This is a genomic window from Paenibacillus qinlingensis (assembly GCF_031455095.1).
GTDB lineage: Bacteria > Bacillota > Bacilli > Paenibacillales > NBRC-103111 > Paenibacillus_E > Paenibacillus_E qinlingensis_A.
In genome coordinates this window covers 461,372-692,057 of the sequence record NZ_JAVDSB010000002.1, presented here as the reverse complement: position 1 = coordinate 692,057, position 230,686 = coordinate 461,372, and the positions used below count along the sequence as shown (strand labels likewise).

At 44.3% G+C, this 230,686-nt stretch carries 165 protein-coding genes, 2 pseudogenes and 3 riboswitches (2 of these 170 cut by a window edge); of the genes and pseudogenes, 146 read left to right on the top strand and 21 right to left on the bottom strand.

What is annotated here, in order from left to right:
- From J2736_RS10730 to J2736_RS10705, 6 genes are all read left to right on the top strand, one after another.
- On the top strand, positions 1-286 hold the 3' portion of the coding sequence (locus tag J2736_RS10730) for an ABC transporter substrate-binding protein (RefSeq protein ID WP_310226271.1). The gene continues 1,043 nt to the left of window position 1, outside the view; 286 of the gene's 1,329 nt are visible here — the last part of the coding sequence; its start codon lies beyond the left edge, outside the window; the stop codon is at positions 284-286.
- 78 nt (positions 287-364) lie between these two features.
- On the top strand, positions 365-1,252 hold the full coding sequence (locus J2736_RS10725) for a carbohydrate ABC transporter permease (RefSeq protein WP_310226269.1): 888 nt from the start codon (positions 365-367) through the stop codon (positions 1,250-1,252).
- Position 1,253: 1 nt separating this feature from the next.
- Entirely contained in the window at positions 1,254-2,093 is an 840-nt protein-coding gene (locus J2736_RS10720; RefSeq protein ID WP_310226267.1) for a carbohydrate ABC transporter permease, read from the top strand.
- A 9-nt stretch (positions 2,094-2,102) separates the two neighbouring features.
- Positions 2,103-2,807 carry a copper homeostasis protein CutC gene (locus J2736_RS10715; RefSeq protein ID WP_310226381.1) on the top strand — a complete coding sequence of 235 codons (705 nt, stop codon included), beginning with the start codon at positions 2,103-2,105 and terminating at the stop codon, positions 2,805-2,807.
- A gap of 10 nt (positions 2,808-2,817) precedes the next feature.
- Positions 2,818-3,807: an ROK family protein gene (locus J2736_RS10710; protein WP_310226265.1), complete on the top strand. Its 990-nt coding sequence runs from the start codon at positions 2,818-2,820 to the stop codon at positions 3,805-3,807.
- Positions 3,808-3,834: 27 nt separating this feature from the next.
- Positions 3,835-4,572, top strand: coding sequence for a glucosamine-6-phosphate deaminase (locus J2736_RS10705; RefSeq protein WP_310226263.1), 738 nt, complete (start codon positions 3,835-3,837; stop codon positions 4,570-4,572).
- A 249-nt stretch (positions 4,573-4,821) separates the two neighbouring features.
- On the opposite strand, the gene gcvPB is transcribed toward J2736_RS10705, so the two are convergent.
- The 3 genes from gcvPB to gcvT are packed head-to-tail and all read right to left on the bottom strand — an operon-like array spanning position 4,822 to position 8,806.
- A complete protein-coding gene (gcvPB, locus tag J2736_RS10700) occupies positions 4,822-6,312 on the bottom strand; it encodes an aminomethyl-transferring glycine dehydrogenase subunit GcvPB (protein WP_310226380.1) in 1,491 nt (496 codons plus the stop codon).
- A 17-nt stretch (positions 6,313-6,329) separates the two neighbouring features.
- Complete coding sequence (gene gcvPA / locus J2736_RS10695) at positions 6,330-7,688, bottom strand: aminomethyl-transferring glycine dehydrogenase subunit GcvPA (RefSeq protein WP_310226261.1); 1,359 nt, start codon at positions 7,686-7,688, stop codon at positions 6,330-6,332.
- Between the two features lie 5 nt (positions 7,689-7,693).
- Positions 7,694-8,806: a glycine cleavage system aminomethyltransferase GcvT gene (gene gcvT, locus J2736_RS10690; protein ID WP_310226259.1), complete on the bottom strand. Its 1,113-nt coding sequence runs from the start codon at positions 8,804-8,806 to the stop codon at positions 7,694-7,696.
- 94 nt (positions 8,807-8,900) lie between these two features.
- Positions 8,901-9,004: riboswitch (glycine riboswitch) on the bottom strand.
- 3 nt (positions 9,005-9,007) lie between these two features.
- Positions 9,008-9,109, bottom strand: a riboswitch (glycine riboswitch).
- A gap of 144 nt (positions 9,110-9,253) precedes the next feature.
- Positions 9,254-9,373: riboswitch (glycine riboswitch) on the top strand.
- A 162-nt stretch (positions 9,374-9,535) separates the two neighbouring features.
- On the opposite strand from gcvT, the gene gcvH reads away from it, so the two are divergent.
- From gcvH to J2736_RS10625, 12 genes are all read left to right on the top strand, one after another.
- Complete coding sequence (gcvH, locus tag J2736_RS10680; protein WP_310226255.1) at positions 9,536-9,922, top strand: glycine cleavage system protein GcvH; 387 nt, start codon at positions 9,536-9,538, stop codon at positions 9,920-9,922.
- 14 nt (positions 9,923-9,936) lie between these two features.
- Positions 9,937-10,824, top strand: coding sequence for a lipoyl synthase (gene lipA / locus J2736_RS10675; RefSeq protein WP_310226253.1), 888 nt, complete (start codon positions 9,937-9,939; stop codon positions 10,822-10,824).
- 15 nt (positions 10,825-10,839) lie between these two features.
- Entirely contained in the window at positions 10,840-11,514 is a 675-nt protein-coding gene (gene sdaAB / locus J2736_RS10670) for an L-serine ammonia-lyase, iron-sulfur-dependent subunit beta (protein ID WP_310226251.1), read from the top strand.
- Between the two features lie 5 nt (positions 11,515-11,519).
- On the top strand, positions 11,520-12,398 hold the full coding sequence (gene sdaAA / locus J2736_RS10665; RefSeq protein WP_310226249.1) for an L-serine ammonia-lyase, iron-sulfur-dependent, subunit alpha: 879 nt from the start codon (positions 11,520-11,522) through the stop codon (positions 12,396-12,398).
- Positions 12,399-12,427: 29 nt separating this feature from the next.
- The gene (gene lpdA, locus J2736_RS10660) at positions 12,428-13,846 is read left to right on the top strand and encodes a dihydrolipoyl dehydrogenase (RefSeq protein WP_310226247.1); all 1,419 of its coding nucleotides are present in this window, start codon (positions 12,428-12,430) and stop codon (positions 13,844-13,846) included.
- 49 nt (positions 13,847-13,895) lie between these two features.
- Positions 13,896-14,168 carry a hypothetical protein gene (locus tag J2736_RS10655; protein WP_310226245.1) on the top strand — a complete coding sequence of 91 codons (273 nt, stop codon included), beginning with the start codon at positions 13,896-13,898 and terminating at the stop codon, positions 14,166-14,168.
- A 546-nt stretch (positions 14,169-14,714) separates the two neighbouring features.
- Entirely contained in the window at positions 14,715-16,259 is a 1,545-nt protein-coding gene (locus tag J2736_RS10650) for an extracellular solute-binding protein (RefSeq protein WP_310226243.1), read from the top strand.
- A 152-nt stretch (positions 16,260-16,411) separates the two neighbouring features.
- Positions 16,412-17,266, top strand: coding sequence for an ABC transporter permease (locus J2736_RS10645; RefSeq protein WP_310226241.1), 855 nt, complete (start codon positions 16,412-16,414; stop codon positions 17,264-17,266).
- Positions 17,267-17,358: 92 nt separating this feature from the next.
- Positions 17,359-18,156 carry a carbohydrate ABC transporter permease gene (locus J2736_RS10640; RefSeq protein WP_310226240.1) on the top strand — a complete coding sequence of 266 codons (798 nt, stop codon included), beginning with the start codon at positions 17,359-17,361 and terminating at the stop codon, positions 18,154-18,156.
- An 88-nt stretch (positions 18,157-18,244) separates the two neighbouring features.
- The gene (locus J2736_RS10635; protein WP_310226238.1) at positions 18,245-20,023 is read left to right on the top strand and encodes a sensor histidine kinase; all 1,779 of its coding nucleotides are present in this window, start codon (positions 18,245-18,247) and stop codon (positions 20,021-20,023) included.
- A gap of 5 nt (positions 20,024-20,028) precedes the next feature.
- The gene (locus J2736_RS10630) at positions 20,029-21,072 is read left to right on the top strand and encodes a response regulator transcription factor (protein ID WP_310226236.1); all 1,044 of its coding nucleotides are present in this window, start codon (positions 20,029-20,031) and stop codon (positions 21,070-21,072) included.
- Between the two features lie 224 nt (positions 21,073-21,296).
- Positions 21,297-21,443 carry a hypothetical protein gene (locus J2736_RS10625; protein WP_310226234.1) on the top strand — a complete coding sequence of 49 codons (147 nt, stop codon included), beginning with the start codon at positions 21,297-21,299 and terminating at the stop codon, positions 21,441-21,443.
- A 26-nt stretch (positions 21,444-21,469) separates the two neighbouring features.
- Here the strand turns inward: J2736_RS10625 and J2736_RS10620 are convergent, their stop codons facing one another.
- The gene (locus J2736_RS10620) at positions 21,470-22,870 is read right to left on the bottom strand and encodes a hypothetical protein (protein ID WP_310226233.1); all 1,401 of its coding nucleotides are present in this window, start codon (positions 22,868-22,870) and stop codon (positions 21,470-21,472) included.
- Between the two features lie 220 nt (positions 22,871-23,090).
- Between J2736_RS10620 and J2736_RS10615 the strand changes: the two genes are divergently transcribed.
- From J2736_RS10615 to J2736_RS10465, 31 genes are all read left to right on the top strand, one after another.
- A complete protein-coding gene (locus J2736_RS10615) occupies positions 23,091-23,639 on the top strand; it encodes a DUF4309 domain-containing protein (RefSeq protein WP_310226231.1) in 549 nt (182 codons plus the stop codon).
- A gap of 58 nt (positions 23,640-23,697) precedes the next feature.
- Positions 23,698-24,555 carry an aldo/keto reductase gene (locus J2736_RS10610; RefSeq protein ID WP_310226229.1) on the top strand — a complete coding sequence of 286 codons (858 nt, stop codon included), beginning with the start codon at positions 23,698-23,700 and terminating at the stop codon, positions 24,553-24,555.
- Positions 24,556-24,747: 192 nt separating this feature from the next.
- The gene (locus tag J2736_RS10605; protein WP_310226227.1) at positions 24,748-24,954 is read left to right on the top strand and encodes a sensor histidine kinase; all 207 of its coding nucleotides are present in this window, start codon (positions 24,748-24,750) and stop codon (positions 24,952-24,954) included.
- 15 nt (positions 24,955-24,969) lie between these two features.
- Entirely contained in the window at positions 24,970-25,149 is a 180-nt protein-coding gene (locus J2736_RS10600) for a response regulator transcription factor (RefSeq protein WP_310226224.1), read from the top strand.
- A gap of 462 nt (positions 25,150-25,611) precedes the next feature.
- Complete coding sequence (locus J2736_RS10595) at positions 25,612-25,959, top strand: DUF2294 domain-containing protein (RefSeq protein WP_310226222.1); 348 nt, start codon at positions 25,612-25,614, stop codon at positions 25,957-25,959.
- A 247-nt stretch (positions 25,960-26,206) separates the two neighbouring features.
- The gene (locus J2736_RS10590) at positions 26,207-27,316 is read left to right on the top strand and encodes an ABC transporter substrate-binding protein (RefSeq protein WP_310226220.1); all 1,110 of its coding nucleotides are present in this window, start codon (positions 26,207-26,209) and stop codon (positions 27,314-27,316) included.
- 69 nt (positions 27,317-27,385) lie between these two features.
- Complete coding sequence (locus J2736_RS10585; RefSeq protein WP_310226218.1) at positions 27,386-28,315, top strand: nucleoside hydrolase; 930 nt, start codon at positions 27,386-27,388, stop codon at positions 28,313-28,315.
- A gap of 27 nt (positions 28,316-28,342) precedes the next feature.
- A complete protein-coding gene (locus J2736_RS10580; protein ID WP_310226216.1) occupies positions 28,343-29,164 on the top strand; it encodes an ABC transporter permease in 822 nt (273 codons plus the stop codon).
- A 4-nt stretch (positions 29,165-29,168) separates the two neighbouring features.
- On the top strand, positions 29,169-29,957 hold the full coding sequence (locus tag J2736_RS10575) for an ABC transporter permease (RefSeq protein ID WP_310226214.1): 789 nt from the start codon (positions 29,169-29,171) through the stop codon (positions 29,955-29,957).
- 15 nt (positions 29,958-29,972) lie between these two features.
- Positions 29,973-31,034 carry an ABC transporter ATP-binding protein gene (locus J2736_RS10570; protein ID WP_310226213.1) on the top strand — a complete coding sequence of 354 codons (1,062 nt, stop codon included), beginning with the start codon at positions 29,973-29,975 and terminating at the stop codon, positions 31,032-31,034.
- Between the two features lie 21 nt (positions 31,035-31,055).
- Positions 31,056-32,765 (top strand): adenine deaminase C-terminal domain-containing protein, encoded by a 1,710-nt coding sequence (locus tag J2736_RS10565; RefSeq protein WP_310226211.1) that lies wholly within the window; start codon positions 31,056-31,058, stop codon positions 32,763-32,765.
- Between the two features lie 160 nt (positions 32,766-32,925).
- Positions 32,926-33,954, top strand: a complete 1,029-nt coding sequence (locus J2736_RS10560; protein WP_310226209.1) for a LacI family DNA-binding transcriptional regulator — start codon at positions 32,926-32,928, stop codon at positions 33,952-33,954.
- Positions 33,955-34,026: 72 nt separating this feature from the next.
- Positions 34,027-34,977 carry an ABC transporter permease gene (locus J2736_RS10555; protein ID WP_310226207.1) on the top strand — a complete coding sequence of 317 codons (951 nt, stop codon included), beginning with the start codon at positions 34,027-34,029 and terminating at the stop codon, positions 34,975-34,977.
- Positions 34,978-34,991: 14 nt separating this feature from the next.
- Complete coding sequence (locus tag J2736_RS10550; protein WP_310226204.1) at positions 34,992-35,864, top strand: carbohydrate ABC transporter permease; 873 nt, start codon at positions 34,992-34,994, stop codon at positions 35,862-35,864.
- Between the two features lie 126 nt (positions 35,865-35,990).
- Positions 35,991-37,583: an extracellular solute-binding protein gene (locus tag J2736_RS10545; protein ID WP_310226202.1), complete on the top strand. Its 1,593-nt coding sequence runs from the start codon at positions 35,991-35,993 to the stop codon at positions 37,581-37,583.
- An 84-nt stretch (positions 37,584-37,667) separates the two neighbouring features.
- The gene (locus J2736_RS10540; protein ID WP_310226200.1) at positions 37,668-40,724 is read left to right on the top strand and encodes a carbohydrate-binding protein; all 3,057 of its coding nucleotides are present in this window, start codon (positions 37,668-37,670) and stop codon (positions 40,722-40,724) included.
- A gap of 784 nt (positions 40,725-41,508) precedes the next feature.
- Positions 41,509-43,248 carry a hypothetical protein gene (locus J2736_RS10535; RefSeq protein ID WP_310226198.1) on the top strand — a complete coding sequence of 580 codons (1,740 nt, stop codon included), beginning with the start codon at positions 41,509-41,511 and terminating at the stop codon, positions 43,246-43,248.
- A gap of 266 nt (positions 43,249-43,514) precedes the next feature.
- Entirely contained in the window at positions 43,515-45,089 is a 1,575-nt protein-coding gene (locus J2736_RS10530; RefSeq protein WP_310226195.1) for an extracellular solute-binding protein, read from the top strand.
- A 112-nt stretch (positions 45,090-45,201) separates the two neighbouring features.
- Positions 45,202-52,941, top strand: a complete 7,740-nt coding sequence (locus tag J2736_RS10525; protein WP_310226193.1) for a cadherin-like beta sandwich domain-containing protein — start codon at positions 45,202-45,204, stop codon at positions 52,939-52,941.
- A gap of 400 nt (positions 52,942-53,341) precedes the next feature.
- The gene (locus J2736_RS10520) at positions 53,342-54,604 is read left to right on the top strand and encodes an ABC transporter substrate-binding protein (RefSeq protein ID WP_310226190.1); all 1,263 of its coding nucleotides are present in this window, start codon (positions 53,342-53,344) and stop codon (positions 54,602-54,604) included.
- A 108-nt stretch (positions 54,605-54,712) separates the two neighbouring features.
- Positions 54,713-55,609: a carbohydrate ABC transporter permease gene (locus tag J2736_RS10515; protein WP_310226189.1), complete on the top strand. Its 897-nt coding sequence runs from the start codon at positions 54,713-54,715 to the stop codon at positions 55,607-55,609.
- 11 nt (positions 55,610-55,620) lie between these two features.
- Entirely contained in the window at positions 55,621-56,442 is an 822-nt protein-coding gene (locus J2736_RS10510) for a carbohydrate ABC transporter permease (protein WP_310226187.1), read from the top strand.
- A 35-nt stretch (positions 56,443-56,477) separates the two neighbouring features.
- Entirely contained in the window at positions 56,478-57,719 is a 1,242-nt protein-coding gene (locus tag J2736_RS10505) for a family 1 glycosylhydrolase (protein WP_310226185.1), read from the top strand.
- Between the two features lie 127 nt (positions 57,720-57,846).
- A complete protein-coding gene (locus J2736_RS10500; protein ID WP_310226183.1) occupies positions 57,847-59,373 on the top strand; it encodes a sulfatase family protein in 1,527 nt (508 codons plus the stop codon).
- 478 nt (positions 59,374-59,851) lie between these two features.
- Positions 59,852-60,277, top strand: coding sequence for a hypothetical protein (locus J2736_RS10495; RefSeq protein ID WP_310226181.1), 426 nt, complete (start codon positions 59,852-59,854; stop codon positions 60,275-60,277).
- A 217-nt stretch (positions 60,278-60,494) separates the two neighbouring features.
- Entirely contained in the window at positions 60,495-61,445 is a 951-nt protein-coding gene (locus J2736_RS10490; protein WP_310226379.1) for a carbohydrate ABC transporter permease, read from the top strand.
- Entirely contained in the window at positions 61,442-62,290 is an 849-nt protein-coding gene (locus J2736_RS10485) for a carbohydrate ABC transporter permease (RefSeq protein ID WP_310226179.1), read from the top strand. The genes J2736_RS10490 and J2736_RS10485 overlap by 4 nt, the downstream gene beginning before the upstream one ends.
- Positions 62,291-62,389: 99 nt before the next feature.
- A complete protein-coding gene (locus tag J2736_RS10480) occupies positions 62,390-63,235 on the top strand; it encodes a cache domain-containing protein (RefSeq protein WP_310226177.1) in 846 nt (281 codons plus the stop codon).
- Positions 63,159-64,559: a glycosyl hydrolase 115 family protein gene (locus J2736_RS10475; protein ID WP_310226175.1), complete on the top strand. Its 1,401-nt coding sequence runs from the start codon at positions 63,159-63,161 to the stop codon at positions 64,557-64,559. Before J2736_RS10480 ends, J2736_RS10475 begins: the two co-directional genes overlap by 77 nt.
- Before the next feature lie 431 nt (positions 64,560-64,990).
- On the top strand, positions 64,991-65,332 hold the full coding sequence (locus tag J2736_RS10470; protein WP_310226174.1) for a hypothetical protein: 342 nt from the start codon (positions 64,991-64,993) through the stop codon (positions 65,330-65,332).
- A 62-nt stretch (positions 65,333-65,394) separates the two neighbouring features.
- Positions 65,395-65,691, top strand: a complete 297-nt coding sequence (locus J2736_RS10465; protein ID WP_310226172.1) for a DUF5316 family protein — start codon at positions 65,395-65,397, stop codon at positions 65,689-65,691.
- Between the two features lie 789 nt (positions 65,692-66,480).
- Here J2736_RS10465 and J2736_RS10460 read toward each other — a convergent pair.
- Genes J2736_RS10460 through J2736_RS10450 form a run of 3 tightly spaced genes read right to left on the bottom strand, consistent with a single transcriptional unit; the run spans position 66,481 to position 67,665 of the window.
- Positions 66,481-66,918: a SurA N-terminal domain-containing protein gene (locus tag J2736_RS10460; protein ID WP_310226171.1), complete on the bottom strand. Its 438-nt coding sequence runs from the start codon at positions 66,916-66,918 to the stop codon at positions 66,481-66,483.
- Positions 66,890-67,144 (bottom strand): hypothetical protein, encoded by a 255-nt coding sequence (locus J2736_RS10455; RefSeq protein WP_310226169.1) that lies wholly within the window; start codon positions 67,142-67,144, stop codon positions 66,890-66,892. Before J2736_RS10455 ends, J2736_RS10460 begins: the two co-directional genes overlap by 29 nt.
- A gap of 23 nt (positions 67,145-67,167) precedes the next feature.
- Positions 67,168-67,665: a hypothetical protein gene (locus J2736_RS10450; RefSeq protein ID WP_310226167.1), complete on the bottom strand. Its 498-nt coding sequence runs from the start codon at positions 67,663-67,665 to the stop codon at positions 67,168-67,170.
- A gap of 559 nt (positions 67,666-68,224) precedes the next feature.
- Between J2736_RS10450 and J2736_RS10445 the strand changes: the two genes are divergently transcribed.
- The 5 genes and pseudogenes from J2736_RS10445 (at position 68,225) to J2736_RS10420 (ending at position 72,062) form a co-directional block, all read left to right on the top strand.
- Positions 68,225-68,752 (top strand): RNA polymerase sigma factor, encoded by a 528-nt coding sequence (locus tag J2736_RS10445; RefSeq protein ID WP_310226165.1) that lies wholly within the window; start codon positions 68,225-68,227, stop codon positions 68,750-68,752.
- Entirely contained in the window at positions 68,742-69,500 is a 759-nt protein-coding gene (locus J2736_RS10440) for a hypothetical protein (protein ID WP_310226163.1), read from the top strand. The genes J2736_RS10445 and J2736_RS10440 overlap by 11 nt, the downstream gene beginning before the upstream one ends.
- A 455-nt stretch (positions 69,501-69,955) precedes the next feature.
- Complete coding sequence (locus J2736_RS10435; RefSeq protein WP_310226161.1) at positions 69,956-70,234, top strand: hypothetical protein; 279 nt, start codon at positions 69,956-69,958, stop codon at positions 70,232-70,234.
- A 505-nt stretch (positions 70,235-70,739) separates the two neighbouring features.
- Positions 70,740-71,581: pseudogene (locus tag J2736_RS10430) on the top strand (tyrosine-type recombinase/integrase).
- 304 nt (positions 71,582-71,885) lie between these two features.
- A complete protein-coding gene (locus J2736_RS10420) occupies positions 71,886-72,062 on the top strand; it encodes a helix-turn-helix domain-containing protein (protein WP_310226155.1) in 177 nt (58 codons plus the stop codon).
- A 7-nt stretch (positions 72,063-72,069) separates the two neighbouring features.
- Here J2736_RS10420 and J2736_RS10415 read toward each other — a convergent pair whose 3' ends face one another.
- Positions 72,070-72,906, bottom strand: a complete 837-nt coding sequence (locus J2736_RS10415; protein WP_310226153.1) for an AraC family transcriptional regulator — start codon at positions 72,904-72,906, stop codon at positions 72,070-72,072.
- 129 nt (positions 72,907-73,035) lie between these two features.
- Between J2736_RS10415 and J2736_RS10410 the strand changes: the two genes are divergently transcribed.
- The 8 genes from J2736_RS10410 to J2736_RS10375 all read left to right on the top strand — a co-directional run bounded on the left by J2736_RS10410 (position 73,036) and on the right by J2736_RS10375 (position 88,172).
- Positions 73,036-73,893 (top strand): sugar phosphate isomerase/epimerase family protein, encoded by an 858-nt coding sequence (locus J2736_RS10410; protein WP_310226151.1) that lies wholly within the window; start codon positions 73,036-73,038, stop codon positions 73,891-73,893.
- Between the two features lie 13 nt (positions 73,894-73,906).
- Complete coding sequence (locus J2736_RS10405; protein WP_310226150.1) at positions 73,907-75,067, top strand: Gfo/Idh/MocA family protein; 1,161 nt, start codon at positions 73,907-73,909, stop codon at positions 75,065-75,067.
- A 348-nt stretch (positions 75,068-75,415) separates the two neighbouring features.
- Positions 75,416-81,157 carry an S-layer homology domain-containing protein gene (locus J2736_RS10400; protein WP_310226148.1) on the top strand — a complete coding sequence of 1,914 codons (5,742 nt, stop codon included), beginning with the start codon at positions 75,416-75,418 and terminating at the stop codon, positions 81,155-81,157.
- 145 nt (positions 81,158-81,302) lie between these two features.
- The gene (locus tag J2736_RS10395) at positions 81,303-82,673 is read left to right on the top strand and encodes an ABC transporter substrate-binding protein (protein WP_310226146.1); all 1,371 of its coding nucleotides are present in this window, start codon (positions 81,303-81,305) and stop codon (positions 82,671-82,673) included.
- A 131-nt stretch (positions 82,674-82,804) separates the two neighbouring features.
- On the top strand, positions 82,805-83,701 hold the full coding sequence (locus J2736_RS10390) for a carbohydrate ABC transporter permease (RefSeq protein WP_310226141.1): 897 nt from the start codon (positions 82,805-82,807) through the stop codon (positions 83,699-83,701).
- Between the two features lie 19 nt (positions 83,702-83,720).
- The gene (locus J2736_RS10385) at positions 83,721-84,599 is read left to right on the top strand and encodes a carbohydrate ABC transporter permease (protein ID WP_310226139.1); all 879 of its coding nucleotides are present in this window, start codon (positions 83,721-83,723) and stop codon (positions 84,597-84,599) included.
- A gap of 197 nt (positions 84,600-84,796) precedes the next feature.
- The gene (locus J2736_RS10380) at positions 84,797-86,560 is read left to right on the top strand and encodes a cache domain-containing sensor histidine kinase (RefSeq protein ID WP_310226137.1); all 1,764 of its coding nucleotides are present in this window, start codon (positions 84,797-84,799) and stop codon (positions 86,558-86,560) included.
- Positions 86,547-88,172 (top strand): response regulator transcription factor, encoded by a 1,626-nt coding sequence (locus J2736_RS10375; protein WP_310226136.1) that lies wholly within the window; start codon positions 86,547-86,549, stop codon positions 88,170-88,172. The genes J2736_RS10380 and J2736_RS10375 overlap by 14 nt, the downstream gene beginning before the upstream one ends.
- Positions 88,173-88,262: 90 nt before the next feature.
- Here the strand turns inward: J2736_RS10375 and J2736_RS10370 are convergent, their stop codons facing one another.
- The 3 genes from J2736_RS10370 to J2736_RS10360 form a co-directional block, all read right to left on the bottom strand.
- Entirely contained in the window at positions 88,263-89,357 is a 1,095-nt protein-coding gene (locus J2736_RS10370; protein ID WP_310226135.1) for a sensor histidine kinase, read from the bottom strand.
- Positions 89,347-90,036, bottom strand: a complete 690-nt coding sequence (locus tag J2736_RS10365) for a response regulator transcription factor (RefSeq protein ID WP_310226133.1) — start codon at positions 90,034-90,036, stop codon at positions 89,347-89,349. The genes J2736_RS10370 and J2736_RS10365 overlap by 11 nt, the downstream gene beginning before the upstream one ends.
- A gap of 157 nt (positions 90,037-90,193) precedes the next feature.
- A complete protein-coding gene (locus tag J2736_RS10360; protein WP_310226131.1) occupies positions 90,194-90,625 on the bottom strand; it encodes a hypothetical protein in 432 nt (143 codons plus the stop codon).
- Positions 90,626-90,875: 250 nt separating this feature from the next.
- Between J2736_RS10360 and J2736_RS10355 the strand changes: the two genes are divergently transcribed.
- The 21 genes from J2736_RS10355 to J2736_RS10255 all read left to right on the top strand — a co-directional run bounded on the left by J2736_RS10355 (position 90,876) and on the right by J2736_RS10255 (position 122,039).
- Positions 90,876-92,690: a sensor histidine kinase gene (locus J2736_RS10355; protein WP_310226129.1), complete on the top strand. Its 1,815-nt coding sequence runs from the start codon at positions 90,876-90,878 to the stop codon at positions 92,688-92,690.
- Position 92,691: 1 nt separating this feature from the next.
- The gene (locus J2736_RS10350; protein ID WP_310226127.1) at positions 92,692-94,299 is read left to right on the top strand and encodes a response regulator transcription factor; all 1,608 of its coding nucleotides are present in this window, start codon (positions 92,692-92,694) and stop codon (positions 94,297-94,299) included.
- A 216-nt stretch (positions 94,300-94,515) separates the two neighbouring features.
- Positions 94,516-95,871 (top strand): ABC transporter substrate-binding protein, encoded by a 1,356-nt coding sequence (locus J2736_RS10345; protein WP_310226125.1) that lies wholly within the window; start codon positions 94,516-94,518, stop codon positions 95,869-95,871.
- Between the two features lie 87 nt (positions 95,872-95,958).
- Entirely contained in the window at positions 95,959-96,843 is an 885-nt protein-coding gene (locus J2736_RS10340) for a carbohydrate ABC transporter permease (protein ID WP_310226123.1), read from the top strand.
- A gap of 13 nt (positions 96,844-96,856) precedes the next feature.
- The gene (locus J2736_RS10335) at positions 96,857-97,669 is read left to right on the top strand and encodes a carbohydrate ABC transporter permease (RefSeq protein WP_310226121.1); all 813 of its coding nucleotides are present in this window, start codon (positions 96,857-96,859) and stop codon (positions 97,667-97,669) included.
- Between the two features lie 352 nt (positions 97,670-98,021).
- Entirely contained in the window at positions 98,022-101,282 is a 3,261-nt protein-coding gene (locus tag J2736_RS10330) for a polysaccharide lyase family 8 super-sandwich domain-containing protein (protein WP_310226119.1), read from the top strand.
- Between the two features lie 212 nt (positions 101,283-101,494).
- Complete coding sequence (locus J2736_RS10325; RefSeq protein WP_310226117.1) at positions 101,495-102,955, top strand: sulfatase-like hydrolase/transferase; 1,461 nt, start codon at positions 101,495-101,497, stop codon at positions 102,953-102,955.
- Positions 102,956-102,963: 8 nt separating this feature from the next.
- A complete protein-coding gene (locus J2736_RS10320) occupies positions 102,964-103,749 on the top strand; it encodes an MgtC/SapB family protein (protein WP_310226378.1) in 786 nt (261 codons plus the stop codon).
- 183 nt (positions 103,750-103,932) lie between these two features.
- A complete protein-coding gene (locus J2736_RS10315) occupies positions 103,933-105,630 on the top strand; it encodes a sensor histidine kinase (protein WP_310226115.1) in 1,698 nt (565 codons plus the stop codon).
- 4 nt (positions 105,631-105,634) lie between these two features.
- Complete coding sequence (locus J2736_RS10310) at positions 105,635-106,375, top strand: response regulator transcription factor (RefSeq protein ID WP_310226113.1); 741 nt, start codon at positions 105,635-105,637, stop codon at positions 106,373-106,375.
- 138 nt (positions 106,376-106,513) lie between these two features.
- The gene (locus J2736_RS10305; protein ID WP_310226111.1) at positions 106,514-107,845 is read left to right on the top strand and encodes an ABC transporter substrate-binding protein; all 1,332 of its coding nucleotides are present in this window, start codon (positions 106,514-106,516) and stop codon (positions 107,843-107,845) included.
- Between the two features lie 74 nt (positions 107,846-107,919).
- Positions 107,920-108,873: a carbohydrate ABC transporter permease gene (locus J2736_RS10300; RefSeq protein ID WP_310226109.1), complete on the top strand. Its 954-nt coding sequence runs from the start codon at positions 107,920-107,922 to the stop codon at positions 108,871-108,873.
- Complete coding sequence (locus J2736_RS10295) at positions 108,863-109,705, top strand: carbohydrate ABC transporter permease (RefSeq protein ID WP_310226107.1); 843 nt, start codon at positions 108,863-108,865, stop codon at positions 109,703-109,705. Before J2736_RS10300 ends, J2736_RS10295 begins: the two co-directional genes overlap by 11 nt.
- A gap of 344 nt (positions 109,706-110,049) precedes the next feature.
- On the top strand, positions 110,050-111,729 hold the full coding sequence (locus J2736_RS10290) for a type 2 periplasmic-binding domain-containing protein (protein ID WP_310226105.1): 1,680 nt from the start codon (positions 110,050-110,052) through the stop codon (positions 111,727-111,729).
- A gap of 71 nt (positions 111,730-111,800) precedes the next feature.
- A complete protein-coding gene (locus J2736_RS10285; RefSeq protein WP_310226103.1) occupies positions 111,801-112,775 on the top strand; it encodes an ABC transporter permease in 975 nt (324 codons plus the stop codon).
- Positions 112,776-112,787: 12 nt separating this feature from the next.
- Complete coding sequence (locus J2736_RS10280; RefSeq protein WP_310226101.1) at positions 112,788-113,699, top strand: carbohydrate ABC transporter permease; 912 nt, start codon at positions 112,788-112,790, stop codon at positions 113,697-113,699.
- Positions 113,700-113,825: 126 nt separating this feature from the next.
- Entirely contained in the window at positions 113,826-115,343 is a 1,518-nt protein-coding gene (locus J2736_RS10275) for a response regulator transcription factor (protein WP_310226099.1), read from the top strand.
- A gap of 25 nt (positions 115,344-115,368) precedes the next feature.
- Positions 115,369-117,192, top strand: coding sequence for a sensor histidine kinase (locus J2736_RS10270; RefSeq protein WP_310226097.1), 1,824 nt, complete (start codon positions 115,369-115,371; stop codon positions 117,190-117,192).
- Positions 117,185-118,690 (top strand): response regulator transcription factor, encoded by a 1,506-nt coding sequence (locus J2736_RS10265; RefSeq protein WP_310226096.1) that lies wholly within the window; start codon positions 117,185-117,187, stop codon positions 118,688-118,690. Before J2736_RS10270 ends, J2736_RS10265 begins: the two co-directional genes overlap by 8 nt.
- Before the next feature lie 210 nt (positions 118,691-118,900).
- Entirely contained in the window at positions 118,901-119,893 is a 993-nt protein-coding gene (locus J2736_RS10260; RefSeq protein ID WP_310226095.1) for an endo-1,4-beta-xylanase, read from the top strand.
- Positions 119,894-120,302: 409 nt separating this feature from the next.
- Positions 120,303-122,039, top strand: a complete 1,737-nt coding sequence (locus tag J2736_RS10255) for a response regulator (protein WP_310226094.1) — start codon at positions 120,303-120,305, stop codon at positions 122,037-122,039.
- A gap of 101 nt (positions 122,040-122,140) precedes the next feature.
- Here J2736_RS10255 and J2736_RS10250 read toward each other — a convergent pair whose 3' ends face one another.
- The 4 genes from J2736_RS10250 to J2736_RS10235 all read right to left on the bottom strand — a co-directional run bounded on the left by J2736_RS10250 (position 122,141) and on the right by J2736_RS10235 (position 126,765).
- The gene (locus J2736_RS10250) at positions 122,141-123,223 is read right to left on the bottom strand and encodes a Ger(x)C family spore germination protein (protein ID WP_310226093.1); all 1,083 of its coding nucleotides are present in this window, start codon (positions 123,221-123,223) and stop codon (positions 122,141-122,143) included.
- The gene (locus J2736_RS10245; RefSeq protein ID WP_310226092.1) at positions 123,216-124,286 is read right to left on the bottom strand and encodes a GerAB/ArcD/ProY family transporter; all 1,071 of its coding nucleotides are present in this window, start codon (positions 124,284-124,286) and stop codon (positions 123,216-123,218) included. The genes J2736_RS10250 and J2736_RS10245 overlap by 8 nt, the downstream gene beginning before the upstream one ends.
- 5 nt (positions 124,287-124,291) lie before the next feature.
- Entirely contained in the window at positions 124,292-125,620 is a 1,329-nt protein-coding gene (locus J2736_RS10240) for a spore germination protein (RefSeq protein WP_310226090.1), read from the bottom strand.
- Positions 125,621-125,883: 263 nt separating this feature from the next.
- A complete protein-coding gene (locus J2736_RS10235; RefSeq protein ID WP_310226088.1) occupies positions 125,884-126,765 on the bottom strand; it encodes a LysR family transcriptional regulator in 882 nt (293 codons plus the stop codon).
- Positions 126,766-127,177: 412 nt separating this feature from the next.
- On the opposite strand from J2736_RS10235, the gene J2736_RS10230 reads away from it, so the two are divergent.
- The 4 genes and pseudogenes from J2736_RS10230 to J2736_RS10215 all read left to right on the top strand — a co-directional run bounded on the left by J2736_RS10230 (position 127,178) and on the right by J2736_RS10215 (position 130,134).
- Positions 127,178-127,999: a protoglobin domain-containing protein gene (locus J2736_RS10230; RefSeq protein ID WP_310226086.1), complete on the top strand. Its 822-nt coding sequence runs from the start codon at positions 127,178-127,180 to the stop codon at positions 127,997-127,999.
- Positions 128,000-128,112: 113 nt separating this feature from the next.
- Positions 128,113-128,535, top strand: a pseudogene (locus J2736_RS10225) (methyl-accepting chemotaxis protein); the annotation flags it as partial.
- 210 nt (positions 128,536-128,745) lie between these two features.
- The gene (locus J2736_RS10220; RefSeq protein WP_310226082.1) at positions 128,746-129,678 is read left to right on the top strand and encodes a HAMP domain-containing protein; all 933 of its coding nucleotides are present in this window, start codon (positions 128,746-128,748) and stop codon (positions 129,676-129,678) included.
- A gap of 21 nt (positions 129,679-129,699) precedes the next feature.
- Positions 129,700-130,134 carry a hypothetical protein gene (locus J2736_RS10215; RefSeq protein ID WP_310226080.1) on the top strand — a complete coding sequence of 145 codons (435 nt, stop codon included), beginning with the start codon at positions 129,700-129,702 and terminating at the stop codon, positions 130,132-130,134.
- Between the two features lie 114 nt (positions 130,135-130,248).
- On the opposite strand, the gene J2736_RS10210 is transcribed toward J2736_RS10215, so the two are convergent.
- Complete coding sequence (locus tag J2736_RS10210; RefSeq protein ID WP_310226078.1) at positions 130,249-132,540, bottom strand: helix-turn-helix domain-containing protein; 2,292 nt, start codon at positions 132,538-132,540, stop codon at positions 130,249-130,251.
- Positions 132,541-132,931: 391 nt separating this feature from the next.
- Between J2736_RS10210 and J2736_RS10205 the strand changes: the two genes are divergently transcribed.
- The 37 genes from J2736_RS10205 (at position 132,932) to J2736_RS10025 (ending at position 200,738) form a co-directional block, all read left to right on the top strand.
- Positions 132,932-134,611: a type 2 periplasmic-binding domain-containing protein gene (locus J2736_RS10205; protein WP_310226076.1), complete on the top strand. Its 1,680-nt coding sequence runs from the start codon at positions 132,932-132,934 to the stop codon at positions 134,609-134,611.
- A 59-nt stretch (positions 134,612-134,670) separates the two neighbouring features.
- Positions 134,671-135,627, top strand: coding sequence for an ABC transporter permease (locus J2736_RS10200; protein ID WP_397340387.1), 957 nt, complete (start codon positions 134,671-134,673; stop codon positions 135,625-135,627).
- Between the two features lie 12 nt (positions 135,628-135,639).
- The gene (locus J2736_RS10195; protein ID WP_310226075.1) at positions 135,640-136,521 is read left to right on the top strand and encodes a carbohydrate ABC transporter permease; all 882 of its coding nucleotides are present in this window, start codon (positions 135,640-135,642) and stop codon (positions 136,519-136,521) included.
- A gap of 135 nt (positions 136,522-136,656) precedes the next feature.
- The gene (locus tag J2736_RS10190) at positions 136,657-146,493 is read left to right on the top strand and encodes a glycosyl hydrolase 115 family protein (protein ID WP_310226074.1); all 9,837 of its coding nucleotides are present in this window, start codon (positions 136,657-136,659) and stop codon (positions 146,491-146,493) included.
- A gap of 296 nt (positions 146,494-146,789) precedes the next feature.
- A complete protein-coding gene (locus tag J2736_RS10185) occupies positions 146,790-147,110 on the top strand; it encodes an acetyl-CoA acetyltransferase (RefSeq protein ID WP_310226072.1) in 321 nt (106 codons plus the stop codon).
- A gap of 345 nt (positions 147,111-147,455) precedes the next feature.
- Positions 147,456-148,310 (top strand): ABC transporter permease, encoded by an 855-nt coding sequence (locus J2736_RS10180; RefSeq protein WP_310226372.1) that lies wholly within the window; start codon positions 147,456-147,458, stop codon positions 148,308-148,310.
- Between the two features lie 24 nt (positions 148,311-148,334).
- Positions 148,335-149,201 (top strand): carbohydrate ABC transporter permease, encoded by an 867-nt coding sequence (locus tag J2736_RS10175; protein ID WP_310226070.1) that lies wholly within the window; start codon positions 148,335-148,337, stop codon positions 149,199-149,201.
- 53 nt (positions 149,202-149,254) lie between these two features.
- Positions 149,255-150,823 carry an extracellular solute-binding protein gene (locus J2736_RS10170; protein ID WP_310226068.1) on the top strand — a complete coding sequence of 523 codons (1,569 nt, stop codon included), beginning with the start codon at positions 149,255-149,257 and terminating at the stop codon, positions 150,821-150,823.
- Positions 150,824-150,900: 77 nt separating this feature from the next.
- On the top strand, positions 150,901-152,718 hold the full coding sequence (locus tag J2736_RS10165; protein WP_310226066.1) for a sensor histidine kinase: 1,818 nt from the start codon (positions 150,901-150,903) through the stop codon (positions 152,716-152,718).
- A gap of 12 nt (positions 152,719-152,730) precedes the next feature.
- Positions 152,731-154,329, top strand: coding sequence for a response regulator (locus J2736_RS10160; RefSeq protein WP_310226064.1), 1,599 nt, complete (start codon positions 152,731-152,733; stop codon positions 154,327-154,329).
- A gap of 144 nt (positions 154,330-154,473) precedes the next feature.
- Complete coding sequence (locus J2736_RS10155; RefSeq protein ID WP_310226062.1) at positions 154,474-157,944, top strand: polysaccharide lyase family 8 super-sandwich domain-containing protein; 3,471 nt, start codon at positions 154,474-154,476, stop codon at positions 157,942-157,944.
- Between the two features lie 48 nt (positions 157,945-157,992).
- A complete protein-coding gene (locus J2736_RS10150; RefSeq protein ID WP_310226059.1) occupies positions 157,993-160,872 on the top strand; it encodes a polysaccharide lyase 8 family protein in 2,880 nt (959 codons plus the stop codon).
- 278 nt (positions 160,873-161,150) lie between these two features.
- Positions 161,151-163,436, top strand: a complete 2,286-nt coding sequence (locus J2736_RS10145) for a glycosyl hydrolase family 28-related protein (protein ID WP_310226056.1) — start codon at positions 161,151-161,153, stop codon at positions 163,434-163,436.
- A gap of 25 nt (positions 163,437-163,461) precedes the next feature.
- Positions 163,462-168,663 carry a glycosyl hydrolase family 28-related protein gene (locus J2736_RS10140; protein WP_310226054.1) on the top strand — a complete coding sequence of 1,734 codons (5,202 nt, stop codon included), beginning with the start codon at positions 163,462-163,464 and terminating at the stop codon, positions 168,661-168,663.
- A gap of 726 nt (positions 168,664-169,389) precedes the next feature.
- Positions 169,390-173,175 carry a fibronectin type III domain-containing protein gene (locus J2736_RS10135; RefSeq protein ID WP_310226052.1) on the top strand — a complete coding sequence of 1,262 codons (3,786 nt, stop codon included), beginning with the start codon at positions 169,390-169,392 and terminating at the stop codon, positions 173,173-173,175.
- 151 nt (positions 173,176-173,326) lie between these two features.
- Positions 173,327-174,310: an ABC transporter permease gene (locus J2736_RS10130; protein WP_310226050.1), complete on the top strand. Its 984-nt coding sequence runs from the start codon at positions 173,327-173,329 to the stop codon at positions 174,308-174,310.
- Between the two features lie 29 nt (positions 174,311-174,339).
- On the top strand, positions 174,340-175,212 hold the full coding sequence (locus J2736_RS10125; protein ID WP_310226049.1) for a carbohydrate ABC transporter permease: 873 nt from the start codon (positions 174,340-174,342) through the stop codon (positions 175,210-175,212).
- A gap of 79 nt (positions 175,213-175,291) precedes the next feature.
- Positions 175,292-176,881: an extracellular solute-binding protein gene (locus J2736_RS10120; RefSeq protein WP_310226047.1), complete on the top strand. Its 1,590-nt coding sequence runs from the start codon at positions 175,292-175,294 to the stop codon at positions 176,879-176,881.
- A 139-nt stretch (positions 176,882-177,020) separates the two neighbouring features.
- Complete coding sequence (locus J2736_RS10115) at positions 177,021-179,369, top strand: helix-turn-helix domain-containing protein (protein WP_310226045.1); 2,349 nt, start codon at positions 177,021-177,023, stop codon at positions 179,367-179,369.
- A gap of 3 nt (positions 179,370-179,372) precedes the next feature.
- The gene (locus tag J2736_RS10110; protein WP_310226043.1) at positions 179,373-181,307 is read left to right on the top strand and encodes a hypothetical protein; all 1,935 of its coding nucleotides are present in this window, start codon (positions 179,373-179,375) and stop codon (positions 181,305-181,307) included.
- 36 nt (positions 181,308-181,343) lie between these two features.
- The gene (gene bglB / locus J2736_RS10105; protein WP_310226042.1) at positions 181,344-182,420 is read left to right on the top strand and encodes a beta-galactosidase BglB; all 1,077 of its coding nucleotides are present in this window, start codon (positions 181,344-181,346) and stop codon (positions 182,418-182,420) included.
- Between the two features lie 58 nt (positions 182,421-182,478).
- Entirely contained in the window at positions 182,479-183,525 is a 1,047-nt protein-coding gene (locus tag J2736_RS10100; protein ID WP_310226040.1) for a glycoside hydrolase family protein, read from the top strand.
- A gap of 4 nt (positions 183,526-183,529) precedes the next feature.
- Positions 183,530-184,543, top strand: a complete 1,014-nt coding sequence (locus J2736_RS10095; protein ID WP_310226038.1) for a Gfo/Idh/MocA family protein — start codon at positions 183,530-183,532, stop codon at positions 184,541-184,543.
- 74 nt (positions 184,544-184,617) lie between these two features.
- Positions 184,618-185,253, top strand: coding sequence for a D-sedoheptulose-7-phosphate isomerase (locus tag J2736_RS10090; protein WP_310226037.1), 636 nt, complete (start codon positions 184,618-184,620; stop codon positions 185,251-185,253).
- 118 nt (positions 185,254-185,371) lie between these two features.
- On the top strand, positions 185,372-186,220 hold the full coding sequence (locus J2736_RS10085) for an ROK family protein (RefSeq protein ID WP_310226033.1): 849 nt from the start codon (positions 185,372-185,374) through the stop codon (positions 186,218-186,220).
- 314 nt (positions 186,221-186,534) lie between these two features.
- Positions 186,535-187,548: a response regulator transcription factor gene (locus tag J2736_RS10080; protein ID WP_310226031.1), complete on the top strand. Its 1,014-nt coding sequence runs from the start codon at positions 186,535-186,537 to the stop codon at positions 187,546-187,548.
- A 7-nt stretch (positions 187,549-187,555) separates the two neighbouring features.
- Positions 187,556-189,358: a cache domain-containing sensor histidine kinase gene (locus J2736_RS10075; protein ID WP_310226029.1), complete on the top strand. Its 1,803-nt coding sequence runs from the start codon at positions 187,556-187,558 to the stop codon at positions 189,356-189,358.
- A gap of 98 nt (positions 189,359-189,456) precedes the next feature.
- Positions 189,457-191,001 (top strand): extracellular solute-binding protein, encoded by a 1,545-nt coding sequence (locus tag J2736_RS10070; RefSeq protein WP_310226027.1) that lies wholly within the window; start codon positions 189,457-189,459, stop codon positions 190,999-191,001.
- A gap of 54 nt (positions 191,002-191,055) precedes the next feature.
- Entirely contained in the window at positions 191,056-191,967 is a 912-nt protein-coding gene (locus J2736_RS10065) for an ABC transporter permease (protein ID WP_310226025.1), read from the top strand.
- Between the two features lie 2 nt (positions 191,968-191,969).
- Complete coding sequence (locus tag J2736_RS10060) at positions 191,970-192,839, top strand: carbohydrate ABC transporter permease (protein ID WP_397340451.1); 870 nt, start codon at positions 191,970-191,972, stop codon at positions 192,837-192,839.
- Between the two features lie 22 nt (positions 192,840-192,861).
- Positions 192,862-194,328: a sulfatase family protein gene (locus J2736_RS10055; RefSeq protein ID WP_310226021.1), complete on the top strand. Its 1,467-nt coding sequence runs from the start codon at positions 192,862-192,864 to the stop codon at positions 194,326-194,328.
- Positions 194,329-194,359: 31 nt separating this feature from the next.
- Positions 194,360-195,691 carry an alkaline phosphatase family protein gene (locus J2736_RS10050; protein ID WP_310226019.1) on the top strand — a complete coding sequence of 444 codons (1,332 nt, stop codon included), beginning with the start codon at positions 194,360-194,362 and terminating at the stop codon, positions 195,689-195,691.
- 2 nt (positions 195,692-195,693) lie between these two features.
- On the top strand, positions 195,694-196,536 hold the full coding sequence (locus J2736_RS10045) for an HAD-IIA family hydrolase (RefSeq protein WP_310226018.1): 843 nt from the start codon (positions 195,694-195,696) through the stop codon (positions 196,534-196,536).
- Positions 196,537-196,551: 15 nt separating this feature from the next.
- Positions 196,552-197,757 (top strand): serine hydrolase domain-containing protein, encoded by a 1,206-nt coding sequence (locus J2736_RS10040; protein ID WP_310226016.1) that lies wholly within the window; start codon positions 196,552-196,554, stop codon positions 197,755-197,757.
- A 5-nt stretch (positions 197,758-197,762) separates the two neighbouring features.
- The gene (murQ, locus tag J2736_RS10035) at positions 197,763-198,674 is read left to right on the top strand and encodes an N-acetylmuramic acid 6-phosphate etherase (RefSeq protein WP_310226014.1); all 912 of its coding nucleotides are present in this window, start codon (positions 197,763-197,765) and stop codon (positions 198,672-198,674) included.
- 40 nt (positions 198,675-198,714) lie between these two features.
- The gene (locus tag J2736_RS10030; protein WP_310226012.1) at positions 198,715-199,818 is read left to right on the top strand and encodes a dipeptide epimerase; all 1,104 of its coding nucleotides are present in this window, start codon (positions 198,715-198,717) and stop codon (positions 199,816-199,818) included.
- The gene (locus tag J2736_RS10025; protein WP_310226010.1) at positions 199,815-200,738 is read left to right on the top strand and encodes a C40 family peptidase; all 924 of its coding nucleotides are present in this window, start codon (positions 199,815-199,817) and stop codon (positions 200,736-200,738) included. The genes J2736_RS10030 and J2736_RS10025 overlap by 4 nt, the downstream gene beginning before the upstream one ends.
- A gap of 75 nt (positions 200,739-200,813) precedes the next feature.
- Here J2736_RS10025 and J2736_RS10020 read toward each other — a convergent pair whose 3' ends face one another.
- Positions 200,814-202,529 (bottom strand): glycoside hydrolase family 2 protein, encoded by a 1,716-nt coding sequence (locus J2736_RS10020; protein ID WP_310226008.1) that lies wholly within the window; start codon positions 202,527-202,529, stop codon positions 200,814-200,816.
- 170 nt (positions 202,530-202,699) lie between these two features.
- On the opposite strand from J2736_RS10020, the gene J2736_RS10015 reads away from it, so the two are divergent.
- The 9 genes from J2736_RS10015 (at position 202,700) to J2736_RS09975 (ending at position 215,300) form a co-directional block, all read left to right on the top strand.
- Positions 202,700-203,518 carry a helix-turn-helix transcriptional regulator gene (locus J2736_RS10015; RefSeq protein ID WP_310226006.1) on the top strand — a complete coding sequence of 273 codons (819 nt, stop codon included), beginning with the start codon at positions 202,700-202,702 and terminating at the stop codon, positions 203,516-203,518.
- 84 nt (positions 203,519-203,602) lie between these two features.
- A complete protein-coding gene (locus tag J2736_RS10010; protein WP_310226004.1) occupies positions 203,603-206,131 on the top strand; it encodes a WD40/YVTN/BNR-like repeat-containing protein in 2,529 nt (842 codons plus the stop codon).
- A 121-nt stretch (positions 206,132-206,252) separates the two neighbouring features.
- A complete protein-coding gene (locus J2736_RS10005; RefSeq protein ID WP_310226002.1) occupies positions 206,253-207,764 on the top strand; it encodes an ABC transporter substrate-binding protein in 1,512 nt (503 codons plus the stop codon).
- An 86-nt stretch (positions 207,765-207,850) separates the two neighbouring features.
- Positions 207,851-209,263: a sulfatase-like hydrolase/transferase gene (locus J2736_RS10000; RefSeq protein ID WP_310226000.1), complete on the top strand. Its 1,413-nt coding sequence runs from the start codon at positions 207,851-207,853 to the stop codon at positions 209,261-209,263.
- Positions 209,260-210,732: a sulfatase-like hydrolase/transferase gene (locus J2736_RS09995; protein WP_310225998.1), complete on the top strand. Its 1,473-nt coding sequence runs from the start codon at positions 209,260-209,262 to the stop codon at positions 210,730-210,732. Before J2736_RS10000 ends, J2736_RS09995 begins: the two co-directional genes overlap by 4 nt.
- A 124-nt stretch (positions 210,733-210,856) precedes the next feature.
- The gene (locus J2736_RS09990) at positions 210,857-211,822 is read left to right on the top strand and encodes a carbohydrate ABC transporter permease (protein WP_310225996.1); all 966 of its coding nucleotides are present in this window, start codon (positions 210,857-210,859) and stop codon (positions 211,820-211,822) included.
- A 33-nt stretch (positions 211,823-211,855) separates the two neighbouring features.
- Entirely contained in the window at positions 211,856-212,689 is an 834-nt protein-coding gene (locus tag J2736_RS09985; RefSeq protein ID WP_310225994.1) for a carbohydrate ABC transporter permease, read from the top strand.
- 15 nt (positions 212,690-212,704) lie between these two features.
- Positions 212,705-214,531, top strand: a complete 1,827-nt coding sequence (locus tag J2736_RS09980) for a sensor histidine kinase (protein ID WP_310225993.1) — start codon at positions 212,705-212,707, stop codon at positions 214,529-214,531.
- Positions 214,524-215,300: a response regulator transcription factor gene (locus J2736_RS09975; RefSeq protein WP_310225991.1), complete on the top strand. Its 777-nt coding sequence runs from the start codon at positions 214,524-214,526 to the stop codon at positions 215,298-215,300. The genes J2736_RS09980 and J2736_RS09975 overlap by 8 nt, the downstream gene beginning before the upstream one ends.
- 22 nt (positions 215,301-215,322) lie before the next feature.
- Here the strand turns inward: J2736_RS09975 and J2736_RS09970 are convergent, their stop codons facing one another.
- From J2736_RS09970 to J2736_RS09960, 3 genes are read right to left on the bottom strand one after another with little or no spacing between them, the layout of a single operon-like run.
- Positions 215,323-216,003: a carboxylesterase family protein gene (locus tag J2736_RS09970; protein ID WP_310225989.1), complete on the bottom strand. Its 681-nt coding sequence runs from the start codon at positions 216,001-216,003 to the stop codon at positions 215,323-215,325.
- 13 nt (positions 216,004-216,016) lie between these two features.
- Positions 216,017-217,177 (bottom strand): mandelate racemase/muconate lactonizing enzyme family protein, encoded by a 1,161-nt coding sequence (locus J2736_RS09965; protein WP_310225987.1) that lies wholly within the window; start codon positions 217,175-217,177, stop codon positions 216,017-216,019.
- A gap of 18 nt (positions 217,178-217,195) precedes the next feature.
- Positions 217,196-218,062: a phytanoyl-CoA dioxygenase family protein gene (locus tag J2736_RS09960; protein ID WP_310225985.1), complete on the bottom strand. Its 867-nt coding sequence runs from the start codon at positions 218,060-218,062 to the stop codon at positions 217,196-217,198.
- Positions 218,063-218,219: 157 nt separating this feature from the next.
- Between J2736_RS09960 and J2736_RS09955 the strand changes: the two genes are divergently transcribed.
- From J2736_RS09955 to J2736_RS09930, 6 genes are all read left to right on the top strand, one after another.
- Positions 218,220-219,290 carry a LacI family DNA-binding transcriptional regulator gene (locus J2736_RS09955; protein ID WP_310225983.1) on the top strand — a complete coding sequence of 357 codons (1,071 nt, stop codon included), beginning with the start codon at positions 218,220-218,222 and terminating at the stop codon, positions 219,288-219,290.
- A complete protein-coding gene (locus J2736_RS09950) occupies positions 219,287-220,339 on the top strand; it encodes a response regulator (protein ID WP_310225981.1) in 1,053 nt (350 codons plus the stop codon). Before J2736_RS09955 ends, J2736_RS09950 begins: the two co-directional genes overlap by 4 nt.
- A complete protein-coding gene (locus J2736_RS09945) occupies positions 220,339-222,189 on the top strand; it encodes a sensor histidine kinase (protein WP_310225979.1) in 1,851 nt (616 codons plus the stop codon). The genes J2736_RS09950 and J2736_RS09945 overlap by 1 nt, the downstream gene beginning before the upstream one ends.
- Positions 222,190-222,302: 113 nt before the next feature.
- Entirely contained in the window at positions 222,303-223,259 is a 957-nt protein-coding gene (locus J2736_RS09940; protein ID WP_310225976.1) for an ABC transporter permease, read from the top strand.
- A gap of 20 nt (positions 223,260-223,279) precedes the next feature.
- Positions 223,280-224,152, top strand: coding sequence for a carbohydrate ABC transporter permease (locus tag J2736_RS09935; protein WP_310225975.1), 873 nt, complete (start codon positions 223,280-223,282; stop codon positions 224,150-224,152).
- A 130-nt stretch (positions 224,153-224,282) separates the two neighbouring features.
- A complete protein-coding gene (locus J2736_RS09930) occupies positions 224,283-225,860 on the top strand; it encodes a type 2 periplasmic-binding domain-containing protein (RefSeq protein WP_310225973.1) in 1,578 nt (525 codons plus the stop codon).
- 409 nt (positions 225,861-226,269) lie between these two features.
- On the opposite strand, the gene J2736_RS09925 is transcribed toward J2736_RS09930, so the two are convergent.
- Positions 226,270-227,463: an S-layer homology domain-containing protein gene (locus tag J2736_RS09925; protein ID WP_310225972.1), complete on the bottom strand. Its 1,194-nt coding sequence runs from the start codon at positions 227,461-227,463 to the stop codon at positions 226,270-226,272.
- A gap of 131 nt (positions 227,464-227,594) precedes the next feature.
- Here J2736_RS09925 and J2736_RS09920 point away from each other — a divergent pair, with 131 nt between their 5' ends.
- The 7 genes from J2736_RS09920 to J2736_RS09890 all read left to right on the top strand — a co-directional run.
- Positions 227,595-228,071 (top strand): hypothetical protein, encoded by a 477-nt coding sequence (locus J2736_RS09920; protein WP_310225970.1) that lies wholly within the window; start codon positions 227,595-227,597, stop codon positions 228,069-228,071.
- 124 nt (positions 228,072-228,195) lie between these two features.
- On the top strand, positions 228,196-228,675 hold the full coding sequence (locus J2736_RS09915) for a GyrI-like domain-containing protein (RefSeq protein WP_310225968.1): 480 nt from the start codon (positions 228,196-228,198) through the stop codon (positions 228,673-228,675).
- 145 nt (positions 228,676-228,820) lie between these two features.
- The gene (locus J2736_RS09910; RefSeq protein ID WP_310225966.1) at positions 228,821-228,967 is read left to right on the top strand and encodes a hypothetical protein; all 147 of its coding nucleotides are present in this window, start codon (positions 228,821-228,823) and stop codon (positions 228,965-228,967) included.
- A gap of 183 nt (positions 228,968-229,150) precedes the next feature.
- Positions 229,151-229,498: a TM2 domain-containing protein gene (locus tag J2736_RS09905; RefSeq protein WP_310225964.1), complete on the top strand. Its 348-nt coding sequence runs from the start codon at positions 229,151-229,153 to the stop codon at positions 229,496-229,498.
- Positions 229,499-229,501: 3 nt separating this feature from the next.
- The gene (locus J2736_RS09900) at positions 229,502-229,903 is read left to right on the top strand and encodes an NINE protein (protein ID WP_310225962.1); all 402 of its coding nucleotides are present in this window, start codon (positions 229,502-229,504) and stop codon (positions 229,901-229,903) included.
- Between the two features lie 216 nt (positions 229,904-230,119).
- The gene (locus tag J2736_RS09895; protein WP_310226371.1) at positions 230,120-230,521 is read left to right on the top strand and encodes a VOC family protein; all 402 of its coding nucleotides are present in this window, start codon (positions 230,120-230,122) and stop codon (positions 230,519-230,521) included.
- Between the two features lie 96 nt (positions 230,522-230,617).
- A protein-coding gene (locus J2736_RS09890) for a hypothetical protein (RefSeq protein ID WP_310225960.1) crosses the window boundary here: on the top strand, positions 230,618-230,686 show its 5' end (the start). 117 nt of this gene lie beyond the right edge of the window; 69 of the gene's 186 nt are visible here — the first part of the coding sequence; it begins with the start codon at positions 230,618-230,620; its stop codon lies off the right edge, out of view.

The following is a 230,686-nucleotide window of genomic DNA, read 5'->3' as shown; positions in this document are numbered from 1 at the left end:
ATATAGCATTAAAAACTCGAGCATTCCGATTTATAAAGATAATGTGAAGGATCCGTTCTTCAGCAAAGGTCCAATTGCCGGATACGCGGGTGCTATGGCGGATTCTAACATTGTATTTGCCGGACCGCCGAGCCATCTGACCAAGCTTGGCCAGTTCTCAGGTACATTCGCTGTACAAGAGACTCAAAAATATTTGACTAAAACGCAATCCTTCGAAGATACAATTAAGCATTTGGCTGATTTCCTAACCAAGGAGCAGCAAGAATATTTGAAAAATAATAAATAAGTACATTTAGTAGCAGACAACCGAGGCGGAGTTCTGTCCCGGTTGTCTTTTCCTATCCGATAGGGAGGTGAAGTGGCTTTGAAATTGAGATTGAAACTATGGGAGCCTTACTTACTTATTGCTCCTGCCATCCTGATCCTGTTAGCTTTTTTTGCATATCCGCTGCTCCAAGGCTTTAAACTTGCCTTTATGCACTATATTTTGTTTGAACCGAATGACGTTCGTTTCTCTGGTTTGGAGAACTTTAAAGCCATACTTACAGACAACAATATCGTTCGAATACTGTTGAATTCTTTACTGTGGGTCGTTATGACGGTCGGTCTGCAATTCGTTCTCGGGTTTATTCTAGCACAGGCATTAAATACGAAGTTTAAAGGCAAAAACATCTACCAATCCGTTGTATTTCTACCATGGGCGGTCTCCGCTTTTTTGATCGGGATGATATTCAAGTGGATGTTCAGTGAGCAAAATGGATTGATTAACTATCTGTTAATTAAGATGGGAATCGTGGAGAAAGGCATTTCGTTTTTGGCGCTTCCTGGCATTTCGATTTTTCCCATTATTATCGCGATGGTTTGGTACGGCGTACCGTTCTTTGGAATCATGCTGCTGGCTGCTTTGCAATCGGTGCCTAAAGATATTTACGAATCCGCTGATATTGATGGTGCTGGCAGATGGACGAAGCTATTTTATGTGACCATTCCTTTCATTAAATCGACGATAATCCTTACCGTATTGCTTCGAGTCATTTGGGTATTCAACTCGGCGGATCTTATTTATATCATGACCAATGGGGGGCCAGCTAACACTTCGCATAATCTGTCATCATACATATTCAATCAGATTTCATATACAACGGATTTTGGGCAAGCGTCCGCTCTTGGCGTACTCATGTTGATTATCCTCGTTATCTATACGTTAATTTTCCTTCGTGCAACCAAATATGACGATGCAGGTGATTTTTAAAATGACTTCCTTCGGACGAAAAGCGGCTCCTGAATTAGTTCGATTTGTTGTGCTGGCGCTTTTTGCGTTAGGTACGTTGCTTCCTTTTTATTGGATCCTTGTGACTTCTTTAAAAACAAGACAAGAAATATATAGCGGTCAATTGACTTTGTGGCCCAAAGCGCTTACGTTGGCAAATTATATTGATACCCTGCAAAATACGAGTTTTCCTCGATATTTATTAAACAGCTTTACAGTCAGCATGAGTAGTTCAATTCTGGTTCTGCTTGCTTCCATCTTGGGAGGATACAGTTTGGCCAGATATCAATTTAAGGGTAAAAAAATTGTGCTCGTTTCATTTTTGGCTACCCAAATGGTTCCTATCATGGTAATCCTAGTACCTTTGTTTATTACTTTTAGCCAAATTCATCTATTAAATAAGCTGCCAGCATTGATTATTACGTACACGGCAATGAATATACCATTTTGTTTAATTACAATGTCCAGTTTCTTTCAGCGAATACCGGTTTCTTTGGAAGAAGCGGCCATGATTGACGGTTGCAACAAATTTCAGACAATGTCAAAAGTTGTGTTGCCAATGATGCAGCCAGGTATCGTGGCGACTTTTGTGTTTGCTTTTATTGGTGCGTGGAACGATTTGTTCTTCGGGGTTATGTTCACCAATAGTGAATCGGCTAAGACGGTTCCTGTCGGTTTAAGTAGTTTTGTTCAGAAATTCGATATCAACTGGGGGCAAATGAGTGCGGCGGGCATTATTTCACTCATTCCTGTCGTTATTATGTTTGCCATCGTTCAAAAATATATCGTTGCTGGTTTAACGCAAGGTGCTGTGAAGGGTTAGGTGAAACATGTGTTGTTAGAAGTGATTGCTACGAGTGTGAGGGACGTTATTGCGGCTGAACAGAGTGGTGCCGATCGGATCGAACTCATTACCGGCATGCTGGAAGGTGGGTTAACACCAAGTTATGGGCTAATTGAAGCAGCGATTCAGGCTACCACGCTTCCTATCCAGGTGATGATCCGACCTCATAGTTATTCATTCTGCTATGATCGCCTCGATGTTGCCGCCATGATTGCGGATATCCGCATCGTCCAACAACTTGGGGCTGCTGGGGTGGTGTTTGGCGCGCTTACGCAAGACCGGCGTCCAGATGTGGAAGTGGTGGCGAGATTGTTGGAAGCAGCGGAGGGGCTCTCCGTCACCTTTCACCGTGCGTTCGACGAAGTTCGGGATGTTCAAGAAGCGCTAGATGAGTTAGATAAGTTCAAGCAAATTGATCGGATTCTTACTTCGGGCGGTAAACCCAATGTTTTGGATGCTATCCAGGAGATGAAGCAATTGGTCGCTTGGAGTCATAAGACGTCTATACAGATTTTGGCGGGGAGTGGGCTTACGATTGAATCCTTGCCTACATTTGTAGCCGAAACAGGAGTTCAAGAGGTGCATTTCGGGAGAGGCGTCCGGATGAATGGCGACCCGCTTGGCTCCATCGATCACATTGCGATCCAACAGATTAAACAACATAGGTACGAGTCTATTAAGACAGATGTATGAAGGAGCAACTATGACAATTGACGGGTACTTTTTAGGAATAGACATTGGTGGAACCAAAATGTTGGCTGCTTTGGTGGACGCACAAGGTCGCGTACTAATCAAAGATCAACAGCCTACCTTAGCAGCCGAAGGGGAGCATGAGGTCATCAGAAGGTTAATCCATATGATTGAGTCGCTGCTTTCCACTGTACCCAATCTGAATGCTCACAGCATTTTAAGTCTAGGTATCGCAACTGCGGGTATCCTTGACATGAAAACGGGAACAATTGTTCTGTCTACGAATTTAGGCTGGAGAAATGTTGCGTTAGGACCGATATTGGAACGGAAATTTGGTATACCTGTTCGGTTAATCAATGATGCAAGTGCAGCAGCGCTGGGAGAATGGATCGTTGGAGCGGGCAAAGGGACAGAGGACTGTTTATATGTAACCGTGTCCACGGGAATAGGGGGCGGTGTCATTAGTGGTGGTCATATGCTGCTGGGTGCTTCTAACAATGCAGCGGAGATCGGACATATCAGCATTGATCGGAAAGGGCCTATATGTAAGTGCGGGAATAGAGGCTGTGTAGAAATGTATGCCTCCGGCAATTCAATAGCCCGTCTAGCCGCTGAAGATATCCTTGCCGGTAAGCTGGGAACCACACCGCTGGCTGACATGGCTGGACATGATACGAAAAGGGTAACTGCGAAGCTTGTGGCGGAGGCTGCTTCAATCGGTGACCCTTATTCTATCGCTTTACTGAAAGAGGCGGGGGAAGCGCTCGGAACGGCGATGGTGACGATTATTCATCTCTTTAATCCGGAAATCATCATTTTCGGTGGAAGTGTGTCTCTAAGCGGGGATGTGCTTTTCGAGCCCATGTGGAGCACAATTCAGAAACTTGGCATCGAAGATATGGTGAAAGATGTAAAAATGACTCGTTCATCTCTTGGCGTAGAAGCAGGGGCAGTTGGCGCTGCATTACTATGGAAATATGAGAATCAAGCAGTTACAATCTAAAGATAAATGAAGGAGAGGTGAATTCGATTGAAAATTGAAGTCTTACCGGCAGGTGAAATTAAAACTAGAGTTGCGGACCTGTTATCAGAACAGATCAAGCGCAATCCGAAATCGGTGCTTGGCATGACCACGGGCTCATCACCTATCAAATATGGAATTTATCAAGAGTGGATCCGACGGGAGCAAGCTGGAGAGCTTTCCTTTCATGAAGCGAGATTCATTAACCCAGATGAACTGGTCGGTATTTCGGCTGATCATCCGGAAAGTTATCGGACCTACATGCAAGAGCATTTGTTTGGCCAGCTTCAAACCCTTCGATACGAACCGCAAATTCCCGATGGCAGTTCAATAGATCTGATGGCGGAATGCCTTAGATTTGATCAAGTGTTGGCTGATCTAGGTTACGTTGATTGGCAGCTTATGGGACTAGGCCTAAACGGACATATTGCTTTTATCGAACCTGGCGATCACATACCGGCGAAAACGTATATTTCACAATTGTTCGAAGAGAACAGAGTTTCTCAATCTCCGCATATTAATTCGGAGGAAGAGGTGCCTAAGCAATCGATAACGATCGGTTTGGAGGCCGTTATGAAAGCGCGGAATATCGTTCTTGTTGCTACAGGCGAGAATAAAGCAGACATGGTGGCAAAAGCTTTTACGGGGCCAATAACAACTAGCGTTCCAGCGTCTTTCTTGCAGCTGCATGCGAATGTGACGGTTATTCTCGATGCTGCGGCGGCTTCAAAAATTTCATTATACTAGACTTTTTAAGTGCCACTCATAGTCTCGACAGTAAATATGGCTATTGGCTGGGAACACCTGACGATAATGGCTCAATTGGTATACTATTCATCATAGAAGAAGGGAAATCTGCTTTAAGAAAGCGGGTTTCTTTTTTTTTTTTTTTTTTTTTTTTTTTTGATTGGTTGAAGGTGTATCTTGCTTGTCATTTAAGTCAATCGTATTAAAAAGAGGGCTGCTCCTGTGTAGGAGCAGCCCTCTTCGTATATCTTAACTGCAAGAGCAGTTAAGAATTGGTTTGCGTGCAGCAGTCGTTTCGTCGAGTCGGCGTACGACAGTGCCGTAAGGTGCGTTCAGGACGAGTTCGGGCGTCGTTTTGGCTTCTTCGGCAATTTGGATCATGGTGTCGATGAAAGCATCTAATGTTTCTTTGCTCTCGGTTTCAGTTGGCTCGATCATGATGCATTCCTCTACGTTAAGCGGGAAGTAAATCGTAGGCGGATGATAGCCGAAATCGAGTAATCGTTTGGCGACGTCTAACGTCCTGACGCCATACGTTTTGAGCCCTCGGCCTGACATCACGAATTCATGCTTGCATACGCCAGGATAAGGGATTTCATAGTGCGATGAAAGTCGGGCCATCATGTAGTTGGCGTTCAATACCGCACATTCGGATACGTGGCGCAAACCATCTGGACCGTAAGTGCGGATGTACGTGTAGGCGCGGACCAAGATGCCGAAATTTCCGTAAAATGCTTTAACACGACCGATGGAAGCAGGACGATCATAATCGAAGAAATAGGTACCATCCTCACGGAGTCCGACAATTGGTTTCGGAAGGAAAGGAATCAGCAAGCTTTTGACACCTACTGGACCTGCTCCAGGACCACCACCGCCATGAGGGGTGCTCATCGTTTTGTGCAGGTTTAAGTGAACAACGTCGAAGCCCATATCGCCTGGGCGGGTAATCCCCATAATCGCGTTGGAATTTGCGCCGTCGTAGTAGAGCAGGCCGCCGGCATCGTGGATGATTTGTGCAATTTGTGTGATTTGCTCCTCGAACAAGCCCAGTGTGCTCGGATTGGTTAGCATCAGTGCGGCGGTGTCGCTGCCTACAGCTTCGCGCAATGCATCGAGATCGACCATACCGCGTTCGTTGGATTTAATTGTAATCGTCTCGAATCCAGCAACGGTGGCGCTAGCTGGGTTGGTGCCGTGGGAGGAATCCGGCACGATGACTTTCGTGCGGTGTTCTCCTCGGCTTTCGTGATAGGCTCTAATCATCATGAGTCCCGTCCACTCACCGTGTGCACCAGCAGCTGGCTGCAAAGTAACCTGATCCATGCCCGTCAAAGCAGCCAAGTCATTTTGTAGTGTGTAGAGCAGTTCTAATGCACCTTGCAGACTTTCCTCAGGCTGGTAAGGGTGGATGTTAGCGAAGCCGCTAAGGCGCGCTGTGTCCTCATTGATTTTGGGATTATATTTCATTGTACAGGAACCAAGTGGATAGAAACCGTTGTCGACACCAAAATTCCGTCTTGAAAGCTCGGTATAATGGCGAATGACATCGACCTCGTAAACCTCCGGCAGTTGTGGAGGTATTTCTCTCAGCATCGACGCTGGGATATAGGTGTCAGGCGATGCTTCAGGTACATCACAGGCTGGTAACGAATAAGCGACACGGCCTGGTGTGCTCAACTCGAAAATTAACGCTTTTTCCGGCTTCGGGGACGTGTTTGGTTTCGTTTCGTTCAAGTTCATGATCTCTTCTGTGTTAATCATGCTAATTCCTCCAGTCTGTTAGCGAAGTGATCGATTTCATCACGCGTACGTTTTTCTGTGACAGCAATTAACATGTGTCCAGCGAGTTCCGGGTAAGCCTGGCCTAGGTCGTATCCACCGAGGATGCCAGCTTCGAGCAAGCGTAAATTCATGTCCTTCACGGACGTGCCCTCTGGCAGTTTTATTACGAATTCGTTGAAGAATGGCGACGAGAACGGCATTTTTATGCCGCGTTTCATCGTGAGTTGTCCAGCGGCGTAATGCGCTTTTTGCAGATTTAAGTTGGCGACATCTATCATGCCTTGCTTGCCCATCGTGGACAAATAAATCGATGCACATAGCGCGAGAAGTGCTTGGTTGGAGCAAATGTTGGACGTCGCTTTCTCGCGGCGAATGTGCTGCTCTCTTGCTTGTAAGGTTAGAACGAAGCCGCGTTTGCCATCGATGTCTGTTGTTTGGCCGACGATTCTGCCAGGCATCCGACGCATCAAATGGTCAGCGACCGCGAAGAAACCGCACGTAGGTCCGCCGAGGGATTGTGAGATGCCGAGCGGTTGTGCGTCCCCGACGACGATGTCGGCGCCAAGCTTGCCAGGCGATTCAATCAGTCCGAGGGAGATCGGATTGGTGCTTACAACGAACAAGCCTTTGACTCCGTGGATGATCGGCTCGATAGCGGTTAAGTCTTCGATACAGCCGAAGAAATTCGGTGATTGGATGAGAACGGCAGCGGTCTCAGTTGTTACTGCTTGACTTAGGGCCGCGAGATCCGTCACCCCGTTCGCAAAGCCGACTTCGACGATGTCTAAGTTAAGACCATGTGCCATGGTGGCTACCATTTCTCTCGCTTCGGGATGAACTGTGCGGGAGATGATGAGCTGCTTGCGTTTCGTAGCCCCGGCGGCCAGTGCGCCTGCTTCCGACAAGGCGGTTACGCCGTCGTACATGCTTGCATTCGCGACAGCCATGCCGGTCAATTCGCAAATATAGGATTGGAATTCGAAAATGGCTTGAAGCTCACCTTGGCTAATTTCTGGTTGATAAGGTGTGTACGCTGTGTAAAATTCGGAACGTGAGATCATATGGTTAATGACGACGGGGAGGTGGTGGTCATAAATGCCTGCACCGATGAAACTCGTGTAACTACCCGTGTCAGCATTGCGTCCAGCGAGCTTTTTCATATGGCCAAGCAGTGTGAATTCATCCATGGCGGAGGACATAGGGAGTGTGCCGCGATAGCGGATTTCCTCGGGAATATCACGGAATAGGTCCTCTGTGGATTGGACGCCGATGGTTGCTAACATATCTGTGCGATTTTGTTCGGTCATTGGGATGTAACGGTGTAGGTTTGTCATGGGAATCACTCCTTGGATGTTCGTTTATAAAATGGGGTTTTTACGATAACGGCTTTCAAACGCTTGCCGCGAATTTCAATCCAAAGCTCAGCATCCGGCGTTGCGAAGTCGGCATCGATGAGTGCAAGCCCAAGGTTTCGCTTCAGCGTTGGAGATTGTGTGCCGGTTGTAACTTCGCCGATTTGTTTGCCGTGTGAGTAAACGCCGTATCCGTGACGAGGAATTCCGCGGTCTACCATTTCAATGCCGACGAGCTTGCGAGGTATACCATCGGATTTTTGTTTCAACAGCGCATCACGGCCGATGAAGTCGCCTTTATCCCATTTGACGAAAAAGCCAACGCCAGCTTCAAGTGGAGAAATGGTACTCGATAGCTCTTGGCCGTAAAGCGGGAGCCGAGCTTCGAAGCGCAGCGTGTCGCGTGCGCCAAGTCCTGCTGGAACAAGATTGTATGCTTCGCCTGCTGTAAGCAGTGCCTGCCACACTTGCCCCGCTTCATCAGCCGGGATATATATCTCGAAGCCATCTTCGCCTGTGTATCCGGTACGCGATAAGAGGGTTTTGACGCCATTGATCATGACGTCTGTCGCAAAGTGAAAAGGAGCGAGGTGCTGACACTGGAAGTTTTCAGTGACCATTTGAAGAATTGCTGCGCCTTCAGGGCCTTGAAGGGCAAGCAGTGCCAGCGAATCGGATTTATTTTCCAATGTGACATCTCCGATAAGATGCTCGCTCATCCAGTCGAAGTCTTTGTCAATATTAGAGGCATTCACGACAACCAGGTATTGATCGGCTGTTATACGGTAAACGAGCAGGTCGTCGATAACGCCGCCGTGTGGGTAACACATCAATGTGTATTGTGCTTGACCATCCTTGAGTTTGCTCACGTCATTCGTTGTCAGCCGCTGCAGAAAGGACTCGGAATAGCTGCCTGTGACCATGAACTCTCCCATATGGGAAACATCAAATAAGCCAGCCTTCGTTCTAACGGCCTCATGTTCCTTCTGTATCCCCGTAAATTGGACGGGAAGCTCCCATCCGCCGAAATCGATGCATCGTGCATCTGGGAATGCCGCGTAGTGTGGGAAAAGAGGTGTTCTTTTCAGTTCAAGCGTCATAGATGACCCTCCTTAATTATTGATTAGATAAATAAAAGAACAGCAACAAAAAAGTTAACGAACGCAGTTAAACTGCTTTTCGTTCACTTTTTTGCTCTGTCCTTTGTACCTGAGAGTTACCCCGTAACCGGTTGGTTTAACGGCTTTCCCCTTTGGTGACGCACGGATATGAGGGTATCCAGCGCGTTCTCTCCAGAGGTGCGTCCGATAATGGTCCTTTTGCCTGAGAGATTCACCATGTTAGGTTTACTCCTTCGGCGCCGCCATTTACATCGCTTAGGCGATCTCTCCCATTACCATCATCCGCATATTTGGTTTGTTAATACACTTATACAGGAGATTTGTAAGGGAAGTCAATAGATTTTTTGATCTGAAGCAAATGTTTGTTAAGTATCTTGACATGTACCTATCATCTGTTTTACACTACTTTCAAATGGAATAAGCGGATGACGATGGTTGGGAGAGACCTGGAAATGGAGTGATTCAGTTCCAGGCACCGAAGGAGCAAGTCGATGGCTAGCCAGCTAATCGATTAATCTCTCAGGTACAAAGAACCGCCATTCGACGCAACTCTGGAGAGAGCCAACAGCCACCAAAGGGGTACTGCGATTCGAAAGAAGCGCATAAACTCTCAGGTACCAAGGACAGGGAATTCGGCAATAAGCCGATACTCTGTCCTTTTTTCTTATTTTTAAAACAAACTAACTTGATAACGGAAGGGTGCTAACTATGAGTGAAGTAAAAGCTGGATTTGGTTATTCGAAGGAACATGAATGGGCTGAGGTTGTAGGGAAACGAATCAAAGTCGGGATTACCGATTTCGCGCAGGCACAGCTTGGCGATATTGTTTTCGTAGAATTTCCTGAAATTGGTGCAGAGTTAGAAGCGGATCAAATGATGGGGTCCATTGAGTCAGTTAAAACCGTATCTGATTTGTTCAGTCCGATTACAGGCAAGGTGACGAGTGTGAATGAAAGATTGCTAGATTCACCAGAGCTTGTCAACGCGGATCCCTACGGAGATGGTTGGATTATCGAAGTTGAAGTGACTGGGGATGCTGCGGCCGTTGTAGCTGAGCTTCTAAGTGCTGAGGAATATAAAGCCTATACGTCTTAGTAGGGGGAAACGCTATGCAGCAAGTTAGAGAGCGCAAGCCAGAATGGTTGAAAATTTCGTTACAGGCAGGAGAAGAATTTCAGCAAATCAAAACGATGATGCGCGGTCGAAAGCTGAATACCGTCTGCGAGGAAGCGAAATGCCCGAATATTTATGAATGCTGGAGTCAGCGAACGGCGACTTTCATGATCCTAGGTAATATATGTACACGCGCTTGCCGTTTCTGTGCGGTTAATTCTGGTTCACCAACGGAACTAGACTTGGAGGAACCTCGTCATGTTGCGCAGTCTGTGAACGAAATGGGGCTGCAGCATGTGGTGATTACATCGGTAGCAAGAGATGATCTGGCGGATCATGGGGCTTCTATGTTTGCTGAGACAATCAAAGAAGTTCGAGCAATGAACCCGTTTACCAATGTCGAAGTGCTGATACCAGATTTAGGCGGAGATAGGGATCGACTATCGATTGTGCTCGCAGCGGGTCCTGATGTGTTAAATCACAATCTAGAAACAGTTAAACGCTTATCAGATAAGGTTCGGGCTAAAGCCAAATATGTTCGTTCACTCGAGCTACTGCGTAATGCCAAGGAGTTGCGTCACAAGCAAGTGACTAAATCGGGGATTATGGTGGGGCTTGGGGAGACTAAAGAGGAAATAGTAGAAGCATTAGCTGATCTTCGTGATACAGGTTGCGATATTGTAACCATTGGTCAATATTTGCAGCCTACGCTCAAACATTTGCCAGTTCATCGCTATTATCATCCAACTGAATTTGAGGAATTAAAGCAAATCGGTCTTGGGCTTGGACTCACCCATGTGGAAGCAGGGCCGCTAGTGAGAAGCTCTTACCATGCGCATGAGCAAGCGGAGCAGGCAAAAGTAGCAATATCAGGGCTTGTTTAGGAGAGAGGTGCATCGATGCGGTTTAAAGATGTATTTTCCATTATCGGACCTGTTATGGTCGGCCCATCCAGCTCACATACAGCCGGCGCCGTACGCATCGGACGTGTAGCTAGGCAATTGATAGATGGTGTTCCCGAAGAAGCGGAGATTACATTATTCGGTTCTTTCGCCGAAACGTACGCTGGACATGGTACTGATCTAGCGCTTGTCGGTGGGTTGCTTAATTTTGGAACAGATGATGAACGGATTCCTACAGCATTCGATGAGGCCAAAAAGGCAGGAATGACATTCACGCTGCGAAAAGGCACAGGGGCTAGGCCACATCCTAACTATGCAGAAATTAAAGTTATTCGCGGCAATCGAACGATAACGATTGGCGGTGCGTCCATTGGTGGAGGGAATATCGAAATTCATTCCGTAAACGGCTTCGATGCAGGTTTTACGGGACATTACCCGACCATTGTAATTGCGCACGCTGATCAGGTCGGTGTTATCGCCTCGATTACGAATGCAATTCGCGATGCAGGCTTGAATATTGGTCATATGCGGGTCGATCGGGTTGAAAGAAGCGGTTCAGCGATGACAGTCCTGGAGTGCGATCGATTACCGGAGCGTGATTTGCTGCAATCCTTAACGGGATTGCCATCCGTTGAACAGGTGTACTTCATCGATTTGAACACAAAGGGGTAATTGCCATGCGATTTCGAACACTGCAGGATATAACAGAGATATGCACGCGAGAAGCCTTGACGATTGGTGAGTTGATGCTTCACGATCAAGCGAAGGAAGCTGGCGTTTCGGTGTATGAAGTCTATAACCAAATGTCTGATTACTATCAAGTGATGAAAACGGCTGTACGCAAAGGATTGGAGATGGAAGCAGGCTCAAGAAGCGGACTTATTGGCGGTGACGGTCGGAAAATGAACGTCTCCATTGCTGCAGAAGAGCCGTTCGTTGGGCAATGGGGTGGGAAAGCGATGGCTTATGCCCTCGCCGTGTCTGAAATTAATGCCTCGATGGGGCGCATCGTGGCAACTCCGACCGCTGGATCCTGCGGAATTCTGCCAGGAGTGTTTGTCAGCACGCAGGAACGCTTCGATTGGGAAGACGAACGGCTCGTTATGGGGCTATTCGCTGCTGGCGCTATCGGTTATGTTATTGCCAACAACTCTTTTATTTCAGGTGCTGAGGGCGGGTGCCAAGCAGAAATTGGATCAGCCATCGGAATGGCGGCGGGCGCGCTTGTTGAGCTCCACGGGGGCAGTCCCGAGCAAGCCGTTCACGCGGTTGGTTTGGCTCTGAAGAACACACTCGGATTGATCTGTGATCCGGTTGCGGGGCTCGTTGAGGTACCTTGCATCGTACGTAACGGCATGGGGGCTGTGAATGCACTTGCTGCGGCAGATATGGCGCTTGCTGGCGTGCGAAGCGTCATCCCGTCTGACGAGGTCATCAGTGTTATGTTGGAAATTGGTTCCTCGATGCCAATGGAACATCGGGAGACCGCACTTGGCGGGCTCGCTCAAACACCTACAGGACGCAAGATCACCGAGAGCATTAGAATGGGTGGTTAGTCATCTGATCATTGACAGGAGGATGTGACATGATTAAGTACGATATCATTATCTTAGGCGGTGGTCCTGGCGGATATACCGCTGCCATTCGGGCAGCTCAGCTGGGCAAAAGGGTGGCGCTTGTGGAGAAAGATGCGCTTGGCGGAACCTGTCTCCACAAAGGCTGCATTCCAAGTAAGACACTGCTCCGAAGCGCCGAGTTGTTCGAGACGATGAAGCGCAGTCAGAGTTTTGGGATAAAAACCTCGCATATAGAAGTTGATTTTGAAGGCGTGATAGCGCGCAAAAACTCTATTGTAAAGCAGTTGCATGCAGGCGTTCAATTTCTTATGAAGAAAAATGAGATCACTGTGTACCAAGGGTTTGGCACGATTGTATATTGTCAGGCGAATGATGGGTATAACGGGATTATCGAAGTGGCCAATGGGGTAGGGGAGCTTGTGGAGCGCATTGCCTACGCAGATTTACTCATAGCAACGGGCTCGCGACCGCGCCTTCTTCCCGGACTTCCGCTTGATGAGCGGATTATGACAAGCGATGATGCGCTCGCAATGACAGCGTTGCCCACCTCAATCATCATAATCGGTGGAGGCGTAATTGGTGTAGAATGGGCTTCCATGCTCAGTGACTTCGGTGTACAGGTTACAGTTGTCGAAGCTGGGGATCGCTTGGTGCCGACGGAGGATGCAGATATTTCCCGGGAGCTATCCAGGTTGTTTGCGAAGCGGCGAATTAAATCGTATACCTCAGCCAAATTGCTGGAAGGCAGCGTAAACGTTGATGATAACGGGCTTACAGTGATGATTGAACAAGGGGACAAGATAGAAACGCTAACAGCTGAACGTATGTTGGTGTCAATTGGACGTATGGCAAATATTGAAGGATTCGGACTGGAACGCACGGACGTTGTCGTGGAACGAGGCAGTATCGTTGTTGATGATGGCATGCAAACGGCAGATCCTCATATCTATGCAATTGGTGATGTCATCGGAGGTTTACAGCTTGCACATGTGGCTAGTCATGAGGGTGTAACGGCGGTAGAACGCATTTGTGGGTTGGAGACACACTCGCATTCAGCATCATCTGTACCCAAATGTATCTACAGTCGTCCAGAAATGGCAAGCGTTGGTTTGACTGAACAAGCAGCAATTGCAGCCGATTATAAGGTCAAGATTGGCAAGTTTTCATTTAAGGCAATTGGTAAAGCGCTCGTCTTCGGCGAGTCCGACGGCTTTGTCAAAGTCGTGGCGGAAGAAGTGACGGGGACGATATTAGGCGTACATATGATTGGTCCGCATGTCACGGATTTTATCAGTGAAGCCGCACTTGCTCAGTTATTGGAAGCAACTTCGATGCAAATTGGCCGCATGATCCATCCGCATCCATCACTTTCAGAGATCATGAGTGAGTCCATGCTGAGTGTTGATCGTCTGGCATTGGGAATGTAAGCCGAGATGGTATTTCAACCTTAGTGATCAAATAAAATGAGGTGACAACATGAAAGAAACATCAGATTATTTTGATTATTTATTTTGGGGGTCACTCGTTTTATTAATATTCACGATGTATGCCAAGGGTTTGAATAAGCCAGCTGTAGTAACTATTGATGAAGTAACTGAGCAGAATCCTGGTTATAGAAATAATGCTAATCAACTAGACAACAGTATGTTGGAATTTAATTATAAGTTACTTTTTAGATCTGTTACATTCTGGCTTTCATTCGGTGGTATGGTGATTGCGATCATGATGTCAATTGCTGCTGATTTTTAGTTGCAGTTGCTTGATTGAGGCATAAGGGGATCAATGGTTAAAGCTAATCAGCAGAGAGAAACTAGGAAGTAAACGATTTGAATAAAACAGCGTTCCTTCTGAATCGCTGTTTTTGGTGTTTTACCATGCTTCGTGTTCACAACCTCAAAAAAATCAACCTAGGCTTAAATGACAAAGAGTCAGGAGATTGGGATCGAGCATACGCTGTTCTTTTTCCTATAGAATACGGTTATTGGTGAAATAACCTTTAGTGGTATATAAGGAAATCTTATGTTCTCTAGATGATAATTAAAAAGCAGTCTCTGACGTGTATAGGGGGACTGCTATTTGTGTTCCGCCGAGGAGGTTTATTGTAAATGTCTATATATTTTGAATAAACACATAACTTTTACTAAAAACACATGTAAATGTTTTGTAAGTGCCAATATAATGAAAACTATCATAGGCCTATGATAATAAAGAGTAGAGAGGGGCTTTCATTTGAAAGTACGTTTGAATTACTCCCGTTTCTTACGCAAACGGAACACTATCACTATGGTTTGCACGATGATGTCCATTGCTTTGTTAGCCGGATGCGGTAATTTGGCAAATGAATCAAAAGAGACTTCAAAATCAAGTTCTTCTGCTTCTAATCCTATTCATATTCTTTTGTCACATTCTGAATTTGCCTATGCTAAACAAGCCAAAGAAGATGATATCTACAAGAAAGAACTAAAGCGATTATCTGGTTTCAATGTTAACTATGATTTTTTGGGACATAGTGATTATGCCCAACAACTATCCCTCCGATTTGCCTCTGGTGATCTTGCCGACTTGATTCGGACGGACAGTATAGTATCTACCATCCACAGCGGTGCAGTTGATCAAGGTGTTTTTCTCGAACTGGGCCCCCTCATTGATAAATACGCACCTACGCTAAAAAAGAAAATCCCCTCGGAATTCTGGAAGAGTCCCCGTATTTCCAAGGACGGTAAAATCTATGGCATTCCAGTTACACGAGGCGTACCAGCGGATCGTTCCATCTTTATTCGTCAAGATTGGCTGGATAAGCATAAGATGGAAGCTCCTAAGACACTTGATGAGTACTTAGCATTTTTTGAAGCGGTTAAAAAAGAAGACATGAACGGCAACGGCGATTTCAATGATGAGTATGGTTTAGGCATGTTCAACAATATTGTATGGACGGATATTTTCACTCCTGCATTTGGTGTTCATACGAACAAGTGGAGCCTTAAGAATGGGCAGCTCGTCCCTGATATTATTGATCCAAGAATGAAGGAAGCAATCGCTTTCTATAAGCAGTTATATGATAAAGGGTACATCAACCCTAATTTGTTTGTGAAAAAAGAGGATGAACAGAATGCTTCAATTGCCAAAGGGGAAGTTGGAGTTTGGGGCGCTGCTGTTTATCAATATTTGGCTGGGTATGGCAAGGATAACGCCTCAAAAACATTTCTTAATCAACCTGCTGCCTCTGTTAGCATGATAGCACCACCGAAAGGACCTCGTGGTGATAAGGGAATGGCGCTGCAGTCCGATGAGATTTATTTCGTATGGGCGATACCAGCAAAAACAAAAAATCCTGAGAACATAATCAAGTATTTGGAGTGGGCTTACAGCAGTCCAGATGCTGAGCAATTTTTTGCTTATGGTATAAAAGGCCAAAACTACACGGAAGAAAATGGACAAATTAAATATGATATTAATCAGCCTGTTAATACAGAGAAGAATGCTTTTCAAATGTATCAGGTTTCTCTGAATCCGCGTGAAATCGGATTTGCTGCTCCATCTGTGCTTAAGGCTTTGCCGGAATCCGATAAAATTACAAAAGGTTATGCCACGTCAAAAGAGAGTCTTATCTCAAATGAAGCTAAATATATGCCTCGATTAGAATCGCTAGCAAGCCATCCAGAATTAAATATTGGGGCAGCACAAGGCACACTTTTCTTGGACATGTTTGCAAAGGTACTTACGGGACGTGAACCTCTGGATTCGGCGTTTGACAATTTTGTTGTTGAATGGAAAAAACGAGGCGGAGATGCTGCTATCAAAGAAGCGTCGGAATGGTATAACAAATTCAATAATAAATAAATAACCAAACAACTTGTGGATCGAGTAAAGGTTCGACTTGGAGCTCATTTTGCTCGATCCACATCATTACGAAAGCAAAATTAATTAGAGATAAGGGGGAGAATGTTCTGTTTGCACAGATCCGCTTAAAAGAATCCTGGGTGCTTATTCTCATGGCGATCCCCGGATTAGCCTACTTTTTCATTTTTAAATATATTCCTCTGGCTGGCAACATCATTGCTTTTCAGAATTACAACTTATTTCAAGGATTTACACATAGCAAATGGGTGGGATTGCATCATTTTCTTACCTTGTTTCAGTACGATGATTTTTGGATTATTTTGCGCAACTCATTAAAACTAGGGCTTTATTCCATATTATTTGGTTTTCCGGCACCATTGGTATTGGCGATACTTTTAAATGAAATGCGGGCAATGTGGTTGAAACGTCCTCTTCAGACGATGTTGTATTTACCCCATTTTCTATCTTGGGTTATTGTTGGAGGCATCTTTTCCAATCTTCTTGACGCTAAAGGCTGGATGAATCAAATGCTGCATTACTTTAACTTCGGGCCATTTGATTTTTTAGGGAATTCCTCAACTTTTCTGGGTACCATTATATCCATTAGTATTTGGAAAGAAATTGGATGGGGTACCATCATCTATTTGGCTGCGCTAGCTGGAATCAATCCGAGCTTATATGAAGCCGCTACTGTGGATGGTGCCAATCGGCTTAGGCAAATATGGTCGATTACGATGCCATCACTAATGCCTGCAATTATTGTCCTTTTGCTTCTCAGAGTAGGCAATTTACTGGATGCCAATATAGAGCAAATGCTCATGTTTCTAAACCCACTTGTGCGAGATGTTGGGGAAGTTTTTGATACGTATATTTATAGAGTTGGCCTACTGGATAGCCAATATAGTTATTCCACCGCAATCGGAGTGTTCAAATCAGTAATTGGATTGATTTTGCTGACTTTGGTCAATACATTGAGCAAAAAAACGACGGGTGAAAGTGTCTATTAGATAAACAGGAGGGGATAGATCTGAAAATCGCTCGTTCCTTTCAATGGTTTTCAGTTGTAAATACAGTTGTATTGACTGTAATCAGTTTGAGCATGATTGCTCCGATCATTCATTTATTGGCTGTGTCGCTTAGTCTCCCAGAGTACGCGAATGCCAAATTGGTAGGACTTTGGCCAAAAGGCATCCAGTTCGATGTCTATGGATCTATTTTTGCATTGGATGAGATATGGCGCGCTATGGGAGTTAGCATGTATATCACGGTTATTGGAACACTTGTAACGCTCCTTCTTTGTTCGCTCTTAGCTTACACACTTACGAAGCCGATGATGCCAGGGCGCAGAATTATTTTAAAGCTAATTGTTGTTACATTCGTATTTCCAGTACCCTTGATACCCAGTTACTTATTAGTCAAGCGGTTGGGTATGATTAATTCGTTATGGTCACTCATTATTCCAGGCGCAATGACTGCTTTCTATGTTCTAATCATCCGAACTTTCTTTCAAGGAATTCCCGGAGAACTGTTTGAAGCGGCAAAAATGGATGGATGTGGGGAATTGCGCATTTACACACGAGTCGTATTGCCCTTATCTATGCCCGTTTTAGCTACCATTACCTTATTTCATACCGTCAGTCAATGGAACTCCTATTTTTCTGCAACCATTTATCTTCGCACACGAGAGTTGTATCCGCTTCAGGTTCTGTTGCGAAATCTCATTGTAGACAATGGTGCTAATACCGGAATGAGCGATTTCCAGCTAAGCACACAGTTTACCCCCGAAATGATGAAAGCGGGTATTGTATTGGTTGCAACCATGCCAATTCTAATCGTATATCCGTTACTTCAAAAACATTTCGTGAAAGGTGCTATGCTGGGATCCGTAAAAGAATAGCAACGGGTTTCCTGATTGAGCTAAATAAGCTACACTTATAACATACATCACAGAAGCACAGTCAGAAGAAAAAGGGGAACGATTGTATATGCGAATCAAGACAATGACGATTAAGTTAAAGCTTGTTCTGCTCTTCTTCGGCTTCTTCTGTGTGCCCTTTCTTGTTCTTGGTAAATTCTGGTACGATCGGTCGATGAAAACCATAGAGGATAATGCTATTAATAACAGTCAACAACTGATGCGTCAAATGAATTATAATCTCGATGTCTACTTTTCTGACATTAAAAAAGCTACACTCCCTCTGCTTGCCCATCCTCTCGTACAACAGTTTGTCAAAATAGACCCTAAAAATCAATATGACTATTATGATTTAAGCTCACATATCCGATCAGATCTCATTCCTAATACGGTATATAATCGAGATGATATCTATGGACTATCTATTATTTCGCTTAAAGGTCCTTATTATAGTAATATAGCTTTTTCAGATCGTGTAGATCTGTACAGAAAAGAATTTTCAGAGAACGCCAAGGACAACTTTCGAATATTGGGCATCAATACGACGGGAGACGGTACCGAGGTTATTACGATCTTTCGAAGAATCATAGATAATGAAACTTATATAACAGCAGGTTATTTAATCATTGATTTATCCTTGAATCGAACGACCAACATTAGTAACCAAGCTCAACTTGGAAAAACCGGAATCATTTCGATAGTGAACTCGGACAATCGGTATTTGTACCATCCTGAACCGCAAAAGTGGCAACAGCCTGTACAGGAACAATTTAAGAATCGTTTCGAAAACATAAACTTGCCTTACTTTACGAATGGGTCAGGAGCAGGCAAGACAATTGTTGTGTTTAACCGTTCAACATCAACAGGCTTAACAATCGTGTCGGAAGTTCCGCTACGGGAATTGATGGAAGATTTGATTTATTTTCGAAATTTAACGCTAGGCGTTGTCTTGCTTCTGATCGTTTTGGCATTTCTAACTATTATCAGCTTTTCTCTGTCCATCACTCGTGCCCTCTCACACTTAATGAATTTAATGAAAAAAGTAGAAATGGGTGACCTGAGCATACGTGCTCCACTACGTAAAGATGAAATCGGGAGTTTAAACAGAGGTTTTAATCTCATGTTAGAAGATTTGAATCGTTTGATTGACATGATACATATTTCCCATTTAAAAGAAAAAGAGATGGCTGTTTATCAGAAAGAATCCAAAATTCAAATGCTGCAAGCGAGAATCAACCCTCATTTTCTATATAATACGCTGGGAGTTATAAATGCTTATGCGATCATTGCTAAAGTTAAACCGATTAGTCAAATGACAGTATGGTTGTCCGATATATTCCGATATAGTATCGACAATCCAGTGGATACAGTTTCGCTTAGTGAAGAAATCCAGCACATGTTTAACTATATTTACATACAGAAGGAACGCTACCAAAGCTTAGAAGTAGACGTGAATTTGAACTTTGAGCTTTTGAAGGATATTCATACACTGCGTCTAACCGTGCAGCCTATTGTTGAGAATTCCTTTATTCATGGCTACGAGAATTATTCGATAAAACCTGAGTATATTGGGCTTCGAGCTAGTTTCGATGAGGATGGTGTGAAGCTTTGGATTATAGACAAAGGCAGAGGAATGCCATCCGATCTAGTTCAGACATATAACGATGCTTTTGCTTGTATGTCGGAGGAACAAATGCTGCTAAAGAGCGCTCCATTTGGGGGTATCGGTATGTGGAATGTACACAGCAGGTTGAGACTTGAGTTTGGCAAACCTTACGGTCTATCCATTGTGAAATCTGAAAGCAATGGAACTATTGTAGAGATTAAAATGCCCTATCGGAAGGAGTAATCTGTATGTTGACGGTCGTTGTTGTCGAAGATGAACCTATTGTAAGAATGGGGCTAATTGCACTTATGGAATCCGAAGCACGGGGCTTTAAGATTGTCGGGGAGGCAGAAGACGGACAACAGGCCATGGCATTGGCCAGATTGCATTTGCCAGATATCATTATTACGGATATTCGCATGCCAGTGATGGACGGACTAACCTTTATGTTAGCTCTTAGGCATGAAGGGATTTCTTCTTCAGTCATTGTTGTTTCTGGTTATGGGGAATTTGAATATGCTCAACAAGCGATGCGCGCCGGCGCATCTGATTATTTAATAAAACCAATCAATGAAGATAATTTGATGCCAACCTTAACTGCATTACAAGTTAAAATACAACAAGAGAAAGTACGCATCGTTCATGATAATAAAGAACAATTATGGTCTTTCAAGACAAGTGCCAAACAGCTAGCTAATGATTTGTGGAATCTTCGGGATCAGGAGATTAATAGGAATCTGAATTCACTACAGCATAAGCTTATGGAAGATAAATTGTCTTCCTATGATTTGGGTAGGAAACTAAAAGGTTATATCGCCTTATTGGAAGACGAATTTCGCTCAGTTGCGGGGCAAGAATTACCAATTCCTCGCGTTTTCGACAAGATCGTAGATCGCTTTGATACATTCATTGCCTATATCTATGCCACCATGAAAACAATTCGAGAGAAAAGGAATTGGGGATACGGTAAAGTAAATCAAGCAGCAATTGCCTATGTAGAACAGCATTTTGGTGATATTGATCTTTCGTTAACGAAAATTGCTCAACACCTGGAGCTGAAGCCAGCTAATTTCAGTTATATGTTTAAGTCGGAATATGGCATACCGTTCAGCCAATATTTGATTAAATTTAGAATGGACAAAGCAGCAGAGCTGCTTTATGAGTCAGCAAATAAAGTTTATGAAATTAGTGCTTCCGTTGGATTTTCAGATTATGTTCATTTTTCTAAGATGTTTAAACGCTATATGGGATTTACGCCCACAGAATATCGCCAGAATAAGTGGCAATCTTAAAGTGAGAAAGAGTTCATTATTCTCAATTCATACTGACGATAATTCAAAAGGCCCCATGTCCCTGTTTAATAACGGGGGACATGGGGCCTTTGCGTGTTTTGTTTAGTTAATAAGCTTGGATAATTTTAATAGAGTGCTTAGTACTTTAGCAACAAGCGGGCTTCAACTTTGCAAAAGCCGGTTACATTGACGAGCTTCTGGTAAAAATGCCGGATCCACCTGGAATGGAAAATTTGCCAATCGCAAACCGAGTTCAAGAATTAGTTACTCCTTTGGAAGGCAATACATTCGAGGGGTACAAAAATGAAGATGGCAGCGTGGGAATAAAAAATATTTTCAGGGGTATGTTGATGGATATTACCGGATTGTAAGGTGAGAGCGAAGAAATTGACTTGCCCTAATCATTGATCTCGGCAATCAGATCAAGGATTACCTGATTGGCAACCGTTTCGTTCCCCTGCTTCAAGCTTTGCTCCAACTTGAGCATCGACTTCTTCGGCAGCCAGTACGCTTCGGAAGAAGTCGATGCGATCATGTCCTGTAATTGCTCGAAGTAAGTCACCCGACCGTTGGACCCCAGTATCCGGTTATCTATCGCCGTGGCCGCTTCGATAAACGATTGGTTGATCGAGGCGAGATCTGGATATGGCATTCCGACACCGATATAAGGTTTAATATAGACGTTGTTGTTGATCATGTCTTTGATTGCTTCGACAACTTCTTCTATCCGCTTCTGAGCAGGCTCCTGAGCATCTGCACGGACGGAGACGAGCAAGGCTAGTTGGTCCTTCGTCGAGAATTCTACGCCGTATATGCGGGCTTGAAGACTCGGAAACTCCAATTCGTTGAACATGTCCTGCAGATGCTGCCGAATATTCGATGATTCCCCGCCTTCGTGGTTGTCATCCCAGGCAAGGATGAGGGAGACGTATAACCCTTGTCCTTGCGGGTATTCCAGTCCGGCGCTTGCGACCATGCGTTCAATCTCTGGATCATCCGGTTTACCGTGCTTGAACAATAGCAGTAAGCACTGGTTCCGAACGAATGGCTCTTGCGTGTCGATTCGTGCGCTGTAATCTTGAATCGTGTGCTTGATCCAATCCCATTCATTTCGTGTCGTCATGTCGTGATTGGCGCTCTTCAGCTTCGTGAATTCGATTAAATCCCTAATGGGGTGATATTGCCGCTTGGCCAGGATCATGGCTACGATAATTCCGAATAAGACCGTGATACAGAACACAAGAAGAAATAAGGTCTGGATATGGACCACTTTGCTGAAAAATTGATGGCTAGGTATCGCAGTTACATAATTCCAATTGTTCTCTTCGGATTTTACAGAAACTACAGAGTGTTCTACACCATCCAGCTTCAAGCTATGTATACCGGGCTTTAGTGAGGCCAAAGATCCCACGGCCTCTCCCGGAAGAGCGTTGCCATGATTATTGGAGGTAAGAAGCTGACCATCCTGATTGAAAATGTAGCTGCTGCCAGAAAAGTTGCCTAATATGGTGTCCATAAGACCAGTTAGCTTGGTCTCATTCACCATGTAGACGACTGTAGCCGTCGGGTAGGGGCTGTTCGGCTTGATCGGGAAAAGCATGGTCAGCATGGAATCATTACGCGAGTTAACGGTTACATTCTCAGATGGGCGAATCATCGGCTGCTTGATTTTGTTCAAATCGCTATAGATTTGGTCGCTGGTCCAGTTGCTGTAGTGGTACAAATCTCCAAAAGCTACATGTAAACTCGTTAAACCGCGATAAGAGTAAATATTCTCATCATTATGAATTGGCAGCATATGCTACCTCCACATCATGGACAGGTTAAAAGAAAGGAGTGTGGGAGCGTAGATTCTGTGAGACAGGGCAAGGTTGACCTTGTGGAGATCCATAAGTGCAAACCAGAGCGTAAAACGATTCCTCCTAGAGGGAGTTTAGTGGAATAATTAGGGTGGATATTTTGTTAAATAATGGAACAAAAATGCCTCTTGAAACGTCTAATTTTCAGGAGGTAGATTAATGACGAAAAAATCTAATCAGATTCTCTTCAGGTTATTTGTATTCACAATTGTTATGAGTTTAATATGTATTATTGTGATGGGGTGTAGTGACGATCAACAAAAAATAGACAGAACACAGAATGAAATATGGAAGCTAGCGATGGAGGGTAAACTTAAAGGAGTTGAAGTTCCACTTGGGACCACGAAAAATGAAACACTTAAGAAACTTTCTACTCCTTTAAGTGCTGGGCGATCTGAATTCGGGTATCGTTTAGCATATGAAGGGTACGCGTTGGAATTCGAAGTTTATGGTGAGAAAGCCATTAAATTACTAAATGAACTTGAAGAAAATGCAAAAGTTCAGACGATATCAGCCAAACCAACTACCCTAGGATGGCAGGGGACGACTGATGATGTTAGGAAAATGTTTGGAAAACCTGATCAAGAGTTTAATGATGAAGCATATGGTCCTGCATGGAATCAAATTTATAAGGTTAAGGAAAATTTATATTTAACATTTATTTCAGATACCAAAGACGGGCCCATTGTTAAAATTACACTTAGATAACGTAGGCGAACAGCTATCGATAATGCTGGCAATATTTATTGTTCTAAGGAGGAATGTTATGCTATTTCGTGAGCTGGGCAAAACGGGGATAAGTATTCCCGTTATAGGCCAAGGTACCTGGAAATTTGGTGAAGATAAAGAGCGGGAGTTAGAAGAAATTGAAGCCTTACGTTTCGGTATAGCAAATGGGCTAAAGTTAATTGATACTGCTGAAGAATATGCTAATGGCGGAGCAGAAAAAGTTGTAGGTAAAGCAATACAAGACATAAGAAAAGAAGTCTTCCTTGTGACGAAGGTTTCTGCTAAAAATTGTTCCTATAAAGGTGTTCTAAGTGCTGTTGAGGCAAGTCTAGATCGTTTAAAGACAAGTCATATTGATTTGTATTTACAGCACTGGCCGAGTGATCAGTACGATGTTTCGGAAACAATGGGGGCAATGGTTGAACTAGTGAACAAGGGGTTTGTTAAATATGTTGGGGTGAGTAATTTCTCAATTAATCTAATGGAACGGGCCCAATTCCATTTAGGTAAAGTACCATTGGTTTGTAATCAAGTTGGATACCATTTAAATGATAGAAGTATTGAAAGTGACGTTTTACCCTTTGCTAAGGAGAATGGGCTTACGATTATGGGATATTCACCATTTGGATATGCACCTGGTGTATTTGGTATGAAGGGTTTCCCTAGGATCGGATCACAGGAGCGAAATGTATTAGATTCAATAGGGGGAAAATACAGTAAGACTGCTCATCAAGTGGCATTAAATTGGGTGTTAAGGCGAGAAGGATTAGTTTCTATCCCCAAAGCGTCGAATAAGGAACACATTATAGATAATCTAAATGCATTGAACTGGGAGTTAGAAAAAGAAGATCTTGAACAGATAGAGCTTAACTTCCCATTCGACGGATTAAGTTAACGAAGGAACGATAGTTAAAGAGCACGCCTGACGGCTTGCTCTTCTTTTTTATTGAACATCAAAGGTAATTTACCATGCTTCGTTTTCATATCCTCAAAAATTCGACAACACAGGTGAAGATCTTGAGGATCTCATTTTAATCGGGACGATTGGATTGATCAAAGCGATTCATTTGTTTATGCAGATAAAGAAATGCTTGATCTTATTATTAGGAATCTGCTTTCCAATGCGATTAAATTTACAGATTCGGGTGGACACATCCTTGTACATGCAGCGACTGACAATGATAAAATGATTGTTTCCGTGAGTGACACAGGAGCAGGGATGACTTCAGATCAAGTGCTGATGTTTGCTGACCATGTTCCGAAACAGGAGAGTTATTCAACAACGAACCGCTGATTGAACCGTTGACCAATGGAACTAGAAATTGTATTAGCAGTCGTGGAAGGGTTGTCCAATAAAGAAATTGCCGATCGGTTCGGATTAACCGAGGGCACGGTTAAGGGGTATATAAATCATATCTACGGTAAGCTTGGAATAAAACGACGTGTACAAACGGTTGCTCGCATGAAAGAGTTGAGATTGCTGCCCTAATAGGACCAACTACAAAGATATATAGCGCCCATACATGAGTGCTGTATGGGTTTTTCGACACTAGAGACAGTAAAGTTTTGAAAGAACTACCGGGACGGTGGATTCGGACAATTCTCTGCTCAAGATGCCTCATGTCGTCACACTGCCTCACATCGGTTCAGCTTCTTCAAAGACGCGGTTTGAAAAGGCTATGACGGCAGCCAGAATTAGATTGCGGGACTTTAAGGTCAAATGCCTGCGCTTGTCGTGAGAGCGTTACAATGAAGTTGTCTATTAATTAATTCTTACAAAGCATGAGAGATATTTCGGGAAATCGGCATATTTCTAAGTGATGTACTCTTTGTAATTAGTCAATTTAGATAAAAAGGCGAACGATTGGCTTGATTAATTCAGTAATCCTATGTATTATTAAGATAGATTTGAAAGCATAAAAGTCAATAATCGTTCTTGAAGGTGATTACAATGTCCCAATCAGATTCTAATGAGTACAAGAAGAAGCTGTGTCACCTATATAACGAGATTTCTAAAGAATTGTTCGGCTTTGGAACCACTTTACTGAGGGTATCGTTGGATCAGAATATCATTACTTTTCATGCAAAGCATCGTCGTTCCCCCCGTTCTACCGCGCTTGAAGGCGAGGCGCCAACTTTGAAACACGAAGTGGATTTCTATATGTCTTCGATATATAAGAAGAGAATCCGCGAGAAGCTGGAACAAGAGATGGGATTATCGATGGATGCGGTGTTAAGAGATTATGATCCGCCAACGCAATGGGCAATTACGAACATCATTCTTAAACAAACCGAATAGCTTAGACCACGGTGTTTCACTTTTGATCTATCTTAAGTGGAAACCGCATGTATATCCGTAGATGTCTCTTTACATTGTTTACGATGAAAAGTGCTCTTGATTAGAAGATTTCTTCTATCAAGGGCACTTTTCTGTTTATTTTTGCTTTTGCGCATAGATATTATGAAGTCGAGGGTAGCATACTAGTAAAAATTGACAAAGGGTTTGACGCTTCAAAATATAGATATACAAACTTGGGAGGTTATTCATGATGAAAAAAAGAATGCTTCATAGCCTTATTTCGCTGTCTGTGGTGGGACTAGCGCTCACAGGATGCGGCGCATCTCCGTCCAAAGATCAGGGGACTGCAAGCACAAGTCCAGCTTCAACGGCGCCGACGGCAACAGCCAAAGGAGCGCCTACCGAATTAGTCATTTCGACATGGGGTTTCTCGGATGACTTCTTCAAGAAAGAAGTATATGCGCCGTTTGAGAAAGAGCACAACGTCAAGATCGTACTGGAGATTGGCAACAACTCAGAGCGTCTGAACAAAGTGAAGCAAGGCAGCAGTTCCAAAGTGGATCTTATCTATTTATCCGATTACTATGCACAACAAGGTATTGAAGCTGGACTCTTTGAAAAGATTGATCGCACCCGTATTCCGAATTTGAAAGACATCTACGATTTGGCTAAGGCACCACTTGGTGAAGACTATGGTCCTGCCTATACGATTGGTCGGTTGGGAATCGCCTATAATCCGAAGGCGACAAGTAAAGAAATCAAGTCGTGGAGCGACTTATGGAGTCCTGAGCTTGCGAAGAAACTGACATTGCCAAGCATCACGTCGACAACAGGTCCAATGATCCTTGATGCGGCATCGGTCGTTGCAGGCAACACAACGTTCAATGCAGATCAAGCATTTGCCAAAGTGAAAGAACTAAATAAAGGCGTCGTCAAATACTACGGCCAAACATCCGAATTCGTGAATATGTTCGCGCAAGGGGAAATTGCCGCTGGGCCAATCATGGAAATGTATGTAAAAGATTTGAAAACAGCTGTACCGGAAACCAAGTTTGTTTCCCCGACTGAAGGGGCTTACGCTGTCATGAATACAGTTAACGTGATCAAAGGAAGTAAAAATAAGCAGTTGGCTGAAGATTTTATTAACTGGCATTTAAGCAAAGAAGTCCAAGAAAAATCAGCAAAGTCCAAAATCGATTCACCTGTGAATACGACACTTCAGCTCTCGGCTGATGAAGCGCAAGGTATTACTTACGGAACAGATGTCGTAAGCAAGCTTCGCAAATTGGACATGAAATTCGTGAATCAAAACCTTAAAGGTTGGATTGACCGTTGGAATAAAGAAGTCACTCAATAGTTGAAGAATGAACAAGGGTATATGTTTGTGGATATACCCTTGTCTGTATGAAATGGAAGGGGGTTTATCATGAAGAAGGTCATCCTTGATGTGGATACAGGCGTAGACGACGCGCTGGGCATTTTGCTGGCTGTTGGCAGCGGGGAAATGGAAGTGCTTGGTATCACTACGGTGAACGGCAATGTGTCACTTGACCAAGCGACCCTGAATACCTGCAAAGTCTTGCAGCTGCTGGGAATGGAGCAGCAGATACCAGTCATTAAAGGGGCGAATAAGCCGCTGCTACGCACGACTTATTTTGAGCATAGGGTTCACGGCAAGGACGGACTTGGTGGAGCTTTAAGCGATATGCAGGTTCACATGTGCGCGGCTGAGGGACATGCAGTCGATTTCATTATTGAGCAAGTGAAGCAGCACATAGGTGAAGTCACGCTTATTATGACCGCGCCGCTGACGAATCTGGCCATGGCTGTTATGAAATATCCGGACTTGATTCATCAGGTCAGCGAAGTAGTTGTAATGGGCGGCGTTGTCCAAGGTTTTGGGAATGTGACGCCAACAGCGGAGTATAACATGTACGTCGATCCAGAAGCAGCGAAGATCGTGCTGCATGCGGGATTCCCGGCCATAACGCTCGTGGGCTTGGATGTGACCCGGAAGGCGCTGCTGACAGAAGAACATATCCGCTCGCTCGGAGATACGCCAATTGGACGCTATGTCAAGGAAAGCACAGCAGATTACATGCAACGTTATCAAGAGCGCAACGGTGTACGGGCATGCGCCCTTCACGACCCGCTCGCAGTCGGGGTGGCGCTGAATAAAGAACTGGTGACTACTCGCCATTATTACGTAGATGTAGAAACCCGTAGTGAGCTGTGCGACGGGCAAACGGTCTGTGATTTCCAAAGCCGATTGGCTAAGCCTGCTAATGTCCATGTGTGTATGGAAGTGTCCGCCGAAGCATTTCTAGACCAATTTATCCGCGCATTGCGCGCCTAGCGAACCCAGGAACAGGAGTAAAGCTACATGAAAAAAACGTATTTATATTTACTATTGCTGCCGGGATTACTGTTCCTGACGGTTTTCATGGTGGTTCCGATCCTTCTTACGATAGGTTCAACCTTTTTTAATAAAGGCAGCTTCACATTAGCCGGTTACTGGAGTTTTTTCAAGGACCCCTACTTTCTGAAAATTTTATGGACGACCCTGCGTGTTAGTGTGGTCACAACCCTGATATGCATCGTGGTGGGCTTCCCTGTTGCCTATTTCATCTCCAAGCAAAGCCCAAGGCAGAAGGCGATTCTGCTTGCCTTAGCGATTTTTCCACTGCTCACCAGTTCTGTTGTCAGGTCGTTCAGTTGGATGATTATTTTGGGCAAAAAGGGGCTGCTGAATAACGCGCTGATCGCTATTGGCTTGATCAAGGAGCCGCTCGATATCTTGTACACGCCTGCTGCGATGATGATCGGTCTGGTCCATTTATTCCTGCCGCTCATTATTATTACCTTGGTCGGTGTTCTTGAGAATATAGATCCGGATCTGCTGAAAGCGGCGGAAAGCTTGGGAGCGGGTCGCTTCAAAGCTTTCGTTAAAGTCATCGTGCCGCTTAGCGTACCCGGATTAATCATAGGAAGTATTCTAGTCTTCGTGGGCAGTCTGACGGCCTATACGACACCTGCTTTGCTCGGAGGCAAGCAACGGGTTATCTCCACATTCCTATATCAGAACGCGATTACGCTGAATGATTGGTATCTTGCCTCCGTTATTGCGGTAATTATGATTGTGATTACTTTTGTGGTCATCGCGCTGATGAACAAACTGGCTGTTAAATTAAATCCGAAGGGGTAGAAATATGCGGGAGAAGAACCGAGGGCTGGCCGTATTTACGCTTCTTGTCTATCTATTTTTGCTCGGGCCGCTCGTCATCATTGCATTTGCATCTTTTGAGCCAGGGAGTATCTTGAAATTCCCGCCGACAGGCTTCTCTTTAAAATGGTACCGTAACATCCTGGACGTCAAGATGTTCATGTCGACGTTCAGCACTTCCATCATCGTATCGCTGCTGGGTAATTTCTTTGCGCTGCTGCTGGGGATTCCTGCTGCTTACGCATTAAGCCGATTTACGTTCAAAGGGAAGGAAGCGCTCAATGCGATCTTCATTTCCCCTGTGCTAATTCCTGGTATTGTGCTTGGTTTTACGATGCTCAAGTACTTGATCGTGGTGTACCACCTACCGATTTATGCGGCGCTGCTGGTTGGACATACCGTCATCATGCTGCCGTTTATCATTCGAGTAATTGCTTCGAGCTTATCCAATTTTGATTTTGCGATTGAAGAAGCCGCGTTAAGCTTGGGCAGCAGCCACTTAAAGACGTTCTTTAAAGTCGTACTGCCAAATATCAAATCCGGGATTATTGCCGCAATTTTGATTGCATTCTTGGAATCTTTTAATAATGTGGACATTTCAGTCTTTATGACGGGGCCTGGGGTCAGTACACTGCCTATTCAGATGCTGACTTATGTGGAGAATCATTTTGATCCGACAATTGCTGCTATTTCTGTACTGCTGATGCTGTTCACAGCTGTACTTATGTTCATCATTGAACGGTTGATGGGTTTATCCTATTTCACCAAACGATAACGGAGGCTTGTATTCATGGCATTGCTATCACTGGAAAAAATTTCGGTTGCCTATGACCAGCACTATATTCTGCAGGATTTTAACCTAAGTGTTGAAAAAGGAAGTTTGATCTCGCTGCTTGGTCCTAGCGGTTGCGGAAAAACGACGACCTTGCGGCTTATCGCAGGATTCATCGAGGCAAAATCAGGCACTTTCTCTTTGAATGGAAAAGATTATACGCGTGTTTCTGTGAATAAACGCAATTTTGGCTTCGTTTTCCAGAGCTATGCGTTATTCCCGCATTTGTCGATTTACGATAATGTGGCTTTTGGCCTGCGCTTGCGCAAAGTGAGTGGGGCAGAGCTGGATCGCCGTGTGCGTCACATTCTCGATGTCGTCAGCTTATCCGGCTTCGAGAAGCGTTACCCTAAAGAGCTGTCGGGCGGTCAAAGACAGCGCGTCGCGATTGCGCGGGCGCTCGTCATAGAGCCGGAACTGCTGCTGTTTGACGAACCGCTGAGCAATTTGGATGCGAATCTGCGCGTCAACATGCGGGTCGAGATACGCCGTATCCAGCAGGAGCTGGGCATTACGACGGTATATGTATCGCATGATCAGGAGGAGTGCTTCTCGATCTCCGATAAAGTAGCGATCATGAATAAAGGGATTATCGAACAGCTAGGTGCCCCGGCGACGATATTCAAATATCCGAAGACGGAATTCGTAGCGCGGTTTATCGGATTTACGAATTTTATCACCTTCGAGTCACGATTGGATAACAGCCAAGAGATTGCCCTCAAGGTGAAAGATTATATGTTCTCTGTAACCAAACATGCGAGTAAAGGCGAACAGTTAGGCAAGCAAGGCGCTATTCGTCCGGACGATGTCGTGATGGGAACCTTTGATGAGCTTGAGGCAGGGGCCAATCGCGTGAGCGGCCGCGTCAAGGTTAGCACGTTCCTCGGGCGAAGCTATCAGTATGTGATTGAAACGGAACTGGGTTCCTTCACCGTGAATAAAGAGATGGAGCTTCCTTACGCGAATGGGCAAGAAGTTCGGCTTCATTTTCCAGGTGAGAAATTAGTAATTGTTGAGTAGTGGACTTGGAGGTGAAGACAGATGCGCATTGATGTACTGATTGAAAATGTTCATATTTATAACAGTTATTTTAAAACATTTATCCATGGGAATGCAGCCATACTGGACGGTAAATTTTTATATATTGGCCAAAGAGGATCGGAAAGCTTCGAAGCCGCGGAACGTTTGGACGGAAACGGCCGTTATATGATTCCAGGTCTTATTGATATCCATTTGCATATTGAAAGCACGATGGTGACACCGGAGACGTTCTCCTACGGACTCATTCGTAATGGCGTCACAACGATTGTGCCCGAACCTCACGAGATTGCCAACGTCTTCGGACTGGATGGAGTCAAGCAGTTTATGAAAGCTAGTCAGGATACTGTCGCGGACATGTTCTATGCGATCCCGAGCTCGGTTCCAGCGACATCCATGGAAACGACAGGCGGCGAGATTCATATCGCCGATTTGGATGAGCTGTTACGTACGGAACGGATCATCTGTCTGGGTGAAATCATGAATTTCGTTGATGTGATCACAGACCCCGATTGCAAAACAAATCAAATCATCAATCATGTTCGCACCAATTATCCGCATCTCATTATTGAAGGGCATGTGCCAAAGCTGTTGGATTTGGACCTGCACCGAATGATTTACAGCGGGGTCGATTCGGATCATACGCATCAGTCGATAGAGGGCATGGAAGCCCGAATTGCTGCGGGCATGTTCATCGAAATTCAAGAGAAATCAATGACGGATGAAGTTATGGCTTATTTAATCCAGCATGATGTATCCGAGCATTACTGCTTCGTTACCGATGATGTGATGGCTGACTCCTTCCAGCGCCGCGGGCACTTGAATCATATTGTGCGCAAAGCAATCGGCATGGGTATGAAGCCCGAGCAGGCCATTTATGCCAGCACACTCTCTCCAGCCAAGCGGATGCGGATGTATGACCGCGGGGTCATCGCCCCTGGCAAGATAGGCGATTTTCTGCTGCTTTCCAATCTTGAACAGCTAACGATAGAGCAGGTTTTCAAGGCGGGGCGTAAAGTTTACGATGTGGAAGAGGATTATACCCCAATCCTCAAGCCTCCGGCTTTCCCTGCGCATTATTATCAGAGCGTGCAGATGGTGCCTTTAAAGGAAGCGGATTTTGTTGTTCGTATAGAAGAAGCTGACGCTGTTTATACGTGCCGCAAGATGATGGTGAAGGATGGTTCTACATTCACAGAAGAAGGGCACGCTCAGGTTGAAGTTCGGCAAGGGAAGCTGCTATGGCAGGAAAGCGGCAGTGCACTCATTGCTACGTTCGAACGCTACGGGAAGAATGGCAATCGCGCCTACGGATTGATTGGCGGCGATACGATCAAGCGGGGAGCCATCGCGACGACGTACTCCCACGACAATCATAACTTGCTCGTTATCGGGCATAATCCCGCCGATATGCAACTTGCTGCTAACGAAGTAATTAACAATCAAGGTGGTTTCAGCGTTGTGGAAGACGGCAAAGTGATCGCGAACCTCAGGCTGCCAGTAGGTGGCATCTTAACGGAAGAGCCGCTGGAGCAGGTAGCCATGGAAGTTGAACAGCTCCGTAAAGCCATGGAATCGCTGGGCTACCAGCATTATAATCCCATCATGTCCATCAGTACGCACTCACTACCGGTAAGTCCTGCTTTGAAAATTACGGACTTTGGTTTAATCGATGTGAATTTGGGTAAGGTAGTCCCACTTATTATTCCATAGAGCAAATGATCAAGGAAAATAAAGGTGCTTAGTGGATGTTTACTTTTGTGAACATTCACTTTATTTATTTCTGAAGCTTACAAGAAAGTATTTACAAAATAATGAAAATGATTTATGATTCAAATATAGAGTTTAAATCGATTTAAAAGAGGAGTCGCTAGTGAAGAATTTAACAGTCACAATTAAGGATGTTGCTAATCTTGCAAATGTTTCAACAGCGACTGTATCCTTAGCTCTTTCCGGAGATTCAAGGGTAAATATAAAAACGAAAAAATTGGTCGAAGAAGCAGCTAATAAGTTAAATTATATCCCCAATGAGATTGGGCGCAGTTTAAGAGCAAAGAAAACAGAAACCATTTCATTCATTATCCCCAATACCTCTCATCATGTGTTTACCCACCCTTACTTTGCACAGCTACTAGAAGGAATTAATGAAGTACTCGACAATCATAATTATAATTTGCTGCTATCGACAAGCCCCTCAGAAAAAGATGAATCTGCTGCTTACAATAAAATATTAAAAAATCGACGCGCAGATGGGATCATACTTTCCTCAGCTTCCATCAATGACTTGAATATTCTAAGACTAGTTGAATCAGGATTTCCAGTTGTTTATTTAGGGAAACTGCGTCATGACAATGTGCTAACGGTCGAACGAGATGATATAGGTGGCGCTTATACGGCAACAGAGCATCTCATACGGATTGGTAGAAAGCGAATCGTACATATTACGGGGCCTTTAGATCATCAAGAAGGTATTGATCGGTTAGATGGGTACAAGAAAGCTCTCCTGGACAATAAAATCCACTTTGATGAATCTTTAATCATTGAGAAGGACTTCTCCAGAGAGTCGGGATACGAGGCTGCCGCAGAATTAATGCGTAATCATATCGAATATGATGCTTTATTTGCAGGAAATGATCTGATGGCCATTGGAGCTTTGAAATTTTATAAAGAGAACAAGATTTCAGTTCCAGGTGATGTATCTGTTGTAGGTTTTGATGATATTGAGATGTCGACGGTTGTCAGCCCAATGTTAACGACGATTCATCAGCCAATGCGAGAGATTGGTTATGCAGCCGCGGAGAAGTTGATCTCTTTTTTAAATAACCAAGAAGTACAAGAAAAAAGAACGATTATGTCTACACATTTAGTCATCCGAGAATCGTGCGGTGCTGAACGTCTGTAGACGTTCTTTTTAAACAAAAGTTAAATCGATTTAAAATTAAATTATACTCCATTTAGAAAAGAGATGATTTAAATGAAAGCGCTTATAAATGATTATGGCAACAGCATTAAACTAACCCGAAAAAAGAAACTCATCTACAATTTCAAAAGAGATGCTCCACTATATCTACTTTTATTATTACCAATGACCTATCTAATCATCTTTCGATATGCCCCCATATATGGCGTGGTGATGGCTTTCCAAGATTACAACATTTTTGAAGGAATTAGCGGTAGCGAGTGGGTTGGGTGGGATGTCTTTAAGTTTATTTTTGATCAAAACGGTTTTTATCGCGCTCTCAAGAATACGCTCGTTTTAAATGTTCTGGATTTAATCGCGGGCTTCCCAGCTCCCATTATCTTAGCAATTCTGCTGAATGAACTGCGGCACGTAAGGTTTAAAAAAATTGCGCAAACCGTTCTATACTTACCGCACTTTTTGTCCTGGGTCATTATTGGCGGGATGGTCTACCTCATGTTTTCTTCAGCAGGCATGGCGAATACGGTATTAACAAGTCTTGGCTTTGCTCACATTGAGTTTCTATCGCAGAAAATAAACTGGCTCATCATGTATGTGGCTATCGGCGTTTGGCAAAATGTGGGCTGGGGAACCATCATTTATTTAGCAGCCATAATCGGTATTAATAAGGAGCTCTATGAGGCTTCAGATATTGACGGTTGCAGCAGGCTTCGCAAAATGTGGCATATCACGTTGCCGGGGATCAAGCCTACGATTATTATTCTGCTTATTTTACAAATTGGAAGGATGCTTTCGATCGGATTTGATCGGCCGTTTGTTATGGGGAATTCACTTGTAAGCGAATACTCGGATGTCATCTCAACCTATGTTTATCGTATAGGAATTGGGTCGGGAGATTTCTCGCAGGCAACTGCAGTGGGATTATTTCAATCCGTAATCGGATTAATATTTTTACTAACTGCTAATTATATTGCCAAGAAAGTTGGTGAGCAGGGAATATGGTAAGGAGTGTGAGTAAGATGAACAAGACGTATAGAACGAAACCATCCGATATGATCATTATGCTATTCATTATTGCAGTTTCGATTACATGCCTCATCCCATTTATGTACATTACTGCGCTTTCTTTTAGCTCGAATAATGCCATCATCTCTCAAAAGGTTATGCTTTGGCCGGTAGAGTTCACGTTAGAAACGTATAAAACGATTTTGAGTGATATGGACATGATTTATGCGCTAGGCTACACGATTGTTCTGACAGTTTTATACACAATCATTTGTATGTTTTTAACCATTTGCGCAGCGTATCCGCTTACAAAGAAAAGATTAAAGGGCAGAAACTTTGTTTTATCTATCATGGTTTTCACGATGTACTTCAGTGGAGGACTAATCCCTAGCTATCTACTCATAAAAAATTTGGACATGATGAATACGATTTGGAGCTTAATTTTGCCTGGCGCGATGAGCGTGTTTAACTTAATTATTCTAAAAACTTTTTTTCAATCGCTTCCGGAAAGTTTGGAAGAATCGGCATCCATAGATGGGTGCAGTGAACTTGGAATTCTAGTGCGAATTGTACTTCCGCTTTCATTGCCTTCGATTGCAACGTTAAGTTTGTTTTACGCGGTCGATAGGTGGAACGGTTTTCAGGATGCGCTGTTTTATATTACGGATAAAAATTTGTACCCGATGCAATTAAAGTTGTACCAAATTATTACGGCCAATCAACTGTTGGATTCGCAGCAAGGTGAAGGCAGTAGTGGCAATTTCATTGTACCGGAGTCGTTGAAAGCAGCCAGCGTGATGTTTGCGACAGTGCCAATCCTACTTGTGTACCCGAAGCTTCAGAAATATTTTGTTGAAGGGGTTATGACAGGAGCTATAAAAGGCTGATCATTGGCATTGAACTTGATGTCACATGAAAGGTGGTGGTTTGCGTACGTCTTAGGAAAGTTGGATGCTATGATCATCGTCAAAAAAGGGAAGGTTCTTGCACAATATACTAAGGGAGAGGTTACTATGAAATTTAAAAAAATGCTAACTTTATTACCAGTTTCAACCCTATTGATAAGTGCATTGGCAGGCTGTGGCAGCGATACGAAGACAGAGAGCAAATCAACAGCAGCGCCAACTTCAGCGCCTACGGCAGCTGCGAAGCCTTCAGGCCCACCGGTTACATTAACGGTTGAAATATTTGATAGAGGGATTCAGGGACAGCCGGATTTAAACAATAACACATGGACCCGCTATATTAATGATAATTTTGGGAAAGCAAATAACGCGATTGTAAAGTTTGTTCCAGTACCCCGGTCACAGGAAATTGATAAGCTGAATGTATTAATGGCAGCTGGTGAAGCGCCAGACATTTCGTTTACTTACGACGGTCCAACCGTATCCAAATACGCGAAATCAAATGGTATTGCTGATGTAAGTGATTTATTGGCTAAGAGTGGGAAGGAATTAACGAACTATCTAGGCAAGACCGTACTTTCTTATGGACTTTATAATGGTAAACAGATGGCCATTCCTGCCAAAAGGACTTCACTAGCCAATATAGGTATGTTTATTCGAAAGGATTGGCTAGATAAATTAGGCATGCCAGTTCCTACGAATAAGGATGAATTGTATAATACGTTAATTGCATTCCGCGACAAGAATCCAGGCGGTGTCAATGGTGTTGTTCCATGGGGATTGGCATCAACGGGGATGAATTATAACCTAGGAAATATAAGTGAGTCTTTCTGGGGGAAACAAACAGATGAAGAATTCCACACAACTCCCAACTGGCTAAAACCTGGAAACAAGGATGCACTTAAATACCTTAACAAACTCTACAATGAAAAGTTAATTTCGCCAGATTTTGCTCTGGATAAAACAGCGAAACAAGCTGATGCTGACGTAACTAACGGAAAAGTTGGATTCTTCGGTGCAAACTGGGATTACCCATTAAGACAAAATATTAGTGAGCCCCTAAAAGCCAATGTTCCTACGGCTAGCTATGTGCCCATTGATGTTTTCAAAAATTATGAAGGGAAATTCAAGAAGAATGCGTATAACGAAAATGGCGTGAATATCATTATTCCAAAGTCGAGTAAAAATGCCGAACTGGCCGTTAAATATTTAAACTGGATGTCTGATGTGAAAAACTTATTCTTCCTTCAATACGGTCAAGAAGGTGTAAATCACAAAATGGTAAATGGTATTCCTCAAGTGATTGCCCAAACAGGGGACAATTTGCAGACGTCCTATCTCAATCTAGACTACACCTTGGTTGTCAATGGCGCGGAGCTAGGCGATCAGCAGAAGAACATTAAGGCTCTAGCTGCATCGGCGCCTGGACTTGAAGCTGTTGCAGAACAATCCTACAAAATCAATACGACAGATACTTATACCGCTTTCTTCTATGATACACCGAATGAGTCCAGTATTAAGTTCGGCAAAACACTTGGGGATATGGGCAAACTCATGACGGATAAGTTGATTAATTGTAAGTCAGCAGAATTCGATGCCTTGTACGATAAACTGGTTGCAGAATATATGGCTGCAGGCGGGCAGGCTGTTATGGACGAAAATATTAAAATTTACAGGGCAATGCAAGCGTATAAGAAGTAATTGGAAATTAAGTCTTAATACCAGAGGAACGTTAGCTTGAACGCTTCCTCTGGTATTAAATAAAACATGACGGGAGAGATATTTATGTACAAAAGTAAAAAATATCGAGTTGCGTCCTTTCTACTGCTGTTAACCTTGCTGATCAGTTTGATGCCTTCAGCCGCATTTGCTGCTCCCAAGTCTATAGTAAAAATTGCTCTCTTTTCCGACAATTTTGAAAGCGCTTCAACAGGAAATTGGACAGCTCTAAACGGAACTTGGGGGAATTACAATGATGCAGGAAACAAAGTTTACAGGCAAAGTAGTCTAACTGGTACGACTAGAAGCGTAGCTGGAGATGCCAATTGGGCTAACTATTCATTTAGTTCAGATGTAAAGGTAGAAACATTGGGTAGTTATTCAACCAATTCGGTACATCTCATGGCAAGGTTTGTTGATATTGATAACTACTATGATCTTACTTATACATCATCTAATCAAACCCTCGCTCTCAGGAAAAAAGTAGCTGGTACATGGACCGTGCTGCAATCCATATCCAACGCACTTACGAACGACACCGAATATAATTTAAAAATCAACGTAAATGGCAGCACAATATCAGGTTTTGTAAACGGGGTACAAAAGCTTACTGCGTCAGATACGTCATTTACAAACGGGAAATTCGGATTTTCTACATTCAATCAGTCAGCGAAGTTTGATAACGTTGTAGTAAACCCCGTATTTACAGAATATGAAGCAGAAAATGCTGTACTAACAGGAGTAACTGTAGGTGGTTCCAGTGCAGGTTATACCGGAACTGGTTATGCAGACTTCAATAATAATTCCGGCGATTCAATTCAATGGACTGTAAATGCACCAATCGCAGGTTCCTACACATTGGAATTCAGATATACTAACGCAAGTGGGGTCGATCGACCTTTAGAATTGAAAGTGAATAATACCTTAGCTACAAGTGCGTTTTCATTCCCAGTGACTGGCGGATGGTCAGATTGGGAAAGAATTTCAACATCTGTTAATCTTAATGCGGGTAATAACACTATTAAGTTGACATCAAACGGAAGCAACGGACCTAATATTGACAAACTGATTGTTTCTCAAATTACAGACTATGAAGCTGAAAATGCGGTATTATCAGGTGCGAATGTTGCTAGTTCCAGTGCAGGTTATACCGGAACTGGCTATGCAGATTACATTAACAACTCAGGGGATTCGATACAATGGACAGTAAATGCTTCTAACGCGGGATCCTACACATTAGAATTCAGATATGCGAACGCGACTGGAACGGATAGACCTCTAGAATTGAAAGTGAACAACACCCTAGTTACAAGCGCACTATCTTTCCCGGCTACCTCTACTTGGACAACTTGGGGAAGCACATTAAAAAAGGTTAACCTGAATGCTGGTAATAATACAATAAAATTGACCACAAACGGTAGTAACGGAGCTAATATTGACAAGTTGAGCGTTTATCAAATTACAGATGTTGCGCGTTCAACTGCTGTAACCATTGATTATTCCGTAGACTCGGGAGCTGCCAATCAATTGGCAAGCGGCTTCCTACATGGGATTGGTCCTGTCTATCCGGATCAAAAGTTAATTAATTCTTTAGCCGTGAGGGCTGTTAGAGGAGCCCCTCACCATGCGATTTTACCAAGTCTTTTTGATCCCACGACCTATAACCGTGTTAAGGCCACGGGAGCAAATATTATGATCGGTACGTATTATGGTTATACAGATGTCAATGGAGGAGCAAAGCCCGGAGGAGACTATGTGGCATGGGAAAACTTCGTGCAGGATTATCTGGATGAAGCTACACAAAATAATTTTGATGTGTATTCATGGATTACATGGAACGAGCCAGATCTTCAATGGTCAGGCAATATAGCTGGATTCAAAGAGACGCATAAGAGAGCTTACAACGTAATAAAAGCTTGGAATCCAAATGCCAAGGTTCAGGCACCTGAATGGGCAGTATACAATTCGGATAGAATGAAGGACTTCCTGACCTATTGTAAAGCGAATAATTGCTTACCAGATATTTTGAGCTGGCATGAATTGAGTGGTACCCCAGATGATATTGAAGGTCATACACTGGAGATAAAGAACTGGATGCTTGCAAACGGGATCACGCCAATGCCATTAGCTGTTACCGAGTATCAAGGAGTAGGCGAGGTTGGTGTAAACCAAGGGCATGATCCAGGTTTATCCGTTGCAAACATCGCAAGGCTAGAAAGATCACAGCAAAACGGTCTGATTTATGGCCTTAAGGGGAATGATCAGTGGCAAGGTGATGATCCAAACTTTAAAGCAGGTTTGGACGAATTAGCAGATATTAATACATTGTCTCAGCCTACAAGTCGCTGGTATATGTACTATTGGTATGCAAAGGCTACGGGCAGAAAGGTGAAAACCATTCAAAATAATGATCAGGTTGAGGCTTTCGCGACCACCGACAGCACAGCGAAAAAATCAATCGTGCTTCTGGGAAATCCGAATGATATTGTTAGTTATGATACACCGTTGCAATTAAATAACATACCAGCGTACCTTCAAAATGCGGGAAAAGTTAATATTAGAGTTGAATCTGTCGGCAATAACAATGGTTTAGCAGAGCAAGGAACATCGATATTACTCGATGGTAATTATACGGTTACGAATAATTCTGTATCTATTTCCTTGCCGAGTATGGGAATTGATACGGCATATATCGTTAAAATTACGCCAGGGACTACCTACGAGTTCCAGGCAGAATCGCTTTCCCAAACCAATTCCGGAAAAACCCACAGTATATATTCAGAAGCTCAAGCATCAGGAGGCTCAGGAACAACCTATGCAGCCAATGCAGTAGGAGACTGGGTAAAATATACGATTAATGTACCGATAGCAGGAACGTATAACATAAAAGCCTTACTGAAAAAGGAAGGCAACAGAGGCATATCACAGTTATACGTGAATAATGCGGCTCAAGGAAGTACGGTTGATCTATACGGTCCCTTCCTCTACTTTGACGCAGATTATGGCAATGTGACGTTCTCAACAGCTGGCAATCAGACACTGGAGTTTAGAGTCACGGGCAAGAATGGTTCAAGTTCGAACTACAACCTTGCATTTGATAAGTTTACAGTAACAAAACAATAAATTAGCATTTGAAAGATAAGTTATAGACAAAAGAGATTGAATAGGATTTGCATAATAACATAGTAAATCCTATTCAATCTGTCCTATTCTCATATTTTTCAGTAACATCGTCATATCGTTGGCGATTTTTTTATGTGGGTTCGTCCCTCAGGGGGAACTATAGGGTGAAAGTCCGATCAGGGCTAGCGAACGCCTAGTGTAGCCAATCTCAGTGGTGGGATAGGTCATGCGTACCAAAAAAAGTATTTACAAAATAAGGGAAATCGTTTATTATTTAATTATAGGGATTTAAATCGATTTAAATCAACAAATTGGCCATAGTCTATGAGATAAGAAAACCAAACTCGCCTCATTTATCATTTCCAATACCTATAACCATGTGAATACTCACCTTCACCTTCACCTTCACCTTCACCTTCACCATGCTCAGCTACTAAAAGCGTACTGATAAAGCATAGAAGTTTTTTCGGAATAAATTTAAATCGATTTAAAAGCTAAACTCAATGATTAATTTAAAACCGCTGAAAAGTATATTAATCGATTCTTAATGAGAAAAGAGATGATTAAAATGAAAGCGCTTTTAGATGAATCCGCGCATGGAACCAAATTGCACTGAAGAAATTTAATTTTGATATTATTCGCATTCGAGTGCAATAAAATCAGTAATTCTTCGTTGGTGGCAATAGCAGGACCATGCCATTTTTCCAAGGAACAACTGAAATAATGGAAAGGAGGATTTGCTTGAGTGCGTTTAACTTGAAATTAAATGATAAAGGAGATGTGAATGATGATCAAAAGTAAGAAAAAGTTCATTGTGCTCTTTTTTCTCGTGTTAACGTTGCTGATTGGTACGCTGCCTTCAGCTGCAGTTGCTGCTACGTCCACTACTGTAACCATTGACTATTCCGTAGACTGGGGGGCAGCATCTCAATTGGCAAGTGGTTATCTACATGGAATCGGACCTGTCTATCCGAATCAAAAACTAATTAATAGTTTAGCAATTAGGGCCGTTAGAGGTGCTCCCCACCATGCGATCTTGCCGAGCCTATTTGATCCCACTACCTATAACCGTGTCAAGGCTACAGGTGCAAAAATTATGATAGGTACGTATTATGGCTATACAGATGTTTATGGAGCAAAGCCCGGAGGCAACTATGCGGATTGGGAAAACTTTGTTCAAGACTATTTGGATGAGGCAACACAAAATAATTTTGATGTGTATTCATGGATAACATGGAATGAGCCAGATCTCCAATTTTCAGGCAATTTAGCCGGATTCTATGAGACGCATAGGAGAGCTTATAACGTAATAAAAGCTTGGAATCCAAATGCCAAGGTCCAGGCTCCTGAATGGGCGGTATACAATTCGACTAGAATGAAGGACTTCCTGACCTATTGTAAAGCGAACAATTGCCTTCCGGATATACTGAGCTGGCATGAACTAAGTGGTACCCCGGATGATATTGAGGGTCATTCACTGGAGATCAAGAATTGGATGCTTGCAAATGGGATTACACCAATGCCCTTATCTGTTACCGAGTATCAAGGACCTGGCAATATTGGCATAAACCAGGGCTACGATCCGGGTTTATCCGTAGCAAACATCGCAAGGCTGGAAAGATCGCAGAAACACGGAATGATTTACGGTCTTAAGGGAAATGATCAATGGCAAGGTGATGATCCCAACTTTAAAGCAGGTTTGGACGAATTAGCAGATAAGAATACATTGGCTCTGCCAACAGGTCGCTGGTATCTGTATTATTGGTATTCAAAGGCTACGGGCAGAAAGGTACAAACCAGTCAAAACATTAATCAGGTTGAGGCTTTTGCGACCACAGACAGCACAACAAAAAAATCAATTGTCCTCTTGGGAAATCCGAGTGATAGTGTTAGTTATACGACAACCTTGCAACTGAATAATATTCCTTCATACCTTCAGAATACAGGAAAGGTTAATGTAAGAGTTGAATCCGTAGGGAATACACTTGGTTTAGAACAACATGGTACAAACATTGTACTCGATGGTAATTATACGGTTTCGAATAATTCTGTATCGATCACCTTGCCGACTATGGGAATTGATTCGGCCTATATCGCTAGAATAACTCCGGGGACTACGTATGAGTATCAGGCAGAATCGCTTTCCCAGACCAATTCTGGAAAAAGCCATAACGTATATTCAGAAGCTCAGGCATCAGGAGGTTCAGGAACAACATATGCAGCCACTGCGGTAGGTGATTGGGTAAGATATACCGTAAATGTACCAGTAGCAGGAACGTATAATATGAAAGCCTTACTGAAAAAGGAAGGCAACAGAGGCGTATCACAGTTATACGTGAATAATGTCGCGAAAGGAAGTACGGTTGATTTATACGGACCCTTCCTCTACTTTGATGCAGATTATGGAAACGTGACTTTCTCTACAGCAGGAAACCAGACGCTGGAGTTTAGGGTCACAGGTAAAAATGGTTTGAGTTCAAGCTACAACCTTGCCTTTGATAAGTTTACATTAACAAAGCAATAAATGATCTTTGAAAGGCAAGTTTAGAAAAAATGAAGATTGCATAGGATTTGTAGCATGACATAAGAGTCCTATGCAATCTCTTTTTCTAATTTAAATCGATTTAAAATCGGCAGCTATGAATAAGTGCAGTGAACTGGGAATTCTTGTGATAAGAAAGGTGGTGGTTACCGTACTCATTAAGAAATATAGGTAATGGTTTCAAGGCAGTAAAGGGAGTCTCATGCGAAAAAAAACGAAGGAAGAGGTTAAACATGAATTTCAAGAGAATGCTGACTTTATTACCGGTTTCAACACTTTTAATCAGTGCATTGGCAGGCTGCGGAAGCGATTCGAATACAGATAGCAAGTCAACAGCAGCAGCAACAGCTGCACCAACGGCAGCGGCGACGCCTTCAGGCCCGCCTGTTACTTTAACAGTTGAAGTATTTGATAGAGGGATTCAGGGACAGCCAGATTTAAACAATAACACATGGACCAGGTACATAAATGATAGTTTTGGAAAAGCGAATAATGCGATTGTGAAATTTGTTCCAGTGCCCAGATCACAGGAAGTTGATAAGCTCAATGTATTGATGGCAGCTGGTGATGCACCGGATATTTCATTTACTTATGACAGCCCAACCGTATCCAGATACGCCAAATCGAAGGGTATTGTTGAACTGAATGATCTATTGGCTAAGCATGGCAAGGAATTAATGAATTATCTGGGCAAAACAGTACTTTCTTATGGCGTTTTTGAGGGGAAGCAAGTGGCAATTCCTGCGAAAAGGACTTCACTAGCATGGGGTGGCCTGTTCATAAGAAAGGATTGGCTGGATAAATTAGGGATGCCAGTTCCTACGAATAGAGATGAATTGTATAATACATTAATTGCATTCCGTGATAAAAATCCAGGAGGCGTCAATGGCGTTGTTCCTTGGGTAGTGGCGACGGGGAGTAATTACAACTTTGGAAATTTAGCCGAGTCTTTCTGGGGGAAACAAACAGATGAAGAATTCGTTACAATGCCAAGCTGGCTAAAACCTGGCAACAAAGAGGAACTTAAGTTCCTCAACAAACTCTACAATGAGAAATTAATTAGCAAGGATTTTGCTCTCGACAAAACAGGGAAGCAAGCAGATGCAGATGTAACCAACGGAAAAGCAGGATTCTTCGGTGCGAACTGGGATTATCCATTAAGACAAAATATTAGTGAGCCATTAAAAGCTAATGTGCCTACTGCCAATTTAGTGCCAATTGATATTTTCAAAAATTATGAAGGGAAATACAAGAAGCTCGCTTATAACGAAAATGGCGTCAATGTCATTATTCCTAAGTCGAGTAAAAATGCAGAGTTGGCCATTAAATATTTAAATTGGATGTCCGACCCGAAAAACTTATTCTTCCTCCAATACGGTCAGGAAGGCGTAAATCACAAGATGGTGAATGGCATTCCACAAGTTATTGCTCAAACAGGGGACAATTTGCAAACGTCCTATCTCAATTTGGATTATACCTTGGTTGTCAATGGCGCCGAACTTGGCGACCAGCAGAAGAATATTAAGGCGCTAGCTGCATCGGCTCCTGGCCTCGAAGCTGTTGCAGAACAATCCTACAAAATCAATACAACGGATACTTATACCGCCTTCTTCTATGATACGCCGAATGAGTCCAGTATTAAGTTTAGTAAAACACTGGGGGATATGGGCAAACTTATGACGGATCAGTTGATCAACTGTAAACCGGCAGAATTCGATGCCTTGTACGATAAACTGGTTGCAGAATACATGGCTGCAGGCGGGCAGGCTATTATGGACGAAAATGTGAAAATTTACAGAGCAATGCAAGCTTATAAAAAGTAAAAATGCTCATATAGCAACTCATATAGAACGGTAACATCCAAAGAGGAACGTTTGCTCATAAACGTTCCTCTCTAAATTATGGCAAATACTTCATGAATAGGAGACGCGAAAGATGTATAAAAGTAAGAAAAAGTTGGTTCTACTCTTTCTAATGGTTGTATCCTTGCTGATCAGTTTGATGCCTTCAGCCGCATGGGCTGTTCCACTGTCTACGGAAAATATTTCTCTCTTTTCGGATGATTTTGAAAGCGGTTCAACAGAAAATTGGACTGTTCAAAGTGGAACCTGGGGAATTTACACGGATGCAGGGGGCAAAGTTTACAGGCAAAGTAGTCAGTCAGGCACTGCTCAAAGCGTAGCAGGAAATGCCTCTTGGATAAACTATTCTTTTAGTGCAGATGTGCAGTTAGAAGCCTTGAGCAGTTATACAACCAATTCGGTACATCTCATGGCAAGGTATATGGATGATAATAACTATTATGATCTTATATATACTTCTTCTGACCAAACACTCGCTCTCAGGAAAAAAGTAGCGGGAACTTGGACCGTACTGCAATTCATATCCTACCCACTAACGAATGATAGGGAATATAATCTGAAAATCGCTGTTAACGGCAGTTCTATAGCAGGATTTGTAAACGGTACACAAATGCTTACTGCTACAGATACATCACTTAAAAATGGCAAAATAGGATTTTCTACACGCAATCAGTCAGCAAAGTTCGATAACGTTGTCATGCGTCCTGTCATTACCGTATATGAAGCTGAAGAAGCCACAATCTTCCCAGCAACTAGCGGTCCGACTGTAGGTGGTTCCAATCAAGGTTATACGGGCACTGGATATGTAGACTTTGCTAATAATAGCGGGGATTATATCCAATGGACAATAAATGCACCTATGGCAGGATCCTACATTTTAGAATTCAAATATGCTGATACGGGTACTGCCAAGCCTCTTAAGCTGGACGTTAATGGTAACGAAGTCAATAGCGCACTTTCTTTTCCAGTAACTTCTTCCTTATCGAGTTGGACAAGACTTTCAACATCTGTGAATCTTACTGCGGGCAATAATACAATAAAACTTACAACCACCGGAAGTAACGGTGGCAATTTTGACAGGTTGAGTGTTTTTCAAATGACAGAATATGAAGCTGAAAACGCCGTATTATCAGGTGCGGTTACAAGCAGTGTCAATGCAGGTTATACGGGCACTGGATATGCAGACTACACGAATAATTCTGGGGATTCTATCGAATGGACGGTAAGTGCGTCTATGGCAGGCGCCTACACGTTGGACTTCAGATATGCCGATTCTGGTGCTGCCAAGCCTCTTAAGCTGGAGGTTAATGGTAACGTTGTCAATAGCACACTTTCTTTTCCGACGACTTCTGGATTGACAACATGGGCTAGTATTACAAAAGATGTTAATCTTACTGCGGGCGATAATACAATAAAACTTACAACCACCGGAAGTAACGGTGGCAATATTGACAAATTGAGCGTTTATCCAGTTATAAATGCTGCGCGTGCAACGACTGTAACCATTGATTATTCAGAAGACTGGGGAGCAGCAAATCAATTGGCAAGCGGTTATCTGCATGGAATTGGGCCTGTATATCCAGATCAAAAGTTAATTGATCCTTTGGCGGTGAGAGCGATTAGAGGTGCTCCACACAACGGCAACTCTTATCTGCCGAGCTTTTTTGATCCTGCTACCTATAACCGTGTTAAGGCTACAGGGGCGGAATTAATGATAGGACTTTATTATGGTTATACAGATGTATATGGAACAAAGCCCGGAATTGGTTCGGGCGTGGGAGCGGGCTATGATAAATGGGAAGAATTCGTACTAAATTATTTGAATGAGGCTAAAACAAATAATTTTGATGTATATTCATGGATAACATGGAATGAACCCGATCTTCAATGGGCAGGTAATTTATCCGCATATAAAGAAACTCATAAAAGAGCTTATAACGTAATAAAAGCTTGGAATCCAAATGCCAAGGTTCAGGCTCCTGAATGGGCGGTATACAATTCGGATAGAATGAAGGACTTCCTGACCTATTGTAAAGCGAACAATTGCCTACCGGATATATTAAGCTGGCATGAGCTGGGGGGGAATGCAGATGATATTGAAGCTCATTCTCAGGAGATAAAGAACTGGATGATTGATAACGGGATTACTCCAATGCCCCTTGCTGTTACTGAATATCAAGGGTCAGGTAATGTCAGTGGAAACAATCAGGGCAATGATCCCGGATTGTCAGTAGCTAATATCGCAAGACTGGAGAGATCAGAGCAATACGGCATGCTCTTTGGTCTGAAGGGGAATGACAAATGGGATGGCTCGGACCCTAACTTCAAAGAAGGATTAGACGAATTAGCAGATATAAATACACTGGCTCTGCCTACAGGTCGCTGGTATCTGTATTATTGGTATGCCAAAGCCACAGGCAGAAAGGTGAAAACGATCCACAATAAAGATCAAGTTGAGGTTTTTGCGACCAGCGACAACGACGCGAAAAGATCGATCGTGCTTCTGGGGAATCCCAGTGAGACGATCAAGTATGATACGCCGTTGAAACTGGATCATATACCTTCCTACCTCCAAAATGCGGGAAAGGTTAACGTAAGAGTTGAATCTACAGGGAATTCATATTTTTTAGAACAGCGTGGAACAAAAATATTACTGGAAGGTAATTATACAGTTACAAATAATTCAGTATCTATCCCCTTGCCAACGATGGACCCTGAGACTGCGTATATAGTTGAAATAACTCCCGGCACTACTTATGAGTATCAGGTGGATACACTTACCCAAACCAATTCGGGAGACCTGCACAGTGTATTATTAGAAACTCAGGCATCAGGGGGCCAAGCGGCCACATATGCAGCAAATGCGGTAGGTGACTGGGTAAGGTATACAATAAATGTTCCCACAGCTGGAACGTATAATATCAAAGCTTTACTGAGAAAGGAACAAAATAGTGGTGTATCTCAGTTATACGTGAATGGTGTTGCTACGGGAAGTACCGTCGATGAATACGGACCATTTCTATACACCGATGCAGATTATGGAAATGTAACTTTCTCTGGGGCAGGTGATCAGACGCTGGAGTTTAGAGTTACGGGCAAAAACAGCTCGAGTACAAACTATAACCTTTTATTTGATAAGTTTACATTAACAGAGATACATTCAGACAGTGACGCCTCATTAAGCAATCTGGTTATCAGTTCAGGAACCTTGTCACCGGCATTCATGTCAGGCAATAGGAACTATACGGTCAGTGTTGCAAACAACGTATCAACCGTAAATATTACGCCTACAATGGCATCTTCGTCCAGCAGCCTGAAGGTAGGCGGCGTAACGGGAGCCGTTTATAGTGCAAACCTTGGGGTAGGAGCCAACAATATCCCTATCGTAGTTACAGCACAGGATGGTACAGTGGCTACATATACGATCAATATCAGGAGGTTACAACCTTCAGGCAGTGACGCCACTTTAAGCAACCTGGTTATCAGTTCAGGAACCTTGTCGCCAGCATTTACGCCAGACAATAGGAACTATACGGCCAATGTTTCAGGTATATCTACCATAGATATTACACCTACAGTGACATCTTCGTTAAATAGGAGCCTGACGGTAGGTGGCGTATCTGCAGTGTCGGGAGCTGTTCATACTGTAAACCTTGTTGATGGAGCCAACAATATCCCCATCGTAGTTACAGCACAGGATGGTACAGTGGCTACGTACACCATAAGCATCACCAAACAAGGACCAACCATTGTAACCATTGATTATTCTGAAGACTGGGGAGCGGCAACTCAATTGGCAAGCGGTTTTGCCAATGGAATAGGGCCTGTATATCCTCATCAAAGGTTAATTAATTCTATAACAGTGAGAGCTGTCAGGGGTGCACCAACAACAGTAGCGAATTTACCGAATCTTTTTGACCCTACTACCTACAACCGTGTCAAGGCTACTGGAGCTAATATAATGGTAGGCACATACTATAAGTCTACTCTTGTATCAGATGGAAATATCTCTGCCTACAGGTCCTTGGTTCAAAACTACTTGAATACAGCCACAACAAATAACTTTGATGTATATTCATGGATAACATGGAATGAACCCGATCTTCAATGGGCAAGTAACATGGCAGGATATTATGCTGCACATCAAAATGCGTATCAGGTGATTAAAGCTTGGAATGCAAACGCCAAGGTTCAAGCTCCCGAATTGTCATCATACGATTCTACAGCAATGAAGGCTTTTCTGACCTATTGTAAAGTGAACAATTGCCTGCCGGATATATTGAGCTGGCATGAGCTTAGTGCTGTTTCAGATGATATTGAAGCACATACACTGGACATAAAAAACTGGATGCTTGCAAACGGGATCAGACCAATGCCCTTAGCTGTTTCAGCCTATCAAGGGGCTGGTAATATCGGCAAAAATCAGGGCTATGACCCTGGACTGACAGTAGCAGATATTGCAAGGCTGGAGAGATCACAGCAAAACGGTCTGATTTATGGTCTGAAGGGGAACTATCAAGGGGATAACTCTACCGCTGCCAAAGCACAATTAGCCGAATTAGCAACAAATACGAATAATGTGGATCTAGGTACGGGTCCTTATTATGTGTATTATTGGTATGGACAGGCCACAGGCAGAAAGGTAAAAACCATTCAGAACAAAGATCAGGTTGAGGCTTTTGCAACCAGCGACAGCACAGCGAAAAAATCAATCATCCTTCTTGGAAATCAAAGTGAAACGATTAGTTATGATCCGCAGTTGAACCTGACTAACATCCCTGCATACCTTCAAAACCAAGGGGAGATTTATGTAAAAGTGGAATCTGAAGGGAATAATAATGGTACGGAATCGCGTCAAGGAATGAGATTGGAAGGTAACTATACAGTTACGAATAACTCTGTATCTATCACCTTACCAAGGATTTTAGCCGATGCAGCCTATATAGTTAAAGTATACCCTGGCACTACTTATGAGTATGAGTTAGACTCACAAACCCCATCTGCTTCTAATGGTAAGACCTACGGTCCAGCATTTGCCGAAACACAGGCATCTGGCGGAAAGGCTGCCAATTATTCATCAACGGCGATAGGTGACTGGGTCACGTTTACAGTAAATGTGCCAGTAGCTGGAACGTATAATATAAGAACTAACGCGAAAAAGGAAGCTTCTAGAGGGATAGCACAGCTATACGTGAATGGTGAATCTACGGGAAGTCCTGTCGATCAATTCGGAACCTATATGTACTATGATGCAGATTATGGATATGCTACTTTCTCTGCAGGGAACAATGATCTGAAGTTTTTAGTAACGGGAAAAAGCGCAAATAGTACAAACTATGCCATTTCATTTGATAAGCTTATGTTAACAAAATTATCAAGTGACGCCACATTAAGCAATCTGGTTATCAGTTCAGGAACCTTGTCGCCGGCATTTTCTCCAGACAAAAAGGACTATACTGTGAGTGTTGCAAACACCGTATCAACCGTAAATATGACACCTACAGTGACATCGTCGGTATACGCGGGTCTGACAGCAGGTGGTGTAACTACAGTGTCGGGAGCCGTTTATAGCGCAAACCTTGGGGTTGGAGTCAACAATATTCCAATCGTAGTTACAGCACAGGATGGTACTGTTTCTACCTACACGATAAGCATCACAAGGGAAGCAGCAGCACCAGTACGGAGCAGTGATGCTACACTGAGCAATTTGGTAATAAGCTCAGGAACGTTGTCACCAGCATTTGCAGCAAGCACAACAAGCTATACGGCAAGTGTTGCAAATGGCGTAACGAGCATCAATGTCATTCCAACTGTAACATCAACTGTCTATCAGAGCATGACAGTGAACGGAGTTTCCACGGTATCTGGTGCGACATACACAGCGAACCTTGCTGTTGGTGCGAATCCAATATCCATAATAATTACAGCAGAAGATGGAACGCCAAAGACATATAATGTGAATGTTAACAGGGCGCCAGCACCAGATGTTACATTAATAAGTCTGGTACAACTCACTCATACAGTACCCTTCAATGACTTGCTTATTGGCAAGCTTGGTAAACTCGCGGTTTCGGCCAAATATTCGGACGGGTATACAGTTGACGTGACCGACTTGGCAAGCTATATCTCGGCAGATCCACAAGTGGCAACCGTCACCAGTCATGGGATCGTGACGGGAGTGTCCCAAGGGTCTACGGTGATTACCGCTACTTACGGTGGCTTTAGTACCAGTGCGAATGTAAAAATAATTAGTGCTATTGAGTTATCGCCGACTGTGGATGAGAATGTTATTCAACTGACTGGCATGGATCCAGTAGATATTACAGTTCCGAGGGAAGTAACGAATGCTGCAATTCAATTGTCGCCAGTTATGGATGGAACATCGGCACAAGCTATACTTCCGTCTATAGTTGTAAATGCGAGCACTTCACTTGGCAATGTGAGCATGTCGATTCCTGCGAATACGCAAGTAACGGCACCATCTAGCTGGGATGGCATTATTCATCTGCCGCAAGTTCTGAGCAGTAGCAGTGTTCCAGTCTCGAATGGCATCGTTAGTGCTGTGATCAAGGCAGGATCATCCGATGTGAAGTTAACCTTTGACAAAGCTGTAAGAATTGTGATTCCTGGACAAGCTGGTAAATTGGTAGGGTTTGTTTCACAAGGCACGGTCGTTCCAATTACGGGTACGATTAGCGCGGATAGCCAGTCGGCCGCCAATCATGAAATTTCAGTTGGAGGAGACGCCGCTATTCGTAGTGGTAATGATTTGGTTGTTTGGACCAAACACATGACCGAGTTCGTGACGTATTCGGCAATTCCAACCGGAAGCAGTGGCGGTGAAAATAGCAATGCCGCACCTGTGAATATGGCTGTGATTCCCGCTAACAAAGGCGGTTCAGTTACCCTGAACGAGGCTACAATTAGTATCCCTGCCAATGCCGTCAAAAATGATATTCGAATCTCAGTAGACAAAGTAACTTCGAGCTTACCACTGGATCCGGCATCCAAGCTTGTGAGCAATATGTTCAGAATTGCAGCAGAGCCGGATCAAGCATTTAGCTTGCAGATAACCATCAAACTGCCGATTGATAAGAGTAAAGTAGACGCGGAGCATCCGCCGATTGGTATCTACTGGTTCCATGTAGAAACCCAGAAGTGGATTCCACTGGAGAACCAACAGTTGGATATGAGTAATGGGATGGTAGCGGGTACTGTCGATCATTTCGCTACATTTGCCATTATCGCCGTAAAGAAACCGGAAAAGGATCAGTCACCGATGAATTCCGCTAAACTGACAGATATCCAGACGCATTGGGCAGCGAAGGATATTCAACACTTGATCGAAGCCGGCGTTATTGCAGGGTATCCAGACGGTACGTTTAAGCCGGATAACAAAATTACAAGAGCCGAGTTTGTCTCGATGATCGTAAAGGCTTTCGGTCTGAAAGAGGAACAAGGCAAGGTTTTTGGGGATACTAGCCATCACTGGGCAGCAGGGGTTATTGCCACAGCGGAGGCACAAGGGTTGATTTCAGGTTACAGCGATACAATGTTTGGTCCTGACGAATACCTTACACGTGAACAAATGGCCAGCATAATCGTTCGTGCAACTAGGTTGGATTTGACGAAAACCGGAATCGACTATAAGGACAGTATGGACGTATCCGATTGGGCCAAATCTGCTATTGCAACCGCAACTAATCATGGACTATTGAATGGGTATTCAGATCAAACATTACAACCGCAAGGCTATACGACACGTGCAGAGACCGTAACGGTCATTATTAGAGCATTGGCATTGAAAAAGTAAAAGCTATAGCCTTGCATGAGTTGTATAAAAGATGAAGATTGCATAGGATTTGTATACGACCATAGGAATCCTATGCAATCTCTTTATTTCAAGAAAGTATTTACAAAATAATGAAAATGGTCTACTATTTACTTATAAAATTAAATCGATTTAAAGCGTGATGCTTAGCTCCCTTTAAAGACGGATACGATTCAGCAGCGAAATTTATGTACAGAAAAATGACTGCGATACTTGTACGTGAAAAATAATCAAATGGAAGTGCTATATGCATAATCACTTTTTTTTGAACAAATTTTAAATCGATTTAAAAAATGCGAAGAGGATGCTCTAGTAACAGGAAGTGGCTTGTCAATGATTAAGAAACAGGGGTCAATTACATTTACTAAACGGGAGGAATACAATGAGCAATCGTATGAAGAAAAAAACATGGGTGATATCGTTAGCTTCTGTCTTGACTCTATCCGCTGTCCTTACAGCTTGTGGAGGGAACAAAACAGATACTGGAAATAAAGTAACTTTAACGTATTGGAATGGATTTACGGGTCCGGATCGTCCAGCCTATGAGGAACTAGTCAAACAGTTCAATGATAAACACCCCAACATACAAGTTACGATGGATATTTCTCCATGGGATGCATTACTTGCCAAATTACCTACATCACTCGCATCTGGTCAGGGACCGGATATCGCTTCATTCGATTCGGCTTTAATCCCCCAATATGCAAAAGGCAACCTGATTCTTCCCGTTGATGATCTCTACGGAAAAGGTATTGATCAAAAGGTTATAGCGAAAAGTTTGGTCGATGCCATGAAATATAATGACAAACTCTATGCAGTGCCTACCAATACGGCAACCTTATTGATGTATTATAACAAAGATATTTTTAAAGCGGCAGGGATTGCTGCTCCACCTAAGACGTGGGCGGAATGGCAGGATGCCATCTTGAAAACGACGAAAACGAACGGTACAGATAAGCAGTACGGGCTCGTACTTGCCGACCATGCAACGATTCCGATGTGGCCAATTCTCATCTGGGGGAACGGCGGTGATATTCTTTCTGCTGATCACAAAAAATCGATGCTGAACGACAGTAAAACGGTAGAAGCACTTAAAATATGGGCTGATTTGGTAGCCAATAAAGGAATTTCACCTGTTAATCTAACAGGCGGAGATGCTGATAAAATCTTCGCATCTGGAAAAGCCGCTATGGAAATTAACGGTCCTTGGATGGCTGGCGGATTAGGCGGCGTGAACTTTGGCGTTGCTCCGGTTCCAGCGGGTCCTGCTGGCAATGCTACGCTTGCTACTGCCGCAGCTATGGTCGTTGGAAAAAACACGAAGCATAAAGATGAGATTTACGAGTTCATGAAATTCTGGAACAGCGCGGATGCACAAGCTTACTTGTCTTCCAAAACTGGTTTTCCCCCAACTAGAACGGATTTAAGTGATAACGCGCAGGTCAAGTCGAACCCACTTATTCCACAATTCGCTGCAGTAGCGAATGATTCTAGATTTTACTTAGCTGGTTTAGAACAGTTTAGCAAAATTGACAGCGATATCTTTACACCGGCTATTCAAGCGATTACCAACAATAAAGGTACCGTAGAAGCTACAATGGCAGATGCAAGTAAGAAATTGGATGCCCTTTTATCGGGTAAATAGTCATGACAGCATGAAAATGCACCCTACGGACTGTGGGCAAAAAAACAGTTCGATAGGGTGCTCATCATGTTTCATATGTTGAAAAGAAGCCGGCTTGAGGAGGTAGTTATGACAACCATACGCTTTAAAAGAAAGCCTATTATAGATCAAGGCCGGGCAGCGTTTTTCTTTTTACTTCCAACTGCATTGATATTATCGTTATTTGTATTTTGGCCTATTCTGAATTCGTTCTGGTTGAGCCTCCATCAATGGAGCTTGCTGGAATCAGACCACCCCTATACAGGATTAAGTAATTACATCCAATTAATGCAGGATGAACGATTTTGGAACTCGGTGAGGAATACGATTTATTTTACAGTGGGTTCTGTACCTCTGGGTATTATTTGCTCGCTCTTGCTCGCTCTATTGTGTAATTTAACGCTTAAAGGGATGAATTTCTTTAAAGCCATTTATTTTTTGCCTGTTATCTCCTCGTTTGCGGTACTTTCCATTATCTGGTCTTTTTTGATGGATCCAGACATCGGCTTAATTTCTTATTATTTTCATCTCATTGGCTTTTCCGTGACCGGTTGGCTACGGGATCCGACATTGGCGATGCCAGCTGTTATTCTAATTGCTATTTGGAAAAATGTCGGATTCAATATGGTGATTTTTATGGCAGGATTGCAAGGGATTTCTGTTTCGTTGTATGAAGCTGCAAAAATTGACGGTGCGAACACGATCCAAAAATTTTGGCACATTACAGTGCCTTCCTTAACACAAACTACACTATTTGTGATTATTATCTCCATCATCGCTTCATTCCAAGTATTTGATCAGGTATTTGTTATGACGCATGGAGGTCCCTTATTCAGTACGGAAACAATTGTTTACTATATATACCATCAAGGCTTTGAATTGCTCGATATGGGATATGCCTCTTCCGCGGCTTGGTTCTTATTTATTGTTGTATTTTTAATCACTTTAACGCAACTTAAGTTGTTCAAGTACAATGAAACGGACTAGGGGGATTGGATATGAAGGTAACTTTAATACGCAATTTTCAGTATCTTATGCTAATTGCGGCAGCAATCCTCATCGCTTTCCCTTTCGTATGGATGGTCCTAACTTCATTTAAGACAGAGAACGAAATTGTACATTTTCCGCCTACTTTGTTTCCATCCCAGCTCATATTGGACTCTTATATTCATGTATGGAGTAGGATTCCGTTTCTAGTGTTTTTCAAAAATAGCATTATTTTCTCGTTCAGTGTTACCTTGATTTCTCTCCTGTTTGACTCCATGGCTGGTTATGCCTTTGCCAGACTCTCGTTTAGAGGTAGGAATCAATTATTTCTTCTTGTGCTGGTTGCATTAATGATTCCTGTCCAGGTAACCATTATCCCGTTGTTTATCATGCTTAGCCATTTTGGCTGGCTCAATACGTTTTTGGGATTAATTGTCCCCCGTGCAACGAATGCATTTGGCATTTTTATGTTAAGGCAGTTTTTTGTGGGATTGCCCAAAGAGTTGGATGAAGCAGCGAGAATAGATGGATGCTCAGAATTTAGACTTTATTGGCAAATCATTTTACCTCTTGCTAAACCTGCTATTGCTAGCCTTGCGCTGTTTCACTTGATGTATAACTGGAACGATTTATTGTGGCCATTAATTATTACGAGTACTGAGGATATGAGAACGCTGCCGGCAGGACTTGCGTTATTTATGGGGCAGCATGTTGTGGAGTATGGCATATTAACGGCAGGGGCAGCGATTGCTACCTCACCGCTTGTTATTGCCTTTATATTTGCACAAAAGTATTTCATTCAAGGTGTAGTATTTACCGGCTTAAAAGAATAAAGAAAAGAACTTATGGATAGGGAGAGAATAATGATATGGACAAAAAACATCCTTGGGTTTGGGCAGTAGGCATCGAGAATACGTTCATCGGTCAAACAGCTAGAGGCGAAAGAGTACTAGATGAATTCGAAATTACGCAGCATTATCGATTTTGGGAAGAAGACTTAGACAGAGTGAGGGAATCGGGAGCAACCATGATTCGTTATGGCATCCCTTGGTATCGGATTGAAACAAGTGATGGCGTGTTTGATTGGTCATGGACAGATCAGGTGATGGCTTATTTCGATCAGCATCGCGAATTAGTACCCATCATTGATTTAATGCATTATGGTACGCCATTATGGCTAAAGAACGAATTCATGAATGCTCGCTATGCTGAATTGGTCGCTAGATATGCCAAGGCATTCGCCGAGAGATATAAAGGAATCACGAAGTATTATACGCCATTAAACGAGCCGTTTGTAAATGCCGAGTGGTGCGGTTGGAGCGGAACATGGCCTCCGTATTTAAAAGGATTGTTGGGGTTCTCTCTAATGATGAACCAGCTATGCAAGGGAATCGTTCTCACGGTTCAAAGCTTAAGGGAAGTAATGCCCGATGCTGTGATGGTACATGTGGAGGCTTCAAAAAAGTATGTGCCTGCAGACGAGTCGTTTGTAGAGGAAACCAAGTTATGGAATGAATTGCGATTTCTCATGTGGGAATTAATCCAAGGACGTATCGGGTACGGCCATCCTTTGTACCAATGGGTGCTTGATCATCACATTAGTGTTCAGGATTTGGAATGGTATGAGAGGAACAAAGTTGATTTGGACATTGTTGGTGTCAATTATTACCCGCAATTTTCTTTGAATATCATTGGCAAAGAGGTCGTCGAACATGAACAAATTCCACGAGCTAAGCTTGGAGGCTCTCAGGATTTAGTTGATATTTCTAGAGATCTTTATAACAGATATCGAAAACCGATTTTTATTACGGAAACCAGTTATAACGGCAGCGAGGAGCAGCGTGTCGCATGGCTTGAAGATGTTATCCATGGCTGCAATCAAATGCTCGACGAGGGAATCCTCTTAATTGGGGTTACTTGGTTTCCATTTATGGATATGGTGGATTGGCCTTACCGGACAAATGGGCTTTCTTTCAAAGAGAATTTAGCTACATTCGGCTTGTACAGCTTGAAGGAAATGCCTGACGGTACAATTATCAGAGAAAAGAATGCTGTAGGTAGGCGGTTTGAAGAAGAGGTAAAGAAACAAGTAGCTGAATTGAATACTTAGAATCACTTTGGAGAATTTTTTGTATGAAGGAACTATTTAACTTTATTCAATGTGGCGTTAAACCTATGACAGAGGATGCGTTACTGGAATCAGGGAAGGAAGGAGTGATGAATCAGAATGGAGAATCATGATGGATAGCAGACCTAATTTATTACTTATTCAGACAGACCAGCAAACGGCAAAAACTCTTAGTCTTTACGGCAATCCCGTTTTACAAACACCTGCACTGGAGAGATTGGCCGAACGGGGGGTAGTCTTTGAATTTGCTTTCTGTAACTATCCGGCTTGTTCTCCGTCAAGATCATCGATGTTTACAGGAAGGTACGCATCTACCATCGGAGTTCATGCGAACCATATGATGATTAATCCTGCGGAAGTTACGCTGCCGCAAGTGCTCAAGGAACACGGCTATCAGACGGCTCTCATTGGGAAGAATCATGCTTTTATGGAAAACACAAAGACTTATTACCCAGGTGAAATCGTGGAACCTGAGAAGGCTAGTGTGTTGAGACAAGTATTCGATTACGTTCGACTTGCTGATCATGGGCACATGGTCGATGGTTACAGAGACGATCCAGAAACCAAAGCAGCACATGCATGGTCCCATACCTGTTGGGTGAGCCCAATGGGTCATGGAACGAATCCTGCCCGTCCAGAAAAATGCGGTAGCTATCTTCTTGGGGATACGATGATGGATTACTTAGAAAATCAGCGTGATCCGGAGAAACCTTTCTTCACCTGGCTATCCTTCCCGGATCCGCATACACCATATCAAGCTCCTGAGCCTTATGCCAGTATGATTGATCCTGCCGAAGTGCCGCTTCCACCAAAGGATAAGTTTGAAGGAAAGCCAGAACGACAGCTGGTGGCTCATCTTATGGACGCGATGGATACCGTGGATGATGACCTGATGCGCAAGGTTCGTGCCATTCATTATGGCATGATTCGCTTTATCGATGACACACTTGCTCGCGTGATCGCAAAAATGGACGAGTTGGGTATAACGGATAATACCGTTATCGTATTCACGTCTGACCATGGTGACTCGATGGGTGCTCATGGGTTGATTCAGAAGCATAATATGTTTTACGACTCCTTTACACATGTGCCCTTTATTGTCGCATCCCCGGGCTATAAGGGGGACAAGAGAACGAATCATCTGGTAGAGCTTATCGATATTATGCCAACCTTTCTAGACATGGCTGGTATACCGATTCCGCCAGGTGTTCAGGGTAAGAGCTTTGCGTTTTACCTGAGAGGTCAGGACTATACGCCACGTGAATATGTCGTCATCGAGAGCGGTGAGGTAGGTGAGCCTCTGCGTGTGTCCGATATTACAGTTCGCCCAGAGCATCCATTTGACGACCGCTATTTTGTATGGTGTGCCTACCGCGATGCATGGGTGGGAAAGGGCAAGAGCATTCGTACGCTCGAATGGAAGCTGAACATCTATGCGAACGGGGAGGGCGAGCTCTACGATCTAATGAACGATCCTAACGAACTACATAACTGCTTCGATGATCCGACCTTCACAAGTATTCGATCTGGGCTCGAGCGCAAGTTGCTGTATTGGACGATGGAGAAGGAAGACCGACTTCCTCTGAATACAACAGTTAAGTTGAACTACTCTGAAGTGAAAACGAAGCATGTATAAAATGTTATGTTGAGCCGCGGATTATAGCACGGTTTTTCAGGATGGATTGCATAGATGTTATTGAATAAATGCAGGAGAGGGAGTGGGCAGCGGCTTTGAAGTTAATATAGCATGGAAACTTAGGCTGCTGACACAGAGTAAGATGCTTTCGCTGAATGGTCTGCAGGGTGGTTTATGATCTCAATTTGGGTTAAGACATGAAGCTAAATTAATTCATTCAATCTAATATATGGATGCAACGTTAATTATGGGTCTTTTACCTTGCTTCGTGTTCACATCCTCAAAAAATTCGACAATACCGGGGAAGATTTGGAGGATTTGATCTCTAAGCCCTGGGTGTATGATGCGCTCAGGGCTATAATTTTTGAACAGTAGTCGATGCCAAAGATGCGTTTCAACTCAATTATTGTCAGTCTTAGATTGTGTAAAAACAGCAAGGTATCTAACCTCCTCAGGAATTGGGACTAAACATGCTCATGTGAAGCTGGCAATCACCGAATACAACACCATGTATTACAATAATACGATTCGTAAAGGCAGCTTCTCGGATCTCGTGAACGGTTGGTTAGGTGGCTGCATTCCATTCCCCATCAGATTGCAGTCTATTTGGGACATAGATATGGTTGCTTGTATAAATGAGGCTCGTGAAACCGTAACCCTATTTATTGTGAACCGCAGTATGGAAGAGGTGAATGTCAATGTCGCCTTGCTTGAATGTAATGCTCAAGGAACGGGGACCATACATGAAATTACGGGTGATTCCTATGACAGTATCAATTCTGTATTTGAACCGAACGCGATTACATGCACATCCAAATCTATTAACAATAACGATGGGCAAATAAGCTGTCAACTTCGTCCTACTTCCATTTATGCTTTAGAGTTTAAGACAAACCCTATTTGATTCGCAACGCAGCAACATTCGATCAGCCCTACATGAACAGGTAGGGCTTTTTGTGTTTTTCATGGTTCTCGGAATTCAATTCTCGGATAAAAGTGAAAGAAATTGTACATCCTTCTCCTTTTTAGCAATCGATAATCCTCATATACTTACACTATGAAATTAAACGTTCCAGAGAGGTGATCCTATGAGTTCCACAACACGTCCCACTACATCTCAAATGGCAGACAACGTATCTAAACAAATACGAAAGAAGACGTTGATCTCACGGATTAACTCCCGCTGGGAATCGCCAGTTGCAGGTTATTTGTTTATAGGTCCTTGGTTAATTGGGTTTTTGGCACTTACCTTGTATCCGATGATCCAGTCCCTCTATTATTCATTTACAGACTTCTCCCTATTGAATGCTCCGAACTGGATCGGTACGCGAAATTATGAAAAAATTCTAACCGTAGATGATAAGTTCCTAAAATCGCTTAAAGTGACTTTTCTTTACGTGATTGGCTCCGTTCCACTGCGGCTGATTGCCGCACTGTTAATTGCAGTACTGCTAAATAAAAATGTCAGAGGTATTTCCTTTTACCGTACCGCTATTTATTTTCCTTCATTAATAGGGGGAAGCATTGCGGTATCCCTCTTATGGAAAAACATGTTTAGTCGGGATGGTTTCATCAATGATATCCTTCATCTGTTTGGTGTCCAAGGGACAGGGTGGACGAACAATCCGGATACTGCGCTGGGAACGTTGGTGTTGTTGGTGGTTTGGCAGTTCGGTTCAGCCATGGTCATTTTTCTTGGTGGGTTGAAGCAGATTCCAACCGATCTGTACGAAGCGTCTTCGGTGGACGGCGCGAAAAAGATAAGCCAGTTTTTCCGAATCACGTTGCCTATGCTATCGCCATCTATTTATTTCAACCTTATTATGGGCTTTATCGGTTCATTCCAGATGTTTACTCCCGCACTGATCATTACGAATAATGGTGGGCCGATGAGCTCGACATTTGTGTACGCGTTATATTTGTATGAACGAGCTTTTGGCCGCATGGAGATGGGCTACGCATCAGCCTTAGCTTGGATTATGCTAATTATTATTGTCATTGTGACATCGACCATTTCCCTCACATCGAAGTACTGGGTATTCTACGAATCAGAAACGGGGCGGAAACGATGAATTCTCTCTTAAAGCGTACATCACTTGTAAGTCATCTCTTTTTGTTAGTGTTCAGTTTAATTATGATTTATCCAGTCATTTGGTGGATGGGCTCCTCATTGAAATCCAATTTGGAGCTCAGTTCCTCTAGATTATTTCCAGCTAAGCCGATGTGGAGTAATTTTACAGATGGCTGGCATGCCATACCAAGATTCACATTTACAGATTTCTATATCAATACATTTCAACTTGAGGCGAGCCTCTTAGTTACAACCTTAATTTCCTGTAGCCTTGTAGCTTTCGGATTTGCGCGTCTCGATTTTCCATTACGAAACTTCTGGTTTGCGATACTGATGCTAACCCTGATGCTGCCTGGTCATGTGACCTTAATTCCACAGTATGCCATGTTCCATAGTCTTGGCTGGGTCAATACATACTTGCCATTCATTGTACCTCATGCAGTAGCAGCGGGAACTGGCGGATCATTCTTCGTGTTTCTTCTCGTACAGTTCATACGAGGAATTCCGCGGGATCTGGATGAGTCGGCGAAGATGGATGGTTGTAATTGGTTCAGTATTTATTGGCGAATCGTTATGCCGCTGACCAAGCCAGCGCTAGTCACGGTTATGATCTACTGTTTCCTATGGAATTGGGATGATTTCTTTGGACATTTGCTTTATATTAACTCGGTTGATAAATATACAGTCGGATTGGCGCTTCGAATGTTCAACGATTCTCAATCAGCACAAGCTTGGGGGCAGCTGCTCGCGATGTCGCTAGTCTCCGTGATGCCAGCAACGATACTATTTTTCATAGCGCAAAAGCATTTCGTAGAAGGTGTTGCGACGACTGGTATTAAGGGTTAAAATTAGTTGCACTTAGGCGTCATTGTCGTGATCAAGATCATGATAAATGGCTCCTTGGTGTAGCTTTTTTTGCATTTTCATGCTAGAGAGGTGGTTGTTATGATAAATCCATTTAAATCATATCGCTTAGATTATCTGTTCTTCGGCAGTTTTGCCGGGTTTATTATCATTCTATTACTTGTTTTTACGTGGGTAACATACACAAGTTCATCTGAGGAGCTTGAGCAGAATACGTCATTTTATCAGGAAGCACTGCTGACGGAACTAAACAAGCAAATCAATATTCAACTCAACACCATTGAGCAGATTTCCCTTTCTACCTCCTCTAACCCTTTATTACAAGACTACCTTTCCTCAGGTGGAGATGAATATGCGCGCAACAAGAGAACCAATGATACCAAAGATATGTTGGGCTATATAACCTATAGCACGGCGATTATGAGCTCGGTTGAGCTCTATGCGAATCATCCCATTCAGATGCACGATCCACAAGGCGTTGTTCATTTCAAGGATAAAGACACACTGGAAGCACAGCCATGGTATACGCTCATCCAGAACACGGATGCGACTTGGATTGGCGAGCATGCGATTCGTACGAACCGGGGGGATGTTCCTGTCATCAGCTTTGCACGAAAAATATTCGTTAATCGGTATGATTATAAAGGTGTACTTGTTTTTAATATTAAAGCAACAGCTCTAAAGGCCATACTCACTGGGGAATCAGGTGTGAATAATCGTATCATGCTCGATTCAGGAGGAAGGCTCATTACATCAACAGGGGATGGCATCTCACTTCCGCAACATACGTTTAACGAGTACATGGAAAAAATGAAAGGGACAAGTGGCAACATTCGATTGCCAGCAAGCAATGGCGAGCACGGAGCTCTCCTTGTATGGTCAAGGCTATTCAACAGTTCAAAGAGATGCTTTCGATCATCTCTTTGAACAATTCAAGCCGAATAAGAGCTTGTCCATAGAGGAACAACAAGAACGTTTCTCCGTATTGCTGATCTGCTTCTTTCAATTGTTACAAAACGCTTGGACGCACGTTAAGACTACGCCATTAGACGCACCACGTTCCTTGAGTCACAATGTGGTTTGGCAGCTTGGTCTTCGCGGCATGGGTGACAAGCCTGTATGGGCGGATGATCCTTATGCCCCAGAGACGGATAGAGGGCGAGGGCAGTTAATCGCAGATGCCATTGCCAAGCAATATGAAATTATAGCAGCAGCGCTTGGTCACAGAAACATTGCTTCAACGGCCACGCTGTGGATGGAAGGTATGGAGCTGCTGAAGGGAGGACATTTGACATTCCCGAAAGAGACGATGATCATTCATGCTGATTTTGGCCCAACTCAAATGTTAGGCGACAGCTTCTATGAGGTGAAACGTGAGTCAGGAAGGCGGTATGGTGTGTATTATCACGTCGCTTTCTGGAGCTGCGGCCCCCATCTCGTCCAAGGAACTCCACCTCAGAAAATTCATTACAATCTACAAGCGGCTGTTCAACAAGGCAACACCGATTACCTTGTAGTTAACGTAACGAACATCAGAGAGATGCTGCTTGGCACCCAATACACAGCTGCATTAGCTTGGGACTTTGAGGCTAATCAACCGGAACCATATATTCATAATTGGGTATTGGAGCATTATGGGGAGCGAGGCAACGTTGCAGCTGCTCGCGCATATCAAGCTTATTTCAATGCATTCCATTCGTTAGACAACGAGGGATACACGGGCCGTATGCTTCTGATGGATGGCATGTGCCGTAGATTAATTATCAAACTGGTAGGTATCCTGAATGGGCAACCATTTACAAAAGACGAAATTCAGAACAAAACGCTTCTGGCTTTTGATCAAGTTTCAGACTTCGTGGACTATTACAAAAATGCTACTAGAATAGCCCTTCCTAAGTGGGACACCGCTCTAAACGAGGCTTATCAGGCGTTACTGGAAATAGATGAGGAGTGTAGGGAGTTTTTTACGACGAACCTTTTGGTCCAATTATCGATCATTCGCGCGCTGTATCGGGCCGTTCATCATCTATCTATGGCGACAGAAGCCGTACTCGCCGGCCCAACAAAGGAAGATCAGAACGTACATGGCCGAATCTTGGAAGCTGGGGCTGATCTTCAGCAGGCCTCGATCATTCGTTTGCATGCGGAGCGAGGCAAATGGAAAGGCTGGTATAACGGCGACATCTTGTTAAACCTTCCCGATTTGATTCGTCAGGTGAGTGAGTGCGCAAGTTTACAGTCATTAAGGTGACCGTGACCTTCTATCATTAGGCAGATAGTAATTTTAGAGTGCAGATTCTTCTAAAACAATGGATTGCTCAACTAACTGGGAGACGAAAGTATAATAAGCAGGGAGTAGCCCGCCACGGGGCAGCTACTCCCTGCTTTTATTAAAGGTAATGGGAGATTTCTTTAGCAAGTAGCATCTATTTTGTGGTAAAATATGTAATTAAACTCTGGGGGTGCCTGTTTTGCCGATTATTGAAGAACTCATTGAGTTTGTTAGCCCATTCTATACAAACAAAGACATCATGCATAATTTAAGCCATATTGATCGCGTATTAAAACTCTGCCAATAAGCTACTAAAGCATTATCCTACACTAACAGACAATGAATTAATTACATACGGTTGTTACTTCCACGGTTTTATTTATCTGCGTGAAGACTTAATTAAGGATTACTTGAAGAACCAAGACCTATGCGAAGAACGCATCGAAAAAATTATTAAAGTATCTTGGGAATCACAGAAGGACGAGGTTCCAGAAACGTTGGAAGGAAAGCTTTTGCATGATGCCCATATGATTGAGGGCGGAAAAACCTATCTGATTGTAAAAACCTTATGCACGGGTACAGCTAGGGGGCAAAGTTTAGAACAGACTTTGGATTTTATAGAAAGTCATGTGCTTGGTAAAGGTGAATGTTATTTGCCAGAAGCACAAGCAGTATATTTTGATATGCAACAGTTTGCTGGCACTTTTATTAAAGAATTAAGAGAAGGTTTACAGACACCGTCATTACGCTAACGGGTAGAATAATTCCAATATGTGGTAAAATAAAAATAAAGGCTTACAGGAGGCGTTTAAACTTGAGATTAGCTAAACTATCTCTTATAAGTGGTCTCATTATTGCCTTGATTATTTTTATTTTGTCATTATTTCTAAAGAATGGTATTAGTCAACGAATATCGGGCGGCATTGGTTTAATCCTAATTATCACTACAATTCTTACAAGTGGCTCACTGATATCAGGTGACCGCCAACGAGCTAATGATAGTACTGAATCCACCAATGATAAAAAGCAAAGGGACAGTATTTCTATAGCATGTTTTCTTGCAGCTATCCCGATTTTAATTCTTTGGGGATATCTTAAGTACTTTAATTGAAAATCGATTAAGGTAACGGTGAACTTTAACACAATAGGAATGTTGAGGTCAGCAACGAATCTAAAAGGGGATAATAAATCGTTGAAATATAAAAATGACGAGGGAATAGATTATTTAAGAAGGTACCCAGCTTTATGCAAATGGATGATTAAGTGTAAAGCTTGTGAGCAGGTTGGATACAAACCTGATTTACCTGAACATATACATCCCGAGTATGCGGTTCCGCACCTTCGATGGAATGATAAATACATAAGAAAGTATTTCAAATTATCTAAGCGAAGATGAATATTGTGAAGTATGTAAAAACCTATTTCCATTTTAACGCGTTTCCGCTAACTGGGAACATTAGTTCAATAAACAGCAGGGAGCAGCGGCACGGCAGCTGCTCCCTGTTTTCATTCAAGACTTTAATAATTTAGTTTCTGTACATAAAATGATAATATTGTTAAGTTGAGGTGTTTTAAGTGGATGAAACCAATAAAGAAAACCCAAAATCTCGCAATTGTAAACAAGAAACCAACGAGGTGCCATCCTTTAACAGTGTGACCGATCACTATGGGAAAATCCTCGGAGTACCAAATAAGAGAGTTGATTTGAGAACTATGCCTAAGTTTCTACGGTGGTTTGCCTATCTATTTTATACAATTTTAATTCTGGGAGGAATCTTATTTATCTTCTCAGTAATATTTAGAAAGTAAAATTTGGTTGGAGTTTTAATATAAATTATGAGGATAAAAAAGTAAAGATGCTGAATGAGACACAGCACTCTTTACTTTTTTATTTTTGATATTAATTTTGAAGTGTATTTATTGTTAGTGAGCTTTTAGATTTATTCAGTAAATCATCTTTAAAATTTTCAAATTCTTGAATAGACTTTATCTTTCCTTGTTGTGTGAGTTGGTCATATAGCTTTCCACTTAAGATTGCTTTTTCATACTCGGTTTTTATTTCATTACTATTCCAAAAATCATCCTCTGATAGTCCAGTAATTCTAATACGATTTTTCATTATTTCTTTTACAGTTTCGGTATTCTCATCTAAATAATTAGTATTATCTATTGCTGCTCTTTCTCGTTTGATAAGATTAGATACTTCTTCTGCTGAGACTTGAATACCAGCCTTTTTAGCTTGTTTAACAAGTAATTCCTTCTTAATCATATCATCAACTAAAACATTATCTTCAATAGTAGCCTTATTTTTAGAGAATTTGTTTATCATTTCTGTCATGTTTTGATACCTGGAAATCTTCGCCTTTAACAATAGCGACTTCTGGATTACTTTTTGAGAGTGAACTTTTTTCCTTATCAAGTTTCTGCTTAATAGTATCAAATTCTGCACTGATTTCTTTTTTCGGTACCGAAATACTTGTATCTGCATAAATAGCTGAACCTACACCAAAAGCTGAAACTACAGCAATAGTTAGTAAAGGAATAATAAGTTTATTTTTTTTCATGGTTTAAACTAACCTCCTATAAATTAATGGCTATCAGTCCAAGAGTCTGTTACAGTTCCACCACCGAAACATTTATTACCTGCAGGCTGAACATAACCTTCATTATTTACACTAATGCTGAAAGGAGCAAATTGTGCAGATGTCCAACTAGAACCACTATTTTTACCAATAACGGATGTACCAGGTGCAACAATATAGCTTGAGTTTTGTGATAGAGTAACACTGCTGCTGTTAAAAGTGGTAGTATTTCTAACTGCAAGTGTATCCCCACAAGAAGATAGACCATAACTATCTGAAGACCTAATGCTTGAGTCGGAATTATTAAAGTTATATAGTGATCCCGAAGAACTGTAAGTTAGAACTGACGTCGTTGTTGCGTAGACACTAAATGTAATTCCTCCGTTGGGACCATACTGAAGAATATTTGCACTTGAACTATGGGTATCGGCAAAAGCAAGTGCTGGTAGCATTGTGCTTAAACATAACGATAGAGCAGATAACTTCATGAGTTTTTTTTTCATTTTAGTTTACCTCCATTAATTATACTAATGTTTTTAACTAGATCTTTATTATTAATACTAAAATTACATCTCACCTCATTTGATTTTTTTTATAAAAATGATAAAATATGTAAATCTACTTCACTGCTATATTTGCATATTAATGGTAATTTTGTAAATATATTATTTATATTACTAGGAAAATGCTATAAAAAAGTGCATATTGCACAGAGTGACAACTACATAAAGGGATTGGCTGCACTTTTAATAAGAAATGGAATCACATATTTCAAGCAGGTAGCAGTAGTTAATGCTACTTGGATATTTTGCGCCGTAAAATCCCGAATTTAATGTTAATTGCCACCGTTACACCAAACAAGAATAGAGAAAAATATCAAAATGAGATAGAATTCTTAAAAGTTTGTGAGCAAACCAGAGGCATTTGCTTGTTTTAGTAAGAAGTATTAATTTAATAATGTTTGCTTTTGTAAGGTTCAGTAAAATTTTTTATTTGTTTTATCGAACCTTTTCAGTCTTCAAGGTGTATATCTCATGATATTGAAGAGGGGAGTAGATGTTCATGAATAACAATACAGAGCTGCAACAGTCTAAATTATTTGAAACTTATTCGCCTTTTGTATTTAAAGTAGCGTTATTGATAACCCGATCAAGGACATTATCCGATGATATTACTCAGGAAACATTTATCAGGATTTTTAAGAAGATACATTTGTATGATCCACTTAAGCCTATAGAACCCTGGTTATACAGAATTACGGTTAATGTCACAAATAATCTCTTGAGAAAACAAAAGTGGTTGAAATTCTTTGGGGATGTTTCAATTGCAAAAAACTCCAGCTCTTGGGAACCAGAGTCGGAGCTTCTACATTATGAGCGAGATCAAGAATTGTGGGAATCAGTTGGTAGGCTATCTGTGAAATATAGGCAAATATTAGTTTTACATTACTATTCGGAAATGAGTTTAAATGAGATTTCCTCGATATTAGAGATACCCTTAGGGACTTGTAAATCTAGGCTAAATATGGCTTTAAGGAAATTAAGACTCGAACTGGATTTAGAAAAGGGAGGGATTTTAGATGAAATCTAAACAGAACGACTATGAATTAGAATCGAGAGTATCGAAAATGTTCACTCATGCAGTGGAAAATGAAAACTCTTCAATTAAATATGCTGACATTGCAAACAAGGCTCTTTCTCAGTCAACAACTCTTTTCCGTAAAAAAACCATTACACTCTTAATTGCTCTTTGTTTAATTCTAGTGATTCCGACGGTAAGCTACGCTATCAGTGGCATTTCGATTGGTGAGTTATTTGCCGAAATGAAATTGAAAATTAATCAGCATGAGCGGGATGAGAATAAAACTGTTGCAATCGTTGAAGGTGTAAATATTCTAGTTAAAGACTTTGTTTTTTACAAAGCAAACCTTGAATTAATATGGAAATTAAATGACGTGAATGTGAGTGAAACTAACATGGATTTATTGATGGATATGATAAAAGAACAACTAATAGTTCAGTATGCATTGGAGAAAGGGTATTCAGTCTCGAATGAAGAGATTAATATATATATTTTAAACTTAAAAAACCAATTAAATCAACCTGATGCTCCAAGGGAAATGAAGGAGATCATGGCAAATAGAATTAAACTAACGGGTCTGTCTGAAGAAGACTACTGGAAAAGTCCAGATACAATTAAAGCCTATAGGGATCTATTATTGAAAGACAAAGTCGGAAAAAATTTGAATATGAACGTTACGGATTACGATAAATTTAAAGAGGAAATTTGGGTTAAAAAAAAAGATGCAATCCAAATCTATAAAGAAAATCTCAAATAATTAGTAAAACATAATTGGCAGTTCATATTTGTGTCCGAGATTATCGCATTTGTACAATCTACTCTTTCATATTGTTCTCCAATTGTGAGTGATGCTTCTTCTTAATCTTCTTAACCAAATTGGATTGAGTTACGAATCGCCCTGATCGATTAATCGAATTAAAGTTTGTCTGTTTATATCGTATGATTTCCTAGAAAAATTTACTGACTGGATACTGACTCCTAAGTAGAAGAGCAGGTCGCCAAGATGAATTGTTTTTGAAGTCGATGGGTAAATTCATAAATATGGAAGGCCACCTTCAATTTCTTGTCTGTCAAGAAATCCGTTCAGCTAACAGGGAACTACAGCGGAGAATACTGCATAGCGGCAGTTATTGGGCAGATTAGTTAATTAGTTGCTTCCGTTACTTATAAAAAATGTTATAATATGGATGTATATATTTGAGGAGGTCTACAATGAGAAATACTTCCTATAATCCATTTAATGATGAGACGCTTCATCTTACTGAGAATGAAACTGATAAGAATTCCCTCGAAGATAGGGCTCCCTTTAACGATGTAATCAAACATGTCGATATTGTTTCGGGCTTCCAAGTTCCCAAAAGGCTAGACCATCTTCCAAAGTGGTATAAAAATCCTCAGAGAATATTTGCTACTATTTCTGTCCTTGTATTCACCTCATTTATGATATACCAAGTTATTCGAATTATTACTTCTATTGCTTCGGGGAAGTAACATCTCCCCGCGTTAAGCTCCCTCGATATGATTTAAATTTCTCACGCAAGCTCGTCTATTCGCAGGATTTCATCCCGTAGATATCAATGTTGAATGAAGGAAAGCGAGATATATTTGGATGTGTCGTTAAAAAGGCATACGGGAACAGAGGTGAAGTTAAATCACCCAATTCATTCCAAATACTTCACGTAGGAGTTCCTGTAAAAGACTATATTGATTTAGAGCCTGGAGAAGAATATAAGGATTTGAAGAAATATATGAATTTACAGCCGGGGTCATATACGGTACAAATGGAATGGAATAAGAATGTTGTTTCTTCTAAATTTATTTTTTCGAAACTAAAATACTTCTTGGACACTTATGACAGAGGTAGTTGCTAAGATAACGAAATTATTCATTGCGCTAACGCAGAACACTAGCACAACACACAAATTTATGCGTTAAGATTAAACCCTCCCAATTCTAGCAAAGCTAGAGATATCTTATATTTGGGAGGGTCTTTATTATGACATTGAAGGAGTTATGTATGCTGTACGAAGCTGACAAACGTATCCTGGGGTTCAGCTCGCATACCATGAAAGCATATTTTCTACAACTCAACATGTTGATACGTGAACTGGGTAATTTGGAGAATGAAGAAATATCCTTAAACATGCTAAAAGATTATTTTGCAAGGGCATCAGAGCGATTAAAACCGAGTAGCTTAGGTCATCGAATTCGATTTGTACGCTCTCTTTTTCGCTTTGCCTTTGAAGAAGGTCTTATGACACGGAATCCTTCTCTCAAGCTGAGAGAACCTAAGATGGACAAACGTATTCCGAAATTCCTAGTTGAGGAGGATGTTAATCATCTTAAGATTACCTGTCATTCTCATCGTGAGCATGCTCTGTTGGAGTTTTTGTACTGTACAGGCTGCCGTGTTGGAGAGGTTCAGAAAATAAACATTGAAGATGTTAATTGGGAGAACTGTTCAGCAATTGTGAATGGTAAGGGTTCTAAACAAAGAGAGGTATATTTCACTACCGAATGTAAGATATGGTTAAAAAAATATTTAGAGAGTCGTGGGGATATTTGTAAAGCATTGTTTGTTACTGAAACGAATCCGACTCGACGATTGTCGATTCCAACAATACGTTGGGCATTAAAAAGCTGGCAAAACGAGGGGGAATTAATGCTAATGTATATCCTCATCGATTCCGTCACACATATGCCTGTCAATTACTAGATAACGGTGCGCCGCTAGAATTTATTCAGGGTATGCTTGGGCATGGAAAAGCATCTACTACACAGATTTATGCTCAACTGCGCGGTGAGCGTAGGAGAGAATTATATCGTCGATACTTTTAAGGCCATCATTGGTTACTTCTCAGCTAAAGGGCAGGATTGCTTCATCAGTTGTCATTGTTTGAGAACCGGCATCTACTATGACAATCTAGGATAAAATTAGTAGTTTCAATTAATATTCAAGGCTAAGGAGCCTAGTTATTTTGCTTCTAGCTTGTACAGAAAAGGCTACTAAGCCGTTTCTGGTTCTGCGAGTGTCGAGTTAGGAAACTCAAATGACAATTCTTATATATATTCTACGATTCGTAGGTGTGATTGTACCAGTGATTGAAATATAATACTCTTTAAAGAAAGGGAGGTTATCTGTTTGAATCAGGTTAAAATTGGAATGTTTATTGTGAAAATGAGAAAACAGCTGAATTTAACTCAGTGTGCATTTGCTGAGACGCTCGGAATTAGCGATAAAACTGTAAGTAAATGGGAATGTGGCAACGTGATTCCTGAATTATCCCTTATGATGCCGATTTTTGTGTTGAGATTATAGCTTGCACCTATTTCCTATAATACTGTTTAGGAGAAAATCCAGTAATATGTCTAAATGCCTTATAAAAGGTTGAATAGTCTCCAAACCCAACCGCATGAGCGGCATCTAGTGCAGGCGTTCCGGACATGAGAAGCTCTATGGCGCTCATAATTCTTTTATAGGTAATATACTCAATGACTGTGAATCCCGTATTCAATTTAAAGATGTGGCATAAATAATACTTGTTTACATAAAATTTCTGCTGCAACCTGTCTAGTGAGATTTTTTCTTCTAGATTTTTGTTAATGTAATCCAATATCGCCACGATTTTTTCATCATATTTGTGACGATCGGTATAAGTATGATTATATTTTGAAAAGATTTTATTAATCGTGATCAGCATTTGTATAAAAATGGCTTTCATCATAATTTGGCTTTCGGGAGAGGCCTCCTGCGTAGTTTGTTCGATTTGCTCCCAAAGTTCGTTTATTTTATATTCCAATACTTCTTCAGCGGGTATCTTGTTACAAAATCCTAGCTTTCTGTTTTCAATAGGGTAAAGCATATTGTAATCATCCGTTTGAAAAGCAGAAATGTACTCTGGCTTAAATTGAATATACTTTCTTTCATAGCGGACATTCGAGTTAAAAACAATTCTATGCAACTCTCTTGAGTTCGTTATGACGATATCGTTTGGAGAAAGTTTGTAAGCTTGTCCTTCGATATAATAAGTTAAATCTCCTGAAATAAAATAAAACAATTCATAACGGTCATGTAAGTGTGTCTTAATTTCCTCTGGAGAATCTGTTACCTTATGTTCCATAGAAAATTGCTTGCTAATGTAGCGCTGGATTTGAGTGCTCATGATCTCGCCCCTTCAGTAATTATTATAAGCGGATAAGCAATATTTGCAATGTATCCCGCAATAAATCCAATGAATAGAAATGATTGTTGAGATAGAATGTAAAATAAAACAACGAGAGGATGGCAACATATGAGCCAATTTATATTATCTGCATTTGCAGATGAAATCGATGCCAATTTAGATACGCAGATGGATGTGCTAGACCAGCATGGTATTAAGTTTATTGAGATGAGAGGCGTAGATGGGAAAAATCTCGTTCATTATTCACTAGACGAAGTTAGAGAAATAAAGCGACGCATAGATGCTAGAGGATTTAAATTGTCAGCTGTTGGTTCTCCACTAGGAAAGATCGGTATTAACGATGATTTTGAACCACACTTGGAGCTGTTCAAGCATACATTAGAGGTCGCCAAAATAATGGAAAGTCCGTTTATCCGAATGTTTAGCTTCTGGATTCCACAAGGTGATGCGCCGGAAACATACCGCAATGAAGTCATTCATCGGTGGGGGCAATTTGTAAAGGCAGCCGAAGGAAGCGGCGTAATCCTTCTTCATGAGAATGAAAAAGATATTTATGGAGACACCCCAGAGAGATGCCTTGATCTCCTTAAGAGCTTAAATACCGACTCGGTTAAGGGCATTTTCGACTTTGCAAATTTTGTCCAATGTAATGCAAAGAACTATCCCGAAGGCTTTGAAATGCTTAAGGATCATATCGCATATATACATGTTAAGGATGCTGTCTACAGCGACCACCATGTAGTGCCAGCTGGAGATGGCGATGGCTGTATAGAAGAAATTTTAAGTGAATTATATCGCAGTGGTTATGAAGGGTTCTTATCACTTGAACCCCATCTTGGGAAGTTTAAAGGATTTGCCGATCTAGAGCCCCATTCACCAGGTTTCAATTTACCAGAAGGCGGGCCAAAAAGCTTTGCTATTGCAGTTCAAGCGTTAAAACGAATACTACATAAGATTGAGAACTAACGGAGGAGTCATTATGGACAAGGTGCGTATAGGCATTATAGGCATTGGAGGTATGGGGACTGGACATGCCAAAAATATCATCGCAGGAAAGGTTCCCCATGCGGAACTAACAGCAGTGTTTGATATAAGTGCGGAGCGATTGGAATGGGCGAAGCAAAACTTTAGCGATAAGGTTAAGATATTTGACAATGTAGATGCTTTCTTTCAATCCAAAACATGTGACGCCGTTATTATCGCGACACTTCATTATGATCATCCCGTTTTAGCCATTCAAGCTTTGAATCATGGTTATCATACGATGATCGAAAAACCGGCGGGTGTGTACACGAAAGCCGTCAGCGAGATGAATGAAGTTGCGTTACAAAGCGATAAAGTATTTGGGATTATGTACAACCAGCGAACCAATCCCGTGTATCGAAAATTGAAAGAGCTCATTGATTCTGGAGAGCTTGGTGAAATTAAACGGTCGATCTGGATTATCACGAATTGGTACCGACCTCAAAGCTACTATGATGCAAGAGAATGGCGTGCAACTTGGGCAGGTGAAGGCGGCGGCGTACTGCTCAATCAAGATCCACACCAACTGGATCTATGGCAGTGGATATGCGGCATGCCAAAACGAGTGCGCTCTTTCATGTCCTTTGGAAAATATCATGATATTGAAGTTGAAGACGATGTAACAACCTATGTCGAGTACGAAAATGGGGCTACAGGTCTGTTTGTGACATCAACTGGAGAAGCACCAGGGACTAATCGATTTGAAATTACAGGTGATCGGGGAAAAATTGTTATTGAGGATGACAAGTTAACTTTCTGGCGATTGCGTGTGTCCGAAAGAGAGTTTAACCGCGATTTTAAAGGCGGTTTTGGCAGCCCTGAATGTTGGAAATGTGAAATCCCTACGCCAGGTGTGAATACGCAACATGTTGGCATCTTAAATGACTGGGTTAACGCCATCTTACATGGCACCCAGCTCATTGCTCCTGGTATAGAGGGTATTAAGGGCTTGAGTCTTTCTAATGCGATGCATTTATCAGCGTGGACGGATAGTTGGGTAGATCTTCCATGTGACGAAAATTTATTTTATGAAGAGCTCAAAGAGAGAATTGACAACTCTACGTTTAAGAAAAGAACCAGTAAGGAAGTCACGCTAGATGTTGCTGGAACGCATTAACTAGACTATCCGTGCCAAAATACAATATCACAAGGGATCTGCTTATATCTTGATATAAGAGATCCCTTGATTTAAGTTTTCAGCAGAAAGTAGCTTAGAAGAGGACTCAAGATTATGGCTCATCAACCCTTCTTCATAGAAACATAACTGTGAGTCGAACCTTACAATTGTATCCCTATAGAGTGGGATTACCGCACTCCATTCTTGTTGACCAAGGATTATAATAAATGAATAATTCCGTGAGAGGGGGGCAACTAAGATAAACGGGACTGCTTATATTGATAGCGCTTACAACAACTTGGTTGAACATAATCAGCAGGAAAGAATATTGATTTTGTGGAGGTATGTATGCTTATAAAAAAAGGTATGAGTCTTCTATTAGTGCTTGCAATCATGTTCACATTTTTTGTGCCACAGACGGTCGGTGCGGTCAACTCCATTGAAAACTATGCCATTACTTCTACGGGTGCTGCAGATGGAGCCGATTCTGAAGCTCATCTCCAGGCAGCTGGTGGGCCGGCCACGATTCAGAACTACCCGATGCCCTCCATCTATACGCAATCCGATGTTTATTCATTAAAGGCGGATGATGAGGCAATTCCCGTTATTCAATACCTGCCGGAATATGACTATGCCGAGTTTTCTTTCTCCGGAACGGTCAGCATTGAGGTTACGGCAAACAAACCGATTACTTCGTATTCGATCAGCCCACTAGCTAAAAATATAAAGGGGACAGTCGATGGGAATAAGCTGACGTTTACATTGTCTACCTCCACCTACGTGATCGTGGATATTAATGAAGATCCGAATGAAAAAGCAGATGAAAGCGATCCCGCGAAGATCAGGAAAAGACTCGTTATTGCGGCCGATCCACTCGAGACGGACATTCCAGCTTCATCGGGTTCCGGAATCTATAATGTGACATACGCGCCATATAATGCGGACAACACAGGGGCTACAATCACTTCGGCTGCGATTCAACAAGCCATTGACGACGCGAATGCAGCCGGTGGAGGCACGGTGTTTATTCCAGCTGGCGTCTACAAATCCAGCAATCTGACCTTGAAAAGCAACGTCACCTTTTACCTGGCCGGAGGCGCTGTCATTGTCGGCACAGGCAAGGGAGAGGATTACCGGAATGACTTCCGCAAGGATACGATCTCGGATGGAACCTACTTTATCCGTACGGAAGTAAATTCCGAGAATATCACGATGCGTGGACGCGGAACCATTGATGGCAAAGGGGTGGAGATGCGGAAACGCAAGATGACGAATGCTCCGCCAACGCACAAGAATGGGGAAGGATTCATTAATAACCTACTGGTCCCGATTGCGACTAGTAACTTTACCTTTGACGGACTGACCTTACGCGACGGTGGTTTCTGGGCGTTCCTCGTGGTTCGTTCCGACCACGTGACGATTACGAATTACAAAGGATACCAGAATCTTCATGTCCTTGAAGACGACGCCATCGATATTAACGAGAGTCAGAACGTGCTGGTCAAGCATGCGATTGCTATCTCCGACGATGATACCTTCTCCACCAAAACCTGGCCGCAAATGGGAATGTCTAAGAATTGGCCTGGCGCAATTGAGCATTTGGAGAATGTCGTGTTTGAAGACGCGCTTGCCTGGACGAGATGTGCGGCTTTCAAGCTTGGCATGGGCATCGCCACGCCTCAGATCGGCGTAACCATCCGGAATTCATATGTGTATCAAAGCGCCAGGGCGCTGCTTGTCGATCATGCTTTTTCGAGCAATCCACTTCCAGTAGAAGGTTATGCGCAAAATGTTACGTTCGAGAATATCGATATCGAACGGGTGGGTATTAACCAATTCGGCAACTATTGGTTCAGGGTTTCCACCAGCACATCCGGAGATGTAAAGAATATTTTGTTCAAGAATATCAATGTTCGCCAGACGGGCGGGACATCCCAGATTCAAGGAAATCCAACTAAGGGCGGATGGGTGGACGGTTTGACGTTCACGGATGTTTACGTGAAGGGTCAGCTTGCGAGAAGCCTAAGCGATCTGAAAGCATCCGTGAGGAATGAAAATGTGCGAGGAGTAGCTATCACCAATACGACTCCGCCTATCTTCAGCGATGATTTTGAAGATGGGGATATCGAACCATGGATAAGCTCTACAGGTGCTTGGTCAATTATTGAAGATAATGGTAAGGTTTTGTCCGGCGGCAATACGACGAATACCTCTCTCATTACAGCCAACGCCGGTGCTACATGGACCGATTACACCTTTGAAGCCAGAACAAAGCTGCCACTCATCAACGGACAGGAGAACGGCGGCCTTCTTTTCAGGGTGCAGGATGAAACAAATTTCTATATGTACCGTGTCAATGCAAAGTCCAAGAAGCTAGAGCTGTTTAAATCCGTAAACGGAACCATGACTGCTGTAGCGGAAACACCGTTCACGCCTGCGAAGCAGTGGTATACGGTAAAAGTGACTGTTCAAGGAAATACGGTCAAAGCTTATGTAGATGGCGTATTAATGACGAGTTGGACGAATCCTATCCAAGAATTAACAACAGGAGGCATCGGATTCCGAACCACTTCGGCCAAAGTACTGTTTGACGATGCCGTCGTTTCCGCTATTAATGAGGCACCTACCAATATTATGCTTTCAAATGACCTCGTAGTGGAAAATACGACTGCAGGCAGCACGGTTGGAACTTTTTCCACAGTTGACCCTGATGAATTGGATACATTTGCTTACACGCTTGTGGCAGGAGACGGTGATACAGACAACAGCAGCTTCTCCATTCCCATCCTTGGGAATACGTTGATTCTCCGAATGGTACCGGATTACGAAACGAAAAATAGCTACAGCATACGAGTGAGGAGTACGGATTCAGGAGGATTATCTTATGAGAAAAGCTTTATTATTCATATAACCGATCTGGATGAAACACCAATCGACCCCACACCGAAAGCCATCCTCTTCAGCGACGACTTTGAAGATGGAAATTCTAATGGATGGAGTAAGTCTTCAGGAACATGGGGTGTACTAGTTGATAATGACACGCAAGCTCTGGCCCAGAAGGCTAGCACAACAGCCTTCATAACTGCAGGTGAGTCGTGGACGGATTACATGTATGAAGCGAAAATAAAACTACCCATATCGGATTCAAACGCAGGACTTATATTCCGGGTGAAGGATTCAAATAATTACTATATGTACAGAATCAATTCATCGTCAAAAAAGCTGGAACTTTTTAAAGCTGTTGATGGCGTTTTAACCAATGTATCCAGTTCCGCGTTTACAGCGGTTACGAAGCAATGGTATACAGTGAAGGTTATCATTCAAGGGAATATCATTCGTGGCTATATAGATGGAGAATTAAAGACCGTCTGGACCAATCCAGTTGCGGAATTAACCGAAGGGAAAATCGGGTTCCGAACAACCACTGCGAATGTACTTTATGATGATATTTCAGTTTCAAGTTTGAATAACGCACCTACGAACATTACGCTTACCAATGACAGTATTTCAGAAAACACGGCTCCAGGAAGCAATGTGGGAACATTCTCCACGGTCGACCCCGATACGGGAGACAACTTTACGTATATGCTTGTTGCAGGTACTGGGGACGATGACAATAACAGCTTCACCATCTCCGGTAATAGATTGCAGACGGTGACACCATTCGTTTATGATGCGAAGAATAGTTATTGGATTCGGGTCAAAAGTACGGATGGAAGCGGACTTTCCACCGAGAAGCAATTTACGATATTTATTACAGCTAAATCGGACGATGATTTCGTTAAAGCCGATGCAGCCAATAACGCCATATTCCTCGACCGCAGCAGAGTAGCGGCAGGTGGTACGGTAACGATAACGGCTGAAGGGGACAGACAATCCATGGATGGCGCTCTGGCGGGAGACGAAAGATTTATCCCGACGACCTGGTCGTCCACAGAAACCGGAAAAAGCGATAGCTTTAATTGGAATGTCAATGCGGGAACCTACACATCCAGCTATGCAGCTTCTGAAGTGGGAACACATGTCGTAACGGCTACGTTCCAGAAAATGAGCTGGAACGGCTCATCGTGGATTAACGGGGAGACAGACACCAAAACGGTGACCTTGCAGGTATATTCGCCGATTAACCAAGCGGGCAACAGCCTTAGCGTTAACCCAAGCCAAGTGGTGGTGGGTCAACCTGTAACCTTAACGGCAGAAGGCAACAGACAGAGCGTCACACCGACAATCATCGGCGAAGAGCGATATTACCCGACGATGTGGAGCTCCTCCGAAGCCGGTAAATCGGGAGTTTTTACCGTAACAGGGCAGGTATACCAATCCGACTATACACCTTCAATATCCGGTGTATTTACGATAACTGCCATGTATCAGAAGCAGGTATGGGATGGAACAGCATGGGTCAATAGCGTAACGGATACCGCGACCGCAACGCTTATTGTAAGTCCCGCACCTGCGGCAAACGCTGACCATAACACGCTTGCTTTAAACGCATCCAGCGTCATGGCAGGAGAGACGGTCGTCATCACGGGGACGGGAGACCGACAGCAGGCAGCTGGAACGATAGTAGGAGAGGAACGGTATTATCCAGCAGCATGGAGCTCTACGGAGACTGGCAAATCCGGAATATTCACGGTCAGCGGACAGGTGTATTCTTCCGGCTACACGACGGTATCAGCAGGCGATTTTACCATCACGGTTACGTTCCAGAAGCAAAGCTGGAATGGGTTGGCATGGATCAATGGCACGACGGATACCAAGACCATCAACCTGACGGTCAATGCAGTTCCAACTGAAGATGGTGGATCCGACGATGAATCCGGCGGCAATGATTTAAGTGGAAGCGATAACGGAACAACCTCGCCGCCGGGATCGAGTAATTCTGGTGTAGACTCACAGAAAGATGATAAAACTATCACGACTGTTTCTGTGGACAAGAGCAAGTTGGAGCAAACGTTGTCTCAGGAAGGCAATGGCGCAACGGTGACGATTCCGGTTAATAGCCCATCGGACGTGGTAGTCGTAGAATTGACAGGTGGGATGATTAAGAGCATGGCATCGAAGGAAGCCGTACTGGAGATCAAGACAGGGAATGTAACATATACGGTGCCCGCAGCCCTTATCAATATTGATGCTGTGTCCCAGCAGCTGGGGTCGCAAGCAGCATTAGACAATCTGAAGATCCATATTACGATCTCTACGACTTCGGTTGAAATGGAAAAGGCTGTGCAAGACACGGCAAACTGGAATGGTTACCAGATTGTCGTCAAGCCGGTATCGTTTGAGATTACAGTCATCAGCAGCGGCAAAACGATGGAAGTATCCAAATTTAACGGTTATGTGGAAAGAACCATCGCACTTCCGGATGGCATCGATTCGAGCAAGCTGACGACGGGGGTTGTTCTGAACGCGGACGGAACCTTCTCACCTGTGCCGACGATAACGATTGTCATTGACGGCAAACGTTATGCCAAAATCAGTTCCATGACCAATAGCATTTATTCAGTCATTAACAGCCCGAAAGCCTTTGCGGATGTGAACGCGCATTGGGCGAAGGAAGCGGTGAACGATATGGCTTCCAGACTGGTCATTGACGGCACCGAAGACGGCCGATTCGAGCCGGACAGAGACATGACTCGCGCGGAGTTTGCCGCTATGATCGTCAAAGGTCTGGGACTCTTGCGTCCTGGCACTGGTAAGGAGCTGTTTAAGGATGTAACGAAGGGCAGCTGGTATTACGACGCTGTAGCCACGGCTTACGAATACGGAATCATTGACGGGTATGGAAGCGGAACCTTCGGGCCTGCGGATCAAATTACCCGTGAACAGGCGATGACGATGGCGGCCAGAGCGATGAAGCTCACCGGGTTGAAGGCAGAGCTCCAAGCGAGTGAAGCGGAAGCGTTGCTAGCAGGCTTTGAAGATGCAGGCAGCACTGCCGACTATGCGAAGAGCAGTATCGCCTCCTGTATCAAGAGCGGAATCATTACCGGCAGAGACAGCCATTTATTGGCGCCGAAAAGCAATATCACCCGTGCGGAAGTTGCTGTTATCGTAAGAAGGCTTTTGCAACAATCAAGATTAATTTAGAATTAAGACAAGAGATGCGTTAAGGCGCTTTCCATCATCGTTTTGTTACCCTAGAGAGTGGACACACCCCACTCTCTTTTTCTTTGGGGTAGTCTATAATAAAAAACAGGAACACAAGCTGAGATGAAATGGGGTTACTTAGACAATGAAGAAAATAGTAGGACTAGGACTTGGCATAGCTTTGACGGTCGGTTTGACCGGCTGCGGAAGCACGGACACGGGTGCTGGAAAGAGCGGCGAACAGACCTCAAAGCCTGCACAGAAGAAGATTGTTAAATACTGGACGGACGATCGCCATGACCAGGAGTACATTAAAGAACTGATCAACCAGTTCAACACGACAAACAAAGACAATATCGAAGTTGAATTAACCGTCATGTCGGAGAACTATAATCAAAGCGTCGATATCGCGTTCTCCAGTAATCAGGCGCCAGACGTGCTTCGGATAAAAAGCGTTAATACGGAAACCTTTTATAAAAAAGGATATCTAGCTCCCATTGATTCGTATTTGACTGAGGATCTGAAATCGAAGTTCTCGACCGTGCTGATCGAGGGTGTCAACCGCTTCGACGGTAAGCTGTACTCGCTGCCGAATACAGGGCTTACCTTGCGGCTAGTCTACAACAAGGATTTGTTCGCCAAAGCTGGTATTCAGAATCCACCGCAATCGCTTCAGGAGATGGTTGATGCAGCGAAGAAAATTACCGAAGTAGGCAAGAAAGATGGCGTGTATGGCTTCGCGCTCAACTTCAAAAATCCGAAGAGCGCCTTGGACCGATCGGTTCGGGAAATTTTATCGCTTAGCGGCTACCAAGGGCTCGGCTTTGATATTAAAACAGGCAAATTCGACTTTGCCCCGTACGCAGAAGCGATGAAGTATTTCAAGAAAATGTATGAAGACGGAAGCATTATACCGGGTGCAGAGACGTTGGATATCGATCCGATGCGGGCGCAGTTTGCGGCAGGCAAGATCGGGATGTACATGTCCTTCTCGACGGAGCCGGGCGTGTACAAGGATCAGTTCCCGACGAAGATCAACTGGGCGGGGGCACTTCCTCCAACATTGGACGGCAAGCGTGGCGGTACATCCGAAATCGTATCGGCGGGCACATGGCTTGGATTGAGCAATACATCTCAGAACAAGGATGCTGCCTGGAAGTTTATGCAATTCATGCACGGCGATGACGTGTTGACGACGTACCACGAGAAGGGCTTTGGCATCGCGGTTGTGCCAAGCATCGCACAGAAAGCGAAGCAGCCTCAAGTTCCTGGCATGGACGGCTTCCTAGTAGGCAAGCTGGATTCACTCTGGCCGGTATCACCGAATGTGACGCCTGAGGGCATGAATTATGCAGACTCCTTCGTTAAATACATGCTGGCTGGTGGAGATGTGGCGAAGATCGTTCAGGATTTGAATACCCGCTATAATGCGGCGTTGGATAAAGCAGTTCAGAAGGGCGATGTGAAGATCGCGCCGAACCCGGGCTTTGATCCGGCCAAGCTGCAGGGCAAATAAGCGGCGAGGGCAGGAGCTTTCGCAGAAGTTACGGCGAAAGCTCTTTGTTTTTTGCAAATAAACCCGTATCAAGGTGGTAACAGTCATGAGATTAGCTTTAGGCAACAATTTACGGAGGAGGAGAAGGACTTATGTCCGCATGGAGAAGGCTGAGTGAAAACACAATTTTTCTTTTACCAAGCGTCATCCTGACCCTTGCTTTGGGCATATACCCATTGGTCTGGGTGCTGCGTTACATGTTCTACGATTACGCAGGTTATGGCGCGGAGGTGTTCGTAGGGCTTGATAACTTCCGCAGGCTCGCAACCGACGTACAGTTCTGGGAATCGGTCAAAAATACGTTCATTTACGCGGTAGGCAAGCTGATTATCACGATTCCACTGTCACTTCTGCTCGCAGTAATTCTTAACGGGAAGCTGCGGGGACGCGGACTGCTGCGCGCGATCTATTTCATGCCGACGGTTATTAGTACAGCGGTCATTTCTGTCGTATTCTTTATTATTTTCAATTCCTACAACGGCATGGTGAATCAACTGCTGCTTCAATATTCGATTATCTCAGAGCCGATTGAATGGCTCGGCCCGAAATATGCGATGCTGACGGTCATTATCGTAGCGGCATGGGGAGCGGTTGGAAATTATATGCTGCTATTCCTAGCGGGATTGCAGAGTATTCCGAATGACCTGTATGAAAGCGCGTCGATTGACGGAGCAAATGCAGGGCAGCGCTTTCGGCATATTACGATTCCGATGCTGGGACCGGTGATGCAGATGATTATTATGCTCGCGATCATCGCTTCTCTCAAAGGCTATGAAAGCATTATGGTCATGACGGAGGGGGGGCCGATCGGTCGTACGGAGGTTATGTATTTGTACCTTTACAAGCTGCTATTCCCTGTATCCACAGGGGCGCCCGTCGCTCAACAGATCGGCTATGGCAGTGCGGTAGGCTTCACCACCGCTGTCATTGTGGGAGCGATTACGTCTTTATACTTTTACTTCAGTCGAAAAATGAGCAAGGTGTTTTAGCTCGGGGAGGTCTACAGAAATGAACGAATTAACGATATCGCGAGCAGAGCAACCTGCGCACTTACGCCTGGTTAAGAGTGCCAGTCAGATCGTCCTATGGGCGTTTCTTCTTATCACGGCGCTACTGACGGTGTTCCCTGTGTTGATGACCGTGGCCGGATCGTTAAAAAGCAACGCCGAGCTAATGAGCGGAGGAGGTTTGTTGCCGCAGGTATGGCAGTTTTCTAATTACGCCGAGGCCTGGAGGCAAACGAAGTTCGCGCAATATACGTGGAATAGCATGTACTTAAGCATAGCGGTGACAGTTGGTACGCTGCTCGTAGCGGCGATGGCCGCTTACGTGGTAGACCGTAGAACCTTTCCGCTCAAGTCGCTGTACGTAGGTATCCAGGCATCAACGATGTTCATCTCCGTCGGAGCCGTCGTGCTCCGTCCGCAGTTCGATTTGATGGTCAAGCTGCATCTGAATACGTCGCTGTGGGGTGTCATTCTTATCTTGGTGAGCGCACATGCGAGTACGTTCTTTATCTTGCTAGGGTTCTTCAAGTCCATCCCAAGGGAGATTGACGAAGCGGCTATGATTGACGGCTCAAGCTTCTCCCGCAGCTTCTTTACAATTATCCTTCCGCTGTTGAAGCCAGGGCTCGGGGTGTCTGGACTGTTCGCTTTCCGACATGCGTGGAATGAATATATCTTGCCTCTCGTGTTTACGATGACCAATCCGAAGCTGCAGACGCTGACCGTTGGGCTTGCCAATCTTCGCTACGGCTCTTCCGCCGCAATGCAGACGCATCTGATGATGGCTGGAGCTTGCTTATCGATCTTGCCGATGCTGCTGATTTATATTCTGGCGAACAAATCGTTTATGCAAGTGACTTCTGGGTCAATAAAAGGGTAAGGAAAGTAAAATAATTAAGGTGTATCGTCAGTCATGGCGCTGCACCTTTTTCGTCGCAATCTATCAAGTAGCGCGCCGTCTGCGCTTTATTGCTATGCACAAGTTGAGCTTCAGCGTGCATTGTGTAAGGGATGACATCGTGACATAATTAATCTATACAGTCAACGGGCGAAGCCCGATGAACGGGGGAGTCGCCGATGCTTGACCGAAGTAAGCTATCGTTTCGCAACAAGCTAAGATTGGCCTTTTTGATCGTCACCATACTAGCAGTTTTGACAACTGGCGGGCTATCGTATTCCATCACCTCCAATATCTTGGAGAATAACGCGATGAAGCTGACGCAAGACTCGGTCACGCAATCAGCGAAAATTGTAGACGAGAAGTTGAACAAGCTGATGCTGGTTATGATGACGTTCATGATTAGTCAGCCATTTCGGGCCATGCTGAAGGACGTGAATGCGATGGATGCGTCAAGTTATTTTATCCGCTGGACCGAGATGGATAATGTATTTTCCCAAGCGCGAATTGCCGAACCGCTTATTCACTCGATCTACGTTTCGACGCCGATTGGCGAATTTTATCCCTCATCGATGAATCTCAACCGGCAAACTGTTTTTGAGAAGACGCCGCTTTATAAGCGATCCGCCCAGGAGAATCGTAATGTATGGATCGAAGGCCATGAGGATACATTGTTTTTAGGAGGCAACCGGGTTGTCTCGCTCATTTTGCAGCCTATTTCCTCGGATCCAGTGAAGGATGTGTACGTTGTCGTTAACATTCGCGAGGAGGGACTCCGACAACTGCTTGATACAGGCGCCGAGGGCGGAGCTGAGCAATTTCTGTTGAATGGTCAGGGACAGCCTGCTCTTCAGGAAGAGGGCACGATGATTCAGGAGGCGGTAAATAGCGGGGTCATAACCGCGCTATTGAACGGTGCCCAGACTGGTTATGCACCTGATCAGTTGAATGGCGAAGACTATCTGTTCAATTACGCTCGTATGCATCTGAATGACTGGAGCGTGGTTGCCATTCAATCCAAGGGTTACGTATTGAAGGATCTCATCTACGTCAAATGGATGATTGCCGCCATTACTGCCAGCTGCTTTTTGCTGGCCTTACTCGTATCTGGGGCTTTTACGGGCTACTTACTTCTACCCCTGAAAGGACTGCAACAGGTCATGAAGCGCGTCGAGTTGAACGATCTGACAGCCCGCTTTGAGAGCAATAGCCAGGATGAGATCGCTCAGATCGGTTTACGGTTTAACCGAATGCTTGAGCAGATCGTCAAGCTGATAGAAAAGGTCAAGGAGGCGGAGACGACCAAGCGGACGACTGAGATCAAAGCGCTTTCCGCTCAGATGGACCCGCATTTTTTGTACAATACGCTCAATACAATTTACTGGAAACTGAATCTAAATCAAGTGGAGACCTCGCAGAAAATGGTCGTAGCCTTGTCGCGTCTGTTCCAGCTCGGTTTGAATAAAGGGCAAGAAGTCACGACGCTTGAAAAAGAACTGCAGCATGTCCGCCAATATTTAGAGCTGCAAATGTTTTGCTATGAACGGTTGTTTACCTTTGAGATTGAAGTGAGCGAGGAAGAGCTGATTATGCTCCCCGTTCCCCGAATTATGTTACAGCCGCTGGTCGAGAACAGCATCTTGCATGGCTTCGATCTGATGGATAGCGGGGGTTTGATCAACATACGTGTAGAACGGTCGCCAGACAGGGAATTCTGTATCATTCGTGTCCGCGATAATGGATCTGGCATGGATGCAAGCGAGGTTTCATCCAAAGGAGAGCGGTCGAATGATGGCGGGTATGCGATCGGCAATCTAATCAGTCGGCTGCAGTTGTATTACGGTGATCGGGCCGAGCTACGTCTGGATAGCGCCCCAGATCAGGGAGTAACGGCGACAATTACGTTGCCGCTGGAAGGAGAGATGCAGCATGTTAGGTCATGACAAGGTCAGCTTGAGTATTATCGACGACATCAAAAGCGTGGTCGACGGACTAACAATGATTGATTGGAAGAGCGAGGGGGTGACCGTTGCAGGCACCTCATCGAATGGGGTGGACGGGCTCGAGCTCATCCTGCGGGAGAAACCTGATATTGTAATTACGGATATCCGGATGCCTAGAATGGACGGATTGACGATGCTTCGTGAACTGCTCCAAGCGAATATTGCCTGCAAGGTCATACTCATCAGCAGCTTTACCGACTTTGATTATGCGAAGGAAGCCGTTCGGCTAGGAGCTTTCGATTATATGGTGAAGCCGTTCACTGTGGAAGACATCGTGGGGGCGGTAAGGAAGGCAAAGGCGCACATCATGCAGGAACGGGAGGACCTGCTGAACGTCAGGGATATGGAGTTCAGGCTGCGTGAAAGCATGCCCTTACTAAGGCAGGAGTTTTTGAGACTACTCGTGCAGCACCGTACCTCTTGGAAGGAGGCTGCTAAGCGTTGGGAATTTCTGGATCTAGGACTACAGCCGCAGGGACTGATCGTACTGCTCTTGGAAATTGACGCATTTCAGGAGCACGAGGTCGAACTATCCATGCACGAGGTTGAGCTGATCCGCTTCTCGCTGCATAATATTGCAAAGGAAACGATCCGTGAGCATGCGGGAGGTATGTTGTTCCGTTTGGAGGCGAACCGATTTGTAGCAATCTTGAACGACCCGCCAAGTATAAGCGCGACCCAAATCGCAGAGCGTTGCTGCAAAAATATCGAAAGCTTCACCAAATTCACCGTGTCCATCGGTGTCGGCGGCAGGGCGCAATCCGTTGCGGAGCTTCCCGATTCGTATAAGCAGGCTGATCAAGCGCTTAGCTATCACTTATTTACCGGAGGCAACGGCGCAATCAGTTACGATGAGATTCCGAGAACCAACAAACAGACACCTTTGTCACTCGATGGCAAGGAAGAGATACTGCTTGCACTTCGTTCCGGCAATGGTGAGCGTGCGGCTGCTTTGATTCTTCAGCTATCGGCTGCGATGCAGGGGGCCACGCTCAGGCCGAACCCGGAGTACTTGCGCAGTTATTATGAAGAGCTCGCCGCTTCCATCATTCGAACCTTATTCGAGCTTGTTTCGCTGGATGAGATTCAGCCGATCGTGCAATCGTACAAAGCAAAGACGAGTGGCCTAGGCGTCGCCTTATCTGTACTTGAGCAGCAACTTACGGCGTTATGCCGTGATGGCGGGGAGCTCATTCGGAAGAACACACTGTCCGAGGGACAACGGGTCATCTTCAAATCGCTTGAATATGTAAAACAGAGTTTGGAGCGGGATTTGACCGTAGGCGAGTGCGCTGCCCACGTGCATTTGAGCGTTAGCTATTTTTCAAGCTTATTCAAAAAGGTCATGGGCATGACACTAATCCAGTATATAACTGCCGAACGTATGCAGAAGGCGAAGTCGCTGCTGATCGCAGGCGTACCCGTTCAGGAGGTATCCTCAGCCGTTGGGTATGAGGAGCGTAGGTATTTCAGCGAAATGTTTAAGCGTACGACGGGAATGACACCATCCGAGTTCCGCGCAAGCTACCATCCGGAGTCGTCGGGAGTCTAGCATGCCAGGGCAATAAGAATTTCGCCGTTTACTTACGCTAGCGTGGCGATGGAACCGATCCATCGCTGTTTTTATTTTGATCCTCATGATTTAGATGTACAAAGGCAGCTTAATTTCAAACACGGTGTGTTGTTCGCTACTAGAAACAGTGATTGTTCCCTCATGCGCATCTACGATGCTTTTTACAATCGCTAGACCAAGTCCAGACCCACCGTTATGCTCCGAACGAGACTTTTCCGCCCTGTAAAAGCGCTCGAAAATATGGGGTAAATCTGCAGAAGGAATTGGCATTCCATCATTCATAATGTGTAAAATAAGATGTTCCGTAGCCTGTTCAACACTGACATCAATAAACCTCCCATACTTACTATACCGAATCGCATTCGATATGAGGTTTTCCAAAGCGCGCATCAGCTTGTCTCCGTCAGCAAGGATCATGGCTATCTCCTTCTGATACGACAATCGAATTTCCATATTCGCTTCGCGCAGCTGGAAAGAAAAATCTGCCGCTAACTGAGAGATGAGATCGGTGATATTAATTTTGGAACGATTTAATCTGCTCTGCCCATAACTCATTTGCGTGTAGTCAAACAAATCATTAACCATTCGTTCTAGTCTGCGTGACTTCGTATAAGCGATGTCGGTGTAATACCTTAGTTCGACCTCATCTTTGTAACGATCCTCGCTAATTAATCGCAAATATCCAAGTATAGAAGTAAGAGGTGTGCGTAAATCGTGAGACACATTCGTAATCAATTCATTTTTTGTTTGTTCCGCTTTTAACTCATCTTGCTGAGAACGTTGCAGCCTATCAACAATCCGGTTAATCCCCATAGCTAATTGACTTAACTCATCATCTGATTTTGTCGCAATCCGGTGATCGAAATGACCTGCTTCAATTTCCTCAACACTCTCTAGGATTCGCATAAAATATTGCATAGGTTTTAAACTCAAAACCACGGTAATACCTATAAAAAATAGAAATCCTAGAAGGAAATAACAACTTTGAATACCAATTTTTTCATCAATAATATTGAAATATAGCCAAGCGGTTCTATCTCCGTTGTACAATAAGATTCTTAAAGTCGTATAGATGCAGAAAATAAACATCAGCGTACTCACCGCACTGATTGTAAGCATAATGATTAGTTTAGTAACGATTCGTTTGTAAAGGTTATTTTTCAATTTTGTATCCTACTCCCCATACGGTTTGTATCAACTTATAACCTAGCTCTTTTTCCAATTTGTCACGAAGATTGCTAATGTGCACCATAACGGTGTTATTGGAAAAATAATAATTCTCCTGCCAAATGAGCTGAAAGATTTCCTCCGCGCCGAATACTCTCCCTGGATGAACAGCTAAGAGATAAAGTATCTCAAACTCCCGATTAGTCAAAGGAATATCCCTGCCATCCGCGGTTACTTTATGGTTCGCCTTATTAATCTCAAGGGCTTGTATTTTCAAGACATGTTCAGCATCCCTATTAGGTACGGTGTTATATTGAAACGAACGACGAAGAAGCGATTTCACCCTAGCAGCTAGTTCTAATGGGTTAAAAGGTTTTATCATATAATCGTCGGCACCGGTTATTAATCCCAACACCTTGTCCATATCCTGTGTTTTCGCGCTTAACATGAGAATTGGAATCGTTCTGTTCTCCCTCACTTTTCGGCACACTTCCATGCCGTCTATACCCGGCATCATGACATCGAGGATGATCAAACTGACCGCATTCTCCTCCAATGCTATTAAAGCCTGTTCACCGTTATACGCGAGCACAATTTTAAACCCTTCATTTAGCATGTAAATCGAAACCAAATTGGCAATTTCCTTGTCGTCATCTACAATCAAAATCGTTTTCATCCATCTAATTCTCCGATCTTACCTATTTGTTAACGTTAGGGTAACACCAAAAGGTGAATTTATTTTTAACTATTTCATAAGTTTTTCTTAATGTTTTAATAAAAAAGAACGCAGTTCGTATCCCTGCGTCCTTGTTATTGTTATCTACGTATAGTTGTTATCCAACCCCTGGATCTCCTGGATTCCATTGTTTAAATGGCGGCACCGTATAGGTTTTGCCATCCATGCCAACATAGGAAATTGTACTTGTTTTCCCATCCCAGTTCGCAAATTCCATTTTTAATCGGGCACTAATTTCATCATATTGTTGTTGAGACATTTGACCTAAGACGATCGATTTGCTGTAAATACCAAGCGTTTGCTCTAATCGAGTACTTTTGAATTCTCCTAGTGTCAGTGGCTTTTTCTTATAGGTCCCATCGTTCTCTACCTGATAGATATATCCAATGACATTCGAATCATTCGTTTGGGCTTGAACAGATGGTGCTGCAGGAGCAGTTGATTCATCGGGATTCGTTGCGGCAAAGGCTGAGGCTGCAGTTGTTAGAATTAATGTTGCTAGAGATGCGGATAGAATTAGTTTTTTCATAGTTAACTCTCCTTTTATTGGTTGTTTGTCATCGACGACATCCTTAATGATAAAGGTTATCTGTAAAGAATCTTGTAAGAAAACCTTAAGATTTATGAAGAATACATCCCCAGATTCAACTAACGAGAATAAAACAGAGAGTAGCCCGCCACGCGGTAGCTGCATATTGTGTTGTTAATTTCTTCCTTATATAATGATGGTGAGCGCTTACATAAAAGTATGTCTGCTTCAGTTGAAAGGTGGCACCAGCATGAAAGGGTATAAGCAATATTTCAATGGACTCTCGATTAAAAACAAAATCTTTTCCACAAATATTTTGATCATTATCCTTTCAATTTCAATTATTGCGCTTTTTGCCAATATCGTCTCTCAAAAAGCAATTATAGAGAAAGCAGTCAAAAATTCGTCAAGGGAACTCGTTCTCATTGACAATAACCTGCAGACATTAATTACGACCGTCGAAGATTATTCCAAAATATTGGCAACGGATTACAGGTTGCAAAATGAACTTTATAACGATTTCTTAGAAAATAATAACTTATCGACCTCCTCTCATTATGTGGGGGGGTTAGATAATTTATCAATGAAAAAGACGCTCTCTGAAGTCATTAGCAACATTGTTGAGCCCAATACCAATATCAAAGCGGTAAGTGTTCTCACCTCAAATCATCAATGGGTCGATGTAGGCTTTGCGGATAATGTGGTTGCTTCCCGTATATTCGGATCCGGCTCAGAAGCCATCGATCATTCCTTTCAGCCTGTCTTGACAGGGTTAATGAAGTTCAAATTTCGTTATGAAGGGGATGACAACGTATTTGCTGTTACCAAAACTGTGATTCATAAAGATACTGGAAAAACGGTTGGATTGGTTGTTTTATACGTAAAAGAAACGGTTATCGCCTCTATTTATGAAAGGAAAATGAACTACAAGGGGGGGAATTTTTATATCCTCGATCAATATGGAAAAATCATTTCTTCCCAGAACAAAGCTAATTTGTACCGGGATTTCAAAGAAGCAACCTCGATATCCATTCCTACTTCGACAGAAGTAGAAACAGGCTTCTTTCAAGGAAACGGGAGCGAGAAGGTGCTGGTATCTACTCACCGATTGGAACCATTAGAATGGTCAATTGTAAGTGTTATTCCAATTGATGAAATTACGGTGGAGCGCAAAGAAATTAACAAATTAACGATTTGGGTCGGTGCCTTATGTCTATTGCTCGCATTTATTGTCTCCTATCTGTTGTCGCGATCAATTACGAGGCCGATCTTCCAACTTTCCAGAACGATGAGAGATATTCGGACTGGCCATTTGACGGTCAGAAGCTCATACCAATCATCAGATGAAATCGGTTATTTAAACGATGTTTTTAATAATTTGATGGACCGTATCGAAGAACTAGTGGCTGAAAATGTGGAGGAACAGAAGACGAAGGCTGAGATTGAATTCAAATTGCTGCAAACACAGGTGCAACCCCATTTTTTGTATAATACCCTTGAAACGATCATATCGCTTATTAAGTTGAATATGAAAACAGAAGCAATTACAGCAGCGAAATATATGGCCAGTTTCTATAAAATTTCGTTAAGCAAAGGTAACGATATTATTACACTTAGAGAAGAAATGCATTTATCTGAGAGTTATTTGGAAATCCAGCAATTGCGTTATGTGGAGTATATGGAATACACCATGGATATTGATGAGGAAATTATGTCATGTTCAATTTCGAAGTTAACGTTGCAGCCGATTGTGGAGAATGCTATCTATCATGGACTTAAGAGGAAAACGGAAAAAGGCTTATTGAGGATTACTGGGCGTCGAATGGGTGAAGAGGTGCGTATTGAAATTTACGATAACGGCGTGGGAATAGAAGAATCGCAAATAAAGGGATTGTTGAGGGAAGCTTCGGAATCCAGTGAAAGAGCGGGCTTCGGAGTCAGAAGTGTCCATAATCGGATTAGAATGCTATATGGGGACAGATATGGAATAGAGTTAGAAAGCGAAGTAGGGTTATATACCAGAGTTACCATCCGGTTGCCGTTCAAACCATTGCGGGAGGTATGAGATGTTAAAAGTACTCATTGTCGATGATGAATATTACTTTAGACAAGCGTTGAAAATTTCATTGCCTTGGGAAGAGTTGGGTTTCCAGATTGCTGGCGAAGCGAAGAACGGAGAGGAAGCTCTAGTATTAATGTCTGAAATTAGCCCGGATATCGTCTTGGTCGATATTAATATGCCTATTATGGATGGCATGGAATTTATTCAGAAAGCTAAACAATCTGAGCAGGAAACAAAATTTATCATGTTAACAGGTCAAAGCGAGTTTGTATATGCCAAAATGGCTGTGCAGCTTGGGGTGTTTAATTACGTGCTCAAGCCGATCGACGAAGATGAACTTAAAAGCTCCTTACTTGAGATTAAGAATCTGCTTGACAAAGAGCACTCTGTAAAGCTTGATTATGAACATCTAAAGAAACAGGCTAAAGAGCATATGCCGATGTTGAAGGAACGATTATTGAATGAATGGCTGCAAGGCCATAGAGTTATAGACCCCTTATCTTCGACAGAACGATTGCAGTATTTGGGCATCAATCTGGATGCTCCATTTCATATGGTGATCGTAGCCGATATTGATTCACAAGATGAGCATGTAACCAAAGAAGACATGCACATTCTCAAGCTGGCTGTTCAAGAAATAGCCCAAGAATTTATTCAAAACACATACTCCTTTGCTAGTTGCCACGATACGAATGATCGGTATGTTATGATAATAGGCGTTCCTAGTGCTTCTTACGAGAGAATGGAAGCGATTGGTGAATCGATTCGCAAATCGGTTCAGTCAACTTTGGGATGTACCGTAACGATCGGCGTTGGCAATGAATACCCTGCCTTTGAATCGATATCCGTGTCCTACCAAGAAGCATTATTTGCTTTGAAACATCGGTTTGTTTTAGGTGGCAATCAGGTTATATTTCATTCCATGATAGCCGAATCGGGCATGAAGGTCAGTTTATTCTCCGTTGAAAGGAGAATCGGCCTGTTGATGAGTATGCGAATTGGTAATCTCTCTGAGACAGAAGAGTGGCTAACGACTTTTTTCCTAGATGCTCGTACCAAGAACGCTTCCACTGAAATACTGTTTGTTACTGCACTTGAAATCGTATCCACTTGTTTGGAATTTTTGGATGAGATGTCACAAAGCTTCGAGCATGTATTTGAGGATACGGCTCAATCTGATATTTTTCAGTTCATTCAGCAGATGAACTCTTTTGGCGAACTAGAGAGATGGATTCGTAATTTGGTATTAAAAGTGATTGCGCATGTTCATGGCAGAAAGCAAAATAGAGCGGCAAAAATCGTGGACGAGGTAAAATCGTATATTCAAACTCATTATGGCAATGAAGAACTACGTATCGTAGATCTCGCGAAGAGTGTCCATATGAACTACAATCATCTCTGTTATGTATTTAAAAAAGAAACCACCATTACCATTAACGACTATTTGACCGAAATACGCATTACGAAAGCAAAGGGACTTTTTGATCAAGGGGAGAAAATCGTACAAAACGTCGCAAGTCAGGTTGGGTACGCAGATGCTAATTATTTCGGTAAATGCTTTAAAAAGTATATTGGCATTACCCCTAGTAAGTACGTGAACAATATCCAATAGCGTACTTTTAAGAATACGGCACAATGAGGCATGTATCGTTAATGTCTCATTGCGTCTTTTTTTTGCAAGTGCAAACAATTTTCCTTTCTGTCCGAGAATAGTCTCTGTGATTATTTACCTAGAATTCGTAGAATGAAATCAAGAAAATGATACCGCTTCCATTGAGGTGTCGTCCCCAATAGATACGTTACTTAATCAAACCTAGGAGGTCAACAAATGGTAAGAACAGTAAAGGTATTAGGCACTTCTCTTCTGGCAAGTATGCTGCTCGTCTCCGCAGGGTGCAGTACAAAGGATGAATCGCAACCTTCAGTAACACCTGGAACGTCCACAACTCCGGCAGCAACGACGCAAACCAAAGCTGGGAGTGATAAAAAGGTAAAACTGAGAGTTGTAACCATTACAACGGACGAGAATCGCAATAACATCATGGAAAAGCACATTAAACCTAACGTTGCCAAGGCATTTCCAAACGTAGAAATTGAATTTGAGCCCGGTGGCGGCGGCGAAGATATGGCGAATAAACTGAAAACGTTTAACGCTGCAGGTGATATGCCTGACGTATTCTGGAACGACGCAGGTTACTTTACGCCATTAAACAGTACCGGCAGCATTATGGATTTAACCTCATCGATCACCAAGGACGGGTTTCTAAGCAAATATGCGGTACCTGATGCGTTAAAACATGTTGACGGGAAGATTTACAGCTTATCTTCCGGAGCAGATACGTATTTCACCCCGGTCATTTTCTACCATAAGGACATGTTCGAGCAAGCGGGCGTGCAAGTTCCGAAGACATTTGACGAGTTTATCGAAGTATCGAAAAAACTAAAAAGCAAGGGAATGGTGCCTGCTGTTACCCCAGGCAAAGATGGTTGGGGACCGAAGCTATTCCTACTTCAACAGATGATTCAAATCGGTGATCCGCAAGCGATGGCAGACCTTGTGAGCAATAAGACAGACTTCAATAATCCAGCGGTTAAGGCTGGGGTGTCTCGCATTGAGAAGATGGTTAAGGAAGGCGTCTTTCCAGAAGGAATTGCCAATCTAGATTACGGTCCAGCCAACGAAATGTTTACATCAAAGAAAGCAGCTATGTACATGATGTTTACTTGGGAGCTTCCAAATTTAGCGAAAGATAGTACAGTCGATTTCTTCCCTTTCCCAAGTGCTAGTGATAAATACGACCCAGCTAAGCACGTTCAGTTCTGGGGCTCTCCACTGAATGGCTATGCCGTTAACGCAAAAAGCAAGTATCCTGAAGAGGCGGTGAAACTTGCTGAGTTCCTTGCTATGGCGGACGCTCAATATTTTGAAGCTACGGGTGCACCAATTGCATTAAAAACTGGCAATACAGTGGCCGAGGCTCAGCCTCTTATGAAGAAATTTGTTAACTGGTATAATCCTATTCCTACAAAAATTGCTTCACTGGCACTTAATTCGTTAGATGCGAAAACATCAGCAGAGCTTTCTACGCAAGGCGCGAAATTGCTCACAGGTCAATACCCTGCCGATAAGTTTGCAACGGAAATGGGCAAGATCTGGAGTGAGAATACTTGGTTTAAAAAGTAATCTATCTAAGTTTATTTCATAAACTGAATCCCCTTGGAACCATAAGTTCTGGGGGGTTCTAAACTAAATCAGACGGTGGAGAGAGCCATGAATAAGTACTACAGCACCAAATTGTCCATATTTGTATTTTCCGCACCTGCGTTGATACTGTTTACCGTTTTCTGTGTGTATCCACTCTTGCCTGAAATTTGGATGAGCTTGAATCATCATGATGGTTTTCGAAGTTTAGGGTTCGCCGGTTTGGATAATTATAAGGCAATCCTTACTTCTACTTCTTTCTGGACTGCGCATAAAAATACGTATCTCATTGTAGGAATATCCGTCCTTTTGGGTTTACCGTTGTCCTTAATGTTTGCTCTATTTATGGATGTTCAAACACCAAAGTTCCGTCGGTTTTTTAAAACTTCTGCCATGCTTCCTGCTATATTATCCGTTACTGTCGTCTCGCAAATGTGGATTTCTTTTTATGAACCAACGTGGGGATTGTTTAACAGCATCCTGCGATATCTCGGTCTTGATGCTTGGACGCATTCTTGGCTTACTGAAAAGAACACTGTCATGCCAAGTATTGGTTTATCATTTCTATGGCAATATATTGGGCTGAACGCCATGCTTTTCTATACGGGAATCAAAACGATCCCCAAAAATTATTACGAAGCAGCAATAATTGATGGTGCTAGCTTTGCGCAAGTTTGCTTACGAATTACGATTCCGCTGCTTCAGGATGTAACGAAATATGTATTAATTTTATCTACATTAGGTTCGATGGCATTCTATTCGCAAGTCCGCGTTATGACTGCTGGTGGTCCGGGAGATCTGTCCAGAACGGTTATTTATCAAATGTATTATGTGGCATTCGAAACGTCTGAATTTGGCAAAGGAACGGCTATTGCGGTAGTATTTATTCTTGAGTGCCTTTTCATCTCCTTTCTTATTCAACGGTTCATCGCCAGAGAGAAATTCGAATTCTAAGGAGGAGACTTTTTTGAAATACCTAAGCCGTGTATTTTGGCTAATCGTAGGCTGCACGTTTCTGTTTCCTTTATATTGGATGTTTACGATGTCACTCAAGTCCAAAAGTGAAGCTTATAATAATCCTTTCGGTATTCCTCAGTCATGGGAATGGATTAATTATCGTGAAGCGTTGTCGAAATACCATTTCTTTCTCTATTTTGAAAACAGCTTAATTTACACCGTGGGGACAATTGCAATCACATTAATGACAGGGAGTATGCTTGCATACTGTCTGAGCAGAATGCAATGGAAATTCAATTCGGCGGCACTACTCTATGTGTCCTTAGGGTTGATCGTGCCTATTGAAGTTGTATTAATACCCTTATTTCAATTAATTAAATGGTTGCATCTGAAAGATACCTATTGGGGTCTCATTTTGCCCTATTCCGGATTTGCAATCGCTTCTTGCGTGCTGATGTTGTATGCATTTCTCCGTTCACTTCCTAAGGAATTAGAGGAGGCCGCTTGTATCGATGGAACGAATGTGTATCAAACATTTTTTAAAATCATATTTCCGATTATAACGCCTGCACTTATGACACAATGCGTTCTATTGTTTATGCGCATCTGGAATGAGTTCCCGCTTGCCTTTATAATTGCCTCTAAGGATCAGTTCCGGCCTTTGACTGTCGGCTTGCTAAGCTTTTTTGTGAGCGTTGGTGTTTCAGACTGGGGACTTATCGGTGCAACCATGGTGCTCTCAAGTTTACCGATGATCATCGTATATATGATCGGTAATGAAAGGATTGAAAATGCTTTGACAGCCGGTGCTATTCTGAAGTAAGTGTTAAGTCCTTATATTATCAGATCGAAGCTACTGGTATGAATCGCCAGCCTCGTTTAAGTAAACGGGCAGTGAGTCCTATGTTTTGTTGACAGTGCTGGCAGGAAATGATGCGGATGTGGATGTGGAAAGATTGAACCAAATCTAGCATGAGGAGGATTGTTTGGTGAGCCTATAATCTATAATATGAGGTTTAGAAAAGAATAAAGCGCTTCCATATTGATTATTGATTTTGGAAATATAGCTGCTCTTTTCTAAGTCTTATTCGTAAAGCCACGACGGAAGGAGGCATTGAGTTCTGAACAACATAAGACGACTTCAATACCACATTAACCTATTGGAGGTATAAGGAATGCGGATTGTAATAGTTAAAAGATTAGTGTTGGTAAGCTTAGCACTACTCATTGCATGCGGGTCACTATTGGTCCCAGTAGATATGAAGAAAGCACATGCATCCGACGAATTCGATGTATTAAGAGAAAAGTATGTGTCAATGTTGACGAGTCCGACGACGTATTCACTAACTGACGTAGATAATGCAGCACGAATCACCCAGATCACGACTGCGGCACAAGCCAATTGGGATACGATGCTTACGGATCCGAGTCGGTCAAAGCTTTGGAACCAATACCCGATAAGTGCAGCTAATTACCCATCAAGCACCATGTATTCCTATCGTATGCTAACCGAAATGGCTCTAGCATATCGCACGTACGGCTCTTCACTTATGGGAAATACGGGCTTGAAAGCTGCGATTATCGACGGCTTGGATTGGTTGCATGGCCGCATCTATTATAGCGGTGCAACGACAGGCGGGTCGAATTGGTGGTACTGGGAAATCGGCAATGCGTTAGCGTTGAATGACCTCGTAGCTCTTATGTACGATGATTTAACGCAGACGCAAATTGATGAGAGTGTAGCAGCGGTGAATTATTTCCAGAATGATATAGATATGACTGGTGCGAATCGGATGTGGGAGATTCAAGTTAGCACGATAGCAGCAATCCTAGGGAAAAATAATGTGCCCGCTGGGGTTACGCTCACAGCTGCCCGTGACGGGGTGAGTGCCTTCCTTCCTTATGTTACGAGTGGTGACGGATTCTATAGGGATGGTTCGTTTGTTCAGCATAACTATTTGGCTTATACAGGCGGGTATGGCACATCTTTGATTTCAAGTCTTTCCCAAATCTTGTATCTACTTGACGGCTCCACTTGGGAGGTGACGGACCCTAATGTGGCCAATGTGTTCCAGTGGGTCTACGATTCCTTTGAGCCATTTGTTTACAAAGGAAATCTAATGGATACTGTTCGGGGGCGGGAAATATCCAGATATAAGGAAGAGGATAACCTTTCCAGCGGTGGAGTTGTCACAGCACTTATCCAGCTTTCTTATGTGGCTTCCGGAACGGATGCCGCTGCTTACAGAAGCATGGTCAAGGGCTGGCTGCAGGCTGATCCTAACAAGAATTATTTTAACGGTATTTCCATGTGGCTACTTACAGAAGCAAAAAGCATTCTGAGCAACACGGGTATTTCACCACGGAGCGAGCAGCTTGGTTACCAGCAATTTGCAGGCATGGACCGCGTTGTACAGGTGAGACCAGGTTATGCAGTAAATGTTGGCATGTCTTCAAATCGTATTATGAACTATGAGTCCATTAATAGCGAGAATAATAATATTTGGCATGTTGGGGATGGCATGGTTACGCTCTATAATAACGACGTTGCCCAATTCAACGATAATTTCTGGCCGACTGTTGACAACTATAGATTGCCGGGAACGACTGCGCTAAACGGAGTTCCGCAAGAAACTAGCTTGGGCAAGAGCTCATGGGCAGGCGGGACAGACATGCTAGGGCTATATGGTGTAACGGGCATGCAGTATCAAGCGCTTGGTGTGGATGGGGTAGCTACAACGCCAGATAAAACATTAAATGCGAAAAAATCATGGTTCATGTTCGATGATGAAATTGTGGCACTTGGTTCGGATATTAACAGTACAGATGGCGTCACGACAGAGACGATCGTCGAGAATCGGAAGATTAATTCGTCAGGCGATAATGCCCTTACTGTCAATGGCACTGCCAAATCAACTTCGCTCGGTTGGTCAGAGACGATGAGTGGCACGAACTATATTCATCTAGCGGGCAATGTGTCCGGTTCAGACCTCGGCTATTACTTCCCAGGAGGAGCAACGATTAAGGGACTTCGTCAAGCTGAAACAGGTAAGTGGAAGGACATCAATGGAAATAAAGGTTCCTATACAGAAACACTTTACACGCGCAATTACATGGCACTTTGGTTTGATCACGGTGTGAATCCAACGAATGGAACGTATTCTTACGTCATGCTGCCGAATAAAACCAGCACACAAGTCGCAAGCTATGCAGCATCGCCGAATATTACCGTTCTGGAGAATTCCAGCGATGCGCAAGCAGTCAAGGAAATAGGACTTAAAATTACCGGTTATAACTTCTGGAAGGACGCGCGGAAGACGGTTGGCGAAGTAACGTCTGATTCCAAATCATCGGTCATGACGCGGGAAACGGCGAGCGATTTCGAGGTTTCGGTATCAGACCCGACACAAGATAATGTAGGCAACATTTATATCGAAGTGGCGAAATCTGCAAAAAATCTTATTTCCAAAGACGCTGAAGTAACAATCTTGCAGTATACCCCGACGCTTAAATTCAAGGTGAACGTGAAGGACTCCGGTGGGAAATCATACAAAGTGAAATTTGGTTTAACAGGTACGCAGACAGTCAATCCGTCTCCAATTCCATTGCCGATCCCATATGAGGCAGAGACACTGCCTATAAGTTTTAAAACGGATTCCATCGTTGTTTATAACGATACGAATGCAAGCGGTGGCAAGAAGCTTGGTTTCAATCATTCAGCTGTAGATGATTACACGGAATTCAGCTTGGATGTGACACAAGCCGGTACGTATAACGTAATTGGCCGTGTTATGAAGGCGAGTAACAATAGTATCATCCAGCTTTCAATCGATGGTGTGAATATCGGTACACCGATTGATACGTTTTGGTCTACAACAGAGAAATATAAGGATTTTCAATTCGGTTCATACAACTTCAGCTTTCCAGGCAGTTACTTGTTCCGTGTTACGACAACGGGTAAGAATGCTAGCGCATCGGGATACCGACTACAGTTGGATTACTTCACGCTGACACAGGCACCAACAACGGTTGTTGTAGATAACGCAGGAACAGGCGTGAGTAAGGTAGGCATTTGGGATAGTAACAATTCAGCAACGGATAAATATTTAACCAATTATAATTTTGTTACTAGTACCAATACAGATGGAGGAACAAAAAGTGTTACCTTTACACCACTTCTAACAGGATCAGGCATGTATAACGTCTATGTCTGGTGGCCAGCCCATTTCAATCGTGCAACCAATATTCCGGTAGATATTGTGCATGCTAGTGGAACTGCACAAGTCTCCATCGATCAGACATCGCTTGGTGGTCAATGGAACCTTGTTGGTACCTATTCTTTCGCGGCAGGTACAACCGGTTATGTCAAAATTCGAACAGACAGTGTGAATGGTGTCGTCGTCGCTGATGCGGTGAAGTTTGAGCCAGTACCATAAGAGGAGCTATGCAAAGGGAAGCCTTAGGGCTTCTTTTTGCTACCCCGCCGACTGCTTTCCGCTGTGCAGAGTAAAGGGAGCCATAAACAACTTGCGATTTTGAACCAATTATAGAAATCATGCCATTACGGCGGGGATTTGATAGCTATATAATAGAAATTGTAAGCGCTTAATACGAATTGGATTTCTAATTGAGAAAGGAGACATCACATATGAAATCACGGCCGAACATTCTGCTTATAACAACAGATCAGCAACGCGCCGATTGTCTAGGTATTGCCCAATCCGCTCATCCAGTTATGACCCCACATCTGGATCAGTTGGCAAATGAAGGTATCCAGTTCAGCCGGACTTATGTGGATTGTCCACTATGTATACCGTCGAGAACAACGATTATGACAGGCAGATCGGCATTCAGCCATGGAGTGTCATCCAATGGTCACTACCGTATTCCTGAGAAAGCGGAGGATACACTGCCTGGGAGATTATTATCCGAAGGGTATCAGACTCATGCAGCAGGTAAAATGCAGTTTACTCCTCCGCGGAACCGTAATGGCTTTGAACGTATGCGGTTAGTGCCTGAGGATTATGTTAATTTTCTGGAAACTACGGAATATCGCGGTACGTACAGAGGGCATGGCATTGGTGGAAATGAGGTATACCCCGTATTTAGTGCGGCACCCATACGTTACACATCCACACATTGGACCGTTGAAGAATCCATTGACTTCCTTCGGCAGCGTGATCAGGATGCCCCTTTCTTTATGTGGACCAGCTTCGAAGCGCCGCATCCACCGTTAGACCCTGTGGAGTCCTTCGTTCGTCTTTATGACGGTATTCCCATTTCGGAGCCTGTTCGTTCCGAATGGAGTGAAGCAGATTCATCTCCAGAATGGGTTCGAGCCAGAAAAAGAAGCCATAAGCTGGACTTGCTTCCGCCACACCTTATTAGCATGGCTAGAAAGCATTACTATGCTCAGATTACGCATATTGATTATGAATTGGGCCGCCTCTTTGGTGAAATACAAGGTCAGAAGCTTTGGGATAATACCCTCATTATTTTCACTTCGGATCATGGAGAGATGCTTGGCGATCATGGGTTGTTTCACAAGACCTGCTTCTATGAGCCATCAACCCGGGTGCCTTTCTTACTTAAGCCACCTAAAGGCTATGGAGGCCAGTTAAGACCATCGGAGGTAGTGGATACTCCGATAACACTTGCCGATTTATATCCGACCGTTCTTGCATATGCAGGCTGCCTGAAGGATGAAGATCAGAACCGTGATGGCCGTTCCTTGTTGGATATGGAAAGCATTCGTAAAGAACGTGAATGGGTATTCGGTTACATGAATGATAGAGACGGATTATATATGGTAGCAAATAAAGATTGGAAATATTTATATTATGTATGTGGCGGACAGGAGCAGTTGTTTCATCTAAAAGAAGATCCCCACGAGCAGTATGAGCTTTCCAGCAGCAGCGAGGCGTACTGCAGAACACAGCTTCTGGAGATGAGGGAAGCTCTGGCTGTACGTTTTCCTGAATTGAGGGAAGAAGGTATGGAAGGTGCATGCCAGCTCAAACAGACAGAAACGCGTTATAATGAGTCGGAACTCACTGTTACGAATCCATTCGCCTGGAGAGGTCCTATGAGATATGGTGGAGGTTGGTGAGCTTAGGCATGACGTTTGCTACTGTAAGCGTTTGGGAAATCACGCATTTGGAATTAGCCATTCGAATGATACTGGCAGTTGTACTTGGAGGCATCATCGGAATTGAACGGGAATGGAGCAACCATGCGGCAGGCTTCCGTACCCATATCCTGGTTTGTCTTGGATCAGCTATGATTATGCTGCTATCCATGTATGGCTTCTCGCAATTTGTTAATGAAGCGAATGTCCGCATGGATCCTGCGCGTTTAGCAGCTCAGGTCATCAGCGGTATCGGCTTTCTAGGAGCGGGGGCCATTCTGCGCAATGGCAATATGATTAAAGGCTTAACAACAGCGGCCTCAGTCTGGGTTGTCGCCGCCATTGGCTTGAGCGTAGGCGCTGGCTTCTACATGGGTGCCTTGCTTTGCACTTTCCTTGTATTAATCAGCTTATTTGTACTAAATAAATGGGAGAAGCATTTACTTAGAAATCGCCGATTTGATGAAGTGGCTATTGAAATAATAGATAATCCCGGAGCTTTGGGCAGGGTCGCAACGATATTAGGAAATTATGAACTACAAATTGTTAATTTACAAATGGTAGCTCATATAGATAGGAGAGCAGGTGGGACGGCAGATGAGAATGGTTTTGAGCCATCCGTGCAAATGCTGTTCAAACTGAAAATTCAAAAGCAGGAAAAGCTTATTGCGGCCCTAGGGCAAATCTCTGAAATGGATGAAGTTCTTTCACTGGAATCTTTACATTTACCTACATTAAAAAGACCAGTTTCAGAAAAAAAGCTGTTTACTGTATAGGTTGGCGTGTGTTAAGTTTCAAGAAGATGTAAAAAAGCTATCCAAACGTAGAACAATCTACAGTTGGATAGCTTTTCGTTCTAATACAATACTAGCACGCATTTGAAGCGGGGGAAGCTTGTGAAGATAAATAAATCGCCGTTCGTGTCTTTACGGACGAAATTTCTGGTCTTATTTTGTCTTATGATAACGCTACCATTCTTGTTTAGTGGTTATTTAACCTATCAGAAGTATACAGCCAATGTGGAGCGAGAGGCCAAAACATACTCAGACCAAATTGTGGAACAGATATCGATTAATTTAGAACGCTATGTAAAGGATATCGAGCGAATTACGATTGCGATGTATTATGATACGAATTTATTAGAGATTTTGGAAAAACATAAGATCGCTAAAAGTAGTGGAAGCTACAAAAGCATTGAAGAGGAGGTTAAAATAAGTAAACTTATTGCCTCTAGTATTATTGATCGAACGGAGTTAGAGGGTGTATTCATATTTGCCTTGGACGGGACATTGTTCAGCAATCTGACAGAAACGATTAATGGAAACTGGGAGCCAAATACCTCAAGTTGGATGGAACAAGTCAAACAGAAGGACGGTGGATTAGTCATTCTTCCTCCTGTGGAGTGGAATTATTATCGAAATAAACCGAAGGAAGCCTTATCTTTTGCACGATTGATTAAGGATCCACTTACGAATCGCGATCTAGGTTATGTGAAAGTTGATTTGACGAGTAAAGGCTTTGAGAAAATTTTGTCCACGGTTAAAGTGTCAACACACAGTAAATTGTATGTGTTCAATGAAAGCTTGCAGCCGATTTACCCATTTGCACAAGAAGGTACGCTTCCTTCATTCGATGAAATTATTGGAACTAATTCCTCGGATATCATCACATCCTTACGTACCACGGGGTACGGTGGCCTGCAGATCATCGGCACAATTCCTAAGGAGGACCTCCTGACGGATGCCCGTAAGCTGACAAGCTTCACGCTATGGATTTCGGTCGGTTCGCTCATATTTGCTTTTGTGGCTGCACTGTTTACTTCGAATAGATTGGTTAAGCCAGTCCATCACTTACAACGCAAAATGCGGCGTGTTCAAGGTGGAGATTTTCAAGAACGAGCTATCGTTTATTCGAATGATGAAATTGGTTCCTTGACAGAAGGCTTTAATAACATGGTTTCCCAACTAGATATTATGATTAAAGAGATGTATGAGCTCAGGTTACGCGAGAAGGACTCGGAATTGAATGCGCTGCAAAGTCAGATCAATCCACATTTTCTGTATAATACATTAGAATCTATTAATATGGTCGCGGTAAAAGAGCGTAATAACGAGCTATCTCAAGTTATCACGAGCTTAGGGAAACTCTTACGGTATACGGTGGATAAACAGGAGAGATTCGTGTATTTGAAGGATGAATTGGCGTTTGTTCAGAACTATTTGAACATTCAAAGTTTCCGACTAGAAGACCAGTTGAGTGCAGAAATCCTTGTGGATTTCTCCCATGAATATGCCATGGTTCCGAAGTTAATTCTTCAGCCTTTAGTTGAAAATGCGATTGAACATGGTCTTGGCAAAGAACCGATTACGATACAGATTACCTCCAAAGCGGAGGGGCAGGATCTCTATGTTTATGTCACAGATAATGGCAAGGGCATTAATCCAGAGCGTAGGAAGTTAGTAGAACAACGCTTAATTGAACCTGAACGTCAACAATCCGGTTTGCTTTCAGATAAGAGATCGAAAGGCTTTGCCCTTCGAAACATTCATCAACGTCTAGTGATTTTATATGGCGAGTCGTATGGATTATCCATTGCACACTCGGGTCCGGAAGGGACATCGTTCTGTATTCATATACCATTTCAGTGGGAGGAATAGTCAAATGAATATATTGCTAGTTGAAGATGAACTGAAAATCAGGCAAGGTCTTAAGAAGATCGTTGAAGATGTCATTACCTCGAAACTGCGGATTACCGAAGCAAGTAATGGCCGTGAGGCGTTAGACTGGTTGAAAACACAAGATCAAGTGGATCTCATTATTACCGATATTCGTATGAGTGAAATGAACGGAATTGAATTGATTAAGCGAGCGAAAGAGTCTCATCCGCATCTCTTTTTCGTCGTGATTAGCGGGTACGATGAGTTTGTTTATGCTAGAGAAGCTTTAAGATATGGCGTAACTGACTATTTATTGAAGCCCATCGAACGTGTTGAGTTAGCCCAAGTTCTGCAAAAGATTAGTGCGCAGCTTCATACCAACAATCAGCCCAATCTCATAACAACAGTGACTGATGTGACTGATGATACGGATCGTTTATTGATTCGAAAAGTAAGAGAGCTCGTGAATGAATATCTTAATCAGGATATTTCCTTACAGTTTCTTGCTGAGCGCGTCTATCTTAACCCGAAATATTTATCCTATACGTTCAAAAGGGAAACGGGACAGAATTTGTCTGATTTCGTAACAGAACTCCGTATGGAGAAAGCGAAAAAGTTATTGAAAGAAACAACACTGAAAGTCTCTGAAATCGCAATGATGTGTGGTATTGCCAATCATAAATACTTTGCCTCGTTATTTAAACAGAATACGGGATGTACACCATCCGAGTTCCGAGATCAGTAATGGTGTGTTATGGGAAGTGAAGACCTTGCTATTTTGAACATTTTATAGATTTTTTGGCGTTATTCTGAAAATTGGAAGGGTTTATAATAAGGTTATGAAAGCGCTTCAAACTAAATAATGAAAAGGGGACTAAACACAATGAAGAAAGCCTTACTTTTAACGACTTCCGTCATGTTAATTAGTAGTTTCATTGCAGGATGCAGCTCGACAAAAGAAACGTCATCAACGGCTTCGACAGCTCCTGCTAGCTCTAAGGCAGCAGATGCGACGAAAGCGCCAGCGAAAGATGTTAAGCTTACATTTAGTATTTGGGGAACTGATGAGCACAAGAAAATGTATGAAGACATGATAGCCAATTATAGGAAGACAAAACCAAACGTAAGTGTCGAAATCATGATTATTCCATCCGCGGATTACTTACAGAAAATGTCCGTTATGTTCGCTTCCAAAACAGCGCCAGATGTGATCTGGATGCTTGAAAGAGGGATTCCACAATTTCTTGAAGCAGGGCAGATGGAAGATATTTCTGCCATAAAAAAAGACACAGCGTATGATGCGAACGATCTCATACCATCCACATTAGAATTAGTAACCAAAAATGAGAAACTGTATGGTGTGCCTTTCTCAACACCACCGAACATGATCTATTACAATAAAAAATTATTCAAAGAAAAAAACTTAAAAACACCTATAGACCTCTACAAAGAAGGCAACTGGACTTATGATGAAATGAACAAAGCAGCGATTGCGATTTCTCAACCGGATAAAGGGATCTACGGAATGAACTTGATTCGTCCAGGTGGATGGGGAAGAAGCTGGCTGGAGTCACTTCAAACGTTGGTATGGGCATACGGTTCTGACTTCTTCACCAAAGATGGCAAAAAAGTTGCTTTGAATACCCCACAGGGCCAGCAAGCTCTTCAATTCTTCAGTGATTCTATGTTCAAAACGAAGGTTCATCCGAAGCCAGGTGATCAAACAGGGTTCGAATCTGGCAAAATTGGTATGCAACAAGATTTGCTAAGTTATATGGGTAAAGCGAAAGCAATCAAAGATTTCGAATGGGACATTGCACCAATGCCGAAAGCAGCAGGCGGACAAGGAACAACGCTTGGTTATGCCGCTTACATGGTTCCTAAAGGAAACGCCAACACGGCCGAAGCGATTGAGTTTGTTAAGTTTTTAAGTAATAAAGAAAATACGGCGATCACGTCCCAATACTTCGTGCCAGGTCGTAAATCCGTTCTGAATTCAGACGGTTTCTTGAAGCAAGGACCATCTCCTGAGAGCATGAAAATGGCAGTTATCGATCAAATGGCTGGTGGTCGTGTACGTCAAGGATTCGTTAATTTCCAGAAAATTGATGACAAAATGAAGCTGCACTTCGATGCGATCTATTCACAGGCAGGTACGATTCCAGATATCTTTAAAAAGTTGGAAACGGATGTTAATGCTATTCTAGCGGAATAATCGGATCGGATTAGAAACGGTGGCAAAGCTCAAACAGTTTGGCCACCGTTTCATAAAGGAGTGGAGTGAGCACCATGGATACGTATAGAACTGCACCCATTGAGGTGCCAGCAGCATCAATAGTTACGAAAAAAAGCAACAGCTTCAGTCGAATTAAACGTAGAAATGCGATCTATGGCTATCTATTTATTGCACCGATGATGCTTGGATTCTTGATTTTTATGGCTGGACCAATTATTAGTGCCTTTGGACTTAGTTTCACGAACTATTCGCTTCTGCATGCGTCTAAATTTGTTGGTGTTGATAACTATGTAAAAGTTTTATCGAAGGATGAATTGTTCTGGTCGTCCGTGAAGCATACCTTATATTTCTCGGCAGGACTAATTCCACTTAATCTCATGCTCGCTTTAGGACTTGCTTTATTGTTATCTACTAAACTTCCTGGTGTCGGCATCTTCCGAACGGCTATTTTCACGCCAGTCGTCACATCAATTATTGTTTGGGCTATTGTGTGGAAATATGTATTTGCTACAGATGCTGGATTAGTCAATCAGATCCTGCATTTCTTCGGGATTACGGGTCCCGCTTGGATGTATAATACAAAGCTTGTGATGCCAGTTGTTATTCTCGTCAGTGTATTGAAAAAAGTGGGGATGAACATGGTTATCTTCCTCGCGGCCTTACAGGATGTACCGAAAATGTATTATGAAGCTGCTACGATTGATGGTGCATCAAAATGGAAACAGTTCACGAAAATTACGTTACCAATGATTTCGCCTTCGTTATTTCTAACATTAATCATTACCTTAATCGGTTCACTAAAAGTGTTTTCCCAGATCAGTGTTATGACCGATGGCGGTCCTGGGAGTAGTACAAGTGTGCTTGTATATTACATCTATAAGTTAGCCTTCAAAACGTATGATCTTGGTTACGCATCTGCTGTCGCGTTTATCCTCTTCTTCTTAATACTTGTACTTACCATGGTGCAGTGGAACTTCAGAAAAAGGTGGGTGCATCATGAGCAATAAATCCATCCGATTGCTGGGTAATGGGTTAACATATGTGTTACTAACGATGGTCTCCGCCGTAATTTTAATGCCGTTTATCTGGATGCTGACCACATCACTTAAGGATCAAACAAAAATATTTACGTTTCCTCCCCAATGGATTCCGAGTCCGATTGTATGGTCCAATTATTCACAAGTATTTACAGTACAGCCTTTATTTGTAACGCATTATGCCAATAGTCTCTACATTGCAATTGTAGTAACAATTGGAACATGCATTTTTGGAGCGTTAGCTGGATTTGCTTTTGCTAAGATTAATTTTCCATGGAAAAATGTTTGCTTCCTTATTCTTCTAAGCGGGATGATGATCCCGAATGAGGTTACGATTATTCCCAACTTTATTTGGTTCTCTAAGTTAGGGTTAGTCAATAATCACTTTCCGTTAATCATCCCACCAATGCTAGGGGCAGGCGGAATCTTCGGAGTGTTCTTGCTTCGACAATTTTATATCACGATTCCGAGGGAACTCGATGAAGCGGCTGAAATGGATGGCAGTACCCCGTGGCAAACCTTCTGGCGCATCATGGTGCCAATGGCAACACCAGCTTTCGCGACATTATCGATTTTCACCTTCTTACACAGTTGGGAAGATTTCCTCGATCCGTTAATTTACATTAGTTCATCGAAGCTATTTACCTTACCTATTGCTATGAAGTTATTCACAGACACAGCAGGAACGGACTGGCACTTATTAATGGCTGCATCTGTGATGGCTACCGTTCCACTCCTGCTCGTATTTTTCTTCGCGCAGAAGAAGTTTATTGATGGAATCGCAACGACGGGCTTGAAATAGAAAGAAGATACAAGGAAGCCAATGTACCCGATAAACTTGCTCAGCAAGCATCATCGGTAGATTGGCTTTTTCGTTGTTATAATGGTTTACTGTGTTGACACTGCATTCCCCGATTCAAGGACGGTAATCGCAAGTAATAAAGGTTGTATTCGTGTTCTTAACTTTGTATAGTGTAAAATAGTTTCATTAACTCCATAGTAGTAGCTGTAATTCATAGGGGTAACACCTATATTATGTGAATTGTAAGCGCATTCTTAATCCGTATAATAAATATTGTAAGCAAATAAATGATTGACCTACACAAACATGTATCTTTAAGGAGACAATAAGGGAGGATTAGAAACATGGTAAAGAAAATAAAACGCCCTGTTTTAGTAACGTTGGTACCTGTTCTGGCTTTAGGATTAACACTGACAGGTTGCACAGACGCCGCCAAGGATAAAGCAAGCAGCGCTCCTTCGCCTAGCGGAAGCCAGACAACACCTGCGGCAACGCAAAGCAATGCAATTAAGCCAGTCACATTGTCCATGTTCATTGACAGCCCGTATCAACAGCCTACTCCTGATAATAAGATCTATAAGATGATTAAAGATAAGACCGGTGTTAGCTTAAAAATGGAGTTTCTGGTCGGTGATTTACAGCAAAAGCTTGGCGTCATGATTGCTGGCGGCGATTATGCAGATATTATGACTGGAAACGATAAACTAATAGCGGCTGGCGCGTTTGTGCCTCTTGAGGATTTGATTGAAAAGTATGGGCCAAATTTGAAGAAGCACTATGCAAGCGTGTGGAATCAGATGAAGGATCCTGCAAGCGGCCATTTATACGTACTTCCAAATTATAACGTGTTCAGTGGTCAATTTAACGAAACCGCTTACGAAGGACCGGGCTTTTATTTGCAAAAGGATGTACTGAAGGAAATGGGCTATCCAACGCCTAAAACATTGGACGAATATTTCGATATCATTGCCAAATACAAAGCGAAACATCCGGATATGATTGGCTTTGAGACGCTAAACTTCGATTGGAGAAACTTCCCGCTGCTTAATCCGCCAGAGCATTTAGCTGGACATCCTAATGACGGCGGGGTTATCGTCGATAATGGGAAAGCACAAATCTTTGCAGACAAGGACATCGCCAAGACCTATTACAAGAAGCTGAATGAGATCAATGCGCAAGGCTTGATGGATAAGGAAGCTTTGGTGCAGAACTACGACCAGTACCTAGCGAAAATTGCTAGCGGCCGTGTCATTGGGATGTTTGACCAACACTGGAATTTCGGTGATGGCGAACGCTCGTTAATTTCCCAAAACAAAATCGGCAGTACCTATGTCGGGTTCCCTCTCTTATACCCAGGTGCTAAAGAGTACTATCGTGACCGTCCGGTACTGAACATTAATCGCGGATACGGGATTTCGACGAAAGCCAAGGATCCTGTTCAAATTATTAAATTCCTGGATTCCCTAATGACAGAAGATTGGCAGAAGACTCTTCAATGGGGGATTCAAGGCGAGGATTATATTGTGAAGGATGGTAAGTTCGCTCGTACCCCGGAACAACGTGCTAAAGCGGATGATAATACATGGAAGCTTGCTAATAAAGCAGAAGCGTTCTTCGCCAATTCGCCTAAGATGCAAGGGACTTATAGTGATGGGAACGCTACAGATCCAGGAACACAGCCGCAGGAATTCTTTGACAGCTTGAAGCCACTAGATCAAGAAGTATTGAAAGCGTATAACCATAAGACATGGGCTGAGTTTTTCAAAACACCGATCGAGAATCCCGTATACTATCCAGCATGGAGTATCGATCTGGTAGATGGTTCGCCAGCTAAAGTGGCCAATACGAAGATGACCGACCTTGCTGTCAAATATTTGCCGAAAGCTATTTTGGCCAAACCGGATGACTTTGATGGTATATGGAAGGATTATGTAGATCAAATTTCCAAAAGCAACTATAAAGCCTACGAAGATCGTATCAATGATCAGATTACCTGGCGTATTAAGAACTGGAGTAGTAAATAAAGGGATAGAACATGCAGTAGGGTGGGGGAGACCCAGGTCTTCTCCGCTTTACTTCCTAGGAGGGAATGTCGATGGCCGAGACCATACTGTCCAAGAAATCAAAGAAACAGCCTAAGATTGATCCGGAAATCGGCGTCGGTTTAAGTTGGAAGACGATAAAAAACCAGAAGCAATTAATTCTAATGTCGTTTCCAATCGTGATTTATATTCTAATCTTCAACTATGTACCGATTTGGGGCTGGTTGATGGCATTTCAAAATTATCGCCCGGCATTAAAATTTTCTAAACAGCAGTGGGTGGGGCTGAAGCATTTCAAATTTCTGTTTCAAGACGATACATTCTTGACGGTGCTTCGCAACACGCTTGCTATGAGTATAATCAATTTGGTGTTAGGTTTTGCAACAGCCATTCTATTAGCTTTATTGCTGAATGAGATTAAAGTTCGTTTCTGGAAGCGATCTATTCAAACGATATCCTACCTGCCTCACTTTCTGTCGTGGATCATTGCTGCCGGTATCGTTGCGACTTCATTATCGATTGATGATGGTATCGTTAATCAACTGTTGATGAAGTTGCACATAATCAAGGAGCCTGTGATGTGGCTTAGCGAAGGGAAATATTTTTGGGGAATTGTGGGCTTGTCTAATGTGTGGAAAGAGGTTGGATGGAATACGATCATTTACCTTGCTGCAATTACTTCTATTGACCCGTCACTGTATGAGTCTGCAGGGATCGACGGTGCAAACCGTTACCAAAAGATCCTCTACGTCACACTGCCTGGGATCAAGTCGACTTTTATTATTCTATTAATTATGAACGTTGGGCACATCCTAGATGCAGGCTTTGAGATTCAATACCTGCTTGGCAACGGGTTAATCGTCGACTGGTCGCAAACAATTGATATTTTCGTTCTTAAGTACGGTATTGCGCTAGGCAATTATTCGCTGGCAACTGCGGCAGGGATTTTCAAAACGGTTGTAAGCATAATCCTTATTCTAATCGCAAATTCTACCGCTAAACGTCTTGGTGAAGAGCGGTTGATATAAAGGAGAAATGATATGGGGACAACATCTGTTAGCAGAACTCGAATTGAGCCCATTTTGTTCCATACAGTGAATGGCATCTTCATGCTCCTTCTTGCTATCGTTACGCTTTATCCTTTCCTTCACACCTTAACGATTTCATTTAATGAGGGTAATGATGCACTTCGTGGAGGCATTTATTTATGGCCGAGATCCTGGTCATTGCAAAATTACAAGGCGATTTTCATTTCCGGTACGATCTACCATGCGGCTTGGATTTCGGTGGCCCGTACACTTACAACAACCGTGCTTGGGGTATTTCTCACCTCCATGCTTGCCTATACACTGGCACAGCCTCAATATATTTTTCGTAAAATCATAGGTTTAATCTTTGTATTGACGATGTATTTCAATGCGGGGCTCATTCCGAATTACTTTCTGATTAAAAGTTTGGGACTGCTCAACAACTTCTGGGTATATGTTTTTCCAGGGATGGTAAGCGCGTTTAACCTTATCGTCATTCGGACGTACATTCGTACCCTCCCATCGGGCTTAGTTGAGTCTGCGAAAATGGATGGAGCAGGTGATTTCACCATATTTTTACGAATTATTCTCCCGCTGTGTACGCCTGTATTAGCGACCATCGCCTTGTTTATTGCCGTTGGCTCTTGGAATTCCTGGTTCGATACATTCCTGTATGCCTCATCTGATTTGAAGCTGAGTACGCTTCAGTACGAAATGATGAAGCTGCTTGGATCTACGATGAACAGCAACAATGATCCAGGTCTTCTGGCTGGTGCAAACACGAATCAAACGAAGGCCATGGTTACGCCTGCTTCCATACGTGCGGCGATTACCATTGTGGCAGCGGTTCCAATTCTGTTCGTATATCCTTTTCTGCAAAGGTATTTTATCGTCGGTATGAACCTTGGAAGTGTCAAAGAATAAGACTTAGCAAGCGATGATCTTAATCATTTCCCGTTTCAGCCGGTGCTGGGACGGTTTTTGCTTTATACAAACTCCCCCTATCCTTTATAATAGTTCATATCGACTTCCTGAAGTGAGGTGATTCCCATGTTAAGAGTTATGTTTGCTGATGATGAGCCTTATATGCTAGAGGGACTGCGGACGATGATTGATTGGAATAAACTAGGCTTTGTAGTTTGCGGGGAAGCCTCAGATGGTGAAGACGCATTAGCTATGATGGCGTCGACCCTGCCTCATTTGGTACTGACGGATGTTCGAATGCCTGTTATAGATGGCTTGGAATTGATTGAACAAGCGTCCAGCTTGTATCCCGAAATGAAATTTATTATTTTGAGTGGGTACGCCGATTTCGAATATGCCAAAAGAGCAATGCGTCATGGTGTCGTCAATTATTTGATGAAGCCTTTGATGGAAGCAGAGCTTGTGGCTGTAGTGGAAGCGGTTGCTGTTTCAATTCAAGAGCGTATAGCTCATAGACAGTTAGAAAGCACTGCATTGGAATGCTTACGATTGGAAACGATTTCAAAGTTAGTACAAGGAGAAAACAAGCCGAAATGGATCGAGCAGGCGAGCACCTTGTTGGATCTTCATGAACATTCTAGCTTCCGCTGCGGTTTACTCGAACCTGACATTGGGTCTCCAATTCAATCAGACTTAAAGCGGGTGATTGTAGATAAGTTCAAACTTACGCAAGTGATGATGCATCCATTTGGCGTTGGGAAAGAACGCCATGGATTCTTGCTGGTCACAGGGCCTGAGGAAAGCAATCTTTCTTTGGAAAGGATGACAAGCATTATTGCTAGTGTCAGAAATGACTTGGGCACAGCGATCTCCTTTTCAATTAGCGGAGAACACAAGGGACCACTTGCTTTAAAAGAAGCATTTCATGAGGGGCTTATCGCCGAAATGTGCAAATCCCCTTCTGGCAAGGAAGGAATTTACATCTATCAAGGAGAAGGGTCAGTAGAAAAGGCTCCTGCCTTTGTTAGCTTAACGGAATCCATTCTAGAAGCCGTAGGGAGCGGGTGTCCAGAAACAGTGCGTGCCCAAGTACACGACTTATTTATCGCATTTTCGAGGCAGTCTGTATCTGAATCTTGGGTGAGTGCTTATTTAGGCAATATTAAGCTTGAAATTCTGAAAACACTTGCCCAATTCGGAGGTGATCCTGTATGGGAACCCAATTGGTTTGTTCCCACTGTTTCAATGGATATTGGTCTCTTGGAGCGCAGGGTAACACAAGAAATTCTACAAGCTGCAGAGTGGATTGGTCAGAAGAAAGGCATAGGGCAAGATGAAATTGTATTCGCAGCAGGAGCCTATATTAAATCGCATTATAGGGAAAAGTTGCAGCTGCAGGTTGTTGCAGAGCACTTTAAGCTGAATCCTGCGTATTTTGGTCAGAGATTTAAGAAGCAAGTTGGGCTCACCTTCAATGAATATTTACATGTTGTACGAATTGACGAGGCCAAAAAAATACTTCGCCGTGAAGAACTGAAAATATCCGATGTCGCCGATCGTGTAGGCTACTCGGATTCTGAACAGTTCGTAACCAAGTTTAAGGCACTTACTGGCTTGTTACCCTCTGCCTACAAAAAGGGTTAACCTAGAACTGACAAGGAGAGCACATATGAGCCGGAAATGGAATTTGCTTCGTATCGTTAATGATATACCCCTAAAGTTCAAGTTTCTAATCATATATTTGATGTGTGTGCTGCTGCCTATACTGTGTATAAACAGCTTGTTTTTCTTGCAGGATAGCAAAAATACAGAACGCAGAGAGATGGATAACTTGCGGATTTCTCTAGATAGGGTCGGCAACGAAATCATGCAAATGGTGAACTCAGGTGTTGTAATTGGCAACGCAGTATCCGCTGACCGTGTATTTAATGAGATGCTTGAATATACATACTCGGATAATGTTGCTTATTATGAAGAATACGACAGTTATCTCCGTGACAAATTAGGGCAGTATCCCAATATTTATCCCTACATCTCTTGGATTGGCGTTTACACATTGAACCCAACATTATCTAATGGTGGAAGTTACTTCATGCTAAAACCGGATGATCTTAAGAGTGAGTGGTATCAGAAGGTGAACGGAAATAAAGATAAAGTGACAGTAACTTCTTATCTGGATACGAATCCCATGAATCCCGAGGAGAAATTGGTATATGTGAGCATTATTCGAAAGCTTGACAATTTCCCGGATCTTATGAAATTCTCCAAATATCTGCGTATCAATATTCGGATGGATAAGCTGCTGGAGCTATTTGATAAAGAGCGTAACTACTTGTTAATCAAGCTCGTAGATGAGAAAAATCGGCTTGTACTTGAATCGGCAGGTGCGTTTAAGGGAAGTGACCCTTTACTCCCGAACTTACCGATGTCAAAGGATTCTCAACTGATAGGGTTACCTGAAAGGAGTTTTGTCAATCCGCTCAGTAACGCTAGTTATATGCTTAATTGGCGGCTGGTAGGTATTCCAGAGGGAAGTCGAATCGCGGAGGAGAGACGGGGAGTTATCCACTTCTTTATCTGGCTGACGCTCATTAGTACGATTATTCCTACGATCTTGATTTATATCATTATGCACTCTTTCAATTTTCGGGTGAGAAAGCTATCCAAACATATGCAGTTGGTGAAAAACGAGAGGTTCGAACCCATCACGTTGTATGAAGGAAAAGATGAGATCGGACATCTTCTTCGCAGCTTTAATTTGATGACAGAGAAAATTCGTAATTTAATTAATGACGTATATAAACTCGAAATTCAAAAAAAGGATTTAGAGCTAGAACGCGTACAGGCTGAGCTGAATTATTTGCAGAGCCAAGTAGATCCTCACTTTCTGTTCAATACGCTAAATGCGATTCTTGTTGTATGTAAGAAATATCGTTATGAGCATGTGATAGAAATTATTCAAAACTTGTCCCAGATCTTAAGAAGGCTGCTAAGCTGGAAGGAGGATTTGGTGACAGTAGAGGAAGAGCTAAGCTTTACCGAGATGTACCTCCAGATCGAGAAGTTCAGATTTCAAGATCGATTTCATTATGAATTATCTGTTGACGAATCTGTTCTACAGTACCGAATCCCAAAGATGAGTATTCAATCGCTTGTCGAAAACTCTTGCAAGCATGGCCTTCAATCGGTTAAAGGAAATCGAAGAATTCGGATATCTGTAGAAGGAGCAGGAATGAACATGCTCATGAAGGTCGAAGATAACGGAATTGGAATGAATAGTGCGAAACTGGATGAAATTGTTCATAGTCTGTATAAAGGCGAAGACAACGGCAAGAATATCGGACTGCGCAATGTGTACAGACGATTAAATCTATTTTATGCTGAACGCTCTTTGTTCCAAATTGAAAGCATCCCCTTCGAGAAAACTAGCGTGACCATACAGATTCCTATGAGTCTTATTAGGAAACAGGAGGAGACGATCGGGCATGTATAAGGTTATCTTTGTCGATGACGAACCATTCGCATTGGAAGGCATAAAGCTCATGGTCGAATGGCAAGAGCTTGGATTTGAAATCGTAGGCATGTGCGAGAACGGCGAAGAAGCTTTAGCCTGCATTGAAGCCAGTAAGCCTGATCTTGTTGTGACAGATATTCGGATGCCGGAAATTGACGGATTAGAATTGATCGATCGGGTGCAAGAGGCAGGCAACGATCCACTATTCATCATTTTAAGCGGCTACAATGATTTCGAATATGCGCGATCCGCCCTAAGGTACGGGGTAAAGCATTATTTGCTTAAACCTGCTTTGGGCAGGGAATGGGAGACTGTCATTCAATTCGTTATTGAAGAGCTGCAGCACCGAGAACAGCAAAGGGTACGTCATGATCTTGTTTCCGATCGTCTAGTTCCTACTCTCCTTGCTCAACTGCTGCGGGGGGAAATTTCATCAACTGACGGGAACGTTGGGGAAATCCTAGATCCCTTAACTCAAGGAGATCAGGGCTGGAGGTATATTCATCTAGAATGGCTTAGCGGCTCCGAACAAGAGTTGGATGCACGTTATTTCCATTCTCAGAGAGCTTATGCAATCGATTTGTTTGGGAGCCAGAACGGCCTTGTTATGGCGTCATTCTCTGAGATTGAGCAATGGGCTGGGCAGGTATACAAAGACCTACATGAGCAAGGTATCGAATGCTGTCTCTCGATAGGACCACGTGTGGACTCCCTCCGTAATATCGTAGATTCGTATACAGGTGCTATAGAAACATCCATGCTTCATTTCTTTCATAGATCCGGTGGTCCACTCGATTACGAGAAGATTCATCACAAGCAAATTAGCTATGATCTTCAAGCCGTTGCTATCGTAGATGAGATTCAAAGTGCCCTCGAGGCGCTTCAGGAAAAGCGGGTTGAGGACCTGATTAAGCAAATGTTTGTGATGCTGTCAGCTAACATAACAGCCCGGGAAGTCGTTCATATGCTGGTCATACGCATTGTTTTGAAAAGCGTAGCTGTCATGCGAGAGATCGGTATTGACTCGGAGGCGCTGCCCCGTGTTCGCGATTTTTTGAGAAGGGAGCATCGTTCCCTGGTGGAAATGGAGGAGTCCTTGCAAGGGTATGTACAACAGTATATGAGCCAGCTGAAGCAGCATAAAGAGAAGTTCTCCGGTCATCCCCTTCGCGTAATTGAGCGTTTTATCCAGGAGCATTATCGAGAAACGCTGACGATTAAAGATATCGGTGAACGGTTTTTCATGAATCCGGTTTACTTAGGTCAAGCATTTATGAAAAGGAACGGCGTAGGCATCATTGAGTATATCCATGACCTGCGTATTAACGCGGCGAAGCGCATGCTATGCGATACTGATGAGACCATTCGTTTGATTGCGGAGCAGATCGGATACGTTCACTATCATCATTTCCTCAAAGAATTTGAGAAACGGGTGTCTGACAAGCCCGCTATGTTTAGACAATTAAGCAAAGCATAATGGACATCAGAAGGACGTGTAATTTCTTTTCTAAGAGATACACATCTATTTGTGTTGAGTTCGAAGGGAAACTGCATACACAATCTTTAAAGATTATAAGAATAGGGGGGAGAGATCTTTAATCTATGAATGGTAAGTGTAGTCAGATTCTATATCATAGTACATAGAAAGCCTGTTTAAACAGGGGATGATAAGGAGGTTTACCCATCTATGAACAACAAGGTACCGAACTTACACGAGGTTTATAATGGCATATTCAGAATTGGGGCTGCTGTTAGCACGAAGACGATCCGTTCCGAAGGGGATTTCATAGCCAGGCATTATAACAGCATTACGGCAGAGAATCAGATGAAGTTTGAGGAGATCCATCCTGAGGAAGAGCGTTATAGATTTGAAGCAGCGGATGAAATCATGGATTTCGCTATGCATAACGGGATTGCCGTTCGAGGGCATACGATGGTCTGGCATAACCAAACTCCCGATTGGGTGTTTGAAAGCCCTTCTGGCGGAACAGTGAGTAAAGAAGTGCTTCTCTCACGGATGCAGGAGCATATCCGTACGGTAGCTGGTCGTTATAAGGGCAAGGTATATGCGTGGGATGTCGTCAATGAAGCGATAGAAGATAAGGCGGACTTGGTCATGCGTAGTTCCAAATGGTTGGAGATCCTAGGTGAGAATTATATCCGCCATGCCTTCGAGGCAGCACACGAAGCCGATTCGAATGCGCTTTTGTTGTATAACGACTACAACGAGACAGAGCCGGTCAAACGGGATAAGATTTATCATCTCGTCCGTTCATTGAAAGAGAAGGGGGTTCCTATCCATGGAATCGGCATGCAGGGACATTGGAATATCTATGGTCCTTCCTTGGATGAAATAAGGCAAGCGATCGAGCTTTATGCATCCCTTGATCTTCAGCTTCACATCACGGAGTTAGATCTTTCTATGTTTCAATTTGAGGACAGACGGACCGATCTGTTGGTACCCACTGAGCAGATGGTGGAGCTGCAGGAACAGCGCTACGAGGATATTTTCAGACTATTTAAGGAATATCGAGAAGTCATTACGTCGGTAACGTTCTGGGGGGCGGCTGACAATTATACATGGTTGGATAACTTCCCTGTTCGCGGCAGAAAGAATTGGCCGTTTCTATTCGATGGGGAACTTCAGCCTAAGGGGGCATTTTGGCGTGTAATCGGGTAAGTAACTATGCGCCAATAATTGAGGGAGGATCATCCTCTAGTTTAAGTATGTGAAGCTAATGAAAATTGATTGGTACAAACCGAATTGAACTTTTAATGTCGTTTTAGGTTGATAAATAAAACTGTACACAGTGTTAACAATATCTGGGTTGAACCTACTCATTTAAATAATATAATTACAAGATGATGGAGAATATGGCAACGGGTATGACCCAACAATCTCCTTCTTAATGCTTCTTATCCACGATATTCTCCTCATCTTAACGTCCAGTGCAACAAGTCTCCAGGTTTTATCAAAGAAAAGAATTATGAACGTAATAATATCTGTAATTACATAAGTATATCGGCCTGTAAATCATCTATGCTCATATATGTGATTTTGACAACATGAGAGAAATGAGGAATACAGCTTGGATGAGAATATCCATGATTACGAGAAAGCTAGCCTGAGTTTGGAGTTTGAAAGTAGACAAAAGTATCTCGATGAACTAAGGAAGCAATTGGAAGTTTTGAATAATCCTACAAACACAATCAGCTCTGATGAAATGATTGAACAATCGAGAGAATGGTACCGTATCGGTCATACCATCAAAGGAACCGCCCCGATTCTGGGAATGGTTCGCATGGGAAGAGTAGCTGCCCTGTTCGCCGAATGCTGGGAATGGAGCTACGAAACGAATTACTTATCAGGAAACGACATTCAAAGTCAGGTTCAGGATTGCTACATAGCCAGTCGCTCCCTTTTAAATGAGCTTCAAATGGAATTTGAAGTCAACTGCAAGGAACTTCTGTTGGAACAAAAGCAAGCACCACTCAAGGAGGTCCTCCCCTCTCAACTCTTAGGCAGCAGATTGCTGGTTGTAGATGATGACCGCGTGTTACGGTCTTATTTGGCTCGCAAGCTTAGGCTTGAGGGTTATAACGTAGATGAGGCATCGAATGTGGAAACTGCAATCAAGCTGCTGAAAGAGAATGACTATCAGTTAATTACGCTTGATCTTATGATGCATCCGCAGAGCGGATATGAAATATTCGAGGTGCTGAAAGAAGATCCAATGATTAAATGGCTTCCCATGCTTGTGTTGTCCGGCCGCAATGATATGAAAGATGTCGTCCGATGCTTTCGAATGGGCGCTGACGATTTCGTCACCAAACCATTTCGCTATGAAGATCTGAGCGCGCGGATTCAACGGATGCTACTGCGTCACATGGAGTTTGCGCTCATGGCGTTTAACGATCCGTTGACCGGAATTCATAATCGGCGGTATTTCGACCTGCAGCTTCAAGTAGAAGTAAACCGTGCACAAAGATACAATGAGCCGTTGACGCTGGTCATTATTGACATTGATTTTTTTAAAGCCATTAACGATAAACATGGTCATCCATTTGGCGATCTCGTGCTGCAGAAATTCAGTCACTTGCTGCAAAGCTGCCTGAGGAACACCGATATACTGGCACGCCTTGGTGGTGAAGAGTTTGGTGTTATTTTGCCGGGGATTACCGATCTTGAAGCGGAACAAATCATGAACCGCATCTTGGAACAAGTCCGAAGAGAGCCGATTGCCCAACACGATTTTTTTGACTATTTTATTACTTTTTCGGCAGGCATCTCGTCCTGGAATTCAAACAAGTCTGTTCAGAACTGGTTTCAAGTCGTGGATTATACAATGTACAAAGCGAAATGCAACGGGCGGAATCGTGTTCTTCGAACATCCTACGGGATGACGAGGGAAAATCCGGCTGACTTGCGACTTCCATCCGAAAAGTCCATAACAATATTGATTGCTGACGATGATCGTTTGCTCCGTACGATGCTAGCTGATCAATTCAGGAAAAAGCCCTACAAACTGATCGAAGCGCAAGACGGAGAAACTGCTTATCGGATCTTAGTCGAGGATCAGCCAGATATTTGTATCTTGGACTGCATTATGCCGGGGATGAGCGGATTTGAAGTGCTCGATAGATTAAGAACGGAAGGCACACGTGCTGCAAAAACCCAAATCATACTCCTATCCGGTAGAAGCAGCGAAGAGGATGTACAAAAGGGGCTTAAACTTGGTGCAGATGCGTATATGTTTAAACCATTCTCCTTAATTGATGTGGAAATGAAAGTGAGCAAGATGTTGTTCGCCGCACGAAGTCATTAATTGCTCTTCTTGTCGACGTCGCCAGCGTCCTTACCCTCAAAATTCATTATTGCATTTCGTGAATGTTTGAGGGTAACTGCTGGAGTCCGGTGTTACTTAAGCTATTCCGCTTGCACTAGGCTACCTAGGTTATTAATCTTGACTTGAACGAGATAGTGAACTTTTAATTCAGGATAATAATCGCTTCGCCACTTTGCAAGTTTCTCGAATGGGATTTTGCTGCGGAAATGATTGCCCAGACCCAACGGATCGGCGCCTGTTTGAATCAGCTTGTTCGTGACACTATCCAAGTCTTTCAAGAATAACTTTTCGAGATCGGACTTGTGCTCGCTTTTTGGCTTCTCGATGATCGATTCCGATAGGCTAGTCTGCAAGCTGAGCTTGCCTACCAATTCCGGACCATTCTCCGTCACGCGGCTGCTCCAGTTCATATGGGCGGATCGAATGGTGAGACTCGCATTTTCCAACACTTCGACGTCCGCGCCGTAAAAGCGGTTGGTGATCACGTTTACGACCAGCGTTTCTTTATCGCTCAGTCGGCCGATCATTTTCCCTTTCTTCATAATGGCGGATCCATCGAACTCGAGGACTGTCTCACGGCCCGGCTTAATGATCGGGAGCAAGACGTCTTGTGTATAAGATTGTGTCGAGGAGAAGGACTCCATTAAGCTGGCCTTCGCCGTTTTTGGCGTCCATCCGGCGCGTTTGTTCGCGAACTTGTAGAATGTCGTGACGTCGCTTGTAATAGCCTTCTTCGTATTGCTCAACAATTCTTCCATGTCGCTGTCTGTTACGGCAAGCAATGTCTTTGGGGGGAATGCCGTAGCTCGGATCGCATTAGCCAATGCGTCTTGCAGTCCTTCCCGGGCGAGCTCTTGGCTGACGACTATTAGCTGTATGCTGAGTAAATCGATGTAATTCTCGATATCAGTACGAATGTTGTCAATACCTTCACTGATCGTAGAAGCTTCCCGAGAAACGACTTTGACGTTCAGCTGCCGTTCTGCTGGAATCGGGATCTGCAGCGAAACTTTATACTTCTTCTCCTGCCCTTTGGAAACACCCATGATTACCGGTACGGTACGCTGATTGATATCATGATAATCCCAGCATCCTGTTGTTATTAGGCCGCATCCGAGCCAGACGGCGAGGAGACATATCCCTGTTCGCACTCGCTTACACACGTGGTTTTCCTCCGATCTTTGCCCTATTGCGGTAATAAAAGCTGACCAGCGAAAGGATGAATAGTAAGCAGAGACGCAACGGCCCTCCCGAGAGCAATAACCGTTCTAAATCTTCCAAACTGGGCACGAAATACGCGAAGATTATCGCAACCGTTCCCACGATTACTGGATTTGTAATCAGTCTTGGGACGAAGGAAGAATGAAGAGCAAGCTGTCTTGTTACCCATAGCAGACCGCTGATATTAATCAATGTGCTGAACATGGTGGCCATGATGTAGAACATGGACATTCGGTCGAAGAAAAACCAATTTACTCGAACCGTGTCCAACAGCACGATCATTGGAAATCGGAAATTGTCCGCGACTTCTTGGCCGAATGCGCTGATCGGAAGATAGACGTTCAACAGAAATAAGAAGAGCGAAACGACCCATGCTCCCCATAGCCAGCGCTTTTCGGATTCGGCATAAGGCCCGAAGAAGCCGATCAGGCCGAAGACATTTACGAAAATTGAGAACGCCGGCAGAATTCGCGGTTCACCCATGAACTCCAATGTTGGCTTGATCGGAAAAATCATGTCCAGATTCGCATACTCTATGGCGGAAATGAGGGTTAAGGACAAAAGGGGGAGCCCAAAGCTGCCAATCACGAGTGAAAGCCGCAGCAGCGAATCGCGCTCGGCGTAAGAAATACTAAGCGCAGTTGCGATCAGCAGCACTAACAATACCCATAACGGAGTCTGAGGCAAATACAGGATGCTGAGAATTTGGGCATGTCCGCGGATCATAATCCCGATGGCAATTATATTGCTGAATATGAAAGGCCAAACCAAGCCTAAGCGAAACCATGTTCCGGACTGTTGGAGATTGGTAAGCAGATTTGTCTTATCGGCGCGAAAGCCTCCGATGAACAGACGCAGCATCAAACCTTGAACCAGCCATCCGATGATGATGACGAACCAATGGCCGCTGGGTTGGGATTGAATGATGCTTTTTGGGAACACGAATATTAACAACCCGAACTGTAGCACAAGAAAGAAGGTTGCGACACTGATTCCGCGGATCATTCTGTTCACTCCTTTTTCCTAATGGGCTCGAATGGAATCATTGGATGCCGCATTAGCGCAGCCGAGCTGACGAGCGAGAGCAATATATAGAATCCGCATACGATGCCGAGCGGACCGAACATCGAAGCAAAGAAGAGCATGATATAACGCCATAACCGGATGACGAGCGTAAAGTGATACCCAATGACAGTAAAATTGGCGATGGTAGAAGCCGCGATGATGATAATCACCAGACTGCTGACAAGACTCGCTTCGACGACAGCCTGTCCGAGAATAATGCCGCCGACCATGGTCATCGCTGGACCGATGCTCTTCGGAAGCCGAACGAGCGCTTCGAACAACATCTCGATAATGAAAAGCAGAATGAGCGCTTCCGTTAAAGAGGGGTAGGGAACGCCGACTCGGCTCAACGCGATGGAATAGATGAGTTCGATTTTCATGACGTCTGGATTCACCGATATGAGAGCAACATAAGACGCTGGCGCGCAAATGGCGATGAGTACGCCTAGAATACGGAACGAAACGATCATGAACGCGGTAACGGGCGTATATTCGCGATCGGTATCCGCGATGAATAGGTCAGATAGCTCCACGGGAATGACGATGGCTTCGGGATAGCCATCGATAAGCAATACAATTCGGCCTTTTTTCAGGAAAAAAGCGACCTCGTGCGGCGACTCCGTCTTGACAAACGATGGTAGGGGACTCCATTTTGGCGTACTGCGTAGCCAGCGGGAGACTTGCTGAAGCGAAGCGAACGGCTTGTTCGCGTGCGCTTGCAGCGCTTTCTCGATATCGGTTACTAAGGCTGGATCCGCCACGTTTGTCAATGAGAGCACGAGAATTCTTCTCTTCTCGTGTGAACCAATGTCGACATTCACCTGCTTTAAATCCGGGGAACGAAGCTCGCTCCGGATCAGACCGATATTGGTCGTCAGGTTTTCGATGAAACCGGTTTGCGATGAAATGAGGATGTTCTGATTGTTCGTTGTGCCGACTGGGCGATACAGCTGCTGCATTTCCGACTGCACCCAGGCTGCACCTGTTCCTTCTGGCTGCAGAATCAGGGTCTTGCCTTCAAGAAGGCCTTGAACAAGATCTCCTCGCGGTGTTTCCGCACCAAGCTCTCCGAGCAGCTCCTCCCAATTCGATGCGTGTTCACGTCCGGCTTCCGACAGGCGTCGAGCAGTTGCAGCAACATCCACCAGACTGCTCAAAGCGATTATTTCTAACGGGATCCCGCGTATCAGAAGGGGCTGAATGTGGAAGTCTAATGCGTGCCCCAGTTGCTCAACGATCTGTTTTCGCTGCGTCTTGCTGTGCTTTACAAGCATTTCCATCACCTGAGCTTTAGTATTGGCAATCGTAACCAGAATTATGTAGAAAACAGGCATAAGAATACGCTTGTTGAGAGAGAAGCGACTTCGTTAATTTCTGTGATTTACGTTGATATATTGTGGACGTCGTATCTGATTGATGTCACTGTAATTTACACGAAAAAGCCAGCAAACACTTTTCAGTGTTTGCTGGCTTTGTTCATTTGGAAACCAATTTGTCATCAACATCGGTTTCTTTAATTTCCATACAATTTACTCTATTAGTCAAATTGAGCACGCACATGTTTTGAGAATGCCTTGGTATAGCTGGATAAATTCGTATTGCAATGAACGGCCCAGATATCCCTATATAATAAATCTGGATTTTTATATGGAATTTGAATGAGAGTTCCATTAAGAACGTGATCATGGCCCTTCAATGAAAAATTATCGAAAATTGTAAAGGCATTCGAATTCAACATAAACTCACCAATTGGTTCAGTAACGGTTACCGTTACATAAATCGGATTCCCATCTAGATTTGCTCTTTTAATCATTTCTCTATGAGAGATAGAGTCGAGAATAATGATGGATTCGTTTCTTAAATCTTTTAAAGTTAAAAATTCTTTAAATCGAAAACGAGACTTTTTTCCAACGCAAATGCAAAGATGGCTTGTATATAGCTTTTCAATATCAAAATTCCGATTCATTAAATCTTGTTGTTCACCAATAAAAGCAAGATCGATGCAATTGGTAGTAATTTCTTCGCAAATCTGCTGAGGCAATTTTTCTAAGAGCTCTATTTGTATATCTTTAAATTCTTTTTTGAAAGAAACTAACGCTTGTTTAATGATATGTCCGAACGTATTCGAATACGATATTCTTAATTTCAAATAATCCCCATTTTTTGCGCGATTAATTTCTTCGTATAATTCTAAATATTTAGCTTTCATATCCAAAAGTTTTAAAAGTACAATTTCGCCTTCAAGTGTTGGAATTGTTCCTTTGCTAGTTCGTTGGAATATGGTTATACCTAGTTCATTTTCTAATGCTTGAATGGATTGACTAATCGCTGAGGCAGTTATATGTAATTTATCTGCTGCTTTTCGTATTGATTTATCTGAGGCTACTTGTAGAATATATCGGATTTGTTCTGAATACATGGGGGCACCTACCTCAAGTGGTTAAATAAACGGCTCGAATGAATCCTTGCTTGACATCATTCTTGCATGTAAACAGCTCATTCAGCGGGTTGAATAATTATCCATATTATATATGGAAAAGTCAATTGTGTATATGGAGGAACTCTATATTCAGGAGCAGAGCCCGAATCACATTGAATTTAACGTTACATGAGTGCTCCTTGTAGTATATATCAGATCTGTTTAGAATTCATTGGGTTACCTTGCATGAAATGGTTAAATGAAACTATACACAGTGTTAATAAAATCTAGTTTGATCATACTCTTTTTCCATAATATAAAATTTATGATATTGGAGAAATAGCAGTGACTGCAACTAATAACGATTTAAGACTAGATTACTAGACTTGAGAGAGTGGGAGAGTGACGAAGAATGACCCAGAATAAGCCACCCATTAAAAAAAGGCAGTTGTTCATTCCTTTTTTGAAGCGCTTCGCCGGGGACAAATACCGCAAGTTCGATGAAAGTTGGCGAAGTGGGCACCAGTCGACAGTTCCGGCGACGATCGAAATGAAAGACCCGGTCATTCTGAAACAACTGGAGATGATCGATCTGACGCTGGACGAAGTGCGGTGTATACAGTCTGTTCAGCCACTCGTGCGTCTGTACATCGAGGATATTGTGGACGGTTTTTACCAAACGATCACAGGCGTAGAATCGCTCCAAGCAATCATTACAAGCAATAGTACGGTCGAACGGCTTAGACAAACGCTAAAGTCGCATCTGATCGAGATGTTCAGCGGGCGAATTGACGAGGAGTATTTGCAAAAGCGGATGCGCGTCGCCGATGTGCATAGCCGGATTGGACTCGAGCCCAAATGGTACATGGGCGCGTTTCAGAACTTGCAGAACACGCTGATGCTCCTTGTAAACCGCAATGTCGAAGATCGCGATGAAAGCCTGCGCATCAGCAAAGCGATTACGAAAATTCTCAATTTTGAGCAACAAATTGTGCTGGAGGCGTATGAAAAGGAAAACGTCAGGCAGCGGGAACTGCAGTACGAACAGGTCAAAGAGGAATTAAAGCGGAAAGTCACCACTGTCAGCGAAGAGATTGCGGCAGTGTCCGAGCAGACGAACACTTCGGTGCAAAATCTGATCGCAGCGGCGGACGAAGTGAACGTTTCCGTCGAGCGCAGTGCTGGGGCGTCCCGTGAGACGCAGTCGCTCGCCACGGAAGGGCAAACCAGTTGACCGCGCTGGAGGCGAGCATCACGGCAATCTATCAACGCTCGGCGACAGCTGAAGCGCTGGTTGTGCAACTCACTTCGTCGGTTACTCAGATCGGTCGAGTCGTCAACATTGTGCAGGAGATTGCCAGCCAGACGAATTTGCTGGCGCTGAATTCGGCGATCGAAGCGGCCCGGGCGGGCGAGCACGGCAAAGGCTTCGCGGTGGTTTCCGACGAAGTGCGCAAGCTGTCGAACCAAACGAAGCAATCGGTCGATCAGATTAAGGCATATATTGGGGAAACGGGTGATTTTGCGGCCAAAGTTGCCGCCGAAATTCATCAGGCGAACAAGATTATCGAGTTGAGCAAATCTGAGGCGGAGGCAACGGAAGCCGCGTTTGAGCGAATCGTACACTCGATGAACAGCAGCCTGCATGATGTGGAGAGTTCGTTAGCCGGAATGCGGCAGATTGTCGTTTCAATTGAGGAGATCGGCCAGGCGACCGATAAAGTTGTCATCTCTGCTGATCAACTCCAGCAAGCCGCGCGTTTTGCCTAAGTAAGCTACATAATTAGTTCATTTTAAAGGCTTGAGGAATCAAGTCTTTTTTGCTTCGTGTTTACAACGTCAAGTGGTTAAATAAAACTATACACAGTGTTAATAATCTCTAGATTGATCCTACTCATTTAATCATATATCGTTCATGATACCGGAGAAATTAGAGATATAAATATAAATCAATAACTAACATGGGAGTTGGACATTCTTATGAAGATTACAACTTGGCTTAAGGCAACAAGTGGTGTTTTTATTTTATTATCGGTTTTGAATGGGGCGAGTATTTATCTGCTTGATAGCAGTGTGGCGCATGAGCGATCCGCTGTGGAACAACAAGCTGTATTCAAGCAATTAGGGATCGATTTAGCCAATGCCTCTGACTATTTAACAAACGAAGCAAGAGCTTATGTGCAGTTTGGAGATAAAGTTCATTATGACAACTATTGGAGAGAAGTTAACGAAACCAAAACAGTAGATAACGTCTTGGCGAAATTGACTCAATTGGGTGCACCGAAAGAGGAACTGGATGTCATTGCAAACGCAAAACAAAATTCAGATATGCTTGTCACAACGGAAGAAGCAGCTATGAAAGCTGTGGAGAGCAAGGATTTTACGAAAGCCCGGCAGCTCATGTTTGACAGTAACTATGATTCAAGCAGAAATATCATTATGGAATCAGTACAACAATTTCAGCATTTAATGAATACGAGAGAGGAAAGTGAAGCGACTGCTGCAAAAAATGAGGCAAGCTTATTGCTTACGCTAACGATACTCTTTCTCGTTATTACATTTGCAATCCTACTTGCAATGATCATTATGATTTTTGTGAAATTAAAACCCCTTCAGCTCGTCAATGAAAAAATAGCCGAACTTGCAAAGAGCGGTGGCGATCTCACGGCAAGACTGCATTATACAAGCAAGGATGAGATTGGAGAAATTTCTAATTCTTTAAATGCGATGATGGAAGCGCTGCAATCGATTATTAGAGATGTTCTTGCTGAAGAATCGCTCAAAGGCGTGAAAAGTGTTAACGATATGACGGTAAAGCAAAATATCTTAGTTAAAGAGGTTTCAACTTTTACCGAATTACTCAGCAAAGATTCCCGAAATTTAGAAAACCTTGTTATGAAATTTAAAGTATAGCGGAAAGGAGGGCATCGTCAAATGATATTAAAACGAGATAGAATCTCTGTAGAAGAGGCACAAGGACTAATTGAAAAAGAAAGGGTGAAATTTGATAAGTACATACTATGGGGTGATCCAGTAGAGGGGGAAATGTTTGTTCACCTTCCAACTGGGGGAGTACACATTGTAAAGGTTGCAGATTGTAATGAACAGTTGGTCTTTTGTATTTACAGTACAGAAGATTGCGAGTTCATATATGAAGAATGCTTTCCCTTATTAAGTACAGGTAATCTCATTGAGCTGCTATCATTCGATTTGACTTTCGAATTTAGGACTAGAGGGGATAACAAATGGCGTGCCTTTCTGGATCATGAACATTTTGAAAGTGAAAAAGGCCAAGATTTAGTTGCCTTTTTGTGGTCACTATTAAGGAAAAGACTCAATGGAGAGGTTGTGGGCGGTAGCTGCTATTAAGTCATTTCCCAACAGAGAGTACGGCCACAAAAATAATTAAATAGACAGTAAGAAAACCCTCCTTCTGTTTAATTGATGGAGGGTTTATTTTTAGGTTTCTTAATAAAAGGATCATCACTCTTTATATTTTCCTGGAGTGACGCCTTCGTACTTTTTAAAACTGCGTATCAACGCATTACTGTTTAAATACCCTACTTTGACAGCGGCGTCGGAGATATTGAGTTTTTCGTCCCTTAATAATACTTTCGCTTTTTCCAATCTTACTTTATTGATATAATCTGGCAAGGTTTCTCCGGTTTGTTCTTTGAAAAGCTTGGACATATAGCTTGGAGAAATCCCCAGATGTTCTGAAATCATCGCTACATTTAAGGTAACTTCTACATAGTGGCTGTTTACAAACTCGATGATATTCCTGCTTAATTCGTAGTAACGATTACTGGTTTTTGACTGTATACGTTTACATACTGATGCGAGTGTAGCTGTAATTTCCGTCTGCAGTTCCACTAAGGTTTCACATTCAAATAATTTCTCTACAGGCTCATCAGCAGAAATTTCTTTTACTGTTTTTACAACTGTACTTGCAAGATCAAACATAAAATACCTTGTCATTTCGGCAGTGGGGGTGCTGTCAATAAAGTTAGAGTGAATAATGTCGTCAAGTAGTTGCTTTCCTTTTTCAAACTCTCCAGATTTGATGCAATTCACTAACTTTTGCTCTTTTTCAAGCGGATAGACATAATCTCTGACATTATATTTCAGACTTTGGAAGGGGATGATCTTTCCGTTACCGGCAATTAACTTGTATTCTAGGGCTTGGGCGGCTTCCTGATAGGCTTCTTGCATGCCATGGATACCCGAGTGAGCATCACTGATGGAAACTGTAAGGGTCATATTGTAATATTTCCCAAAAAACTTTTGCAGCTCTTCTGTAAGGTTGATCATTTCTTGCACATGATCTTCCGCTTCAAGATCATGCAGGTTCACTAGGAATACTATTTTCTCATCAATCTCTGTGGTGAAATTCTGATACCTTTGTCCCAACAGCTCCTCAAAAACATTGGTGATTACAAAGCAGGGGAGCTTAGACTTTGCTTCAAAATCATCTCCAATTCCTAAGGAAATAAGCTTTCCTCTATCTTCTATGGATAGGAGCACGACGATAAAATCGCTGGATCGAAACTGCATATCAAGCGCGTAAAAGGCATTGTGATGGACAGATATATTCCCAAACTTCCCTTTTAGAAGCTTTTGCAGAAAATCCGCTCGCACTACACTACTTTGCTGCTTCAGTTTCAGGTTGATATGTTCCTTTTCTTGAAGAGCATCTTGGATTGCCTCATAAATAAACTGATATTCATTACTGGATCTGTCATAGGAATTCTTAATTTTCCCATGTTGGACAATACGGATCAGATTACGAACTGGATTATAATTACGCCATGTAAGTAAAACCGATACGGCTCCTCCAAAAATTAAACATAGAATAATACTTGCAATCATTAATTTTTCTGTAAACTCACTTTTTTCCATCACAATCTCACGCCGAACAATGGAAACATACTTTAGGTTGGATACATCAGATTTCGTATAGGAAATGATGAACGAATCCTTTCCTTGTCCTTTTACTAGCATATTATCGCTACGCGTAAGCTCATCCACCTGCAAGATATCTGATAAATGAAAAGAAGCAGTCGATGCAAGAAGGTTATTATCATTGTCTAAAATAAAGATACTTCCATACTGCGCCGATTGTAAATTTTGAATCATTTCAGTAAATCGTTCTCTTTTTAACTGGATGACGATTGTGGCAAGAGGATCCCCGGAATTTGATATTGGGATTGAACGCATGTAAGCCAGCGCTCCTGAATTCTCATTTGTGCTTGTCTTATTGTCTTTTGAGATATACCTACCATTGTATGCATGTTGAAGAGTATCTATCCATTGTTCATACCTTAGCCCATCCTTGACAAGAAAAGAGTACATATAATTACTCCTTGAAGCTGCTGACGAAGATATCACAGCATCCAAGTTTTTAAAGTACACATAAAAATCATCTATGTAGCCATTCGTTATATTCATCCTTTTGAAATCTTTTACAATCTGAGCAACTTCATACTGTTTGTTATTCCAGTTCGTTTCCTGCGAAGTGGCTAGCATTTGAATATCCGGGTTAAAGGCAATGTCAAAACTTAAGCGCTCCGCATCCTTTAAGATATTGTCCATATTGAGCTGGACTTGCTTCAGCATAGCAAGATTTGCCCTGCTTGTTTCTTGCTCAATCGTTCTTACAGTAACAAAATAAACGATTCCAGTGAAAATGATAGGAATTAACAGAATCAATATATAAGATAGAATTTGGGTGTAAATGATACTATTTCTAGTGTTCAAGACACGCTTTATGTTCATGAAATCCCCCTCATTATCTTGACTAGTGAGTTCAGGTATCCAAATTCCGCAAGTTCCTAAATAGTATACTACTATACAATAGGAATGAAATTCCATAATTTTCCCAAAAAGCTTTACAAGACCATCAACGGCGTACAACTTGGAGCGAGCCAGAGATCCTTCTGGATCCACCAATTGGGCACCGTTTTTTGTTTTTTGATGATGATTTTTCCATATTTAATATGGCATTTGGGGATATTCAATACGCTTTTTGTTGGATGGAGATTGATTTACGTTTGTTAGAAATACTACACTTACCCTAGCAAATGTAATTGTTGGTGAAGTTTGCACGTAGGCAGTCAGGTTACAATTACGTGTAGCAAAAATATGAAATTTGAGGGGAGAAAAAATTGTGAAAAGTAAAAAGATTTTTAACAAGATGACTACGGGTTCCCTCTTAATCGCACTTTTGACATCTACGGTGATGTCAGGATGTATAGGAGAGGAAAAAAAAGCTGAGCAAACGAATTCGACTCCGACGGGTACTGCAATAAAATTACCTTTTGAGAAGCCGGTAAAATTCCGTGTCTGGGATCCTCTGATGAGTACTGCGCTTCCAATCATGAAGAACTATGCCGAGTCAGAGCTAAATAAAGAGTTGCAGAAGAGACTGAATGTTACGATTGAGTATATTCATCCTACAGAAGGATCGGCGAAAGAGCAGTTTAACCTGATGCTTACATCCGGGGACATACCCGATTTTATTGTGGGCACCTTTGGGGATTATCCGGGTGGAAGGGAAAAAGCCTTTGAGGATGGCATTCTGGTTGACTTAAAGAATGAAATCCCCAAGTATGCACCAGATCTGGCTAAAATCTATGAAACCTATCCCGATCTGTTAATGGATGTAGAGACAGAGGGAGGAAAACAGTTCGGTGCCCCATTCCTCAAAGGTGATCAAAGTATCTTCACCTTCTTTGGAGGTTTTCTTCGTAAGGATTGGTTGACTGAGCTGGGAATGCCTGTGCCGGAAACCATCGATGAATTCTATACGGTAATGAAAACTTTCAAAGAAAAGAAGGGGGCAACGGCACCTTTTACCGGAACTGTCGGAAATATTAAAGGAACCTACTTTACCGGTGCATGGGGGATTAATCAAGATCACTTCATTGAAAATGGTAAGGTCGTATACGGAGCGATTGACCCCAGATTTAAGGAATATACCAAGACGATGGTGAAATGGTATAAGGATGGCATACTTGACCCCGAATTGGCTACGAATAATGGAAAAACGATCGATGCCAAAATTACCGCAAATCAAGCTGGCGCAACTCTTGGAAATACCGGTTCAGGCCTCGGGAAATATTTGCCGCTGATGAAGAGCAAGGATCCCAAATTTGACTTGGTCGCTGTGCCATACCTCGTACGTAACAAGGGTGACTTCAATCCCTTTATGCCCAAGGATGGACCTACCGTTAACAATGGGACATGGAATATTACCAGTGCAGCTAAGAATATTCCAGAAGCACTGGCATTCCTGAATTATGGATACACGAAGGAAGGCTCTATGCTCTATAACTTCGGTATTGAAGGTGTAAGCTATAAGATGGAGAACGGTTATCCAAAATATACGGATCTAGTTACGAATAATCCTAACGGACAGCCTTTTGCAACGATGGGGCAGATGTATACCCGCGCTTTGAAGGATGGCCCTTTCGTACAAGACAAACGGTATTTTGAGCAGTATATGGTCTTACCGCAGCAACAAGAGTCGCTGAAAGTCTGGACCAAATATGCTGACCAAGTCACCAAAGCCAACAAGAACTATAGAGGCAACTTGACGCCTGAGGAAGTTTCTCAGATCACTAGCAAACAAAATGAAATTAACACGTATAAGGATGAAATGTTCCTGAAGTGGCTCATGGGCAAAGAGGATGTAGATGCCACATGGGACAAATATGTGGAGCAAATCAAAAAACTAGGTATTGAAGATATCAACAAGGTTAGACAGAATGCCTATGATCGTTTTATTAAGAAATTCCCGCAGGCATTAAATCCGCAATCATTTAATATCAGCGACATCTTTAAATAGTACGAGTGAAAAGGGGGGAAATCCCCCCCCCCATTTCACCATATAGGGAGGTTCCACTCGTGCCAGAGGTAAAGATACAGCCGCAACCTTTGATATACAATAAACCAAGCCTCATTCAGGCCATAAAAAAAGATTATAAGAAAAATAAATGGTTGATCTTGATGGCCTTGCCTGTTGTAGCCTGGTATATCTTGTTTCACTACGTTCCCATGTATGGTGTTATCATCGCATTTAAACAATTTAGCCCCGTAAAAGGAATCTGGGGCAGTACCTGGGTAGGCCTAAAACATTTTCATGATTTCTTCAACAGTTTCTCCGCATGGAGAGTCATCCAAAATACGTTAATGATCAATTTCTATCAGCTTATCTTTGGTTTTCCAGCACCCATTATTCTGGCGCTATTGCTGAATGAAGTCAAAGGTAAGTATTTTAAAAAGACGATCCAAACCGTTACTTATCTACCGCACTTTGTTTCCACGGTGGTTATCTGTGGTATGATTATCGACTTCTTTGCAAAAAGCGGTCTGATCAATGATATCATTGCCTTTTTTGGTGGATCTCGCACGATGTTTCTTGTGGAAGCAGGATGGTTCCGTACCATCTATGTAAGCACAGGTATTTGGCAAGGCGTAGGTTGGGGGTCGATTATCTATCTCGCTGCCTTGTCCGCTATTGACACGGAGCTATATGAGGCGGTAACCATCGACGGAGCAGGGAGATGGAGACAGTTTATTCATATCACGCTGCCGGGAATTGCTCCGACAATCGTGATCCTATTAATCATGAATTTTGGCCATATGATGAGTGAAGGATATGAAAAAATCATCTTGCTTTATAATCCGAGTACGTATGAAACAGCAGATATCATTTCATCCTATGTGTACCGGCGCGGATTGGTAGAGGCCAATTATAGCTTCAGTGCAGCAGTGGGGCTATTTAACTCTTTGGTGAACCTGATTTTAATCGTAACAGCAAACTATGTTAGCCGGAAGGTTAATGAAACCAGCCTGTGGTAAGGAGTGGAAGATATGGTTGTCAAAAAGACAGTCGGGGATTACATTTTCGATTCGATGACTGTTATTGTATTAATCGCACTGGCTGTGATAACAGCCTATCCGTTTGTTTATGTTGCTTTTGCATCCTTGAGCAGTGCAGATGAGCTTACAGCCCATAGCGGCTTGCTCCTAAAGCCATTAGAATTTAGCCTCGATGCTTATAAAGCTGTGTTAAATAATCCCATGATTTATTCCGGGTATATGAATACGCTATTTATCGTCGTGGTGGGAACGACCTACAATATTATCATGACATCTATGGGAGCTTTTGTTCTCTCTAGGAAAAATTTCTTCTGGAGAAAGCCGATCACCATCTTGATTGTCTTCACCATGTTTTTCGGTGGCGGGCTGATTCCCAGTTTCTTGTTAGTCAAAGATCTCGGTTTAATGAATTCCATATGGTCTCTGATCATTCCTGGAGCAATAGGTACCTGGAATCTGATTATCATGAGAACGGCGTTTCAGGGGATTCCAGACAGCTTGGTAGAATCTGCTTATATCGATGGTGCACATGATTTTACCATTTTATTTAGAATCATTATCCCACTGGCATTGCCAACCATCGCCGTTATGGTGCTGTATTATGGGGTAGGTCACTGGAATGCATGGTTTGGCGCCATGATCTACTTAAGAAATAGAGAATTATGGCCGTTGCAGTTGGTGCTGAGAGAAATCCTGATTTCCAATAGTACGGATGATATGATGGCCGGAGCCGTAGCTCAGGACAGAGCAGCAATTGGAGAAACGATAAAGTATGCAACCATCATGGTTGCTACACTCCCGATCTTGGCAGCATATCCATTCTTGCAGAAGTATTTTGTTAAGGGCGTAATGGTTGGTGCGCTTAAGGGTTAAATGTGACAATAATTTATTACAAAAATTATTTAATTAAGACAATCAAGAAAGTGAAAATGAAAGCGGTTTAAAATGGCGATTAACTAACAATTTAGCCATTCTCCCCGTTCCTAATGATTCCAAGGAGGACTGCAGATGGTCAATAAAAAGTTCAGGTTTTTGTTCATTTGGCTCACAGTGCTGCTGATGCTACCGCTACCGCAATGGAGTAATCCCGTTGCGGCAAATCAGGTGTCGTCGGAACCAATTACGAATTCAGTGTCAAATTTCTACAATGTTATCATGCAGGCGGGAGCCGACCCTTGGGTTTACAAGCATAAGGACGGATATTACTACAACGTCTTTGTCAACGCTAGCGGCATCATGATCCGTAGATCGAAGACGATCACCGGCATTGATGCGGGCGAGAGGAGCTTAGCCTGGACACCGGTTCAGGGTACGAACTACAGTTCCAATGTGTGGGCTCCGGAAATGCACTATCTCAAAGATACGGATGGGAATTACAAATGGTATATTTACTTCGCAGCTGACAACGGAACCAACGCAAACCATCGCATGTACGTGCTGGAGAACACCAGTGAGAATCCGATGACCGGAAGCTGGGTATTCAAAGGGAAAATTACTGATTCCACCGACAGATGGGCAATTGACGGCACTGTAATGACAATAAATGAGAAACACTATTTCATCTGGTCCGGGTGGGAGGAAACGGACGGGAGTTTCCAAAATTTATACATCGCTGAGATGAGCGATCCACGGACTATCAGCTCGGGGCGTGTATTGATATCTACGCCTGAGTATGATTGGGAATCGTCCCCGGGCAGGATTAATGAAGGCCCCGAAGTCACGATACGTGGCAATACCATTAACCTGGTCTATTCCGCAAACGGAAGCTGGACAGACAGTTACTGCCTTGGACTGATCAATGCCAAGATTGGCGACGATTTGATGAATCCGGGCTCCTGGGTAAAACAGGACAAACCAATTTTCTCCAGCGCCAACGGCGTATTCGGACCAGGTCACCACAGTCTCACCACCTCTCCCGACGGCAGTGAGGACTGGATTATCTACCATTCCGCCCGCTGGCCAGGATCAGGGTGGACTCGCAATGTCCGCACTCAGAAATTCACCTGGAATATAGACGGAACGCCGAACCTGGGCGAGCCCGTCGATCCCAACAAACCAATTGCCACTCCTTCAGGGGAGCCGGTACGTCAGCGCTACGAGGCGGAGGCGGCCCAGTTGGTGAAAGATCCCAACAGTGGAATAGGTCCCGCTATCTGGCGGGAAAGTACCGCTTCCGATGGGAAGAAGATCACCAATATCAAGAACGCCAATGATTATGCTCAATTTACTGTCAACGTGCCACAGGCGGGGTTTTATGTGCTGTCCGTGCGTAATGCCAACGGTTCCTCGAATGGGGCGGATGCTTCCCACATCTTCTCGGTCAACGGTAGTTCCGGTGCCAAATTAAATGTCGTGTATTCAGACTGGAATCGCTGGGGGGCATCCACGGCAAAAGTCTATCTTAAACAAGGCGACAATAGCATCCGCTTCGGGACGGGTACCAACCTTGCCCAAATTGACAGTATGGATGTCACCCAGCTTGAAGTTGAATCAGAATTGCTATTCGATTCTCCAGGGTACACGCTGGGGTTAGGTGAAAGTCGCAGTTTGCCTGTATATATGGTAACGGGCACTTCCAATTCACTTATTGAAAGCGGAGTTTCCTTCAGTTCTTCCAATAAGGAGATTGCTGATATTGTTGGGACTGAGATAAAGGGGCTCAAGGCGGGTAGTGCCACGATCACTGCGACATATAACGGGAAAACGGCTACAACCACAGTTACTGTTGCCGCTGAACCTAAGAATGTGCAGTCGATTGCTATCAAAGGATTGGACAGCGTTCTGACCAGCGGTCTGACGAAGCAATTGCAGTTAACAGCACGCTACAACACCTTTGAAATTCAGGATGTGACGGCTGGTGGCACGTACTCCAGCAGCAACCATGGCGTGGCTAAAGTAACAGTCAACGGTCAGGTATATGATACATATCCGGGGGAAACAGAGCTTAAAGCCGTATACGGTGGCAAGGAAGCAAAACTCAACTTGACGGTAACACCTAATCCGTCTCAGGTTCCTCAGATTCTTACGCAAGTAAAGACTCCCTCTGGTGTCACACCTAAATTCCCCAGTGTTGTGGACGTGATTTACAAGGGGGAGAGTGGCATTGCTGAGGTAAGTTGGAAGCTGGAGGGAATTAGCTTCAACTCGCTTGGCCCTGTTCAGGTGCCTGTCATTTTGACACTGAATGGTGAGAAGATATCTGCTGCCGTTTCCGTGGAGGTTGTCCCAGGATGGGGCCTTGATGAAATTGTGAATCAAGTTCACAGCAGGATAGACAATTTCTCATACCCGCTAGGTGAAGGCATGGGCAACTATAGTCAATCTGCATTTAATGCCCTTCTGGCCAAGCTGATTCATGTGGAGGAAATATCCGCAGAGGGGAGTCTGACGGAAGAGCAGTTTAACCAGGAGCGGAGTTCCCTTGCTCAAGCGGAAGCAGATCTGTTAGGTTCGCTCAACAGTACACAGGATGGTGTGTTTTATAACGCTTACCGAGATTTCTCCGGCGATGAGACGGCCAAGTACCCTTTTGGAATTAATGTCGAAGATTTAACCAATGGAGCTACCGCCACTGTGCAAGCAGAGAACGGGAATAAATTCCTTCGGCTGTCCACCACGGCTACTTCCGGCAAGGCGAACCTGTTCCTGCCATATGCAGGCGAGGTAAAGGCTGACTCGGATCAGCGCATCGTTATCGAATATCGGGCCAGATTAAACACCAACTTTCAGTATGCCAATGGCGCGATGATGAGAAATGACAGCGGTACTAGCAATTATTCGATGGTCACGGCTTTTGATACGGGAAAAATTGTCGTGCAAAATGGAGCGTCTACGAAGGTCAAAGTCAAAGACTATCAAACCAATACATGGTACAAAATCAAGATGGTGGCTAACTGGGGCAACAAGACCTATACCGTCTATATCGACGATGTTCTGGTGGCTACTGACTACAATTTCCGCCACACGGGGGGCAATAAGTTGACTGGCCAGCGATTCGGAATCGATGGATACGCCAACGCCTCCATTGACTTTGACGATTTCAAAGCCATGGTAATCGGAGGGGCAAAGGTTGCGCCTAAAGATCTTAAAGGAATCAATGAAACAGCGCTTGGAGCAAATGATGGACGCATCACCGGTGTGAACGCATCTATGGAATGGTCCCATGACAATGGGGGCACCTGGTCCAATGTGGCAGGGGATACCATCGAGAATCTGCAGCCCGGGATGTATTGGGTTCGATACCGTGAGACGAATACCCATACAGCCAGTCCTCATGTGGTGTTGACCCTTACGGGCTTCAATCAACCCCCTGCTAACCCTGACGGAGGAATTATTTCGGAAACGGGGAAAGCAGGCGATTTCCCTTTAGCGGCTTACGGATCGGCGGCAGCCATTTGGGTTGACCCTGCAGAGGACGCCTCGGTCAGACGTGTGGTGAAAGACTTGAAGGAGGACATCAAGCGGGTCACCAATTTGGACACCACTGTGAGCAGTGCGGCTACTCTTCCCGCAGGTCCTGTCGTGATCGTTGGAACACTGGATGGAAGCACTCAAATCAAGGCGTTAGTTCAAGAAGGAAAAATTACTGAAAGTGAAGTAAACGCTATCAAAGATAGATGGGAAGCCAACTTAATCAAGGTAATAGACGAAAATACCCTAGTCATAGCAGGATCGGATTCTCGCGGATCCATCTTTGGCGTATACGAGCTCTCGGAAAGAATGGGTGTAAATCCCTGGTATTTTTTTGCTGATGCAGCAATTAAAACGAAGAATGCAGTCTATGTAGCTGATGGTACTTCCGTCAAAGATATGCCCGATGTGCGGTACCGAGGGGTTTTCCTCAATGATGAGGAGAAGCTCAGTCGCTGGGCATCCGAGGTGTTTAAAGACCCTGACACGATGGGGCCGAAAACGTATGCTAAAATTTTCGAGCTCATTTTGCGGCTGAAAGGCAACTACATCTGGGCTGCCATGCACGTCAACTCGATTAACAATGTACCGGGTAATATTGATTTGGTGAAGGAATATGGCATTGTGCTGGGCTCCAGTCACCCCGATATGCTCCTGCGGACGAACTCCCACGAGTGGGATGAGTGGAAAATGAACTATGCCGGACAGAAGGGTGTTAATCCCGACACGATCCAATATGACTATACCCTAAGCAAGGAGGCTGTTCTCCGGTACTGGCGGGAAACCATTGAACGCCATAAAGACACCGATGCGCAATGGACACTAGGTATGCGGGGCATACATGATGAGGCCTTTAATGTAAAGAATCTCATGGAACCTGCCTATAATTACTTAGGTAATGATCTTGAGGAGCGAAAAGCTGGTCTCATGAATGAGATTATCCGTGATCAGCAGCAGTTGCTTAAGGAATTACTGGGTCAGGAGAAATATGCGAAGTCCTTCCAGGCGTTTATTCCGTATAAGGAAGTCCTGCCTATCTATAATCACCCCAGATTTGATCTGCCCGAGAATGTGACAGTCATCTGGACCGACGATAATCACGGAATCATGCGGAGGATGCCTGACGCTGTAGAACGCACACGCGAAGGTGGACACGGGTTATACTATCACGCTTCCTACTGGGCTCCTGTCGACCAAAGCTATTTGTGGCTCAGCTCAATCCCCCTTGCCTTAATGGGAGAGGAGCTCGGCAAGTCCTGGGAGCATCATATCCAGCAGTCATGGATACTGAATGTTGGCGATATTAAGCCGCAAGAAGCTGAGATGACCTATTTTATCCGTTATGGATGGGACGTAGAGAAGTACAAAAATCAGCCGGATCAATTTCTGAAAGACTGGATTGGTGAACATTTCGGCAGTCAGTATAGCAATGAGGTTGCTGATATTCTCACAACTTTCTACCATCATGCCAACGTTCGTAAGCTTGAGCATATGAAGGATGGCTTATTCAACCAGACGCATTACGGAGATGAGAGCTCGAAGCGGATGGCTGTTTATCATGATTTATTCAACCGCACTGCGGCGATTTATCAAGCGCTGCCTGCTACGCAGAAGCTGGCCTTCTATGAACTGGTGCAATCCAAAATTAACTGGGCGTATTATGTCAATAAAGCCTATTATTATGCGGATAAAAGCAATTTGGCCTTCGATCAGGGCAGGATGGCTTCCGCCGACGCTATGCTCAAACTTTCTCAGGAAGCTGATCTGGCGAAGAAAGCGGAAATTGCGCGTTACAGCACGATGGCAGATGGCAAGTGGAAGGGATTCATTGATCCCGAGAATGCGTCGCCTCCTGTCATTAACCAGCTTCCCCCTGGGACGCCAGCGTTGGTGCTGGGCGAACCGTCATTAGGTGTGGTAGTACAAGGTGAGACAGTGCCTCAGGGGAACACGAAGCTTATATTTTCTCCTTATAATCAGGATGGAAAATTCATCGACGTTTTCAATAAGGGAGCTGGCAGTATCAATTGGACTGCCGCTGCCGATCAGCCTTGGGTAAAGCTCTCTTCCTCAGCCGGAACCGTCAACGACGAGACACGTCTCTGGGTTACGATTGATGGGATGGAAGCACACAAAGGTGCAACCGCAACGATTTCGATTTCTGATACTGCGACCAACACGACCAAGACTATTCAGGTGGCGATTGAGAATCCGACAATAGCCCTGTCCGCAATCATTGGATACGCAGAGGCTGACGGCTATGTATCTATTGAAACCGAGCATTTCAGCCGCTTGAATACGAATGGCGACAAGACCTGGCAAATCATCCATGACGCGGGCCGTGCTTTTGGCGGTGATGTAGTGCGTGCTTATGCGCCTGACCTGAACGCTGTGGATGAGTCTGCGATCAGCTCAACTGCCCCCAGCTTGGAGTATGACATCAACCTTACCTCGACGGGCGAGTTCCCGTTGGAGATATATAGGATCCCCACGCTGAACGCGAAAGGAAAGGTGCGTTTTGCCGTATCTGTGGATGGCGGATCCCCAATTGTAGTGGAATCTGCAGCGGCCGATGAGGGGCAAGGAACCATTTGGGTGAGCAATCTCTTCCACATGATTGAGAAGCATGTGGTGAATCTGCCCGCACTGTCAGCTGGAAAACATACCATCAAGCTGTGGATGGTGGATAGCTTTATCATGATTGACAAGATGGTGCTGTACACCGGTCCAGAGGGTGTCATTCCCACCGAGCTTGGTCCAGACGAGAGTTACCATCATGAATTCAATACAGAGTTTAACTCGGGCACCGATTCTCTGCCTCGGATCTCAACAGCAGCCGAACCGAAAAACATCCCGGCTGGCTGGGGAGCGGGCGATTTTGTTGAAGTGGATGGAAAGGTAAGCCTTGAGGCCGAGTACGCCATGGAACATGATCTTGAATCTGAAAGCCAGATTACAGCTGATATGAAAGCGTACACCGTTTCCAAACGGGATAAGGCTTCCCAGTTAGCAGGGAAAATTCCCAATGCCTGGCGCCTTACACAATCCGACACTGGCATGGCAATGCGTCTTCCCGATCGAGGCGGACAGTGGTCAGAGAATGCCGAATTCCCTGTGTATAGTCCGGAATTGACGTACAAAATCAATTTTAGCAACACAGGCACTTATAACGTCTGGGTGCGCTGGCGGTATGTAGACAACGCTTCCGACTCCATTCGTGGCGGCCTTGATGGTAGTCTCGGGAACTTCTCGACCGATGTTTTTTTCTCCAATAATATGGATGAGAAATGGCACTGGAAAAACGTGGGCAAGGTTAACGTCGCCACAACCGCTGAGCATTCCTTCAGCCTGTGGATGCGCGAGGACGGTCTGTATGTAGACCGCATCTACCTTACGAAGAGTAGTGAGACTCCAACAGACGCCCTCTGGAAACCTTCTCTCAGGAACGAGAGCACTATTGGACAAAGGCTCCAGGAAACTGTGAACGCGAAGCGCACCGAGATGGCTGGAATTTCTTATCCATTAGGTAATGCCCTCGGTCGTTACCGTCAAGACGCTTATGACACCGTTATGGGTGCTCTGAACGCAGCGGATGCCTTGGCAAAGAGTGGTACCGCTACAGTGCAGCAAGCCGATGAAGCCCTAGACGCCATCACTGCTGCCGAAACAGCTCTGGATAACGCTCTTGTCCTTACACAGAATGGCATGAGCTATCATGCTTACAGAGATTTTTCCGGTGATGAGGCGGGCAAATATCCTTACGGCTTTCATATTGAAGGGATGACCAATGGCGCTACGGCTACTGTACAAGAAGAGGAGGGGAATCAATTCCTGCGTCTGACGACAACTGCTACTGCCGGCAAGGCCGATCTGTTCCTGCCGTATACAGGTGAAGTAAAGGCAGCTGCGGATCAGCGCATCGTCATCGAATACCGCTCCAGGTTTAACGGTAACTTTCAATACGCCAATGGCGCCATGGTGAGAAATGACAGCGGCACTAACAATTATGCTATGGTGACTGCCTTTGAGAATGCAAGTGGCGTGCATCAGATTAAAGTGCATAAGGGCACATCCAATGCAGATAAAGTTAGTGTCAAATCGTTTAATTACAATCAATGGCATACCTTTAAAATGGTGGCCAACTGGGACGCCCGAACTTATACCGTCTATATGGACAATGATTCTGTCCCGGTAGCTACCGACTTTAACTTCCGCAACACAGGCGGCAGCAAGTTGACTGGCCAGCGCTTTGGAGTGGATAACATGCCTAACGGCTCAATCGACTTCGACGATTTTAAGGTTAGTATTATTAATCCTTCCAAGCCGGTTACACCAAATGATATTAGGGATGTTACCCCTGTTTCCTTTCCGCCTGTAGCTCTCGGCACCAATAAAGCAGTCGTCTTGGAGAGTCTGCCCAAGACGGTTGAGGTTACACTTGGTAGTGATGACAAGGCCAACCTAAATGTCACCTGGGATAACGAGACTTATGACGCAACGAAGTCTGGTGAATACCTTTTTACAGGAACGATCACCCTGACGGGCGTAATAACCAACACCCATGAACACAAAGCGGCTGCCATAGTTATTGTTACAGGTGAACCGCAAAAAGTTGAACAGGCTGCCCCCGAGGGACTCGGGAAAATCAATGAAACAGCGGCAGGCGCCAATGATGGTCGTATCATCGGCGTAGATGGCTCCATGGAATGGTCCTCGAACTATGGTAACACTTGGTCAAGTGTTGAGGGGGGTACCATTCTGAATTTGCCGCCCGGGACTTATTGGGTTCGATACCGTGAGACGAATACCCATACAGCCAGTGCCCAGATGGAGCTGAACATTCTGCGCTTTAGTCTGCCTGGCAATGTCACTGGCGTAAGCTTGGACAAAACCAATGCCCATCTGTATACCAACTATGGAAGCCTTGCTTTTCAACTTACTGCATGGGTAGAACCCATTGGCGCCATCAACAAGGCTGTAACATGGCATACTTCGAATTCTGTCGTAGCTTCCGTATATGACGGTCTAGTAACAGCTCATTCTGCAGGCGAAGCCATAATCACGGTAACGACCGTAGATGGCGGTTACTCTGATACGAGCACAGTGACAGTTAGTGTGTATGGTGGCCCTGACCATCCAGGAAATCCACCAATCCATGTCACAGGTCTAAGTTTGGACAAAACCAGTGCTCAGCTGTATACCAACTATGGAAGCTCCACCGTCCAGCTCACTGCAAATGTGCAACCTACTGATGCGACTAACAAGACTGTAACATGGAGCACGTCAAACCCGAATGTAGCTACGGTGGACGAATACGGTCTCGTGAGTGTCCACACACCCGGCATTGCTGTGATTACGGCGACAACGGCAGACGGCACTTACTCAGCGACTTGCCTTGTGACTACGACGATATATGAAGAAGAAACCAGCCCTTACGACGGACATGACGGTTCCACCGTCCCAACTGCACCTGCCACTATAATCAAGAACGAGGACGGAAGTACGAGCACTATACTAACCGACCAAACGACCGGAACGTTGACCGAGACCACAACTTGGCCAAACGGAGATCATAAAGTCGTAACCAAAGAAAGCAATGGTACAGTTACGGAAGTCTTCACTGGGCAGAATGGAAGCAAGCGCGAGGTCGTGACGAGGTCCGACGGGAGCAGCCGCTCTGTCGTCACCGATTTGAAGAGAGTCAAGGTTGAGACTATCACGTCTTCCGATGGGGAAGTAACAGCCGACGTTCATCTGCCCGAAGGAGTTACGCAATCGCGGATTACGATTCCTGTCAAGCATGCCTCTGCCACCACAGTTGCCTTGATGGTGAGGAAAGACGGATCTAGGCAAATCATTGGGACCTCTGTTCTAACAGAAGATGGATTGAGTTTCATAGCCTCGGGAGATATGACGGTAAAACTGATAGACAATAAAATCCCTTTTAGGGATGTTCCTGACAACTATTGGGCTGCCGAGGCAATTGCCTTTAGTGCCAGTCGTGAACTATTCCTTGGAACAGAGCAAAGGGTTTTTGCCCCCGATGCGTCCATGAGCCGTGCAATGCTATTCACCGTATTAGCCCGGTTGGACGGCGCACAAGCTGAAGGCGGCGCAAATTGGTACAGCAACGCGCAAGATTGGGCTGTGGCTGCCGGAATCAGCGACGGCAGCGCTCCGGAGGCTGCCATAACCCGGGAGCAGTTAATCACTCTTTTACATCGGTACGCTGGACAATCTGCTGCCAACGGCGACAGCAAGAGCTTTGCGGACAGCAACGATATTTCCGCGTGGGCAAGTGAAGCCATGAGGTGGGCTGTGGCGACGGGTATCCTGAATGGCAAGCCAGGGAACCTTCTGGAGCCTGCTAGTGTTGTCTCTCGAGCTGAAGTATCAGCAGTACTTGCGCGCTTTATAGCTTGGAGAAGTAACTGACAAGCGTTCCTGAAACTCCTCCAAGCCTACTTGATCGCGGGGGATGCTAGAAAGAACAAAGAGGCGAATGAGTTTATATAGCCTTGTTAGGTTCTCGTTTAACTACAGAGAACAGGAACTCCTTAGGGAATCGTAACGAATTGCAATTTGGACAACTTCATCTAGCAAAAGATTGCGAATCAAGTAGCTTGATTCTTACTTTCTTGACTGAACCATGTAGGCGACGCTTCATGCACACATCTGACTAGGCTACTGCATAGGATAATCCAACAACATGAACATGAGGAGGAATTGCCATGTCTCCTAACTTGCCTCAATCACAGCAACCCTTGTATCAAGCCGATCCAGCTTTCTCGCAATCCGTCAAATCTGTGCACGAAAAGCTTTATAATGTCTGCCATCATCATAATTCCCGGCCTGTTCGTATCCAGATGATGAATGGGCAAGTACATGAAGGGGTTATTGTAAATATAGATGAGGGTCATCTCTATTTGCAGGTTGGGCAGTCCGACAACCGCGCCTTCTTTAATCCATGGGGGCCGAGTCCATGGGCTTATCAGCAAAATGTGATTTTACCGCTGGTATTGTATAACTTGCTAGTAATTTCCCTACTGTAAGCTCCGATTTAGTCTAACCTTACGAGAAATCGTAAGGTTTTTTTCATTTGGTCAAGTGGTAATAAATGAACTATAAGAAGTCATAGTGCCTATATACGCATTGGAAAGGCTATACCTTATAGTAATAAGGAGATCAGCAATTGAGTCAAGGCGTTTCCGGAGCCATAGCCGCAATAAACAAGGCGCATACTTGATGCTCTAATTAAACAGTAAGGAGGCAAGGACATGCAATCGAATACGTTAACCTCAGAAGCGAGCAGAAAAACCTTACAGAAAGCAGAGAAGTCTCAATTACGCCGTAGTTACTTGGCAAATTTTCGATCTTATTGGGATCTGTATCTACTTATGATTCCTGGCATTATTTATTTTATTGTGTTTAAGTATGTGCCAATGGCTGGCATCGTGATTGCTTTCCAAGATTTCAGTATTTTTGCTGGGTTTACTGGCAGCGAGTGGGTCGGGCTGGAGCACTTCCGTAACATGTTTTCAGATCCACAGTTCTACTCGATTTTTCGAAATACGTTATTGATTAGCTTGTATAAAATTGTTTGGGGGTTCCCAGGACCGATTGTTTTAGCCCTGCTGCTAAATGAGATTAAACACATGTTTTTTAAAAGAACTGTACAGACCTTAGCTTATTTGCCTCATTTTCTGTCTTGGGTCATTTTGGGTGGTATCCTGATTACGCTCTTATCACCGACTAGCGGAACAATCAACAAGCTGCTTGTATTTATGGGGCTGGAGCCCATTTTTTTCCTTGCTAATCCTGCGTGGTTCCGTACTGTATTGGTCGCAAGCGATATTTGGAAAGATGTGGGCTGGGGGGCGATCATTTATTTGGCAGCGTTAGCCTCAATCGATCCACAGTTGTATGAGGCTGCTGTTGTGGATGGAGCCAACAAATGGAAGCAACTCTGGCATATTACTTTGCCTTCGCTGACGAGCACGATTATTATTTTGTTCTTGCTGCGATTGGGTCATGTCTTAGATGTTGGATTCGAACAAATCTTTATTCTTTACAATTCCCTTGTTTATCAAGTGGCTGATGTATTTGAGACTTATGTGTATCGCACGGGTATTGCACAAGCCGAATTCAGCTATACCACGGCTATTGGACTATTTAAATCGGTAGTCAGTCTCATATTTGTACTCGTTGCCAATAAGTTGGTTAAGAAGTTCGGTCAAGACGGCTTGTACTAATCGTGGAAGGGAGGTGTTACTAGGATGTTAGGCTCCAGAGGGGAAAAATGGTTTTCAACTGCGAACTATTCGCTATTAGCTTTGTTCTCATTGCTTGCTTTAGCGCCTTTCGTTCATATTGTCGCCCAATCATTCAGCAGTCAACAAGCCGTTATTTCAGGAATCGTTGGCTTCTGGCCGATAGGCTGGAATATCGATGCGTATAAAAATGTATTTAAAGACACGGCTTTTATTCAAGCTTTTCGTATTAGCGTCGCTCGCACACTGATTGGCACCATACTTAGTGTCGCATTGACAAGCTTGCTCGCCTATCCTTTATCGAGGCCTTACATTTTAGGACGGCAGTGGATTCAATTCATGATTGTCTTTACCATGCTGTTCTCTGGAGGACTCATTCCTACTTATTTGGTTGTAAAAGGAGTAGGCCTCATCAATTCTTTTTGGGCTTTGATTATTCCCGGTGCGATTAGCGCTTTTAATGTCATTATTATGCGCAGCTTCTTTCAAAGCGTGCCGATGGAGTTGGAAGAATCCGCAAGAATGGATGGATGCAGCAACACGGGGATCTTTTTTAGAATCGTGATTCCACTCTCTATGCCAGTCATTGCGACCATTGCGCTTTTCCACGGTGTGGCTCATTGGAATGCTTTCTTCGATGCCGTGCTTTATCTAAATGGACGTGATTTGCATCCCTTACAGATGTATTTGAGAGACCTGATTCTTTCTAATGAAACGAATCTGGAGACGCGAGCGATGGAGAAGAATGCTGCGGCAATCGAGTCATTGAAAGCAGCTGCCTTAATTGTGAGTACGTTACCCATTGTACTGGTATATCCTTTCTTGCAGCGTTATTTTGTTAAAGGCATCCTTATCGGTTCAGTAAAAGGATAATTCCTATAGATGAAAAGGCTTACACGTTTTATACTATTAGAGGAGGCTACAATATGAACAACAAATTATTGAAAAGTGTATCATTAACAGTTGCATCGCTTTTGCTAGTTGGATTGGCATCTGGCTGTGCGCAAGGGGATAAGACAACTACAACAACGACTAGCAGCACGCCTGACGTGAAGAAGCCGCCTGTGGATCTCAATTTTGTTATCAATAACAATGGTCGTAAGTATTTAGAAGGAACCGATGCGAATAACAACGATTATATCAAATATATCCGTGAGAAAAGCGGGTTTAACCTGAAGCTTAACGAGCTGGCTGCAGATGGCTATCAAGATAAGTTGAACGTGCTACTAGCATCTGGGGAGCAATACGACCTCATTCATTCACGTGATGTCAGTTGGGTTTCCAACTTAGCGAAACAAAAGGCGATACTGCCATTGAATGATTTAATCGATAAGTTTGCCCCGGATATTAAGAAAAGCATACCTGCGGATATATGGGATCGCGTAACGTTCGATGGGAAAATCTACGCACTGCCAACGGTTTCTACGAAGCTTGGCGACGAAATTATGTATGTGCGCAAGGACTGGCTGGATAAGCTTGGCTTAAAACCACCAAAAACGTTAGATGAATACACGAAAGTCATGAAAGCATTTACCGAGCAGGATCCAGACGGAAACGGTAAAGCGGATACAATCGGCATGTTGATAGGCGAGAAGCTAGTTCGTTCTGGTACGTATTTCGGAGCTTTTGGCGTACCGATTGCGACCAACGAGGCGATTAAAGTTAACAACTGGGTTGAACGCAATGGCCAATTGGTAAATGCGCTGGTGCTTCCAGAAACAAAGCAAGCCCTAAAATATATGGCAGATCTTTATCAACAAAAGATACTTGATCAAGAATGGGCTTTGAATAAGCCAAAAAATATTGGAGAAAAAATTGTGTCAGGCAAGGTCGGCATTTTCTCGGCTACTTGGTTTGATACGAAAGAACCTACGATCATTCTTGGCAGTAAAAAGAACGATCCAAAGGCTGAATGGATTTCCCTGCCTTATCCAGTTGGTCCTGAAGGAAAATCCGGCGTTGGCTCCAAGAACCCAGTTGCGGCCTACATGGTAATCCCGGCTAAGAGCACAAATGCGGAAAGTACGCTTAAGCTGTTGAATTTTATCATGAAGAAAGAAAACTGGGAAGCGATTAAACTAGGTTTGCCGGAGCATAACATTTGGAACCGCAAAGATGGTAAATTGACAATCGATATCGCAGCCCATGAGAAGCATATTTACCGAAATGTACTTGTTGATTTGGGTAGTACATGGGATGCGGAGTTGGAAGGGGAACGTCTGGACGCAACGGGGCTTGAATTTAAGATGAACGAGAATATCAATAACATTAATAAGAATGTCATTCCCAATATGTACACAGGTTCGCCAACGCCTGCTCTCGCCAAATATGGTGTCAAATTGAACCAAATGACGGAGGAGACATTAACGAAAATTATTATGGGAGCACTGCCATTAGATGACTTTGATAAGTTTACAGCGCAATTTTTGAAAGATGGCGGCGAAGAGCTTACCAAAGAAGTGAACGAGTGGTACAAAACGAATAAGAAGAAATAAAGCTCAGGAAGAGCGCGCAGCCAGAACATGCGCCCTCTTCCCTGTTTTCTTTTTTACAGGAAGAGGAGTGCTTGGGGATGACATGGATGTACAGGAGATTTAAACAGTCGGTGCAAGTTCGGTTAACGGTTTACTTTTTAATTATTTTGCTGCCCTTAGTGACAGTCAGCCTACTCTCCAATGTGCAATCGAAGCGAAATATGGAAGCGCAGTTTGCTGAGCGAACGATCAACGGGATGGAATCATCCTTGGAATACATCGATCTCATCATGCAAGGATTTTATGATATGTCCACAACGCTGGCTACAGATCCGTACTTAATTCGAACGTTTGAGGAAGGGGCTGCAGTACCTACAGCTACAGATATTCTGCAGTTTCAGAAGGCTTCTTCGCAAATTTCCAGCATGACATCAGTGAATAAAGCGATTAATCAGGCGGCTGTGCTACATCAACCGTCTGGATTTCTTATCAGTAATGGGGCTTATCGAAAGATCAATAACAGAGGGGAGATACCATTACTACGTAAAGCGGTAGAGTCAAATGGCAATATTGTTATCGTCCGACCTGGCGAGGAAAAGAAAGATATTCAGACCATTTTTGGAAACGATGTAGATCAAAATAACATCCACCTGCTGCGACTAATGAATTTCAGCGATCCGCAAAGCAAACAAAATATTGTGCTCATGACCGTAAGCAGCGATTATTTAAAAAAGCTCATTGAACATTTGCTGCCCAAAGGCAATGCTCAGGTACATCTTTATGATAGTCAGAAGAGGTATATTGTAGGAACAGGTTCCAGCAGCCCTCTGAACGCCTCCGATTTTGATGAGGAAAATTCTCATATTTGGACAAAGCGGCAGCAGATGAACGGAGAACGGCAGCTTTTTGTCAAAACGACATCAGCCGTCTCTCGCTGGTCTTTAGTGATGATTCAGCCGGAAGCGGAAATTTTCGCCTGGACCCGGCAGGTACAGCGGAATACACTGCTAACTATTTTTATTAGCGCCATTGTAGCTGTATGGATTTCTTGGTTCGTCTATAGCGGTATTTCTTCACCTCTGACTAAACTCATTCTGGGAATGAAGCAGTTTCGTCAAGGACAGCTCGATACAGCTATTCAACACAAGCGCAAGGATGAATTTGGTTTTTTGATGGACTCGTTTAATTTGCTGACAGCCGAACAGCGACATTTAATTCAAGGCATTTATGAGCAACAACTTCGTGCGAGTCAGGCGGAGCTGCGTCTCATGCAAGCTCAGATTAATCCACATTTTTTATATAATACATTGGATTCTATCTATTCGTCAGCGGTTATAAGCGGGGTAGATGATATAGGAGAAATGGTTTACAATCTCTCTAAATTTATGCGAATTAGTCTGGGAAAAGGGAAAAAGGATAGATTCACCATTGAAGAAACTTTCGAACATATGCTCTATTATGTGAAGGTTCAGCAAATCCGATTTCAGGATAATCTTCGGGTGCATGTTGTTATGAATCCTGAGTGTTCACAACTAAAGCTGGTCAAACTGCTGTTGCAGCCTCTCGTAGAGAATGCGATTATTCATGGAGTCGAGTGCAAATCAGGGAATTCGGATATTCATGTGAAGTGTGATTTGACGCCAGAGGGGGACGTTCTGCTGGAAGTGAGCGATAACGGAGTGGGCATTACGCCAGAGAGGCTGCAGTATATCCAAGAACAGTTACAACAGGTAACCGTCCAAAATATGCCGCTGATCATTAATGAAGAGCTCAGTTTCGCTGATCTCTTTGGTTTGCGTAATGTAAAGGCTCGCTTAAAGCTAACTTACGGGGAGGAGGCGGACATGTGGATAGAAAGCATTTGGAGCGAAGGAACGAAGGTTTTCATTCGAATACCGAAACGATTAATGGTTTAGGGGGCATGGAACATGAATCTACTCTTGGTTGAAGATGAAGTAGGCATACGTACGCGAATTGCAGAATTTATCCCATGGGATCAGCATGGCATCACAATTGTTGGTATGGCACAAAATGGAATTGAAGCCCTTCATATCGTGAAAATCAAGAAGGTTGATATTATGCTGGTCGACATTCAGATGCCGGAAATGGACGGATTGACGCTTGCAGCGGAAATAAATAAGTGCCATCCTCAGGTGTGTATGATTATCTTGAGCGGTTACGAGCAATTCGAATATGCGCAAAAAGCAGTTCAGCTTGGCGTCATGAAATATCTCCTAAAGCCGGCACGCAACGAGGAAATTCTGGAGGCCGTGCTGCAAGCCAAGCAAAAAATACAAAGTGAGCAACAGGAGCGTTTTAACAGTATTTCGTTGAGGGAAAAGTGGAGCTACCACCTCTCGGCACTTCAGAGTGTCTTTTGGAACAACTGGGTAACAGGACAATATGCGGAGTGGGAGATTCTTCACAAGGGCGGAGAACTACAGCTCCAGTTGCCTGAAGACAGACTCTATCAGGTTGGTATTCTGGCCATTGATCCGTTAAGTGATGAAGATTCCCGCTTTAGCAGAAGTGATGAGTCGCTGCTTCAGTTCTCCATACAAAGTATAACGAAAGAGGTACTGGAGAACGATGCCTGTTATGTATTTCAAGATTCAACGGGGAACACAACGGTTATTTTTAGTCAGACGGAATTGGAAAATGAGGAAGTATTCTGCCATCGAGTGAACTACTCCTTAACCAGACTACTGTCGATTGTGAAGGAATGTCTAAAGGTTACGGCAAGCGCTGGGATTGGTCAAACGGCGCGCCGATTAACGGATGTTGCACGGTCGTATTCACAGGCTAACGCAGCCTTACAAGAAAGAGTGATCTATGGTCACTATGTAGCGATTCACTCTAGAGACGAAAAAGAATCTGCAGATGTTAGAGAGCTTCCAGCAGCTGCAATTAAGAAGCTGACAGTAGCTCTGGATATGTGCAGCAAAGAGCTTGTGCTCGAAGCTGTAGAGGAACTGCTAGAGGAAATGATCCAACCAGAGCAGTCGATCGAGGAAATCCAACTCCAAGTCCTGCTTCTAAGCAGTATGTTGGTGCAGTGGATGCATGGAAAGGGTCTTCTCTCCAAGGAAGTGTTGGGTGCTGATCTTCATTATTATTTGAACAATCAAGAATTGAAATCTCGTCGTCAAATTAAAGAATGGCTGGTTCGTTCCTTGTATGCCGTATTGGCTTACCTTGACAATCAACGCACGAAAGGAGTCAATAAGCTCACTTCAGCTGTGGTAGCGATAATTGAGGCGAATTTACATGAAAATTTGAGCTTACATACGATTGCCGAAAAGCTGTTCGTCAACTCCTCGTATCTCAGCAGGCTGTTTAAAATGCAAACAGGGCAACCTTTTAGCCAATATGTCATTACGAAGAAAATGGAAAAAGCCAAGGAATTGCTGCTGCAGGGGGATAAAGTTCAAGATGTGGCGAGTCAGGTCGGTTACATCAATGTCAGCTATTTCTCACGGACATTTGCTAAGATCTGGGGAGTTCTGCCTAGTGAATTGAGAGGATGAGGGTCATTAGCATATCTAAAAAGTCATCCTAGGATTATAAGAAGTAATCGTACGTGTCTATGTTAATTAAAAGGGGGCTCTTATACTTAGAATAGCGCTGGTTGGGAAGCGCTTACACATTATATTCATGGAGAGAGGTGTGAAATGAGGAAACGATTTATTTTAGGGTTGGCAATTGTAGGCATGTTGATTGGCGGGAGTACCATATATGCAGACGAATATGATACGCTCCGCGATAAATGGAAGAATGTGTGGACGGGCGGAACAGGAATTGTAACGACGGACCCCGACATTGCTGCGAAAATTGATTTGATTGAATTGGGCGTGACGAATGGTTGCGGAGCACCGCCATGCGCGGCAGGAACCGGTTATTGGGATACGATGGATCGGTCTGTCGGCAGAACGAAGTTATGGTCGGACTTGAGCAGTGCCTCCATATCAGCCAACTTAACAACAGCATATGATCGGCTAAAAGAAATGGCGTTAGCCTATACGGTTACGGGTTCAAGTTTGAATGGGAATGTGCAGCTTCGCGATGATATTATTAATGGACTCGATTGGATGTATGCCAATCGTTACAACCGCGATGCATACAATGCGGTGGGGGAGGACAATTGGTGGGATTGGGAGATTGGCGCACCGCTTCGTTTAAATGATACCGTGGTGATTATGTATGCAGACTTGACCCCCACACAAATTACTAACTACATGAACGCTGTCAACCAATTTGCTCCAACCACCAAAGGAACAGGTGCTAATCTTGTATGGTCCGCAACCGTTGTTAGTGTTAGAGGTGTCATTGTTAAGAATGGCACGAAGATCGGGCTGGGAAGAGATGGCATCAGCTCAGAGTTGGACTATGTTACCTCAAGCGACGGTTTTTATGCAGACGGCTCTTTCATCCAGCATGCCAAACACCCGTGTTCAGGTGGCTATGGAAAGAACATGTTTAAAGATGTCGCCAACATGATGTATTTGCTTGCGGGATCCAATTGGGAAATAACAGACCCAGATAAAGTGAACATTTACAAATGGGCCTATGATGCTTTCGAGCCCTTGATTTACAAGGGAGCCATGATGGATATGGTGCGAGGACGTAATATTTCTAGAGATTATTCCGAGGATCACACGTCCGGTCATGATGCGATGATCCCATTTATTCGTCTTTCGTTATTCGCTCCGCCTAACGATGCGTTGGCGTTTAAAAAGATGGTGAAATACTGGATTCAATCTGATACGTATCGTAGCTTTTATTTGGATGCGCCACTTGAAATTGTGTCGCTAGCGAAAGGGATCATGAATGATTCCAGCATTCCATCACGAGGCGAACTAACGAAATACAAGCAGTATCCTTCCATGGATCGTGCAGTTCAGTTAAGGCCTGGATTCGGTTTTGGCATCAGTATGCACTCTAACCGTATTTATAACTACGAATCGATTAATAATGAAAATACCAAAGCCTGGCATACAGGTGATGGCATGACCTATTTGTATAATAACGATTTAAACCAATTCAGCGACGGCTATTGGCCAACCGTGAACCCTTACCGTCTGCCTGGAACAACGGTGAATGCGAATACGACCGCTGCTAGCAGTAAGTCGAGTACAAAGACTTGGGTAGGCGGTGCCGAGCATCAAGGCATTTATGGGGCTACGGGCATGGAGCTTAAACCAGATGGCAAGACGCTTACGGCAAAGAAATCATGGTTTATGTTGGATGATGAGATAGTCGCACTCGGTGCCGGAATCACCTCATCGGATAATGCGGTCGTCGAAACGATTGTGGAAAATCGCAAGCTGAACAGTTCCGGCAGCAATGCACTATCCGTGAATGGCACTGCGAAAAGCACGGCTCTAACATGGTCGGAAACGATGACTGGCGTCAATACGATTCATTTGGCTGGCAGCGTGTCAGGTGCGGATATTGGCTATTATTTCCCAACAGCATCTACGATCATGGGGAAAAGAGAGGCGCGTACCGGCACTTGGAAAAGTATTAATGACCGTCCGAGCACACCGACAACTTCGATCACCAATAATTATGTGAACTTTTGGTTCGACCACGGTAATAATCCATCGAACAAAACGTATTCGTACGTGATTATGCCAGGGAAGTCTACCAGTCAACTGTCCACGTACGCAAGCAATCCGGACGTGACGATTTTAGAAAATTCAGGAGACGTGCAAGCCGTTAAAGAAGAAGGTCTTCATTTGGTGGCTGCGAATTTCTGGAACGATGCGTCTAAGACCGTGAATGTAGACGGTACCGGTTATTTGACAAGCAATAAAAAAGCGTCCGTCTTGGTAAGTGAAACGAACGATCAATTGGCGCTATCCGTATCCGATACGACGATGAGCAATACGGGAACGATACAACTCGAGGTGCACAAACCATTAGGGAGTACAATCTCGTTAGATCCAGCGATTAGCGTCATTCAAAGCTCGCCAACCTTGATTCTGAGTGTAAATGTAAACGGGTCAAAAGGAAAAACGTTTCATGCGGTCATTAGTAAATCAGGTACTGGCGGAGGAACAGGCAGCGAATGGAATGTGATCGATGACAATCTGAGCAATTATGCAAATGGCTGGAGTGTTACAGGCACGACAGGTTCGGTCACACAAAATTCGGGAACGGTCACCGTAATAGACACAGGAACAGCCGCAACCGGCAGCTACTATTATTTGACCAAGAACAGTTTTGTACCGCCAACAGGGGCATTCACTTTCGAAACCCGATTAAAATCGAATGCTGCGAATACGGTGAATGAAATTGCGGTTCGAAGCACTCTTTATCAAATTCCAATTTTCATTACACATGGTACTGCTGGTGTCGTGAAGGATCGCGAAGTATCTCCGACCAAAACGTATACCCTGGACACCACGATCTATCATTCGTATCGGGTCGTGGTTCACGCCAATTATACGTATGATCTGTATGTAGATGATGCTCTTGTATGGTCAGGGGCGGTCAGCGATACGGCAGGCACGGCGAATCTTAAGTTAGGCGGCAATAATACGAACACAGCCAATCTTACAGTAGATAACTTTAAAATGGGGAATGGTGAGATCACGCCAGCTTCTCAGTGGGATGTGGTCAACGAGTCGATGAACAATACGACAGGTTGGACGATCAGCGGAACGACAGGCTCAGTTACCCAAAATACGGGTACGGTTACCGTCGTCGATACGGGGACTGGCACTACGGGAAGCTACTACTACTTGTCGAAATCGGGCTTCACCCCGCCAACGGGAGCATTTACTCTGGAATTTATTGCGCAAATAAATGCTGCCAATACAATGAACGATGTGATCGTGCGCAGCGCCAATTACTTAATTCCTGTTTACATCACGTACGGTACCTCTGGCACGGTTCAGAATGATCGCACGAGTCCGTTCAAGACGTATACACTGGATACGACGATCTTGCACACGTACCGTGCGGTTGTCCATTCCAATTCTACATACGATCTGTATGTAGACGGCGTATTAGCTTGGAGCGGCGCTGTAAGTGTAGGAACTGGGTCCAACGCACTGATGATCGGCGGAAGCAACACGCCGACAGCTAATATCGTGGTAGATGAAGTTCGCGTAGGAAATGGAGAATTAACCTACTAAGTACCCAACAAAGAACGGTAAGCTCATTTTAAAGGAGGAACTGCCTACATGATGAAAAGTAGCAGTAGAGTGTTTTTGTTCTTGGCAATGCTCCTAATTGGGATGTGTATGTCCGCTTATAAGCCCATACATGCTGCGGTGCCAGCCGATTATACAACGATGAGGACCAAGTATTATAACTTTTTGACCGGAGGCAGCTCGTACGCCACAACCGATCCCTACATTATAAGTAAGGTCGGGTTGATTAATGATAATGCGGAGACGTTGTGGAATTCAATGAACAAGTCTGCGAATAGGACGTTTCTATGGAGCGATCTTGCTCCGAGCGCTTCTTCGTCGGAATTTATCCAAATTACCTACAGTCGACTAAAAGCTATGACACTGGCTTTAAAAACAAGAGGGGCAGATTTGGAAAACAACACAACGCTTCAAAACGATATCATTCTTGCGCTTGATTGGTTGAATGCGAATTGGTACAACAAAAACACAGTGGATTTTGACAATTGGTTTACCTGGGAGTTGGGAGCACCTATGAATTTAAATGATATTACCCTGCTCCTCTATGATGACTTGACCAGCACGCAGAGAACCAATTACATGGATGCAGTCGAACACTTTACACCTAGTATCACGTGGGCCGACGGTACCAACCGAGCTTGGCAGGCACAGGTGTTGATGGTACGGGGGATGATTGTTGGCAGTGATGCGAAAATTACGGCAGCTAAGAACGGCATCAGTGCCTTGCTTACTTATCAGACCAGTATGAATGTCGATGGCTTCTTTGAGGACGGTTCGTACGTTGGGCATAGCTACTTCTCTTATGCAGGGGGATATGGGGCGTGGTATTACGCGACTGTTCTGTCTTTGGTATATTGGCTGGATAATTCTCCCTGGGAAGTAACGGATGCCAATAAAGCCAATCTGGTCAAATGGGCATCCGAAGCCTTCCAGCCTTTAATTTACAAAGGAGCGATCTTCGATTTCTCCAGAGGACGGGATGTGGCACGCTACACAGACAGTGACCATGCTTCCGGCCATGGAGCAATAGCAAGTATACTGCTTGCAACGGATATTGCCTCACCAAGTGAAGCAATTAACTTGAAACGGCAAGTAAAGGATTGGATTCAAAGTGACACCTACCGGAACTACTTCAATAGCGTTTCAATTTTCCATCTGTTAAAAGCTCAGGTGCTGATGAATGACACCAGTATTACCCCTAGCGGTGGACAGTCGGTGTCTAAGTTGTTTCCCATCATGGATAAAGCCGTTTATCAACGTCCAGGCTATGCTTTTGGTATTAGCATGTTCTCCACTCGTACAAAAAATTATGAAAGTATCAACGGAGAGAACACGAAGGGATGGCACCAATCCGATGGCATGACCCATTTGTACGTGGATGGGGAGCTTGATACTTTTAGCGGAAATTATTGGGCTACTGTGAATCCCTATCGGTTGCCAGGAACCACAGTTTTAACGGGTACATCGAATAGCAGCGCGAAGGGGACGGCCAATTGGGCGGGGGGCAGCAGCCTGAACAATGTGTACGGCGCTGTAGGTATGGAACTGAAGACGCCAGGAAAGACGCTGACTAGCAAAAAATCATGGTTTATGCTAGATAATGAGATCGTCGCATTGGGTGCAGACATTATAAGTACGGATAATGTAAATATTGAGACCGTGATTGAAAACCGTAAACTAAACGCCGCTGGCAATAACGTCTTCACTGTAAATGGAACGGCTAAATCCACCGCGCTTAATTGGTCGGAGACGATGTCCAATGTAAATTGGATGCATTTGGCGGGCAATACATCGGGAGCGTCGATTGGTTACTATTTTCCAACTCCGACTACGTTACAGGGACTGCGCGCAGCCCGTACGGGGACATGGGCGGCAATTAATCAATCGGTTCCTTATAACATTAGCACCTCGTTTACAGATTCTTACCTAACGCTGTGGAATAGTCATGGTACTAATCCGGTCGGAAGCCAGTATGCCTATGTGCTGTTACCGAATGCCACTTCAGCTCAGGTTGCCAATTACGCAGGGAATCCTGAAATCTCCGTGTTGGCTAATAGCGGAAGTGTGCAAGCTGTCAAGGACAATACTCTGAATCTGACTGCCGCCAATTTCTGGACGGATACGACGGTTACCAGTGGTGGCATAACTAGTAATAAGAAAGCATCTGTTATGATCAAACAGAATGGGCAAGAGTTGGAATTGGCCGTATCCGATCCCACGCAGGCCAACACGGGCAATATCCAGCTTGAGTTGAACCAAGCCGCGGCTGTGCTGCTGTCATCGGACCCTCAGGTGACGGTTACGCAACTTAGCCCTACGGTCAAGCTAAACATCAACGTTGCAGGAGCAAAGGGGAAGACATTCAAGGCGAAATTGTCGATCCAAAGTGCTTTGTTCTCCGACAATTTTGAGGATGGAAATGCAGACGGATGGAGTACAACAGGCGGAACTTGGTCGGTCGTCACGGATGGGTCCAAGATGTACAGCCAAACTAACACAACGTTAAGCAGCGGTATATTTGCTACAGCTGGTAGTGCGTCATGGACTGACTATTCAGTCGAAGCTAAAATCAAACCGATGTCATTTCCAATTTCCACCGCTGTAGTAGGACTCGTAGCGAGATACACGGATGTTAATAACCGCTATAATTTCACCTATTCCAATGGCGTTCTAGATATTAGCAAGCGAGTTAATGGGGTAGCCACCGCTCTGGCGTCTAAGGCATATTCGCTGATCCCAGGCACTACTTATACGTTTAAGGCCCAGTTGAATGGTAGTACATTGGAGTTATATGTGAACGGGGTAAAAGAACTCACAGCTTCTGACGCAACCTTTACCTCCGGTAAAATTGGCTTGACATCATATAAATCTTCCGTTCAGTTTGATGATATAGTCGTTTTGAATCAGTAGTGAAATTAATCTGTATGAGAAGCCAGCAACCTTTGCTGGCTTCTTAATTTACGTTCACTCTTTTTTATTTTTCATGAAAACGCCTGTTAAAACGGCCATCGAAGGTTGTAAATAAATGATAATGGAGATGGAATTGCTTGCAACTATATAATAAACACGAATTAGGAAGCAGGTGAAAGCAGGGAAGAGGTCAGTCATCAGGGTGTAGAAACAATATCAACGGGGGATGTTTCCGGAGACAGCCTCCGTTTATATAAAAAGAACAGGGAGATGAATTGATGAGAATGAACCGATTCTTATTTTTACTGCTGCCAATGTTTCTGCTGAGTGTATTGCTGCCCTATGCTTCTTATGCTGCACCAACGGTAGTACCTGTTATTTTACGAACGTCCGAGGCGGTAAAGCCCGGAGAGCTGTTGACGGTTTATGGCGAATATTTTGAAAGCGGTATCACGCAAGTTCGCTTTACAGGAACAACAACGTATTGTCCCATTACTTACACAGACCCACAGGGCCACTATGTGACATGTACGATACCGGCTGCACAAACAGCAGGTATTTTTACCATGGAAGCAAGCAATAGTGTGGGCTGGAGCAGTTCTTTTACGGTGAATGCTCCCAAAGTTGATTGGATCTACAACAATAATCCGTGGACAGGGCAAACGACCAAGCTAGTTGGCAGAAATTTGGATTATGCGGAATTCGGCGGCACGACCAACACCCTTGTGAGGCTGGTGAATGGCACCAACATGTATCCTGCAACGGTAACAGCTGTAAATCCATTCAGTATTGATTTTGTTGTCCCTACGTGTCCGAATCAGGGGTATACCGTGCAAGTGAGTACCAATGGCGGTACATCCTGGACGGCTTATAGCGGTCCGCAACCTTATTCCACTCGTAAAGCAGGCTCAGATCCATTAGGTCTAGGTGTATATTGGGCGACGAATATGGTCTGGACGCAGCACGGCGTTACGCCTTACGGCGCGACAGGGAATGGAACGACGGATGATACGGCAGCGATTCAGAGCGGTATCGACGATATCAAGAGTTCCCCAGGTCACGGTGTTCTGTATTTGCCAAATGGGACATATCGCATTACGAGTAGTCTGCAATTGCCTGCGGGCATCATCCTTCAAGGTCAGAGTCAGTCGGGTACAATCATCAAGTATGATGGACCAGGCGGAGGGTCGATTATTAAAACGAAAGATGATGGCATTACCTTAGGTAATGTCGGCGTTGCCCGAATGACAATCAACGTAGCGGGAAGTAACTTTCCGGATATTGCCTTGAGATTAGGTCATAATTTTGATGCGACGGTCACTCATGCCGATACGCGTACCGCAGCCCAAATTTTTGTCAAAGAAGTCACACTGGATTATACCATTGATCGTGCTATCGCCTCTGGTCAGCGAGGTATGGGACTCAATATCGTTGCGCTCAAAAACGTCGCTATCCAGAACAACACGTTTAAAACAACCGTAGCTGCGATGTCCGCCTCATACGTGAACCAGTACTTGGATATTTCCAATAACACATTTGAATACGCGGGATCTGCCGTGCATCTTACTGCGAATTATAGTGTGGCACAAAATAACGTCATTATCGGCCATTCGGATTACAATCGCGGGGACGCACACGGTTTTACCGTACGCTCTCAGGCTTATTTGTACAATAATGATATCCGGAATCTAGGCAACATTAACCATAATGATGGTGAAGCGATCATGGGTGAGCCGGCAGGAGGGGGAACCAAACTGTATGGGGCTGTATCTTCTGTTGCCTCCAAAGTCTTGACCGTGAACGGCGTTACGGCTGTTGATTGGGATCTAACCAACAATCGGTGGGATAAATGGCATCTATTAATTGTAGATGGAAAAGGCATGGGGCAACTGAATGAAGTCTCAGCGCTTGATTCTACGGCTAGTACAGTGACTGTAAAGGATAATTGGAAGGTAACGCCGGATTCGACGAGTACGTTTATCGTATTTTTACCGCTGCGGGGCAGTGTTTATTATCAGAATACCTCTACGAATAACGCCAAAGGCTTCTGGTTCTATGGAGATAACATCGGTGGTGTTATTGCAAATAACACAAGTGTAGATAGCGAAGGCGTCCTCGCGAATACGGTTTACAATCACAACAACAAACGATTCAATATTAGTTATTTCAATCGGTTGGAGCGCAATATCGTAACGGGATATTCCCCTTTATCCAAGGTAGCAGGTGTTGGTTTACGCTTATCGCCAGAAGCCAAAACGGCACCTTTTATATTTGGTAATTTGGCCTATGGTACCGATATTAAAGGCAATCAAATCACAGGTGTACTGCCTGCGCCTGCGATTGGCAATTATTCGGAAGCGCCTGATGTCAATGGGATTTATGCTTATCGCAATACAGGGTATTCTCAATCACGGACAATTTCAGAGGCAGTTAATATCCAGAATAATATCCTGAACACGTTAAATAAAGGGATTACGAAAGATTTGAATAGCAACGGATTAATTAAAGTTGGCAATACCTTTACGAGTGTGACAGTTCCGAACAACGATATTAGTGGCTATTAAACTCACTACCTAATGGAGGATCATCATGTCGAAAAAGATTATGGTTTATGCTTTAAGCATTATCATCATCGTAAGCTTACTCATCGGCAACGGTTCCATTCTACCTAAGTCAGTCAAAGCCAGTGTTGCCGATACGAACACAACGCTCTTAAATCTTGACTTTGAAGGCGCGAATGCGCCTTCCCTCGTTCTCACAAACCCAGATCCAACGAAACTAACGGTTTCCAGCCAAGTGTATGAGGAAACGGCCAAAACGAATGCTGTTGATGTGCATGCTGCAGGCACTTATGCAAGATTTGCGGCAACGCCAGGTCAGAGTCTTGCCCCAGTTAATGTTACACTGGCTTCAGCGACTGGTTTGAGTGCTAAGAATGCGCTGAATGCGTTGACGCCAGGGCTGTATAACATCAAGATTAACTTGGATTACGACATTGTTGCCAGAAATGATACGAGAGCTCCGGGTATTAACTTGCGCTTCTTTGGTACGAGTGCGGTTACCGGGTTAACGAACTCGTCGTATGTACTTCTAAGTAATGTCTTCATGGAGCGTGACGCTTCAACGGTAATAGGTGACAATAAGTTCACCCACTATTCAGCGACAGTTCCTGTGCAAATATATGCCAATGCCAGCACCTCTAACGATGATGCGAATGGGAAAACGGATGAATTTGTTGCAGGTTCTTTTACGAATTTTGACTTAAGACTTATCCATTTCTCCGGCGTTACTGCGAACCCATCCGTCGTTGACTGGGATAATATTCAGATCACGGCAGAGCAGTTAACATCGACAACGCCTGTACCAACGCCAACGGTAACGCCTACACCAACCGTAACGCCTACCCCAACGGTAACACCAACCGTAACACCCACACCAACAGTTTCGCCGACACCAACGCCAGCATCCGATACAGTGGCAGAATTTGTAGGTGAGAATCGGACGACACAAGGGAGCTGGATTGGCGCCTATGGAAGCGACGGCTATGTCCTTCCCTATTATACGACGCAATTAAGCAGTGGCCGGGATAATCCCGTTGCGGCTGATATTGCTAGTCTCCCTAGTTATGTCGCCAGCTACTCGCAGGCTAGAGGCAGTTATAATGTTACACAGAACCCGTCAACCGATGTACGCAGTCTACAAAACCCAATCAGCGGGGGAGCAAGAAAGAGATTTACGGTATACAGCGGAACAGATTTCAGTTATACGTTTAATCTTACAGACACGAATAATCATATGTTTACGTTGTATACGACCGATTTCGGGTCGAAGGAAACGACACAAGAACTGTTTGAGATCAGGGATCTCAAAGGGAAGGTGCTCGCTGCCCAAACCGTTAGCCAGCTTAACAATGGGGTTTACCTCAGTTTCATCGTGAATGGAAGTTTCACCATGAAAGCGACTAAACTGGGAGGCAGTAATGCTTATGCAGAAGGTTTCTTCTTTGATAGTTTAGCACCGAATACGATAACGAATCCAACGGTTACCTATGTCACACCAATGACGGCACAAATCAGCTGGAACAACACCAATCCGGCTGGTCAAACCAGCATTTTGAGAAAATCTGCTTCCGAAACAGCCTTTACGGAGGTTGCCCTCGTCAGCGGGACGACCATGACCTACACCGACAGCAATCTGCAGGCCGGAACGGTTTATCAGTATAAGCTTCGCAGCAAAGCGAATACGAAGTACGCATTGGCGTCACCTGTGTTGTCGCTGACAACACCATCCTATCAAACAGCGTACTTGACGTATAGCGAATCCCAGTTGGTTACGAATAAGCCTGGTGAAACCGTTCAGATTCAAGCGCGATTAACGGATAGTCACAATCAGCCACTCGCGGACCGTGTCGTTACTTTCGAATTGGGTGGAGCCAATGTCGGTACGTATATTGATAAAACGATAGGCACATCCACGACGAATGCGAATGGGGGCATTCAGCTTACGTACACGCCTGAGTTCGCAGGCGACTATACGATCCAAGGTATTGTACTGCGTGACGATGTGAACGGAATCGATGAAGTTCAGAGCATTCTTCCCTTGAAAGTGAAACGGGAAGCCTGGACGAAGCCGCCTGTCATTCTTCGTCTGTCCGATGCCATACAGCCAGGCACATTACTGTCGATTAATGGGACAGCGATGGGTGGTGCGGAGATAAGTGATGTGCAGGTGAAAGCATCCCTGTCACAAGGACACCCGGCAAGTGAGCCGCCAGCTGACGCGCTGAGTCTTGCTATCGAACAATCCGATCCCATGAATGGGCAATTCCTTGTTACCAGACTGCCCGAATCTGCCGTTGCGGGGGTTTATGATCTCTGGGTGAAAAATCAATACGGTTGGAGCCGTCCTAGCCTTTTGAACGGAACAAGACCGTTGTTTATTTCGGAGTATGAAGCCTATGCGGGACTCACGATTGAGATGTCGGGCCGCAATTTGGCTGCTGCAGAATTTGAAGGGAACTCGGCTTCAAGTATTCGGTTAGCGAATGCGCAAGGTCAATCCTTCGCAGCGGAGATTCAAGAATTAACGCCGTACTCGATCAAATTTAAAGTGCCGGATATTGCTCTGGGTGAATATGCCGTAGAAGTGTCCAACGATGCAGGAGTCAATTGGTCCGGCTTGGACAATGGACAGAAACTGACCGTTGTCCCAACTGGTGCTGATCCGCTTGGATTGGGCGTGGCATGGGCAAGCAACTTCAAGTGGAATACCATCTTTAATGTCACGAATTACGGGGCAACACCTAACGATACCCAAGATGATACAGCAGCCATCGCGAGTGCCATCGCAGCAGCAAAAAGCAGCGGCGGAGGCGTCGTCCTGCTGCCTGAAGGTCAATATCAGGCTTCGAGAATCGACGTGCCGGCTGAAGTTGTCATTTTAGGGGAAGGCGAAGAGAAAACGGTCCTTGTTTATACAGGAACGAACGGCGCCAACTTCATTCAGTCCTCTGGAGATGGTAAAAGCATTGGACACCACGGTATCGCGAAACTAGGCATTCAATTAAGCAATCCTCAGTATCGTCCGGATACCTTCATTTGGTTAGGTCACGATTGGGGCAATGGCTACAATTCCGATATGACAAAACGGACAGCCACACAGTTGTTTGTCAGTCATGTGAAGCTGGATTATGAGCTAACCACCCAAGGAAATGCCAGAGGTCTAGGTACGATCGTGCTGGCGAAAGAAAGATTTCTGTTTCAGGACAATTACTACAGAGGTTGGGCCGCAGAGCTGAACAGAGCCTATGTGAATTACTACCAGAGTCTGCGTAACAACTATCAAGAATACAGTTACGGTAATGTGGTTTCGACAGCAAGCTATAACTTTATCGAAGATAACCATATCGTCGCGCACCCAGAGTCGCAAGCGGAAACTCACGGATTTTTTGCTCGCAGCAACGTGCATATGGCCAACAATATCGTGGAGGGCACGGGTCCAACGGCCAATACGTTTAATGATGGCGAAGCGTTCTGTGTAGAGATGCCAGGCGGATATTTTAATGAAGGAACCGTACTTGGCGCTACGGCTTCTGGTGTTGCGGTTGCACCGCACATCCCGCTAACCGATTATGTGGTGAACTCTGGTGGACTGTTCATTACAATCATTGATGGGCAAGGCTTGGCGCAATCGCGTAAAGTCATTAGTCGTCAGGATAACCGTCTTCAGCTAGATAAACCTTGGGATATTATGCCGGATAGCTCGAGTAAATTTACGCTCATCACATTGAATAACAATGTCACCTACCACCGAAATGCAGCCATTAACGCGGCTAAAGGCATCTGGTTCTATGGCAATGAAATTGACGGGGTAGCTGCGGATAACCGGAGTATTGATTCCGAAGGGATTTACGTCTACTCGTCTCAGGTTTTGACGAACGCTCGTATGACGCCTGGCTACTTTGTTACGGTAAAAGGGAATCTGATCAGCGGTGTATCCAGAAGAAGTCAGGCTGGCGCCATTTCGCTGAACTCGGCAAGACAAGGCTCCAGCGGGTTATATAACGCTGTCAGCATTTATGGCATTGATATTCGAGACAACCTAATTATCGGGAATCCGTCCATCGTGCCGGTGGACAAAACGGAAGCCCCTGCGTATAACGGGATTGTATCGACAGCCGTATTCGATAGCTCAGATTTGGCGAGGGACGATAAAGTAGGCGATACGACTAATCTGATTATTGAGAACAATCGTTTGCTGAACATTGCCAATGGTGGCATCGTGATGACGAAAGCCAACTACGGGCACGTATTGGAAGGGAATGTGCTTACGAATGTGACGCCGCAAGTCGAAATCAACAACTTGGACGGTCCAGGTGAGCGAATCCTGTCGTTGCCAGGCAGTTATACAGATAACAGTGGTGCCTTCTTCCAGGCGGGCAGCTCACTTTCAGCTTCATCCATATCGAGCACAGAGATTGGCTTGTCGTGGGCACCTGCACTCGATATCAATCAAGTAACGGGTTATAACGTGTACGCCAACAACAGCTTGGTCGGTACAACGAATGCAGATTCGACTTCCTTCACTGCTGCTGACTTAACACCGAATTCAGCCTACACGTTCATGGTGAAAGCATTGGATGCAGCCAACCACGAGAGTACAACACCATTGTACCTGAACGTGAGCACGCTGCCTGTTCCGAAAAGCCAAGGAAAGCCGGGGACGCCTGTTCTTTCGGACAATAACGGTCACGACACCGGTATATTGGATGGGGATTATCACATCAGTATGAATATGTGGTACGGAAATAATGGAAGTCTCTACCGTTTGTATGAGAATGGCAAGCTCATCAAAGAAGTGAAGCTGACGGATGATGCGCCCAAAGCACAAGCTGTGACGACAGACATCACAGGTAAAGCGAACGGTACGTATCGCTACGATGCGGAGCTGATCAACAGCTTCGGAACTACGCAAAGCAGCCGTACACTCGTCGTTGAAGTGACCCATGCCACACCAGGCAAGCCTGTAATTGCCCACAACAACTGGAATGGTACTGGAAACTTTGTAATTACCATGAATATGTGGTGGGGGACGAACGGTACCGAGTATCGTCTGTACGAGAACGGCGTGCCAATTGACAGTCAGTCCCTAACAAGTCATTCTCCAACGGCGCAAAGTGCAACTACTACGCTGACTAATAAGCCGGTAGGTACGTATCAGTATCGCGCAGAGCTAGTGAATGCTGCTGGATCGACGTCCAGCGAGATCATCGCCGTTCAAGTGACGAAGTAAGGAAGTCGAAAGCGATGATTCACGCGTAAATTGAATAACGCTCTAACTAGAAAAGGCGTAACCGATGCGAATCGGTTGCGCTTTTTTTTCATCTAGTAACACACGGCCACCGACAACAACTACCAACCCCAACCCCAACCCCAACCCCAACCCCAACCCCAACCCCAACCCCAACCCCAACCCCAACCCCAACCCCAACCCCAACCCCAACCCCAACCCCCACACCATCTAACGCCAAAACTGCCACCCTACACCTATCCAACTAAGCTACTTTCTGTGGTTTATACAATAGGTTTGTGGATTTTGGAGGGGGAGTTGAATCCTTGTAGATATCACAGAAAATGATTTTTTGCGAGATGACTACTGCCACCCCACTCCTATCTAACTAAGCTACTTTCTGTGGTATATACAATAGGTTTGTGGATTTTGGAGGGTGGGTAAATCCTTGTAGATATCACAGAAAATGATTTTTTGTGTCATGACTACTGCCACCCTTCACATATCCAACTAAGCTACTTTCTGCGGTATATACAATAGGTTTGTCGCAAAATCCGCGATGAATGAATCCACGATACCTATGGCTCAGAAAGTTGCAGAAGCGTTAGTGTCGAGACTAGTTTGGTTTGACTCAGGTTTTTCTTAACTTAATTTTTGATCATTGAAGTGGAAATTCAAAGTTACTAGACTTAAACTGCAATCGAAATAGCGGAGAGAGAGGAACTACATATGAAGGAAATCAGATTGAATGATGACTTACGCCACCACAAATACCGTTGGCCGAAGACGTTGTTGTCATATCCAATTGAGCTATCTCTGGCGGATCCACAAGTGTATAAACTGATTGATGAAAAACAGCGCGAACACCGCTATCAGTTGTCGGAATCGGTAAGCAATAGGCAGGCAACGCTCTCGTTCTTAACAGATTTACCAAGTGGTAGTAAGCAAATCTATCGCTTGGAACAAGCTGATATGCAGAGTCAACCTCCACTCTTGGGGTTAGTTATGGACGAAAATGAAGCTGGCTGTGTGACGATAACAACAACGGTACTAACGGTCGCCATTCGTCGTGAGACTTCGCTTGATGAGAGCGGCAGATACCCCATTTTCACGATTGGGAATGAGAACATCAGGGGAGCAGCGTACTTACAGAGCAACGTCCCGTTGGCTTCTTATGAGTTGGAGGTACGTAATGCTGGATGCTTGTACGCCGATTGTGTGCTTACGGCTCATTTCGCGGATGAAACGAGCTACAAGTTGCAGCTTAAGATCATTGATGAGATGGAATTTGTGGAGATGCAGGAAGAATTGACTGGTTTTACGGAGGAATACGAAGGTAAACTCGTCTTGAATTGGGAGCAGTTTCAACCGCAAATCCGGTACGCCCGGAATCGCGGAAATGAGAAGGTAGACCTGTATAAGGATGACAATGATTATTTGCCTTACAAATTATTACCTTACGCTAGTTATAACAGTTGGTGGAGTACGGCTGTCGCTTCATTTACAGATACTCACAAGGGGACAAGTGCAGCTCTATTCGTGAAAGGTGCTGAGCAGTGGAAGTATCCGGAGTACGCGCTGTGGGGATCACCTGAGAACACGGCTATACGTTTTCGCTATTGCATGAATATGGATTTAAGCGGTACTTTGCAATGGGAATATCCATTCATTTCGGGTACGAGAACAACAGCTATAGCGATCTATAAGAGTGAGAAGAATGACCAGTATGAGCAAAAGAATTACGTAGAATTCCTATGGTTCTGGTATGAATTTATCCATCTAAATAAAGTGAAGGATTGGATTCTTCGTTGGAAGGAAGATAGAAGCCAATATCCTCGATATTTCCCAGAAGAGAGCATGCCGGCTTCAGGTAAAGAAGTGTGGCATTACGGCGTCAGGAAGGAGCCTTTCACGCCTGCCTTTATGGAAGAGATGATCTATCATTTGTCGCATAACATGAATCAGCTCTATGAAGCAGGGCCTGTATCGGCAAGGGAGTTTTTCAGTTGGGTGCCGGTATTTGATATGGCGTCGACGAAAATGACGGATCAGCAGTTTGATGACTTTAAAGCATGTTTTGCCTTTATGGCTTACGCGCATAGCAGTGAATGCTTTATGCCGATCGACAATATGTTGGCAGGACATCCGAATTTCCTGGCTGATATGAGATCTGTGCCCGCTTTGATGGCTTCGCTGTTCCCCAACCATCCTCATGCCGGCAACTGGGTGGCGCAGTTTGAGAAGGCTATGGCGCGGAATATGAAGTATCATATTCGTCCAGATGTTCCAGCTTGGGATAGTGTGGGAGGTAGATGGACGGAAAATCTGGGTTGCTATAACTGGGCTTCGCTTGTGCCTATGATGAAAACCGGCACCCTCATTTACCGCACATTTGGCGACAATGTACTCATGTACCCGAATATCACGAAGTGGACCGAGTGGATGCTGAATACGTTAAGCGCCCCGGTGGATGGCAAACGGACCTATCCGCCACAGGGGGCGCATAGCGGCGTACATTTGGATCCGATGGTTCCAACGGAATCCGTGCGTTTGCTCGCAGAGCGGTTAGTTCATTATGAGCCGCTATTGGCGGAATATCTCATGTACGTCTGCAAGCAGGACGCGGTGACCCACGAAGAGCGAATACCAAAGTCCAATTTGTACCATGTCCTCTTTGATCCTAATCTGAGAGGGAATGAAGGAACCCGGCCACGATTGGCATCGATGAAGTATACCGGGTATGGGTATATTTTGCGGGCAGCGGTCGGAGAGGAAAGTGAAGTATCTGTCCACCTTCAGCAAATTGATGAAGGACCTAATTATCGATGGGGCAGGGCCGGTCAAGGCGGATGCGGTGTGCTGTATTACTACGCGGCAGGCAAGCGCTACAGCTATAACAGACCGGAAGACGTAGGCGATTATGATATGGGGGATGTGCAGGCGAGCAGCAATTTCGGTGTTCTGGTCGGTCATGAATATCGAAGTATTGGCAGAAATGAACTGACGGAACCGCTGTATGATTTCGGATTTGCGCAATTCGTTCAGGCGAATGCCGGTGACTATGCGAAACCTTTCTATCAATCCAGGAGTGTACTGCTCAGTGGGAATGATTATATCGTCGTGTACGATCAGGTTGGCGACATGCGTGTGCGAGGAAGGTTTGCCTGGTTCGTCAAGGAGGGGGAGCCATTTCCCCATATTGATCAACTCAAGCCAGGTGTCAAAGGGGTTCAAGTGCTGCCGGGGATCCCAGCGGACGCGACGCAGGATCCATTAAGGACTACTCATAAATCAAAGGGAGTCGTGTATGATGGGTCAGGCGATTTTCTGACGGTGGTTACGCATCGCCAATTGAATTGCGACTACAATACGTACACGCGAAGAACGGAATATGGCGCAGAAGTTAAGCTGCAAGGGCGAACCGATCGCATTTTCCGAGATGGCGGCATCATTCAATATACCGATCAACACTGCAGTTTCACAGGCTATGCGGGCATTGTACGGTTGTACGGCGAGTTTAAAGCGGAAGCTGCCTTATTTAAGGGAACCAGCATCGGAGCTTTAGGTGTGAAGGTGACGGTACAGCCTATTGAACAGGAAGCGAACGGAAGCGGGCTTTCTTTTATTATCCAAGGAGGCAGGCTGTCTGGGCAAGTGAAGTGCGCTCAACGTGTTCAAATTAAGGTGGAATGGCAGGAGCGTGAGACGGCAAGCGGCTACAGACTCTATGTTAATGCTGTTGAATATGAAGCAGAACTCTCGGAGAACCATTCATTCACGTTCCATCTACCAAAAGGCAGTTATACGTGGGAATGGACGAATTTGGCACCAACTCCGCAAGAAACGGAAATTACATCGGTAGTTGTCTCGTCCCATCAAGCAGAGGTCACATGGCGGCATGCAGAAGGAGCCAGCGGCTATCAAATGGAGCAAAGCAAGGATGGCGGACAAAGCTGGACGCTTGCCGGTCAGGAGATTTCGGGTACGCGCACTTTGCTGACCGGGCTGGATAATGAATCGAAAATCCATCTCAGAGTGAGAGCTTGCCATGCGGACAAATGTGGGAAGTGGTCGCATGATTATCCTGTTTATGTTACGACTCGTGTGCCATTGGCTCCGGAAGGATTGAAAGTATGGAAGTGGGGGAGCGCTTACCGAATCCTATGGGGCAGACAACTAGGTGTTCGCGGATATAAGCTGTATCGCAGAGTTCAAGGTGCCGAGCTTTTCCATTTGATATATGAAGGGGCAGCCAGCGAATGGATCGATACGGAAATAAGCGGACTACCAAACGTATACGAATATGCAGTAAGTGCATGTAACGGCAACGGGGAAGGCATGAAATCCCTTCTCCGTGATACGGCTGCAGGCGGTTTAGCGGAATGGGATCCGCAACCGGAGCAAGGCTTCCGGAGATATACGCCAAGTCATGAGTATGGCTATCATGGCTTCGATCACTGGGGGAATGCGCGCAAATCAGAATTGCGTTACCCTGACGAAGGGATCATAAAATAATCATCATACCAGTGGAATAAGGCTGAATAGGGCATGTTTCGGCGATATTTAACCGTTTTTAACGGTGAAATACTGATCATTGAAGTGGAATATGCGTTACAGCTACAGTAGGTGATGACAACCCACTCAACAAGATGAAGAGGTGAAAGGTTTGAGCTTAAGAGGTCGACAAGCAGTAATCGAGAGTAAGAATCGACATGCAGCAAGGCCGGCTGCCCGGTCAAAAAGTAAATTCGCTGAATTCGCTCAGGCATGTATACAGAATCGTGCACTTATTCTCATGTTTATACCTGGATTCGCTTTATTTATGTTGTTTCACTATGTACCGATGTACGGAATAATCATTGCTTTCAAAAATTTTCAGCTCCTGAACGGCATATGGGCGAGTCCATGGGCAGGGTTGGACCATTTCCGCAGGCTTTTCGCAGGCGATGATTTTAACCAAGCGTTCTATAATACCCTGATGATTGCGGTGCTCAAGCTCGTATTCATTTTTCCGGCTCCGATTATATTGGCGATTCTGTTAAATGAAGTCCGGCAAAAGAAAGCGCGAAGAGTTATTCAGACGGTCTCCTATCTGCCTCACTTTTTTTCCTGGGTTATTCTGGGGGGGATCCTCTTTACTGTCCTTGGAACAGACGGCATTGTGAACCAAACGCTGCAGGCGCTGGGAATGAATCGCGTGGACTGGATGCTGGATGCGAACAAATTTTACGTTGTCGTGTTGGGTTCTGCCATCTGGCAAGGCGTAGGCTGGGGCTCCATCATTTATTTTGCCGCTTTGTCTTCGATCGACCCCACCCTGTATGAGGCTGCGGTCGTGGATGGAGCGAACCGGTATCGACAAATATGGCACATTACGCTTCCTTCGATTATGCCGACAGTGATCATCATGCTACTTCTGTATATTGGTCATTTCCTATCGGTAGGTTTCGATCAAATTTATAATTTGACCACACCAACCAACTCCGCTCGAGCTGACATTTTGGATACGTATGTATTACGTCGTCTGTTAAGCATGGATTATGAGCTGGGTGCGGCTGCTGGCATATTTACATCAGTGATTGGTTTATTCCTGGTAGTAGCTGGGAATTGGCTTGTTAAGCTCTATGATCGAGAACAAGGCTTGTGGTAAAAATCTGAGAAGGGGAGAAGGAATAGCCTATGCAACAAACGAAAGGCGAGCGCATATTTGAACATGTGAATTTATTGCTTCTATGCTTGTTTGGGTTAATCACCCTATATCCATTTCTATACGTAGTTACGGTATCCCTTAGCGAGGCAGCAGATATTTACAAAACGGGGTTTCAAATTATCCCCCTTAATCCGACGCTGGAAGCTTACCGCAAAGTTGTGAACGATCCGCAACTTGTTGTTGCTTATACGAATACAATTCTTAGAACCGTCGTCGGTAGCTTCGTAGCTATGTTATTGACAGCGATGACTGCTTATCCCATTTCAAGGCCAGGCTTCCCTCTCAAATCTACCATCATGAAGTTGTTCGTCTTCAGTATGATGTTTAGCGGTGGGACAATTCCAAGTTACCTGCTGATGAAGCAGCTTCATTTAATCGACACGTTCTGGGTACTAATTTTACCTGGAGCTGTAAGTGCTTATAATGTGATTGTGATGCGAAATTTCTTTCAGTCGATTTCCGCGGAAATCATGGAGTCTGCGAAGATGGATGGTGCTTCGGAATGGGGTATTTTCATGCGTATTGTGATACCGTTATCGGCACCTGTTTTAGCGGTCATTGGACTATGGGTCGTCGTCTTTCACTGGAATGCCTGGTTTGATGCGATGATCTATACGAATAGCAAGTCCAGAGAAGTTCTTCAATTATTCCTGAGGCATCGGGTTATTGATCGAACAGTGAATCTGGCGCAAGAGTATAACTTGGTCGAAGTGACCAAAGTGACACCTGAAAATTTGAAAGCAGCGATGATTCTTACGATTTCATTTCCGATTTTGTTAGCCTATCCCTTTATCCAACGATTTTTCGTTAAGGGCATCATGATGGGCTCTGTAAAAGGTTAATTGTACTTTCCTGACGTGGGTATGTGGTCTAAATAGACTTGACATATTATGATGAAAGATATGAGGAGGCCAAAAAAAGATGACTAATCAGAAAAGGGTCAATTGGATGAAAGGCAGTACGCTGCTACTCGCAGCAAGCTTAACGTTAATCGGGTGTACGAAAGAAGAACCAGCCTCACAACCGACAGCCGCTTCAAGTGCGGCTCCAAGTACAGCAGCTGCGACACCGGCTCAGACGCTGACATTCAATTGGGTCAATTTTCCCGGTGTATCGACGGAATCGAATTATGCTTCGCAATATTTGGAAAAGAAATTCAATATTAAATTAAATAAAGTGTACACGACGGCTTATGCCGATTATAAGCAAAAGCTGCAATTGCAATTATCTTCCGGTGAGATCCCGGACGTTATGTTCGTATTTGATCCAGGCGAGTTAAATAAGTATGCTTCTCAAGGTTTACTTGCAGAAGTGCCTAAGAGCTTGTTAGAAAAATATGCGCCTCGAACCAAAGCGAATCTAGACAAGCAAGCCCCTCAAGGGTGGTATTACAGTAATGTAGGCGGGAAAAATTATGGCTTGACGACTTTCTACTTCACAGGACAATTCAATGCGAAGCAAACATGGCGCACCGATTTGTTGAAGCAAGCAGGGATTACGAAAGTGCCCGAGACGATTGACGAATTCACGGCCGCCTTCGCAGCATTGAAGAAAATCGGTGTATATGGCATGAGCACCCCTGGAAATTCCTACTACAATCAATTCCACTCCATCTTTGGTGCCTATGGCGTACAGCCGACACAATGGATGCTGAAAGATGGGAAAGTTGTGAATGCCGCTGTTCAACCCGAAGCCAAGGAAGCGCTTACCAAGCTGGTAGAGTGGTATAAAGCGGGCTATATCGATCCGGATTTCGTCACGGGTCAAGATTTGGGGCCTAAGTTTACGCAAGGAAAATTCGCGTTTAACGATAACTCCAATGTTTCCGCAGTCGATGAATCAAATCCAAACTCTGCCATCAGTTTGCTGAAAAAAGCGAATCCGAACGGAACCATAGTGTTTGGCCCTCCGCCAGTAGGACCACAAGGCAAATCCGGCGCATGGGCTTGGGGGACTGCAGGCAACATCTGGGCCTTCGGCAAGCAACTGGAGAAATCTCCTGAAAAATTGCAGAAGGCACTTCAAATTATTGACGAAATTCAAAACAACGAAGAAGTTTGGCTGGCACTCGCATGGGGCGAGAAAGGGAAGCACTATGATTTCAATGATCCGGCTGCCGGCGTTAGCGCAGGGTTAAAACGTATAGGAGCATTCACTGATCCGAGCAAGCTGCAGGCAGAAGGAATTCCGGATCTTGCTAACGGTACAACAGCTTGGGCTGCTCAACCGAATATTGATATTGTTGCTAAATACTACAATAAAAACATTTTGGATGCCTTCAAAACGTATAACAAACCGGTCAATGACATTTTCGGTAAATCGGACAGCTTGCCGTCTTCCGGAAAGTTTTGGGGAGATCTGATTAAACTGAAAACAGATACTTATGCGGCGATCGTTCGTGGTGACAAGCCGGTATCTTATTTCGATGATTTCGTGAAGCAATGGAATGACAAAGGCGGTACACAGCTTGAAAAAGAAGCGAATGAATTGTATGCCAGTATGAAGAAATAAGGGATGCATGTTGCGCTGAAAGAGGAGAAGCTGGGAGGTAGGCTTCTCCTCTTCTGCTGTTCGTAAGTTACCGATATCCTTTATAATGATAGTGAATGGTTGAAATATCCATTGATTCATAATGAAGGATGGTGAATGTATGCGCGCGTTTAACTGGGCCAGACAGTTGTTTAGTCAAAAATTAATCGTTGTGCTGCTGATTATTTCCATTATTCCAGTACTAGGATTCGGTACGACTATGTATGTGACAGGAAGTCGCATCGTAGAATCGGAAGTTAGTCGTTCCTCCCAGATGGCGATTACGCAGGTACGTGATCAGATGGATCGTCTGGTAAGCCAAGTAGAGAAATTTAGTTCCCAATTCTCAGCGCAATCGAATGTGATGGGATTCATGGAAGTCGACGCATCGCCAACGATTGGCTCTCTGCCCCAATCGAATACGCTCATTAATGATATTTCTAATTTTGTCAGCTCTATGCCAGCCCTACATTCTGCTTATTTATATCATGCTAAGCAGCAAATTGTCCTCGGAGGAGGAGGCGCTTGGCGAATTACCAACGTGACAGACGGCTTGCTGACGGATAAAAGCTGGCTACCCATTCTGGAAGAGGCTGTGGCACAGCGGAAATTAAGTTTGTGGATTACTCCGCGTGTATTTGCTGAAACAACGGGCGCTTCCAGAGAAGTCATCACGTACATGCAGATGCTGCCCTTCTTTTATTCAGAAATGAAGGCAGCACTCATCGTTAACATTGATACCGCTTACTTGGTTGATAGTGTGAGTTCGTATCCGTTTGGTGCGAAAGGCAAACTACTTATCTTCGGTCCGGATGGCACTTTAATTGCGCAAGGCGGACCTCTTGCTAATGTAACGATTGCCGAAGCTCAAACGATTTTCAATACGTCCAAATCAAGTGATTTGTCATCTCCAACGCTTAAGCTTGATGGTGATGACATGTATGCACAATATGAAGTGTCTACGCTAAATGGTTGGACCTATGCCATGTTAATTCCGGAAGAGGCAACTATGCACAGTGTAGAGCTGCTCAAGAAACTCATTATGATCACTACGCTGATACTCTGCTTTGCGGCGCTGCTTGTCTTCTTCTTTAGTTATAATGTTTTCCAACGCGGACTTAGACGTATCAGCCAATTAGTGTTCGGAGAGGGCAGAAACAGTAAGCCTTCGTCCAAAGATAAGCAGCAAGTTTTCTCATACCATCATCGTGTAGATGAAATTGAATATCGCATAGCCGGACTTCTGGACGAGGTAGATGATGTCAAAGCCGAATGGCAGGAACAGCTGCCCTTGCTGAGGGAGCAGTATTTATTATCCGTACTATTCGGTGATTTACATAGTCGCTCTGTCGAGAATGCGAGAGTGAAACCTCTCTTTGAAGCTCCTTATTTTTCAGTCATCGTCATCGAAATGGATAACCCTTTGGATGGGGCAAGATTCGCCAGTGAAGACGCGCGATTGTTTCTATTCTCTGTGGCTAACATTTCCAAAGAATTGATGAAAAGTAAAATCGTTGGCGAAACGGTCCTGACTTCGCGACATGCTGTTATTTTATTAAATCTGCAAGAGGATGCTATCGAACATGAACCGACAGAGCTCGCTCAAGCGATCCGTTATGCCGTAGAGATGTATTTGAAGCAGTCGGTTACACTGGCCATCGGACGAACGGTTGATAATCTATATCATGTTGCATTGTCGTATAATGATGCGCTCAAGACGATTCAGGACAATTGGTTTAAGCAAGGAAATGAAGTTATTTCTTATCGCGACGCGGCCTACCCGTTAAATGAAACGTTTATTTATCCGTCGGATATCGAGAAATCGATTCTCGAGCAGTTGAGAGATGGCAATGCAGAGGGAGCTAGTCATGAGTTAGATCGATTTGGCGTGCATCTGAAACAAGAAGGCATTACCTTGCAATTAATGAAGACCTATTATGTACAGCTGCTCGTATCCATGATCCGGGTGCTTCAAGAGTATGAAGATAATTTGACAAATGTGTTTGGCAATCATAATCCCTATGCAGATCTAGTAGCCTTGGAAAGTACGAATTCGATACAAGATTGGTTTAAGAACAGTGTTATTATTCCGATTATTGCCTATATCCAGACCTTGCGTAAGAATCGTACCAAAGGAATGATTGATCAAACCAAGGAGTTCATCGCAGATCGGTATGCCCAAGATTTAAGTCTCCAGTTTGTAGCGGATTATTTCCGTGTGAGCCCTTCCTACTTGAGTCAATTATTTAAAAAGGAAGTTGGCGATACCTTCATTAATTATGTCATTCGGTATCGGATTGAGCGGGTGAAGGAGCTACTATTGGAATCTGAGCTCAGTATTGCCAAGATTTCAGAAGAAGTGGGATATAGCAATGCGCAGCAGTTAATACGAGTGTTCAAGAAACTTGAGGGCATGACACCTGGTGAATTTCGGGAGTCACAACTTAAATACGCACTGAAAGAAGGATAACGGATGCAACGTTATTACGATATCGCAGGCCAGCAGCTTCGTGCCAAAGAAATCATCAACTTATTGGTGGAGTTTCATCTTGCCGACTTTGACAAGGAGGGGATCTATCATGGACCTCCTGGCGTCAGTGGCATGCGGGAACGCCTATGGTTCGCGCGTGCCTTCTTAGCTTCCGAAAGTCAAGAAGCCAGGAAGTTGGCGAATCGCATCATTGTGACGACACCTTTTCGTTCATGCCATTTTGCACCGATGACGGCGATTCAAATCTTATGTTCATATAAGGAACTTCTGACCGTTCAAGCATATACGAAGCTGTATACATATCTGGAAGATAGTATGATGACCAGCGGAAATGCCGATATGGATTTCGTAGGCGTCAACGATAACTTTCCATGCATGAGTACTTTTATTACGCTTATTGGCGGGCGACTCTTAAACCTTCCGGCGTTTGAAGCTGTGGGAGTTAAACGTTTATATCAACTGAAAAGCTTGTTAACGAGACGTGGCTTTGCAACGGAGTTCAATAGCCCGACATATACAGGTGTGCAATTACGCGCATTGGCTGAAATTTCCAATTATTTGGAAGAAGGCGAACTGAAGCAAATCAGTCTGGCTTGTGAGGAACGCATATGGATGGATCAACTCAGCCATCTTCACTTGCCGACGTCTCAGGTAGCAGGACCGTATTCACGTGCCTATACGGTTGATTCCGTTGGGCATACGCATCATTCCCGTTTCGCTTTGTATGCGCTGTTCGGCGACAAGATGCCTATTCATCTTCGTAATACGCTATTTACCTCCAAAGAAGGCGAATACGGGGAGTCGATCCATCACAGTGCAGCTTTCATGCACGTAAGCGCAGCTGATGTTCTGAATACGACTTACCATTGTCCCGAGGAACACGTCCATCACGCGCTGAACAAAACGTATCCGTATCAGGTGATCGGAACGACAGAATTCAGCTCATCGACTGACGCACCTGCAAGTGGGCTGCCCCATGGAAATCCCTTATTGGAACGCGATATGGTGGAATACCCAGCTGGCGTTGGCCTTATTACAACGTACATGCAAGAAGACTATGCGTTAGGTACCTCAACGCATGAATTTCATAACGGTGTCCAGACGGATTCTTTTCACCTCATGTATCGCCGAGTGTCGGAAGCGAAAGCACAACAGGATACGCGTGCGGTATATGCCAGATATGTGTTGAATGATCATGTGCCGGGACAGACAAATACTTACGCCCGCCTGTCATCCACATCAGCAGATAGTTTATTGTGGGACGAAGGACGCAAACTGGCGATCCAAGATAAGGGAACGGTCATGGTGCTCTACAAGCCCAAAGTGATGGGGCGTTTGCAGGTTAGCAGCATGAGGCTTTCCATCATTTTGCCATGTCAATACGGAGATCCTGAGGAAGTCTGGTTAGGTGAAACCCGTTTGACGGACTTATGCGGAGCGTCTGTGCTGCCGGTGCCAGTCTTTATTAAAGATGGACCTGTATACATGGCGTTTCACCCGCTGCTCTTGACGAACCATGGGCGTCAGCATGCCGTCCGAATCGAGAAAGTGAATGGCTATTTGCTGCTTTCCTTCATGAATTATGAAGGCGATTGCAGAGATTTTGAGCCGGAAGCGTTCGTCCTTACTGGCAACGGCTTTGTTGCACAAATCGTCAGCGAGTCCGAGGTTGGAAGTTTTGAAGCCTTCAAAGAAGAAGCGGCTCAAGCGCTAATTCGAGATGAAGCATCGGCGCATGCACATTCCCGGCAGACGACGCTCCGCCGTACGTCATTTGAGGGCAGAGGCGTTAAGCTCGCATGTGAATACAGTCCAGCTAGCGAAGGAATTAAATATGTGGAAATTGGAGGCGTGATTCCGGAGAATCCACGACTCTTCATTACGGGGCTCGATGTGAGCAGATTGCCATTTCTCTAGCTTAACTGAACAGGATGAAGGAGGGTTCATACACGCATGAGTATTCCTTATAAAACAGATTCACTGCATCTCATTAACATGGTCATTGAGCAATTAAAGGAGCTAAAGGGCGGCGCGGTGGATGAAACTTGCCCGATCGGTATTATTTCCATGGATAACTGGGAATGGCCGCAGGGGGTAGGATTGTTTTCCCTTTATTCATTTTACAAGACAACAGGACGAAGAGACATTCTGGATTACATACGTACATGGTTTGATCAACAAATGGCTAAGGGACTGCCGGACAAAAATATTAACACGATGTGCCCGATGCTTACCCTAACCTATCTGTATGAGGAGGTTGGCGATGAGCGCTACTTGAACTTATGCAAGGAATGGGCGCATTACGCCATGAACGAGCTGCCACGTACAACCGAGCACGGATTTCAGCATGTGGTGTCTGGCCATAGTAATCCTGGGGAGATATGGGACGATACGCTCTATATGACGGTCCTCTTTGTCACGAGGATGGGAATTCTGCTGCAGGATGATACTTATATCCAAGAGAGTATTCGGCAATTTCTCGTTCATCTAAAATATTTGACAGATCCTGTTAGCGGGTTGTTCTTCCACGGATGGACCTTTGAAGGGCATCATCATTTTGCCAATGCATTATGGGGACGCGGCAATGCGTGGTATACCGCCGGGCTCATTGATTACCTGGATATGGCGGTTATTCCGGAGGGGGTACGGTGGTTCCTGCTGTCATCCCTGGAGAGGCAGGTTAAGAGCTTGGCCGAGCTGCAGTCCGAGTCAGGGCTATGGCATACGCTGCTGAATGATCCATCTTCTTATTTGGAAACGTCGGCTTCGGCAGGTTTTGCCTACGGAATTCTAAAGGCAGTGCGCACGGGGCTGCTGGATGAGACGTATAAATCGGTCGCGCTAAAGGCGCTTGCTGCCGTTAAAGAGCAGATTACCGAGGATGGTATCGTACAGGGAGTATCCTATGGTACTGGGATGGGACGCACCCTGCAGGAATATCGGGATATTCCGATATGTCCAATGGCGTATGGCCAATCGATGGCGCTGCTTTTGCTAGTAGAAAGCTTAAATCATGAGATAGCTGTATAGTGCTGGGGAGGGCATGTCGTTCCCGGCAAAAAAGAAGTCACAACCTAGGAGATGGGTCATGAGCAAGAGACGGCACACGCACGTGCAGATCAATGGCGGTCAATTTCTCATCAACGGACAGCTCACCTATAAATGCAGAGAGTGGCATAACTGCTCCATCGAAGGGCTGCTGCTAAATTCGCGAATGGTTCAAGGTATTTTTGACGACAGCAATCCGCAGACTCAGCATCGATGGGCGTATCCCGATACAGGTGTATGGTGCCCGGATCGAAACACCAGGGAATTCGCCCAGCATATGAAGGAATGGCGAAGCCACGGTCTGCTTGCCTTCACGCTCGGTTTGCAAGGGGGAAGTCCTGAGGGCTATTCCAGGAGCCAGCCTTGGCGCAATTCAGCATTCCTTCCGGACGGTTCGCTCGATATCGCTTACATGAATCGTCTGGAAGTAATTCTGGATCAAGCCGATGAACTAGGCATGGTCGTTATTCTTAATTATTTTTACTTCGGCCAAGATAATCGATTCGAAAGCGAGCGAGCTGTACAACAAGCGACTGCCAATGCGACAGCCTGGTTGCACGACAAAGGCTATACAAACGTGCTGATCGAGATCGCGAACGAGTGCGACAACGTGAAGTATTATCAGCCGATCTTAAAGCCTGACCGGATTACGGAATTAATCGAGCTGGTCCAAATCATGTCTCGCGCTATCTCGCCCGAGCAGCAACTGGCTGTTGGTACCAGCTTTATAGGCGGCTCCATTCCAACTGACCGGGTGGTCGAACTGTCGGACTTCATTCTTATCCATGGCAACGGGATGGACATGAATTGGCTGCCATTGCAGATCGAAGCGGTGCGCAGGAAGACAGCCTATCGCGGGCAGCCGATCGTGAATAACGAGGATGATCATTTCGATTTTGACTTGGAGGATAATCACCTCATTCGCTCAATCCAATTGGGCGTATCATGGGGATATTTTGATCCAGGAGCAAATGATTATCTGAACGGCTACCAGAGCGTGCCCGTCAACTGGGGACTTTCTACGGAGCGTAAGATGGCTTTCTTCCGTAAAGTGCAGGAGATCACCGGTGCGTCTGGACAGGAGTGAAGAGATGAAAACACGCAAGGGAATTACAATAGGGGCAGGGCATTTTGCCAATATTCAGATGGAGGCCTGGTCACGGGTGAATGGAGCCGAAATTGGTGGCATTGTGAGTCTTCATAAGGAGGACGCGATTCGGTTAAGTGAACGATTCGGAATTGCGCATGCAAGCAACAGCTTGGACGAAATGATCGCGTGGGTGAAGCCGGACTTTATGGATATTTGCACCCCGCCTGACTCCCACTTTTATTATGTCAAACAGGCTGCGAATAGGGGCATTCCAGTTCTGTGTCAAAAGCAGGTTGCACCTACACAAGAGGAAAGCCGGGAATTGGTGCAATATTGCACAGATCGTAACGTTCCCATTATGATTAACGAAAACTGGAGATGGTCAGGATGGTACCGTGAAATCAAAAGGATCATCTCAACGGGAGTTCTAGGTCGACTGTTTCATGTGTATTCCGCAATGCGAACGGGGGATGGTTACGGTGAGTCCCCTTACCCGCTCCAGCCCTATTTCAAGGACATGGATAAGCTGCTGCTCTATGAAACAGCTGTACATTGGTTTGATACCTACCGTTATTTATTCGGGGAAATCCAATCTGTTTACTGTCAAAAGAGGACGTGGAATCCGGTTGTAAAAGGAGAGGACGCTGTTATTGTGCAGTTCGATTTTAGGAACGGGATGACAGGTGTACTCGATGCCAATCGGGTTGTGTATACCGAAATAGAGCGCCCGCCAGCCTATGGGTGGATGATCCTTGAAGGCGAGCAAGGGAAACTGCGATTAGATGAACATGGACGGATTTATGTTACGTTACGAGGTTCCGTAGAACAAGAGCATAGGTATACCATTCCCGAAGGCTGGAATGGCGGTTGTGCAACCGGAGCTCAGCAGCACTTTATTGATTGTTTGAGGTCCGGAGCCCCGTTTGAAACTGAAGGGGAAGTGTATCTTACCTCGCAGCGGATTGTATATGCCTGTTATGAATCAGCAGAACATCGGAAAGTAGTCGAAATATAGTCATTTTAAAACTTACAAGACCGAAATAAACTGCCGGGCAGAGATAGTCTTTGTAAAAAAGGAGGCATGGTTGAATGAATCCTATTTTGCGTGTAATGATCACACGTTATCCAGAGTTAAGTGATTGTTTGCCAGATATTGAATTGGGATATGAAATTTTATACAATTCATTTCGTCACAATGGCAAGCTGTTATTATGTGGAAATGGTGGAAGTGCGGCAGATTGCGACCACGTTGTTGGTGAATTAATGAAGGGATTTATGTCTAAGAGGCCATTGCCCCCATTGATTAGAGAGAGTTATGAACTTCAATACCCGGGGGAAGGTGCCAGCATGGTCGAAAAGCTGCAAGGCGCGTTGCCAGCGATTTCACTCGTTTGTCACTCAGCGTTGATAAGCGCCTATGCTAACGACGTTTCTCCAGAAATGATTTATGCTCAGCAAGTATACGGCTATGGACGTCCGGGAGATGTTTTAATTGCTTTTAGCACGTCTGGTAACTCTCCTAATATACTTCGGGCATTGCAAATTGCCAGGATGCAAGGATTGAAAACCATTGGATTCTCTGGTTATAGCGGAGGTGCAATGAAGTCGCTTTGTGATGTGGCCATATGTGTTCCTTGGGAAAGAACGACTGAGATACAAGAAAGACATCCGCCCATCTATCATGCGCTATGTAGTATGCTAGAGGAGGCGTTTTTTCCCACATGACCACGCTGGCAGCAATCGATATTGGCGGAACTAAATGTGCAGTGAGTTTGGGAGTAATGGAAATGAGCGAATCGTTATTATAGACAAAATTAGTTTCCCTACTCCGTCTATGCCAAGCGTGGCAATCAATGAAATCACAAGGTCACTAGAAATTGTCATTAGCAAGCATCCTGATCGGACACCTGCGGCACTTGGCATTAGTTGTGGAGGTCCATTGAATAGTCAGAAGGGACTCATTCTTTCCCCACCAAATCTTCCAGATTGGAATCATATTGACGTAATTACTCCTTTTCGTTCACGTTATGCCATCCCAATTGGCTTACAGAACGATGCGAATGCCTGTGCGTTAGCTGAATGGCGTTTGGGGGCAGGGAAGGGTTGTAAAAACATGGTCTTTCTTACCTTCGGTACAGGTATGGGGGCAGGTCTCATTCTTAACGGACAACTCTATAAAGGAACGAATGACATGGCAGGTGAAGTGGGGCATGTTCGTTTAGATGCTGAAGGACCAGTGGGATATGGAAAAATGGGGTCATTTGAAGGTTTTTGTAGCGGCGGGGGTATTGCCAAGCTCGCGCAAACGATGGCGATGAAAGCTATACAAGAAGGTAGTGCACCATCCTTTTGTAAAAATATGAACGATTTGGCCAGTTTGTCTGCTGAAATAGTAGGAAAGGCAGCGCAAGAAGGGGATTTATTCGCACGGGATGTCTTTCATGTGGTAGGTCGTCAGTTAGGGAAAGGACTTGCTATGTTGGTAGATGTACTCAATCCCGAAAAAATCGTTATCGGTAGTATCTATGGGAGGCAACAAGAGCTACTCGAGCCTATTGTCATGACTACCTTGAGACAGGAAGCCTTATCGTTGGCTCTAGATGTGTGTGAGATTGTTCCTGCTGGACTGGGGGAGCATGTTGGAGATTATGCAGGCTTATCTGTTGCCAAGGAAGCATATGAAGGAGAATAAGGGTTAATTGATAATGGCCTTACGAGAAATCGTAGGGCTATTTGATTTCTCAAGTTGAATGCAAGGGGCATGTATTGAATTCGTCGCCTTTACCAATTGGGTTGGATTGTTTGTAGTAATCAATGGAAATGGTACTGGTTTTCAGTTAAACCAACCAATATCCTTGGAAATATTTCTAACAAATGTAATAGAATTGGTGTGGTATAGTGAAAAGTAAGTTTGCGAAATTTCCTTCCCTTAAGAGTAAGTGGGATAGAATGAGTTGATCATGGGCAAGCAGTTAAACTAACTAGGAAGATAGGAGAATTATAGGAATGTTTACAGTACTTGTAGCAGAAGATGAAATTTGGATTCGCAGCGCAATTACGGAAATGATCGAGCGCTTAGACCTGGATTTTACTGTTGTGGCAGAGGCGGCTAATGGTGAGGAAGCTTGGAATTACATACAGGAGAGCTGGCCGAATATCTTAATTACGGATATCATGATGCCAAAGAAGGACGGATTATGGCTTATCCAACAGATCTCGCAATACAACATTCCGATCGTTCCTATCATAGTGAGCGGCTATGACAACTTTACATACGCGAAGCAAGCGATGCGTTCGGGAGTGTCTGAATACTTGCTCAAACCGATTAATGAGGAAGAATTATCCGGAGCATTGAAAAGATCCATTCAAAAACTCCAAGGATTTACGGAGATGCGCAATGCTTGCTTACGGATACAATCATTTATTGAACAACTTTCTGAGTTGGATAAGCAAGAGCTCATGCTGGAACAGCAGACGCTTACGAACTATATTTTAAAGCTGAAAGTCACTCATCCAAGCATCCGTTCCAGCTATTTTCGTATCTTAATTAACAAAATGAGCGAACTTATTGCAGGTGTGTACCCCGAATTTGAACGTATTTCGATCATTGGCACGGAAGAGTCGGAGTTGAAGCATCATGTTCAGACTTTAACGGAAACTTGGGTGAAACACTATAAGGATCACTCGAAATCCGACATCAAAATCGTAATCAAAAAAGCATGTGAGTATATTCAAAGTCACTATGCCGAGGATTTAGAACCTGCAAAGATAGCAGAAATGTCATTTATGAGTGAATCGTATTTCAGTACCTTGTTCAAAAAGCAAACGGGTTCCACTTTCATTCTTTACTTAAATCGAGTTCGAATTGATAAAGCCAAACAACTGCTGCTGGATCCTGAGATGAAAATTTATAGAGTCGCGGATCAGATCGGTTTTGTGACATTACCTTATTTTAACCGGGTGTTTAAACAAATGGTTGGTATGTCGCCAAATGAATATAGAAAGAGCATGGGCTTGTGATATGAGGGTGAAAAGCACATCCATTAATGTGAAAATGACCGTCGCCTTTTTGAGTGTTAGTCTGATTTCCATTCTGTTGCTCGGTTACTTCTCAAATGTCTACTACAGTAAGGCTGTTGAAAAAGATTTTTTCAATATCTCTAAAGAAGCGGTAACCCGGTTGAATCATCATATGGAATATTATTTTAAGCAGATTCGTCTTTCGTCCTCCTCGCTGCTGCAAAGCCAGATTGTCCAGCAATGGCTCTCCAATGAAGCGCCTGTCGATATTGATGATCTTGGAAAAGATTTGAAAAGATATATTGCCCTCAATTACTCGGAAATTGCAGGTATGGGTCTGCTGTCCAAAGATGGACGACTTGCTTCGATTACAGACTATTATGGATCACAAAAAATAGAGCAGCAACAACGGTGGTCCGAGCTTCCATTAGTTCCAGAGATGAAGGTTATGCAGACGCATAAGTTATCAAATAATCAATCGGATGGAGAACCTATTCTGACGTTGCTAGTCCCGATATACAGCACAAGGACACTGGAATTAAGCGGGATGCTCATTATTGATCTGAAGCTAACCGAATTAGATGCAACATTTAGTCGTTCCAACCTAGGCAAAACAGGAATATTCTTCATCTTATCCAAAGACGATGTTGTCATCTACCACCCTGAGAGTAAGTGGCTTGGACTGCCACGCTCTGAGACAGATCTAGCTCCGCTTAATCTGAAGAAATCAGAGGAAACATCGGTGCAGTTGTGGCAGGGCAAGAAAATGCTGCATGCAGTAATTGAATCTCAAAGTACAGGATGGTCTGTCGTTACTCTTGTTCCCTTTGACGAAATGAACAGCGGACTTGTTGCAGCCCGAAATTCTACGTACATTGTGATCTTTATTATTTTCATAGGCATTGTGCTGGTGGTCCCTTTATTATCTTTTCGATTCGTTCAGCCAATTCGCAAGCTAAAAAGATTAATGAGTCAAGTCGCTAAAGGCAATTTAGACGTTAGAGCGGATATGATACCTGGAAATGACGAGTTTCAGCAATTGAATCTCAGTTTTAATGTCATGATTCAACAGTTGAACGACTTGATGGTGACTGTTGCGGATTTAAGGGTTCAGGAGGTGCAGAGTCAACTTCGACAGAAAGTGGCCGTCATTCATGCTCTGCAAAATCAAATAAACCCTCATTTGCTCTATAATTCATTAGAAATTATCCGCAGTCTAGCCTATTTAGAAAATGTTCCCATGATCGAAACGATGTCCCGCAATTTGGCTGACTTATACCGCTATACGGCGAAATGGACGGAGATGACGGTATCGCTAAAGGAAGAACTTCATCATTTGAAAAAATATCTGGAGATTATTCATATTCGGTTTCCTAAGTATTTTCAAAGTGAAATTGTAGTTCCGGAACAGTACCTATCATCTGAAATTGTCAAACTTACGCTACAGCCCATTGTTGAAAATGCAGTTAAATACGCCATAGAGCCATTAGGCGGAAGAGGGAGTATTCTGGTTAGCGCCTATACCGAAAAAAACGATCTCATTATTGAAATTACAGACAATGGACCTGGATTCGAGAAATCTGAAATTATGGAACTAAAGAAACGGTTAACCTACATGACCTCTCACATCGATGAAGGGATCGTAAAACAGGATTCATTAGGATTGACGAATGTTCATGCTAGGCTCGTCATGAAATATGGAGAGGAGTATGGCATTACGCTGACTTCGTATCCCGGAAGAGGATCTGTCATATCGGTGAGAATACCTTATCGTATTTCTTCATCCCATGAATTGGAGTCAATAGAATAGGAGAAGAAAACAAGGTTTTGTGTAACGAACGGCATGTTTGTTTTCGATATAATGAACCTAAATCATAAAAGATTAACCATATTGGAGGGAAATAGACAATGAGAAAATGGCTACTAGCAACGTCATCACTTGCGATTTTGGCTTCTAGTTTAGTTGGTTGCAGCAGTAAAGAACCCGCGACGCAATCGGTTGCAGGTACAAGTACGCCCACGGCAGCAGCGACGGCGAAAGATGACAAAGCAGAAAAACTGACGATTACAATGATGACCAACAGCTGGGAAGGCGGAGGGTGGCCGGAAAAGAATCCGATTGTTGACGAAATCAACAAAAAGCTTAACATTGATCTGAAGATTCAGTGGGTGCCCGGTGACAATTACAAAGAGAAACTAAATGTCATGGCAGCTTCGAACGAATTTCCGGACGTCTTTATGGTATATACAGCTGAATTCGCGAAATGGATCGACAAGGGCTTGTTTATGGATCTTAAGCCTGAAATCGATAAGTATCCAAACTTAAAGAAATATATTCCTGAGAACCAGTTCCAATTTATGAGCCCGAAAGGCAAGTATTATGGACTTCCTTATTATTCTACGGATATCCGGGATTCTCTCGTCATTCGTAAAGACTGGCTGGATAAGCTTGGGTTGAAAGTACCAACAACGACAGACGAACTGTATGAAGTTGCCAAAGCATTCGCAACAAAAGATCCAGACGGAAACGGGCAGAATGATACGATCGGAATGTCTTTTGCTGTCACAGCTGCAACAGGAGCTTTTACGGATAATGACCATATTCGATATGCATTTGGCTTAGGTAATGCATGGAAAGAGCTAAACGGTAAGATTGTTCCTGTGCAAGAGCAAGTAGAAGAAACGAAAGCGTTCGCCTCTTACTACCGCAAAGCGTATGCAGAGGGCGTTCTTGACAAAGATTTTGCGATTAACAAAATTGGCGATCCACTTGAGAAGTTTACGGCAGGTAAGCTTGGCATCAGCTGGATCAACCCGAACCAATATTACGATAAAGTTGAACCCGCTCTAATGAAAGTACAACCGAAAGCCGAAGTGCTTCAAATCGATCCTCCTAAGGGACCTACGGGTCAACGTGGAACGAAAACCTTCACGCCGGGCACCACCAAATTTGTCATCAATGCCAAAATTGATAAAAAGAAGCAAGACCGCATTTTGGCATTTATGGACTATCTGCTATCCGATGAAGGCGACAATTTGACTCGCCATGGTATTGAGGGTGTTCACTACAAGAAGACAGCGGACGGGAAATTCGAGAAGCTTGATGCATTTGACAAAGATCGTCCGTACTTGTTTCCGTCGTGGTTCCTACGAAGATATGACCCGATGATCCTTATTCGTAAGTGGGACAATCAAGATTTGGTTGCTAAAATCAAGGATTTATACACGAACAATGCCAAGTTCCCTATTTATAACCCTGGTGCGGCCTTTAACCCGGAAACAAGTGCCAAGTTATCAACTCCGCTCAACGCCAAATATGTGGATACCTTGGTAAAAGTGATCTCTGGTAAGGAACCTGTGGAATCTATCGATAAAGCTGTACAAGCTTGGAAAACAGGCGGTGGAGATAAAATCGTAGAAGAAATGAATGCGGAATACGTGAAATCTAAATAAAAATCGTGAGCCCTCCTTTTTGGAGGGTTCTCTATTAGGAGGTGAAGAATGATCATGTCTAAACGACTTGTATGGAGACAATGGACCAGAGGAATTCCGCTATATGTGATGATTTTACCAGGACTTTTGTTTTTTCTGTTGTTCAAATATTTGCCAATGGCAGGCATTGTCATCGCCTTTCAGCAATACGACCCGTTTCTAGGTTATCAGGACAGCCCTTGGGTTGGACTCCTGCATTTCAAGAATTTATTTGCCGAACAGGACTTTTTGCTGCTGTTGAAAAATACGATGATTCTCAGTGCATTCAATTTGTTTCTGTTTTTCCCTATACCAATTCTTCTTGCTGTTTTATTAAATGAAGTAAGAGTATCCTGGTTTCGTAAAACGATGCAGACCCTTGTCTATATGCCGCATTTCTTATCCTGGGTTGTCATTGTCGGCATCACAGTGTTGCTGTTTGCCACACAAAGCGGCGGAATTAATCAAGTGCTCGCGAACTGGAATTTACCTAGACTCGAACTATTGACTGATATGAATTATTTCCGCTATGTCTATTTGTTTCAAAATATTTGGAAAGAAGCTGGCTGGAGCGCGATCATTTTCCTTGCGGCGCTTGCTTCGGTAGATCCGAGCTTGTATGAAGCAGCAGTTGTGGATGGAGCAGGACGTTGGCGTCAGATTTGGCATATTACGCTGCCAGCGTTGCGCACGACGATTATTATCTTATTTATCTTAAGACTCGGAAGTGTGATGGAGATTGGCTTTGAACATCTATATCTCATGCAGAACAGCTTAAATCGCGAAGTCTCTGATGTGTTCGACACTTACGTGTACCGGAACGGGGTTATGCAGGGAGAATTCAGTTATACAACGGCTGTTGGGCTGTTCAAATCCGTTGTTGGACTTGTTCTCATCATTATTGCTAACTTCGCGTCTAAAAAGGTTGGAGAGGAGGGGGTGTACTAATGATGCGTAAATTCGATGCACGGGGCAAAAATGCTGTGTTCACCACTCTTGTTTACGGCTTGCTAGGTGTTACATTAATCCTAATACTGCTGCCTCTTCTGTATGTGTTAATCAGTTCTTTTTCAAGCAAACACGAAATTGTAACCAGAGGTTTTTTTCTTATTCCGCACGAATGGGTGATTGATGCCTACGGTTATTTGCTCAGCAACGAGAATTTTAAAACGGCCTTTTCTAATTCCGTTGTCATCACGGTGGTAGGAACACTAATTAATATTGTGTTTACCAGCTTGATGGCATATGGGCTATCCAAAACGTGGTTGAAAGGACGCAGAACACTGAATTTTATTGTATTGTTCACGATGCTATTCAGCGGGGGAATGATTCCCACGTATCTGGTCGTACGAGAACTTCACTTGCTGGACAGTTATTGGTCTTTATTTCTGGTAGGCGCCATCGCGCCTTTCAACTTAATTGTGATGCGCAGTTTCTTTCAGAACATTCCACCTGAGCTCGAGGAAGCAGCTAAGATGGATGGTTGTAGTGAACTGCGCCTATTCTGGACGATTGTCATACCGCTGTCCATGCCTGCCATTGCTACGTTCACATTGTTTTATGCGGTGCACAATTGGAACACTTATTTCTTAGCCATCTTGTATATCAATGATTCTACGAAATGGCCTCTGCAAGTGTTTCTGAGACAAATGCTGATCGTATCGGAATCGAGCATGGAGAACCAAGCAGGAAGTTTTGAATTCGGACCGGCTGTTAAAATGGCTGCAGTCATCTTGACGGCGCTCCCGCTGTTGATTGTTTACCCTTTTATGCAAAAATACTTCAACAAGGGAATGCTTCTAGGTTCAGTAAAAGGCTAATCCATAGGAGGTTGTAGTTATTATGCGAATATTGCTGCTAGATCTTGATTCGTTAAATCCTGAACATTTGGGTTGTTACGGGTATCACCGAAACACCTCTCCAAATATAGACGCAATAGCTAATCAAGGAACCCGATTCACGAATTACTATACATCAGACGCTCCCTGTTTCCCTTCCAGAACGGCGCTGATGACGGGACGATTCGGTATACATAACGGTGTCGTTGGCCACGGGGGAACTGCGGCAGATGTCCGTTATGAAGGGGCAGAGCGTGGATTTCGCGATCAGCTGTCCAAAGACAGCTTACCCGCATTTTTGCGTACTGTCGGATTGAAAACGATTCTAATCAGTCCCTTTGCCGAAAGGCATGCTTCCTGGTCGTTCTATGCAGGGTTCAACGAAATGCACAACACCGGAAGAAGAGGGATGGAGTCCGCAGAAGAGGTGACGCCCTCCGTCTTGAAGTGGATTGAACAGAATGGTGAAGAAGACAATTGGTTCCTGTATGTGAATTATTGGGACCCGCATACGCCATACAGAGCACCGGAAAGCTTCGGAAATCCATTTAAGGATGAATCATTGCCGGATTGGTGTACAGAAGATAATCTTCAGCGCAATAAGGAGAAAGTTGGACCCCACAGCGTTCATGAAATTAATATGTTTGACAATCATACGTACCCGCAATACCCGCGTTACCCAGGCGAAATTACCGATATGGACAGTATGCGAATGATGATCGATGGATACGATTGCGGAATTCGCCATATGGACGATCATATCGGCCTGTTGTTTCAATCTCTGGCTTCCAAAGGCGTTCTGGAAGACCTAGTCATCATCATTACCTCCGACCATGGAGAAAATATGGGCCAACTAGGCATATACGGAGAACACGGAACAGCCGATCAGGGTACTTGCCGTATCCCAATGATCATTCGCTGGCCCGGTACCCCAGAAGGTCTTGTTGACGAAGGCTTGCATTATCACTTGGACTTATTGCCGACATTGGCCGATCTATTTCAAAAAACTCCTGCGCCAAGCTGGGACGGACAGAGCTATGCTGCCGTAATGAAGGAGGAATCCTCTTCGTTGCTTGGACGGGAGTATCTGGTTGTGTCCCAATGTGCGCACGTCTGTCAAAGAAGCGTCCGATTCGGAGATTGGCTGTATATTCGCACTTATCATGACGGCTATCACTTATTTGACGATGAGATGCTATTTCACTTGGGTGAGGATCCCTTGGAGCTGAACAATGTCGCTTTACAGTATAGGCATATTTGCAAGGATGCTGTGTATTACTTAACTCAATGGCACGATGACATGATGAAGTCAATGCCGTTCGATACAGATCCATTGTGGACGGTCATGAAAGAAGGCGGCCCCTTCCACGCGAAAGGGTATTTAAAGGATTATACGGAGAGGTTGGAACTAACCGGCAGGGGGCATGCAGTCTCTGAACTCAAACGCCGCCATCCTCGTGAATTCACGTAAAATAATAATTTTTTATTGGGAGGCACCTACAATGTCCGGACAAGAAAAAGCACAATTGCCTACAGTATTAGTGATAAGCATTGATGGATTATCTTACAATAGCTGGAATCGGGAAAACGTACCCATGCCCAACTTGAAAAAGCTTGCGGAGAGAGGCGTAAAAGCTAAAATGAGAAGCATTACTCCTACGGCTACCTGGGCGATTCATACTAGCGTTGCATGCGGAACAGATCCCCGTAAACATGGGGTGTTGGGAAATTGGGTCATTGACAGAGAAACCAACGCGGTCGGAGAACATTTTGGAGAACGCATGTATCCGAAAGAAGAATCGGTTCATAGTGAAACGATTTATGATGCGGTTAAAAGGCTGGGCGGAACGACTGCAGCGATTTGTTGGCCTAAGACGTTTGGCGCTAAAAGTCTGGATTTCGTTATCCCTGAATGCTACGAACAAGAGTTAATGGAGTCCGGCAGTACGCCGGAATTGTGGAAGGAATTGGTGGAGCTTGGACTTCCCATGCAATGTTATGGACCTTGGAGCAAAGATCATGCACGTGGACAGATGCAGGATTGGCTGACAACGGAAGTGGCTAAGCATCTTATCCGTAAGCATTCTCCGAATCTGATGCTTGTTCATTATCTGCTTCCAGACAGCTACCAGCATGACTACGGAACGAATTCTCCTGAACTTGATTGGTCCTTGACTTACACGGACGAGCGAATCGGTGAGCTCCTCAAGGAATTGGAGGAAGCAGGTCGCTTAGAAGATACTTACGTGGTCGTTATGTCTGATCATGGTTTCTCTGATGCACTTTGGACATTTTATCCTAACGTATTGTTTAAGCAGCATGGTTTATTCGATGAAGAGCACCCAGAAAAGAGCAAGGTTATGGCGGTCTCCAATGGTGGAAGCGGATACGCCTATTTGTTGGAACAGGATCCGATAAAGCGTGAAGTACTTCGCTCAAAAGTGCGTTCACTCATAGCGGAGACCAAAGGAGTCGTGAGATTGCTCGAGTCCGATGACGACTTTGCCTTATGGGGGCTTCCTGTCGGTGATGAGCATGCCCGATTTAAACCTGATTTTGTGTTTGAAATGGAACTAGATTGTTTTGTTAACTTTGGGCATAAAGGTCATGATGTCACGGTGGAACGGGCGAAATTTACCGGGATGCACGGCTATTTTGCCGATCGGGATGCGATGAAAGCGATGTTCGTAGCTGCCGGACCGGAGCTGGGGCAAGGACTTTCGCTGTCAGAAATTAACATTATTGATGCGGCGCCTACAATTGCGAGCTGGTTCGGTACGACATTACCGAATGCCGACGGGGAAATACTCCAACTAGCGAGAGGAAGCGAGTAGTCATGCAAGAACAAGAGCTTGATTATCAAACAGTTTCTGGCGCATGGGAAACGCTGCTTCAAGCAGAAGCCGTTTTTTTCGATCTGGATGGGTGCATCTATTTTAGCGATAGATTAGCAGGAGGAGCCAAAGAGCTGCTTCATTTTCTGGAAGAGAAGAAGAAACAAATAAGATTTGTTACGAATAACTCAACTGATTCGGGCGTACAAGTAGCGGCTCGCTTATCTAGAATGGGGCTGGAGGTCCGACCGGAACATGTAATGACAGCAACGGAGCTTGTAGGCCTTCATCTGTTAAAGACATATGGAAAACAGACACTGAAAGTGATTGGCAGTCCGTCGCTGCATGCAGCTTTAGAGCAATATGGGCATGATGTGCTTCCGTTAGACAGTACCATTCAGGCACAGATGGTTGTCGTTGGTAGGGATACCGAGTTCGATTACAACAAACTTCAATTCCTTGTAGAAGAAGCAGATCGTGGTACGCCGTTGCTAGCGACTAATCCCGATCTGACCCATCCAGGGAACAGGGGGCAGAAAGTGTTGGAAACGGGAGCTTTATATGCGCCGGTGGAGGCTATTACGCGTAAGAAGGTCGATTACTTCGGTAAACCGGCGCCATACATGTTCCAACTCACAATGGAAAAGTGTGGGATACGAAGTTCTAAAGCTTGTGTGATGGTTGGCGACAATCTCTATACGGACATCGCCGGAGGTAGCTCTTCTGGGATGAAAACGATTTGGCTGTACGGACCAAGCGGTTCATCGACGATTCCGATAGATGCTGTGAATCCCGATTATGCCCTCCAAGATTTACAGACATTGGCAGATTTCAATACTAAGTAATCGGAGGCCAAAGGGATGAGGAAACAGGATGTTCCCTTTCAAATTGAAGCTATCGTTGATGAAATTTCCTTAAGTATAGAACGGGGAATCCAAGAGGGCATATTCCCGGGGGGAATTTGCAGCTTGGAAGTCGAGAACTATCCTCCCATAGTTATTACTAGAGGTACTTTTGAAGCCGGTCGTAAAGATAGTCCTGTTAAGAAGGATACCCTTTACGATCTGGCTTCACTTACGAAGGTAGTTGTAGCGCTGCCGCTTATTTTACTCAGCGTGCAGACGGGCCGCTTATCTGTAACCGACCCGATCCTGACCTATCTTCCTGAGCTCGCAAAAGGACAGGATATCGAAGGTAAGCAGCAGATTACAGTGTACCATCTTCTAACACATACTTCGGGATTGCCAGGATGGAGACCTTTTTACCTACAAGGTAATGGCAGGGAGTCTTATCTTCGCTTGATTGCAGAAGAAGCATTAGTCGGTAAACCGGGAAACCAGGTTGTTTATAGTGATTTGGGATTTATACTGCTCGGTTTCATTATTGAAAGCGTCTGGAATGAGCCTCTCGATCAACTTGCCAGAAGAATGCTTTTCCAAGCCAATGGAATGGCTACAGCATCTTACAAACCGCTGGAACAGCTATCTACGCTAGCTGCGAACATAGCCCCAACGGAAGACGGGAATATTTTTGAACAGGCGATGATTACTGAGGATAACGCTTATCCCCATTTAGTTCGCCGAGTTGATGAATTTCCATGGCGGCAAGGCGTCATTTGCGGAACCGTCCATGACGGAAATGCCCATTACGGCTTGGATGGGGTTAGCGGCCATGCTGGATTATTCGCGAGCATTTCGGATATGCAGAACTATATGAAAATGTGGACGGGAAAAGCGGAAAACGGATGTATCGATCCCATTCTTTGTAATTTTGCAACCCGTTCTCATACAAGTACATTGTCTTCGATTCAGAGAGGGCTTGGTTGGGAAGTGTCTCCGACAGGAGGCACCATGAGTGCGGTGATATCCGGATGTACCGGAGGCGATCTGGTTTCACCCGAAGCATATGGCCATACAGGATTTACGGGTACCTCGATTTGGCATGATCCGCTTCGTCAGGCTACATTAATTACTTTAACCAACCGGGTGAACCCAACTGTTAGCCTACAAATCAAACAATGGCGCAGAATGCATCATAATCGGATCTTTTCAAAATTGAAGGGGTGATAAGCATGCTTGATAAACTTGATGAGCTTACAACCGAAATGAGTCACGCAAGTGCTCTAGAGCTAGATGAGTTGGATAGCTTACAACTTGTGAATTTGATGAATGACGAAGACAAAAAAGTAGCTTTAGCTGTAGAACAGGCATTGGGAAACATAGCACAAGCTATTGACATTATACATGCTTCCTTGGAAAGGGGAGGTCGGCTCTTCTACTTTGGTGCGGGTACAAGCGGTCGTTTGGGCGTGTTGGATTCTTCGGAGTGCCCGCCTACCTATGGGACAGCATCTGAGATGGTTCAAGGTGTGATCGCAGGGGGCTACAATGCGCTGGTACAGGCTGCTGAGGGAGAGGAGGACCGCCCGGAATTGGGCAAAGAGGACGTAATTAAATATGGGGTCAAAGCTGGCGACGTTGTGGTAGGCATAGCTGCAAGTGGAAGAACTCCCTATGTCATCGGAGTCCTGGAAGAGGCGAGAGCACAGCATGCAAAGACGATTTCGGTTTCATGTAATCCAAGATCCCTCATAGATCATGGCGTCCATGTAGCTATAAATGTTGTTGTTGGACCCGAAGTGGTTACAGGATCTACTAGACTGAAAGCCGCAACAGCACAGAAAATGATTCTTAATATGCTCTCAACAGCAACCATGATTAAGCTTGGGAAAGTCTATGGCAATCAAATGGTGAATTTGAAAGCGTCCAATTATAAACTTAAAGAACGCGCAAAACGAATCATCATGAATTTGACAGGCATTACCTATAGGGAGTCTGAGGAGCTTATCACTCGTGCGGGAGGAGACGTTCGAACCGCTATCGTGATGCAAAAAACGGGTTTGGACTTGGAGAAAACAGTTCACCTCATTGAACTTGCCAGAGGAAAGATTCGAACGGTAATCGAACAGTATCACGCACAGTGAAATACTCACTTTTAGCTGACCGTTTATGGAGGCAACGAATATGAACATTATTCAAAGTGTTGAAGTCATGCGACAGTCGACTCCGCTCAAAAAACCGTTCAAAACAGCACTGCGTACTGTCTATAAAACGGAGTCTATTATTGTTCGAATTCAGACGAACGACGGCAGAGTCGGTTGGGGGGAGGCTCCGGCGACCATCGTTATAACAGGTGACAGCTTGGATAGTATACATTCGGCGATCTTACATACGTTCACCCCCATCTTAATCGGCAAGAGCCTACTAGCTTACGAACGCATTCTGCAAGAGATTCATCAATCGATGATTGGGAGCAGCAGTGCTAAAGCGGCAGTGGATATGGCTGTATACGATCTTGTTGCGCAAAACTGTGGTCTGCCGTTGTACCAGTTCCTTGGAGGATATAAGGATCAGATTGAAACAGACTTTACCGTCAGCGTCAATTCCCCAAAGGAAATGGGAGAAGACGCGATTCGTTACGTACAAGAAGGCTTCAATGTACTGAAAATTAAAGTTGGCAAGGATAACCTGCAAGAGGACATTGAACGAATAATGGAAATCCGCAGATGCGTAGGTAACAGCGTGAGAATTCGCATAGATGCGAATCAAGGATGGGGAGTGAAGGATGCCATTCGCACGATACGCCGTATGGAGGATTTAGGACTTGATATTGAGCTGGTCGAGCAGCCAGTGAAAGCGTTTGATATCGAAGGATTGAAAATGGTTACAGATCATGTGGAAACTCCCATCATGGCGGATGAGAGTGTGTTTTCTCCAATTCAAGCCTTTGAAGTGTTGAAAAATCGCGCTGCCGACCTGATTAATATCAAATTGATGAAATCTGGCGGTATATTCAAAGCGCAAATTATTAATCAAATTGCGGAAGAATTCGGTGTGGCGTGCATGATGGGAAGTATGATCGAGTCCCGTGTGGCCGTAACAGCTGCAGCTCATTTTGCTGCTAGTAAGAAAAATATCACCCGTTTCGATTTCGATGCTCCGCTAATGATGCTTCAAGATATTGTAGTAGGCGGTGTACAGTATGACGGAAGGGTAATGACTTTCCCTAGAGCTGCGGGACTTGGTATTGTTGACGTGGTCCACAGCCAAAGTGTAGTGGGATCATGAGCAGGCTGAAACGAATGACGGTCGTTGTCTCTGTCGCAACAGTATGGACGAAGCCGCAATCTCCTCGGCCTATAGATGAGCCTGCATTAACATATCCAGTCGAATTAAGAGAATGGCTAGGCTGCATGACGCTTCGTGATAAGCTGGATTTGTGTCTAGCGAACCGGGTTCAAACACAAATTCTTTATGGTACCTCTGTGCTTGTCGTGGAAGAACGTGAAGGTTGGAGCAAGGTGCAAATCCCTCAGCAGGGAACACGCAAGGATACTTTGGGATATCCGGGCTGGGTACCAAGCTGCCAGCTAGTTGTAGAGGCGGAATCCCCTCTTGAATTGAAGAGAGCAGAAGTGATCTCTGATAAAGCATGGTTATATAAAAATCCGTCCGAACGGTTGATCGAGCTGAGTTATCTGACCTCGCTTCCTATGCTAGAGGCAAATAATGAATGGGTGAAAGTGCAGACTCCAGAAGGGATCGGATATTTAAAAGGGGATGACATTCGCTGGGTGGATGGTCCCTTAGCTTCCAAAGCGGGAGAAGCTCACGTGGGACAGGGGATCGTGGAGCAGGGGAGGAGGTTCCTCGATCTCCCTTATCTATGGGGAGGCGTGTCCTCTTATGGTTATGACTGCTCCGGTTTTGCTTATGCCATGCACAGATATTTTGGGATTCTAATACCAAGAGATGCCTCGGACCAAGCCAAGCAAGGAACTCTCGTTGACAAGGAACAGCTGGAACCGGGGGATTTGCTCTTTTTCGCTCATGAAGAAGGAACGGGAGCAATTCACCATGTAGGGATTTACATGGGAGACGATCAGATGATACATTCCCCAGAAACCATGAAATGTATTGAAATTGTTGACTTGAGCACATGTAAGCTGAGCAAAGAGCATTGCGTTTCTAGAAGGTATTGGAAGTAAGGAAGATTATCCTGTCCAAAGCGCCATACATGTAAAAGCGACAGCCGGAACCTGACCGACTGCCGCTTTTTGTTATTATTTCGTATCGCCAGACTTATAAATCTCTCTGACTACGCGATAAGCCTGCTTGGGCTTGCGGAATTCATTCAGCACTCCCTTGTTGTTAAAGCTTCTTGCACGGTCACGGAAGTTGGTTTTATGGCTTTTCAATTCGGCACGGACGTCAGCAAACTGCCAGATATAAGTGCCGCCGATTTTTGGATCGTTTCGGAAAATACGCAGGGCTTCCGTTAGGACGTGCGCTTGGTAATCCTCGCTGAACAGGCGTGGCTCCCAGCCGGTATCGCCATAAATTCCCGCAGCGCCAAACTCGGTCATCAAAATCGGCTTATCTCCAGCTCCCATCGATTCCGCGTATGCGTGGAACTGCTCCAGCATTGTCTCGAAGCCCTCCACATTGCCTTCGTACCAGCCATTGTACTTGTTGATGCCAATGATATCGAAGTGAGGCAGCAGCACGTCATTCAACGGATGCATGGTCGCATAGGAAACTAGTCTGGAAGAATCTTTGCTCCGCACTAGATCGATCATAGGCAGGGTTATATCCAGTGCCTCCTGACAGGTCGTGTCGATTTCGTTGTGAACCGACCAGAACACGATGCTCGGATGATGGAAGTCGCGTTCAATCATTTCATCAACCATCTGCATCGCACGTGAGCGAAATAAGGCATCTGTCGTCACTTCCTTCGGCATATGCGCGCCCCACATCGGAATTTCGCTCCAATAGACGAAGCCATGCTCATCTAACAAATCGATCCAGTACTGACTTTGTGGATAATGGGAGCCACGAACGGTGTTACAACCCAGCTCCTTAATTAAATCTAAGTCTTTTTTCATGAGCTTTGGAGGGAAAGCGAAGCCCCATTCGGGATGCTCTTCATGGCGATTGACGCCCTGCAAGTAGATGGGTTTCCCATTAATACAGATCCGCCGATCCTTCACTTCAATACGTCGGAAACCAATCCGGTCGATGACATCGTCAGAGCCAGTTAAAGCACATATTGTGTAGAGCTCGGCTTTGCCAACATGCCACAGTCGAACCTTATCCCAAGTCTGTTTGATTTCCACAGTGAGGGCTTGGCCAGCAGGGACAATGACGTTCTCCTGATGGAAACTAACGCCATTTGCCTGCAGCGTAAGTGGTACCGTTTGCGCACTGTCTGTCAGTGAGCGTAGGGTGACGTTTACTGAAACATCTGCGTTCGCTTGGTTGCCTAATGTATAGTCAACCCAAAGCTTTTCAATGTAAACATCCGAAATGAATTGAAGCTCAACAGGGCGAATAATACCGCCGTAATGGAACCAATCGACGACATCGATCGGAATCGTTTGTCTGGTTAATGTACTGTCCGTGCGTACGATCAGTTCGTGAATACCTGCTGCAGCGTTCGGGACAACAAATTGGAATGGCGAATATCCGCCGTAATGATACCCGAGATGCACACCATCCAAATAAATGTCTGCATGACCGAGCACCGCATGAAAGACGAGGCGCAAATGTTCCGGTGAAGACAACTCGAAGCTAGTCCGGTACCAGGCCACACCTTCGTAATCATATAAACCGAATTCATTGTTCCAGCAGCCCGGGACGAAGAGATTGGTTTCTGGCGTAGGAAACTGCTGGTACCAGGCATCCTGCATGCCGATATTGCTAGGGTCTTTGATGAAATCCCACTGACCGCTTATTTCTTGTGTTTGGCGAATGTGATGTTCTGCGAACGTTCTAATCATGTGAAGTACCTCCCATTGGTTCCTAGTATCAACTTGGATTTGTTATTTACCGACATTTTAATACCGAATACCTGATCTTGAGAATGGAAAAATAATGCTTCCTACTTGTAAAAAACGCTCCTATTACAGTAAAGTTGAACTATAAATTCTAATAAGGAGCATAAGCGTCGATGTATAATACTAATCAATTAAACCTCCATATTCGCTGGGTACTCGATAAGCCTACGGCCCCTGGCTGGAGAGACAAACGGAACACGACAGGATTGCATACGCTTTATTGGATACACGAAGGGAGAGGAACGTTTCATACGGACCGCTCTTATCCCGTACATGGTGGGATGCTCGCCTATATGCTGCCCGGTCTTCAAATGGACATGGAATCGGACGAGCTGTATCCCTTGCAAATGACGATGATTTTATTCGATTGTGCTGAAGTAGACTACGATGAGCCCTCGTTGAGAATTACGCGTGTGACCCAGTTGGAACTGCCCTTTCTTCGAACCTTCCATTCGGACAAAATGAGAGAGCTTAGTTTGCTTTTCCAAGATATTTATCGAAGCTGGGTACCCGGTGTAGCTGGTGGGGCTATGCTTTCACAAGCTAAATTGCTATCACTCCTTTATGATCTGCATTCGGCTACGGAAAGCCAAGTGGAATCGGCCCATGGAGCCGTTGAACAAGTCAAACAATATTTGGAGACGTCCTACAATACCGATTTCAAAATTCACGAATTAGCCGAACGTTTCGGGATTTCCTTGTCGTATTTACGCAAAATGCTCCATAAAGCCGTTGGCATGAGTCCTAAGCATTATCACACGCATATTCGCCATGAGCATGCCCGGCATTACTTAATGTATTCCAGTTTCTCTGTCAAAGAAATCGCTGAAGTATGCGGTTACCTGGATGAGTACCATTTTAGTAAATCGTTCAAGCAATTCAATGGTGTTTCTCCAAGTGCATTTCGCATGGCATTTAAGGGGGCAGATTGAGACCCAGTAAAAAATACACGCACAAAAGTAAAAATATCCTTCTATTTTTCAATTAGAGAAAGCGGTTACAATGAGTCTGGGTTAATGCTTTTCAATTATTCGAAATGGGGAGATATGATGTTAAAAAGTGTGTTTGGCAAAGTGGGTATCCCCACGTTCTTAGGACTATCCCTGATGATAACGAGTGTTCCGTCGGCTTTAGCTGTTGATGCGGTTCAGCCATACACGGTGAATCAAATGCCGATTGGCGGCGGAGGTTTTGTGACCGGGATGATTGTTCATCCGACCACGCAGGATATCGTATATATGCGTACGGATGTTGGGGGAGCTTTCCGTCTGGACACGACAGGAGGAACGGATAAGTGGGTGCAGATGTTTGATTGGGAGCAGGATAAGGAAAACTTATACGGCGTCGAGAGCATTGCCATTGATCCAAAAGATCCGAATGTTGTCTATACCGCACTCGGGAGAGATATGGCTGTCGAGCCTCTCGTGCCAGGCGCCATTGTGCCACCGAGCGGCATCTACAAGTCCACGTCCAAAGGACAGCTGGGCAGCTGGAACTTAATGAATATTAACGCAGCCTATAACAATACGACCAATCTGGGTGCGGATCAATCGCTCAGTATGGGGGGCAATTATGAGTATCGCTGGGCTGGGGAGCGATTGGCCATTGATCCAGGCGCAGATATTGCGTATTTCGGTTCCCGTCGGGATGGGCTTTGGAAGAAGCCGGTCGGCTCCAATGAATGGCGGAGAGTCGATGCCACAGTCTTCCCTGCTGTAGGGGGATCCTATACCAAAGCGAACGGAACTTCGGATGCCGTGGGCATCACCTTTGTTCTCTTCGATCGTAAGAATGAAGCAGCTGGCGTGAGGACGCAGACCATCTACGTCGGCGTATTCGAGGACGGAAGCCCCGGTAACGGGGGAGTCTGGCGCAGCATCGATGGGGGAGATCACTTCCAACTGCTTACGGGCCATGCACTCAGCGGGACCTATCACCGTCCAATTCGGGCAGCTGTCGATCCCGTCAATCATAACCTCTATGTCACATACGCTGGGAAAATGGATTATGCTACTGGAATCCCACAGTACAAAGGTGGAGTCGAGCGTTTCGACGGCACAACATGGACGGATATTACGCCTAAGGAGTGCGATTTTACTTATAACAGTGAAGGGGCGTTCAGTTATTCTGGCGTCAGTGTGGACCCATCGGACCCTACGGGAAATACGGTCATGGTGGCGAGAGAGGACAGGAATAACAACAGTATGTTTTTCCGTTCAACAAGTCAAGGAAATCCAGGTTCTTGCACGAGCAATACGTCGTGGATGAAAATAGACAACAGTAATACGATCAAAACGCCAGTGAGTTGGTGGCCGCCGTCCTTCTGGGGGGCTGAGATTTCTTCGCTTGCCATTGATCCGTTCCATCAGACGAGTGGACGTTCTTCACGCGTATGGTATACGGCCTTCAATGGTGTATGGCGAACGGATAATATAACGGCCTTGCCGGCAGCATCAACCTCTTGGACAGCGATAGAGCTGGGCCATGAGGAGGTCTCCTTTCATGCGCTGAAGAGTACACCGGGCGAGCGGCAGCCAGGTCAATATAGAGGATTATTAAGCGGAGCAGCGGATAAGGGCGGATTCTGGCATGATACGCAAAATATAGCGATGAGTGCCTCTAACTTTCCAAAATTCCGATTCTCGGAACAGGATACACTCTCCATTGATTTCTATGAAGCGAACCCGAATCTGGCTGTCAGGGTAACGGAAAAGCGTAACGCGAATGTGGGCAATTTCTTCTATTCCACCACCAACGGCAACGGAATTGATTCGATCGCAGCTTGGGGCAATCCAGTCGTAACAGGTCTGCCTGCGGATTTCCGCGGAGGACGCGTTGCGATGTCGCAAACCGATCCAAACACCATCGTCTGGGTACCTAGTAACGAGCCGGCGCAGGACGGAACACCAACGAATTATAATGCGAAATATACAGCCAACGGGGGTACGACTTGGAACGATGTCACCTTCAAGCAAGGGTCGACCACTGTGTATCCAAGGGTCGTTGTCAGTGAGTGGGATCGGATGAAGCAGCCGCTTGCTGCAGATCGAGTAAATGGTAAATTTTACTACTATGAGCCTGGCGTTGCTGGCAATCCGGGTACGTTCTACCGCAGTACCGATAATGGCGTTACCTTCTTAAGTACCCCTGCGACTAATTTGACAACGCATGCAAGCGGGGTATTCTCGGTCAAAGCGGTACCGAACAGCAATGGCGAGGTGTGGATGAGCTTGGACGAGGGCGGACTTCTCTATTCGACCAATGCCGGCTATAGCTTTACCAAGCTGAATACGGTGAAAGAAGCGTACTTGTTCTCTTTTGGTAAAGGAACAACTTCGTCTACTTCGGCCTTGTACTTGTATGGCGTATTGAATGACGGCTCGGATACGAAGGGCATTTTCCGCTCCGATGATAATGGACTTCACTGGACACAGATTCATGATAAGCTCATAGGAAGAGCCACTGTACTAGAAGGCGACCGCAATCAGGATCAAGTGTATGTAGGCCTCGGGGGGCGCGGCATTATTGCCCTAAAGAAGCCTTAAGCTTCCTTTTCGAAGTAAAAAAAAGCACCCTAAATGTAAAAAAGATAGTCTATATGATGGCCTTCAAAGCTACTACACTTAACTTAAGCAAGACAAATCAAACGTAAGCAGGGGGTACACCATGCGTAAAAGCGTATCAGTCTTAATGAGTATGCTCTTAGTCGGTACAATTGCAGCAGGCTGTAGCAAGGGTGCGGATTCGAAGGTCAGCGAGACGACGAAGGCAAGCACACCACAGAAAGAAGTGGTTTTAAAGCTTTGGGGTGGCAATGACTTCCTGAAGGGTGATGACAGTCCAGGCGGGCAAATGGTGAAGGAGTTTAATGAAAAAAACAAGGGTAAAATAAAAGTAGAAATTCGCTATATGCCATGGGCTGAATTTAATACGGCGATGCAGGCGGCGTTCACCTCCCAAGATATGCCCGACCTATTCGCACTCCCGCAGAACATGGATCTAAGACAAGTCATTGAAGCGAAGTGGGTGCGTCCTCTGGACGGACTGGTGTCTGATAACTGGAAGAAGCAGTTTTATCCGGGATCGTTCTCGGACGGGGTCAACGTAATTGGCGGTAAAACATATAGCTGGCCGATTACCGGTCCAGAACTCCAACAGATGCTCTATATTAACAAGGATGTACTGAAAAAGGCCGGCATGGATCCGGAAAAGGCACCGGAAACTTGGGACGAACTGCGTACGATGTCCAAAGCGGTAGCCGATAAAGGGAAGGGTGACGTCTTCGGCTTAGTGTTTGCCGGAGGACAGAACAACTACTTGACCAATGCCGTGAAAGGCTTCGCTGCCGGCGTATCCACACAGGATGCAGGAGGCTACAACTATAAGACGGGGAAATATACGTTCTCAACACAAGCATTCACAGACAGCATCAAGCTGCTGATGGATATGAAGAAAGACGGAAGTATTCTTCCTTCGTCGTATACGCTGAAGAGTGCCGAAGCAGGCGTGCTGTTCGGCTCGGGCAAAGCCGCTTTCCTCTTGGACGGCCGCTGGAGAATGTGGCAGATCAAGCGTGACACGCCTGACACGAATTTCGGCATCGCTGCTCTTCCAACACCAGACGGGAAGCCGGCAATGAATGGTTATATTACAGCTAATTACACATCGGGCTTCGTAGTCTCAGCAACCTCGAAGAATACGGAAGCCATTGGTACATTTATAGAAGAAGGCTTAGCTTCACAGAGCTTCTACGAGAAGTATATGAAAAGCGGAGTTGCGCTCACGCCGTTCGCCAAGCTCAATGATAATAAGTCATTGTATCCTTATCCAGAATACGCGACCTTTGTGAAACTGCACCAGGATTTGCTGCGAGTACGTCCAGAATTTTCGGTTAGAAATCCTGAAGCAGCCAAAGTAATCGCCGAGGTTGGAGGAGCTGATCAGCCGAATGTGAAGCCGACGATGAATGACATTCTGCAGATGCTTTTAACAGGTGCACAGAAGGACGCGGACAGCCTGCTCAAGCAATACGATGAGAAGCTGAATAAAGGCTTGCAGGATGGTATTAATAAAATGAAGCAAGGCGGCGCTAAGATTACGCCGGAAGAATTCATCTTCCCGAACTGGGATCCGTCGAAGGACTACACCGACAATGATTACAAAGCGTTGAAGAAATAGCAGGGTAGGAGGGCCGTCATTCGTTCTGTCTAGCAGACAGCATCGGAACGGCTCTTTCTCTTAAATTGAACGCGGAGGACGAAACCATGAACAGACCTAACATTCTCGTCATCATGACGGATCAGCAGCATGCGGAAACAATCGGCCCCAATGGGCTTTGCAAGACCCCGAACATTGATAGGCTTATGAAGGAGGGGGTCACCTTTACAAGTGCTTTCACACCTTGCCCCATGTGTACGCCAGCTCGGGCTTCTACAATGACGGGTACGAACCCCCATCAGCATAAGCTCGTACAAAATGCGCATTCGCTTATGCGAATTAAGGATAGTTTGGCGGTAGAGGACGTGACGATTGGAAGTGCCATGCAACAAGCAGGCTATGAGACGGTGTACGGGGGCAAGTGGCATGTAGGCTCAGGCTCACCTCTGGAGCATGGCTTTGACAATGCTCTCCCTATTGAGGAGAGCTATAGCAAGGGTAATTACACGAATGAAGCTGTAATTGAAGAGTGGAACGGTAATAAGAAGACGATTGCGGCTACCGCCATTTATCCAGCGGAGGATTCCTACGTATTCCGATTGGCGAAGGAGATTGGGCACTGGCTGGATGGGTACGACGGCAGCAGCGAGAAGCCATTTTTTCTATTCGCTTCCTGTCATGAGCCGCATGTGCCTTGGATTGTGCCAGAGCCTTATGCCTCCATGTACAGCTCGATGGAGCTGGAACCTTGGCCCAGCTATAACGACGATTATTCCGATAAGCCGATGACGTACAGCAAGCATTATAACGATATTAACTTTTGCCGGATCCAGAACGATTGGCCACGGATGAAAGGTTTGCTGCAACACTATTTCGGTGCGGTTACCCTAGTGGATGACGCAGTCGGCCGAATCGTTGATGATCTGGAACAAAGGGGACTACTGGACAATACCATTATTCTCTTCACTACGGATCATGGGGAAATGATGGGACGACACGGCATGATTGGGAAAAATGAGATTATGCTAGAGGATCTAATTCGAATTCCGATGGTAGCCTATTGGAAAAATCACTTTCAAGCAGGTGAGTGCCGAGAGCTCGTCACTTTGTGCGATTTGTTTAACACCGTGCTAGATCTAGCAGGAGCTGAAAAGAATACCGAGCTGGACAGCGTTTCGTTCGCACCTGCTTTGTACGGCCGAGATTTTCCCTCTCGAAAAGAGGTTGTCATTGAACATCATGGCGCCACCATCCACTGGAACACGGTCCGAGCGATTCGAGACCAACGGTACAAGTATGTGTTCCGTGCCCATGAAATTGATGAACTCTATGATCTGGAAGTGGACCCTCACGAGCTCCTCAACCGGATTTCCGATCCACAATATAGAGAGATTGCCTTGGACTTGCGGAAACGGCTTGTGGCTTGGGCGGTAGAGCATCAAGATTTTGCTGTTGAGGGATTGAAACGCGCATTCCAGCATCCACACCCAGTGGAATTCGCTCGGGAGGCAAAGTTATGAAAAAGCCCCCGCATATCGTACTCATTACATGTGACCAGATGAGAGCAGACTTAATGGGATGCGCCGGCCATCCGATTGTGCAGACGCCTCATCTCGATTTACTTGCCAAGCGAGGCATACGGTTCACCCAAGGCTATTCGCTTCAGCCTGTGTGTATTCCGGCGCGTGCTTCCATTATGACTGGGCTTGAAGGCCATAGCCTTGGCATCACAACGTATCGAGAAGGTTACGAATTACCGGTTCAAGACACGCTGCCCGGCTTGTTAAAAGATGCCGGGTACCAGACGAAGAGCGTCGGCAAGATGCATGTGTATCCCGAGCGCTGCCATTATGGCTTCGAAAGCATGCGGCTCTGTGAAGAGGGACGGCTGTTCGGTCAGGCACACGGTCACAATCACGGCTACGACGATTATGAGCAGTGGCTGGCGGAGCAAGGCTATGCAGGCCAAGCTTTCGCCCATGGCATGTCCAATAATGCGATTACGATGACGCCTTGGCATCTGCCTGATCATTTGCACCCTACGGAGTGGATCGGGACGGAGGCTTGCAAGGCGATTAAGCAGCGTGACTGGACACGGCCATTATTTCTGTGGGCTTCATTCACAGCACCGCATCCGCCACTAACTCCGCTCCTTCGGGATTTATATATGTATGAACGTGATGAGATGCTTGCACCCGCCATGGGGGATTGGGTACACCGCCATCCGTCAGTACATCAGGAAAATCTGGCTCAGTGGCACGGCAACAGCCTGTCCAAGAAGACGGTAGACCAAGCGTCCCGTGGATTCTATGCATCGATCACCCATGTGGACCGCCAAATCAATCGCATTCTCGGAACGCTGCGCGAAGCGGGAATATTGGAGGAGACGTGGATTATTTTCACCTCGGATCACGGGGACAACATGGGGGACCACGGCTTGTGGTCTAAGTCGAACCTACTTCGTGGATCGGCGAATATTCCATATATCATTACTCCGCCGCCGAGTTATGCCTTCCATCCAGGAAATACGAGCGAAGCAGTCGTGGGTCTTCAGGATCTGCTGCCAACGTGCCTAGGAATCGCTGGGATCGACTATTCAGGCTCAGTGGATGGCCTCAGCCTGCTGCCGTTGGTGCAAGATCCGACAGCGGCCGTTCGGGAAACCGTGCTTGGCGAATTCGGGCCCGCGCGCAAGCGAGCTTTTATGATGACGGACGGGATATGGAAGTATCTGTGGTATGAAGAGGATGGGACGGAGCTGCTGTTTCATATCGCTTCCGATCCCGATGAGCTGATGGACCGAACAGAACAGGCGAAGGATGTTTTGGCGGATTGGCGCCAGCAACTTATTCGGAGACTTTCGACGCGAAGCAACGACCCGGCAGTGGACAAAGATAGACTTATGCCCGCGCGGGATGCATGGTCAGCTGTTCCTAAGGAGCAGTTGGCGCGCATGGCGGTATACCATAGTCCGAGAGGACTTCACTAGCAGCGCATAAAAGTAAAAAAAACACGAACGGTTGTAAAAAGGAGCTTCTTTTTACAACCGTTTTGTCTGTTTACAATAGAAACAACAGATCGATTAATCGTTTAGTCCAGGAGGCTGATGCACAATGAATGAATTGCAACTGAACGCGTCCTCTACCGTACGTGGGGTACCGGTTAAAAAGGGGGCTGCGTACCATAGAAGGAAGATTTTCTGGTGCTACGTGTTCGTCCTTCCCCAAATTCTCATGTTTCTAGCCTTTACGCTGTATCCGATCGTCATGAGCTATGTATACAGCTTTTATCGCTGGAACGGCGTTGGTGAGCTCCAGCATTTCGTAGGGTTCGCGAACTTCTTGGAGACGATCAAGGATACGTATTTCTGGAATGCATTTAAAAATAACTTCATCTTCATGGGGGTTATGGTAGCCGTTCAAGTACCTTTAGCGCTAATTATCGCCCTCATTCTAAATGCGTCATGGTTGAAGGGAAGCGCCTTCTACCGTGCGATCTACTTTTTACCGGTTGTTACAACAACGGCGGTTGTTGGCATCGTGATGCGTTTTATCTTCGGAGCTTACAAAGGTTTGGTGAATGAAATTCTTATCTCCTTAGGGCTGCTGGATAAGCCTATAGATTGGCTCGGCTCAACAGATACAGCATTGCTCATTATACTACTCGTAGGCGTGTGGAAAACGTTCGGCATGAAGATGATCTACTGGCTCGCCGGGCTGCAATCGCTGCCGAAGGACATCTTCGAAGCAGCCAAGGTCGATGGAGCGAACGTGTTTCAGACGTTTCGGATGATTACGGTACCGCTGCTCCTGCCAGTAGGCAGTGTCATTTTACTGCTGTCGGCGGTGAATGCCCTGCATGTGTTCGACCTTGTGAAATCCATGACCGAAGGCGGTCCTGCCTTTTCCACGGATATGGTGGATGTGTACATTTACCGTTATGCCTTTGGCGGCGGCGGGGAAGCGCGAGTCGGGTTCGCATCGGCTGCCGGTATCTGGTACGGAATTGCGGTTCTCATCATTTCCATGGGGTTAGGGCTGCTGGTGAAACTGACCGGTGGTAAATCGAAATCGCATTAAGACATTAATTATAAAAGCGGGAGGATGATTCGCATGAAGCTCACCAAGCGAGGTCCGATTTATTTACTCCATAGTTTACTCATTCTCATTGGCGTCGTATGGATTTACCCTTTTATCTGGATGATTACAGCATCGCTGAAAACGAATCAAGAATACATGACGGGCGGATGGTCACTGCTTCCGAAGAAACTTCAATTCGCCAATTATGCGAGAGCATGGGAGACGGCGAAATTTTCAACTTATTTTTTTAATACGGTCATCGTCACCGTCTCTGTTGTCTTGCTTGTTATACTCATGTGCTCGCTTACGGGCTATGCGTTGGGACGTTATCAATTCAAGGGACGGCTGTTCATTATTTCCGCGATTACCGCCACCATGTTTATGCCTAAAGGGTACACAATCATCCCGGTCTATGCTTTAATTAATGCACTGGGCCTGAATAATACGCTATATGGTGTTATCCTAGCGGAAGCGGGTGGAGCACATATCCTCTTCATCTTGCTATTCATGGCTCATTTCCGAGGATTGCCAAAGGAGTTGGAGGAGGCTGCGGAAATGGATGGCTGCGGATACATCCGTACGTTTGTTCAAGTCATGCTTCCTTTATCTAAGCCGATTATTGCAACGACAGCGATTATGCAGTTTATGTGGACTTGGAATTCCTTCCTGGTACCTCTCATTTTTACACTAAACAAGCCAGAGCTGCGAACATTGGGAGTTGGTATGTATCAATTTGTGGGTGAACATAGCATTGATTGGACGGGAATGGCTGCAGCATCGAGTATCTCACTTTTGCCTATTATTATCGTCTTCCTTCTCTTTCAGCGCTATTTTGTTGAAGGGGTTGCCGGCTCCGTCAAGGGGTAAGACAGGGCTTCAGTTATGAAGCGGTTGACGGGTATTATGCTAGGATTAATTGGAAATGCCAGCATGTCGCGGAAGCTGCTTATTTTGTTCTTCTTGGTTGGTCTAGTTCCGCTGCTGATAGCATCGGTCATCTATCAGAAGAGCGCCAGTTCGGCACTGGAGGAAGAACTTGGGGAGTATACCGTGGAGATTACGGTTCAGGCAGAGCGGAGACTCGCTTCCTTCGAGGAGGAACTGCAGAAGTTGGCAAATATTATCCGATTTGACCGGGATGTCCAAGAGTTCCTCAGACTTCCCAAGTTGACGGATGATGACAAAACGCTGCAAGTGGTGGCGGATACGCGTAAATTATTGCGATCTATTGGTATTCTGCGGGGCAATCTATCGGGGATCTTCATCGTGAATGACTCCGGACTTGTTGTTTATGACGGGACCGATCGGGTTATCCAATTCGATTATGACTACGGAGCCGATTCTTGGTTCCAAGCACTCAAGACCCGAAAGGGCTTCAACCTCTTCCCCTTAAGAGCTCAGGCGTATATGGAGGGCAAACCGGTCATCACGTATGCTGGACGGTTGACAGAGTTTGCACATTTTCAAGAACGAGGGACGTTGTTAATTGATTTCGATCCCTACATGATTGATGAGATGAGCAGCCATATCCAACTGGGGGAGACGGGGTATGTCTTCGCTGTCACGGGGCAAGGAGAACCGCTCAGTCCACAAGGGAGATATCCGCAAGCCTTGCAGCAATCTCCGGAGTTTCAGCAAGTATTTGCAAACCGTTCGGGCCATTTCTTGGTCAATTACCAAGGGGTGAAGACCCTGGTCGGCTTCACGACCTCTCCGCAGACGGGCTGGAAGATTGTCGGTGTTGTCCCGTTTGGTGAAGTTGCCAAGGGGCTGTACAAGGTTCAATATGTGCTGCTTATTATCGTTCTGCTTGCTATTGTACTAATGACAGCTGTAGCTGTTGTCGCGAGTCGGATCATAACCAAGCCAATTAAAAAGTTAGAGGTAAGCATGAAGCTGGTGGAGCAGGGCAACTTAAACGTACGTGCTCCGATTGATCGCGTGGATGAAATTGGACGATTGAGCAAGCGATTTAATCATATGCTTGTTGAGTTGGACAAGATGAGGCAGGAAGTGACCTCATCTCAACTTCGTGAATACTCGCTGGAGCTGCTGCGCCGGGAATCCGAAATGAAAGCGCTGCAAGCGCAGATTAACCCGCATTTTCTCTATAATACACTCAATACGATGACTTGCATCGCAGAGGTGCACGACATAGACAGTATAGCGAAGGTGAGTACCTGCTTGGCCCAGATGTTTAAATATAGCATTAGTGGTTCCAACTTCGCCCTGCTGCAGGACGAAATTGAGCACGTTAGAGCTTATATGAGTATTATTGATGTACGCTTCGATGGTCAAATCAAATGTCATTGGGACATCGAGCCGCACCTTGACGACTTCCTTCTCGTCAAACTTATCATTCAGCCCATCGTCGAAAACGCTGTGGTTCATGGATTAGAAGGACGAAGAGGTGGAGGCAATATATGGATTCATATTTTCGAGCGGGGGAAAGAAGTCGTCGTTCGAGTAACCGATGATGGTGTCGGGATTCCTGAGACAAGGTTGCTAGCACTGCGCGAATCGATGGAACAAGCGGATATGCCGTTCAGCAAAGATCAACACATCGGGCTGTTCAATGTAGCGCAGCGAATCAGACTGCATTATGGACAGCAAGGCAAGATTCGTATCGCAAGCCGAGTGGGACAGGGGACGATCGTCGAGTTAATTCTTGCCCGTAAGATCGAATTGGAGGCTCCCGATCATGTATAACATACTGATTGCTGATGATGAACGATGGATGTGTGAAGGACTCAAGAAGGTCATCGAGAAGTGCGCTGTGGATTTCATTGTTACAGCCATGGCAAGGGATGGCTTAGAAGTACTTCAGTTGTTAGAGAAAGAAGATTTCGATCTCCTCATTACGGATGTCCGCATGCCAGAGATGGACGGTATTACCTTGCTGAAGGAGATGCGCAACCGTCAAATTTCCATTCCTGTCATTTTCATGTCCGGTCATGACGAATTTCAATATGCTAGAGCAGCTCTTCGCTACGGAGCCATAGATTATGTGCTCAAACCAATTGATAAGGAAGAGATTCGTCAGATTCTTCTCAAAATAAAGAGTCAGCTGGATGCTGAGAATAACGGTCTGGAGCTTACGACTACGACGGATGCGCTCGCACTAAGCCCAGAGGAATTACACCAGGGAACGCAGCTTGTACAGAAGCTCAAGGCTGTGGTCGAGAGCTCTTATATGGAGGAGCTGTCCATCTCTAGGCTATCGGAAAAGGCAGGATTCAACTCCTCCTATTTGAGCCGAATTTTCAAGTTGGAGACGGGCAAGGGCTTTGTGCAATACTTGACAGAGGTTCGAATGACCGAAGCCAAGAGGCTGCTTCAGGATCCTAGGGAGCTTACCGTCGGGATGATCGCGAAGAAGGTGGGCTATTGGGACGAGAAGCATTTTAGTAAAATGTTTAAAAAAGAGGTTGGGGTATCTCCAAGTGAGTATCGGAAAGACAAGCTCCCTACTCGATAAAAGGTAGGGAGCTTTTTATAGGTTATTCGCTGAATTCTTTAGTTCGCTGTTGCCCCTTCAACCATTCCCACATTTCTTTGGATCTATATACCGTCTCACCAATATCATGATGTAACCCTTCCAAACGAGTAAAGATGGCAGGTGAGCCAGTGGCTTGTAAAGCCTCTGCCATTTCCTGTCCGCGAGCGAAAGGCAACACCTCATCTTGATCACCGTGAAAAGCCCAGATAGGCAGTTGCCGCAAGCGTGGTGCCAGATTTGGGATGCCAAAAGCGCAGAGAGGCACAATGGCTGCGAGTCTGTCCCCATAATCATAGGCAAGCTCATAGACCCCACGGCCGCCCATACTGATCCCTGTCGCATATACGCGAGAGGGATCAATTTGTAGTGCGGTGATAAGCTCATCAAGCAGCTCACCAAGGAGGTCTGGCTGCCAGCCGCTACGCGAGCCTGGACACTGTGGACAGACTACAATACAAGGAAAAGGCAGGCCAGTTTCCGCGAGTGTTTGCGGCAATACAGATTGCTCAACAAGTTGCAAATTCTCGCCCTTGGAACCAGCACCGTGCAGATATAATAGTAGCGGCAGCTTGGTTCCTGTGGTCGTTGCACACGTTGGCTTGAAGAGGAGATACGGTAACCTTCGCTCACGAAATGAAGTCGAAGACCACACGTTAGATTCGAATTTGACCGTTTTACACATGCAATCAGCTCCCTTATAACACGGCAAAAGTCTGAATAGTCTCCTCGACTAGGCTGCAGCCAAGCCCAGGCCCGTCTGGAACCTGCAGAAGACCGTCTTTAAAAGCAATGGCAGGTTCGATCAAGGTTTCACGAAGCGGATTGAGGAATCGGTTATACTCCATAACCAATCCGTTACGCAGTGTGCTCATCATATGAAGGGACGCAGACATCATGATGCCAGCGCCCACGCCGTGAAGCGCAGTTTGTACGCCATGCGGTTCAATGACCGATTGAATCCGCTGCAAACCGGTGATACCTCCGCATCGTGTAATATTCGGATTAATAATATCCACAGCGCCCTTCTCTGCCAGCAAGCGGAAACTCTGGACGGAGAAATCATTTTCGCCTGTACTTACTGGGATATTGATGGCTTTACGAATTTGGGCAAGCTCATCGACATGATCAGGCGGCAGCGGTTCTTCAAACCAGAAAATGTTGTACTGCTCGACTTCTCGAGCAAATTCAATCGTCTGCTGTACAGTAAATGAACAATTAAAGTCAATCAGAATTCGAATATCTGGACCTAAAGCTTCACGAATAGCGCCAATGTAGGCAGCGTCATTCTCGATGGTGCGCCCTGCTTTTACTTTTACAGCTGTAAAGCCTAGATCTGTAAACTCACGAGCGTTGTCGATGGTGTCTTGTGTATTGTCACTAAAACGAATTGGACTCGCATAGCACGCAATGTGGTCTCTAAGTTTGCCGCCAGCCATTTCATGCAAAGGTTGACCCCGCCGCTTGCCCTCAAGATCCCAGAGGGCTATATCAATACCGCTAATTGCATCCATCATGAATCCTCTGGTATGCCCAAGAGACTCTGCGGATTTAATGAGCATCTCCCAAATAGGGCCAATGTCTCGGGGATCACGTCCAATCAGCAAAGGACGAAATAAATGGTTCACGATGGTCGCTGTCACGCTGGAAAGCGGAAGGCCCCAGCACTCCCCGATACCAATGGTACCGTCGCTGGCAGTAATATAGACGATGGTTGAAAATTGCCCAAGCCGAGGAACACTTTGAAAATGAGCAGCAGGCCGAAGCAGGGAGGCGGGCACATTCTCAATTCCCCCGAAAAGCTGCTCCCATTTGGCTGCAAGAGGCACTGCCTGTATATCTACTATGTGAAGTTGCATGCGGATGCCCTCCTGGGTTTATTTGCGCAGCTGACCTAAGCCAGGTTCTTCCGTGATGCGATGGTGCGGTTGTGGGTACGTGTCGCGGTCGCCTTTGGGACGGCGCAGGAAGTATTTTTCCCACGTGTTATCAGGAGCTTGCTCGAACAGTGAATCGTAGAGCGTATCGTCACCAAGTGTATGGGCAGAGAAGCCTGTTGAGAAGGAGGTGAACATCGTTCTGCGCGTATAGGGCAGTTCATTGAATGAACCATGGTTCATATCATGTGTAAAAATAAGAGCTGAACCTTTCTTCATCGGAACTTGAATTTGAAACGCTTTTTGCTCCTCATCGGTTGGCAGCGGAAAGTTGGATTTGTGACTGCCTGGAATAACAGTTAGCGCAGCGCCATCGAGCGGAATATCGCAAAGCGCGTAGCAGACGGTAACGAGATTACAATGAATTTGATAGTTGTGACATAAGTAAGCGTCAACTGGTGTATAAGGCGTATGATTAGAATGGAAGCCAATGCCACCGCCTTGCGCTTTAAAATCCAACCAAGTGGATTTCATCTTAGGATACTTGATAAAGTTAGCAATTTTGGCAAGTACTTTAGGGCTCATGGCCGCTGCTAGGAAGGCAGGATCTTCAAAGATAATATTGTTTCGGCGATAATTCTTCGCATTCGGTTTATCATCCCCAGAGGGAATGCCATTCACGGTCATCCCAATTTCCTTCTCAATCTCATCAACTTTACGGGTTAAGGCTTCCAATACCTCAGGATCAATCGCATCTTCGACGACCAAATAACCATTCAAATCAAATGCATAAAGTTCTCTAAGCGCAATATCTTTTTCTAAATGCTCATTCACAGCAGGCATGTAGTTCTTCATTGTTACGTTCATGGACCATCGCTCCCTTGTGGTGTTTTGTTTGAAATTCCACTTTACTAATGCGCATTAATAGCTTACGATTTAACTATATCGTCATCCGAAAATAAAGAACATGTCAAAATTTTAGGGGTGTGGCATTTTTTTTGGCATGGGAGAAAGGGACGTCTACATGAGGAAAAAACAGCCAACACAGGCGGATGTGGCGAAATTAGCCGGTGTCTCGCAGAGCACGGTTTCGATCATTTTGAATCCGCAAGGGAAGGATCATCTCCTCATCAGTGAAGAAACGCGTGAGAAAGTGCAAGCTGCCATCCAGGAGCTCGGATATGTCATTAACCCTGCGGCTCGGACGCTTGCCGGGGGGCAGAACCGGTTGATGGGCGTTTTCATCAACGGCTCAGCCTTTCCACTTGATCAGCATGGGTTCTATCATCCTTATTTGGTCGGTATTGAGGAAGCTTGTATCCGGCACGATTATGATATGCTGCTATTTACTCGCTCTGATGGCGGGGAAGGTGTCAGACGTATTTACCGCAACGGTTTGAATCATTTACGGATCGCCGACGGCTCCATTCTGTTAGGTCTCGAAAACAAAGAAGAATTAGCTAGACTTATGAAAGAAGAGTATCCATTTGTATTTATTGGGAAAAGGGAAGTGCCGGATGGCGACATTTCATATGTTGCAGCTGATTACTTCAGGGGCACCCAGACGATTCTTAGTAGAATGATGGCACTTGGGCATCGTCAAACGGGCTTCTTTTATCGGTTGTATAATGATGCAACCAAGGATCGCGAGCGGGGGTACCATGCAGCACTGGCTGAAAATTACCATTCGAGTGTTACCCATATGAAGAGGCAATTGACTGTGCAGGAAATAACACCAGCATTTTGCAGGGACGTTCTTGATGCAGGGGTAACTGCAATTCTGATGGAGGAACCGGCTATGGCGCACGCTTTTGCAGAGGGGGCTCGTCAAATTGGAAGAACGTGCCCAGATGATTTCAGTATCGCCGCTTTGAGTGACAACGATCTGGCGTATCTACCGACACAAGTGGCACAAGAGCTGGTGATGATCAACATACCGAAGCTTGCCATGGGGGCTGCTGCGGTTCACATGTTGAATCAACTCATTGTAGATCGGAATAAAGCGCATGATGCCATACAAATGACAATTCCTGTCACCATTTCAGGGGGATCTACAATTGGGACCGTGCGAGTCGAGGAGGAGCTACAAGGATGAAGACTACCTTTGACCTCATCATCGTTGATGATGAACCGATTATCCGTAAAGGTCTGCTGAAGCTTGTTGATGCAAGCAATCGATCAATTGAATCCATCCGACTAGCGGATAGTGGTCAGGAAGCGCTTAGGATGATTGCTGAGCAAATGCCCGATTTTCTGCTTACGGATATTCGTATGGCGGATATGGACGGTTTGGAACTATGCAGGACAATTCAAGAGCGTGAGTATCCGATCCAAGTTGCCGTTATTTCCGGCTTTGGTGAGTTTCAGTACGCGCAGAAATGTCTATCTTACGGAGTAAAAGAATATTTGCTGAAGCCAATCAACCAAACAGAGCTTGAAAGAGTACTAGACAAACTCATTGAGAGCAGACGCGGGGATTCGGCTAAACCTGTATTCTCCATTCGGACATGTGAGTCATTAACGGAGCGTATTGCCGAAGGTATCTGGTTTCTTGAAGAAGAGAACTTAGAGCTTGCGCTAAAAGAATGGCATCATTACCTCCAGCACCTTCAACTGAGTTCGGATCAAGTTCAGCAATTGCTGCAGGATTGTCTGCAAATGATTCATAAGTTCCTTGCAGCCAAGGATGTGTATGTATTTAACACCGTTGAAGCATTAACTTTGTTAGCGGACAAGGAAGAGGAAGCATCCTTCCTTCAATTTAATACCCTGATTCGAAAAATGTTCAGCGATCTGCATTATAAGCGCAAAGGAAAGTTAATTGACCCCATTGCGGCTGCCAAATCGTATATTGATGCGCATTTGACGGAGGAGGTTTCGTTAGAAGAGGTAGCCAAGCATCTGGGGCTGAATGCCTCCTATTTTAGCCAATTATTTAAACAAGTTACGCAAGAGACATTCGTACACTATCGCATGAAGAAGCGCATGGAGAAGGCGATAAGCTTACTAGAAATTCCACATTATCGCATGAGCGATATTGCTGAAGAGGTGGGCTATATCGATTATTCACACTTTGCCAAATCGTTTAAAAAGCTGTACCAATTATCTCCCTCGGAGTATAGAGCTAAGTTGGGGATTGACTAATGTATACGCTGCGTAGGATGTCGCTGTCGTTTCGACTGCTTATTTATTTTGTCATTGTGATTATCGTGTCTCTCTCGGTCATCGGTTTCTTTTCCTATTCGACGGCTTCACGTATCCTAGATGCCCAGCAGGAGAAACAGCTGAGTCAAATTATTACAAGCACTGCACATCAGACCGAGCTCTATCTGCAATCCTACGAGCGGGCGAGCAATGTTCTGATCACGCAAGACGAAGTCAAACGATTTGTCGATATTCAACCGACGAATAGTTATGAGTACGTTTACTACGCGGATCTGGTCAAAACGAAAGCGATCCAGACTACTTTTTTACATTATCCTCATATGAACTCGATCTACATTATAGGAGCGAATGGACGTTATGTGTTGGATAACAACTACGTGACAGGCGAATTTGCGATTGCGGATCCTAGTAAATTGTACGAAACACTCATGTCATCCATCCAAGATCCGACTAGGCTGACTATCTTGCATACATCGATTAAGCCAGATAAGTCAGGGTCAGTCGTCACGTTAGTTCGTCCTTTTCGGGGATATGCCACTTACGATTTCAATGGTTTGATTGCGATGGAAGTGAATGTGAATGAACTATCTACGCTTTGGGAAAAAGTCGATATTGGTGATGACGGTTACTTTTTTATCGTGGATGAAGAGGGTAATCTCATCTACCATCCTGATAAGGGCTTAATGGGAAAGCAATTAACTCAGACTGTGGCAAAAGCCATTTTACCAAATGGTGAAGGCTCGATACGGTTAGGTGATCCGAAGGATGAACGCTTGTATGTATGGCGAAGTTCGGCTTACTCAGGCTGGAAATTAGTCGTATCATTGCCGGTAAAAGAATTACGTAAACCTATTATGGCGATCCGCTCTGTCATTATTCCTGTGGGTGCCCTTACCTTATTGGTCGGATTATGGATGGCTTATCGATTCTCGCAATCGATTCATCGTCCCGTGCAAATTCTTAAGCAAGGCATGCGGCAGACGGAGCGCGGGGTTTGGCAGCAAATTCCGATCGGGGATCGATTGGATGAATTGGGTCTCTTGACGCGAAGCTATAACCTCATGGTCACACGATTATCCGAAATGATTGATAAAGTGTATCATGCCGAGCTTGAGCAGCAGAAAGCAGAATTAGCGTACCGAACGCAGCAGCTCGAACGTCAACGTGCCGAGTTTCAGGCGCTTCAACTGCAGATCAATCCACATTTTCTCTACAACACGCTAGAAACAATTAACTGCTACGCTATCATTCAGGATTCAGGGGAAATCCGTGAAATTGTAGACAGCATGGCATACATGCTGCGCTATGCCTCTCAGACGAATCTGAAAGAAATTACCGTGGTGAATGAACTCAATCACATTCGCAATTATATGATGATTCTCAAGCACCGCATGGATCGCGAATTTGAGATTGATGTGGCCATTCCTCCTAGTTTACTGCTGGAAAAGATGGTCTGCTTTACCCTTCAACCGCTGATTGAAAACGTCTTCGAGCATGCATTTCGTAAAAAAATAGCGCCGCATCACTTTATTCGCATCGACGCGATGCTTCATGAGAATGAGTTCATCATTACAGTGGAGGATAATGGCCTAGGCCTATCATCTGAGAAGCTCGAAGAACTAAGAGAAAGATTGCGTGCGAATAAATTAGCCTTTGACCAAGGGCCAGAATCCTTTGGTGATGGCGGTACGGGAATACTGAATGTACATCGTCGTATTCAAATGGTTTTTGGGGAATCTTACGGACTTGTCATTACAAGTAAGGAAGGGATAGGGACGACGATTACCATGCGGCTGCCAAGGGAAAATCGAGATAAATATTTTATATAGCCTAAGGTGCGCGCCACCTAAAAAAAAACCATGAAGTCCAAAAAGACTTCATGGTTTCTTTGTGTACCCCACGGTAGTATGGAGGTAGATCAACTAGAAGAAGGAGGGGGATCATGGCTCTTACAGGAACACAGTCCCAAACGACGACCAAAGTGAATACGAAGCAAATACCCATCTGGAGCTACATTTGGAAAATGAGAACCTTATATTGGATGTCGGTTCCAGGCATCTTGTATTTTTTAGTTTTCAAGTATATTCCATTAGGAGGGTCTGTCATTGCCTTCCAGGATTATAACATTTTTAAAGGCTTCTGGGGCAGCGAATGGGTAGGATGGGATAATTATGTCAAAATGGTTCAGTATGACGAATTTCTCCGCATTCTGAAGAATACTTTATTGATCGCGGGGTTCGATCTGCTTTTTGCCTTTCCGGCGCCTATTCTAATTGCCCTTCTGCTCAATGAAGTTCGCAGTATGATGTATAAACGTGTTCTCCAAACGGTTGTGTACATGCCGCATTTCTTATCATGGGTCATCATTAGCGGAATTGCCCTTGCGCTCTTAAGTCAAGAACATGGACTTATTAACCATGGATTGGCTGCTTTAGGACTTGATCGCGTGTTTTTCCTCGGAGAAGAGCAGTATGTAAAAGGCGTCATTGTAGGCGCTGGGTTATGGCGTGATACAGGGTGGGGCACGATCATCTATCTGGCCGCTATTACAGGCATTAATCCTGATTTATACGAGGCTGCTGAGATGGATGGTGCGAATCGGTGGCGGCAAACGACGGCCATTACACTTCCTGCCTTGCTGCCCACAATCACGATCTTATTTTTAATGCAGATTGGTCATTTTTTGGATTTCGGTTTTGAGCGAGTCTTCGTATTTCTTAATTCCTTGAACCAAGCGGGCGGGGATACATTGGATACCTATATCTATCGGGTAGGTTTACTGCAGCAACAATACAGCTATACGACAGCGATTGGTTTGTTTAAGTCACTTGTAGGCCTTATCTTGCTTGTGCTCGGAAATACACTGAGTAAAAAAGCGACAGGCCAAGGGTTATTTTAGTTTGTTCAGGAGGACAAAGCATGAGAACAACAAGTATGTCTCGTAAAATTTTTCTGGCCTGCAATGGTCTTCTGATGGCTGCGATTGCTTTGCTTGCATTTCTGCCGTTGTTAAACGTATGGGCACAGTCATTGAGCAGTGCAAAAGCCATTGAAGGCGGTCATGTTTTCTTTTGGCCTGTGCAGTTTACCCTGATCAGTTATGATTATGTCATCCATAACCATACCATTTGGCGTGCCTTTGCCATCACCATTTGTTTGGCTGTTTTTGGCACAGCGTTTAACTTGCTTGCAACGTCATCTTTAGCTTATCCTTTGTCTAGAAAGGAATATCGAGGGGCAACAGTCATTCTATTGCTCGTGCTGCTTACGATGATTTTTCAAGCTCCCCTTATTCCCAATTACTTGTGGCTGAAGCAGCTAGGTTTGTTAAATACACTATGGGTTTTGGTGCTGCCAGGTGCGATCTCGGCGTTTAACTTTTTTGTGACGCGCTCTTTTTTTCAAGAGATTCCTTCAGAATTAATTGACAGCGCACGGATCGATGGTTGTGGTGAGCAGCGGATTCTTTGGAATATTGTACTTCCCTTATCCAAGCCAGTATTAGCCACAATGGGCTTATTTTACGCAGTAGGGCATTGGAATTCCTATATGTCAGCGATTTTCTATATCAATAACCGTGCCTTGTATCCGTTGCAGGTCAAAGTGCAGGAAATTATTGCAAATGCCAATATTATGACAGATGCCAGTCTGCTGATCGATATGAATAATATTACCCCTGACGGGATTAAGATGGCGGTCGTCGTTGTGTCTTCATTACCGATCATTGTGGTATATCCTTTTCTACAAAAATATTTTGTTAAAGGGCTAATGATTGGCTCCATCAAATCATAAGTACCTAAAAATTTGACAACTATGGTAAAGAAAAACAATGTACCCTTTTCTAAAATGCATCTATAGTTTGGATGGAAGCGCTTCATAGGATTCACAGCAACATGTAAACAAGTGATGAGGGGGATTGGGTATGGGTAAAAGAAAAGCAAGTATACTCGCAGTAGCTGCTACGATGGCATTTGGATCCTTACTAGCCGCATGTTCTTCTAACTCGGCACAACCTGAGGGAGAAAAGAAAGCAACGGAGACGAAATCGGCAGAAGTGAAAGGTCCAACGGCTTTCTCCATGGTGATGGAGGGACGTGGTAAATATCTGGAAACGATAACGGATATTAATAACGACAAATTCGTTAAGAAATTAGCGGAATTGACGAACACAGCACCGAAGATCGAACTCATTTTGCAAAAAGATTATGAACAAAAATTAATTCTTAAATTCAGCTCAGGTGACATTCCTGATGTCGTCATGAGCAGCGGTGGGGGCTCTTCCATTTACGGTAAAGAACTTGCAGGTGCCGTGCAATCGAATGTATTCATGCCGCTAGACGATTTACTCAAAGAATATGGTCAAAATCTGCTGAAGAAGATTCCGGCAGCTGCTTGGGACCGCGTCAAGTACAAAGGCCAAATCGTTGCGATTCCTGAATTTGTCTCCATTCCCAATACCTTGTCCACCTATATTCGCAAAGATTATCTGGATAAAGCAGGCTTGCAGCCGCCAAAAACGGTCGATGAATATCTCAATATGTTTAGAGCATTTAAGAAAAATGGTGTGGAGCAACCATTCCTTGCCCTGGACAAATTCAACCTATCAGACCAATTCTTTGGTGCTTACGATGTGCTTCCTAACCAATTTGAGTTGCAAGGGGATCAGGTTGTACCCAAATTCTTCAAGGTTGATGCGATGATGAAAGCTCTTCAAACCTACAAAACGTTGCTGGATGAAGGTTTAATGAGCAAAGAGTTTCCAACGAATAACGGAAATAACCTAGCGCAAAATGTCTATAGTGCAAAAACAGGCATGTATATGCTTGGTGCCAAAGATAAGCTGAACATTGAGAAAAAGCTAAAAGCTGCGATTCCAGATGGCAGCATCATTCAAACATTGGCTCCAACTGGACCTGATGGAAAAGGCGGATCGGCTTTAGGTCAGTCCATTAATCGTACCTATCTCATTAATAAAAAAGTGTCCAAAGAAAAGGCGATTGGCATTATTAAATTCTTCGATTGGATGCTGACCGATGATGCAGATAAATACTTTACTTATGGCATTGAAGGGGATACTTACAAAACAGAAAACGGCAAAGTCAACTATAAAATCGCAGAGACGCCAGATGAAATTAACGTAGAGGAGTTCCGTCAGAAAGATCTCTGGTTTGTAAAAGATAATACGTTTACCAAATCGTTGATGCTGAATCCGCTTGGAGTACCGGTTATTGATTTCATGAAAAATACGCTGACCAAAGAAGGTCGGGATTCCATCGTATTTGATCCACAATTAGATTCCTTGGTGAAAAATCCAGATCTAAACGGCGCATTCCCTCCGCTTCTCGTGGGGCATATGGTCAAAATGATTTACGGTCAAGAACCAATTTCGGACTGGCCGAAAGTCATTGAGGAGTATAAGAAAAAAGGCGGCGATGTCGTGATAAAAGAGGCGACAGACAGGTACAACAAAAAAGAAGGTGTGTACTTACCGCGTCAATAATGCAAGGAAGGGCGTGCTGACAAGCACGTCCTTTTGTTCGTGTAGGAGGGGGGGACTAAAGTGGGATTGAGAATAACAGTTTAACGTGGTGAATCTAAAACTTTTTCCATTTATTGCCGTCTATATGTAAGAGGCATATAATTCATAGGGGGCATTACTTTGCCAAGTAAGCGTAAGGAAGTGAAAAAATGAAACTGCCTTATAGAGTTGGATATTTAGTAACCGTATTCTGGCTTTTCTTTGTTGCTTATGGATTTATAAATTTTGATTCGGATAATGAAAGTAGCAAGGTTGATTTTGTTATGCTTTCTGCTTTTACAGGATTAATCTTATTTCCAATTTATTTTGTTAGCGTTTATGTGTATTACAGGTTATTCAAGAGAACATCATGATTTAGCATACTTCACTCTTACCATCCCGGGGGTTTATTTTTGTTTAAATACTGAAGAGCTTTTGCAACTGCATAAGCGACTTCACTTCTCCCAAAATCTTTTTTTGCAAGATACATCATATCAAAGTCATACAATCTCGCGGAATAGACAAAGTCCAAACTCTCCTTCGCCCAAGGAGAAGCATTCATAGATTTATAGGTATGATCTAACGAAATCCTTCCCTCTAACGCTCTCTTCAAAATAACGGCCAATTGCTCTCCTGTCATATTTCCGTCTGGATCAAATTTATCTTCAGTTACTCCCTGAATTAATCCAATTTGATAGAGGTGAAAAATGTACTTAAACCCCCAATGTCCATCAATATCCTTGAATGTACTCCTTTTATTTGATTCCGTATCATGAAAAAGAGGATGAAGAATCTTAGCTACCTCTGCTCTTGTAATCGTTCCATAGGGCCTAAAAGAACCATCTGGGTAACCGTCAATAATCCCGTCCATATAAAGCTTATAGACCTCATCACGACCGAACACATCCGGTTTCATATCAACAAAGTGCTCTGGAACCGTCACCGAAACTTCTGGGCTTGCACCAGATAAATGCTTTAATCTATACGTGTAAATGCCGGGTAGAAGATTCTTTTCACTATACGTGTTGGAGTATTTGCCTACAAGTACCCATTCATTTTTATTATTTTTCTTCTCGAGTAAAACATCATAACTTGTAAATTTTAAACTAACACCTTTAACCTCCTTGTCATAGTAAAATGAAGTGATCTCAGGGGAATTAGGATTAGTAGTCTTCATAGTTGAATTGTTTATCGAAGAATTAGTTGAAGCACTATTATTTGAAGTGCTACTACTCTTACTATCTACAGTAACAAGAATTGTACTGTCCTTTCCTTTGTATGTAGCTGTAGCATAAGTCCCTCCCTCTTTTAAACCAACTATGAGATTTCCGTCTGAAATTGTGGCCACTGCTGGCGTATAAATTTTCCAGGACACGTTAGGTGTTATGTCAGATGTGGAACCATCCGTATAAAATGCTGTAACTATTACTTTTGTAGAATTCCCCTGAACGATGTTGACATGATTAGCACTAATTCGTTCCAGAATAGGCGTATAAGCTTCTGCTCGAGGGGAAAATACCGGCAGTGTAGCCAAAATCGTAGAAAAAGCAATTAATGCAGATAGTACTAAATTTCTTATCTTCATGATTAAACTCCAATCTAAACTACAAGTGATGGACATATTATAGCTGATTCAACTTAGGATGAATAGAATAGAAGTTTGTTGCTAGCTTCTATTCATGGTAAGTAATGCGTTAAATTAGAAGAGGTGGATAAATGAGGAAATTTAGTGTGTTATTCATACTTTGTATTTTAATAAGTGGGTGTAGTAGCAGCAAACAAGTTGAAGTAAAAAGCAAATCAATACTTTATGATTTTAGAGAACCTTTTAGCTTTCCATTTGAAGTTAATGAGGTTCGTTCAGAGATCGCAATGGATAATCCAGAATATCTCCAACAATTCATATTTCATTATAAAAACAAGCAGACTCTTCAAGAAATAAAATACATTTTAAGCAAGGTAATTGATAAACCAGAGGAACTACCCAAACAAAGCAAGCAGCCCCTGGAACTTAAAAGTGGGAAACAAGCGTATTACCAAGAAGATATGACTAGCCAATCCATATGGTGGGAAGGTCAAAATGGTTTTTTAGCTCGATTTGTTTATTATATCGACGGAAATCGTGAGCAACTAGGCAGCCATGCATTAGCTCAATCCGACTTCATTAATTTAGTAAATCAGGTTCAGCAGTAGCTCCTCTTTGTTGTCATTGAAGGGGGGAAACGCAATACATTTTATTTGAAAATTTATGGTCATTTAAGCACTCATAGCTTTTCCTAGTATGACTTTTTCATTTAGTATGAAAGGAGCTGTTGGTATGAATTACAAAATAGAGCGACTTGAAGCGTTTTCAACGGTTGGTTTCAAAGAGCGTGTAAATACGAATGAAGCTTTCGATGTGATTCCAGGTCTTTGGGAAAAGGCAAAACATAACGGACAGTTAGATAAACTGATTGAGATATTATGGGCACATCCGCCAAGAAATCCGAGAGGTATATTTGGGATTTGCGCCAACGGCGATTTTGGAAATAATGAGGAGTTCGATTATTACTTTGCAGCTCTTAGCGGCGAGGGGCTCCCCGATGACATGGAAAAGCTGAACTTCTCCGCGAGCACATGGGCGGTTTTTGAAGTAACTCCTGAACTAGATGTTCAAGGTATTTGGAAAAGGCTGTATACAGAGTGGGTTCCAACATCAGGATACGAACTCGCCAACTTACCTGGTATTGAGTGCTACTACCCACCAGGTCATCATCCATCAGCAGAGGTATGGATTGCAGTTTCGAAAACCCCTTGATTGACAGGAATATTTGTTACATGATTGAAATCTTATTTTCATCTGGTATTAATCATTAAAGATTATAATAATAGTCGACCCCCTTTTTAAATATAAACTTAGACTCTCAGCCCGTTGCTGAGGGTCTCTTTTTGCTATAAACGGAATGGCAGGATTTTCACCGACAGGTGAATCATTTTTTCAAGGCTATATATACAAGAAGGGAAAGATTACCGCAAGATATGACTATGGCGATCCAGTGGATGGTGTTTCGGAAGTCGGTGTGATCTTGAATGATGTACCTCTTGGTTAAGGAATGAAAGGTAAAAAACGTTTAACGGACCTTTACCCGCATCCAGGTGAGTGCAAAATACAATAGTAATTTGTAATATTTATACAAAACTTTATCAAAAATTAACCAGTTTTTATAGTAATTTGATATAAAATGTAGATGAACACGATATAATTTAACCATCATAGGAAAAGAGGTCGAATTATGTCGTCACTATTACAAAAACAGAGTTTAACGTCAGAACAGCTTCAATTACTTGCTTCCGAGATGAGTAAGAAGCAAAAAACAGGTGGTATCGCATGGTTACTTTGGTTTTTCACTGGCGGAATTGGGGGACATCGTTTCTACTTGGGTAGAACTGGAACAGGAGTTGCAATGTTACTCACATTAGGTGGGTTAGGTATTTGGACCCTGGTGGACTTGTTCTTGCTTTCAGGTATGATTAGAGATACAAATGAAAAAGTTGAAAATGAAATTATTTCAGAAATTCGTTTGATTCACCAAGCACGGGAAAACTCAGAAGTTGCTGCGGCTCAGCTATCACCTGCATAACGTATGGATAATTTACATTTATTACGTACGTTAACACTAGAAGAGCTAGCTATCTTAGAAGCGGAACTTCTTAAGAAGCGCAAATCCAAGGAAGTTGTATGGGCGTTATGGTCGGTGTTGCACTATTTTGGAGCGCATCGTTATTATACAGAAAATTATCTGTATGCAAGCCTTATGTTTACAGCCACAGTCTTTCCGGGTATTGGCATTATTCTATTGGCAATCTACACAGATTTAGAATCATTTAGTCAATTTCTCTTATGGTTTAGCATAATCATACTATCTGGATCTTTGCTGTGGAGTTGGGTCGATGCTTTTTTTCTAAACAGAAGAATCGAAGAGATGAATCACCAACAAGAAAAAAATGTGATTCATCGCATCAAAGCAACGAAGATAAATGAATAAAAATGAGGCAGTTAGAAACCATACGGTTTCTAACTGCCTCTCTTTTTTGTACGCAGGTACCCACATCGAATGGAATCAATATCGCCTATCGAAGTATTTAAATATGGTTTAACTAACGCAGAGTTGAATATCTATAGATTTCTATTGGATTTTAATGTAAAATTAATAAAATGAAACTTAGTTTCACTTAATGAAACTTTAAGGAGTGGTAACATGATGTCTTTTAATTTTCTAGGTATTGATCACATTCAATTGGCTGCTCCTGAAGGCTGCGAACTAACTGCGAAAACGTTCTTTACTGACTTACTTGGTTGGAGAGAAATTGCTAAGCCTGAAAACTTGAGAAAGCGTGGTGGAGTTTGGTTTCAATGCGGTATTCATCAGGTACACATTGGTGTTCAAAAGGATTTTGTTCCTGCTACAAAAGCTCATCCCGCATTTCATGTTCAGAATATCGATTCATTACGAAAATACTTGCTCGAAAAAAATGCTCAAGTAATAGACGATGATGCAAGAACAGATGAAGGGGTAAAACGTTTCTATTTACATGATCCATTCGGAAATCGTCTTGAGTTTCTTGAGCTGATACCAAGGGGAGCTGTACAGGTTGACCACTAGGGTAACACCCATGTGATAGTTGATAGATTTGTCTCGCGACAACTCTTGTTTTGTTTATAATAGAAAGGGGAAGACATACAAGAAAAGGTGGCACATATGAAAAAGTACAATTTTATTCGTCCGATTATGCTGATTGTGGTTGCACTCCTAACGAAAAGCTTGGTT

Coding starts and splice junctions, on each gene's coding strand:
- J2736_RS10720 (WP_310226267.1), top strand. CDS start 1,254: ATGACTTCCTTCGGACGAAAAGCGGCTCCTGAATTAGTTCGATTTGTT.
- J2736_RS10710 (WP_310226265.1), top strand. CDS start 2,818: ATGACAATTGACGGGTACTTTTTAGGAATAGACATTGGTGGAACCAAA.
- gcvPB (WP_310226380.1), bottom strand. CDS start 6,312: ATGAACTTGAACGAAACGAAACCAAACACGTCCCCGAAGCCGGAAAAA.
- gcvPA (WP_310226261.1), bottom strand. CDS start 7,688: ATGACAAACCTACACCGTTACATCCCAATGACCGAACAAAATCGCACA.
- gcvT (WP_310226259.1), bottom strand. CDS start 8,806: ATGACGCTTGAACTGAAAAGAACACCTCTTTTCCCACACTACGCGGCA.
- gcvH (WP_310226255.1), top strand. CDS start 9,536: ATGAGTGAAGTAAAAGCTGGATTTGGTTATTCGAAGGAACATGAATGG.
- lipA (WP_310226253.1), top strand. CDS start 9,937: ATGCAGCAAGTTAGAGAGCGCAAGCCAGAATGGTTGAAAATTTCGTTA.
- sdaAB (WP_310226251.1), top strand. CDS start 10,840: ATGCGGTTTAAAGATGTATTTTCCATTATCGGACCTGTTATGGTCGGC.
- sdaAA (WP_310226249.1), top strand. CDS start 11,520: ATGCGATTTCGAACACTGCAGGATATAACAGAGATATGCACGCGAGAA.
- lpdA (WP_310226247.1), top strand. CDS start 12,428: ATGATTAAGTACGATATCATTATCTTAGGCGGTGGTCCTGGCGGATAT.
- J2736_RS10655 (WP_310226245.1), top strand. CDS start 13,896: ATGAAAGAAACATCAGATTATTTTGATTATTTATTTTGGGGGTCACTC.
- J2736_RS10650 (WP_310226243.1), top strand. CDS start 14,715: ATGATGTCCATTGCTTTGTTAGCCGGATGCGGTAATTTGGCAAATGAA.
- J2736_RS10645 (WP_310226241.1), top strand. CDS start 16,412: ATGGCGATCCCCGGATTAGCCTACTTTTTCATTTTTAAATATATTCCT.
- J2736_RS10640 (WP_310226240.1), top strand. CDS start 17,359: ATGATTGCTCCGATCATTCATTTATTGGCTGTGTCGCTTAGTCTCCCA.
- J2736_RS10635 (WP_310226238.1), top strand. CDS start 18,245: ATGCGAATCAAGACAATGACGATTAAGTTAAAGCTTGTTCTGCTCTTC.
- J2736_RS10630 (WP_310226236.1), top strand. CDS start 20,029: ATGTTGACGGTCGTTGTTGTCGAAGATGAACCTATTGTAAGAATGGGG.
- J2736_RS10625 (WP_310226234.1), top strand. CDS start 21,297: ATGGAAAATTTGCCAATCGCAAACCGAGTTCAAGAATTAGTTACTCCT.
- J2736_RS10620 (WP_310226233.1), bottom strand. CDS start 22,870: ATGCTGCCAATTCATAATGATGAGAATATTTACTCTTATCGCGGTTTA.
- J2736_RS10615 (WP_310226231.1), top strand. CDS start 23,091: ATGACGAAAAAATCTAATCAGATTCTCTTCAGGTTATTTGTATTCACA.
- J2736_RS10610 (WP_310226229.1), top strand. CDS start 23,698: ATGCTATTTCGTGAGCTGGGCAAAACGGGGATAAGTATTCCCGTTATA.
- J2736_RS10605 (WP_310226227.1), top strand. CDS start 24,748: ATGCTTGATCTTATTATTAGGAATCTGCTTTCCAATGCGATTAAATTT.
- J2736_RS10600 (WP_310226224.1), top strand. CDS start 24,970: ATGGAACTAGAAATTGTATTAGCAGTCGTGGAAGGGTTGTCCAATAAA.
- J2736_RS10595 (WP_310226222.1), top strand. CDS start 25,612: ATGTCCCAATCAGATTCTAATGAGTACAAGAAGAAGCTGTGTCACCTA.
- J2736_RS10590 (WP_310226220.1), top strand. CDS start 26,207: ATGATGAAAAAAAGAATGCTTCATAGCCTTATTTCGCTGTCTGTGGTG.
- J2736_RS10585 (WP_310226218.1), top strand. CDS start 27,386: ATGAAGAAGGTCATCCTTGATGTGGATACAGGCGTAGACGACGCGCTG.
- J2736_RS10580 (WP_310226216.1), top strand. CDS start 28,343: ATGAAAAAAACGTATTTATATTTACTATTGCTGCCGGGATTACTGTTC.
- J2736_RS10575 (WP_310226214.1), top strand. CDS start 29,169: ATGCGGGAGAAGAACCGAGGGCTGGCCGTATTTACGCTTCTTGTCTAT.
- J2736_RS10570 (WP_310226213.1), top strand. CDS start 29,973: ATGGCATTGCTATCACTGGAAAAAATTTCGGTTGCCTATGACCAGCAC.
- J2736_RS10565 (WP_310226211.1), top strand. CDS start 31,056: ATGCGCATTGATGTACTGATTGAAAATGTTCATATTTATAACAGTTAT.
- J2736_RS10555 (WP_310226207.1), top strand. CDS start 34,027: ATGAAAGCGCTTATAAATGATTATGGCAACAGCATTAAACTAACCCGA.
- J2736_RS10550 (WP_310226204.1), top strand. CDS start 34,992: ATGAACAAGACGTATAGAACGAAACCATCCGATATGATCATTATGCTA.
- J2736_RS10545 (WP_310226202.1), top strand. CDS start 35,991: ATGAAATTTAAAAAAATGCTAACTTTATTACCAGTTTCAACCCTATTG.
- J2736_RS10540 (WP_310226200.1), top strand. CDS start 37,668: ATGTACAAAAGTAAAAAATATCGAGTTGCGTCCTTTCTACTGCTGTTA.
- J2736_RS10535 (WP_310226198.1), top strand. CDS start 41,509: ATGATGATCAAAAGTAAGAAAAAGTTCATTGTGCTCTTTTTTCTCGTG.
- J2736_RS10530 (WP_310226195.1), top strand. CDS start 43,515: ATGCTGACTTTATTACCGGTTTCAACACTTTTAATCAGTGCATTGGCA.
- J2736_RS10525 (WP_310226193.1), top strand. CDS start 45,202: ATGTATAAAAGTAAGAAAAAGTTGGTTCTACTCTTTCTAATGGTTGTA.
- J2736_RS10520 (WP_310226190.1), top strand. CDS start 53,342: ATGAGCAATCGTATGAAGAAAAAAACATGGGTGATATCGTTAGCTTCT.
- J2736_RS10515 (WP_310226189.1), top strand. CDS start 54,713: ATGACAACCATACGCTTTAAAAGAAAGCCTATTATAGATCAAGGCCGG.
- J2736_RS10510 (WP_310226187.1), top strand. CDS start 55,621: ATGAAGGTAACTTTAATACGCAATTTTCAGTATCTTATGCTAATTGCG.
- J2736_RS10505 (WP_310226185.1), top strand. CDS start 56,478: ATGGACAAAAAACATCCTTGGGTTTGGGCAGTAGGCATCGAGAATACG.
- J2736_RS10500 (WP_310226183.1), top strand. CDS start 57,847: ATGATGGATAGCAGACCTAATTTATTACTTATTCAGACAGACCAGCAA.
- J2736_RS10490 (WP_310226379.1), top strand. CDS start 60,495: ATGGCAGACAACGTATCTAAACAAATACGAAAGAAGACGTTGATCTCA.
- J2736_RS10485 (WP_310226179.1), top strand. CDS start 61,442: ATGAATTCTCTCTTAAAGCGTACATCACTTGTAAGTCATCTCTTTTTG.
- J2736_RS10480 (WP_310226177.1), top strand. CDS start 62,390: ATGATAAATCCATTTAAATCATATCGCTTAGATTATCTGTTCTTCGGC.
- J2736_RS10475 (WP_310226175.1), top strand. CDS start 63,159: ATGGCGAGCACGGAGCTCTCCTTGTATGGTCAAGGCTATTCAACAGTT.
- J2736_RS10460 (WP_310226171.1), bottom strand. CDS start 66,918: ATGACAGAAATGATAAACAAATTCTCTAAAAATAAGGCTACTATTGAA.
- J2736_RS10455 (WP_310226169.1), bottom strand. CDS start 67,144: ATGAAAAAAAATAAACTTATTATTCCTTTACTAACTATTGCTGTAGTT.
- J2736_RS10450 (WP_310226167.1), bottom strand. CDS start 67,665: ATGAAAAAAAAACTCATGAAGTTATCTGCTCTATCGTTATGTTTAAGC.
- J2736_RS10445 (WP_310226165.1), top strand. CDS start 68,225: ATGAATAACAATACAGAGCTGCAACAGTCTAAATTATTTGAAACTTAT.
- J2736_RS10440 (WP_310226163.1), top strand. CDS start 68,742: ATGAAATCTAAACAGAACGACTATGAATTAGAATCGAGAGTATCGAAA.
- J2736_RS10435 (WP_310226161.1), top strand. CDS start 69,956: ATGAGAAATACTTCCTATAATCCATTTAATGATGAGACGCTTCATCTT.
- J2736_RS10415 (WP_310226153.1), bottom strand. CDS start 72,906: ATGAGCACTCAAATCCAGCGCTACATTAGCAAGCAATTTTCTATGGAA.
- J2736_RS10410 (WP_310226151.1), top strand. CDS start 73,036: ATGAGCCAATTTATATTATCTGCATTTGCAGATGAAATCGATGCCAAT.
- J2736_RS10405 (WP_310226150.1), top strand. CDS start 73,907: ATGGACAAGGTGCGTATAGGCATTATAGGCATTGGAGGTATGGGGACT.
- J2736_RS10400 (WP_310226148.1), top strand. CDS start 75,416: ATGCTTATAAAAAAAGGTATGAGTCTTCTATTAGTGCTTGCAATCATG.
- J2736_RS10395 (WP_310226146.1), top strand. CDS start 81,303: ATGAAGAAAATAGTAGGACTAGGACTTGGCATAGCTTTGACGGTCGGT.
- J2736_RS10390 (WP_310226141.1), top strand. CDS start 82,805: ATGTCCGCATGGAGAAGGCTGAGTGAAAACACAATTTTTCTTTTACCA.
- J2736_RS10385 (WP_310226139.1), top strand. CDS start 83,721: ATGAACGAATTAACGATATCGCGAGCAGAGCAACCTGCGCACTTACGC.
- J2736_RS10380 (WP_310226137.1), top strand. CDS start 84,797: ATGCTTGACCGAAGTAAGCTATCGTTTCGCAACAAGCTAAGATTGGCC.
- J2736_RS10375 (WP_310226136.1), top strand. CDS start 86,547: ATGTTAGGTCATGACAAGGTCAGCTTGAGTATTATCGACGACATCAAA.
- J2736_RS10365 (WP_310226133.1), bottom strand. CDS start 90,036: ATGAAAACGATTTTGATTGTAGATGACGACAAGGAAATTGCCAATTTG.
- J2736_RS10360 (WP_310226131.1), bottom strand. CDS start 90,625: ATGAAAAAACTAATTCTATCCGCATCTCTAGCAACATTAATTCTAACA.
- J2736_RS10355 (WP_310226129.1), top strand. CDS start 90,876: ATGAAAGGGTATAAGCAATATTTCAATGGACTCTCGATTAAAAACAAA.
- J2736_RS10350 (WP_310226127.1), top strand. CDS start 92,692: ATGTTAAAAGTACTCATTGTCGATGATGAATATTACTTTAGACAAGCG.
- J2736_RS10345 (WP_310226125.1), top strand. CDS start 94,516: ATGGTAAGAACAGTAAAGGTATTAGGCACTTCTCTTCTGGCAAGTATG.
- J2736_RS10340 (WP_310226123.1), top strand. CDS start 95,959: ATGAATAAGTACTACAGCACCAAATTGTCCATATTTGTATTTTCCGCA.
- J2736_RS10330 (WP_310226119.1), top strand. CDS start 98,022: ATGCGGATTGTAATAGTTAAAAGATTAGTGTTGGTAAGCTTAGCACTA.
- J2736_RS10325 (WP_310226117.1), top strand. CDS start 101,495: ATGAAATCACGGCCGAACATTCTGCTTATAACAACAGATCAGCAACGC.
- J2736_RS10320 (WP_310226378.1), top strand. CDS start 102,964: ATGACGTTTGCTACTGTAAGCGTTTGGGAAATCACGCATTTGGAATTA.
- J2736_RS10315 (WP_310226115.1), top strand. CDS start 103,933: ATGATAACGCTACCATTCTTGTTTAGTGGTTATTTAACCTATCAGAAG.
- J2736_RS10310 (WP_310226113.1), top strand. CDS start 105,635: ATGAATATATTGCTAGTTGAAGATGAACTGAAAATCAGGCAAGGTCTT.
- J2736_RS10305 (WP_310226111.1), top strand. CDS start 106,514: ATGAAGAAAGCCTTACTTTTAACGACTTCCGTCATGTTAATTAGTAGT.
- J2736_RS10300 (WP_310226109.1), top strand. CDS start 107,920: ATGGATACGTATAGAACTGCACCCATTGAGGTGCCAGCAGCATCAATA.
- J2736_RS10295 (WP_310226107.1), top strand. CDS start 108,863: ATGAGCAATAAATCCATCCGATTGCTGGGTAATGGGTTAACATATGTG.
- J2736_RS10290 (WP_310226105.1), top strand. CDS start 110,050: ATGGTAAAGAAAATAAAACGCCCTGTTTTAGTAACGTTGGTACCTGTT.
- J2736_RS10285 (WP_310226103.1), top strand. CDS start 111,801: ATGGCCGAGACCATACTGTCCAAGAAATCAAAGAAACAGCCTAAGATT.
- J2736_RS10280 (WP_310226101.1), top strand. CDS start 112,788: ATGGGGACAACATCTGTTAGCAGAACTCGAATTGAGCCCATTTTGTTC.
- J2736_RS10275 (WP_310226099.1), top strand. CDS start 113,826: ATGTTAAGAGTTATGTTTGCTGATGATGAGCCTTATATGCTAGAGGGA.
- J2736_RS10270 (WP_310226097.1), top strand. CDS start 115,369: ATGAGCCGGAAATGGAATTTGCTTCGTATCGTTAATGATATACCCCTA.
- J2736_RS10265 (WP_310226096.1), top strand. CDS start 117,185: ATGTATAAGGTTATCTTTGTCGATGACGAACCATTCGCATTGGAAGGC.
- J2736_RS10260 (WP_310226095.1), top strand. CDS start 118,901: ATGAACAACAAGGTACCGAACTTACACGAGGTTTATAATGGCATATTC.
- J2736_RS10245 (WP_310226092.1), bottom strand. CDS start 124,286: ATGATCCGCGGAATCAGTGTCGCAACCTTCTTTCTTGTGCTACAGTTC.
- J2736_RS10240 (WP_310226090.1), bottom strand. CDS start 125,620: ATGCTTGTAAAGCACAGCAAGACGCAGCGAAAACAGATCGTTGAGCAA.
- J2736_RS10235 (WP_310226088.1), bottom strand. CDS start 126,765: ATGTATTCAGAACAAATCCGATATATTCTACAAGTAGCCTCAGATAAA.
- J2736_RS10230 (WP_310226086.1), top strand. CDS start 127,178: ATGACCCAGAATAAGCCACCCATTAAAAAAAGGCAGTTGTTCATTCCT.
- J2736_RS10220 (WP_310226082.1), top strand. CDS start 128,746: ATGAAGATTACAACTTGGCTTAAGGCAACAAGTGGTGTTTTTATTTTA.
- J2736_RS10215 (WP_310226080.1), top strand. CDS start 129,700: ATGATATTAAAACGAGATAGAATCTCTGTAGAAGAGGCACAAGGACTA.
- J2736_RS10210 (WP_310226078.1), bottom strand. CDS start 132,540: ATGAACATAAAGCGTGTCTTGAACACTAGAAATAGTATCATTTACACC.
- J2736_RS10195 (WP_310226075.1), top strand. CDS start 135,640: ATGGTTGTCAAAAAGACAGTCGGGGATTACATTTTCGATTCGATGACT.
- J2736_RS10190 (WP_310226074.1), top strand. CDS start 136,657: ATGGTCAATAAAAAGTTCAGGTTTTTGTTCATTTGGCTCACAGTGCTG.
- J2736_RS10185 (WP_310226072.1), top strand. CDS start 146,790: ATGTCTCCTAACTTGCCTCAATCACAGCAACCCTTGTATCAAGCCGAT.
- J2736_RS10180 (WP_310226372.1), top strand. CDS start 147,456: ATGATTCCTGGCATTATTTATTTTATTGTGTTTAAGTATGTGCCAATG.
- J2736_RS10175 (WP_310226070.1), top strand. CDS start 148,335: ATGTTAGGCTCCAGAGGGGAAAAATGGTTTTCAACTGCGAACTATTCG.
- J2736_RS10170 (WP_310226068.1), top strand. CDS start 149,255: ATGAACAACAAATTATTGAAAAGTGTATCATTAACAGTTGCATCGCTT.
- J2736_RS10165 (WP_310226066.1), top strand. CDS start 150,901: ATGACATGGATGTACAGGAGATTTAAACAGTCGGTGCAAGTTCGGTTA.
- J2736_RS10160 (WP_310226064.1), top strand. CDS start 152,731: ATGAATCTACTCTTGGTTGAAGATGAAGTAGGCATACGTACGCGAATT.
- J2736_RS10155 (WP_310226062.1), top strand. CDS start 154,474: ATGAGGAAACGATTTATTTTAGGGTTGGCAATTGTAGGCATGTTGATT.
- J2736_RS10150 (WP_310226059.1), top strand. CDS start 157,993: ATGATGAAAAGTAGCAGTAGAGTGTTTTTGTTCTTGGCAATGCTCCTA.
- J2736_RS10145 (WP_310226056.1), top strand. CDS start 161,151: ATGAGAATGAACCGATTCTTATTTTTACTGCTGCCAATGTTTCTGCTG.
- J2736_RS10140 (WP_310226054.1), top strand. CDS start 163,462: ATGTCGAAAAAGATTATGGTTTATGCTTTAAGCATTATCATCATCGTA.
- J2736_RS10135 (WP_310226052.1), top strand. CDS start 169,390: ATGAAGGAAATCAGATTGAATGATGACTTACGCCACCACAAATACCGT.
- J2736_RS10125 (WP_310226049.1), top strand. CDS start 174,340: ATGCAACAAACGAAAGGCGAGCGCATATTTGAACATGTGAATTTATTG.
- J2736_RS10120 (WP_310226047.1), top strand. CDS start 175,292: ATGACTAATCAGAAAAGGGTCAATTGGATGAAAGGCAGTACGCTGCTA.
- J2736_RS10115 (WP_310226045.1), top strand. CDS start 177,021: ATGCGCGCGTTTAACTGGGCCAGACAGTTGTTTAGTCAAAAATTAATC.
- J2736_RS10110 (WP_310226043.1), top strand. CDS start 179,373: ATGCAACGTTATTACGATATCGCAGGCCAGCAGCTTCGTGCCAAAGAA.
- bglB (WP_310226042.1), top strand. CDS start 181,344: ATGAGTATTCCTTATAAAACAGATTCACTGCATCTCATTAACATGGTC.
- J2736_RS10100 (WP_310226040.1), top strand. CDS start 182,479: ATGAGCAAGAGACGGCACACGCACGTGCAGATCAATGGCGGTCAATTT.
- J2736_RS10095 (WP_310226038.1), top strand. CDS start 183,530: ATGAAAACACGCAAGGGAATTACAATAGGGGCAGGGCATTTTGCCAAT.
- J2736_RS10090 (WP_310226037.1), top strand. CDS start 184,618: ATGAATCCTATTTTGCGTGTAATGATCACACGTTATCCAGAGTTAAGT.
- J2736_RS10080 (WP_310226031.1), top strand. CDS start 186,535: ATGTTTACAGTACTTGTAGCAGAAGATGAAATTTGGATTCGCAGCGCA.
- J2736_RS10070 (WP_310226027.1), top strand. CDS start 189,457: ATGAGAAAATGGCTACTAGCAACGTCATCACTTGCGATTTTGGCTTCT.
- J2736_RS10065 (WP_310226025.1), top strand. CDS start 191,056: ATGTCTAAACGACTTGTATGGAGACAATGGACCAGAGGAATTCCGCTA.
- J2736_RS10060 (WP_397340451.1), top strand. CDS start 191,970: ATGCGTAAATTCGATGCACGGGGCAAAAATGCTGTGTTCACCACTCTT.
- J2736_RS10055 (WP_310226021.1), top strand. CDS start 192,862: ATGCGAATATTGCTGCTAGATCTTGATTCGTTAAATCCTGAACATTTG.
- J2736_RS10050 (WP_310226019.1), top strand. CDS start 194,360: ATGTCCGGACAAGAAAAAGCACAATTGCCTACAGTATTAGTGATAAGC.
- J2736_RS10045 (WP_310226018.1), top strand. CDS start 195,694: ATGCAAGAACAAGAGCTTGATTATCAAACAGTTTCTGGCGCATGGGAA.
- J2736_RS10040 (WP_310226016.1), top strand. CDS start 196,552: ATGAGGAAACAGGATGTTCCCTTTCAAATTGAAGCTATCGTTGATGAA.
- murQ (WP_310226014.1), top strand. CDS start 197,763: ATGCTTGATAAACTTGATGAGCTTACAACCGAAATGAGTCACGCAAGT.
- J2736_RS10030 (WP_310226012.1), top strand. CDS start 198,715: ATGAACATTATTCAAAGTGTTGAAGTCATGCGACAGTCGACTCCGCTC.
- J2736_RS10025 (WP_310226010.1), top strand. CDS start 199,815: ATGAGCAGGCTGAAACGAATGACGGTCGTTGTCTCTGTCGCAACAGTA.
- J2736_RS10020 (WP_310226008.1), bottom strand. CDS start 202,529: ATGATTAGAACGTTCGCAGAACATCACATTCGCCAAACACAAGAAATA.
- J2736_RS10015 (WP_310226006.1), top strand. CDS start 202,700: ATGTATAATACTAATCAATTAAACCTCCATATTCGCTGGGTACTCGAT.
- J2736_RS10010 (WP_310226004.1), top strand. CDS start 203,603: ATGCTTTTCAATTATTCGAAATGGGGAGATATGATGTTAAAAAGTGTG.
- J2736_RS10005 (WP_310226002.1), top strand. CDS start 206,253: ATGCGTAAAAGCGTATCAGTCTTAATGAGTATGCTCTTAGTCGGTACA.
- J2736_RS10000 (WP_310226000.1), top strand. CDS start 207,851: ATGAACAGACCTAACATTCTCGTCATCATGACGGATCAGCAGCATGCG.
- J2736_RS09995 (WP_310225998.1), top strand. CDS start 209,260: ATGAAAAAGCCCCCGCATATCGTACTCATTACATGTGACCAGATGAGA.
- J2736_RS09990 (WP_310225996.1), top strand. CDS start 210,857: ATGAATGAATTGCAACTGAACGCGTCCTCTACCGTACGTGGGGTACCG.
- J2736_RS09985 (WP_310225994.1), top strand. CDS start 211,856: ATGAAGCTCACCAAGCGAGGTCCGATTTATTTACTCCATAGTTTACTC.
- J2736_RS09980 (WP_310225993.1), top strand. CDS start 212,705: ATGAAGCGGTTGACGGGTATTATGCTAGGATTAATTGGAAATGCCAGC.
- J2736_RS09975 (WP_310225991.1), top strand. CDS start 214,524: ATGTATAACATACTGATTGCTGATGATGAACGATGGATGTGTGAAGGA.
- J2736_RS09970 (WP_310225989.1), bottom strand. CDS start 216,003: ATGTGTAAAACGGTCAAATTCGAATCTAACGTGTGGTCTTCGACTTCA.
- J2736_RS09965 (WP_310225987.1), bottom strand. CDS start 217,177: ATGCAACTTCACATAGTAGATATACAGGCAGTGCCTCTTGCAGCCAAA.
- J2736_RS09960 (WP_310225985.1), bottom strand. CDS start 218,062: ATGAACGTAACAATGAAGAACTACATGCCTGCTGTGAATGAGCATTTA.
- J2736_RS09955 (WP_310225983.1), top strand. CDS start 218,220: ATGAGGAAAAAACAGCCAACACAGGCGGATGTGGCGAAATTAGCCGGT.
- J2736_RS09950 (WP_310225981.1), top strand. CDS start 219,287: ATGAAGACTACCTTTGACCTCATCATCGTTGATGATGAACCGATTATC.
- J2736_RS09945 (WP_310225979.1), top strand. CDS start 220,339: ATGTATACGCTGCGTAGGATGTCGCTGTCGTTTCGACTGCTTATTTAT.
- J2736_RS09940 (WP_310225976.1), top strand. CDS start 222,303: ATGGCTCTTACAGGAACACAGTCCCAAACGACGACCAAAGTGAATACG.
- J2736_RS09935 (WP_310225975.1), top strand. CDS start 223,280: ATGAGAACAACAAGTATGTCTCGTAAAATTTTTCTGGCCTGCAATGGT.
- J2736_RS09930 (WP_310225973.1), top strand. CDS start 224,283: ATGGGTAAAAGAAAAGCAAGTATACTCGCAGTAGCTGCTACGATGGCA.
- J2736_RS09925 (WP_310225972.1), bottom strand. CDS start 227,463: ATGAAGATAAGAAATTTAGTACTATCTGCATTAATTGCTTTTTCTACG.
- J2736_RS09920 (WP_310225970.1), top strand. CDS start 227,595: ATGAGGAAATTTAGTGTGTTATTCATACTTTGTATTTTAATAAGTGGG.
- J2736_RS09915 (WP_310225968.1), top strand. CDS start 228,196: ATGAATTACAAAATAGAGCGACTTGAAGCGTTTTCAACGGTTGGTTTC.
- J2736_RS09910 (WP_310225966.1), top strand. CDS start 228,821: ATGGCAGGATTTTCACCGACAGGTGAATCATTTTTTCAAGGCTATATA.
- J2736_RS09905 (WP_310225964.1), top strand. CDS start 229,151: ATGTCGTCACTATTACAAAAACAGAGTTTAACGTCAGAACAGCTTCAA.
- J2736_RS09900 (WP_310225962.1), top strand. CDS start 229,502: ATGGATAATTTACATTTATTACGTACGTTAACACTAGAAGAGCTAGCT.
- J2736_RS09895 (WP_310226371.1), top strand. CDS start 230,120: ATGTCTTTTAATTTTCTAGGTATTGATCACATTCAATTGGCTGCTCCT.